Source organism: Paraferrimonas haliotis, from assembly GCF_002282895.1.
Classification (GTDB): Bacteria; Pseudomonadota; Gammaproteobacteria; order Enterobacterales; family Shewanellaceae; genus Paraferrimonas; species Paraferrimonas haliotis.
Map to the genome: position 1 here is coordinate 287469 of NZ_NRRB01000003.1, position 230686 is coordinate 518154.

General features: G+C 47.2%; 198 protein-coding genes, 1 tRNA gene and 2 other RNA genes (2 of these 201 only partly in view). 66 read left to right on the forward strand and 135 right to left on the reverse strand.

Going from position 1 to position 230686, the window contains the following annotated elements; genetic code table 11:
• On the reverse strand, positions 1-343 hold the 5' portion of the coding sequence (locus tag CLC91_RS08005) for an SRPBCC family protein (protein ID WP_095498406.1). 92 nt of this gene lie to the left of the window's left edge; the window shows 343 of its 435 coding nt (coding positions 1-343); the start codon lies at positions 341-343; its stop codon lies beyond the left edge, outside the window.
• A 124-nt stretch (positions 344-467) separates the two neighbouring features.
• Between CLC91_RS08005 and smpB the strand changes: the two genes are divergently transcribed.
• Complete coding sequence (smpB, locus tag CLC91_RS08010) at positions 468-953, forward strand: SsrA-binding protein SmpB (protein WP_095498407.1); 486 nt, start codon at positions 468-470, stop codon at positions 951-953.
• Positions 954-1083: 130 nt separating this feature from the next.
• Here smpB and CLC91_RS08015 read toward each other — a convergent pair whose 3' ends face one another.
• The 9 genes from CLC91_RS08015 to CLC91_RS08055 form a co-directional block, all read right to left on the reverse strand.
• Positions 1084-1533, reverse strand: a complete 450-nt coding sequence (locus CLC91_RS08015) for an Hsp20 family protein (RefSeq protein ID WP_095498408.1) — start codon at positions 1531-1533, stop codon at positions 1084-1086.
• A gap of 195 nt (positions 1534-1728) precedes the next feature.
• Complete coding sequence (locus CLC91_RS08020) at positions 1729-4848, reverse strand: efflux RND transporter permease subunit (RefSeq protein ID WP_095498409.1); 3120 nt, start codon at positions 4846-4848, stop codon at positions 1729-1731.
• Positions 4849-4854: 6 nt separating this feature from the next.
• On the reverse strand, positions 4855-5214 hold the full coding sequence (locus CLC91_RS08025) for a copper-binding protein (protein ID WP_095498410.1): 360 nt from the start codon (positions 5212-5214) through the stop codon (positions 4855-4857).
• Positions 5215-5243: 29 nt separating this feature from the next.
• The gene (locus CLC91_RS08030; protein ID WP_095498411.1) at positions 5244-6710 is read right to left on the reverse strand and encodes an efflux RND transporter periplasmic adaptor subunit; all 1467 of its coding nucleotides are present in this window, start codon (positions 6708-6710) and stop codon (positions 5244-5246) included.
• A 4-nt stretch (positions 6711-6714) separates the two neighbouring features.
• Complete coding sequence (locus CLC91_RS08035) at positions 6715-7986, reverse strand: TolC family protein (protein ID WP_095498412.1); 1272 nt, start codon at positions 7984-7986, stop codon at positions 6715-6717.
• A 103-nt stretch (positions 7987-8089) separates the two neighbouring features.
• Complete coding sequence (locus CLC91_RS08040) at positions 8090-8485, reverse strand: hypothetical protein (protein ID WP_095500237.1); 396 nt, start codon at positions 8483-8485, stop codon at positions 8090-8092.
• Between the two features lie 190 nt (positions 8486-8675).
• Positions 8676-10034, reverse strand: coding sequence for a sigma-54-dependent transcriptional regulator (locus CLC91_RS08045; protein WP_233132598.1), 1359 nt, complete (start codon positions 10032-10034; stop codon positions 8676-8678).
• A gap of 2 nt (positions 10035-10036) precedes the next feature.
• Positions 10037-11932, reverse strand: a complete 1896-nt coding sequence (locus CLC91_RS08050) for an ATP-binding protein (RefSeq protein ID WP_158220714.1) — start codon at positions 11930-11932, stop codon at positions 10037-10039.
• A 187-nt stretch (positions 11933-12119) separates the two neighbouring features.
• Positions 12120-13181 carry a porin gene (locus CLC91_RS08055; protein WP_095498416.1) on the reverse strand — a complete coding sequence of 354 codons (1062 nt, stop codon included), beginning with the start codon at positions 13179-13181 and terminating at the stop codon, positions 12120-12122.
• A 357-nt stretch (positions 13182-13538) separates the two neighbouring features.
• On the opposite strand from CLC91_RS08055, the gene CLC91_RS08060 reads away from it, so the two are divergent.
• Together CLC91_RS08060 and ssrA are read left to right on the forward strand one after the other, a co-directional pair.
• The gene (locus CLC91_RS08060) at positions 13539-15332 is read left to right on the forward strand and encodes a flavocytochrome c (protein ID WP_095498417.1); all 1794 of its coding nucleotides are present in this window, start codon (positions 13539-13541) and stop codon (positions 15330-15332) included.
• A gap of 277 nt (positions 15333-15609) precedes the next feature.
• Positions 15610-15964: a transfer-messenger RNA gene (gene ssrA / locus CLC91_RS08065) on the forward strand.
• A 438-nt stretch (positions 15965-16402) separates the two neighbouring features.
• Here the strand turns inward: ssrA and CLC91_RS08070 are convergent.
• Both CLC91_RS08070 and CLC91_RS08075 read right to left on the reverse strand, forming a co-directional pair.
• Complete coding sequence (locus tag CLC91_RS08070) at positions 16403-17953, reverse strand: PH domain-containing protein (protein ID WP_095498418.1); 1551 nt, start codon at positions 17951-17953, stop codon at positions 16403-16405.
• Positions 17946-18494, reverse strand: coding sequence for a PH domain-containing protein (locus tag CLC91_RS08075; protein ID WP_095498419.1), 549 nt, complete (start codon positions 18492-18494; stop codon positions 17946-17948). The genes CLC91_RS08070 and CLC91_RS08075 overlap by 8 nt, the downstream gene beginning before the upstream one ends.
• Positions 18495-18794: 300 nt before the next feature.
• Here CLC91_RS08075 and CLC91_RS08080 point away from each other — a divergent pair, with 300 nt between their 5' ends.
• Both CLC91_RS08080 and arsB read left to right on the forward strand, forming a co-directional pair.
• Entirely contained in the window at positions 18795-19139 is a 345-nt protein-coding gene (locus CLC91_RS08080; RefSeq protein WP_095498420.1) for a metalloregulator ArsR/SmtB family transcription factor, read from the forward strand.
• Between the two features lie 57 nt (positions 19140-19196).
• The gene (gene arsB, locus CLC91_RS08085) at positions 19197-20213 is read left to right on the forward strand and encodes an ACR3 family arsenite efflux transporter (protein ID WP_095498421.1); all 1017 of its coding nucleotides are present in this window, start codon (positions 19197-19199) and stop codon (positions 20211-20213) included.
• A 112-nt stretch (positions 20214-20325) separates the two neighbouring features.
• Here arsB and CLC91_RS08090 read toward each other — a convergent pair whose 3' ends face one another.
• Positions 20326-21390, reverse strand: coding sequence for a linear amide C-N hydrolase (locus tag CLC91_RS08090; RefSeq protein WP_095498422.1), 1065 nt, complete (start codon positions 21388-21390; stop codon positions 20326-20328).
• Positions 21391-21548: 158 nt separating this feature from the next.
• On the opposite strand from CLC91_RS08090, the gene CLC91_RS08095 reads away from it, so the two are divergent.
• From CLC91_RS08095 to CLC91_RS08105, 3 genes are all read left to right on the forward strand, one after another.
• Positions 21549-22436, forward strand: a complete 888-nt coding sequence (locus CLC91_RS08095; protein WP_095498423.1) for a LysR family transcriptional regulator — start codon at positions 21549-21551, stop codon at positions 22434-22436.
• Between the two features lie 194 nt (positions 22437-22630).
• Positions 22631-23227, forward strand: a complete 597-nt coding sequence (locus CLC91_RS08100; RefSeq protein ID WP_095498424.1) for a hypothetical protein — start codon at positions 22631-22633, stop codon at positions 23225-23227.
• A gap of 239 nt (positions 23228-23466) precedes the next feature.
• Positions 23467-25014 (forward strand): leucyl aminopeptidase, encoded by a 1548-nt coding sequence (locus tag CLC91_RS08105; protein ID WP_095498425.1) that lies wholly within the window; start codon positions 23467-23469, stop codon positions 25012-25014.
• Positions 25015-25102: 88 nt separating this feature from the next.
• On the opposite strand, the gene pelG is transcribed toward CLC91_RS08105, so the two are convergent.
• The 9 genes from pelG to CLC91_RS08150 form a co-directional block, all read right to left on the reverse strand.
• On the reverse strand, positions 25103-26470 hold the full coding sequence (gene pelG / locus CLC91_RS08110) for an exopolysaccharide Pel transporter PelG (protein ID WP_095498426.1): 1368 nt from the start codon (positions 26468-26470) through the stop codon (positions 25103-25105).
• Complete coding sequence (pelF, locus tag CLC91_RS08115; protein ID WP_095498427.1) at positions 26458-27963, reverse strand: GT4 family glycosyltransferase PelF; 1506 nt, start codon at positions 27961-27963, stop codon at positions 26458-26460. Before pelF ends, pelG begins: the two co-directional genes overlap by 13 nt.
• The gene (locus tag CLC91_RS08120; protein ID WP_095498428.1) at positions 27950-28930 is read right to left on the reverse strand and encodes a tetratricopeptide repeat protein; all 981 of its coding nucleotides are present in this window, start codon (positions 28928-28930) and stop codon (positions 27950-27952) included. The genes pelF and CLC91_RS08120 overlap by 14 nt, the downstream gene beginning before the upstream one ends.
• Positions 28893-30260: a GAF domain-containing protein gene (locus CLC91_RS08125; protein ID WP_095498429.1), complete on the reverse strand. Its 1368-nt coding sequence runs from the start codon at positions 30258-30260 to the stop codon at positions 28893-28895. The genes CLC91_RS08120 and CLC91_RS08125 overlap by 38 nt, the downstream gene beginning before the upstream one ends.
• Positions 30261-30266: 6 nt before the next feature.
• A complete protein-coding gene (locus CLC91_RS08130; protein ID WP_095498430.1) occupies positions 30267-30776 on the reverse strand; it encodes a hypothetical protein in 510 nt (169 codons plus the stop codon).
• Between the two features lie 13 nt (positions 30777-30789).
• Positions 30790-34278 carry a tetratricopeptide repeat protein gene (locus CLC91_RS08135; RefSeq protein ID WP_095498431.1) on the reverse strand — a complete coding sequence of 1163 codons (3489 nt, stop codon included), beginning with the start codon at positions 34276-34278 and terminating at the stop codon, positions 30790-30792.
• Complete coding sequence (locus tag CLC91_RS08140) at positions 34275-37034, reverse strand: endo alpha-1,4 polygalactosaminidase (RefSeq protein WP_095500239.1); 2760 nt, start codon at positions 37032-37034, stop codon at positions 34275-34277. Before CLC91_RS08140 ends, CLC91_RS08135 begins: the two co-directional genes overlap by 4 nt.
• A 180-nt stretch (positions 37035-37214) precedes the next feature.
• Entirely contained in the window at positions 37215-37526 is a 312-nt protein-coding gene (locus CLC91_RS08145) for a hypothetical protein (RefSeq protein WP_095498433.1), read from the reverse strand.
• Positions 37527-37794: 268 nt separating this feature from the next.
• Positions 37795-38739, reverse strand: a complete 945-nt coding sequence (locus CLC91_RS08150; RefSeq protein ID WP_095498434.1) for an endonuclease/exonuclease/phosphatase family protein — start codon at positions 38737-38739, stop codon at positions 37795-37797.
• A 232-nt stretch (positions 38740-38971) separates the two neighbouring features.
• Here CLC91_RS08150 and pstS (CLC91_RS08155) point away from each other — a divergent pair, with 232 nt between their 5' ends.
• The 7 genes from pstS (CLC91_RS08155) to arsJ all read left to right on the forward strand — a co-directional run bounded on the left by pstS (CLC91_RS08155) (position 38972) and on the right by arsJ (position 46136).
• Positions 38972-40021 (forward strand): phosphate ABC transporter substrate-binding protein PstS, encoded by a 1050-nt coding sequence (gene pstS, locus CLC91_RS08155; RefSeq protein WP_095498435.1) that lies wholly within the window; start codon positions 38972-38974, stop codon positions 40019-40021.
• Positions 40022-40103: 82 nt separating this feature from the next.
• Positions 40104-41081 (forward strand): phosphate ABC transporter permease subunit PstC, encoded by a 978-nt coding sequence (gene pstC / locus CLC91_RS08160; protein WP_095498436.1) that lies wholly within the window; start codon positions 40104-40106, stop codon positions 41079-41081.
• A 1-nt stretch (position 41082) separates the two neighbouring features.
• On the forward strand, positions 41083-41970 hold the full coding sequence (gene pstA / locus CLC91_RS08165) for a phosphate ABC transporter permease PstA (RefSeq protein WP_095498437.1): 888 nt from the start codon (positions 41083-41085) through the stop codon (positions 41968-41970).
• Between the two features lie 20 nt (positions 41971-41990).
• Positions 41991-42803 carry a phosphate ABC transporter ATP-binding protein PstB gene (gene pstB / locus CLC91_RS08170; RefSeq protein WP_095498438.1) on the forward strand — a complete coding sequence of 271 codons (813 nt, stop codon included), beginning with the start codon at positions 41991-41993 and terminating at the stop codon, positions 42801-42803.
• A gap of 11 nt (positions 42804-42814) precedes the next feature.
• On the forward strand, positions 42815-43861 hold the full coding sequence (gene pstS, locus CLC91_RS08175; protein WP_095500240.1) for a phosphate ABC transporter substrate-binding protein PstS: 1047 nt from the start codon (positions 42815-42817) through the stop codon (positions 43859-43861).
• Positions 43862-43911: 50 nt separating this feature from the next.
• The gene (locus tag CLC91_RS08180; protein WP_095498440.1) at positions 43912-44922 is read left to right on the forward strand and encodes an ArsJ-associated glyceraldehyde-3-phosphate dehydrogenase; all 1011 of its coding nucleotides are present in this window, start codon (positions 43912-43914) and stop codon (positions 44920-44922) included.
• Positions 44923-44933: 11 nt separating this feature from the next.
• Positions 44934-46136, forward strand: coding sequence for an organoarsenical effux MFS transporter ArsJ (gene arsJ / locus CLC91_RS08185; RefSeq protein ID WP_095498441.1), 1203 nt, complete (start codon positions 44934-44936; stop codon positions 46134-46136).
• A gap of 12 nt (positions 46137-46148) precedes the next feature.
• Here the strand turns inward: arsJ and CLC91_RS08190 are convergent, their stop codons facing one another.
• The 3 genes from CLC91_RS08190 to CLC91_RS08200 form a co-directional block, all read right to left on the reverse strand.
• Positions 46149-46826, reverse strand: coding sequence for a transglutaminase-like domain-containing protein (locus tag CLC91_RS08190; protein WP_095500241.1), 678 nt, complete (start codon positions 46824-46826; stop codon positions 46149-46151).
• Positions 46827-46862: 36 nt separating this feature from the next.
• A complete protein-coding gene (locus CLC91_RS08195; RefSeq protein ID WP_143812006.1) occupies positions 46863-47045 on the reverse strand; it encodes a hypothetical protein in 183 nt (60 codons plus the stop codon).
• Positions 47046-47216: 171 nt separating this feature from the next.
• On the reverse strand, positions 47217-48125 hold the full coding sequence (locus CLC91_RS08200) for a hydrogen peroxide-inducible genes activator (RefSeq protein ID WP_095498444.1): 909 nt from the start codon (positions 48123-48125) through the stop codon (positions 47217-47219).
• 174 nt (positions 48126-48299) lie between these two features.
• On the opposite strand from CLC91_RS08200, the gene ahpC reads away from it, so the two are divergent.
• The 3 genes from ahpC to CLC91_RS08215 all read left to right on the forward strand — a co-directional run bounded on the left by ahpC (position 48300) and on the right by CLC91_RS08215 (position 51442).
• Positions 48300-48863, forward strand: coding sequence for an alkyl hydroperoxide reductase subunit C (gene ahpC, locus CLC91_RS08205; protein ID WP_095498445.1), 564 nt, complete (start codon positions 48300-48302; stop codon positions 48861-48863).
• A gap of 81 nt (positions 48864-48944) precedes the next feature.
• Positions 48945-50492, forward strand: a complete 1548-nt coding sequence (gene ahpF, locus CLC91_RS08210) for an alkyl hydroperoxide reductase subunit F (protein WP_095500243.1) — start codon at positions 48945-48947, stop codon at positions 50490-50492.
• Positions 50493-50668: 176 nt separating this feature from the next.
• Positions 50669-51442 carry a hypothetical protein gene (locus CLC91_RS08215; protein ID WP_095498447.1) on the forward strand — a complete coding sequence of 258 codons (774 nt, stop codon included), beginning with the start codon at positions 50669-50671 and terminating at the stop codon, positions 51440-51442.
• 39 nt (positions 51443-51481) lie between these two features.
• Here the strand turns inward: CLC91_RS08215 and CLC91_RS08220 are convergent, their stop codons facing one another.
• Both CLC91_RS08220 and CLC91_RS08225 read right to left on the reverse strand, forming a co-directional pair.
• Positions 51482-52021 (reverse strand): DUF3833 domain-containing protein, encoded by a 540-nt coding sequence (locus CLC91_RS08220; RefSeq protein WP_095498448.1) that lies wholly within the window; start codon positions 52019-52021, stop codon positions 51482-51484.
• 17 nt (positions 52022-52038) lie between these two features.
• Positions 52039-52563, reverse strand: coding sequence for a chalcone isomerase family protein (locus CLC91_RS08225; RefSeq protein ID WP_095498449.1), 525 nt, complete (start codon positions 52561-52563; stop codon positions 52039-52041).
• Between the two features lie 174 nt (positions 52564-52737).
• On the opposite strand from CLC91_RS08225, the gene trhA reads away from it, so the two are divergent.
• Positions 52738-53391, forward strand: coding sequence for a PAQR family membrane homeostasis protein TrhA (gene trhA, locus CLC91_RS08230; RefSeq protein WP_095498450.1), 654 nt, complete (start codon positions 52738-52740; stop codon positions 53389-53391).
• Between the two features lie 16 nt (positions 53392-53407).
• On the opposite strand, the gene CLC91_RS08235 is transcribed toward trhA, so the two are convergent.
• The 3 genes from CLC91_RS08235 to CLC91_RS08245 form a co-directional block, all read right to left on the reverse strand.
• Complete coding sequence (locus tag CLC91_RS08235) at positions 53408-58852, reverse strand: transporter substrate-binding domain-containing protein (protein WP_158220715.1); 5445 nt, start codon at positions 58850-58852, stop codon at positions 53408-53410.
• 111 nt (positions 58853-58963) lie between these two features.
• The gene (locus tag CLC91_RS08240) at positions 58964-60175 is read right to left on the reverse strand and encodes an amidohydrolase family protein (protein ID WP_095498452.1); all 1212 of its coding nucleotides are present in this window, start codon (positions 60173-60175) and stop codon (positions 58964-58966) included.
• 9 nt (positions 60176-60184) lie between these two features.
• On the reverse strand, positions 60185-61567 hold the full coding sequence (locus tag CLC91_RS08245; protein ID WP_095500244.1) for an amidohydrolase: 1383 nt from the start codon (positions 61565-61567) through the stop codon (positions 60185-60187).
• Between the two features lie 249 nt (positions 61568-61816).
• Here CLC91_RS08245 and CLC91_RS08250 point away from each other — a divergent pair, with 249 nt between their 5' ends.
• Positions 61817-62230 carry a hypothetical protein gene (locus CLC91_RS08250; RefSeq protein ID WP_095498454.1) on the forward strand — a complete coding sequence of 138 codons (414 nt, stop codon included), beginning with the start codon at positions 61817-61819 and terminating at the stop codon, positions 62228-62230.
• Between the two features lie 363 nt (positions 62231-62593).
• Here CLC91_RS08250 and CLC91_RS08255 read toward each other — a convergent pair whose 3' ends face one another.
• Positions 62594-65767 carry a TonB-dependent receptor gene (locus CLC91_RS08255; RefSeq protein ID WP_095498455.1) on the reverse strand — a complete coding sequence of 1058 codons (3174 nt, stop codon included), beginning with the start codon at positions 65765-65767 and terminating at the stop codon, positions 62594-62596.
• A 470-nt stretch (positions 65768-66237) separates the two neighbouring features.
• On the opposite strand from CLC91_RS08255, the gene CLC91_RS08260 reads away from it, so the two are divergent.
• Positions 66238-67029, forward strand: coding sequence for a S1/P1 nuclease (locus tag CLC91_RS08260; RefSeq protein WP_095498456.1), 792 nt, complete (start codon positions 66238-66240; stop codon positions 67027-67029).
• Positions 67030-67033: 4 nt separating this feature from the next.
• Here CLC91_RS08260 and nagX read toward each other — a convergent pair whose 3' ends face one another.
• The 4 genes from nagX to nagK are packed head-to-tail and all read right to left on the reverse strand — an operon-like array spanning position 67034 to position 71191.
• On the reverse strand, positions 67034-68158 hold the full coding sequence (nagX, locus tag CLC91_RS08265; protein WP_095498457.1) for a transmembrane glucosamine N-acetyltransferase NagX: 1125 nt from the start codon (positions 68156-68158) through the stop codon (positions 67034-67036).
• A complete protein-coding gene (nagA, locus tag CLC91_RS08270; protein WP_095498458.1) occupies positions 68145-69275 on the reverse strand; it encodes an N-acetylglucosamine-6-phosphate deacetylase in 1131 nt (376 codons plus the stop codon). Before nagA ends, nagX begins: the two co-directional genes overlap by 14 nt.
• 1 nt (position 69276) lies before the next feature.
• Positions 69277-70272: a glucosamine-6-phosphate deaminase NagB-II gene (gene nagB-II, locus CLC91_RS08275; RefSeq protein WP_095498459.1), complete on the reverse strand. Its 996-nt coding sequence runs from the start codon at positions 70270-70272 to the stop codon at positions 69277-69279.
• A 22-nt stretch (positions 70273-70294) separates the two neighbouring features.
• Positions 70295-71191 carry an N-acetylglucosamine kinase gene (gene nagK / locus CLC91_RS08280; RefSeq protein ID WP_095498460.1) on the reverse strand — a complete coding sequence of 299 codons (897 nt, stop codon included), beginning with the start codon at positions 71189-71191 and terminating at the stop codon, positions 70295-70297.
• Positions 71192-71441: 250 nt separating this feature from the next.
• Here nagK and CLC91_RS08285 point away from each other — a divergent pair, with 250 nt between their 5' ends.
• Positions 71442-72449, forward strand: coding sequence for a DUF2860 family protein (locus tag CLC91_RS08285; protein ID WP_095498461.1), 1008 nt, complete (start codon positions 71442-71444; stop codon positions 72447-72449).
• Between the two features lie 33 nt (positions 72450-72482).
• Here CLC91_RS08285 and CLC91_RS08290 read toward each other — a convergent pair whose 3' ends face one another.
• On the reverse strand, positions 72483-73214 hold the full coding sequence (locus CLC91_RS08290; RefSeq protein ID WP_095498462.1) for a SapC family protein: 732 nt from the start codon (positions 73212-73214) through the stop codon (positions 72483-72485).
• A gap of 161 nt (positions 73215-73375) precedes the next feature.
• Here CLC91_RS08290 and CLC91_RS08295 point away from each other — a divergent pair, with 161 nt between their 5' ends.
• The 4 genes from CLC91_RS08295 to nadE all read left to right on the forward strand — a co-directional run bounded on the left by CLC91_RS08295 (position 73376) and on the right by nadE (position 76855).
• Positions 73376-74383 (forward strand): LacI family DNA-binding transcriptional regulator, encoded by a 1008-nt coding sequence (locus CLC91_RS08295; protein ID WP_095498463.1) that lies wholly within the window; start codon positions 73376-73378, stop codon positions 74381-74383.
• Between the two features lie 135 nt (positions 74384-74518).
• Positions 74519-74594, forward strand: a tRNA-Phe gene (locus tag CLC91_RS08300).
• A 147-nt stretch (positions 74595-74741) separates the two neighbouring features.
• Entirely contained in the window at positions 74742-75977 is a 1236-nt protein-coding gene (gene pncB, locus CLC91_RS08305) for a nicotinate phosphoribosyltransferase (RefSeq protein WP_158220716.1), read from the forward strand.
• A gap of 23 nt (positions 75978-76000) precedes the next feature.
• A complete protein-coding gene (gene nadE / locus CLC91_RS08310) occupies positions 76001-76855 on the forward strand; it encodes an ammonia-dependent NAD(+) synthetase (RefSeq protein ID WP_095498465.1) in 855 nt (284 codons plus the stop codon).
• A gap of 64 nt (positions 76856-76919) precedes the next feature.
• On the opposite strand, the gene der is transcribed toward nadE, so the two are convergent.
• The 9 genes from der to CLC91_RS08355 form a co-directional block, all read right to left on the reverse strand.
• Positions 76920-78377, reverse strand: a complete 1458-nt coding sequence (der, locus tag CLC91_RS08315; RefSeq protein ID WP_095498466.1) for a ribosome biogenesis GTPase Der — start codon at positions 78375-78377, stop codon at positions 76920-76922.
• A 91-nt stretch (positions 78378-78468) separates the two neighbouring features.
• On the reverse strand, positions 78469-79656 hold the full coding sequence (bamB, locus tag CLC91_RS08320) for an outer membrane protein assembly factor BamB (protein WP_095498467.1): 1188 nt from the start codon (positions 79654-79656) through the stop codon (positions 78469-78471).
• A 10-nt stretch (positions 79657-79666) separates the two neighbouring features.
• Positions 79667-80290 (reverse strand): YfgM family protein, encoded by a 624-nt coding sequence (locus CLC91_RS08325; RefSeq protein ID WP_095498468.1) that lies wholly within the window; start codon positions 80288-80290, stop codon positions 79667-79669.
• Positions 80291-80317: 27 nt separating this feature from the next.
• On the reverse strand, positions 80318-81601 hold the full coding sequence (gene hisS, locus CLC91_RS08330) for a histidine--tRNA ligase (protein ID WP_095498469.1): 1284 nt from the start codon (positions 81599-81601) through the stop codon (positions 80318-80320).
• Between the two features lie 125 nt (positions 81602-81726).
• Entirely contained in the window at positions 81727-82839 is a 1113-nt protein-coding gene (ispG, locus tag CLC91_RS08335) for a flavodoxin-dependent (E)-4-hydroxy-3-methylbut-2-enyl-diphosphate synthase (protein ID WP_095498470.1), read from the reverse strand.
• A 1-nt stretch (position 82840) separates the two neighbouring features.
• Positions 82841-83761, reverse strand: a complete 921-nt coding sequence (locus tag CLC91_RS08340; RefSeq protein WP_095498471.1) for a RodZ domain-containing protein — start codon at positions 83759-83761, stop codon at positions 82841-82843.
• A complete protein-coding gene (gene pilW / locus CLC91_RS08345) occupies positions 83761-84534 on the reverse strand; it encodes a type IV pilus biogenesis/stability protein PilW (protein ID WP_095498472.1) in 774 nt (257 codons plus the stop codon). The genes CLC91_RS08340 and pilW overlap by 1 nt, the downstream gene beginning before the upstream one ends.
• A gap of 29 nt (positions 84535-84563) precedes the next feature.
• Positions 84564-85685, reverse strand: coding sequence for a bifunctional tRNA (adenosine(37)-C2)-methyltransferase TrmG/ribosomal RNA large subunit methyltransferase RlmN (locus CLC91_RS08350; protein ID WP_095498473.1), 1122 nt, complete (start codon positions 85683-85685; stop codon positions 84564-84566).
• A gap of 176 nt (positions 85686-85861) precedes the next feature.
• The gene (locus CLC91_RS08355) at positions 85862-87421 is read right to left on the reverse strand and encodes an ammonia-forming cytochrome c nitrite reductase subunit c552 (RefSeq protein WP_095498474.1); all 1560 of its coding nucleotides are present in this window, start codon (positions 87419-87421) and stop codon (positions 85862-85864) included.
• 373 nt (positions 87422-87794) lie between these two features.
• Here CLC91_RS08355 and CLC91_RS08365 point away from each other — a divergent pair, with 373 nt between their 5' ends.
• On the forward strand, positions 87795-88844 hold the full coding sequence (locus CLC91_RS08365) for a CNNM domain-containing protein (protein WP_095498476.1): 1050 nt from the start codon (positions 87795-87797) through the stop codon (positions 88842-88844).
• Here CLC91_RS08365 and CLC91_RS08370 read toward each other — a convergent pair whose 3' ends face one another.
• Entirely contained in the window at positions 88845-89483 is a 639-nt protein-coding gene (locus CLC91_RS08370; protein ID WP_095498477.1) for a hypothetical protein, read from the reverse strand.
• A 278-nt stretch (positions 89484-89761) separates the two neighbouring features.
• Here CLC91_RS08370 and CLC91_RS08375 point away from each other — a divergent pair, with 278 nt between their 5' ends.
• From CLC91_RS08375 to CLC91_RS08390, 4 genes are all read left to right on the forward strand, one after another.
• A complete protein-coding gene (locus tag CLC91_RS08375) occupies positions 89762-91930 on the forward strand; it encodes an efflux RND transporter permease subunit (RefSeq protein WP_158220717.1) in 2169 nt (722 codons plus the stop codon).
• On the forward strand, positions 91917-92624 hold the full coding sequence (locus CLC91_RS08380) for a hypothetical protein (RefSeq protein WP_095498479.1): 708 nt from the start codon (positions 91917-91919) through the stop codon (positions 92622-92624). The genes CLC91_RS08375 and CLC91_RS08380 overlap by 14 nt, the downstream gene beginning before the upstream one ends.
• The gene (locus CLC91_RS08385) at positions 92615-93664 is read left to right on the forward strand and encodes a 3-oxoacyl-ACP synthase III family protein (RefSeq protein WP_095498480.1); all 1050 of its coding nucleotides are present in this window, start codon (positions 92615-92617) and stop codon (positions 93662-93664) included. Before CLC91_RS08380 ends, CLC91_RS08385 begins: the two co-directional genes overlap by 10 nt.
• Positions 93665-93790: 126 nt before the next feature.
• The gene (locus CLC91_RS08390) at positions 93791-94831 is read left to right on the forward strand and encodes an energy transducer TonB (RefSeq protein WP_095498481.1); all 1041 of its coding nucleotides are present in this window, start codon (positions 93791-93793) and stop codon (positions 94829-94831) included.
• 6 nt (positions 94832-94837) lie between these two features.
• Here the strand turns inward: CLC91_RS08390 and CLC91_RS08395 are convergent, their stop codons facing one another.
• The 14 genes from CLC91_RS08395 to CLC91_RS08455 form a co-directional block, all read right to left on the reverse strand.
• Entirely contained in the window at positions 94838-95344 is a 507-nt protein-coding gene (locus tag CLC91_RS08395) for a GNAT family N-acetyltransferase (RefSeq protein WP_233132599.1), read from the reverse strand.
• Between the two features lie 232 nt (positions 95345-95576).
• The gene (locus CLC91_RS08400) at positions 95577-96362 is read right to left on the reverse strand and encodes a phosphocholine cytidylyltransferase family protein (protein ID WP_095498482.1); all 786 of its coding nucleotides are present in this window, start codon (positions 96360-96362) and stop codon (positions 95577-95579) included.
• A complete protein-coding gene (locus CLC91_RS08405) occupies positions 96359-96991 on the reverse strand; it encodes a type 1 glutamine amidotransferase (RefSeq protein ID WP_095498483.1) in 633 nt (210 codons plus the stop codon). Before CLC91_RS08405 ends, CLC91_RS08400 begins: the two co-directional genes overlap by 4 nt.
• A 3-nt stretch (positions 96992-96994) precedes the next feature.
• The gene (locus CLC91_RS15025) at positions 96995-97462 is read right to left on the reverse strand and encodes a PEP-utilizing enzyme (RefSeq protein WP_198950912.1); all 468 of its coding nucleotides are present in this window, start codon (positions 97460-97462) and stop codon (positions 96995-96997) included.
• Positions 97463-97610: 148 nt separating this feature from the next.
• Positions 97611-100016: a PEP/pyruvate-binding domain-containing protein gene (locus tag CLC91_RS08410; RefSeq protein ID WP_198950913.1), complete on the reverse strand. Its 2406-nt coding sequence runs from the start codon at positions 100014-100016 to the stop codon at positions 97611-97613.
• A 23-nt stretch (positions 100017-100039) separates the two neighbouring features.
• Positions 100040-100639: a recombination mediator RecR gene (gene recR / locus CLC91_RS08415; RefSeq protein ID WP_095498484.1), complete on the reverse strand. Its 600-nt coding sequence runs from the start codon at positions 100637-100639 to the stop codon at positions 100040-100042.
• 64 nt (positions 100640-100703) lie between these two features.
• Positions 100704-101039, reverse strand: coding sequence for a YbaB/EbfC family nucleoid-associated protein (locus CLC91_RS08420; RefSeq protein WP_095498485.1), 336 nt, complete (start codon positions 101037-101039; stop codon positions 100704-100706).
• A 70-nt stretch (positions 101040-101109) separates the two neighbouring features.
• Positions 101110-103224, reverse strand: a complete 2115-nt coding sequence (gene dnaX / locus CLC91_RS08425) for a DNA polymerase III subunit gamma/tau (RefSeq protein WP_095500247.1) — start codon at positions 103222-103224, stop codon at positions 101110-101112.
• Positions 103225-103369: 145 nt separating this feature from the next.
• Complete coding sequence (gene apt, locus CLC91_RS08430) at positions 103370-103924, reverse strand: adenine phosphoribosyltransferase (RefSeq protein ID WP_095498587.1); 555 nt, start codon at positions 103922-103924, stop codon at positions 103370-103372.
• Positions 103925-104042: 118 nt separating this feature from the next.
• Complete coding sequence (locus tag CLC91_RS08435; protein ID WP_095500248.1) at positions 104043-104402, reverse strand: YbaN family protein; 360 nt, start codon at positions 104400-104402, stop codon at positions 104043-104045.
• A gap of 8 nt (positions 104403-104410) precedes the next feature.
• Positions 104411-105454 (reverse strand): ribosome small subunit-dependent GTPase A, encoded by a 1044-nt coding sequence (gene rsgA / locus CLC91_RS08440; protein WP_095500249.1) that lies wholly within the window; start codon positions 105452-105454, stop codon positions 104411-104413.
• Between the two features lie 86 nt (positions 105455-105540).
• Positions 105541-106308: an HvfC family RiPP maturation protein gene (locus CLC91_RS08445; RefSeq protein ID WP_095500250.1), complete on the reverse strand. Its 768-nt coding sequence runs from the start codon at positions 106306-106308 to the stop codon at positions 105541-105543.
• Between the two features lie 27 nt (positions 106309-106335).
• A complete protein-coding gene (locus CLC91_RS08450; protein WP_095498489.1) occupies positions 106336-107178 on the reverse strand; it encodes an HvfB family MNIO-type RiPP peptide maturase in 843 nt (280 codons plus the stop codon).
• 115 nt (positions 107179-107293) lie between these two features.
• Positions 107294-107671: an HvfA family oxazolone/thioamide-modified RiPP metallophore gene (locus CLC91_RS08455; RefSeq protein WP_095498589.1), complete on the reverse strand. Its 378-nt coding sequence runs from the start codon at positions 107669-107671 to the stop codon at positions 107294-107296.
• A 225-nt stretch (positions 107672-107896) separates the two neighbouring features.
• On the opposite strand from CLC91_RS08455, the gene dusC reads away from it, so the two are divergent.
• From dusC to CLC91_RS08465, 3 genes are all read left to right on the forward strand, one after another.
• Positions 107897-108829, forward strand: coding sequence for a tRNA dihydrouridine(16) synthase DusC (dusC, locus tag CLC91_RS08460; protein WP_095498490.1), 933 nt, complete (start codon positions 107897-107899; stop codon positions 108827-108829).
• Between the two features lie 73 nt (positions 108830-108902).
• Entirely contained in the window at positions 108903-109235 is a 333-nt protein-coding gene (locus tag CLC91_RS14900; RefSeq protein WP_125828486.1) for a hypothetical protein, read from the forward strand.
• A gap of 90 nt (positions 109236-109325) precedes the next feature.
• The gene (locus tag CLC91_RS08465) at positions 109326-109892 is read left to right on the forward strand and encodes a hypothetical protein (protein ID WP_125828487.1); all 567 of its coding nucleotides are present in this window, start codon (positions 109326-109328) and stop codon (positions 109890-109892) included.
• 71 nt (positions 109893-109963) lie between these two features.
• Here the strand turns inward: CLC91_RS08465 and CLC91_RS08470 are convergent, their stop codons facing one another.
• The 5 genes from CLC91_RS08470 to CLC91_RS08490 all read right to left on the reverse strand — a co-directional run bounded on the left by CLC91_RS08470 (position 109964) and on the right by CLC91_RS08490 (position 117544).
• Positions 109964-111217: a glutamate-5-semialdehyde dehydrogenase gene (locus tag CLC91_RS08470; RefSeq protein ID WP_095498492.1), complete on the reverse strand. Its 1254-nt coding sequence runs from the start codon at positions 111215-111217 to the stop codon at positions 109964-109966.
• Positions 111218-111219: 2 nt separating this feature from the next.
• Entirely contained in the window at positions 111220-112341 is a 1122-nt protein-coding gene (proB, locus tag CLC91_RS08475) for a glutamate 5-kinase (protein WP_095500251.1), read from the reverse strand.
• Positions 112342-112428: 87 nt separating this feature from the next.
• Entirely contained in the window at positions 112429-114360 is a 1932-nt protein-coding gene (locus tag CLC91_RS08480) for a S8 family serine peptidase (RefSeq protein ID WP_095500252.1), read from the reverse strand.
• A 211-nt stretch (positions 114361-114571) separates the two neighbouring features.
• The gene (locus tag CLC91_RS08485) at positions 114572-115861 is read right to left on the reverse strand and encodes an NCS2 family permease (protein WP_095498495.1); all 1290 of its coding nucleotides are present in this window, start codon (positions 115859-115861) and stop codon (positions 114572-114574) included.
• Positions 115862-116032: 171 nt separating this feature from the next.
• Complete coding sequence (locus tag CLC91_RS08490) at positions 116033-117544, reverse strand: M17 family metallopeptidase (protein ID WP_095498496.1); 1512 nt, start codon at positions 117542-117544, stop codon at positions 116033-116035.
• A gap of 155 nt (positions 117545-117699) precedes the next feature.
• On the opposite strand from CLC91_RS08490, the gene CLC91_RS08495 reads away from it, so the two are divergent.
• Positions 117700-119160 (forward strand): aminoacyl-histidine dipeptidase, encoded by a 1461-nt coding sequence (locus tag CLC91_RS08495; protein ID WP_095500253.1) that lies wholly within the window; start codon positions 117700-117702, stop codon positions 119158-119160.
• A gap of 325 nt (positions 119161-119485) precedes the next feature.
• On the forward strand, positions 119486-119845 hold the full coding sequence (locus CLC91_RS08500) for a TraR/DksA C4-type zinc finger protein (protein ID WP_095498498.1): 360 nt from the start codon (positions 119486-119488) through the stop codon (positions 119843-119845).
• A gap of 69 nt (positions 119846-119914) precedes the next feature.
• Here CLC91_RS08500 and CLC91_RS08505 read toward each other — a convergent pair whose 3' ends face one another.
• From CLC91_RS08505 to CLC91_RS08545, 9 genes are all read right to left on the reverse strand, one after another.
• A complete protein-coding gene (locus CLC91_RS08505; protein WP_095498499.1) occupies positions 119915-122587 on the reverse strand; it encodes a TonB-dependent receptor in 2673 nt (890 codons plus the stop codon).
• Between the two features lie 549 nt (positions 122588-123136).
• On the reverse strand, positions 123137-124948 hold the full coding sequence (locus CLC91_RS08510; RefSeq protein WP_095500254.1) for a DUF885 domain-containing protein: 1812 nt from the start codon (positions 124946-124948) through the stop codon (positions 123137-123139).
• Between the two features lie 88 nt (positions 124949-125036).
• Positions 125037-126290: a tetratricopeptide repeat protein gene (locus tag CLC91_RS08515; RefSeq protein WP_095498501.1), complete on the reverse strand. Its 1254-nt coding sequence runs from the start codon at positions 126288-126290 to the stop codon at positions 125037-125039.
• A 2-nt stretch (positions 126291-126292) separates the two neighbouring features.
• Complete coding sequence (locus CLC91_RS08520; RefSeq protein WP_095498502.1) at positions 126293-126910, reverse strand: energy transducer TonB; 618 nt, start codon at positions 126908-126910, stop codon at positions 126293-126295.
• A 1-nt stretch (position 126911) separates the two neighbouring features.
• The gene (locus tag CLC91_RS08525; protein WP_095498503.1) at positions 126912-127316 is read right to left on the reverse strand and encodes an ExbD/TolR family protein; all 405 of its coding nucleotides are present in this window, start codon (positions 127314-127316) and stop codon (positions 126912-126914) included.
• 10 nt (positions 127317-127326) lie between these two features.
• Positions 127327-127857: a MotA/TolQ/ExbB proton channel family protein gene (locus CLC91_RS08530; RefSeq protein ID WP_095498504.1), complete on the reverse strand. Its 531-nt coding sequence runs from the start codon at positions 127855-127857 to the stop codon at positions 127327-127329.
• Entirely contained in the window at positions 127857-129212 is a 1356-nt protein-coding gene (locus tag CLC91_RS08535) for a MotA/TolQ/ExbB proton channel family protein (protein ID WP_095498505.1), read from the reverse strand. Before CLC91_RS08535 ends, CLC91_RS08530 begins: the two co-directional genes overlap by 1 nt.
• On the reverse strand, positions 129212-129994 hold the full coding sequence (locus tag CLC91_RS08540; protein ID WP_095498506.1) for a DUF3450 domain-containing protein: 783 nt from the start codon (positions 129992-129994) through the stop codon (positions 129212-129214). Before CLC91_RS08540 ends, CLC91_RS08535 begins: the two co-directional genes overlap by 1 nt.
• 572 nt (positions 129995-130566) lie before the next feature.
• Complete coding sequence (locus CLC91_RS08545; protein WP_158220718.1) at positions 130567-131733, reverse strand: porin; 1167 nt, start codon at positions 131731-131733, stop codon at positions 130567-130569.
• A 376-nt stretch (positions 131734-132109) separates the two neighbouring features.
• Between CLC91_RS08545 and dinG the strand changes: the two genes are divergently transcribed.
• From dinG to CLC91_RS08565, 4 genes are read left to right on the forward strand one after another with little or no spacing between them, the layout of a single operon-like run.
• Positions 132110-134215 carry an ATP-dependent DNA helicase DinG gene (gene dinG / locus CLC91_RS08550; protein ID WP_095498508.1) on the forward strand — a complete coding sequence of 702 codons (2106 nt, stop codon included), beginning with the start codon at positions 132110-132112 and terminating at the stop codon, positions 134213-134215.
• 40 nt (positions 134216-134255) lie between these two features.
• The gene (locus CLC91_RS08555) at positions 134256-135032 is read left to right on the forward strand and encodes a TSUP family transporter (protein ID WP_198950919.1); all 777 of its coding nucleotides are present in this window, start codon (positions 134256-134258) and stop codon (positions 135030-135032) included.
• Entirely contained in the window at positions 135033-135701 is a 669-nt protein-coding gene (gene priC, locus CLC91_RS08560; protein WP_095498510.1) for a primosomal replication protein PriC, read from the forward strand.
• Between the two features lie 24 nt (positions 135702-135725).
• Positions 135726-136415, forward strand: coding sequence for a YccT family protein (locus CLC91_RS08565; protein ID WP_095500255.1), 690 nt, complete (start codon positions 135726-135728; stop codon positions 136413-136415).
• Here the strand turns inward: CLC91_RS08565 and CLC91_RS08570 are convergent.
• Positions 136412-137002: an acyl carrier protein phosphodiesterase gene (locus CLC91_RS08570; protein WP_332889010.1), complete on the reverse strand. Its 591-nt coding sequence runs from the start codon at positions 137000-137002 to the stop codon at positions 136412-136414. The two genes, CLC91_RS08565 and CLC91_RS08570, sit on opposite strands and share 4 nt — an antisense overlap.
• Before the next feature lie 175 nt (positions 137003-137177).
• On the opposite strand from CLC91_RS08570, the gene CLC91_RS08575 reads away from it, so the two are divergent.
• From CLC91_RS08575 to aldA, 4 genes are read left to right on the forward strand one after another with little or no spacing between them, the layout of a single operon-like run.
• Positions 137178-138281, forward strand: coding sequence for a mandelate racemase/muconate lactonizing enzyme family protein (locus CLC91_RS08575; protein ID WP_095500256.1), 1104 nt, complete (start codon positions 137178-137180; stop codon positions 138279-138281).
• An 8-nt stretch (positions 138282-138289) separates the two neighbouring features.
• Positions 138290-139318 (forward strand): zinc-dependent alcohol dehydrogenase, encoded by a 1029-nt coding sequence (locus tag CLC91_RS08580; protein ID WP_095498513.1) that lies wholly within the window; start codon positions 138290-138292, stop codon positions 139316-139318.
• Positions 139319-139331: 13 nt separating this feature from the next.
• A complete protein-coding gene (locus tag CLC91_RS08585) occupies positions 139332-140096 on the forward strand; it encodes an SDR family oxidoreductase (RefSeq protein ID WP_095500257.1) in 765 nt (254 codons plus the stop codon).
• A gap of 2 nt (positions 140097-140098) precedes the next feature.
• Positions 140099-141547 carry an aldehyde dehydrogenase gene (aldA, locus tag CLC91_RS08590; protein ID WP_095500258.1) on the forward strand — a complete coding sequence of 483 codons (1449 nt, stop codon included), beginning with the start codon at positions 140099-140101 and terminating at the stop codon, positions 141545-141547.
• An 89-nt stretch (positions 141548-141636) separates the two neighbouring features.
• Here the strand turns inward: aldA and galK are convergent, their stop codons facing one another.
• From galK to CLC91_RS08625, 7 genes are all read right to left on the reverse strand, one after another.
• Positions 141637-142779, reverse strand: a complete 1143-nt coding sequence (galK, locus tag CLC91_RS08595; protein WP_095500259.1) for a galactokinase — start codon at positions 142777-142779, stop codon at positions 141637-141639.
• 3 nt (positions 142780-142782) lie between these two features.
• On the reverse strand, positions 142783-143838 hold the full coding sequence (locus CLC91_RS08600) for a UDP-glucose--hexose-1-phosphate uridylyltransferase (RefSeq protein WP_095500260.1): 1056 nt from the start codon (positions 143836-143838) through the stop codon (positions 142783-142785).
• Positions 143839-143850: 12 nt separating this feature from the next.
• Positions 143851-144924 (reverse strand): glycoside hydrolase family 117 protein, encoded by a 1074-nt coding sequence (locus CLC91_RS08605; RefSeq protein WP_095500261.1) that lies wholly within the window; start codon positions 144922-144924, stop codon positions 143851-143853.
• 12 nt (positions 144925-144936) lie between these two features.
• On the reverse strand, positions 144937-145902 hold the full coding sequence (locus CLC91_RS08610) for a sugar kinase (RefSeq protein ID WP_095500262.1): 966 nt from the start codon (positions 145900-145902) through the stop codon (positions 144937-144939).
• Positions 145903-146056: 154 nt separating this feature from the next.
• Entirely contained in the window at positions 146057-147574 is a 1518-nt protein-coding gene (locus CLC91_RS08615; RefSeq protein ID WP_095500263.1) for a tryptophan halogenase family protein, read from the reverse strand.
• Positions 147574-149082: a tryptophan halogenase family protein gene (locus CLC91_RS08620; protein WP_095500264.1), complete on the reverse strand. Its 1509-nt coding sequence runs from the start codon at positions 149080-149082 to the stop codon at positions 147574-147576. Before CLC91_RS08620 ends, CLC91_RS08615 begins: the two co-directional genes overlap by 1 nt.
• A 128-nt stretch (positions 149083-149210) precedes the next feature.
• Positions 149211-152687, reverse strand: coding sequence for a TonB-dependent receptor (locus CLC91_RS08625; RefSeq protein ID WP_095498522.1), 3477 nt, complete (start codon positions 152685-152687; stop codon positions 149211-149213).
• A 197-nt stretch (positions 152688-152884) separates the two neighbouring features.
• Here CLC91_RS08625 and CLC91_RS08630 point away from each other — a divergent pair, with 197 nt between their 5' ends.
• The 3 genes from CLC91_RS08630 (at position 152885) to CLC91_RS08640 (ending at position 158389) form a co-directional block, all read left to right on the forward strand.
• On the forward strand, positions 152885-155212 hold the full coding sequence (locus CLC91_RS08630; protein WP_095500265.1) for a beta-galactosidase: 2328 nt from the start codon (positions 152885-152887) through the stop codon (positions 155210-155212).
• An 86-nt stretch (positions 155213-155298) separates the two neighbouring features.
• The gene (locus CLC91_RS08635) at positions 155299-155913 is read left to right on the forward strand and encodes a GntR family transcriptional regulator (protein ID WP_095498524.1); all 615 of its coding nucleotides are present in this window, start codon (positions 155299-155301) and stop codon (positions 155911-155913) included.
• A 91-nt stretch (positions 155914-156004) separates the two neighbouring features.
• Positions 156005-158389 (forward strand): agarase, encoded by a 2385-nt coding sequence (locus CLC91_RS08640; protein WP_095498525.1) that lies wholly within the window; start codon positions 156005-156007, stop codon positions 158387-158389.
• Here CLC91_RS08640 and CLC91_RS08645 read toward each other — a convergent pair.
• The 7 genes from CLC91_RS08645 to CLC91_RS08675 all read right to left on the reverse strand — a co-directional run bounded on the left by CLC91_RS08645 (position 158386) and on the right by CLC91_RS08675 (position 169567).
• Positions 158386-159564 carry an MFS transporter gene (locus CLC91_RS08645; protein ID WP_095498526.1) on the reverse strand — a complete coding sequence of 393 codons (1179 nt, stop codon included), beginning with the start codon at positions 159562-159564 and terminating at the stop codon, positions 158386-158388. The two genes, CLC91_RS08640 and CLC91_RS08645, sit on opposite strands and share 4 nt — an antisense overlap.
• A gap of 26 nt (positions 159565-159590) precedes the next feature.
• A complete protein-coding gene (locus tag CLC91_RS08650) occupies positions 159591-161234 on the reverse strand; it encodes a tetratricopeptide repeat-containing sulfotransferase family protein (RefSeq protein ID WP_095500266.1) in 1644 nt (547 codons plus the stop codon).
• Between the two features lie 101 nt (positions 161235-161335).
• A complete protein-coding gene (locus CLC91_RS08655) occupies positions 161336-163762 on the reverse strand; it encodes a TonB-dependent receptor (protein ID WP_095500267.1) in 2427 nt (808 codons plus the stop codon).
• 95 nt (positions 163763-163857) lie between these two features.
• Positions 163858-164703 (reverse strand): carbon-nitrogen hydrolase family protein, encoded by an 846-nt coding sequence (locus tag CLC91_RS08660; RefSeq protein ID WP_095500268.1) that lies wholly within the window; start codon positions 164701-164703, stop codon positions 163858-163860.
• A 139-nt stretch (positions 164704-164842) separates the two neighbouring features.
• Entirely contained in the window at positions 164843-166696 is a 1854-nt protein-coding gene (pdxR, locus tag CLC91_RS08665; RefSeq protein WP_095498530.1) for a MocR-like pyridoxine biosynthesis transcription factor PdxR, read from the reverse strand.
• A gap of 120 nt (positions 166697-166816) precedes the next feature.
• Complete coding sequence (gene gabT / locus CLC91_RS08670; protein ID WP_095500269.1) at positions 166817-168100, reverse strand: 4-aminobutyrate--2-oxoglutarate transaminase; 1284 nt, start codon at positions 168098-168100, stop codon at positions 166817-166819.
• A 12-nt stretch (positions 168101-168112) separates the two neighbouring features.
• On the reverse strand, positions 168113-169567 hold the full coding sequence (locus CLC91_RS08675) for an NAD-dependent succinate-semialdehyde dehydrogenase (RefSeq protein WP_095500270.1): 1455 nt from the start codon (positions 169565-169567) through the stop codon (positions 168113-168115).
• A gap of 269 nt (positions 169568-169836) precedes the next feature.
• Between CLC91_RS08675 and CLC91_RS08680 the strand changes: the two genes are divergently transcribed.
• On the forward strand, positions 169837-170352 hold the full coding sequence (locus CLC91_RS08680; protein ID WP_095500271.1) for an META domain-containing protein: 516 nt from the start codon (positions 169837-169839) through the stop codon (positions 170350-170352).
• 39 nt (positions 170353-170391) lie between these two features.
• On the opposite strand, the gene ffs is transcribed toward CLC91_RS08680, so the two are convergent.
• An RNA gene (ffs, locus tag CLC91_RS08685) (signal recognition particle sRNA small type) lies at positions 170392-170488 on the reverse strand.
• A 214-nt stretch (positions 170489-170702) separates the two neighbouring features.
• Between ffs and CLC91_RS08690 the strand changes: the two genes are divergently transcribed.
• The 5 genes from CLC91_RS08690 (at position 170703) to CLC91_RS08710 (ending at position 174058) form a co-directional block, all read left to right on the forward strand.
• Positions 170703-171020, forward strand: coding sequence for a ComEA family DNA-binding protein (locus CLC91_RS08690; protein ID WP_198950914.1), 318 nt, complete (start codon positions 170703-170705; stop codon positions 171018-171020).
• A 142-nt stretch (positions 171021-171162) separates the two neighbouring features.
• Positions 171163-172062 carry a UTP--glucose-1-phosphate uridylyltransferase GalU gene (gene galU / locus CLC91_RS08695; protein ID WP_095500272.1) on the forward strand — a complete coding sequence of 300 codons (900 nt, stop codon included), beginning with the start codon at positions 171163-171165 and terminating at the stop codon, positions 172060-172062.
• Positions 172063-172075: 13 nt separating this feature from the next.
• A complete protein-coding gene (gene galE, locus CLC91_RS08700; RefSeq protein ID WP_095498535.1) occupies positions 172076-173089 on the forward strand; it encodes a UDP-glucose 4-epimerase GalE in 1014 nt (337 codons plus the stop codon).
• Position 173090: 1 nt separating this feature from the next.
• The gene (gene napF / locus CLC91_RS08705; RefSeq protein WP_095498536.1) at positions 173091-173603 is read left to right on the forward strand and encodes a ferredoxin-type protein NapF; all 513 of its coding nucleotides are present in this window, start codon (positions 173091-173093) and stop codon (positions 173601-173603) included.
• A gap of 53 nt (positions 173604-173656) precedes the next feature.
• A complete protein-coding gene (locus CLC91_RS08710) occupies positions 173657-174058 on the forward strand; it encodes a bactofilin family protein (protein WP_095498537.1) in 402 nt (133 codons plus the stop codon).
• Positions 174059-174114: 56 nt separating this feature from the next.
• Here the strand turns inward: CLC91_RS08710 and radA are convergent, their stop codons facing one another.
• Together radA and serB are read right to left on the reverse strand one after the other, a co-directional pair.
• Positions 174115-175482 carry a DNA repair protein RadA gene (radA, locus tag CLC91_RS08715; protein WP_095498538.1) on the reverse strand — a complete coding sequence of 456 codons (1368 nt, stop codon included), beginning with the start codon at positions 175480-175482 and terminating at the stop codon, positions 174115-174117.
• 16 nt (positions 175483-175498) lie between these two features.
• A complete protein-coding gene (gene serB / locus CLC91_RS08720; protein WP_095498539.1) occupies positions 175499-176458 on the reverse strand; it encodes a phosphoserine phosphatase SerB in 960 nt (319 codons plus the stop codon).
• 56 nt (positions 176459-176514) lie between these two features.
• Between serB and CLC91_RS08725 the strand changes: the two genes are divergently transcribed.
• A complete protein-coding gene (locus CLC91_RS08725; protein ID WP_179287550.1) occupies positions 176515-177108 on the forward strand; it encodes an AhpA/YtjB family protein in 594 nt (197 codons plus the stop codon).
• A 43-nt stretch (positions 177109-177151) separates the two neighbouring features.
• Here the strand turns inward: CLC91_RS08725 and deoD are convergent, their stop codons facing one another.
• The 9 genes from deoD to CLC91_RS08770 all read right to left on the reverse strand — a co-directional run bounded on the left by deoD (position 177152) and on the right by CLC91_RS08770 (position 186438).
• Complete coding sequence (gene deoD, locus CLC91_RS08730) at positions 177152-177862, reverse strand: purine-nucleoside phosphorylase (protein WP_095498541.1); 711 nt, start codon at positions 177860-177862, stop codon at positions 177152-177154.
• Between the two features lie 14 nt (positions 177863-177876).
• Entirely contained in the window at positions 177877-179094 is a 1218-nt protein-coding gene (locus CLC91_RS08735; protein ID WP_095498542.1) for a phosphopentomutase, read from the reverse strand.
• Positions 179095-179129: 35 nt separating this feature from the next.
• Positions 179130-180452, reverse strand: a complete 1323-nt coding sequence (deoA, locus tag CLC91_RS08740) for a thymidine phosphorylase (RefSeq protein ID WP_095498543.1) — start codon at positions 180450-180452, stop codon at positions 179130-179132.
• Position 180453: 1 nt separating this feature from the next.
• Entirely contained in the window at positions 180454-181224 is a 771-nt protein-coding gene (gene deoC / locus CLC91_RS08745; protein WP_095498544.1) for a deoxyribose-phosphate aldolase, read from the reverse strand.
• 377 nt (positions 181225-181601) lie between these two features.
• Positions 181602-182852 (reverse strand): NupC/NupG family nucleoside CNT transporter, encoded by a 1251-nt coding sequence (locus CLC91_RS08750; protein ID WP_095498545.1) that lies wholly within the window; start codon positions 182850-182852, stop codon positions 181602-181604.
• Between the two features lie 120 nt (positions 182853-182972).
• Complete coding sequence (locus CLC91_RS08755; protein ID WP_158220719.1) at positions 182973-183779, reverse strand: TatD family hydrolase; 807 nt, start codon at positions 183777-183779, stop codon at positions 182973-182975.
• A complete protein-coding gene (locus CLC91_RS14970; protein ID WP_095498547.1) occupies positions 183772-183921 on the reverse strand; it encodes a DUF5363 family protein in 150 nt (49 codons plus the stop codon). Before CLC91_RS14970 ends, CLC91_RS08755 begins: the two co-directional genes overlap by 8 nt.
• Before the next feature lie 23 nt (positions 183922-183944).
• Positions 183945-185534: a peptide chain release factor 3 gene (gene prfC, locus CLC91_RS08765; protein ID WP_095498548.1), complete on the reverse strand. Its 1590-nt coding sequence runs from the start codon at positions 185532-185534 to the stop codon at positions 183945-183947.
• Positions 185535-185790: 256 nt separating this feature from the next.
• Entirely contained in the window at positions 185791-186438 is a 648-nt protein-coding gene (locus CLC91_RS08770; protein ID WP_000854920.1) for a LexA family protein, read from the reverse strand.
• 117 nt (positions 186439-186555) lie between these two features.
• Here CLC91_RS08770 and CLC91_RS08775 point away from each other — a divergent pair, with 117 nt between their 5' ends.
• Genes CLC91_RS08775 through eexS form a run of 7 tightly spaced genes read left to right on the forward strand, consistent with a single transcriptional unit; the run spans position 186556 to position 190231 of the window.
• Positions 186556-186807 (forward strand): helix-turn-helix domain-containing protein, encoded by a 252-nt coding sequence (locus CLC91_RS08775; RefSeq protein WP_000451746.1) that lies wholly within the window; start codon positions 186556-186558, stop codon positions 186805-186807.
• A 55-nt stretch (positions 186808-186862) separates the two neighbouring features.
• Positions 186863-187732 carry a hypothetical protein gene (locus CLC91_RS08780; RefSeq protein ID WP_087504544.1) on the forward strand — a complete coding sequence of 290 codons (870 nt, stop codon included), beginning with the start codon at positions 186863-186865 and terminating at the stop codon, positions 187730-187732.
• Positions 187719-188381: a DUF6475 domain-containing protein gene (locus CLC91_RS08785; protein WP_007105460.1), complete on the forward strand. Its 663-nt coding sequence runs from the start codon at positions 187719-187721 to the stop codon at positions 188379-188381. The genes CLC91_RS08780 and CLC91_RS08785 overlap by 14 nt, the downstream gene beginning before the upstream one ends.
• Positions 188368-188916, forward strand: a complete 549-nt coding sequence (locus CLC91_RS08790) for a lytic transglycosylase domain-containing protein (protein WP_087504543.1) — start codon at positions 188368-188370, stop codon at positions 188914-188916. The genes CLC91_RS08785 and CLC91_RS08790 overlap by 14 nt, the downstream gene beginning before the upstream one ends.
• Positions 188913-189212 (forward strand): flagellar transcriptional regulator FlhD, encoded by a 300-nt coding sequence (locus tag CLC91_RS08795; protein WP_000210563.1) that lies wholly within the window; start codon positions 188913-188915, stop codon positions 189210-189212. The genes CLC91_RS08790 and CLC91_RS08795 overlap by 4 nt, the downstream gene beginning before the upstream one ends.
• Positions 189209-189742 carry a FlhC family transcriptional regulator gene (locus tag CLC91_RS08800; protein ID WP_000566753.1) on the forward strand — a complete coding sequence of 178 codons (534 nt, stop codon included), beginning with the start codon at positions 189209-189211 and terminating at the stop codon, positions 189740-189742. Before CLC91_RS08795 ends, CLC91_RS08800 begins: the two co-directional genes overlap by 4 nt.
• A 57-nt stretch (positions 189743-189799) precedes the next feature.
• On the forward strand, positions 189800-190231 hold the full coding sequence (gene eexS / locus CLC91_RS08805; protein ID WP_087504542.1) for an entry exclusion protein EexS: 432 nt from the start codon (positions 189800-189802) through the stop codon (positions 190229-190231).
• Between the two features lie 32 nt (positions 190232-190263).
• Here eexS and CLC91_RS08810 read toward each other — a convergent pair whose 3' ends face one another.
• The 17 genes from CLC91_RS08810 to CLC91_RS08885 form a co-directional block, all read right to left on the reverse strand.
• Positions 190264-193833, reverse strand: coding sequence for a conjugal transfer protein TraG N-terminal domain-containing protein (locus tag CLC91_RS08810; protein ID WP_095498550.1), 3570 nt, complete (start codon positions 193831-193833; stop codon positions 190264-190266).
• A gap of 3 nt (positions 193834-193836) precedes the next feature.
• Complete coding sequence (locus CLC91_RS08815) at positions 193837-195225, reverse strand: conjugal transfer protein TraH (RefSeq protein ID WP_025610843.1); 1389 nt, start codon at positions 195223-195225, stop codon at positions 193837-193839.
• A 2-nt stretch (positions 195226-195227) separates the two neighbouring features.
• Positions 195228-196172, reverse strand: a complete 945-nt coding sequence (locus CLC91_RS08820) for a thioredoxin family protein (protein WP_032469947.1) — start codon at positions 196170-196172, stop codon at positions 195228-195230.
• Positions 196173-196264: 92 nt separating this feature from the next.
• Positions 196265-196969 carry a hypothetical protein gene (locus tag CLC91_RS08825; protein WP_095498551.1) on the reverse strand — a complete coding sequence of 235 codons (705 nt, stop codon included), beginning with the start codon at positions 196967-196969 and terminating at the stop codon, positions 196265-196267.
• 89 nt (positions 196970-197058) lie between these two features.
• On the reverse strand, positions 197059-198132 hold the full coding sequence (locus tag CLC91_RS08830) for a DUF7146 domain-containing protein (protein WP_095500273.1): 1074 nt from the start codon (positions 198130-198132) through the stop codon (positions 197059-197061).
• A 91-nt stretch (positions 198133-198223) separates the two neighbouring features.
• Positions 198224-198565 carry a plasmid-related protein gene (locus CLC91_RS08835; protein ID WP_095500274.1) on the reverse strand — a complete coding sequence of 114 codons (342 nt, stop codon included), beginning with the start codon at positions 198563-198565 and terminating at the stop codon, positions 198224-198226.
• A complete protein-coding gene (gene radC, locus CLC91_RS08840) occupies positions 198565-199062 on the reverse strand; it encodes a RadC family protein (RefSeq protein WP_000791199.1) in 498 nt (165 codons plus the stop codon). The genes CLC91_RS08835 and radC overlap by 1 nt, the downstream gene beginning before the upstream one ends.
• An 86-nt stretch (positions 199063-199148) precedes the next feature.
• The gene (locus tag CLC91_RS08845) at positions 199149-200804 is read right to left on the reverse strand and encodes a VWA domain-containing protein (protein WP_095500275.1); all 1656 of its coding nucleotides are present in this window, start codon (positions 200802-200804) and stop codon (positions 199149-199151) included.
• Positions 200805-200873: 69 nt separating this feature from the next.
• A complete protein-coding gene (locus CLC91_RS08850; protein WP_095500276.1) occupies positions 200874-201314 on the reverse strand; it encodes a hypothetical protein in 441 nt (146 codons plus the stop codon).
• Between the two features lie 61 nt (positions 201315-201375).
• Positions 201376-202329, reverse strand: coding sequence for a DUF3150 domain-containing protein (locus CLC91_RS08855; protein WP_000027441.1), 954 nt, complete (start codon positions 202327-202329; stop codon positions 201376-201378).
• A 98-nt stretch (positions 202330-202427) separates the two neighbouring features.
• A complete protein-coding gene (locus tag CLC91_RS08860) occupies positions 202428-203192 on the reverse strand; it encodes a hypothetical protein (protein ID WP_431311543.1) in 765 nt (254 codons plus the stop codon).
• A 2-nt stretch (positions 203193-203194) separates the two neighbouring features.
• Positions 203195-204154, reverse strand: a complete 960-nt coding sequence (locus CLC91_RS08865) for an AAA family ATPase (RefSeq protein WP_001959209.1) — start codon at positions 204152-204154, stop codon at positions 203195-203197.
• 209 nt (positions 204155-204363) lie between these two features.
• Positions 204364-205380: a YqaJ viral recombinase family nuclease gene (locus CLC91_RS08870; RefSeq protein WP_045611049.1), complete on the reverse strand. Its 1017-nt coding sequence runs from the start codon at positions 205378-205380 to the stop codon at positions 204364-204366.
• Between the two features lie 61 nt (positions 205381-205441).
• Positions 205442-205585, reverse strand: coding sequence for a hypothetical protein (locus CLC91_RS15030; protein ID WP_023584058.1), 144 nt, complete (start codon positions 205583-205585; stop codon positions 205442-205444).
• Positions 205586-205666: 81 nt separating this feature from the next.
• Positions 205667-206485, reverse strand: coding sequence for a phage recombination protein Bet (gene bet / locus CLC91_RS08875; protein ID WP_095500278.1), 819 nt, complete (start codon positions 206483-206485; stop codon positions 205667-205669).
• Positions 206486-206564: 79 nt separating this feature from the next.
• Complete coding sequence (locus CLC91_RS08880; RefSeq protein WP_012368368.1) at positions 206565-206984, reverse strand: single-stranded DNA-binding protein; 420 nt, start codon at positions 206982-206984, stop codon at positions 206565-206567.
• A 15-nt stretch (positions 206985-206999) separates the two neighbouring features.
• Entirely contained in the window at positions 207000-207326 is a 327-nt protein-coding gene (locus CLC91_RS08885; protein WP_095500279.1) for a plasmid-related protein, read from the reverse strand.
• Between the two features lie 367 nt (positions 207327-207693).
• On the opposite strand from CLC91_RS08885, the gene CLC91_RS08890 reads away from it, so the two are divergent.
• Entirely contained in the window at positions 207694-208296 is a 603-nt protein-coding gene (locus CLC91_RS08890) for a hypothetical protein (RefSeq protein ID WP_095500280.1), read from the forward strand.
• Positions 208297-208798: 502 nt separating this feature from the next.
• Positions 208799-209089 carry a putative quinol monooxygenase gene (locus CLC91_RS08895; protein ID WP_095500281.1) on the forward strand — a complete coding sequence of 97 codons (291 nt, stop codon included), beginning with the start codon at positions 208799-208801 and terminating at the stop codon, positions 209087-209089.
• Positions 209090-209361: 272 nt separating this feature from the next.
• Here CLC91_RS08895 and CLC91_RS08900 read toward each other — a convergent pair whose 3' ends face one another.
• Complete coding sequence (locus CLC91_RS08900; protein ID WP_095500282.1) at positions 209362-210303, reverse strand: LysR family transcriptional regulator; 942 nt, start codon at positions 210301-210303, stop codon at positions 209362-209364.
• A 100-nt stretch (positions 210304-210403) separates the two neighbouring features.
• Between CLC91_RS08900 and CLC91_RS08905 the strand changes: the two genes are divergently transcribed.
• Together CLC91_RS08905 and CLC91_RS08910 are read left to right on the forward strand one after the other, a co-directional pair.
• The gene (locus CLC91_RS08905; protein WP_095500283.1) at positions 210404-211432 is read left to right on the forward strand and encodes a B12-binding domain-containing radical SAM protein; all 1029 of its coding nucleotides are present in this window, start codon (positions 210404-210406) and stop codon (positions 211430-211432) included.
• Between the two features lie 23 nt (positions 211433-211455).
• Complete coding sequence (locus CLC91_RS08910) at positions 211456-212007, forward strand: DUF1349 domain-containing protein (protein WP_095500284.1); 552 nt, start codon at positions 211456-211458, stop codon at positions 212005-212007.
• A 265-nt stretch (positions 212008-212272) separates the two neighbouring features.
• Here CLC91_RS08910 and traN read toward each other — a convergent pair whose 3' ends face one another.
• From traN to CLC91_RS08935, 5 genes are read right to left on the reverse strand one after another with little or no spacing between them, the layout of a single operon-like run.
• Entirely contained in the window at positions 212273-215965 is a 3693-nt protein-coding gene (gene traN, locus CLC91_RS08915) for a conjugal transfer protein TraN (protein WP_095500285.1), read from the reverse strand.
• 2 nt (positions 215966-215967) lie between these two features.
• Complete coding sequence (locus CLC91_RS08920; RefSeq protein WP_095500286.1) at positions 215968-216996, reverse strand: TraU family protein; 1029 nt, start codon at positions 216994-216996, stop codon at positions 215968-215970.
• The gene (locus tag CLC91_RS08925; protein ID WP_431311541.1) at positions 216980-218107 is read right to left on the reverse strand and encodes a TrbC family F-type conjugative pilus assembly protein; all 1128 of its coding nucleotides are present in this window, start codon (positions 218105-218107) and stop codon (positions 216980-216982) included. Before CLC91_RS08925 ends, CLC91_RS08920 begins: the two co-directional genes overlap by 17 nt.
• A 7-nt stretch (positions 218108-218114) precedes the next feature.
• Complete coding sequence (locus tag CLC91_RS08930; protein WP_198950915.1) at positions 218115-218627, reverse strand: S26 family signal peptidase; 513 nt, start codon at positions 218625-218627, stop codon at positions 218115-218117.
• The gene (locus CLC91_RS08935; RefSeq protein WP_008305502.1) at positions 218611-218958 is read right to left on the reverse strand and encodes a hypothetical protein; all 348 of its coding nucleotides are present in this window, start codon (positions 218956-218958) and stop codon (positions 218611-218613) included. Before CLC91_RS08935 ends, CLC91_RS08930 begins: the two co-directional genes overlap by 17 nt.
• A 129-nt stretch (positions 218959-219087) precedes the next feature.
• Here CLC91_RS08935 and CLC91_RS08940 point away from each other — a divergent pair, with 129 nt between their 5' ends.
• Positions 219088-220191: an RNA-guided endonuclease InsQ/TnpB family protein gene (locus CLC91_RS08940; RefSeq protein ID WP_032479266.1), complete on the forward strand. Its 1104-nt coding sequence runs from the start codon at positions 219088-219090 to the stop codon at positions 220189-220191.
• A 62-nt stretch (positions 220192-220253) separates the two neighbouring features.
• On the opposite strand, the gene traC is transcribed toward CLC91_RS08940, so the two are convergent.
• From traC to CLC91_RS08995, 11 genes are all read right to left on the reverse strand, one after another.
• Complete coding sequence (gene traC / locus CLC91_RS08945; protein ID WP_008844786.1) at positions 220254-222665, reverse strand: type IV secretion system protein TraC; 2412 nt, start codon at positions 222663-222665, stop codon at positions 220254-220256.
• Entirely contained in the window at positions 222665-223357 is a 693-nt protein-coding gene (locus CLC91_RS08950; RefSeq protein WP_008305510.1) for a DsbC family protein, read from the reverse strand. Before CLC91_RS08950 ends, traC begins: the two co-directional genes overlap by 1 nt.
• A 131-nt stretch (positions 223358-223488) precedes the next feature.
• Positions 223489-224427 (reverse strand): nucleotidyl transferase AbiEii/AbiGii toxin family protein, encoded by a 939-nt coding sequence (locus CLC91_RS08955; RefSeq protein WP_095500288.1) that lies wholly within the window; start codon positions 224425-224427, stop codon positions 223489-223491.
• The gene (locus CLC91_RS08960; RefSeq protein WP_095500305.1) at positions 224420-225211 is read right to left on the reverse strand and encodes a type IV toxin-antitoxin system AbiEi family antitoxin; all 792 of its coding nucleotides are present in this window, start codon (positions 225209-225211) and stop codon (positions 224420-224422) included. Before CLC91_RS08960 ends, CLC91_RS08955 begins: the two co-directional genes overlap by 8 nt.
• A 219-nt stretch (positions 225212-225430) precedes the next feature.
• The gene (traA, locus tag CLC91_RS08965; RefSeq protein ID WP_000180225.1) at positions 225431-225817 is read right to left on the reverse strand and encodes a TraA family conjugative transfer protein; all 387 of its coding nucleotides are present in this window, start codon (positions 225815-225817) and stop codon (positions 225431-225433) included.
• Entirely contained in the window at positions 225814-226386 is a 573-nt protein-coding gene (gene traV, locus CLC91_RS08970; RefSeq protein ID WP_143812007.1) for a type IV conjugative transfer system lipoprotein TraV, read from the reverse strand. The genes traA and traV overlap by 4 nt, the downstream gene beginning before the upstream one ends.
• Positions 226387-226460: 74 nt before the next feature.
• Positions 226461-227750: a TraB/VirB10 family protein gene (locus CLC91_RS08975; protein ID WP_095500290.1), complete on the reverse strand. Its 1290-nt coding sequence runs from the start codon at positions 227748-227750 to the stop codon at positions 226461-226463.
• Positions 227751-227752: 2 nt separating this feature from the next.
• Complete coding sequence (locus CLC91_RS08980; protein WP_095500306.1) at positions 227753-228649, reverse strand: TraK domain-containing protein; 897 nt, start codon at positions 228647-228649, stop codon at positions 227753-227755.
• Positions 228633-229259, reverse strand: a complete 627-nt coding sequence (locus tag CLC91_RS08985; RefSeq protein ID WP_028870242.1) for a TraE/TraK family type IV conjugative transfer system protein — start codon at positions 229257-229259, stop codon at positions 228633-228635. The genes CLC91_RS08980 and CLC91_RS08985 overlap by 17 nt, the downstream gene beginning before the upstream one ends.
• Complete coding sequence (gene traL, locus CLC91_RS08990) at positions 229256-229537, reverse strand: type IV conjugative transfer system protein TraL (protein ID WP_000433891.1); 282 nt, start codon at positions 229535-229537, stop codon at positions 229256-229258. Before traL ends, CLC91_RS08985 begins: the two co-directional genes overlap by 4 nt.
• A gap of 136 nt (positions 229538-229673) precedes the next feature.
• Positions 229674-230686, reverse strand: partial view of a helix-turn-helix domain-containing protein gene (locus CLC91_RS08995; RefSeq protein ID WP_031500457.1) — the 3' portion only. 94 nt of this gene lie beyond the right edge of the window; the window shows 1013 of its 1107 coding nt (coding positions 95-1107); its start codon lies off the right edge, out of view; the stop codon is at positions 229674-229676.

Here is a 230686-nt window from a genome sequence, read left to right on the forward strand (position 1 = left end):
CCAGCTTGCTAGAAAACTCAAAGTTCAAATTAAGCTCTACCTTACAAGCGTCATCGGTTAACGCAGTAAATAGCCACTCGCCTTCTAATTTTTTGAACGGACCATCTTTCAAGATCATGTGAATGTTTTGGCCCGGCTGTAATTGATTTTCGGTGGAAAAGCTTTTATTGATTCCACCTTTGGCAACATCGACACGGGCTATCATTTGGGTATCGCTGGCGCTGATGACCTCAGAGCCAACACACCCAGGAAGAAACTCCGGGTAGTTGGCAACGTCATTGACTAAAGCGTACATCTGCTCGGCGCTAAATCGCACCAATGCGCTTCGACTGATTTGCGGCATTTCACTGAAACTCTTAAAAATCGTGGCTTAAATAACAAAATAAGACGCTAATCCTATCATACCCTAATAAAAACCCGCACAGTGGCATACCAAAATAGTATGGCTTGGGTATAATAGCCGCCCTATGGCAAAGAAAAAATCAAAAAAAGGCACGTCCTCTTCGACCATCGCGCTAAACAAACGCGCACGCTTTGAATACAGCATCGAAGACAAGTACGAAGCCGGCCTGTCTCTACAAGGATGGGAAGTAAAAGCACTGAGACTTGGCAAAGTAAATTTAGCTGAGGCGTACGTTTATGTCCGCGATGGCCAAGCTTACATGTCGGGTTGCACCATTCAGCCTTTAAATACCGCATCTACCCATGTCATTGCTGATCCAACTCGGATCCGCAAACTACTGCTGAATCGACGAGAGCTAGACCGGTTAGCTGGGCTGGTCGAACGCCAAGGCTACTCGATTGTACCCATGGCTATGTACTGGAAGAAGTCGTTTGTAAAACTTGAAATAGGCTTGGGTAAAGGTAAAAAAGCCCACGATAAGCGCGATGACGTAAAAGATCGCGAATGGCAAGTAGAAAAAGGCCGCGTGATGAAGCACAAACAGCGCTAACAGAACCCTAAGGGGACGTACCCCTATTTTTATACGCCCTATGATTCAATAGGTTACAAATTGGGGTCCGTCCCCAAATAAAAAGGGAGCTAATTGTAGCTCCCCTTTTATTGTGCTAATTAACGCTGTTTTAATCTTGATGCTCTAGGGTATTGCGAGCTTGATTAATCGCAATGGTGCGAGGCTTCATCGCCTCAGGAATTTCTTTCACGAGTTTGATAACCAGCAAGCCATTATGCAAGTCGGCGCCAGTAACTTCGACGTAATCCGCTAGATTAAACTTACGTTCAAACGAGCGATTTGCAATGCCTTGATGCAAATACTGGCGTTTATCTTCGGTGGTACGTTTGTTGGCTCGTACCGTTAACACACCCTTTTCTACTTGAATATCAAGTTCATCTTCATTAAAGCCTGCAACAGCAATAGTAATCGCGTACTCGTTGTCTTTAACAACTTCGATATTATATGGGGGATAGCCCGCCGCTCGTGGCTCAGCTGTTAGGGCGTGATTAAGTAAAGCGCCAAAGCGATCAAAGCCAACGCTATTACGATAAAGTGGAGTTAAATCAATTGCATTCATGGTATATCCTCCTAAAGAAGCAATATAAACAATTCAAAATGGGTTAATGCTCAATAGCCAGAAACCTCATATCTGTATTTATGGGCATAGTTGCTTTCTTCAAGGGCGCTAAATTAGCAAACACAAAAAACAAGACAGTGATCACACTATATGATGGAGCTTGAGCGATTCCCTTCGCTCACTCCATTAGCCTAACTAACTGCGTACCTCACTGAGCATTTTTCTGCGGTTCATCAAGAAATAAAGAACCGGTAATAGCAACAAGGTAAGAATTAACGCAGTTGCCATCCCACCAATCATGGGAACCGCGATACGGCGCATGGTTTCCGCACCAGCCCCGGAGCCAGACATTACCGTAATCAAACCAATGACAACCGTAGCCACAGTCATAAAGATTGGCCGAACACGCTTAGAAGCGCCTTCAAGTATGGCCTCTTTAAATCGTTCCACAGTAATGGCTTCGCCACTCCCAAGCAGCGCATTTTTGGCGCTCTCGAGATAGGTCAGCATCAACACGCCAATCTCAACCACCAATCCAGCCGTAGCAATAAAACCAACCGCTACCGCTACCGAATAGTTGTAATTAGCAAGGTAGAGGTACCAAATCCCTCCAACTAAGGCGAAGGGCAAGCTCAGCATCACCAATGCAACCTCGCCAATTCGTCTAAAGTTCAAATACAGCAATACAAAAATGATGGCCACTGTAATGGGGACAACGATCTTTAAGCGCTGCGCTGATTTTTGCATATATTCATACTGACCCGACCAATTCAGAGCGTAGCCGGCAGGTAAATCCAATTGCTGCTCAACCACACCTTGTGCATTGGCCACATATCGGCCCACATCAACACCATCCTCCAACGCCACGTACACCCAACCATTAGGAATGGCATTTTCCGTTTTAATTGCTGGCGGTCCATTTTCAACGTTAATATCCGCCACATCCGACAGTGCAATACGCTGGCCGCTTGGTGTTACGATGGGCAAGTTCTTTAAGCTATCATCCGAATCACGATAGTGTTGTGGATAACGCACATTGATGGGGTAACGTTCAATGCCCTCAACGGTAGTAGTTACTTGCATTCCACCGACTGCGGTTTGAATAACTTGCTGCACATCAGCAATGTTCAAACCATAGCGTGCGGCTTGGTCTCGTTTGATATCAATATCAACATAGCGCCCACCAGCTGAACGCTCAGCATACGCCGAAGCCGTGCCCGCCACCTTGGGTAGGATCTTTTCAAGTTGAGTACCAATTTCTTCGATCACTTTTAAATCTGTACCAGAAATCTTAATACCCACCGGAGTTTTGATACCCGTAGACAGCATGTCGATTCGGGTTTTAATAGGCTCCACCCACGCATTAGAAAGTCCAGGAAATTTCACCAAAGCATCCAACTCTTTCTTGAGCTTTTCTTTAGTCATCCCCTCGCGCCATTCACTTTTAGGCTTAAAACGAATGGTGGTTTCAATCATGGTTAAAGGCGCTGGATCCGTAGCGGTTTCCGCTCGACCTACTTTACCAAATACAGTTTCTACCTCTGGAACCGTTTTGATTAAGCGGTCAGTTTGTTGCAGTAACTCGCGCGCCTTTCCAATTGAAATACCAGCATAAGTACTTGGCATATAAAGCAAGTCACCTTCATCCATTGGCGGCATAAATTCGCTACCTATGTGTTGCAAAGGATACCAAGCTGAAGCGGTCACCACGGCAGCAAAGACTAAAATAGCCAAAGGCTTACGCAGCGCCATGGATAGAATCGGCTGATAACTCGCAATAAGCAGTCGATTTAATGGGTTTTTATCCTCGGCAACAATTTTTCCTCGAACAAATAACCCAAGTAACACCGGCACTAAAGTAACCGCTAAACCCGCCGATGCCGCCATTGCGTAACTTTTCGTAAAGGCCAGTGGGTGAAATAATTTGCCTGATTGACCTTGCAACGCAAACACTGGGACAAAACTTACGGTAATGATCAACAGCGAGAAAAACAATGGCGATGCCACCTCTTTACAAGAATCCGCTACCTTTTGCCAATGCCCTCGGCCATCACTCTGTTCCATATGCTTGTGTAGGTTCTCAACCATAACAATAGCACCATCAACCATGGCTCCAATTGCAATACCAATACCTCCAAGGCTCATTATGTTGGCATTAACCCCTTGATAATACATAACAATGTAAGCCGCTAGAATTCCCACGGGTAAGGTTAATACCACCACTAAGGTTGAACGCAAGTGCCATAAAAATAAGCCACAAATCAACGCAACCACAGCAATCTCTTCAATGAGCTTTTGTACCAGCTCTGACTGAGCTTCACTGATCAATTGGGAACGATCGTAGGTAGTTACCACCTCCACACCTTGTGGCAAACCCGAAGCCACTTGAGCAAGCTTATCTTTTACTGCAGCAATGGTCTTTTGAGCGTTTTCTCCGGAACGCATCACTACCACACCGCCAACCACTTCACCTTCGCCATTGAGCTCAGAAACGCCGCGGCGCATTTGCGGCCCTAAACGTACATTAGCAACGTCAGCAAGGGTTATGGCGATGCCCGATTGGTCAGTTCGCAGTGGAATTTGACGAATGTCATCTACGTTAGAAATATAGCCGCTGGCGCGCACCATATACTCGGCTTCCGCCATTTCGATAACCGAGGCACCGGTTTCTTGGTTACCGCGCTTAAGTGCCTTAGCCACCTGCGCTAAAGTAATCCCATAAGCCCTAAGCTTATTAGGATCTACTTCCACTTGATACTGTTTAACCATGCCGCCTACTGTGGCAATTTCAGATACACCAGCAACGGATTGCAGTTGATATTTCAAGAAGAAATCTTGTATCGAACGCAGTTCCGCTAGGTCGTGCTTACCGCTGTGATCCACCAAGGCGTATTCATAAATCCAACCCACACCAGTAGCATCTGGCCCAAGTTCTGGCGATGCACTGCTCGGCAGTTTACTGGTTACCTGCGATAAGTACTCTAAAACTCGAGAACGAGCCCAATACAAATCGGTTCCTTCATCAAAAATTACGTACACATAAGAATCGCCAAAAAACGAAAATCCCCGTACTGTTTTCGCTTTAGGCACCGACAACATGGCCGTGGTGAGTGGATACGTAACCTGATCTTCAACCACTTGCGGCGCTTGCCCTGGGTAGCTGGTTTTCACAATAACCTGCACTTCCGAAAGATCAGGAATGGCATCCACCGCAATTTCATTAAGCGCATAAACACCCGCAGCGAGCAAGAACGCGGTGGCTAATCCGACCAAAAATCGGTTGGCGATAGCCCAATCAATAAGCTTATTCATCACCCTCTCCTATTCAACCATTACTTGCTGAGCTATAACGCTGCCGTCGGTCTTTTTGTGCAACATCAACTGAACTTGTTGGCCTTTGTGTAGTTGACTTAACGGTTGACCATCGGCCACTTCAAATGCCATTACCATTGCAGGCCAGCCCCACTCGGAAATTGCTTCATGAGCCACCTTAATTTTGTGATGTTTAGTGGAAATCGCTTTTATTGTGGCCTTAACTGTAACCATCTGAGGGGCGCTCTGTGCACTTTGGTGCATGTGCATACCCGCGCCCATTTTCATATTGCCCATGTCCGCTGCGAACACTGAAGAGCTGTTTACCAACAACAAAGCGCTTAGAGTAATCAAAGATAAAGTTTTCATAATAACTGTCCTAAAAATTGTTCAATAAATTAGTTAATGCTGGTTAGTAGCACGTTGTTATCAGCATCACGCTCTAAGGTGACGTTGATGGCTTGGCCTTCTTTTAAGGCGTTTAAGTTAATGTCATCCGCGACATCGAAATCCATGACCATCGAGGGCCACTTCCATTGGTCGATGGCTTGGTGTTCGAGGGTTACGCTGTTAAAGTCAACATCAACGCCTTTTACTACGGCATCAACATGGACTTGATTTGGCATCGGCTTTTGAGGGCTTTGTATGCGCAAACGAGACGCATCGATATTGGATTCAGAATCAATTAAAAATTGCCCTGAAACCACCAACTGGTCGCCTTCATTCAGGCCATCGAGAACCAATACTTGATCGGCATTACCCAGCCCAGTGCTTACCGCCACACTTTGAAAATGGTTGTCATCGGTTTTCAGTACTAAATGACTACCTTGAGCGGTTTTAATTAACGCTTGGCGCGGAATAATGAATCCCGTCTTCGTCGTGCCAGCATCGATAGTCATGTTGGCAAACATGCCCGGTTTAAACTGATGGTCGAGATTATCAAGGACTACTCGCACACTTACTGTGCGTGATTTAGGGTTAAGATAGGGATACACGAAATCGACTTTACCGGTGAACTGCTGTCCCGCAAGTCCATCAAAAGTAATATTCGCAGTTTGCCCCACATCTACCCAATCCGCTTGCTGCTCAAAAACTTGGGAGTCAATCCAAACACTGTCTAACCCAGAGATGGTTAATACGTCGGTTGCCGGTGTTAGATACATGCCTTGGCGTACATTTAACTTAGAAATAATGCCCGATTGCTTGGCATACACCTCAACGACTGATTTAGCTCGATTGCTGTGCAGCAATTGCTTAAGCTGTTTTTCTGAAAAACCCAATAGTGTTAGCCGCTCTTTAGCTGCGGCAATAATGCGCTTGTTGGCACTGCGTAATGCTGTTAGCAATTCTTGTTGAGCCGTTAACAAGTCTGGTGAGTAGTAGGAGTAGAGCACATCGCCCTTGTTAACCCATTGCCCTTCCGCCTTTGCATTAAGCTGTTCAATCCAGCCACTTGCGCGCGGATGAACATGCTCAACCAAATCTTGGTTAAAATTGACGTTGCCCATAGTAGCAATGGTCAAAGGAATTTGACCTTGAGTAACGGTTTCGGTTTTTACGCCAAAATTATTTTGCAAAGCTGAGTTTACGGTTACATCCCCTTGTCCATTCTCTGAAGCGCTTTTGTCACCATAGACTGGCACCAAATCCATCCCCATGGGGGATTTACCTGGCTTATCGCGTTTATAACTTGGGTCCATTGGTGCGACCCAGTAAAGAGGCTTGTTTTCGACACTATCGGCAGAAGCTGCCTTTTCCGAGCTGAGTGCTGAAGTCAATGGTTTGCAAATGTATATTGATGCGCCATAGCCTATTGCTGCACCAACCGCTAACACTAAGCTAAGCTTTAAATAGGTAGATTTCATGAGTTCAGTCCTTATCGGTTTCGAAGTAGCGCAAATCTGCGAGCGCGGAGAAATATTGATTAGTGGCGTTTAAGGAATTAATTTGGCTCAGCAGCAATTGCTCCTGAGCGTCAACAAGGTTTTGGAAGGTGCCGGCATGCGCTTGAAAATCATTAACGGCAAGCGCCACCTTTTGCTGCGCTGTCGGTAAAATACGCTCGCGGAATTCACGCACTTTACGCTGTTGCAGCTGCACTCGTTGCTTTGCAGACAAGTAACGCCCAACAAGGGACTGTAAGGTATCTTGGGTAGCAAACTCTTGGGCAGCCGCTTTGCTTTGAGCCGCAACAACCCCCTTATCTTGCTTGCTGGAGGCATAAAGCGGCACACTAAAGGAAACACCAAGGGATACCAAGTCACTGCGCGAATTGCCCTGCGGATCATCAGCTCGATAGCCATAACCAGCAGTTAATGCCCATTTGGGGGAATATTTAGAACGCGCAGAGTCAATTGCCAAACGAGCTCCCTTAAGCAGCTGTTGCTGAGCACGCATTTCTGGATGATTGCTTAAACGTTGTGCCGCTTGACTCCAACTTTCGCTGTCACTTTGGTTCGCGTCCCATTGAGGGTAAGCAATGGCAAGCGGTTGAAATGCGCTTTCTCCGACCCAAGCTGCAAGTTGTCCAAGCAATTCCGCGTATTGAGCATCCAATTGAGTTAACTGATTTTGATAATGGCTAATTTCAAGATCCACTGACACCAAAGCGCTTTGGCTAATCTGCCCAGTTTCATAGTTAGCCATAAGCGATTGTTTTAGCTGGGTTAGCGCTTGTATTAACGCATTAACCTTAGCTTTACTTTCGTTTACTGAAACCAGATTTAGCCACAGCTTGCTGATGGTTAGCTCGCGCTGTTTTGCTCGGACTTCAAGGGATGTTTCGGTACTTTGAGCGGTAGCGGCTAATGCTTGTTCATCAAAGTGCAAGCTTTGCCCTACGCCAAATTGTTGAGTAACACCGATGCGAACCTGGCTCATCCCCTCACTGTGTAGATTAGGCGAATCAAGCGGCACATTGTTAATGCCAATAGAGACGACTGGATCAGGCAAAGAGCCTGAGACACTGGCTGCGGCGTGTTGCTGCTGAGCCCGTTCTTTTAACGCTTGAGCATGCCAATCGTTGTTTTTTGAAAGTGCTAGCAAGTCCGTCAACGATAATGCTGAACTTTGCATTAGCGGTTTTGGGAACGCTAACGGGGTTATTAACATCAAAGATGCTAATAGAATGAAACGCTTCATAACGAAGACCTCTCATAAAAAATCAATACCGAGAGCTTGTTCAGCTCTAAAGATTTTGCGCAATGATGCGCGCTAAATCCGAGATGGATCTAGCCTATGAGGGTTACGCAATAGGAGGGATTATTGCTGCTTCAAAAGGAGGTGTAGGCAATACGGTGGTAGTTGCCTTTACTGGGGTTGAGCGAGCACTAAGTTGCGCATTCGCAAAAGGAACAAGCATCACTTTGGCGACTTTATAACCATTAGAGTGACAATCAGTTGCTTGGTTACAATGCCCGGAATCACATTGGTCAGATTGATTACAGCAGTCTTTGTGCTTAGTGGTTGCATCAGGAACCGCCGACTGTTGTGCAGTGTCGTCATCCATTTGCATCATATTACAAGGATGCGCTTGTTGATTGGGAATTTGCGATAGCTCAGCAGCAGACACACTCACCCAAGCTTGAGTAAACAAGCTAACGATAAGTAAGAAGCTGACTAACAGTGAGCGAGAACGCATAGCACCATCCCAATTAAAAACATAACGCGAATCTAATATAGCCCAAGCAAATACGCAATGCCCAAAGCGCTAACATCAGCAAAAGCGACACAAAGCGGCACTGCTTCCACACAAACTGGGGGACGTACCCCAAAAAATGCTTTCTTTATATATCAAATAGTTAAAAATGTAGAAATTAGGGGTACGTCCCCTATTCTTTGGTCAGACGGCGACTGAGGGCGCTTTGGCTAATTCCTAATAAGCGCGCAGCTGCGGTTTGATTGCTTGCCGTTCGGCTCATCGCTTCGTCGACTAACGCTTTATTTGCTTCAGCTAAGGTGGGCAACTGCTCACCAAAGGAAATACTTAGCTGCTGCTGCCGATTATTAGCTCCGCTTTGAATCGCTTCAGCAAAGGCGCTGATATTTAGCTTATAGTTATCGGAGCGGCTAACCGCATCAAACACCATGCCTTTAAGCTCCAGCAAGTTGCCCGGAAATCCATATCCCCAAAGCTGATTAGCTAAATTGCTGGGTTGTAACGGCCGCTCTCTATTCAATTCCTGCGCTGCAATATCAATAAAGTGATTAATTAGCAGGCCGATATCCAAACGACGCTCACGTAATGGGGGTAGCGCAAGCTCGTGAGCATTCAAGCGATACAGTAAATCGCCTCGAAAACGCCCTTGCTGATGAAGTGCTTTTAAGTCATGACTGCTTGAAGCCACAATGCGACACTCACTGCATACTGGTTTTTGCGCACCAACGGGAAAATATTGATTGTGCTCCAGCAGTTCCACTAATTGAGATTGAGCATCCATCGACAATTCACCAATCTCATCAAGATACAACACCCCGCTTCCAGCAAGCTGCACCAATCCAGGAGTATCTCCACCTTCCAAGCTAACGGAGCCAAATAAAGTTACCCGCAATTGCTCTAACGACATCGATGTCAATGAAATCACTTCAAATGGTTGTTCAGGGTAAGCCAGTTGATGCAATGCTTTGGCAAAGACGTCTTTTCCGGTTCCTGACTCTCCAATAATAAGCACCGGAGCCGGAGAGCTCGCAATGACCTCCAAATAACGAAGGCGGTCGAGCACTGCAGGCTCGCAACTGATGATTTCTTTAAAAGAATCGGGACGTTTAAGCTCTCTATCAAAAAAGCTCTCCCGTACCTGTTCAAGATTAGCCTCTAGCCCAATCACCTCAAGAGCTCGCCTTACCGAGCCGACCAAAGCCTCCACTTCTCCGGCCTTATTAAAGTAATCGTAGGCGCCGCGTTTCATACAGCGCACAGCTGAATCGATTTCATTAACCCCTGTAACAATAATTACTCGACAATTAGGATGGTTTAACTTGATGTCTTGAAGAATGTCCTCTCCTGAGCGGAAAGGCATTGTCAAATCCAGTAATACCAAGGAATACTTTTTGGATTGCATCCGTTCAAGTACTTGTCGGCCATCCATGCAGGTATCCACGTGAGCCTCTGGTACTCGGCGTTTTAGAGTAACCGACAACGCTCTTAACCATTGCGCTTCGTCATCCACCAAAAGAATATTACGCGCCATTTTCACGATGCATTACCTCGTTTAAAATATAAGCTTATTCGAGTTCCTTGACCTTCAGTGCTTTGGATCGTCCACCGAGCTTGGTGCTCGTCAAGAATTCGATTACAAATTGATAAACCTAGCCCAGTACCGCCGGTTTCTCTACGCGTCGTAAAGAAGGGTTCTTTAATGCGATGAAATGTATCTTTGGACATACCAATACCATCATCTTCGACAACCACCTCAACTTGTGAGCCTACAACAGCCACGGAAATGGCTAAGTGCCCGCCATAAGTTTCCATTGCCAAACACGCATTTTGAATCAAATTAATGAAAACTTGTTGCAATTGAGCATCATCGCCGGGGGTGATAGCCGACTCATCGCTGTATAACGTCTTCACATCAAACCGCTTTACCATGTTATGAGTTAAACGTAAGGCGGTTTCAACAGATACATTGAGATCAACCAACTGCTCCACTCGTTTTGTGCTGGGAGAAGCATATTGCTTAAGATCTTTTACGATTCGAGCGATACGTCGCGCCGCGTCGGTTACCGTCTCCACACTCACCGTTAACTCTTGCAAACCATCATCAAGTTCAAGCCCTGCAATACGGCTGTTTGGTTGAGTTTTAGCAAATTTTACCAGCATTGGATTAATGTCATGCATGGCGTCACTGATCAAGGCTATAGAATGAAGAATCAACCCTGTTGGATTATTGATTTCATGAGCGACACCTGCGCTTAACTCTCCAAGGGACGCTAAGCGGCTGGCTTGCTCATGAGCTTGCTGTAACCGTTGTTGTTCGGTAACTTCTTGCACCAACACAACCGCTTGCTGCTGAGCAATAGGGAAGATTTGTAGCAACCAATACTCATTATCAAGCTGCAGCACTTCGGAAAACTCGAGTTTCCTGCGCATTGCCTGGGCAAATCTATCATCAAAAACAAATGGGTTGCTGCGCTCATCAGTAACCGCTTCATGATGAAGTAAGTGTTCGTGTTGACCATTGCTCCAAAGCTGTTGTTGCGAACTATCAAACAGATAAACACCGTAAGGTATTTCATCAAGCATCATCTGAAATTGGTTTGTTATTTGCGTTAGCGCTTGCTCGGCCGCTTTGCGCTGCCGTAACTCTTTAGCTAAAGCGTCACTTCGATGGCGCAAACGTACTGACACAAATACCGTATAAAGCAAGCCCGCAAAAGACATACTGGCGATCACGATGGCGTATTTAAGAATGCGCAAGTGCTCGGCAGTTAAGTCAATTTTTTCGCGGCCGGTACCAAACCAGTGGGCAACTAAATCGTCATACTCACCGCTGTGTTTTAATTGCCGAAGCGTCGTATTAATATCACTAAGCAAGGCTTGATTTTGCGGCGATGTAACGTAGGAATAGACTCCAAAAATCAATGGCTCGCTGGCGCTTCGCACTTTGGCATAGTGAGGTTGCAATCTTCTTGCGACCATATTCTCTGCCAGCACTACATCAACATCGCCCGACTCAAGCAATTTAAAACCGGTTTCATAAAGATCCACATCAACACGTGTAAATAACTGAGAATGATCCTTGATGTACACATCAACGAATGAACCGCTTTTAATCGCCACACGTTTATTGGTTAGATCGCTCCAACCATTGATATCAGGACTGTCTAAGGCCGTATAAGCTTTAGCATAAGTTGTATAGATGGGATCCGATTGACCTGATTGTCTTGGAATGCCAACCGGGCTAACTGCAGTAAAGAAATCAATTTGAGGGGCATCACTCTGCAAATCGGCAATAAGAGTTTGTAAGGTTTGCCTACGAAAACCAAGATGACTTCCGGTTCGCTTAGCTACCTTCTTTGCCAAAGCGATGTTAAAACCTTGCTCAACACCATTTTCCCGCCATTCCAGTGGCGCAGTCGTAGAGTGCACTCCCATCGTCAATGTTGACGAATGAGTTTGACACATCGCTGTAAGCGGTGCGCTAAGGAGACATAAAAATAAGATAAACGTTGCTTTCATAAAAGCAAGTCTATCAAAACAAAAAGGCGGTGAATGTGGGATAATTTCCCCATTCACCGCCACAAACTAGCGATTAACTAATTGCTTGATAAATCGTTTAGAAACGAGTCATTAAACCTAGGTTAATTACGTTTTCAGCTTGGTCATACAACTTAGTTGCTGTGGTGGTATCAACACTTGCATCGTAACGGCTGTAGTGAGCGTATACTTTGGTTGCTTTAGACAAGGCATAATCGGCACCTACTGCGTAGTTAACAACTTTAGTATCGGTTACATCAGCTGCAGTAATACCATTATTACCGTCACCAATAATGCGTTTCATGTACACACCGCGAGCAGACTCATCTTGGCCATAGCGCGCTTTCAAGGTTAGGGCGTCGGTTAGTGGGTAGGCCACATCAACCATGAAGCCATCACCTTCAAGGTTAGTGTTTACAAGGTCTTTAGAGTGTTGGTAAACACCACCGATTTTGAAACCAGCCAATTTAACTTGAGCGGTAGCACGGTATGCTTCTTCGTTATTTACACCCGCGTTATAACCTACGCCGAAGTTGTAGATTTTGTTTTTCAGGCTCTTATCACCATAAACGGCAGCGACAGAGTACAAGTCGCCTTCAACTTTCGCGTCTTTACCGTAAACATCATCTTTTAGCTGGTAAGTTGCGAATACGGTAAGGTCACCAATCTTTGGAGATGTATAGCCAATGGTATCTGCTATACGATTGTTACCTGTAAACAAACGGTTCATATCAGCATTGGTAAGGTTGAATTGGTCAACACCACCTTCAGATTTCCACATTGCCAAGCTTTGACGACCGAAAGTTACCGTACCAAAATCACTCTTCACACCAATCCAGGTATCACGAGCGTTAAACGGAGTATTAGTTTTGCTGTTATCCATTCCTTGAACGCCAACTTCTACCTTATAAATCAAATCAACTGGTGCGTTGATGTCGATGTTACCTTTAACACCAATCAATGAGTTATCGTCTTCTAAAGTTAACCCTGCGCCACCACCAGAATTGGAAGCGTAGCCAGTATCCGAGTTAGACAGTGCTACCCGAACCGTACCATAAAAGTCTGCGGAAGAATCAGCTGCCAATGCGGAGCCAGTTCCCATAATCATTAATACTGCTGTAGCTATTACACTCTTTTTCATGTTACTACCCTACATAAAAGAAAAGACATTTTTTGTTGTATCAAAAGGGTCTGCAAGGAGCTCCCTTCTGAAAAGTTGTGCTCAATCTATGCCTCTCTGTAACGCTGTGCCAGTGCCTTATTGCAAGATTTTGGGGCTCTTCTAATAAATTCCATATCCATGAGAACTCTCTCTAGTCACTATGCAAATATGCATATATCGTCAGCTCGCTATGCAGTTATGCATACCTAAAAAATCGAACTGTGAAGCACCCTAAAAAAGTGACGTAAGCTTCACAAAACCCTTTGCTAAATAGCCTCTAGAGGGGAATCATTGCACCCAACCTAGTGTCAATCGACCTTATTTGGAGTAAAAACAATGAAGCCTAGAAGTCTTGCAGTTTCATTAGCCGCTTTACTGTTTAGCGGAGTCATTTCCACCGCCGTTTTCGCGAACGGTTTTCTAGCTGAAGAACATGCCGAAATGAATGGCTGTGACAGCTGCCACCTAGAAGGTAATAAACTATCTGATGATAACTTGAGCTACGAAAATGCTCAGTGCAAAAGTTGTCATGGCGACCTAGCAGAAGTTGCCAAAGATACACAACGTGATAAGTACAACGCACACGCTTCTCACTTCCCAGGCGATACTTCTTGTACTAGCTGCCATGCGGGCCACCAAGAATCATTAAACTATTGTGATTCATGCCATAGCTTTAAATTTGATATGCCTTACCAAGGCAAATGGCACCGTCATGAGAAATCAATCGCTGAGCTTGCTAAAGACAAAGCGCAACGTCAAGCTGCGTTAAGCAAAGCTCCGCAAGATACCGTGAATGTATTGGTTGTTGGTTCTGGTGGCGCGGGATTCTCTGCTGCCGTTGCTGCACACGATAAAGGCGCAACCGTTATTATGGTTGAAAAAGAACCTGTTATCGGTGGTAACGCAAAATTAGCAGCTGGTGGTATGAACGCTGCTATGACCAAACAACAAGAAGCAAAAGGCATTAAAGATAGCCTAGAGCTTATGAAGTCTGACACCATTAAAGGTGGCCACAATATTAACGATCCAGCATTAGTGGATGTATTAGTAAACAACTCTCGCGGCTCCGTTGACTGGTTAACCTCTATGGGTGCTGACTTAAGCGATGTAGGCCGTATGGGTGGTGCATCTGTTAACCGTTCACATCGTCCAACAGGTGGTGCTGGTGTTGGTGCGCACATTGTACAAGTACTTTATGATAATGCGGTAAAACGTCATATCGATATGCGCCTAAACACCCGTGCTGTTGAAATTTTGAAAAATGACGACGGTTCTATTAAAGGTGTATTAGTTAAAGGTAAATACACCGGTTACTACTGGGTTAAAGCCGATGCGGTAGTTATGGCTACTGGTGGTTTTGGTCGCAATAACGAGCGTGTTGCTAAACTAGACCCTAAACTAAAAGGTTTCATCTCTACTAACCAAGTAGGTGCAACTGGTGACGGCCTTGACGTAGCGGTGAACGCTGGCGCAGCCACCAAAGATCTCAAGTACATCCAAGCTCACCCAACCTTATCTATTAAAGGCGGTGTGATGGTTACTGAGGCGGTTCGTGGTAATGGCGCAATCCTGATTAACCGTGACGGTAAGCGCTTTGTTAACGAAGTTACCACTCGTGACAAAGCTGCAGCGGCAATTCTTGCTCAAAAAGGCAAAACCGCGTTCCTAGTATTTGACGACTCTGTACGTAAATCATTAAGCAAAATCGAAAAATACATTGCTCTAGGTGTAGTGCCAAGCGACGCATCAGCTAAGAAACTTGCAGATAGCTTAGGTATTAACGGTGACGAAATGGTGAAAAGCATTAAACGCTACAACCAGTTTGTTGCAGCAGGTAAGGATGACGATTTCGCTCGCCAAAACTTACCACGCTCCTTAGACCAAGGTAACTACTACGCAATTGAAGTAGGCCCTGGTGTTCACCACAGCATGGGTGGCATTGAGATTGATACCAAAACTGAGGTATTTGACACTCAACATCACTTAATCAAAGGCCTATATGCCGCTGGTGAAGCAACTGGTGGTGTTCATGGAGCTAACCGCTTAGGTGGTAACGCCATCTCCGATATCGTGACCTTTGGTCGCTTAGCTGGCGAAACCGCAGCAAAATTTGCTAAAGAACAGCACTAAACGCTAATAGCTAATTAGCTTATAAAAAAGGGACGTACCCCAAGGTATGTCCCTTTTTACTTTTCAACAACTTAAAGACTTAGGGGTACGTCCCCATTTCCCAACGAGCCCCTCGCTACATAGGGGGACGTACCCTATTCGTATTATCCGAGCAATTTCAAGCCGTTATTTTTTGGGGTACGTCCCCACTACTTTGCTCGAATATGCAGCATACGCCACAGAAACTATTAATATGACTATTGCTACAGCCTACTTATCAGGTATGATGTGAAGTCTTGGGGGCGATTTTGGATTCGACAAGATTCGCGAAACCCTAGGAGCATGCCGAGGGGCGGTTGGCCTCGTAAAAAGCCGCATTGTTATAGTTGCAAACGACGATAACTACGCTCTAGCAGCTTAGGCTCGCTAGCCATCTACCACAAGTTTTTCGCATGGGCAGTGGATTTGATGGTCACCCTACATCGCGATAGCGAGGGATACCCGCCTGGGGTTGAACCGCGAAACAGTACCAGGCTCGCCAATGTTAATCCTGTTTGTCGGAGTACCATTGGTTAACCAAAAGACAAACTAAGCATGTAGCGCCGAGGATGTAGGTTTTTTGGACGCGGGTTCGAGCCCCGCCGCCTCCACCAATTCAAGCACAAAGCCCCTAGCTAGGGGCTTTTTTTATGCCTAAAGTTATTTTATCTTTAGCCCTACAGTCAGCAACAATTGTAAGCTTATGGATCAGCTAAAATTCTGCCTCAGCATGAACTTTCTATGCTCGCTTGTTTTTGTCGCATGTAGGCTTATTGGCTTAAATACCTACATTGAAGGCGGGCTCGGGCTTACGTGGCTTTTAGTCCTTATTTTTTCCGCTGCAGCCATAATTGTTAGCTTATTTTGGTCTCTATTTTTAGTGCTTGATAGAGGGTATTCATGGCTAATTGGCAAAGACAACGCATCGGCAATTCAATTTAAGATTTCAAGTTTATACGTGTGCCTTATTTGCCTTGCTTGGTTGTATTACTTCCAAGTTAGCTAACAGCCGACAACACCAAAATCGGGGCTGGTAAACACAATAAAATCAATTACATCCAACTGGCTTTCCACTTCTCTAGCCGATATAAACTGTCATTCGCAAGTTTATAAGCCTCTTGCTCAGAGATATAAGGGATCGTATAACTGCCGGACGCAAGTACGAGCTTCAACGAACACAGCTGATGACGCTTGGTCAGCGGCGTTTGGCGAACGCTTAATTGCTGCATTTTGTGACGAGCAAAACAATAGTGATCCACACCCAAGCACCCTTTACGAATGTATATAAAGTTGTCATCGGTCGCATAACCCCATCGCAAATAGCGTAAAACCATGAGCATCACTAACACGACTATTGCCGCTGTTGCATAAAGGGTTGCCGTTGTATCTTGGTGATAAATAAATAGGCCGATGAGCAGCAGGTAGGGCGGGAGTGCGAACAGGCCCATATTTCTAAGCAAATAACGTGGGCTGATTCTTTGAAACGGGATATCGAAAAGCCTATTCGTAGGATAGGCATCAGCAACCAAATTTTGCGCTTCCTCTATAGTCACCGATGGCACCAAAATTTTATTTGTTAGCGACGCACCAGGCTTAACTCGGGTATTGGCATTGGATTGCTCAAAGCGTAAATTACTGCGTCGAAACAAAACGTCGAGCCAGTCTTGCTGGCGCACTATTACCTGTAATCTTGAAAGACGCATACTGACTTCAGTAACCGTAAACAAACCGCATCGCCTGATATATCGGTCTCCTTGTTTACTCAATTCAAAGTTATAGTAAACAATGACAGAGCCGATAACCGAGATAAGGCTCATGATGAAAATGGTGGTAAAGGTAACGGTAATCAGAGTCAGTCCAATCTGCCACCAAGTCATTCCCTCAAAGGCAAAATATTGCTCAACGTTGATACCATTTCTCAACATAAACTGAGCGACAGCCTCTCCTACGTTATCGATAAATGGGGCTAAACCTGCCAATATTATCCAAGCTCTATTGCTCGAAAGACCATGCAAAACCAGATCATCAATATTTCTAAGGTTCATGGTTGTTTCTTTTTCTAAGGGAGCTGAGAGCTCTTCTGACTGACCGCTTTCGGGCGTTTCCTGATCACTTTCGTCGGTCCGCTGTGCTTCATTGTAAGCAAGTATCTTAGCTTTTAGCGCAGTCGCTTTTGTCAGGCTAATCGCTACGATCTTAGCCTCTTGAGCCGAAGAGCCGGCCGTATCAAACTGCAAATAACAATAGTTTAATGGGCGATAATAAAGCGGCTCGCAAACCTCAATGTTCTGGATTCGTTCAAACGGCAAATCGATGCGTTTTTTGCTAAACACGCCTGATCGAATTTCAAGTTGTTGCGTGGTCAAGCGATATTGAAAGAAGTAATAGTTTAACAGTGCAAACAAGCCTATAAGGGCAAAGGTAACCATGACAATGGTTTGCAACAGCTCTGGTCGTTGGGAAATTTTATCCGAGCTGATGTAGAGCGCTGGAATCAAGTACAGAATATTAGAAAGCAACACTTGAAGTATTCGCACCACATAATAAATTACGCCAACTAAGGATATTCGCTGCCACCCTTTATTCGCCATGTCATCAACCATGTTGTTGAATGTCCTTATTAGAGAGGATGAACTGTCGAATTTGCTCAGCTTTCGCAAGCGCTAGTCCTGGGATTTGAAAAGTATGTAGCTCCCCTCCTGCACTATAAACCTGTATATTTGCTAACCCAAACCGCCGCTCAAGTGGGCCTTGCTTAATCTCAACATGCTGAATTCTAAGTATCGGTTGAGTCAATGTGCTGAAGAAGAACAAGCCAGAATGGTAGCTAAGATCCTGCTCACGTAGGGCAAACTTTTTCTTTTTGTCTGCAAAGTGGACGTAACATAGGGATAAAAGGAACAAAACGATAACGGCTAATGCCGCATAGTCTGCGAAGCGATTCACACGCTCCGGCACGTCCACAAAAGTCTGAAACTGAATAAACAGCAATAATATCAAGACCAGCGCAATGGCGAGCAATCGAGTGAGCCTTCGTACTGTTCGATAGCGCTTGTCCAACGGCTCAAAATCAAGATCTTGCAACTGCGGCAAGCCGCTGCTTGCAAGTTGTTGATTGCTAAATTCTGGTTCCAATCCACTCATCTTGTGTTTATTCCATTAAAATTTCGGCGCGAACTTAAGCTTACCCTAAAACAGCAAGGGGACGTACCCCTATCTTACAACCTATTGTTTTTCATAGAATTGTAAAATAGGGTACGTCCCCACCAATGTTTTGGGAGCCTTTTAAGGCAGTAATCGAATAATAATTATGGTCATAGAATATTTGTGAGTACCGTCACTTGCTCAACAATTTCCTTCAATAATCTGTATTATATATACGGAAAATCGCATATATTTATTTTCGAATATTTTCAGCCATGAACGCTAAGCGAGCTACCGTATATGTCTCCCATTCAATTTTATAAATGTCTAGCAGATGAGATTCGACTAAAAAGCGTATTGTTGATTTTGCAAGAGAATGAACTTTGTGTGTGCGAGTTAATGGTTGCCTTAAACGAAGTTCAGCCAAAGGTTTCTCGTCACTTAGCCCAACTAAGAAAGTGCGGCTTGCTTGTCGATAGGCGTCAAGGGCAATGGGTCTTTTACCGCATCAATCCAAGCTTACCTGAGTGGGCAAAACGCTCCTTAACGGAATCCGCTCACGGAAATGTGGCTTTTTTAAGCAAGACATCGACTCGACTAGCAAACATGGGAAATCGCCCAGACAGACTCGAGACTTGCTGCTAAAAATTTGACTTTAAACATATGGTTTTTCGCATATATAAATTAATCTAAGGTTTTACAATGGGTATTTTCGAACGATTTTTATCAGTATGGGTGGCTTTAAGCATTGTTGTTGGCGTGGCATTAGGCAACCTATTTCCCGATCAATTTGCGATTATCGCATCATTAGAAGTGGCCAACGTTAATGTAATTGTAGCGGTGCTTATATGGGTAATGATTTATCCAATGATGGTGCAAATAGACTTCAGTGCAGTCAAAGCTGCCGGCAAAAAGCCAAAAGGCCTTATATTAACCATAGTAATTAATTGGCTTGTTAAGCCCTTCACAATGGCGCTTCTGGGTTGGCTGTTCTTCAAAATCGTATTTGCGGATATGGTCAACCCACAGACAGCAAACGAGTATATCGCAGGTATGATTCTACTGGGCGTCGCTCCTTGTACAGCCATGGTGTTTGTATGGAGCCAGTTAACCAAGGGCGATCCTAACTACACGTTATTGCAAGTATCGGTTAATGACCTCATTATGGTATTCGCATTCGCGCCAATAGCAGGTTTTTTACTTGGTGTTAGCGATATAACCGTTCCATGGGAAACGCTATTATCTTCTGTCGTTTTGTATGTGATATTCCCCTTGATTGCCGGAGTACTGACTCGAAGTTTCTTGAATCAAAAAAGAAATGACGACTTACTACCAGCATTTTTAGCAAAGCTAAAACCTTGGTCAATGATTGGGCTATTAGCAACCGTTGTACTGCTATTTGCATTTCAAGCTCAAACCATCTTAGAGCAACCACAAACAATCGTGTTGATTGCAATACCTTTATTGATTCAAACATACAGTATTTTTGTGATTGCTTATGTCGCAGCGAAAGCACTAAAGCTCCCTCACAATATTGCTGCCCCGGCAAGTCTCATTGGTACCTCAAACTTCTTTGAGCTAGCGGTTGCGGTCGCTATTGCCCTATTTGGGTTGCACTCCGGTGCTGCCTTAGCGACCGTGGTTGGCGTACTTGTTGAGGTACCAGTAATGTTGTCCTTAGTCTATGTGGTCAACCGTACTCGTCATTGGTTCGTGTGAGCACTCCAGCTAATACAGCAAGGGGACGTACCCCTATCTTACAACCCATTGTTTTTCATAGAGTTATAAAATAGGGTACGTCCCCACTGCTTTTAGCTACAAGCTAATAAGCTTATTTGCACTGGCTAAACACCATGCGATCTTGCTCGAGTGCTTGAGAGACTAAATCTGCGCATACCGGCTTAGTGAATTGCTTAATGTCGTTCATATTCACTGATACTTGAGTCGCGGTATCATAGTTAAAGTAAGTCACTTCACCATTGTCAAAGTTATAAACGTAGGTTTCCCACGTCGCGTAAGTAACGCCGTTTGTTGGGTCAATGATGTCTTGCCCTACTAGGTTACCGGCGTCGAACATGCTTTTCATTTTACCGCGAATAGCAGGCCATTGGGCGTCGTTTTTCCAGTTGGTATTGGCAGTGTTATACAAGCCACGCACGTTACGGTCTCGAGATGAAATTGAGCCTGGTAGCTTCTCTGCATCAGTCATATCGAACTGCTTAACATAGGCTCTGTGATCTTGTTGTAACGGCGCGTTAGCCATTACTCGCAAGTCACTCTCGGTATCACCTTGATGAATCTTAATTTCGCCGCCTTTATTCAATTGGAACAAAGCAATATTGCCTGATTTATCCTGAACTGAAACGTGGAATCCATGACGATGTCCCGCAATGCCCGTCTTCCAAGCAATTTGCCACTCTCCCGCTTTAAAACCTTGTACCGCTTCATCCACAGTTTTGTAGTTTTCCACCAAAAACGGCACGATGTCTGATAAGTGCAATGCTGGCGCTCCAGTGTCCGCTGCATCATCAATAAACTTCACTGACGGGTCTTGATACAACATAGACGCTGCAAAGCCTTCAACATTCATGGCTTCGCCGGTAGTGCCGTGAAAGGTTTCTACTTCTTCAAAATACAAAGTTTGGTGCTTTGTGACCCACTTAGCTGGATTGCTGTACTCAGGTACCTCGCGAGTAGAGCGCTTTGTTCCAACAGGAGAAACTTTAGCTACGCTGGACAAACGTTCGCCCCAATCGTAAGAGCGAGCAACAGAAATACCATGCTCACCAGTATCGGCAATAAGGCGAGAACAGGCATTAGCCTGGCTGCTTACTCCAACCAAAGTGGTTGCTGCTAAAACGGCTGCTAAAATGGCGGTTTGCTTAAATGATTTCATAATAACCTCTCAAAGTTTGTCGAGCATTGTCGTTAAACACGTTTGTTAACAGTTGCGAATATTATGAATGACTAAAACAATCGTGTTAACATCGCCAAGAAAGGGTTTAACCCTCCCTAAAATAATGTACACAACCGACTGTTAGAAGGTAAATTTATATGAGTGCCACCATAGAACAGCTGCAAGCCTTTGTTGCCACGGTTGATAAAGGTAGTTTTAAGCAAGCGGCATTGCGACTGGGGAAACACAACACCACCATAAGCGGTTTAGTCGCGTCGCTGGAGGCTGAATTAGGACTGTCGTTATTTGAAAGAAAGCCTCGCTCCCTCGAGCTAACCGCGCAAGGTAAAGACATGTATCATTATGCTGTGGCTGTGCTTCGAGAAAGTGATCAGTTGCTTATGAAGGCAGATAGCTTATTGGCCGGAGAGCCAAGCCGCTTTGTGGTTGGCCTCGATACCGCACTGCGCCATCCTTTAGTGATGCAAGTAATCGACCGATTGATACAAAAATACCCTTCCATGCAGTTTACTTTGCTTTCCGGCGACCCCATGCTGCTGCGCAGTTGGCTGCTATCAGGACAAGCCGATATGTGCATCAGTACCAATACCTTTCAACGTCACCACGAACTGTCATCGGCTGACGGCTTTAACTTTGAAGTGATAAACGTCGCAAATCCGCAGTTACAGCTAAAGCAGCAAGTGGTAAAAGAGGAGAAGCTCAGGGGTATGACCCAAGTGGCAACTCTATTTATGAAAGTGTTAGGCCAAAGCGATACCCATAACTTCAGCAATCGGCTTATCTACAGTAATAACAATCACGATACCTTAGCCTTAGTTAAGCATTCCCTGACGTGGGCGATCTTGCCAGCCTATTTATGCAAAGAAGCGCTGGAGCGAGATGAAGTGCATAAAATATTCATCACCAAAGCCGAGAAAACACGAGCGAACATCTGGTCGAGCGCCATTTATTGGCCCTCAAGCAACCCTCTTAATGCTCCCATGCACGATCTAATTAATGGAATCGTAACCATTGATGATATGTAAAGTGTGATAATAATTTACTGATAATAATCAATACGTTAAAAATAAATCTTACAAAGTAACAAGAGCAAAAGTCGAGCTTGTGTGATCACAACGGCACAAAGTACATACAATAACCAACAGAGCAAAAATGCTACTTCTATATTATGAACGCTACGTAACCACCAATAGCTTCATTTAATGACAGAGGTAAGCCAATGCGGTTGAAAGCACTTTATGTACTTCGTATCTTAGCTTGCCTATTGTTTGGATTGTGCAGCTGCACAGCCTCCGCTGCGGCAAAATGCGCTACAACCGCCAATGCAACCAGAGCCAATCAATGGAGAAATACCATAGGACTCGCAGCTAACAACGATACGGTTTCCGTTTATTTTACCAACAATAATCCAAACCACTTTGGTGCTTTCGTCAGCTTAGATTACGGCCTTAATCAAGTGGATAGCGCGCAAATCCATAACCCTCATTATATGGCCACCTCCAACGAACAACTTGAGCTTACCAGCGAACGTCACCTTCATATCGGCAGTAGCCTCGGGGCCAGTTATGCTCTATCGAACAAGCTGTTCGTTATCGCCGGTGCGTCTATCGCATCGCAAGATGAATATCGGGTGTTTTACGATAATAACCGGCGACATTTCGGTAGCGCATATGATGGAAAGTCCTATGAGCACACCTATCACCGCTTAAAAGTGGGTACATTTGCCGGCATCGGCAGCGACTTTCGCCGTTTTAGCTTGATGGCAAAGTACGACACCACCTATGGCTTAATGGCGGCAGTGGGTTATCGCTTTTAGACCCTTAAGCTGCCAAGTTATTCAAAGTAGTAACGAGCTTGATGGTACGCACATACTGACAACAACAAACAAAAAACACCTTTTTAACAAAACATCATGATTGGTCACAACACAGGCACTTGCTTGTTTGCCTCGATGGGATCGACTGCTTGCCAATACCTAAGTCGTTTTAATTCAAGTATGATTCGTCGTCACCATTGCTGCGTTTGCAGCTCAACACGACATACGCTGAGAATAATATGAAAAATCTAGCATTAGTATGGGTGTGCGCTATCAACATAATGGGATTAGTAGCCACCAAAGCATTAGCAGATAATTTTAATTTTGTAGAAAGCAGCTCTGCTGCCAATCATACCGTCGTGGTTTTACAAGCCGGCGATAAACCGTCAAAGACCTTAGCGGCCCTCGACGCACGCACCAACCAACAAATAACCGAAGCGCTGAAAATCAAAAGTTTTAACGGTGCTAAAAAGCAAATGGTTGAGTTGCTCGTTCCTCAAGGTCTACAAGCCAAGCGTTTAATCATTATGGGCGTTGGCGATACCGCCTCTGCGAATAAGGGTGCCATTAATGAACTGGGCGCAGAGCTTACCGCTTATTTAGCCAAAGGCACTAATGAGCGCGAGCGCAACCACACCATTACGCTATTAACCGCGGGTATTAGCGATGCCAACAGCAACGCGTCTTTTGCCGCCCAGTTTGCCCACGGCATGAATTTGAGAGCATACCGCTTTGACAAATACTTAAAGGAGAAAAACCCAGCTCCTCGTAACATCTCGGTATCGGTTGACGACAAGCAACAAGCGGCTTCGCAGTACCAACAGCTAAAAGCCATTGAACATGGCATCTTCTTAGCGCGTGATTTAACCAACGAAGTACCCAGCCAATTAACACCAGCCCAGTTCGCTAAAGAGGCAAGCAAACTTAAGCAACTTGGGGTTAAAGTAACCATCATTAAGCCCAAGCAAGTAAAATCCTTGGGGATGGGTGGTCTATACAGCGTAGGCCAAGGCTCGAACGATGGCAGCCACCTTGTTATTGCTCATTGGCAAGGCAGTGAGCAAGCACCGATCGCGTTAATTGGCAAAGGCATTACCTTTGATACCGGTGGCTACAATATTAAGGCCAATGGCGATTCCATCAGCCGTATGAAAACCGACATGGCTGGCGCTGCCGCGGTGCTAGGTACCATTCGCGCCTTAGCAGAGCAAAAGTCGACTCAAAACGTGGTCGGCATCATGGCCATGGCTGAAAATATGGTTTCCGCCACCGCTACTGCACCCGGTGATGTAATTACCATGGGCAATGGCACTACCGTTGAAATTGTTAATACCGACGCCGAAGGTCGATTGGTCATGGCGGATGCACTTTGGTACGCCAACCAGCATTTTCAGCCTCGAGTAATGGTGGATATTGCCACCCTAACCGGCTCTAAATACCGCGCTCTAGGTAATCGATTCACCGCGATCTTCAGTGATGATCAAGGATTGATGGACGGATTATCTAACGCTGGTGAACGTGTCCACGAAAATCTATGGCCTCTGCCTTTGGCGTATCACGATGAACTCAAAAGCCCCATCGCCGACATTAAAAACTCTGGCCATAATGGCCCCGGCGCAACCATGGGTGCGGTCTTTTTACAGCACTTTGCTGGCGACACTAAATGGGCCCACCTCGACATGGCCGGTCACGCCCTAACTCGCTCAGATAAAGGCATTCATCCAACCGGTGGCACTGGCTACGGTGTGAGGCTGTTAACCGAGTGGATTGCCAGCAACCCAGAATAAAGTCGCTCGCTCTAATCAGAAGCGCCAGTTAGCAAAGGCTTGCTGGCGTTTTTTGTAGCTGAATTTTACCCTTTAGCGCACCGGTACTCTAGCGCTGCAACATAAAGGTTTCGTATTCCAGTCTTAAGAACTGTCGATTAATCAATACAAGCCCGAGCAAGGTGCTGATTAACATGGATAGCGCAAAGCCGTATCCATAGAACTGCGGCCCTAGGAACACCGAAATGTACGACAAGACAAAGTTACATAGCGCCATAACAGCGATAAGCCCCAATGCTTGGTATCGTTTGTCCAAATAGAACATCACGTTCAAAATAGCCATCACCATGACCTGCAGCGACACCCCCACTAAATCCACGTAGAACAAATGCAGATAAGCCAGATCTATCTTCAACAGAATTAATATTTCATCGCTCCACAGCAATAGCAGGGCCAACGTCATTCCTTGAATTTTGAAAATTTGATACAAGCTGGTTTGACAATCCAACACCATTTTATCTTTCAGCAAAAAAATGGACCGCAAAGTCCCACCTTCACGCACCGTTTTAAAGAACTTTTCATATGAGGCTGCAAAGTCGGTTTCCATATGCAACATAAACACCGCCATCCCCGGAATAATGGCTAAGTAAGCGATAAAAATCGGTAAGTCATAGATGTAGGACGCTCGAAACATATCCACAACTTGAAAAGAAACCTGCGGGCTAAACCAAAAAACAAACTTATCAACCCAAACCCCTAAGTTATAAAGCAAACCGCATAAAGCCAACGAGTAGAAAGCCCGCTTGGGGTTTAGAAACTGAAACGTTATCAATGTGTTTGATGGGAAACTTCGTAACACGAAGAACAACAACACAAAAGTAATAAGCCCTTGGCTTGCTGCAAAAATAACCAACAGCCCCAGCAAACCGTGCGGCGGTAGCAGCCACGACGCCAACACCATGACCGTATACCCCCCAAGTAGGGTTAATACAATCCGATAATATTGTTTCATACCGCTGAGAAAAACGATAATCACCCACAGGTTGCACAGGGTTACAAAACCGCATAAAAGCGTCATTTTAATTGCAGGTGCGAGCTGTGATTGACTTAAAATGGCAATGCCCAACACAAGGCTGACCACCGAAACCGTAAGCATACAACCCAATAAATTGGGGGTTACGGCTCGTTCATCCTCGCAAAACAAACAATCCGAAATAAACCGAGTAAGCATCAGTTGGAAAAATCCACTTAATATCAGTGAACCGGCCATCATGTAGGTCACCAGTACTAAATATTGGATCACCATTTCGTTTGGAAAAATACGGCCAACACTCACAATACCAATAACCAACAAGGCTAAAATGGATAGCACCCATGGCCCTGAGCCCACGACCGCAGCCAAGCCATACGCTTCCACATAGGACAGTAAGGTGTTCTTTTTGAGAATTCGCCTTAGCTCAAAGCCTATTCCTGCCATGCAAGACGCTCCTCATATAATTGCTGGTAACGCTGATACATCATCGACTCTTGGTAATAGGCCTGAACTCGATTAAAGCCATTATCCCCCATCTCATGCCAGCGCTTATCGTCAGATAAAATCTTAAGTAACGCAGCGCTCGCCTGATTAGGATCGGCAATACTGATAGTGTAACCACACTCGCCAAGCTGCCTATCCTGCTCATCCATGCCTTCCAGTATTTCACGGCACGAACCAACATCGGTGGCAATGCAGGGCACCCCTGCAGCCATGGCTTCAAGCAGCACCAGCGGCTGTGCTTCACTGATGGAGGTCAACATGCACACACCGATTTTAGGCAGAATTTCTGCGACATTTTGCATGCCCAAAAACTTGACCTTATCGGTCAACCCTAAACTGCTGATCAAAAGCTCGCATTCTTTTACATAACCTGGATCTTCTTCCGTTGGACCAATGATCCAGCCTTCAAGATTCGGCTCCGCATTAACAGCAACACGTATGGAACGGATAAAGGTTTTAATGTCTTTAATGGGCACAACTCGCCCAATAAGGCCGGCCACTTTAGGAGGGCTTACGCTGCGCTCTTGATAAGCTTTAGTGAAGCGCTTCATATTAATGCCGTTAACAATAACCGAAGTTTTCTCCGGAGGTGCACCGTCTTGAATTTGCCGCAAGCGGTTACCGCCATACAACGCAACGATATCGTCGGCTTGATGGTAGGCAGAGCGCCCAAGTTGTTCAAAAAACTGAATCCAAGTTTGCCGTGTTTGCTCCATTTTTCGGTGCAAACTGGTGTCCAAAGCGCTTTGTCGATCTTTAATCCAAGTGGCTTGAGTTAAGTCGATTTTTCGCTCCTTGGTATAAATACCATGTTCCGTAAGAACGTATGGAACCTGTTGTTTTTGCTTCACTAAAGCGCCTAGAAAACCCGCGTAACCGGTAGAGATACTATGAAACAATCGGGCTTTAGGGATGCCTCGAGCCACTTTCGCCAATATGAAAAGTGGGCTGTAAATGTTTCTAAATGTCCAAAAATAGTCGACAAATGACTGGTTTTCAGCATTTTCCATGTACAAGTCAACCAGCACTTCCCAAGAATGTTCACTGTAGAGAAAATCGTCGTAACCGATGCCGTTTTTCTCCCCCAGTTTTTCCAGTAACCCTTGCAGCTGTTCACTTGATAACGTCGCCTCGGTCTTTTGAAAGTGACTTAATACCGACTTCCACAATGCGAATGCTGACTCATTACCCAGCCGTGGCTGAGGTGCAATGAGGCCCGTTTTGTCCATTAGAAAATGTTCTTCAATGCCGACAACATTATCGGGCAGTGTGTAGTGTTGCTTGGGGTAAAAGGACTTAGTCCCCCCAACAAAGACTAAGTAAAAATGAAACTGAGGCAGCCCGTTAATCAACTGATGAACCCAGCTAGAAACGCCGCCACGCACATAGGGGTACGTCCCCTCTAGCAGTAGGCAAATATCAATGGGCTTCACGGCGCCAATACTCCTTTAATTGAGCCAAAGCCGGACTCGAGCTGTCACTCAGGTTGGCCAACAAGTCTTGCGCTTTTGCGTACTGTCCTTGTGCAAAGGCAACTTCAGCCAAGTAAGGCTGTACTTGGCTTGCCAGCAGACCATTGTTTTGCGCGGCCTCTAGGTAGGTTTTAGCTTGCGAGTATTGTTGCAGTTGCAATAACACTCGACCCAGCTTTAATTGCGTTTGCGCGGAGTCTTTCAACGCTAACGATGCCAACAAGTACTGCCGAGCTTGTTCCAGATAATGCAACTGTAATGGCCCATCGGCAATTTCTAAATAACAAAGCTCCCAATACAAACTGGCCACTTGATAGTTCGCTTCTGCAGACTCTTTCTGTTCCAGTTTTTTAGTCAATGCATCTATTTTTTGGTTAATGCCGAATTCCATTTTTTCGATGGCGGCGTAGGCTAATAGGCGTACATCATCAACTTTGTCGGTAAGCGCTATTTTTAACAGCGGCATGGCCACTTTTTCAGGTAAATAACGGCATGCATTGACCGCGATCAAGCGACGCTCATCAGAAGGGTTAAACAACAAGATGTCTTTAAGGGCGCTGCTGCCGAACTGACTCCCCTCCAATGACTCAACGTGTTGCGGTAATTGAGGAAATTCACTGCGTATCCATAAAGGAGATTCGTCTTTTGATGGCAAATACAAGGCTACAATAAAGATTAAGGTTAATCCGAGCATTCCCACCAATGGCATACTAAAGGCAATCACGAAAATGAATGACATCGAAGTGTGCGCTGGCATCTTGTAGCGCATTGGCAACATCAGCCAGCATGCAGCGGTAAACGAAACCGCCGCTATAGCATGACTGCTGCCATAACTTATCCAGCCCAACAGGCTTAAGTGTTCAGCACTTAACAGATAAAGGCTCGCCGATTCAAACAACAGGGTTTGAAGAATTAACCAATTCCTCATTGTGAGCTCCTAGTTGTCTGAGTCGGCTATCGATTTCGTCATACTGTTCGGACACGACCAAGGGACCAATTACATCCATTTTTTCTGAAGAGTCTACTTTCACCCGCTCGATGGCGGTGCTGATCCGCTCTACATAATGATTAGCGGCATGCAAGGTGGTCATTGGCAACAATACGCACATGGCTTTTCGTCCATCGAGGCTCTCACACGACCAATAAATATCGGCATCTCGCTTAAAGTCCGTAATGCGATACAAATCCATCACTTGATCAATGGAGTTATCAAAGAAAATCACCAGTGCACTGTCTACGCCATACTTACGTTTGTACCACTTTTGATACTTGATGTACTGATAAAACATGTCTCCTTGAGACGGCTGAAGGATGGTGGTGAAGTATTCTTGACTTAATAAGTTACCGATATAACCCGCCAGTAACCCAATCAGTGCAATGTTGCTGTCGGTTAAGCCGATAAATTGTACTTTCTCAGCAACAATGACCCCCCGAGCGTTACCTTTAATGTCGGTTAGCGGGATCACTAATTGATACGCCAGTGAATGCTCTTCGGATTCAATAAAATCCGCCGGCGACACTACCGCTTTGGAAATTAACGCGTCTTGGAGCATGGCATCGTTGGGCTGCAGTTGATGGTCACTGCCAATGCTTGCAAGCGGCTTCGACTGTAATTTACCGTCACTGATTAAATAAAAACCAGCTTGATATAGGGTGACTACATCCGACATGACTTTAAGACTCTTTGCAGCGAGCTTTTCCATGTCTTCAGGGGTTTCCATGGACGCTTGCTGTTGCATTAAACGTATGCCAGTACGTAGACTCATTTGCTTACCCGCCGCTCGCTGTTCCAGTTGGTCGTGTGAAACCTTCAGCAAGTGATAATTTTGAGTAAAGCTCTTAAGCTTTTGTTCCATGAACCTAAAATTAAGCTCAAAACGCTCATTGACGGTATGCCAATGGTCACGAAATTCGCCCACCAGCATGGTCAGCACCGCGGTACCCACTGATACCGATATGCTTATGTTGATATGGGGCTGCATAACCCCGTTCCACACATTGGCCAGCAAAAGCAGCAATAAAAAACACATCATGCCTCTGCCGAAGCCATAACGCAGCGCGATAACTACCGGCCCAAGCATTGGCCAGTAAAAATAATCATGGCTGTTAGCGTAGGGAATGGAAGATTGGTAAACCCACGCAACCATGGCACAAATCGCCACCAACACCATTTCAAACCAAGCAAAAGTATGGCGGTCACTGCCTAAAATAAGCCGATAGAAAAAGGCGTTAAAACGACGGTTACCTAATTGCGCCATAATCGATTAGTTCCAGTCCAACGAGCTCAATAAACCTTCGATAGCATTCATGCCAATGTGCGATAAAGACTCTCGTCCCCAACCACTTTTAGAAATACTACCACGCCATAACTCAGCCCCTTGAGTGTCCGCCAGTGTTAAAGTAACTCCCACTGCCGGCTCGCCATCAAGGCCATATTTGTACTGCCACTCTTGAATAGAGCCGGCGACAACGTAACCCGTTGGTTGAGCCGCTAACCAAGTTTGCGCATCTTGCCAACGCTTTTGAGGTGTAAGGCTGGCTTCAATATCGTTTACCATGGTTTTCGGGTACATGACCACCTTCAGCCCCTCTTGCGCAAGCACAGATGCCAGCAGTTGCTCAGCTTGGGCTTGAGCCAAGGGCATATTCGACTGATTCGTCAATGGCATAACATACACGGTTTGATTGCTGTCTAGCTTGGGGCTTTCTCCCCCATATTGTGTTGCACAGGCGCTTAGCAATGACCATGCAATGGCGATAATTAATATTCTCACGTTATTTCCCCTGTTAAAAATCAATGAAGTAGCCAAAATTCCACACCAAGCTCTCTCGGTTGTTTTGATCCGCACTTTGCCAGCGGGTTTTGAAAAACAATTCATCGCCCCCGACGATTGGGATACCAACCCCTAAGCTCAAACCGTACCCAACGCGTCGGGTAATAAAATCGTATTCCACGCTGGTATCAAAATAATACCTTGGCGGTGTTGCATCTGGCCCAGGAACCCCAACATCACCGTGAACCAAGTGCTGACCTATGGTTAGCTTTCGATAGCGAGGTTGTAGAAACTGATCGGCGTTTGGGTTCAGGTTAGGCCCCAAATATTCACTGAGCCCGTACAATGGTTGCTCGCTAATACGGTTATTTTGATGATCGTATTGAGCGTATACCTGCCAACCCGGCTCACGGCTAAGTTGCTCGCTAATTCTCACCGAAGCCTTCAACTGAGAGCCTATTTCGTCGTCAAAGTCACTGCTAAAGCGTGCACTGGATAAACTGATAAGTGCCTGTTCATGACGTGTCGGCTGCCATGTAGCTATCCATTCAAGCCTATCTTCATGTCCTAGTAACGCCAAATTTTCACTTTGAGTCGTAGGCATTTGATGGCTCAGTTTTAGCTGATGACTGACTCGGGCACTTCCTTTTACGTCTACGCCAATAGATTGTCCAAACGTTGAGGTACCATGGCGCTGATACGCCATTAACTCGGCTTCAACCCGCTCAAACCAGCCCCAAGGCTGACCGCGCCAACTGACATGGTAGCGCTCTCCTTGGTAGTCATCGAGCAAATCAGTGGTGGGCGTCCCATGTTCAGCCAGTGCATCAAAATTAAACCAACCATCAAACAGCGGACGATAATAAGTCAGCTCCTCGGTGGCAACGCCCCAGGTTTGTTGTTGGGTGTGTTCAAAACGAATGCCATGGCTGTGTTCCGTGTGAATATCGGCCAAAAACCGTTGTAAAGGTGCAATTTGCTGCTTAGGTAACGACGGCGTTAGCGCCTGCTCTCCCATTTGCCAAGCGGCAAAGTTTTCCGACAGCAGATCTAACGCCGTAGCACGTTCAAAATCGCTGAGTTGAATAGAGTCTCGAGCTAAAACCTGCAGCGTTTGATAGTCTCGATTGGCAATGGCTATCGACATCACCACACTATCGCTTAAGTGAGCCTGTTCCAGCAATTGAAACGCTTGCCAATAACGATACTTCTGCAGCGTAAAATCCGAGCGCATGGTTAATCCATAGGCTATTGTTTGACCGTCCGCACCGGCGACAATCGCTTGGTCGTTGTTAAGCTGCACGTAACTCATTGAAGCAAACACAGCAACAAGAGAACGGTAGCTCAGTTGTCCTTGCGGCAGTTGCTTAAGTTCGTCACTAAAGCGACTAAACACTTCCCATCGTAACCGTTGAGCCAAGGCTTCATTGCCCTGCTGCTGAGCCACCAGCGACCAACTCAGTTTATCAGACACTCTTAATTTGTTAGCGCCAGCTAATAGTTGATACCAATGTTCCGCATGGGAAAACAACCCCAATTTAGAGGCCCCAAAGCCAAGCACTGGATAGAAGCTTATGTCTTGGCTGTGATTGGCAACCGCTTGCCAATAAAGTTTTTCCAGCCATTGTTGTTGGTCTAACTGGATGGCAATCCATAAGCTGCTTAGCAAGCTATCGCTGTCGTTTGGATAGCTCGCCAGTAATTGTTTGGCGATGGCTTGCGCCTGCGTTAACTGATTACGATAAATCTCAACTTGCAAACGCAGTCCTAGCGCTAATTGGCTATCATCTTGGCGGTGTGCTTCAAGGGCATTTGCCACTTGCTCCACCAACTGCGGATCTTGACTCACCAATCCATGGTTTAATAGATGACCCAAAACCACAAGGGAGCCGGTTTGCTGGTAACTGCTCCAAAGTACCGTTCGATCGGCAACATCGCTGACATCCATTAGTTCCACCAACCGAAATGGGTCGGCTTGTTGCGCATCGCTCTTGAGCAGTGCTAATTGAAAACGACGTTCTTGTTCGAGATTGCCACTGTACTGAGCAATGGCCTGCATTTCAGCGATTTGGCCTGGCGCTAACGACCCAACAGAATCGACTTGTTGGTGAACCTGCATGGCGTCGTGAGGTTGACCGAGATTAATAAAAGCATCGGCAAAATATTTCGCATCTTCAAAGACGAGTGGTTGCGTTGCCGGTTTAGCGTCCCACAGTTTAGCAATGGCACTGGCATCACCAACGAAGCCATGAAATCGAGCCAGTTGCGCCCAATATAAAGACGATTCAGGGAATAGTTCGTGTAAGGTCTGCAACCTTAACACCGTCGCTTTGGCGCCAAAGGCTTTATCGTTGTTATCGACCCATTGTAATTGTTGCGACTTTGACAATTCGTCTGCTAACGCTAACCCATAGGAAAAATCACTGAGAGCCTTGATATCGGCTATGGCACTGGCTTCATCGAAGGCGTCTCTCAAGCGTTGTGGGGTTGAGTTTATTGCAATTAACCGTTTGCTGTAATCCAGTGCGAGTGCTGTTTGTCCGCGCCAACGAGCAAAGTTGTGAAGCTTTTCTAAATGGGATTCTTGTGCATCTACGCTGGCTACTTTTTCCAACCAGTAGCGCGCGGCGATCGAGTCCCCAGCCATACTGCTTAGTTCACTGGCTTGCAGCCAATCCGCGACACGAGTGCTGCTATTGGCTTTCATGATTGCAAAATAGGCCGCTTGCTTTGGTTGATTCGCACTCAGAGAAAACGCCACCATAGCCTGCTCACATTGCGTTTGGCACAAGCCCTTTTGGCGTTGCTGTTGGTATAATGCAAAGCCCTTATCAAACTGAGATAACGCCTCATATAAGTTAAGTGTTTGTGCGAAGTTTTGCTGATTCGGTTGTTGCAGATACAGCTGGTATGCGTGCTCTACCGCTCGCCCAGGTAAATTTCCCTGTCGCGCGAGGTTAAGCAGTCGAGCATGATCTAAGCTGCTGGCGTGGTTGCGAATGTAGTAAGCGATATTAGGCCGGCCAATTTGCAGAGCGTAATTGCTAAACTGGTCGATATTCGCCGCCTCAACATCAGACGTTTTGCTGAGTAAATACTGCTCCAATCGCTGTCGAGCTGAAGCGTCTCCCGCCAATGTGAGGTTTAATAAAGTACTTGCATACAGTGAGTTGGCCGAGGTTTCCAAGTCAGTCCCGTCGAAACGCTCAATTGGGGTTAAGGTTCCTCGCGTGCTTTGATATTGGGCTAATCGGAAGTATTGGCGAGCCAAGCTGTAATCCAATTTAGCTGACGGTTGCTCGTGATCTTGCAGTACTTTTAAAAACGCAATGGCGATGTTGGGGTCTTGAGCCGAGTCCATCATGCGAATGAGTAAATCTCGGTTGGGTTGAAGCACCCACAATAAGCTCAGGGTCATCAACGCCAAGGTAAACAAACTGCCGCGATTGATAAGAACAATGCGTTTTCGTTTGCTGTGTAGATCAAACTTGGCCGACTTCACTGAAAGCCACCATGCTCAACCCCATCATCGCACTCAATGTTAAACGAAAAGACTCCGCTTGCTGGCGATTGAATTGAAACAAATCCCTCTTGTTGGCTAATAGTGAATGAAGGCCCTGTTAACGCAGCGATGGTGCAGTTTTGATGAGCGCTGAATGTCAACCTTAACGGCTGATGCGCAAGAATTTGAACCTGGGTGTGTTCGCTCTTATGCTGCCACTTTTCAACAATACCGTTAGCAAAGACTAAGAGCGGCCGCTTGAATGCGAGAGGCTGGCGTTGCGCTTGTAGTGAAAAACGAGCCCGATTGCTGGCAAGCGTCAGGTATTGACCATCGGGACCTGAGGCGATGCCGGCAATGCCGTTTGACTCGGCAGACAAACTTCCCAAATTGGCTACTCGCAAACTGCGCACGCCCGTAGACGCAACGTACCAATAATCATCAACAATACTCTTAGCAATACCGGTTTCATATAGCGATTGTGCTCTCGAGGCAAACTCACTGAGATAAAGCGGTGTAAATGGTTGTTGTTCGGCCCAGGTATAGACTTGTTTCAAAGCGCTTAGAGAACTTGGGTACTCACCAGAATACATGTGGTAATAGATGGCCACCGGTTTCATTCGCCGTGGGCTGCCTAGAATGTTAAAGGTTTCTATTGAGCGTACGTACCCTTCAAAATTCTCTCCCCACAAATTGGTGTACAAGTTTTCATTCATTACCGGCGCATAAACTTGAACACCACTGGGGTGCCAATTAAGGTGCGGATATACTTGTGACAACGACGGGTTGTCGTACACAACGTAGGTGTTGCCACCATTGACGTTGTATAACCCCAACGCTTTGGTTTTGTTGATGATGGCTTCGGTGGGGTTGGCTTCGCCTGTCCATAAAAACACCTTCACTTGCTTACCCGGTGGTGCTAGGCGTTGATTGATGTAGTTAACACTGCCACTGATTTCCCTATCATAATCCAATACATAACCAGGCACTGGCAGATGATCACCGTAGCGTTTTTCTTTAACGCTGGATTCTGTGTCCCAAAAAAACGGATGACTGAATGTGTGGGAGGCAATCTCTACGTTCTCGAGGCTAAAGATCTCTTTTGCTATCGCCTCGAGCGCTGCGCTTTGTTGTGGGTAGAGGCCGTCCTTAGAAATTTCTGCCTCAATAATTGAAACCGTATGGGGCAAGGAATAGCGCTTTAACACCTGCTCTAATATGGTTTCGCCGGCAAACGGTTTTCCCTTCATCCAAGAGCGAGATGGAAAACCATCTCCATCAATGTGAATGGTCACTACTCGACGGCCCGACTCGGTAGTAACATCAGCCACAGGAATTTCAGCCAACCCTAACAGCGGCATGAGAACGTCAAACGGGTCATGTAGCCAACGGGATGCTTGCCCTGCCACCTCTTGAATTGCTGTTGGCGATAAGATCCCACCGCCCCAAGGTGCTTTAAAGCTTGCGATTCCTTGTTGGCCATTAGCATCGATAAGTTGTGACATCACGGTAATGGACTCATCGCTCGCTTGATAACGATACGCCCCCTGCTTACCCGCAGACGGAGCCGGGTATAGCAATGACTTGCCCGCCTGTTGCAACTGTCCAACATATCGTCCCTGAGAAGACAGTCCTAACCGGTTTAACAGTTGTGTTTGTCTGGGCAGCTCGCCAATAAATACTGTGCTGATGTCCTCAAAAGTGGCGTCAATAAAATTGGCGACAAACGGCAAGCTAATGGACTGTGGTGGCAACCAATACACGATCGCTTGCACCATGGATAAATCAATAGAATCTAACGCTTGCTCATGTATATCTAGGCATTTGGGGACGTACCCTTGATATTCTATCAAACTGGATAAGTGGCGATGGCAAGAAGACAGCTGTTTCGAACGCAATTGTCCATCGTAGAAGCCGATGACGGTACGTGGAATCGGATAATGAATAGAGACGCCATACTCACTCAATAGCCCGTCGCTTATGTATGGCGTAAAACCGTCTTTGAGAATTTGCTGAGCCAGTGCAATACGCTCATCTTGGTTTTGCGGGGCATAGTCGATAACAATCGCTTCACTGCCGTTCGATTGCGCCTTAATAAGTTGATTTCGCAACCAACCGATATCAGCTTCGCTTTGCTGATAATAGCGGTTATTCGCCACATCGTAGCCATTGCGATACGACTCCGCTACCACAGCGGTTGGAACAAAGTCTATCCTATCTAACAATTGAAAGCCGCGATTAAAGAGTAGCTTAGGAGCAATGTGTTGCAGCTCCTCTAACAAGCTTATTAACGCAGATTCTTGACTGGAATACGCCGGCGGCGCGAGCGCTAACTGGTAACTGTCGAGTGTGTCCAGAAACAAACCGTGATAACCACTGGCCATGAGTTGTTGCGCTTGCTGGGTAAGGTGTTGGCGCCACATGTCATTTTCGGCGTTCATGATGCTTGCTTGCCAAGCTGGGTTTTCACCTAAGAGAGCGTCTTCTAACGCCGAGGGCAGCGTTCCTGATATTTCGCCAACGCTGAGGTAAACATAGACTTCTACCCCAGCTCTTTTCAGCTGGTTTAGTTGATCGGCTGACAAACTGTTGGCGTCAACAACGACTCGCTCAAAGCTTAATAGGTATTGAGTGGAATGTACCTTTGAATAATAGAAGGCGATCGAGCGCTCACTCGATTGCGATTTAGCGTCTGCAAACCAACTGATAAACGCAGCGAATACAAAGGTTACTAACGATATGAACTTGGTGTCCATTCCCCAACAATTCAGTACAACAAGGCAATCGTTTGAGTATACTGAGCAGCAGCGGTTAATGAAACGATTATTTTGCGCGAATCAGAGGTATTTTTTGGTACTGCGAACGTTTAAAACACTATTGAGGAAACCGGCCTGGCACCAGTTGGTGCCAGTGACGCCGTTTTGTTTGGCTAGCCTTTAAAGGATGTGATAGTAAATAATCACTGCGAACAATATGAGCCCCGCCAATGTTGCCAGTGATTTCTTAACAATCGACACTTCTTCGGAGATGCTCAGCAAAATGGTGTAAAAAGGCATACCGACAATAGCACCAATACCCCAACCGATAACCGCGCCCACCAATTGGTCAACGTGGTAACCTTCAATAGCAAAGAGAAAACAAAATCCGAAACCAATAACGCCGGCGAAGTATTTGAAAAAATCATTTACTCCTGCAGCCCGTTTAAAAGGCTGATTAAGCCCGGATGGATCATGAGAAAAGTCATTCATAATTTGATACTCCTAAGTAGATAACTTCAGACTACTCTCAGTTGGTGGCTTTACTGTGTGGTTTACTTGAGTGTTTGTGGAGTGTTTAAGCAGCATTTGTGACGCGTTTGTAAAGGGCAACGTTTGAAAGATGCTTTCTACAAATCAAACGTTAACTCAATCAGTTAGAAACTATTAACTTGCTCACGACCCAACGCTAAGACAAGTTTCGCGCATCACAACTTCAGAATATTTGTGATGCGCAACAAGTTAACAAGGCGTTTATCAATTAAAGCCTTAAATCGACACTCACAGGGCAATGATCACTGAGCATGTCTTCTTCTTTTAAATCTCCCTGAGCATAACCAAAGCCGTGGCTAAACGCCGAACCCTCAACGTATGCTTGAGCCACGTCAGAGCTTGCTAGGATATGATCAATCGGATTGGGATAACGCGGATGACAGCCCAAAATATCGGTGAGGTTTTCTACGCGATTGCCGGAGCCATTCAAACTGTGGATTTGTTGCCAAAGCACATTGCCATTGTTGGCCAGTTGATGATTAAAATCGCCCAACACGATAAACGGTGTCTTATTGTTTAAGCGCTGTTCCATCCAATTCTTTAAGAAGGGTGCTTGCAGCGCCAGTTGATGGCACGCGTATCGATCACTGGTAAGGTAATCAGCAACGAAACAACCGCTTTTCATGTGAACCGTCATCACTTCAACCGCTGGACTAAAGTCAGTAAGCGTGAGCACTACCCCATGACGCAGGCCATTGCCGTCTAATTCCAGCTCGGTAAGATTATCGGCGGATTGATAGGTGTAATTCACCCCTTTGCGAATCGCGAAACCAACTTTTTGTTGGGTTGAACGCTGCCCTGGATTGGCGTTGCAATCGTAGCTGCCAGTATCTGCTCGGCCAGAAAACGCAATATTCCATTCATTTGCAGGAAACACTCGCTGCATGGCTTGCGCATTATCCACTTCTTGTAACGCCACTACATCAGCATCAATGGTCTTAGCAAACGCTCTTAAGGTTTGGTAATCCGCCTCAGTGCGAGGTAAACAGCCTTGACCGTCAAATTGCGCTAGGTGTTCGATATTCCAAGTAGCGATACGCAGGGTGCTTTGTGGTTTGGAGGGAGCGCTAGCCTCTGGCGAATCGCTAGCGCAACCGCTGATAAGCATGCTTAATAAGCCACAACCGACAATCAAACTAACCAACTTCTTCATGATTTTCTCTTTGTTTTTATGTAAGTAGAGGCAGTATAAAGGCTTCTATCTGAAGCTAAAGCCCCTTGCAATGGCTTTGTTATCTACTTCAAATAAAAAAATTCGCCACATTTTTTCGCCTGTAATAAAACTGACATACAGGGTTAATAAGATGCCTATCGTCCAAGAGACAAACCAATAAAAACTCATTCATTTTAATGTGCAGCTATAAAAATTAGCTCGGAGAACTCTGATGAAACCGATCGGCATTTTGTTAGGCGCAGCTTTAACCGCCGCTCTATTTATTACTCCTTCACAAGCGAGTGCTGAAACCCGCCTACAAGGCTCTGGTGCAAGCTTTCCTTTCCCAATCTACTCTAAGTGGTTCCGCGACTACAGCCGAGCAACAGACGGCGTGCGGGTTGACTATCAGGCCAAAGGCAGCGGCGCTGGCATTAGTGACTTCACCAACCAAGTAGTGGATTTTGCGGGCTCTGATGCCGCTATGAATGACAGCGAGCTGGCAGCAGTTAACAACGGCGCAGTATTACTGCCAATTACCGCCGGTGAAATTGTATTAACTTACAATCTGCCAGGTGTTTCTAAATTGAAGTTGCCACGCGATGTTTACCCACTTATTTTTACCGGCGAGATCAGCAAATGGAATGATCCTCGCATTGTTGCAGCAAACCCTGGTGTTGATTTGCCTAACCGCAATATTACCGTCGTGGTGCGTTCAGACTCATCTGGTACAACCTATGTCTACACTGGCCACTTAGCTCGCATCAACAAGAGCTTTGAAGAAAAGGTGGGTCAAGGTAAAGCGCCACAATGGCCATCATCGAACCGTTTCGTTCGAGCGCCTAAAAACGATGGTATTACAGCTACCGTTAAACAAACTCCAGGCTCCATTGGTTACATTGAGTATGGCTACGCCAAATTAACCAAAATGCCAACCGTAGACTTGGAAAACGCGGCGGGTAACTTTGTTGAAGCGGGCGCTGAAACCGGTGCTGCAGCGCTTGCAAGTGCTGACTTTCCTCAAGGCAACCTACCTGGCTCAGACATCAAAGACCTTAGAGCCTGGGTATACGACCCAAGCGGCGCAGACGCTTACCCTATCGCCACATTTACCTGGTTGATTTTCCCAGAAACTCAAGACGCCAAAAAAGCTGCTGCGGCTCGTGACCTTGTTGAGTACATGTTGACAGAAGGCCAAAAGAGTGCCGATGCAATGGGCTACATTCCATTGCCGCAAAACGTTATTGAAATGGTGCGCTTAGAAGCGCAAAAAATTAAGTAACTGAAAACAGAAACTTAACTTTGACAGTAGCGTCGCTCGCGACGCTGCTGATTTTTGTTGATTAAGCGGTATAAAAAGCCTTATGGCAAAACGAAATCCTTTTAAAAAAATGGCGGATACTAGCGCCATATCTAAGCCTCCGTCTAAGCGTGAAGTACGCATAGATAAAGCGTTCCGTCGAGTTGCACTGTCTGCAGCGTGTATGGTTATCGCCTTGTTGGCATTTATTCTATTTGAAATTTTTATTGAAGCGGCTCCTTCCATCCAACGCCATGGATTTAGCTTCGTTACCGGTACCACTTGGGACAGCGTAAAAGGCGAATACGGTGTGTTACCTGAGATTTGGGGTACCTTATACAGCTCATTTTTAGCCTTGCTCATAGGCGGTGCCATTGGCATTACCATTGCCATATTCTTGACTCAAGACTTCATTGGTCGTCGTTTATCGGCCATTTTCAGAACCATTGTTGAGTTGTTAGCAGCCATTCCATCGGTGGTTTATGGCCTTTGGGGTATTTACGTACTGATTCCCATGATCCGCCCAGCGGCCAATTGGTTGCACGAAAATTTTGGTTTCATTCCAATTTTTGGCTCAGATTTAAGCGGCCCAGGCCTTGCACCCGCAGCGCTCGTGTTAGCCATTATGATTTTGCCTACCGTGGCCGCCTTATCCATTGATGCCTTTTCTCGGGTTCCTTACAAAGTTAAAGAAGCCGCATATGGCATGGGCACTACTCGTTGGGAAGCCATCTTAAAGGTTATGACACCCACCGCGTCATCGGGACTGTTAGCGGCCTTAGTGTTGGCATTTGGGCGCGCGCTTGGAGAAACCATGGCACTGGCCATGTTGATTGGTAACAGTAACCAAATCAGCTTGTCGTTATTCGCCCCTGCGAATACGCTGGCTTCGCTTCTGGCATCAAGCTTCCCTGAGGCCAGCCAAATAGAAGTACAAGCCCTGCTCTACGCCGCCTTGGTGTTATTACTGATAACGTTCATCGTCAACATCATAGGTCAAACCATTCAGACCATGGCCATGCGCAAGTTCGAGGGTAAATAAGATGTCTTCAACACAATCCCAAACCACCAGCGCAAGCCTATGCCCCAAAATCGAGCGGCAGTGGTTAGAGGCCCGCTCTCTAAAAAGCATGCTGTTAAGCGGGCTTACTTGGCTGGTTGCCGGCATAGGCGCAATACCGCTTTTTTCTATTATCTTCATGCTGGTTACTGAAGGGGGCGCTCGTCTCGACTACGAAGCATTAGTTGAATTGCCGCCAGCCGGCTTTGATATGGGTGGCGGTTTCGGTAACGCCATTGTTGGTACGCTGGTCATGGTCGCCATAGCTGCCCTGATTAGCGTTCCTTTTGGTGTGCTGGCAGCGATTTACCTAGCGGTGCTAGAGCCCCACAGTCGACTTGCAAAAAACGCACGCTTTGTTGCGAAAACCCTTACTGGTTTTCCATCGATTCTGGCAGGTTTGTTTACCTATATCGTCATTGTGATGCACTTTGGCTACTCAGCGCTCGCCGGCGGTATTGCCTTGTCTGTTCTGATGTTGCCTACGGTCATTTTGGCGGCCGAGGAAGCAATGAAACAAGTGCCAGTGCGCATGACCGATGCAGCTTATGGCATGGGCTGCACTCGCACTCAAGTTATTACAAAAGTTGTTTTACCCAGCGGTATGCCAGGCATCATTACCGGTGTCATGTTAGCCGTGGCAGGCGCCGCCGGCGAGTCAGCCCCATTGCTCTTTACGGCTCTGTTTAGCAACTACTACATGGAAGAGCTGATCGAACCGACCGCCTCGTTATCCATCCTAATTTACAACTTCTCAGCCATGCCGTTTGATAACCAAATTCAATTAGCATGGGCAGCATCCTTAGTATTGGTGCTGATTGTACTGATCTTTAATATTCTAGCCCGCCTAATTGGCCGGTCTAAGCACTAAATTTTTGGAGAGCCCGAGTCATGGCTAATCTACACAAAGCAACCCCTTTCAACCCACAAGGCGAAGTCGTACTTGATTGTCGTTTAGACAAGGTATTCTATGGCCAATTTCAAGCAGTTCGCGACAGTTATGTGCCCATTGAAAAAGGTAAAATTACGGGCTTTATTGGCCCATCAGGCTGCGGTAAAAGTACCGTACTAAGAAGCTTAAACCGTATGAATGACTTGGTGAACGGCTTCAAGTTCGAAGGCAAGGTGCTGTATCACGGCAAAAACATCTACGGTAAGAAAATTGATCCGGTATTGGTGCGTCGTTACATCTCGATGGTCTTTCAACACCCGAACCCCTTTGCCATGAGCATTTACGACAATGTAGCCTTTGGTTTAAAGCTTAACCGCTTCAAAGGCGACATGGACGAGCAGGTTCAGAAATCGCTCGAACGAGCCGCACTATGGGGCGAAGTAAAAGATAAGCTTAACAAGAGTGGCTTGTCGCTTTCAGGTGGTCAACAGCAACGACTGTGCATTGCCCGGGCAATTGCTACCGAGCCGGACGTGTTGCTTATGGATGAGCCTTGTTCAGCGCTTGACCCCATTGCCACGCGCCACATTGAAGAGCTCATGCTGGAATTAAAAGACCGCTACACCGTCGCTATGGTTACCCACAATATGCAACAAGCGGTTCGTATTGCCGACAATACGGCGTTCTTTGGCGTAGACGTTAGCCAAGGTGAACGAGTGGGTCATTTGGTGGAAATGGGGAATACCCAGCAGATTTTTAACGATCCGCAGTATGACCTAACCAAGCAATATGTCTCCGGTGAGTTCAGCTAAAGGATTAGGAAATGAGCAGCATGTTTGTTAAATCGGCAATACTACTGGTGAGTTGCTTACTGGTTAGTTGCTCTAAATCTGAAGCACCACAGCGGGTTGTTGGAGCTGGCTCGTCCATGCCCAACCCCATTATTCAAACCTGGATTAAAGAGTTTAACCGCAGTCATCCTGATGTCAGCTTGGAGTATCAAAGTGTTGGCAGTGGCGAAGGTATTCGCCGTTTTCTGGCTGGCGAAGTCGACTTTGCCAGCAGCAGTGCCGCCCTAACCGACCAGGAAATTGCTCAGGTTGAACGGGGCGCCGACCTGATCCCCATAAGTGCGGGGTTGATCGTGTTAGCCTACCACTTACCGGGTTTTGGAGACGGTATTAAACTGCCACGATCCGTCTATCCCGAGGTATTTTTAGGGAAACCGGTAAAGTGGAACGATCCGCGCATTCAAGCGGTAAACCCAGAGCTTGACTTGCCCAACGCAGACATTCAACCTGTGGTACGGCGTGGGACCAGTGGCACCACCTATGCGTTCACCAATCATTTGAGTGCTATTAGCCAACAATGGCGAGAAAGTGGCTTGGGGGTTGCACGGCTCATCGACTGGCCAAATGCCATGGCAGTTCATTACAACCCCGGCTCGGCACAACGGGTTAAAGTCAGTGAGAATGCGCTGGGTTATATGGAGTATTCAATCGCTCGCTATGCCAACCTTAATGTGGCGGCTTTAGAGAACCAAGCCGGTGAATACGTGTTGCCGTCTCGCGCTTCAGGGGAAGCGTCGCTGGCCTCTACCCCGATGTCGTTAAACGAGCACATGCGTATTTTTATTGCCGATCCCACTGGCTCGGACAACTACCCAATCATTGCGTTTTCTTGGTTGCTCACCTATCACCAATATCACGATCCCGTTAAGTTAGATGCGATTAGCGATTTAATTCATTGGGGGCTTGGTGAAGGGCAACAACAAGCTGAACAAATTGGGTTTATTCCACTTCCTGAGCCTATGATTAAAAAAAGCAAACAAGTGCTTGATAAGCTAGTGTTGATAGAACAATCACACTAAAGTAGAGTGTGCCTCATTTATTGCCTGAATTGGACTGTGTAGGAAGGTTTATGAGTATCAGAATCGGAATTAATGGCTTTGGCCGCATGGGTCGACTCGCGCTGCGGGCAGGATTTGATTCTCCAGAATTTGAATTCGTTTGCATTAACGACCCCGCAGGAGACGCGAATACCCTAGCCCACCTGTTGAACTTTGATTCTGTCCACGGAACTTGGGAGTACTCTGCGTCGGCTAAAGGCGACGATATCGTGATTCGCAAGCAAAAAATACGCACGACTCAACATCGCGATATTGCACAAACCGACTGGTCCGGTTGCGATGTTGTCATTGAAGCTTCAGGGAAATTTAAGAAAAAAGAGCAATTAGCTCTCTATCTCGAGCAAGGCGTTAAGCGAGTTGTTGTTACCGCACCACTAAAACAAGACGGTTTGCTGGATATTGTATTAGGGGTCAATCACCACCTATATCAACCAAACGAACATCGCATTGTATCCGCGGCATCGTGCACCACCAACTGCCTGGCGCCCGTGGTTAAAGTTATCCACGAGAAGCTTGGTATTAAGCACGGTTCCATGACCACGGTACACGACATTACCAATACGCAGTCAATTTTAGATCAACCCCATAAAGATCTGCGTCGAGCTCGAGCTTGTGGCAGCAGCTTAATTCCAACAACCACGGGCTCAGCCACAGCCATTACTCATATTTTTCCGGAGCTTAGGGGTAAATTAAACGGTCACGCCATTCGAGTACCATTAGCCAACGCGTCCATTACCGACTGCGTATTTGAGCTCGAGCAAGCAACCGATGTAGATACGGTGAATGGCTTGCTAAAAGAAGCCGCAGAGGGAGAGCTTAATGGCATTCTAGGTTACGAAGAGCGCCCTTTGGTTTCGGTGGATTACAAAACCGATCCCCGCTCAAGCATCATAGACGCGTTGTCGACTATGGTGGTGAACGGTACTCATTTAAAACTTTACGCTTGGTACGACAACGAATGGGGCTACGCCAATAGAGTGGTTGAAATTGTGCGCCTTGTTGGAGCGCCGGATAAGATCTAAAGAACACCATTATGCTGGCCCATTTATCTGCTGCCACTCGACAATATTTGCTGATCACAACTAACTACTGGGGGTTCACCCTAACCGACGGTGCCCTTAGGATGTTGGTTGTACTGCACTTTCACAGCTTAGGTTATTCTCCGCTGGAAGTGGCCATGCTGTTTCTCTTCTACGAGATTTTTGGCGTTATTACGAATCTGGTAGGCGGCTACCTTGGCGCTCGTTTTGGGCTTAATCGCACCATGAACATTGGCTTAGCTTTGCAATTAGTGGCATTGTCGATGCTCATGTTGCCCGATAGCTATTTGTCCATAGCTTGGGTGATGGCTGCTCAAGCGGTATCGGGTATTGCGAAAGATCTCAATAAAATGAGTGCCAAAAGCGCCATTAAGATGCTTGTGCCTGAAGACAATAGCAGTGGCCTATATAAATGGGTTGCTTTGTTAACCGGTTCCAAAAATGCCCTCAAAGGACTGGGGTTTTTCTTAGGCGGTTTGTTGTTGGCTTTATTCGGCTTTCAAGGCGCCATGATGGCGATGGCCCTAGCGCTGGCAATAATTTGGCTGATGAGTTTAGTCAAGCTCAAAAACGATCTAGGTAAAAGCGCGTTTAAACCAAAGTTTCGACAACTCTTTTCCAAAACACCCGCCATTAACCATTTAGCAGCAGCTCGATTATTTTTATTTGCAGCTCGGGATGTGTGGTTTGTGGTGGCATTGCCAATATGTCTGATGACCGAACTCGGCTGGCTCAGTAGCGAAGTGGGTAGCTTTCTTGCCTTATGGGTCATAGGTTATGGTGCGGTGCAGAGTATCGCTCCCAAGCTGACTCACAATCAAATCAATCGTAACCCAGGGGTTCATGCGGCAAGCTGGGCCAGCTGCCTAGCCATTATCATGCTGCCAATAGCGCTTTTTCTTAACGTCTATGGGCCAAACACTTGGATACTGGTTATTGGCCTGCTGGTATTTGGGGTTGCGTTTGCCATTAACTCATCGTTGCACAGTTTTTTGATTGTCGACTATGCGGATGCAAAAGGCGTGTCTTTGGATGTGGGCTTTTATTACATGGCCAACGCCTGTGGTCGACTCTTAGGCACCGTTCTTTCAGGGGTTACTTATCAGCAGTTTGGCTTAGCGGCTTGCCTTTGGCTATCCTGTTTGTTTGTCATTATCGCAGCGGCTTTTTCTTTGAAACTGAAACCTAAGATCTGATCTTAACGAGATTTAACGAGCGCAGCTCTCCTGCTCCATAGGTCCACTATCGAGTCCGGTCGTTACACCAAACCCTTGCATCAAGTGAGGATAGTGCTTATGAAAGTTCTGGAAAATAAAATCGACAGGCACGTCGTTATAGCAACCGAAGTCGGTTAAGTATTGCATGTGCTTACTGCCATCTTCCGTAAACTCTTGAAAAATTGCATCTTTAGTACCATCGAATTCGAGTGGTTTAATCTTGTATTTATCACACAAGCTTTGATTAAATGTGGGCGTTGCTTTTAACCAGCGCCCTTCCACAAATATTGAGGCGTAACCATGCATGGTAAAGACCTCAGTGCGTAGCAAACGAATCAGCTTCTCACTGCTTAAATGATTCTTAACGTCTGCCAGGCCAAGACGTGCAGGAATGCCATTGGCACGGCACAAGGCTATCATGAGAGCCGCTTTAGGTAGGCAATAACCCTCACCTTTCTCAAGACAATGACTGGCACGCAAAGACTGAGGGCCCAGCACAACGCCATAAGGGTTGTATGGGTAGCTATCCCGAACGTGATAATAGATATTCACCGCGGTTTGTTGAGGACTCAAAGCCCTCAACTGCTTAGCTAACTCACTTACCGACTCGGTATCATAGTCAAAATACTCTGTGGGTTGCGTTAGTAACCGAACCTCATCAGCATCCATTGTGGCTCCCTTATCTCTTTGGGGACGTACCCCAAACTAACGGTTAGGGGTACGTCCCTTTTTATCAATCAACTGACAGACCTGGTCACCATAGTAATCGTCGCTGTAGTTACAATCTAACTCTTTTTGTTCACGCAAAAGCTGGTTGTCATGTTCACGTTCAATATCATCTTGATTTCGTGGGACGTGCTTTGGAAACAGATCGCTAAACCAGTTCATAGTGCTACCTCGCATTTGCTAATTACCCCTTAAGCACAGCACAGCATTAAACATTGGTAAAACCGCCATTTTAGAACTTGCTAATCTATTTTCTCGATTGATCCAAACCTGCCCACACCAGTGGGGACGTACCCCACTTTCTTAAAAGCCGAAAAAACAACAGGTTACGCGCTAGGGGTACGTCCCCCCCGCGGAAAGCGCTTGGCGGCAAAGCTTCATTAGCTGTTGGATGCTGTCGACGCCGGCGTAGTTAAGCCGACAAACAAAAGCAAAGCGGCGATGGGGGCCCGGCTCTACAACAGGAATGGTGCGAACTGGTAAGCCTTGCTGATTAACTTGCTCCAATGCGATTTTTGGAATTAAGGTCGCCCCCAATTCCCCTGCTACCATTTGCACCAAGGTCGGCAAGCTCGTAGCCGACAGTGAGTAATGATCGCTACTATTGCTCAGTTTACACGCAGCCAAGGCGTGATCTTTTAAACAGTGGCCGTCTTTTAGCAGCAAAAGTTCAATGTTGTCCATAGCTTCGGTGGTAACCCCTTTAGAGGAGGCAAGGCTTGATGACTCGTGGGTCAACAAGTAAAAGTCTTCCTGCCAAAACTCGAACGCATGCAATCCTTGTGTGTCATAGGGCAGCGCCAATATCGCACAATCCAATTCTCCACTTCGCACCATTTCCACAATGCGATGGCTCTGCTCTTCCACTAATTTCAGCTTGAGCTGAGGGTATTCTTGCTTTATGGCTGGCAAAACAATCGGCAATAAGTAAGGCCCAATGGTCGGAATCACCCCCATCGACATAGGAAAGGTTAAGGGTGCGCTTTCTCCGGCCGCCATTAGCCCCATGTCGTCCACGTGCAATTTGATTTCCCGAGCCTTGCGCAACAGCTTTGTACCTAGCGGTGTAACAAGCACTTGCTTATTATCACGCTCGAAGATTTGGCATCCCAATTGATTCTCTAACTCCTGTACACCAGTACTCAGTGCCGATTGCGACACATGACATAACTCAGCGGCCTTTTTGAAATGGCGAGTTTGCTCGACAGCCAATGCATAATTGAGTTGCTTTAGAGATATCATCGAAAATTTCCTTGCAAGTAATCAACGTTCAGTTTTTTAGATTGCTTTGATAGAACTTATTTAATTTTTATAATCATAAACCCATCGTATGATTTAGTCACTCCCAAGCAACAACCAAAAACATGACGTTGCTTAGAAAATTAGAAATCACTATCCATTACAAGGAATCAGACTATGTCTATTATCGGTAAATCCATCCCAGAATTCAGCGTAGAAGCGTTTCACCAAGGCGAATTCAAGACCATCAGCAGCGAAGATGTGAAAGGCAAATGGTCAATCTTCTTATTCTACCCAGCGGATTTCACTTTTGTATGTCCAACTGAATTGGAAGACATGGCTAAGCATCACGAAGAATTACAAGCGCTGGGCGTAGAAGTGTACTCGGTATCAACGGATTCTCATTTCGTGCACAAAGCTTGGCACGATACTTCCGACAAGATTAACAAAATCAACTACCCAATGTTAGCGGATCCAACGGGTGTGCTGACCCGAGGCTTTGACATCATGATCGAAGAAGCTCACCAAGCACTGCGCGGTACCTTCCTTGCTGATCCAGATGGCATTGTTAAAGTTGCTGAAGTCCATGAGTTAGGCATCGGTCGCTCAGCTAAAGACATGCTTCGCAAAGTGAAAGCCGCACAATATGTTGCAAATCATGATGGTGAAGTTTGCCCAGCGGCATGGGAAGAAGGTGACGAAACGCTAACCCCAAGTCTGGATTTAGTCGGCAAACTCTAAGTCGCAACTCCTCCTGCATTGTTTTGGGCGGTTTATCCGCCCTTTTTTTTGACGCCAATTTTGTAAGATAGGAATTCAATTATGTTATCAGCACAAATTCTAGACAATCTAAAAGGCTACACCGCCGGCCTAACTCATCCTGTAGAATTGGTGGTGAAACACGGCCAACATCCTAAACGCGACGAACTGGTGAGTTTTTTGGAGCAAGTGTGCTCAGTCTCAGACAAACTCAGCGTTCGTCATGACGATATCGATCTGCTCAGTCCAATTAGTTTCGCGCTACACGTTAATAACGAAGCTACAGGCATCGTGTTTTCCGGCATACCTGCCGGCCACGAATTCAACTCCTTAATACTGGCGTTATTGCACTGCGGCGGTCACCCGATAAAGCTTGATGACAGTTTGAAAAACATTATTCAAGCCGTTGATCAGCCGCTTCATTTTGAAACCTATATTAGCCTTAGTTGCCATAACTGCCCTGATGTCGTGCAGACACTCAATCAGTTTGCTTTACTTAACCCACACATCACGGCCGAAATGATTGACGGTGGCCTTTTCCAAGAGCGGGTGCAACAAAACAATATTCAAGGCGTTCCCTGCGTCATGCTAAACGGTGAACTGTTTGCCAATGGCAAAGTGGAGCCCGCCCAACTTATCGAAAAGTTGCAAGCTAAATTTCAACTGCAAAGCCAGCAGAGCGAACAGGCTTTACCAATTCAAGACGTCACCGTAGTTGGTGGCGGGCCGGCTGGTATTTCCGCTGCCATTTACGCCGCTCGCAAGGGATTGAAGGTTACCGTTATTGCCGATCGAATCGGTGGTCAGCTAAAAGACACTCAAGCCATCGAAAACCTAATCGGAGTATCTAAAACCACTGGTCCTGAGCTAAGCCAGTCGCTTGCAAGCCATATGAGTGATTATGACATTACCATTAAGCAGCACTTAAGCGTTACTGACATCAAAAATAACGACGATAAACAACTGACGCTTTCCAGTGGCGAGGTTATCGATACTCGCTCTTTGATTCTAGCCACCGGTGCAAAATGGCGAGAGCTGGGCATTCCAGGCGAGAAGGAAAACGTAGGCCAAGGGGTCGCCTATTGCCCACATTGTGACGGTCCATTTTTTAAAGGTAAAGACGTTGCCGTCATTGGCGGGGGGAATTCTGGTATTGAAGCAGCGTTAGATCTTTCCGGTATTGTGCGCTCGGTTACCGTTTTTGAGTTCATGAGCGAATTAAAGGCCGATAAGGTGTTAGTTGAACAAGCTAAAAAGCGAGACAACATCCGCATTATAACCAATGTGGCCTGCCAACAAATTATCGCCAGCAATGATCAAGTCAGCGCCATCGAATTCCAACACAGAGACTCAGGCGAGGTTGAACAATTGCCGCTATCGGGTGTGTTCGTGCAAATCGGTTTGTCGCCTAACTCCCAACTCGCTGAAGGGCTTGTGGAGCTTAGCCCACATAACGAGATTAAGATTAATGAACGCGGCCAAACCAGCGCCACCGGTATTTTCGCTTGCGGCGATGTGACCACGGTACCCTATAAACAAATTGTGGTGGCCATGGGTGAAGGCGCCAAGGCATCGTTAGCCGCCTTTGAATACTTACTCACGCGAGACTAGTGCGAGTCCTCGAGTCATCCAAAAAAAAAAGCTAGCAACCGCAGTTCATCGAGCAGCCACTGGCCTCGATGAACTGTTTTTTACCGCTTCGGTACAATAATGAACACCTTCTAGTTTCCTTACGCAATGCTGTCATACTCGCTGAAAATTTATACCGTTTAAAGTGAGTACCGATTATGAAAAACAGCACTCTAATCAGCGTGATCGCGTTTGTAAGCGTGGTTAGCTCATTCTCAAGCCATGCCGATAGCGTATGGGTTACCATGATAGGTGCTGAAAACGCGCGGCTAGTCAGTGGCCAAACCGATGTAAGCCCCGCAACCAAGAAAGAGCGTCAGCAGCTAGAGCTCATTGCTCATGGCGCTAACATCAAAGCCTTGGGGATGACCATCGAAAACACCACAGGTACCAAGTTTAATCGCAACGGTGATCTAACCGCCGCCCGTAATTGGAGCTATGGCTATTTCAATGACAACCATGGTATCTCACTGGATTTAATTAAAGGGGATTGGCTGGGAACCGGTCCGAACATCGCTGCGGTTGGTTACGCATATAAGAAAAGCTTGGGTGATTTTAGTTTTCGTGTAAACCCTACCCTCGCCCGCATTGCAGTAAAACAAGGGCCCGGGCGTTACTTAAACGACCATGGTGTGCAGTTAAATTTGCGAGGAGACTACCAAGTCAATGACCGCTTAAGCCTAAGAGTTCACCCTCAATTTGCGACGTGGCGCAACGACAGTCTTGGTAGCACCATGAAACTTGAACTCAGTGCGACCATGAACCTCACTGACAATAAGCGTCACAAATTGAGTGTGTTGCATGAATCCTACTTAGTGAACAACAAGGCCTCTGGCATGAAAACTCGATGGGTTGGTGAAAACTCGCCCATAGCCGGAGTCGTTCCAGGCACCGAGCAAGTCTTCAAAGTTCGTTACGCCTACGTTTTTTAAGGGCTCAGTCCTGTTATCAAAGCCTGAGCGAGGATAAGGTTAGGGAAGCTTACGAATCGACAGTATGACTTCCCCAACGGTCACGCCCCATTTCTTGATGAAACTTCGGTTGATAATTTCATCGTCAGTGACTTGAAACAGCCAGTCGTCAAACACCACGTCGTAACTGTCTTCATCAACCACCAAGGTCATGTCGTATTTCCAGCGTAACGCGAACCCTTCAGCTTCTCCGGTGGCCACGCCAGTGATGTCGTTTGCGGTGCCGGTGTAGTTTCCGTCAGCCAGTTTGGTTATTACCCAAGTGCGCTCACTCTTCTCACCGTCAGCAAATTGGAACCACTCTTCTAAGGTACCGACGTTACCTTCCCAGCTCGCTTGCATGTCTACTGAAAACCGGCGAGTGACTTTACCTTGGTAATCTAACACCACCCCTCTGGCGATCAGTTTGCCCTCAAAAAAATTCTTAAGATCAATCTTTTGATTGCTTTGCTGTTCGTCCTTGTAATCATCAATACTGGCTGAGCCGCAGCCCATAACCAGTCCTACTAGTAACACAACTATCGCTATCCGGTAGTACATGGTAATACGCTCCCTGTTTAATATTCACCAATGAGTTTAGCTCGTAGTTTCTCTTCGCTGGTGTCCTCAGACAACCAGATGTCTAAAAAGGCGGCCGCAAACCGCTCATCTTCAATGTATCCGATGGGTACTTGGTTATGATAGAAGTTATGACTGCCGTCTTGTTCAACCCGCAACGTTAATTGATCGCCGGCTTCCACGTCTGGCCACAGTGTCTCTAACTGTCCGAGCCAATCGTTGAACAAGGATTGTTGATAATTGAGATGTTGCCATTGTTCTGCAGTGGCCGTGATGAGATCTTCAGCTTTAATGTCGTGATGATAAGTAATTTGCAGCGCCATCGGCCAGTCGTTCGATTTGTAATCGCCATCGTCACTGAATAAGCTAGCCTGATAAACCGTGAGTAAAAACCAGTTCATCTCTCCACTACCCACCTGCTGCAGGCCTTCTATACTGCCATGTTGCTGGTGCTGAGTGGTGCTTGCCCCAGCGAAGGTGCTGGATAGTAAAACGCTTGCGAATATCACAGTCCTAATGATCATGTTAACCCCCTGCTTATTTCTGTCCTAGACAACGAAGATAATCACTAAAACGATCACTTAAACTTTCGCTCAAATGGCCACTAGAGCTTTCACTCAATTTTCAGCTAACACTTGTAAGCTGTTTTGTGTAATACTGGCGAAACTCAATGTTCAACGACGGTTTTTAAATCACAAATGGCTTCGGATTATTCTAAAACTGAGGAGTTCGCCAATGCGCTGACTCACGGCATCGGCGTAGTGTTTGCCTGCGTTGGGCTACTATTATTAGTTCAGTCAGGCCTCAGCATGAGCGCCAACAGCGCAGCAATGGCGAGCTATTTGGTTTACGGAATCAGTATGATTTTGCTGTTCTCGGCATCAACCTTGTATCATTCGTTTGCCCACACCAAAGCCAAACACCTGTTGAAAGTGTTGGATCATTGTGCAATTTTTCTTCTGATTGCTGGCACCTATACGCCATTGCTGGTCATTGCCATTACCACACCGCTTGCAAACGGTCTTTTGCTCACCATTTGGTCTTTGGCACTCACCGGCATTGCGGTGAAGATACGCTTTGTGTATCGCTTTAAACGACTCTCCCTCGCCTTATATTTAATCATGGGTTGGTTAGCGCTAGTGGCGTTGTACCAATTGGTACGCGCATTGCCTAGTGAAGCGATTGTGTGGCTATTTGCCGGCGGTATCGCTTATACCTTAGGTGCTTTTTTCTATGTGGCTAAAAAACTAAAGTTCAGTCACGCCATCTGGCACCTGTTCGTTATCGGCGGTGCAGTTTGCCATTATTTAACCATCTATTGGTACGTAACGCCGCTCGCCAAACAGGGCTAACGGCTATACCGCTTCATCAAGCGTTATAGTGAGCTAGCCAGCTTTCAAGCTGTTCCTGAGCTTGTTCGAAATCAAACTCTTGAACGGCTTCAGCAATGGCTTGCGCGCACTGATGCGCTGCCTCATCTAATGGTAAGGCCATAATAGCCTGAATCAGCTCCACACTTTGGCTGTCATAATCCTCTAGCAGGCCCTCTAGCTGTAACAGCATACCGAACACCTGTGCCTCATTGGCATTATTCTTCGAGGCATTGATTTGCGTATCGCGGGCGCTGCTGTCTACCTGTAGTGGCTTCAGAGCGTGATGCAGTGCTTGTAACGATTCACCAAATGAATGCCAATGCTGTGGTGATGATGGCATAGGCTCAGACTTTAGCTCAGCCTCTAAGGCACGACTGTGTTGCGCCAGTCGCTCGGCGCCTAAATTACCCGCTACACCGCTTATGGTATGCACAAGCCTAACCGCCAATTCTTGGTCAGCATTCACAATAGCTTGCTGGATTTCGTTTAAATTATTGGGGTAGTCGTTTGCAAACTTAGCCAAAAGTTTTAAATACAAGGCCTCACTGCCACCGCACGTAGAAAGCCCAGCTTCGCTGTTTAACTCTTCAATATTTGATAAATCCGTTGGCGACACATCTAAGCTTTCGTTGCTGTTGTCTGCCTCTTTAGAGGTTACCGATGACTTTGCTATAGCCTCGCCACTGCTTGTTTCTCGACGCTTTATCCAGCGCGCCATGGTTTTAAACATTTCTCGAGTATCAATGGGCTTAGGAATGTAATCGTTCATTCCAACCGACAGCACTTTATCGCTGTCACCCGCCATGGCATTTGCCGTCATGGCAATGACGGGTAAGTCATCCCATTTTGGATTTTGTCGTATCCGTTTGGTTGCTTCGTAACCGTCCATAACCGGCATTTGACAGTCCATTAAGACCCCATCAAATTCGGCTTTTTCGAGCCATTGCAAGGCTTCTTCACCATTGCCGGCAACCTCGCTTGTCATGCCGTTTAAGTGCAGCAGCTCCAAGGCTAACTCTTGGTTGATGGCATTGTCTTCAACCAGCAACACGTGGGCCCCTTTCAGTTGCTCAAGGTCGTCTTCGTGCAGTTGTTTGCGATCACTGACGCCACTGTCTCGAGTAATTTCGAGATTTAGGGCTCGCATAATCGACTCAAGCAATGCCGATGGGGTCGCCGGTTTTACTAAAAACCCTTTAATGTCGACTTGCTCGGCAGCGGCGATGGCTTCTTCTCGACCATAAGCGGTCACCATGATCAAAGTAGGAATGTTAGCCAAATCCAGCTGAGTCAATATCGAACGACTCGCTTCGACACCATCCATACCAGGCATTTTCCAATCCATCATGACCAATTGATAAGGGTCCTGTTCGTCGGCTTTAGCAATGGTACCGATTGCATCGGCACCACTGCGCACCTGATCGACCCTGAAGCCTAATGACGTCAGCATGTTAGAAAAGATCTCCCGAGCACTGGCGTTATCATCCACCACTAACACACGAACTTTCTCCGGCGATATTTGCCCTAGACGTCGTTCGCGTTGCTCACCTTCCTGCTTGGTTAACTTAACCGAGAAATGGAAAGTAGAGCCAATGCCCACTTGACTCTCAACCCAAATCTTACCGCCCATTAAGGTGGTTAGGTTTTTAGAAATGCTTAATCCAAGACCGGTACCGCCGTAGAAGCGTGTAGTCGAGGTATCCGCTTGCTGAAACGGTTTAAAGAGCCCCAGCACTTGCTCGCTGGTCATCCCAATGCCAGTATCGCTGACTGAGAAATTTAATTGAATGGCGTTACTGTCATCTTCGAGCTCGGTAAAACTTGCTTTAACGATCACTTCGCCTCGTTCGGTAAACTTAACGGCATTATTGCCCAAGTTGGTAAGGATTTGTCCAAGTCTGAGTGGATCGCCTATTAACGAAGTCGGGATGTCGGTTGGCATATCGAACATGAGTTCTAAGCCTTTTTCTTCCGCTTTCATGCCCACTAAATTAGCTAAGTTATCCAACACGTCCTCTAATCGAAACGGTACTTGCTCAATGCTAAGCTTACCGGCTTCAATTTTGGAGAAGTCTAATATGTCATTAATGATCCCCAATAAAGTTTCCGCAGAGCGGTGAGACTTCTCGATATAGTTGCGCTGCTTCGCGTTCAGCTCTGTCTGCAAAGCAAGGTGTGACATACCAATAACGGCATTAATTGGGGTTCGAATTTCATGACTCATATTGGCCAAGAAATCGCTTTTCGCCTGAGTGGCCGCTTCCGCTTTCTCTTTAGCCAATTTCAATTCATTTTGAAACCGCCTAATCTCGGCACGAGGGCCAGTGACATCTTGCAGAAACGCTAAGATTTGCCCATTAGGAAGCGTTGAGATGCGGAACTGACATTCTTTGCTTGCGCCGGTTTTGGTGGTAATTCGATAAATCGACTCACGGTTTACAAAGCCATCTTCAACGTCCAAACGCCAACTTTCTCGCACAAACTGACGGTATTCAGGATCGGGGAACATTACATCAAAAAATCGATAAGCATTGCCAATTTCATCCGGCTTATAACCTGTGATTTCAGACCACATTTTGTTGGCGTATAAATAAGTTAACGACTCGTCATTGCCCACCAACAATACACCGCCAGGGGCATTCTCTAGCTGACTGCGCATTTGATTTTCACTAGCTGCTAAGGCGTCTTCAGCCGCTTTGCGTTCGGTAATATCTCTAACCGATGCGGCAACCAATCGCTCATTACCCGAGTCAATAGGAGCAAGCTTAATATCAACCGGGATCTTAACGCCCTGCTTAGTCAGACAAAACAAATCGGCACCACGCCCCATAGGGCGTACCGAAGAATCTTTGAAGAACCCATCTCTCAAGCCAATGTGGCGATTACGAATGGTTTCAGGAATTAGGCATTCCACCGGCTGCCCCAGTAGTTCCTGTCTGGGGTAGCCAAACAGTTGTTCGGCCTGACTGTTCACTAATTCTATGCTACCCCGAGTATTAACAATCACCATGGCGTCTGGTGCCGACTCCAGTAAAGCTTGAAAACGTTCTTCTTGAGCTTTCCTAAAAATAATTTCTTTAGCCTGACGACGGTTCCAAACGGCGAAACCGATAAACAACACCACCAAGGGGCCCACGATCCATGCAAACAAGGATAAATTTAAACTCTTATCGACATTAACGCTTACCGAGCTTTGATAAATTCGAGTTCGCTGCGATTCGGTCATGCTATTGAGTACTTTATTGATAATACTCACCAGCACTGCATTTTGATTCTTCACTTGAAACGCAATGTTTATCGTATCGGGCAGCGTTCCAGAAATTTTAAGCTGTTCAAATCCACCAGCCGACAAGGTATAGGCTGCAACGGGAAGCAAGTCGATGTAGACATAGGCTTTGTGTTGAATGACCGCTTTTAAGCCTTCCGTCTCATTAGGTACTTCGAGAAAGTTTAGATGCGGGTAATTACTGCGCAATAACACCAACGCCGACGAGTCGTCAGAAACCGCAATCACCTCATCATCCAAACGATTCAGCGAGTCGATATAACTCACATCGGGGCGGGTAACGACCGCCAATTGGGCCGACATCAAAGGCTCTGAGAATACCGAGTCGTTACGTTCAAGCTCATAGGAACTGGTGGGCAACGCCATGACTTCATCACGAGCGAAGGCATCGAGCACCTGCCCCCAGTCGTCGTATTTGATGTATTCGAAATTCAAGCCGGTACTTTGGCTAATATAATCCAAATAGCTGCCGGCAATCCCTTTAAGCTTGTCGTCTTCAAAAATGCTTATCGGCGGCCAGTCTTCTTCACTAAAAGTCACCACTGGATTACTGTTTATCCAGGCTCTTTCCTCATCGTTAAGCACCACTGGCTTGCGTTCATCAGAGTCTGAAATAAGCCGAATGACTAACCATTTGTGTTCAATATCCCGTCGAGCCTGTTGCGAAATGCCCGCTAACATATTGTCCAAAATAGTCACCAATTCCGGATTATTCTTATTCACCGCAAACGCAAGATTGTAGGCGTATTGGGTTTCAAAGTTCATTTTCAGGTTAATGAGTGCCTGACGATTTACCGTTTCCGTGGCTACCTGCACGTTACCGATAAAACCATCCACCTCGCCTCGAGACAAGGCCAATAGAGCTTCATCCACATTGGTGTAGGTCTTAACCGCGATTTCGGGATGGTCCTCTCGAATCAGTTCATCCTGCATATACCCCGTCAAGACGGCGATGTTGCGCATTTTATATTGCGCAAGCGAGGCCATATCAGGAGCATCAATGCGAGTGAATACCGCTATCGGAATGGAGATATAACTGCGTGTAAACAGAAACTTCTTTTTTCGTTCAGGGGTAGGTGTCAAACCGGCAATGACGTCAATCTCACCGGTTGTCAGTGCATTTTCAACTTCCGACCAAGGCAAATCGATGGCAGGAACAAAGTCTTTTTGAAGTCGCTTTTCAATGATGTGTACATAATCCGCAACAATACCGCGATAGGTGCCGTCTTCATCGAAGAACTCAAACGGATACCACGTAGGATCAACCCCCAGCTTTAAATTACCATAGCTGTCGATAAGGGCCTGCTCCTCGTCATTGAGAGTCACGTTATCAATGCCACCGTCGGCGATTTGCAAGTCGCCTCGAGCGGCATTAGTCCAGGTTTGCTCAATGCGGCTTCGTTGCGCTTGGTTAATACTGGCAAAGGCCTTATTGATTATACTGGCCAGAATGGGGTTATCCTTTGACACGGCGAAATGGACCCGCTCCATTTCCATTAACGGATCCGAAGTAATGCGCAGGTTAATAAGGCGCAATCGATCCGCTTCCCACAAGGTAACCACTTGTGAGCCTAAATAGACGTCCGCTTCTTCTCGTGATAATGAACGCAGCGCTTTGGCGGTATTGGGTTTTACCGTGACATTATCAGCCACATAGTTGCTGGCCGCTACACCGTTAATTACTTCGTTGGCAGCTAGCAGTAATCGCTTGCTGACTAACTCTGCTTGTGAGCGCACTGGCATGGCATTGCGCAAGGTAACAATGGCGTAAGGCCCAATAAAATAAGGTTCGCTTAGAAAGAATTCCTGTTCGTGAGCCGCGGACCAGCTGAGGCTCATGAGCATATCGATGTCGCCGACCTTAGCCGCGTTGTAGGTTTCTTCAAATAAGGGATGGGTGACAACATTGAATTCAATGCCGGTAGCGTCTTCAATCAGGTCCAGATAACCGGCGGCAATCCCGCGCTGAATTCCTAATGAATCTTGAAAATCGATGGGCGCCCAGTTGGCATGCGCGCCAATAGTGACTTGTGGATTCTCTGCAAGCCATACTCGCTCTTCTGGAGTTAACGCAAGTTGCGTATTCGTCTCGCAAAACGCTAACGAGGAAAACAAACTGCTCATAAGCAGCAATACTACTAACCAGTTACGCACGCATAGAATCCTTTTTATTAGATGCATGACGCCCAATATAACAATAAAACACCCCAAAACCGAATCGATTTTGGGGTGTTTTAATGTCTTATTTAGCGTTATTTCATAAGCTTATTTTGAATAAGCTGCAGGCATGTTTTTTTTGTGCTGATAACGCTTGCGCAGTTGGTCTTGTCGGCTTTCTAGAGACACCTTATCGCCATTAATCCAAAGACCGTTTAAGCCACTGCTATAATCAAAGGGGTCGGCACTCCAAAGGGCTAAATCCGCTCGCTTCCCCACAGCTATTTCGCCGGCATTAATACCAAATATCTGCGCCGGCGTTGCCGTTACGGCTTTTAACGCCTGAGCGTGCTCTACCCCATTGGCCACTGAATTACCGGCTAGATAGCGTAAGCGTTTTAAGTTGTGCGCAGAAACCCCGGTGTAACCCACTTCAACCCCTGCTTGCATAAGCCTTGATGCGTTGTTGAGGCTGGCGGACAAGGTATCGAAACTGGTGGGCAGATTGCTCATCGGATCCATAAGCACAGGCACCTCGGCTTGAGCGATTTGCTGCTTAACCTTCACCGCTTCAACTGCGCCGACTAACACTAGGTTAAGCTTTGGATGCGATTGAGTCAGCTTAAGTACTTGAATGATGTCCGCTGCTCGGTTGACTTCAACCAGCAGAGGCAGACGTCCATTAACCAACTCATAAGCCACTTTAGTCTCATCATCCGCTTCGTCAAGATTAGCACTTGCGCCATCGGCTAAGGTCGAAGTTAAGGTCTTAAGGGCACTGGCTCGAGAGCTGTCTTCCATGGCGCCAATAGCCGCTAGCACGCCAATATTCGTATGAGTGACGCTATTATCAAATTGCCCAGTCAACTGAACGCTAAACAGCTGTCCTTGAAATACACTGTCGTGCCCTGAAGGTCGAACAATACTGGTGGTAATGCCCCCTTGACGAGCATATCCGAGTAACGCTGACTTAGGGTTATAGGCGGTATACGGTGCGAAACCAATGCCCGTTTCCTTCTGCCTATCATCGCGTGTCTCTGGCACCATGCCCACCTCTGACAGCCCCAGCGCATTAAGCGGCGCAATCAGACCCGGCGTTAAAATCATGCCTTTACCACTCACCCGCTCATCAACCTTAAGCTGTGCAGGATTGATGGCGCTAATCATGCCATCGGTAACCACAACCGTGGCGTTTTCCATAGCCGGTTGCTGACCATTTGCGGCGATAGTTACCTCAGTAATCGCAAAGGTCTTGGCTAACACCGTTGAGCTCATTAAAGACAGAGCTAGGGCCACTGAATTTATAGTCATTGCTTTCATGATATGTCCCTATTCTCGTCCTAGTAAAAAGTCGCTGTTGGCTTGGTAGGCGTTATCGTTGCGGTCGTATACTTTTGCCCCGTCAACAAACACTTGTTGCGCTTGGGCATAGACGCTGAAGGGGTTTTGATTCCAAAGCACCACGTCGGCGGCTTTATTCACTTCCAGAGAGCCGGTTTGCTTACTAATTCCTAGCGAAATGGCAGCATTACTGGTAATCCATTTAATGGCGTGTTCCGGTGAAATGTTGAAGCCATTGCGATTGCCATTGGCCATGATCTTTGCCGCTTCTTGGTTAAGGCGTTGAATGGTGTCACCAGAGTCGGAATGAACAATGGCACAGGAGTTTTTAACCGCATCGACAATGGCAACGTTTTCATCGATGCCATCAAGCGCTTCCATTTTAAAGCCCCACCAGTCTGGCCACATGGCTGCACAGTTTCGATTTTCAGCTAACAAGTCGGCAATTTTGTATGCTTCAACAGCATGATGGAAGGTACCGGAGTGGTAACCAAACTCTTTGCCTAAATCAATCATCATTGCCATCTCTTCAGCTTTGTAACAATGGTTATGGATTAAAATATCCCCTTCCAAAGCCCCTTTTAGAGTATCCAGCTGAATATTACGTTGCGGTGCAGTCGGATTGAGCCCTGCAGAGTAGTCCGCTTCGTACTTATCCCAGTCCCGCTTGTATTCAACCGCTAAGCTCCATGCCTCACGATAGCCCGCCATATTGCCCATACGAGTTTGTGGTGCTTGTTTACGAGAGCCGTACAGTCGTTTTGGGTTTTCTCCACAGGCCATTTTTAGACCGTAAGGCGCATCTGGAAACTTCATACCTTGCATGGTAGTCGAGGGTACATTTTTTAAAGTAACACCGCGCCCGCCAATCAGATTGGCCGAGCCGGGTAGAATTTGCAGAGTGGTTACCCCACCCGCCCGAGCGGTATTAAATCCTGGATCTACAGGCCATACACTGTGCTCGGCCCAAACCTCAGCTGTAATCGGATGACTCATTTCATTACCATCAGCGTGTACTTTTACACTCGGCGACGGATAAACACCTAAATGACTGTGTACATCAATAATCCCTGGCGTAATCCACTGCCCTTTTGCGTCAACTTCAATGGCATCTTGAGCCTCAAACTCAGTGCCTATAGCGAGAATTTTTCCATCCGAAATGAGCAAATTGGCGTTATCTAAGCGATTACCTAAGCCATCGAGAATGGTGGCATTCTTAAATAAGATTCTCTGTTGTGGCAAAGCTTGATAAGTGCTTGGATATGGGTTTGGATTAATTTGTACTTTTTCAGCTTGATTGACTTTGGGCTGACAGCCTAGCACGGCCGCACAAATTCCAACCGCAACGGTGGATAGCAACAGGCGTTTCATATAGCTTCCCTACTGTAATGGCAAGATATTATTATTAAATGTTAGCTTCAGGTTAACAAAGGCAAGGTCTCTGCCTCAATAGACTTTTCCATTAGAGACGTAAACAAATGTAAATGGGTTATTGCCGTCCTATCTTGTTCACTCACGAACAACTGTGTTTCATATTGCTGTTTTGGGCACTGACCGCATTGAATTTCCGCTGTCGAATCGGCATAGTGCGCGCAACATTCATTCACTCATGGGCTCGTTATGCGCAAACTCGACTTAGATTTTATCTTCAACGGCACAGTAGACGAGCCCCATGAAACGAGTTTGTCAGATGATGCTGAGTTTTGTGAGTTTCTTGAAGAAACACTGTGTAAGCAGCGCGAAATAGCCGTAGATGTGGTGATGACTCGCTTGAAGCGATCCAATGCCAACGTTATAAAGTTGGCGGAGAATGTTCATATAAATGCTTCTCCTGCGCTGATTCGTCAGTATTTGCAAAGTCAGTTCGAGGGTTTGCTCATAGGTCCCAAAGGTAAACTGAGAGCCGAGCAAGCGTGGCGGGCTCTGGGTAATTATCAAAACGAACAATTGCTGAATCAAAAGTGTGACAATCTTGCTGTTCACATTAAAACGGCCTTTAACAATATCATCAATTGCCAAGTCGCCTGTCACTAGAGCTTACCCACATCACTTATTTAGAAAAGCCTAAAAAAGCGCATAAAAATACGATCTAAATCAATATTTAGTCATGAAATTGCTTTTAGTATGGTTGTTAAGGGGTGGACAAAATATCACCACCTTGGAAATACTAGCGACCAAGGAGCATTTATGACTTTTCTAAGCAAATATTCAGAACTAATCGTTATTTTTGCCGCCATTGTTGGGCTTGCTGTCTGGACATCTCTTGCCTAAACCAACGGGTCAGTCATGATAGCCGCTTAAACCCAGGTCGATCCTGGGTTTTTTATGCATAAAATTTCTTAAATACAAAAAAAACGCTCAAGCAAAGCTTGAGCGTTTTATGGACACTAGGTCAATTTAGAATACGTAGCGTACGCCAACTTTAAGCTGCCAAGCAGACTTGTTGATGTCGTAAGTATTCCAAGTTTGGGTTTCAAGGCTGTCTTGACCAAACGGAACTGAGTAGGTGTACACACCAGTGTTTGGATCATAGTCATGGTCAACCAATACGCGGCTGTTGAATGACTGATAACGAACTTTACCCCAGTTATCGTTTACTAGGTTAAGAACGTTCTTAACGTCGAAGTAAACAACACCTTTGTGCTCAGCAGTGAATCCTGGTACTTCTTGAGTGAAGCGGAAGTCCAACTGGTGAATCCAAGGCTGGTTTGAGGTGCCTTTTGGAATGATTTGACCGGCGTATTTACCTAGGCCTAATTCATTTACCGCTTTCATGAAGTCTTCATAAGTTAAACCACCACCGAAGGCAACGTTTGGATCGTTTTCATCAGTCGGGATGTACGGTAGGTATGAATTAGAGTTGGCATAACCGCTTTGGTCACCCAAACCTTGGTCACGGAACGAGCCCATTACCCAAGACAATGGACGCCCTTGGCGCACATCGTAGAACAAGTTAAAGCCAGTCTTGTAACCGTCAAACATCTCAGTATCGTAGCCACCGGTTAGGGTAAAGCGGTGTGGCGTTTCGTAGTAACCTGGGCCCATAGAGGTACCGTTACGGTCATACTGTACTAGAGAGTATTGGTAGTTAGAGCGAGCGGTAGAAGAAGAGCCTTGGTTACCTTCGCTGATCTTGTTCCAAGCGTATACACCGCGGAAACGGAAGCCGTTGTCCCAGTTTTTCGCCAATGACAAGCTGATGTTTTGGCTGCGGCCATCTTCTTCAGCATTGGTCAATAGCAAGTCTGAACGGTTAGTGTTACCACCTTGACCGTTATTCGCTAATGGATCCCATGTTTCGTATACCACACGACCGGTGCCATCAACGCCCACTTCGCGGCGAGACAGGTCTATCCAACGTAAATCATTTTCACGTTCAATGTGCAGGTACTCACCAGAGAATGCCCACATATCACCTAGGAAACCAAAGTCTAACTCTGCGTCGAAGCCGATGCTTGCGCGCCAATCAGAAGACACTTTAAAGTTTGGATCAATCGCATTCACATCTCCGTCACCGCCAACTAAGCCGTCGGTTGCTTCTTGTGGAGGCATGGAAAAATCAGGCATGCCCCAAGCTGGATCCCATCCGCCTTGGTGCGTTAGCAAGGTAGAGCCGTCGTTAGAGAAACTGTTTGATACCCAAACATTTGGTGTACCGCCAGAGAAGCGACCAATACCGCCGCGCAATGACCACTCATCGTTGATGAAGTATTTAAAGCCAATACGAGGAAGGATTAAATCTTGTCCGTCTAAGGTTTCTGCGTTAGAGAAGCCATAACGGTCGACGAAGTTTTGGTTGGTAGTAGGGCTATCACCCATGGTAATGCGCTCATAGCGAATACCAAAGGTTAAATCCAAGTCCATGTTTACAGCCCACGCATCTTCTAAGAACAACGCGGTGGTTTGCATGTTGAACTTGGCACCCAACTTAGAAGGGTCGCCAGATTTATGGTTGGCGTAATCGAAGTCACGAACGATGCCTTTTTCAAAATCTTCAAGGCTTGCGAACTCCCAAGTACCCTTAGCATGACGAGCATAGAGGTTATATACATCTAGGCTGTTGTGCTGAATACCCGCGGTTAACTCATGGTCACCCATTAGGTAGTTGGCAACCGCACGAATTTCAAGATTTTGGTTATCGAGTTCGTTGGCGTGGCTGTTTTCTTCGGTACCTGCGTAGATGCTGTTACGATCCGGCAAAGAAATTTGGATAGAGCCAAGATTGTTCGCCGTTACCGGGTCACGACGTGTGGTGTTATCTTTGTAAGCCACTTTCAATTCAGTATTGAAGTTTGAACTCCAATCTGAGTACAAGTTAAATGCGTACGACTCTAGTGTCTCGGCTTTGTTACGCCAGTAGGTCGATAAATTGATTCGGTAATCGTCTTCGGTTACACCTTGAGTAATGTTACCGTCGGTTTTTTGGTAGGTTAACGAGGCACGATGATCATCAGTCACGTTCCAGTCAATTTTAGCCAAGATTTTTTCATCTTTTTCAACTGGCTTATCGTTCCAAGAACCTAAGTTATTCAAACCGTATACGTCTTTAGCGATGCGATTAAATTCATCGATTTGATCTTGGGTAATTTTAGTATCATTTGGTGCGCCTGCTCCAGCAGGGCCCCACTGAACACTTTGTGGCGAGTCAAAGTTTTCGTAAGAACCAAAGAAAAACAACTTATCTTTGATGATAGGAAGGCCAATAGAACCACCCCAGGTTGTTTCTTCAAAGTCTTGAGAGATTTGAGCGCCAGTATCTTGGTTAGTACCTTTACCTGCTAGCGAGTCACCGGTGTACTCGTAGAATACCGAGCCTTTAACTTCGTTAGTACCGGACTTAGTAACGGCGTTGATCTGAGCGCCAGAGAAACCGCCGTAGGCCGCAGAGAAAGGTGAGACGTTCAGTGCAACACTTTCAACCGCTTCAATAGAAATCGGGGAGCGTTGAGTTGGGTAACCGTTAGAGTTCAAACCGAAATCATCGTTTTGTTGAACACCGTCAACAACGAAGGTATTGAAACGTGGGTTTAAACCAGCGACAGAAAGGGAAACACCGTCTTCACCAACAACCGCAAATGGGTTTTGGCGAATAACGTCTTTAAGGTCACGGCTGATGCCCGGTGCATTGGCGATATCTTGTGCACCGAATTCACTATTACTGCCAGCACCTTGCAAAGTCATGGCGCTACCAACAACAGCAATTCGTTCAATGTTGGCACTTGCTGGCTCTAGCGTACGGTTGAAACGCAACACTTCACCTAAGTTTAGGTAAACGTTTTCAGCCATGTCATCTTGATATTCATCAGAGTCAATGACAATGGTGTATGGTCCACCTACGCGCAAACCACGCGCGTTAAACGCACCTTGCTCGTTAACTGGGATTTCAGTGACGGTACCGGTTGGACCGTGGATGATGGTAATTTTTGCGTCGGTAACTGCGGCGCCAGATGAACTAACAATTTGACCACGAATGGTCGAAGCGGTTTCGCTCGCGAACGATGGAAGTGATACACCCAGTGCAAGACAAGTCGCTAACGCGAGTTGGCTCAGGCGTTTATTTCCCTTAGTCATAATTCTCTACCCTAACAGTGAAAAGACTCTTATTTATTGGAATAATAGTTGCACTTTTGTAACCAAGGCGTGATTTTGTTAATCAAACCTAAACCCTAAGTTACGGCGCGTAGAATTTAGCAGAGGAAGTGTTACAAAACAATGACAAGAATCAATAGTTTGATCCGCCTCTAGAAACAGAAGAAGTACATTAGCCATAACTGTTATATATTTGTTATAGTGTTATCTTAACTTAATTTTTTTTACCCCAGCCAAAACAGCTCTATCCCTTTGATTTAATTCACCATTAATCAACAAAACCCTTTAAACAACACAAATAACAGTTGTAAAACATTGTCGATTCGATTACCACTTGAGCAAATCACACTTTTTGTAGCCCAATAAAAAAATGGCAAAAAGCTAGGTTTAAAATACAATTTCTCAACCAAAACCTAACAATATAAATACAATTTACCGTCATAGAGGTCGATATGAAAAAAATAACATTAGCAACCCTGGCATTGACCATTTCTGCATTTAGTAGCGGTGTGTTGGCTTGGGGACAAACCGGTCATCGCATTGTTGCGGAAATTGGAGAAAACCAATTGAACGACAAAGCTAGGGCCGCCATCGCTGAAATTGTAGGCGAACAAAAGCTAGCCATATTGTCGACCTGGCCTGACGAGATTCGCTCAGACACCAAGTATCCGCAAACATTTCCATGGCATTATGTGTCTATTAACGACGACGAATCTGTGTATGATTTTCATAACCGCAGTGATAAAGGCGATGTGTTAGAAGCGCTTTATCGCTTTGAAAAGAAGTTGCGTGATCCGAAATTATCTCAACAACAAAAATGGCAGGCACTGTCTTTTTACATTCACTTTGTTGGCGATATCCATCAACCCCTGCACGTGGGTAACCGTCACGACAGAGGCGGTAATAACGTCAAAGTAAAATGGTTCGGTGTAGACAGCAATTTGCACCGAGTTTGGGATTCACAAATGATCGATGCCTACGGCCTTAGCTACACGGAATATGTCGACTTTTTGTCAATAGTACCTAAAGATGTGCAACAGCAATGGGCGAAAAACAGCTACGAAGATTGGGCCAACGAGTCTAAAAATATGCGCGAGAAAGTCTATAAGCTTGAACAGAATCGCAAAGGCGAAGACGATTTGGGATACAAATACGGTTATTGGAATCGCCCCGATATGGAGAAACGCTTGCAGCAAGCAGGCTATCGACTCGGCGCCAAACTCAACGAAATTTTTGGTCAATAGCGAATCAGACTTTAACGAAAACTCGGTGTAAATATAGCCACCGCAAGAACAAGATTTGCAACAGCAGCACGGCACTCACGCTGGCCAGCTGCTGTTGCGCATCTGGCCACGAGGCAATCCAATGACCAATAAAACTGTTGGCTAGATACCCCCAATCCATCCAAGCTGTGAGCAAATAAATTAAGATGGCATTGGTACCAATATAGAAAAACGGTTTTGCCCAAGCGGTCACCTGCCAGCCGTCCACAATGGCATAAAACACAGCAAACAAGATGACACTCCAGCCAATAGTCATTAGGCTAAAGCTACCAGTCCACAACGTTTTGTTGATGGGAATAATGACTGAGGCTAGCCACGCAAGCGCAATCAGCGCAGCGCCGACAATCAACAACACACCCGCCTGACGAACTATGGTGTTGTTGTTCGATTGAATCCAACGCCCCAAACACACGCCTGCGAGCGCATTAATAATGGCCCCTAGGGTTGAAAAAATGCCCTCTGGGTCCAGCGGCTTATTTTGGTAGGTGATGCCTATTAAAAAATGTTGATCAAACCAGGTATTCCAACTGCCGGTTTCACTGAACAAGCCAGCGCTGTAACCGGGAACCGGAATCACGCTCTGCCAAACGCTGTAACCAATAAGCAGCAACCAAGGTAAGCGCCATTGCCATCGCACAGGACAATGCCAGACCACCATAGCAGCAACAAACCAAGCTAACCCAATACGCCCTAGCACGCTGGCAAAACGTACCTCTTCAAGACGGGTGGGTAAGCCAGTTCCCCAACCGTGGTTGTACAAAACCCCTAGCGCCAATAGCAACATCAACCGCACTACGGCCTTACGATAAATAGGTACCCGCGCGACCCAAGGTAAGTCGTTAATCGACTTAGCGCTTAACCCTAAGGTTACGCCCGAAATGAAAATAAACAGAGGAAATATTAAGTCGTAAGCTCTAAAGCCATGCCATTGGGCATGATGCATGTGGGTATTGGCAATATCAAACACGGTGAATCCAGTCAGCACAAACAGCGGCAGAAACAAGGCTTCAGCACCCATGATCCAAATCATGTCGAAACCTCGAAGCGCGTCTAACGATGCCAACCGTTTCTTAGGATTATCTGTCGCCATGAATCTGTTCTTGTCCACCTATCCAGCTACGCAGTACTGAAAAGTTATTATCTATCAGAAGCATATCCGCATCATAACCGACGCTCAAGTGCCCTTTATGGTGCAGGCCAAGAAACTGAGCGGGCACTTTTGAAGCCATTTGCAGCGCTTGAGATTCGGTGCATCCCATGTGCTTAACCGCATTGTGAACCGCTGTTGCCATGTCTAATACACAGCCGGCCAACTCTCCGGATTCAGCATTAAGCCTATCGCCGCTGCGCAGAATTTTACGACCTTGTAAGATAAAGTCTTGCTGGTTCGACCCCACAACCGACATAGCATCGGTGACGAGCATTAGCCGGTCACTGCCTTTAATTTTTAACGCTAACTCAAGAGTACGATAATCAACATGATGGCCATCAACAATGACTCCCGCCGTGACCTCATCGCTGTATAACGCCGCACCGACTAGGCCGGGTTCTCGAGACTGTAATGGCGACATGGCATTGAATAGATGGGTTGCACCGCAAGCACCGGCAGCTATCGCCGTCATTGCATCATCAAAGGTGGCATTACTGTGACCAAGACAAACGCGAACACCGGCGCTGGTTAAGGCTTGAATTTGCTCCAGTGTTACGTTTTCCGGTGCCAGGGTCACAATCACTTGCCCTAAGTCCTGGCGACAATATTGCGCCATCTCTCTGGCTCCCAAAGGACGAATCAGCTCTGCGCTATGAACCCCTTTTTTAGACACACTCAAGTGCGGCCCTTCAAAATGAACGCCTACTACGCCGGGGGTTTTTGCTTCGATTGCTAGTGCCATTGCATCTGCTGCAGCTTCAATAACTTCAATGCGATCACTGATTATGGTTGGCGTCATTGCCGTGGTACCAAAGCGTCGGTGTGCCTGAGCAATTTGAGCTATACCTGCGACATTAGGCTGGTCATTAAACAACACACCGCCTCCGCCGTTAACTTGAACGTCCACAAAGCCTGGAACAATGGTCCCCGCCACTCGCTCCACGTCGACCCCGGCAATGGCTTCAAAGCCAACAATGGAATTATCATCGATACAAATGGTGGCGTTCTCTCGCCACTGAATACCATCAAATAGCCGCTCGGCCTGAATGCATCGCATATTAAAGCGTCCTTGTTACCTTATTGAGTCCTTTAGGCGCATCCGGATTCAGTCCTCGCGCTAAAGCCACTTGTTCCACGTCTAGGTAAAATCGTTGTAGCACCAACAAGGGAGCAAGCCGAGGGTGAACTAAAGCCTCTCCTTGGTGCATATGGACTAATTGACCGCCTCGACTCCTCATCTCTTCTATTTGAGATTGGTGAGAGGCCAGGGACTCATCGCGCACCGAAACGTCTAACAATAATAATCCTTGCTCAAGCAAAGTGACTGGTCCATGCAAAAATTCAGCACTGCTAAAGGATTCCGCGTGAATACCGCACACTTCTTTAAGCTTTAAAGCTATCTCCTTGGTGATGCCATAGCCAAGCCCACGACCAAGCACCACCAGATTTCCTACGTTCTCTAACGCTTGAGCCTTTAGCTGAGCGGGTCCATCAATCGCGGTTTGAAGCGCTGCTGGTAACTGTTTTAAGCCGTCCAATAGCTCGCTGTTGTTGGTCCAACAACCCACTAATTGCGCCAACGCCGATAGCGTCGCTAAATAGCTTTTAGTGGCCGCTACCGCTTTCTCTTCGCCAGCATGCAATGGCACAAAGCAGTCCACCACTTCTCGAATGGGTGCTTGTTCATCGTTCACCAGCGCAATACACAAGGCTCCGGCCTCTTTTGCCATGGCCGCTTGAGCAATAATGTCGGGACTGCGTCCGGATTGACTGATAACAATCACTAGAGTACCGGCAAGTTTGAGTGTTTTGCCATAGACGCTGGCCACTGACGGTGCTGCGGCGAACGTGGGAACACCCGCTTCAATTTCGATTAAGTACTTACCAAAAACGCCGGCATGATCCGAAGAGCCTCGTCCAATAATCATGACACTGTGAGGATTATATTGGCGAATTTTGTCACCTAATTCAGTCATTAAAGGCTCGTTCTCAGTCAGCTGAATGTTAAGCCTTTCAGGTGTCGATAACGCCTCTTTGCGCATAATGGTGGACATGTGATCTCCCGATTCGGACAAGTTAAGATTGTTGCGATTGAGCAAATTGCAGTGCGCCCATTTCTGGGGAATGGCGTGCCTCTACTAAGCAAGCTTTTGCACTGGGGTCCAGCCACTCATAATAGCTGTCGGCTAACCCACCAATGACCGCCACTGGCAAATTTAAGCCATTTATATGATGAAGCTTTATGATGAGCTGGCTAAGGTAGTCAGCCCCTTCTTTAATGAGAGCGAGCGCTACCTCGTCGTTGGTACTGGCCGCTTCAAAAACAAATCGCGCCAGCTTGGCATACTCAGAAGACGGCTGCTTAGCTAAACACTCCACTAACGCCATATCATGAGTCACGTCAAAGTGTTGTAACAATTTTTCAGTCAAGCTGGAATAAGGTCCGGCGTCGTCTTTATGCAGTAACACGGCTTTAAAGGCCTCCATACCTAACCAGGCACCGCTGGCTTTATCACCGTATGGAAAACCATGACCACCGAGTCGAGTTGATTGTTGCTGATGAATCGCAAACCCACAGGAGCCCGTGCCACAAATAACAATAGCGCCATCGTGATTACCATGGGCCCCTAAACAGGCAATGTGCAGATCAGTGGTTAGGTGAAACTGAGCAAACGGGTGCTGCCACTGTCGCATTTTTTGTTCCATGCTTGGCAAGTTTACACCGGCAAGTCCGGCCCCGACCACGAGCTCATCTAGCGAGGTATCGGTTAACCCTGCTTTAGTCAGCGCTAACTGACAAGATTCTTGAATGGAGTTTAAGGTGCGTTGAAAACCATGCAAAGGGTTAGCAGGCCCCGCGATTGCGGTCGATAGCAGTCCCTGTTCACTGTGGTATAAAGTGGCACAGCACTTACTGCCGCCGCCATCAATGCCCACAAACAGCTTAGCTGGAAGTAATCGCAAATCAGTCATCCTTTCCCTCAAGTACTCTCACAAAAATGTTTACTATTCGTTAACAATTAAAGCTCAGTCTAACCTAAACCTACCACAAATGACAGCGTTGTCATTAATAAATTTGTACAGTAATCATTCAGTTCTTGTGTGTGCTTAAATTAAAACTGATCATTTGTTGCAATTTTGTCGTAAAGGGGACAAGAAAAAGTTAAATTTAACTGGCGTAGCTAGTACTATTCATTAATCTACTCAGGCTCAAGGAAGTACCATGTCCACATTAAAGACTACCGCAGCGTTAACCAGTTTATTCTTCGTCTGCACCTCGGCTCAGGCATCCTTTCGCCCGCTAGCGCAGGAGCCGGGTTGGCAATTCACCGTCAACGTAAATGCGGGGGTTGGTCAGTCTCAATCGCAATTTAATCCAGAAGACGACAATGCCATTACCGAAGATCTGGAGAATTCAGGTCAGCAAGTCACCAAGTTTATTGGCTTCCCCTTGTTGCGCGCTGCGTACACCCAAGAGGATATGAAGACCCAGTGGTTTCTTGGTAACAGCTTAGATAATGTTTCCCGTGGAGAATTCCAGCTAGAAGCCGGTGTGACGCATGACTTTGCCACAGGCACGCGCGCCACAGTGGCCTTGTTTCCTGATCTGCCCTTTTTTGGAAAAACCTGGTCCGATCCCTACTTGGTTGGAAAACCGAGAACAGAAACCGAACAAAAGAATTGGGGCGGACGGATAGCGCTCGACTATATTTGGGGCTCGCCAGTTAGTGTCAAATACGGCTACGCCAACAATGAAGTGAAGCTTGAGCAAAGCGGTAGCGCCCTTCCTTTAACGGAACAGCAGCGTGACATGCTCAATAGAGACGGCGATTTTCATCGCGTCGAAGTGGAAGGTTTCTTACCATTGGCAAAAGGCTTGTTTTTCCAACCCAGCGTGATCTATACCTTGGCAGATAACAAAGGCGAAGCCATGGCTTATGATGAGTGGGGTGGCCGTTTAGCGTTAACCTACTCCAAGAACAAGCATCGAATAACCACCAACGTCAGCTATTCAAGCCGCGAGTATAACGGCGACAACCCAATCTTTGAGAATAAGCGACAAGAGGACGAAAAGCTTGGCCTGTTTGCTCTTTACCTATACAGCAAGCCATTTGGCTGGGAAAAAGCCAGCATAAGCGTGATTGCCGCTTGGTCGCAAACCGATTCTAATATCGAATTTTATAAAAGTGACGTTTTGGCGGGCGCCGTGGGTTTAGCTTACCGCTTTTAACGGCGATAAACTAACCCGAAAGATGAACCGAAGCTATGCGCTTGCAGCTTCGGTTTTTTTGGCTTCAATATCAGCACGACGTTTAGCCATGCGATGAACTTGATGCAATGAGGACAGGTGAGCGTAGGCCGCAGCAAGCATGCCGCGTTTATTTAGGTCTTCTGCTTTTTTCGCCGGCAGAGCCATTAGCTTTTGCTCATCAATCATGTATAGGCCGTTAATGGTGATCTTCTCACCGTTTAATTCTAGATTTAACGACCGTTGGTCAAACAAGTCCAGATCTTGCAAGGTTTTGGTAAATGCCGCCGTGATATTGGCCATTTCAAACTGACTTTGCATTGCTGTTTTACGTTTTTCTAAGAACTCAGTAGCCTTGCCATCTTCAAATAAGGCTTCGCCTTCCTCTTCTGAGGTTAAGGTGCTGCCTTCTAGAATGGCCACTAACATTTCATCCGGATTTTGACTTGATGGCACCAAAGCCAAAGGGTGATGAGTGATGGAGGCTGGAATGTAGAGCCCTTCCCAAATTCCGTCGCCACAATACAGGTTTTCCCCTGGCTTAAGCCCTAAAATAACTACAGGCTGCAACGCTTCGCTGTCGCCACGTTTTACAAATACAATGGGGTATTCAGTTGCCGCTCGCGCAAATTCTTGTACCAAAATAGGTGCAATATGTTCTTTTTTAACGTGTGAAAATCCAGGGTTCGGCAACAACTTGAGATTAGCGTGTTTGGTTGAGGTCAACGGGACCAATTCTAAGGCCATGAATCGTACTCCATAAGTGGCATTATTTAATTATTATTGTGTGCTTTCGTAAGCGTCGTCATTGATACTATCGGCTTTTGTTGCAAAAACGCAAGGGAGTCGCAATACTGGTATTCACAAATAGCCACCTCCTCGCAACTCAAAAGGATTTATTGCTGCAAATGAAAGTCACTATTAATGACGTCGCAAAACTGGCCGGAGTCTCTATTAAGACCGTTTCTCGAGTAATTAATCAAGAAGTTGGTGTGCGACAGGCGACATTAGATAAAGTGATGGCAGCGGTGCAAGAGCTGAACTATCAACCAAACTTAGCCGCTCGAAATCTGGCCAGTTCAACGGCATTTGCCATTGGCTTTATCTATGACAACCCTAATGCGTATTACGTGATTGATATGCAAATGGGACTGCTTTCGGTTTGTCAAAAGCAAGGCTATGAATTGGTCATTCGCCCCTGTTCGTCCAGTGAAGACGATATCGTTGCACAAACCTTAAGCTGGATCCAAAAAAGCCGCTTAGCAGGGGTCGTGCTCACTCCTCCTCTATCTGAGCGCGAAGACATGATCAGCGCTTTAGACAATAAAGGCATTCACTATGTCCGCATTTTGTCCGGCTCTGGACGTCAGGCTAATTGTGTGTTTGTCGACGATAAATCGGCGGCTGAAACCATCACTAACCACCTTATAGAGCAAGGACATCAACGAATAGGATTTATTAGTGGTGGTAAGCTACACAAATCCACCTTAGAGCGTGAACAAGGCTATAAGGATGCCCTTAAGCAACATCAATTGCCCATTGACGAAACCTTGGTTTTCGATGGCGAATACAATTTCGATTCGGGTGTTCGGGGAGCCAATGAGTTGCTGAAACAAGCCAATCCTCCCACCGCAATTTTTGCCTGTAATGATGAAATTGCTGCCGGTGCACTTTTTGCGGCCCGTCTACAACAGGTAGACATTCCTAACCAATTAGCAATCGCGGGGTTTGAAGACAGCCCGTTTTCAAGACAAACCTGGCCAAAGTTAACAACGGCACACCAACCCAACCAACGAATTGCTCAGCATGCTGCAGAGTTGTTATTGGCGAGTAGGAAAGCCAAAACGGCGCCGACGCCACTTAGCTTTACCCCTGAGCTCGTCATTCGCTCGAGCTCTAATGAGACGAGCACATAGACCGTTTTACTGTGTTTTGCGCCGGATTGTTTTAAAAATCAGCAACCGGCGCTCATTTGCGATAAAAACAAAGAAAACAGTTGACCTTAGCCAATAAAACCCGTTTAATAGCGCCCGTTGTTAACGCAATGCGTTGCCCGGATAGCTCAGTCGGTAGAGCAGAGGATTGAAAATCCTCGTGTCGGTGGTTCGATTCCGCCTCCGGGCACCACCTTTAAAACCTCATCATTCGATGAGGTTTTTTTGTATCTATCGCCCAGCAACTGCCATCTAATGCTCTGAGATTATGCTGCCTCCCCCTGCATTGTTGCTACACTTGGTTATGCACCACCACCAAGTTTTAAGCGGGGGTTCCTGTATGCGTGGCCAGTTTCGTCCGGGGCGGATCGTACAGTCTTTTCTAGACACCGACCTTTATAAACTGTTTACTCACCAAGCCATCTTCGAATTGTTTAACGATACCGAAGTAACTTTGCAATTTCAGGTTCGTAGCAATGAAGATTTCAGTCCTTATGTATGCGACGTTCGCACCGAAATTGAAGCCCTGGCTGACTTACGCTTTCAACAGTCGGAAATTTGGTATTTACAGTCATTAGGACGCCAGCCCAATCGCAAACACGGCTTTTTCAAACCCGCTTTTATTGATTATTTACGTCATTACCGGCTGAACCCTTCGCTGTGTAAGGTTCGCTGCGATAATACCGGACAACTGACCATCGAAGCCCGAGGAACCTGGCTTGACGTTATCCATTACGAAGTGTTTGTATTAACCATCGTCAGTGAATTGCGTTATCGGTGCTGTGCCAAGCCCGCGGATCTCGCCCAACAAAAGCAACACATGGCTGCAAAGATTCACCACTTTCTAAAACAAGCCCAACAAATGGATTTGGATATCAGCGCGCTGAGGGTGTTTGATTTCGGTACTCGCCGTCGTATCAGCTACGCCACCCATTGGGACATGATCGATTACATTCATCGAGCATTACCCGACGGTGTGTTTGGCGGTACCTCCAATTTGCACATTGCCCGTGAAATGAATTTGCCATCCATAGGCACACAAGGCCACGAATGGTATATGGCTCATCAACAATTAGCGGTATTGCATCAGTTCCAACGAAAAGCTCTCACTCATTGGATTGAGGTTTATCGAGGAGATCCGGGCTATGCCCTTACTGACACCATAGGTATGGACGCCTTTTTCAAAGATTTTGACCGCTTTTGCGCCAAACTTTACGACGGACTGCGCCAAGACTCCGGCGACCCCTTCTTGTTTGCTCAAAAAGCCATTAACCATTACCAGTCACTGGGCATCGACCCAAGCAGTAAATGCCTATTATTTAGCGATGACCAAGATTTGGATCAGTCGCTGCTTAAGCTTTATCAAGCGTTTCATCAGCAAATAACCATCCACGCAGGCATTGGCTCAAAATTTTCTGCTGATATTCCCTGTTGTAATGTGCCATCTATCGTGATGAAATTAATCGAAACCGATGGCCATCCTGTGGCCAAATTATCCGACTCAAAAGCAAAACGCAGTTGCCCTAGCCCCGCTTTTGAGCGTATTTTAAAAGAAACTTTTAACTATCAAGACTAATCGCAAACGGACCGCACACATTAATGGCCAATCAGCAATCACAACAGCAACTTATCGCATCGATCCAACAAGAAATGCAAGTCAAACCCGAGATTGATTTAGCCTTTGAAGTTCAGCATCGAATCGACTTTATAAAACAGCAACTCATTCAGTCTGGGCTCACCAGCTTAGTCTTGGGCATCAGTGGCGGTGTTGATTCGTCAACTTGCGGTCGACTGTGTCAATTGGCGGTGGAGCAACTCAACCAAGACCTTAACCAGAAACGCTATCGATTTATTGCGGTTCGCCTGCCCTATGGTGTGCAAGCGGACGAACAGGATGCCCAAAGAGCGCTCGCTTTTATCCAACCGGATGTAACCCTGACCATCAACATTCAAGCCGGTGCCGATGGTATCCACAACAGCGTACTAGCAGCGTGTAATGCCGCTGGACTGGAGCCTCAGCCTGCTGAGCACGTCGATTTCACCAAAGGCAATACCAAAGCTCGAATGCGCATGGCTGCGCAGTTCCAGGTGGCGGGTCTGTATCGCGGCTTAGTTCCGGGTACTGATCACAGTGCTGAGAATATTATGGGGTTTTACACTAAGTACGGCGACGGCGCCTGCGATTTAGCACCGCTATTTGGCCTTAGCAAACGGCAAGTTCGGGCGTTGGCTGAACACTTAGGCGCCCGCGAAACTATTTTTGCAAAAGTTCCAACCGCCGACCTAGAAGATGGGCAACCTTTGCTCGCTGACGAAGTTGCCCTTGGAGTGAGCTACGATCAAATCGACAATTTCTTGGAAGGAAAACCGGTTAACGACGATGCCCTTGCCACTATCTTGAGAACGTATCAGCGCACCATACACAAGCGAGTTGCCATACCCACGCCAAACTAGCCACTGATTTCGTCACAAAAAAGCCAGCGTTATGATTCGCTGGCTTTTTGTTGTTCGTAAGTGACTAACGTTTACCACTCTTAGCGGCTCGCAGTGCCCGTCGGCGTTTGTGCTGCTGAGCAACCGTTAACTTCTCTTTCTTGTCCTCATAAGGGTTAGCCCCCTCTTGCAACTGAATTCGAATCGGACTGCCCACAATGTTCAAACTGCGGCGGAAGTAGTTCACTAAATAACGACGATAGCTCTCCGGCAATGCCGATACCAAGTTGCCGTGAATCACCACAATCGGCGGATTATAGCCACCTGCGTGGGCGTATTTCAGCTTAATACGACGACCTTTAGCCATGGGCGGTTGGTGATCTTCGCTGGCCATTTTTAAAATCCGAGTCAGCATAGCGGTACTCACCCGTCGCGTTGACGAGTCATAGGCTTCTTCTACCGACTCATACAAATGACCAACACCCGTGCCATGCAACGCTGAAATGAAATGCAACTTGGCAAAGTCGATAAAGCCTAGGCGTCGATCCAATTCGCTTTTAATGCGGTCTTTCGCTTCCGCATCCATACCGTCCCATTTGTTGACCGCAATCACGAGCGCACGTCCGGCATTAAGCGCAAATCCGAGTAAGCTCAAATCTTGATCGGTAATCCCTTCATGAGCATCAATCACCAATAGCACCACGTTGGCATCTTCGATGGCTTTCAAGGTTTTAATGACCGAGAACTTCTCAACCACGTCATGCACCTTGCCGCGACGACGCACACCTGCAGTGTCAATCAACACGTAATCGCGCTCTTCACGACTCATAGGAATATAAATACTGTCGCGAGTGGTTCCCGGCATGTCATAAACCACCACCCGATCTTCTCCCAAAATACGGTTTGTGAGTGTTGACTTACCCACGTTAGGCTTGCCAATAATCGCCAGTTTAATCGGCAAACTGGCAAGGTGCTCTGCTTGCGCCTCGGCATCCGCTTCGGTTGGAAACGCGGTCATAACGTCTTCAACCGCAACCACCTCGGGTTGCCCTTCTAACAGTTCAGACAAAGACTTCTCTAGCAATTGACTAACACCACGCCCATGAGCCGCAGCCACTTTATGCACTTCGCCTAAGCCTAAGGCATAAAAATCCGCTACTGCGGTGTCAGCATCGATGCCGTCACATTTATTGGCAACCACATAGGTGGTTTTCTCACGACTGCGCAAATGCTGGGCAATGGCTTCGTCGGCGACGGTCAAGCCTGCTCGTGCATCGGTGAGGAACAGCACCACATCCGCTTCTTCAATGGCGGCCAGCGACTGCTCTGCCATATGCACTTCGATGCCATCCTCAGTGCCGTCAATACCACCGGTATCGATTAAAATGAACTCTTTGCCATCCAATACGGCTTGTCCATACTTGCGGTCACGAGTCAATCCCGGAAAATCCGCTACTAGCGCATCTCGGGTTTTAGTTAAGCGATTGAATAGGGTCGACTTTCCTACGTTTGGACGACCTACCAATGCGACCACTGGAATCATGTTATTGCCTCTATGTCTTGGCGGCTAAAAGCGCTCAAATAAAAAGCCCTCGGAAACACTCTCCAAGGGCTTGGTAAAGTGAATTTAGAACTTACTTCAGTTCAATTTCGGCGACTTTGCCATCGCGAGATTGAACCCATACTTTGCCATCCACTATTAGGGGTTGGCTATATAAACCGGAACTGTCAACCTGTACTCGACCAACTATGCTGCCGTCGGCAAGACTGAATACGTGCAAATAGCCTTCGAAATCACCGGCAACCACATAGTTACCAATAACTTGCGGAGCAGTCAAACTACGGTTGGTTAAATCCGTGTTGCGCCATAATTCTAGGCCATTGCGACGGTCTACGGAATAAACTCGGCTAAAATCATCGACCATTAATAAGTTAATACCGGAAACCGCCAGCTCGTTAAAGCTTGAATATTGTCGACTCCATTTAACTCGACCGGTGCGCAATTCTAATGCCGATAGGTTACCGTTGTAGCCCACCACGTATATGGTATCACCGATAATCAGCGGCTTAACATCAATGTCCGATACCCGATCCAATTCGTTGGTGCCTTTTTGCTGAACCGTTGGCACTTCCCAGGCTAACTGGCCATTATTCACCACCAATACCGATACTTTGCCGTCAGCGCCGCCAACAAACACACCGCCGGAATTAAAGGCGGGTGAGCTGGTGCCACGAAGGGTCAGCGTAGGCAATTGCATTTGATGCTTCCAACGCTCTTCGCCGGTTTGGATATCGAACGCCATAATGGCACCCGAGCCGGTATGGACAATAATGAAGTCTTCAGCAATTAAAGGAGCCGACAACAATTCACCATCGGTGCGACTGGCCCACACTCGCTCTCCGGTCGCTTGATCAAACGCGACTAGAAAGCCAATTTCGCTGCCAAGAAAGACTTTGTTACGCGCAGTAACCAAACCCGATGCGACTTTAGCCCCTTTGTTTTTCGAAAGTGGAGTATCGCGAAAGTTCTCACTGAAGTTCTTTTCCCATACCACGTCACGAGTTTCTAAATCGATTGCGGCGAGCTTACCGTAGCGATCCGCTACGAACATTTTGCCATAGCCGACCGTAGGGCTTAATCGAGAATAGTAATCCTCTACACCATCACCAATGCTGGTATCCCAAACAATTTCAGCTTGAACACTGGCTTCAAATTCTTGAAGTTCAGCAATGGGCTCTTCTTCCACGTCGCTAGAGCTGCACGCGGATAGAGCCAAAACGGCTAACATTGCACTGGTTATGGAACTGCGCCACACTTTCATCTGCTGCTCCTTAGCTAGCGACGTTTAGATTGTCCAGTTTCATCTGCAATGAAGGACCATTCATAGCACCGCCTTCAGCCAGTGCTTGTTGATAAGCTTCTTTAGCTTGTTCCAATTTACCTTGGCGAGCAAGGATATCGCCTTTCACTTCCGCCACTTGACCGACGAACGACGGTTGCGACACTTGGCTTAGTGCCGCCAGCGCTTGTTCGTAATTACCTTGCTCAGCGTCGATACGAGCCATACGAATGGTCGCCACTTGCTCTAGACCGCCGCCAAGTTTACTGTCCACTACTTTTTGCAAAGCAGCCTTTGCTTTGTCCAAGTCACCGGCTGCAACCGCAGCTTTAGCAGCAAGAAGCTGCAGCAAGGCATCGTATCCAGGCTCTTTATAATCCGCTGCAAAGGTTTCTGCTGAGCTAATAAGTGCAGCATCCGATGCGGAACTGGTAACAATTTGCTGATAAGCCGCCGACGCGGTTTCCGCTTTTTGTTGTTGGTAATCGCTGTAGTAATTCCAACCAAACAAACCACCCAGACCTAAAGCGGCCCCAAGAACCATGGAACTGCCATAGTCTTTCCAAAATTTCTTAATCGCTTCTACTTGTTGTTCTTCTGTGCTGTAGGTTTCCACTTGGAATTCCCCTTTCAATATCTAAGTCTAAACTGAACCAATTTGTGTACGTATCGCGTCGACAAGCTCTGTTTGAGCGATACTTTGCTGTTGTTGTTGGCTGCGAAGTGGTTTAACTACCGCCGTATTAGCGCTGACTTCATCGTCACCGATAATTATCGCTACCTGCGCCCCGCTTTTATCGGCACGCTTCATTTGTTTCTTAAAGTTACCGCCACCACAATGGCTCATTACCCTAAGGTGCGGCAGCTGATCCCTCAAATTCTCCGCCACTTTCATGGCTGCTGACACCGCGTTGTCACCCATAGCGGTCACATACACATCGGCTATTGCAGGCGAATCGTCTACTTTACCTAATTCCGTCAGTAATAGCACCAAACGTTCCAGTCCGGATGCAAAACCGACTGCCGGTGTCGCTTTACCGCCAAGCTGTTCTACAAGGCCATCGTAACGGCCTCCCGCAAGCACGGTACCTTGAGCACCAAGGCTGGAGGTTACCCACTCAAATACGGTTCGATTGTAGTAATCGAGTCCGCGAACCAATCTTGGGTTAACGACGTATTGGATGCCAGCTTGGTCTAACAGTTCACGTAACCGTTGAAAATGTTGTTGAGTTTCTTCTCCAAAATAATCAACAAGCGCTGGCGCATTCTCTAACAAGGCTTGGGTTGATTGACTTTTGCTGTCTAATACTCGCAGCGGGTTTGAATACATTCTGCGTTGACTGTCTTCATCGAGCATGGCTTTGTGTTGCTCTAAATACGCAGTCAACGCCTCGCGATAGCGGCCACGCTCTTCACTATCACCCAGGGTATTTAACTCCAAAGTAACGTGCTCGGAAATGCCTAGTAACTTCCATAGGCGCGCCGACATGATCAAGACTTCGGCGTCAATATCTGGTCCTTTCAAACCATAGACTTCGACACCGAACTGGTGAAATTGACGATAACGCCCTTTCTGTGGACGCTCATGGCGGAACATTGGGCCAACGTACCACAATCGTTGCTCTTGATTGTAAAGCAAGCCATGTTGATTACCGGCTCGTACCGTTGATGCAGTGCCTTCAGGGCGCAGGGTTAAGCTATCGCCGTTACGGTCTTCAAAGGTGTACATTTCCTTTTCGACAATGTCGGTCACTTCACCAATGGAACGTTTGAATAAGTCGGTGCTTTCAACGATGGGGGTTCGAATCTCGCTGTAGCCGTAGCTTGCGGTAAGCTCACGTATGGCTTGTTCCAGTTTGTGCCATGCGGGCGTTTGTGAAGGCAGCAAGTCGTTCATACCACGAATTGCCTGAATTTGTTTGGCCACTTAAGAATCTCTAGTCGATAGTTTTCAAAGTTAATCGGTGCGCTATTATAGGCGCATCACCAATAAACGTAAAACCGATGGCCTCGCCGCCATCGTTGGCGTTAACGCGAGGCGTCGCGGTTTGGTTATTCGGGTTTCAAGGTCGCTATGGTTTGTTGAACCTGCGCCGCTTTCGCTCGGATCTTTTTCTCTAATTGATCCACAATGTCGTCGTTATCAATGCGTTCCTTTTGACGACTGCCATCTAGGTAATAGCCAGATTTGCGATTTCCACCGGTTAACCCCAGATCCGATACCAAAGCTTCCCCTGGACCGTTCACCACGCACCCAATAATAGATACATCCATGGGGGTAATAATATCTTCTAGGCGCTCTTCTAGGGCGTTTACCGTATTAATAACATCGAATTCTTGGCGAGAGCATGATGGGCAGGCAATAAAGTTAATGCCACGGCTGCGAATGCGCAACGATTTTAAAATATCAAACCCTACTTTGATCTCTTCAACCGGGTTAGCAGCTAACGAGATCCGCAAGGTATCGCCGATGCCTTCAGACAACAGCATGCCCAAGCCAATGGCGGATTTCACCGCACCTGCTCTAAATCCACCCGCCTCGGTAATACCTAAATGAAGCGGCTGTTCAATTTGCTTGCTTAACTGACGGTACGATTCAACCGCTAAAAAAACATCGGAAGCCTTAACACTGACCTTAAACTGGTCAAAATTAAATTTATCGAGAATGTCGACATGGCGCATGGCTGATTCAACCAAGGCCTCAGGTGTCGGCTCATGGTATTTATCCATGATGTCTTTTTCTAATGAGCCGCCATTAACACCAATTCTAATGGGAATGTTGTTATCTTTAGCACAATCGACAACCGCTTGGATTCGAGTTTCGTTACCGATGTTTCCTGGATTAATTCGCAGACAGTCGGCGCCGTATTGAGCCACCTGTAATGCGATGCGGTAATCGAAGTGAATATCAGCCACTAGCGGAACATTAACTTGCTGCTTGATGAGCTTAAAGGCTTCGGCGGCATCTATGGTCGGTACTGATACGCGAACAATGTCTGCACCGACATTTTCCAGCGCTTTGATTTGTGCGACCGTCGCTTCAACATCAGTGGTACGAGTGTTGGTCATTGATTGCACTGTTATAGGCGCATCTCCACCAACGGCGACATCTCCAACGTATATCTTTTTAGTCTTGCGACGAATAATTGGGTTTTCACTAAACATATTACGATTCACCTAATGGGTACGTAAAACGCGCCACTCTATCTTGGTATTGAGACAAATCGACCGTTTCACCATTTAAGGTAATGGACACTGAATTTGGGGCGCCAATAACAAAGTTAAGCGGAGGCTGCACTGAAACTTCAATTTGAGAACCACTCTTTTTAAGGCCATTTACCAGCATGCTACCGCTGGCATCGCTAACCTGCATCCAGCACTCTTCAGCGACCTTAATCAGCAGCACTGCATATTCAGGTTCAATAGCAGCAGTCGCTTCAGGCTCGCTGGCGTTATCTTTATCGGCCTCAACAGAGGTGATACTGGCGTCGGCATCAGATTGCGCATCGACAGCAATTGACGTCAGCGAGGATTCTAATTGCGCCGCTTCTTGTAATAAACGCTCTGACTCATTCATTGGCTCAATCGGGTCATTAACGGCCACTTGAGCGGCTAACTCTTCTTGAGGCGCTTGGGAGAAATCAGGTCCAACCGGCGTTTCATCGCGCTGAATCCACCACAAAACCAACAAACAAAACAAGACTAAAAACACCAAATAGGACACTAGAGTAATGCGTTTATCCAGTGCTTGCTTACTGGTTTTACGAGAAAAACTGGTCATATCATGGTCGGTATGAATCAGTTGCTGCTGCAACACAGCTTGAATGTCGCTGACATTTAACCCCACGACACGTGCGTAATTGGTTACATACCCTTTAACGTAGGTGTTATTGGGAATGTTGTCGAAATTGTCTTGCTCAAGTTCGCTGATTAAACTGACTCTCAGTTTTAATCGATTCGCTACTTGCTCCACAGTCATGCCTTCTGCGGTGCGAGCTTCTTGCAGCATTTGTCCCACGCTAAACGGAAGCAATTCTTGTTGCTCGTCTATCGTAGGCTCATGTTCATTGGTGGCTTGATTGGTCATTAGTTGTATTCTGCTCGGTACTGCTTGGCTTGTTGCGATCGAGGGAACTTAGCCAGCAACAAAATTCCATATCGCTTGGCCGCTTCAACGTCACGCAGTTGTTGCTCGATTTGCACACCTAACAGCAAACTTTGTGGCGTTTGAGAGGCCAAGTCGTGGTATCGCTCCAAGGCTTTTTGAGCGCCTGGATAATCTTGTTCGACAACAGCAATGTTCACCAGTTCGATTAATGACAATGAGCGTCGAGGAGAATAATTAAGAGCCTGCTCGAAATAGCCCGCTGCGCGCTGGTGTTCACCGGCTTCCAAGGTACACAGACCCAAATTCTCATAAGTGCTGGCCATTGAGGTGTATCTCGGAGCGGCCACGGCTCGTAACATCATTTGCTCTGACTCAGCGTAGTCCCCTTGTTTACACAGATACACACCAAAGTTATTGAGTACATCGCCATTGTTAGGCTCGATTCTTAGCGCTCTGCGGTAAGCATCTTTGGCCAGCTCATGTTCGGATACCGACTGAAAATAATAGGCTCGCCCTAAATACACCTCAGCTGAACGGGGGTCCAACTCCAGTGCTTTATCTAGGTTAAATTTTGCTTTTTCCATGTCGTTTTGCTGCAAATAAGCGAGCCCTAAACGAACTCTATCGGCCGCTGCAGCTTGAAGGTTAGGTTGCTTTTCTTGTACGACTTGGTCGGTTCCAGAATACAGGGTCTGGGTGACGCACCCAGATACCAGTATCGCAGCGCTGATTGCAACAATAAGACGCTTCATAAAATGGTAAAAATATCCGTTTAAACTTGTTATTCGCCCATTGTGACCGAAATTTGCTGTTGTTGCATGCGTTTTTTGACCAATCTTTTGGTGCGATCACGCACATCACCCACTAATTGACCGCATGCAGCGTCAATGTCGTCGCCGCGTGTTTTTCTGACAATTACGGTAATGCCGTATTCCATCAATACTTTGGAAAAGCGATCGATTCTTGAGTTAGATGAACGACCGTAAGGGCTACCTGGATATGGGTTAAACGGAATGAGGTTAATTTTACACGGAGTATCCTTCATCACTTTGGCCAAGGCGTGGGCTTGATCTGTGCTGTCGTTGATGTGATCCAACATCACGTATTCAAGCGTCACCCGTTGACGGTTAGCGTTGGATTTACTGAGATAGGTTCTCACAGATGCTAACAGCGTTTCTATGTTGTACTTCTTATTGATCGGTACCAATACATCACGCAATTCGTCATCCGGAGCATGCAGGCTTATCGCCAACGCTACATCAATGGTATCGCCTAGTTTATCTAACGCAGGCACAACTCCTGAGGTGGATAAAGTCACCCGCCGTTTCGATAGCGCAAAGCCAAGATCGTCAAGCATGATTTCCATGGCTGGAATCACATTCGCCATGTTCAACAGCGGTTCACCCATTCCCATCATTACTACGTTGGTGATTGGGCGCTTGCCCGTTTCCTTTTCAACACCCAGAAAACGTGCAACACGCCAGATTTGGCCAGAGATTTCTGATACCGTCAGGTTGCGGTTAAATCCTTGCTGAGCGGTAGAACAAAATGAGCACTCCAGCGCGCAGCCAACTTGGCTTGATACGCATAAGGTCGCCCGATCGTCTTCCGGGATGTAGACGGTTTCAACTTCTTGGTCTCCCACCGTCATTGCAAATTTTATGGTGCCATCATTCGATTCTTGATAGCTGGCGATTTCAGGGGCCTCGATAACGCACCGAGTGGATAGTTTAGCGCGCAGCTTTTTGTTGATGTTGGTCATTTGTTCAATGTCATCAACACCAAAGTGATACAGCCATTTCATAATCTGGTCTGCACGAAACGGCTTTTCGCCCATTTCAACCAGCAAATCACGCATTCCCTGGCGAGTTAAATCCAATAAATTAATGCGCTTGTCAGACATGAATAACCTCAAAAATCGATACAAACTTCGCCATCGCGACAAAGTGGGGCGGCAGATTTTACAGAGTTTATCGATATTTTTCCAGTTTGCAGCTGTGCAATCACAAAAAAGCCAGTCATATAAATGACTGGCTTTGCGATTAAGTTCTATGAACTAGAGCTATGGAGTAATCACCACTAGTCGTGGATCGAACCGCCTTTCAACTCGTGTGGCCAAGTTTTTTCAACGCGCTCTTTAATGAACTTGTTTTTCTCTTTGACCATTGCATCGTAGTTTAGACCGGCCGCTTTTTGTGCAGCGACTTTAGATGCCTCGTCGTTTAACTTATACACTGGAAGGTTAGCAGGCTTCTTAAGCAAGCTTGCGGCTTTCTTCTCAGCCAAGTTCAACTCATCTTTAGCACGAGTCAACAGACGTTTCGCTTCTTCAGGGTTGTGAGCGTGGATACCGTGTGAAGCGGTTGCACTGTCCCAGAACCATTGAGCATTACGAATGTGAGTGGTTAGCTCTTGCATGTCTTTGTCTTTTGGCAAGGCCGCTTCATAAGCTTTCTTCGCTTCTGCGATGCTCTTACCAGACTCTAGACCCAACACGCCTTTAGACTTCCAAATAGCTTGAGTCCAGAAGTGAATTTGAGTCAAACGACCGTCTACACCGTCTTTACCAAAGCGCATTTCATCGATCTCAGCTTTACGAGCCTTCAAGATGTCATCAATGTCGCCTGAATCGTGACAACCTGAACAATCTTCTGGCAACTTAGCAAAGTCGAAACGTACGTTGTGGTCAGTGTACTCTTGGCCTTTGCTGTTCTTTTGCTTAGGCGTGTGACAGGTAATACAGGTAAAGGTTTCGTGGTTGTATTCGTCCATATCCACGGTTTCGTGGTTGCGACGGTCAGCAAGGTTTTCATACTCTGGGTGCTGAGTTTTCAGCATAGGCGCGCCAGAAATGGCGTTGGTCCAGTCGTTAAAACCGATTAGGTCATAGTAAGCAAGACCTGCTTCGGATGCGTAGCCTTTATAAAGGTCAGTTTTCGCACCATTTTTGCCAATGTACTGGGTCTCAACACCTGGTTTCCATTGGTCCCAAGGGTACTTAACTTTTTTATCGTCCTTGCCGTCAAAGTAGTATTCTACGTGGCACTGTGCGCACACTTGGTTACCTTGTTCAGCGTGATTTTGCTTCTCGAATGGGCGGTCAATCGCATTCATTGCACGAGCCGCATACGGACGTGACAAACGAATGTCGTCTTTACCTAATTCGTGACAGTCAGCACAGCCAATGGTGTTGGCCATTTCGCTGCCCCATTTACCGAATTTGTTGTTGGCAAAGGTACCTTCGCCTACTTCATCGTACATGCGAGCAACGTCTGGCGTTTTACATGACCAGCAAGAAGCGGCCATTGGGCCATCGGTATCGCCCATTGGACCACCGGTACGCAGCGACTGAATCACGTCGGTTACTGCAAAATGATGGCCGCGTGCACGGTTATAGTCTTTAGCGAAGCCGTAACCTGCCCAAGCAATGACTAGGTTAGGGTTAACAACTAGATAGTCTTCAGGAAGACCGTTAGCAGGGTTGTTCTGCTCGGTGCTGGCCCAGGTTTGGTATTGGTCAGGGAATTGTCCTTTCCAGTTGTCGCTGTTATATAGATCGGTTTTGTCTGCTGCGATTGCATGCATGCCCGTGATTGCTGATGCAATGGCTGCGGCAATGGCGATTTTTTTTATTTTCATGGGAACTTTCCTACGCAAAGTTACACTAATGGGATACATCTTTTATACCAGAGCAGATCTTCAAATTTTTGTTCGTTCATTTGATCTGTGATGGCTGCCAACAAAGATATTACTTTGGTAATAGATACCTTCAAAAAAGCCAATACAAACAGCGTGATAGACACCAAAAAAATAAAAACTACCGTTTGCGGTAACGAGACCAAGATCACAGTTAAAATACCTCTATAGAGGTACATGTGTGACCCTAGACACAATTATGGCAATTTATCCTGCACCATTTTGTGATCGATTCATCAGCTAAATTACGTTGGTGAATGACCAGTATCACAGTATGATGAGTTCCTAATAAACTTTACTATAAGCCAAATATTCAATGATTCTTCTAACTGTTTATGTACTTATTGCCATCGGCGTTTCGTTCATGTGCAGCATTATGGAAGCAGTACTTTTATCGGTTACGCCAAGCTATGTGGCCAATCTCAAGCAAACCTCACCCGCTGCAGCCAATCGTTTGGCGAACCAAAAAGATAATGTCGAAGCGCCTCTGGCCGCCATACTAACGTTAAACACCGTAGCCCATACCGCGGGTGCCGCCGGAGCGGGCGCTCAAGCCTCTAAAGTGTTTGGTGACCATATGCTGGGGATATTCTCAGCAATTCTGACGCTATTGATTTTGTTTTTATCAGAAATTATTCCAAAGACCCTCGGAGCAAATTATTGGCGACAATTGGCACCCAGCGTCTCTTTGATGCTGCTATGGCTTGGCAAGCTCATGGCACCATTGGTTTGGGTTTCACTGCAACTGAGTAAGGTACTTGGCCGTGCTGAACCAGGGCACTACGTCCGTCAAGAAATGTCGGCCATGGCTGACATCGGTCGTGAACAAGGTGAATTGGATGAGTCAGAATCTAAGTTTCTCAAGAAAATGCTGAATGCCCGAGAAATGGCCGTCACCGCAGTGATGACGCCAAGAACCGTCATGTTTTCAATGAATCAAGACACCAGTTTGCAGGACTACCATCGCCACCACAATAACTCACCGTTCAGCCGAATACCTGTGTTTGAAGGGAACCCGGATAACGTTACCGGCTATGTGATGCGCAACGACCTTCTTTTAGCTGAGAAATCCGGTCCCACACAACCCTTGGCATCATTGAAGAAAACCATCACCGTGATACCGGAGACCGCAAAAATTCTGGATGTCTTTGAGCTGTTAATCAAGCGCCACAGTCAAATAGCCATGGTTGTGGATGAATACGGCGATATTCAAGGACTGGTGACCCAAGAAGACATCATAGAATCCATGCTTGGATTGGAGATAGTAGACAGCAACGATCCCGTGACCGACATGCAGCGGCTTGCCAGACGACTATGGCAACACCGTATAAAAGAAAAAGGCATCAAAATCAGTCACGAAGATTAGCTAGCTAAACATTTTTTTTAGCTCCTCAGCAAAATCAACAAAGCGTTCCTTAATGGTGCGCTTTATTTTTATGTCTAAGCTACTGAGCAAACTAAAGCCTTCAATGATAATAGTGGGTTGACCCGGCTTACCGCTGCCTCCAGCTCTATTGTCGATGGATCCAAAGACGCAAAACGCTTTGCAAATAACATTCACATTTTCCGGAACGTAAATGGTGTCTCCGGTGAGCAAATGAAAAATATCGATGCGCACCACCGGGTGTTGAAACTGAGCGTCGCTAAAATCCATGGTAGCCGCACTCAGTATACTGGTGGATTTGATTTGTTTAGCGGGTGCAAATACACCGCCTCGATTGCCGCCGCTGAGGATGTTGTAGACCTTATCAACTTCTTCAGCCTCTACAGCGGTCTCTGCTGAGTCGAGCTGTTGCTTCTGCTGCTGATAAGCGTCATTGGTGGTGAGGGGTAAATCTTCCACCAGCGCCATTAGCGCTTCTCCTGAGTTTGCCTCCATAGCAATATCTAACCGTCTTTCAAACGCTTGCGAAGACAATTCATTATGGCTGTAATTCATGATGAGTTGATCAATCACTTCATCGCGAACAACGTTCAACGGGCGATCATTAGGGGTAACAGGCATGGCGATTCCTACGTAGTTAGTGTAAGTGCTCTGATCAGCACAATGAATGACAGACACCAATACAAGCAAGTTCTAAACCAAGTATTTTTACCAATATAAACAACAGGTTAATTTGTGCTACCGAGCCTATTAAGGTGTTCACCATCAAAAAGTAGCATAATTAACCATTTATTAACAAAATGGCGAGCTTGGCGAATGACAAAAAAATAATCATTTGTGGAAAGAAACCACGTCCTGTTAAGGTCTATTCCAATAATAACAAGCGCCTTGAGGAGAACATGGCACAATTTTGGCTCAGCTTGATTTATCAATGCCGTTGGAAACCTGTGCTGTGCTTGTGGTTAATAGCCCTTGCCGTTGCCTTGGTGGGCATTTTTCGCGTAACAATTCAAACCGACATCAGCGCCTATTTTGATCCTAACGATCCGCAGACCAATGCCTTTTATCAGGCCCAAAAAGACTTTAAATTGGACCCGAGTTTGATAATTCTGCTGGAGAAAAACAGTCCTTGGCCCGGTTCGAATGAAGAACGGCAACTGCTTAGATTGGTAGAACAACTGCATACCATCAACGGCATTAAAGGAATTGCAGGCTATCCGCAAACTCTAACTCAAACGCCCTTAAGCCAGCTACCTCGCAAGCAACGTGCCTTGCTCATTAATGATGCACAAACCGCCATCATAATGCAGTTAACGGTAGACCCCCAGACTCTCGCCGATAAACCTCGCTTAGCAAACACTCTTGAGGGGGTATCCCATCAACTTGCAATGTTCGCCGACAAACAACTCGTCGACTATTTTATCAGCGGTGAACTGGCATTAAACTGGCAATACGCACAAATAATACGGCAAGACTTGAAGCGTTTTGCCCTTGGACTCGCCTTACTATTGAGCGTGTTGCTGTTATTTGTTATTCGCCACCGAATTTGGTTGTTGGCCATGGCAGGCTGCGCACTGTTTAGTTTAATCAGTGCCTTAGGGGTGGCCGGTTGGCTTGGGTTATCCCTCGCCGCTATCTCTGCTTTTGTTCCGGTCGTGATTGTTATTTTGTCTCTGGCTTATACCGCCCACCTGTATTTTTCTTGGCGATTGGTGTTGCGGCGAGAGCGATGCGCATATGAAGCGATGAAGTCGAGTTTATCCAGCAATTTATCGCCGTTGTTTTGGGGCGGTATAACCACCATTTTTGGGTTCGTAATACTGGCATTCAGTCCTTCCCCGCCCATTAGCAGTTTCGGTGTGTTGGTGGCCTTTGCCATCGCTTTTAATTTTATAGCAAGCTACGCCCTGCTGGGAGTGGGACTGTGCCACTATTATCGCTCCCGACAACCCTATGCTGCTGAGTTAGTATGGGCTGAACAACCCCTGGCTCGGTTGGTGAGAGGGTGCCAGCGATGGCGTCGGCCATTATTGACAACAACCTTTCTAATAACCGGGTTGTCATTAACCTTTTGCTGGCAACTAAAATTCGATGACGATCCGCTTGGGTATTTTCCTGAAGACAATCCATTCACCCAAGGCACCCAGCGCATCGAGCAAACCTTTTATGGGGTAAATCAATTACATCTTGTTGTAACGAGCGAGGCAAATGACTCGAGTTGGTACGACACTGACTATCGCCAACAGCTTGCAGCTATTCAAGGTTATTTTGAGCAGCGGGATGACGTTACCTTTGTCTCTAGTTTGCTGGATTATAGGGCATCGGCGTCACAAGCCTTGATGGTGGCGATGCAGAGTAATCAGCGCTTGTTCGAGCGAGCCGAGCGGGCTTCAATTCTCAATCAAGCTAAAAAGTCGACACTTATTAGTGTGTATTTGACGCCCACCACCTCAGCACAATTGTTGGAGTTTGAACGCCAATGGCTGCATTGGTTGTCTCAACAAGCGTTTGTCCATGACACCAGTCCCTTACTAGGTCGAACACTTCTGTTTGCGCAATTAAGTCAACACAACGCTCAACGAATGTTGCAAGCGTTTGTGCTCGCGCTGGTATTAGCGTTTAGCACCATTTGCTTGCTGCGCAGAGACGTTTATTTAGCCAGCATTGCCATCATCGCAAATGTGGTGCCCTTATTATGGGCATTCGCCATTTGGCAAATCATCGGTGGCCACATGAGCCTAGGAGCAGCTGTGGTCATGGGGATGATTTTTGGCATTGTAGTGGATGATAGCTTTCACGTTATTTTAAAGACCAGCCCATACCGTTACCTGCATCAAAGACGTCGACGTATGATGGGCATTGCGTCGGCAATATCACTCACCAGTTTAGCTTTGGTGGTCGGCTTTGCGTTAGGGTTACTATCAGACTTTGCTCCCATTGCTGAATTAGGGTTACTCTCAGCAATGGTGATTTTTTTCGCTTGGCTGTTCGATTTATGGTTGTTGCCACTCATACTGCCAAAACAAAAGGTTCAAGCAATTACGGAGGCACCTCGTGAGTCCATCTAGCCGTTGTTTTCCTTTGCCTGCAGATTCACCAATCATTGCGGTGAGCCAAGGTGAGCATGATATTAACCGATGGTTTCGCCAGTTTGCGCCAACGCGACTCTCGTTTACCGATGAGCAGGCTCTAAGCCTCGCCCAACTTATGCCGTTACTCTTATGCGGCGAGCAATCTGCGCAACTCGTGTTTTCGCAACACGCTCAATTGCTCCCCGCAAACAGCCAATCTCAGCGAGCCTTATTACTGGTAGAGCGTGATGAGAGTCGCCACGACCAAGCGTTAGAGTGGGTCTTGCAGCAATTACCAGCCTCATCGCAACAGCACCGCTCGCAACGTTTGTCGCAACGCTTTTATGCCCGTTTAGGACGCAGTCAAACCACGGCGGAACAATTTATCAACATCGCCGCACTGGATGCCTGTGTCACTCAGGTAATGCGAGCCATGTCTGTTAGTACACTGGGGCGTAATCACCCGTTCAGCCAGCTTTGTCAGCTGATAATGCGCGATGAAGCCAAACACGTGTATGTATCTCGTCAATACGCCGCTGAAAACGGCGCGAGTTTCGCCCAAATGCACCAACGGGCGGTAACGATTTCTAACAGCTTGTTTGAACTGTTAAGCAGCCAACACCGTGCGTTCGAGCACCTTGGCGTAGATTTGGATAACTTAGAACGGAAACTGGTAAGTAAATGGCAGTAAAATTTGCAAAGCAAGAGCTTTCCCTGTTAGCGGCGAACGCAATCCTTCCTAATGACAGCGTCTCTAATGAACAGCTATTAGAGGCATTAGGCCAACATGTATCAAGCAAGTACGTTCGCCAAGCTAAAGTCATGCTAAAGCGTCTCGGAATCGAACAACGCCATTTAAGTCGACGGCTAGATGCTCGACGCAGTCAAGCGAGCCCCACCGGAGTTGACATGGCGCAGCAGCTTATTAGCGAGGCTTTGGCCAAAGCCAATCTGGCCACAAGCCAATTGGATTACCTAGTGACTCACACCACCACACCTCATACCCAAGTACCCCCTAATGCAGCTTGGCTCGCCGATACACTCAATTACCACGGTCCGTATATGGAGTTACGACAAGCCTGTTGTGGCTTCGCCAATGCGCTGCAAGTTGCCAGTGGTCTGTGCGCCAACGGCGATCAACACATTGCCATTGTGGGCAGTGAAACCGGCTCGGTGTACTTTGACATTGACGAGTCGTTCATCGACCGCGGCCAATTAGTAAACTACGTACAAATGGGAGACGGTGCCGGTGGTGTCATTGTGGCGCCGTGCAATGGTGAGCGCGCTAAAATCAGCGACATTTATCTGGGCCAGATTGGGGTTGGCAAATCGCCAGGGTTTTATCTTGATGGCGGTGCTAATAGCGTTGGGGATGGCCAGATGGCACGCTTCGACCATGACTTTAGCGCTGTTCGCACCCATGGCCCTAAACTGTTTGAACACGGGCTTGCAGCCATTACTGCCCGAGGCTACTGCTTAGACGATTTTCGTTACATACTGCCTCATCAAGCCAATGGTCACATTGATAGCTTATTGGCAAAGGAATTGGGTATTTCCCCTAGCCGAATCATTAATCATGCAAAGCGCTTTGGTAACCTCGGCTCCGCCGCTATTTGGGTGAGTTTTGCCACGGCTCTAGCTGAATTGCCATTAGAAGCTGGTGATAAAGTGCTAATTCTAGGCGCTGAAGCCACCAAGTACTTATACGGCGGGTTTGTTTATACCCATTAGTCGAGACTGCCGCTGCATGGCTAAAATAACAGCAAGTTGATGAACTTGTAAGCAATTGATAAAGTAACTTTGTTTATTTAGGATCTTGATTACTTAGGATAAGTAGTAAAAAAAGGAATTTGCAGCATGAATAAACTCACCTTATTGTTAGTAGGCGTTAGCCTTGCCCTCACCCCCCTATTATCGGTTTCTAGCGATGCCTTAACGGAAGAAGAGTGGAAACTCGAGGCGTCAATTAGGGTACATCCCAAATACCCAATATCTGCGGCTCGAGAAGGTAAACAAGGTTCGGTAACGATGTCGTTTAGTGTCGACCCTCAAGGTCAGGTTGATGACATCATTTTTTTGAACACTACCAATAATGTATTTTCACCGTTCGCTAAAAAAGCCTTAAAGCAGTGGCAATACCCCAAACTATCAACTGAAAAGGAGAGCTACACTCGAACCGGCACTGTCAGACTCGACTTCACCCTAGGCAGCAGTCCTGAGGAAGTATCACGACGCTTTAAAGCTAAGATTACCGACGCTTACCAACTTATTACCGATGACAAGTTAGAAGAGGTTGCCAAAACCATTCGATCCTTGAGCAAACGTGAGCGGCTAAACAATACCGAAGCGTTTTACTTTAACCTGCTTCAAGCCGACTATTGGCAACAAGTCAAAGACCCAGCCAAAGAGTTGATGTATAGGCTTGAAGCGGCAAGTTTTGATACTCTTGTGCCCAGCAAGATTGCGATGAGAAACCGCTACACAATGATCTCTTTGGCCGCCAGTTTAGGTCAACTTAGGATTGCAGCACACCAATACAATGCGCTAAACGAGTTAACTTCCGACGAGGCGAAAAACTACAGCTCAGCCCTTGAAGGTGTGATGGCTCAAGTACGTGATATTTTCCTAAATAGCTCGAAAATTACCGCTCAAGTGTATGCTCACGAGGAGCATCCGCTTTATTATCCGATATCAGGGCAGTCTGTTGAAGTTTTGCAATTGCCGTCGGGTGACAATGCCGTGCAGCTGCGCTGCCATAATTACATGGGCACCGTGAAACCCACAAAAGCCAAACCAATCGACATAAACACTGACTGGCAAGGCTGTTATTTACTGGTAATGACCGAGCAGAGCGGAGATTTCTACATTCGCGAGCATTTCACTCGCGCAGACAGTTAACCGCTGTTAGCTGTTATCAAGCTCTGTTTTATAGAGCTTAAAGCCTCTGGCTTGATAATTGGTTAAGGCTTTTGGGTGATCTAGGGTGCAGGTGTGCACCCACAACCGCTTAGTCGAAGTTTGCTGCCACGCTTTTTCGATTGCCTGTGACAACAAATAGCCGCCATAGCCTTTGCCTATGAATTTAGGCGCTAAGCCGAAATATTTGATTTCGGTATTGCCATCGGAGTCAAACTCCAGCTCAAAATAACCGGCAATACTGCCTTGGCAATAACCCACCCAGGTGCGAAGTTGCGGACGCTCCACATAATTGCGCCACTGTTGCTCACTATGATTAAGCTTATCGTGCCACTGCCAGTGTTGGCCTACGAGCTGATACAAGTACCGATTAAACTGAAACTCATCAAGTTTCGCTTCCACCACTGTCATATCTTGAGCGGCAGTAATTAGCTTAGCCTGCTCAAATTGCAGCATTTCGAGATAATAAATGGATACTTGCGAGCTTTGCGACACGGTGACTCCTAGCAGGTGCACGACGTAATGATGCCACCTAGTTTGACCGCATTGGAACAGATTGCAACCGCAATTTAAGACAAAAAAATGGCCTCAACAAGTGAGGCCTAAAATATATCTAATCACATTAGCAAGGAGAGATTGGGTGGGTAACCAACTCGTTACCCGATGACTCTAGTATTGTCCAAACTGCTCGATACTGATGTGTGGCGTGTGTGAATGTTTGTGTGATTTACTCTTCTAACTTAATAAAAGCATCCAATTCACCACTTTTTGCACAGGCTTCGTAGGTGTTAAGATCATCCACAGAGTCCACTTCCAGCCAACCATTGTCTACCAAAGCCGCTTTCACTTTCCAGTTGGCATCAATGAGTGACTGCAAGAAGGTGGTCATGTACATGTTGTCAAAATCTTTACCGTCATAGGTGGCACTGCGATCCAGTGATTGATAAAACTCTATGAAGGACGCTATTTTGTCGGCTCGAATCTTAATAAGCCCTGTGTATTGCCCTTGAATGCGATCATAACTGTCAGGCTTTTTTCCTAACTCAGTAACATAGCCCTGCTCATCCATCATTAAGGTTTCTGCATCTTGCAGCGGATCTTCAAGACGCAGCGACCAAAGCGCTCGCCATTGCCTATCGATCATTAACCCTATCTCGTCGTCGCAGTCCAGCAAGGTTTGCAAGTTATTGTCTTGATAAATAATATCGCCATAGGCAATGATTAAGTCTTCGTTGCACGCTTTGATAAACGCTAATGCAGAGAACAGGCTTTCCACCATATTGGTGCTATCAAAGCGCGAGTTAAACGAAGTATCAAACCCCATTTGCTCAATTTTTTCAGACAAATAACCGGTGGCGATGTGAATATCGTTAATTCCTTGGCGCTTAAGCACGCGCACTTGGCGCTCAAGCAAGGATTCTCCCATAATCGGAACCAAACACTTAGGGCGATCATTGGTAATGGGTCGTAAACGCGTGCCTTGGCCTGCAGCCAAAATCAAAACCTTGGTCATAATAATATTCTTTTCAATAAGTTAATGTTAATTTCGGAGAATGGCTTACCCCGCTCTGGATGCCACATCATCCCAAAAACCGGTTTATCTTGGTGCTCAAAGGCTTCAATATTCCCCTGCTCATCCGTCGCTAACGCGCGCAAGCCCTGCCCTAAACCAGTTGCCGGTATACCATAGGCGTGATAACTGTTAACCCGTTCAGGTAACTGGTAATCACCACCGCTTATAGTCGTCAGTGAATGCTCCACCGCGACATGATGCTGCACAGGCTCAAGATGCCCACCTAAACAATGGTTTATTATCTGCAAGCCACGACAGACACCCACCAAGGGCAAATCGTCCGCCAGTGCATAGTCGATTAAAGCGGTTTCAAACGCATCGCGCTCTGGGGCGTAATCTGAGGCAGTATCGTCAAGATAGCCGAGACTATTGCCGCCACTTAAAATAACGCCATCCAAGTCTAGAGCTTGCATCAGTGCCGGTACTTGCTCGGGAGCCAGATTCGGCAAAGGCACTGGAACGGCCCCCACCTCAAGCACTAACTCGTACCAATTTTGATCCAGTGCGTCACGGCGCTCTGCGTAACTGCTTACGACATCAACTCGTTGGGTTATTCCAATACGCTTCATTGTTTAGTCCACTAACCGTATGGTTTGGTTAATGCAATCCAATTCCAGACGCTGCACTTGCGACAGGCTATCAAATAGCTTTTCCCCCACACCAATAGCAGCGGGTAGCCCAATTTCGGCAGAACGTATCGCCATGTGCGAGTTGGCACCGCCATATTGGGTAATTAACCCCGCAATGTCGTGCCCAAACAGCCAGTCATACCCCGGATCCGCTTGAGATATCATAACGATCTTGCCAGACAACAAGCTGCTGTTGCCATTAGAGTTGGATAAATTAACCACATCCCCCAGTACTTTGCCGATGCCCACGAAATTCGGTTGCGATGAGTATCGCTCAAAACTAAAGAATTGCTCTGGTTTTGAAATTAACGAAGGCAACTCGATGACCTTGGTCAATTGATAATCCTGCTTTCTCGCCTCAATGATGCTAGCCAACACCGAATGGCTCAAGGTGTTTAATTTTACCCGCATTAAATCGTCGAAGGTGAGATAGGACAGTGCTTCTCGACTGATCTCATGATGTTGCGCAAACTCAATGGCTGCATCAAGAGCGTTGCTGAGGTTACGAGTGAACTCAAATTTTACTCGCTCACGCTGCTGGGTCGCCGCAACTAAGTAGTCACGAAAATTGGTGCCAACTCAGCTCACTCTCAAGCCCGTTAAGCAGCTGCTCTATGGCACTGATTTCTTGCTCAGTAAACTCGAAGTCAGAGGTGTCATGGCTCGCGGCAGCCGCTTCTGATGGCAAAATATACTGTTGTGGATCTTCCCAATAAGCTTGAGTGGTAACCTCGTAGGTACCTGGTCGCAAATGACCGTATTTTTCGATGAGGGCTTGTTCACTTACACTGCCATTAACATAGCTCGCTTTGTCCTGCTCAAAATCGCCGGCAACCGTAGTAAAGCTGTTTAAAAATTGCAGTTTTCGAGATTCGGCTAACGCACCGCTACCCACTAAATAATTTAGCATTGTGGTGGCGACAAAGCCCGCTCTAGCGGCGTGGGAGAAGGCCAAGGTACCAAAGCGCTTACAATCGTCTAGGAGAGCCAGTACTTTGTCGATGGGCGTTATTGAACTGGCCACTATTTGTTTGCTACGCAAACTTAAGGTAGCAATGCTGGCAATGTCATCCTGCAACCTAGTAAGTGCACGTCGCGTAATGGCTTTTAAACCAAGCTCAAGTAGGTCGATATCTTGTTGGGTCACACCATAGGGCATGAGCCGCTGTTGCGCCTTGGCCTGAAAGTCTGGAGTCCAAATGGTAAAGGCAACATCAAACTCAATTTTATCGTGATAATGGGGGTTGTCTCTGAGTATGGTTAGGTAAGCATTAACGATGCGCTCGCCACTCTCAACGCTCAAATCTTTGGGTAAAAATGAGTTAAAGCTGGCTCGGACATCCACATAAGGTTGCCCTGAAAATGCCACGATTAATGGGTAAGGACGCACATCTTTGTAGCCATACTCGGCTCGTTGCTGCGCCCAAACATCGTTGGTTATCAACTGCTGATACAAACTAAACGCCAAGGGTTTAGGTCGAGTTCCTATAATTTCAGCTGGATTCCAATCCGGCATATTAGCGAACAGCGTGTTGTCGCCACAGATAAAAGGCAGCCGCTCTTGCAATTGTTTAAAGCGCTCTAGATCGGTATCAATGGAGGCTTTTATTCGATCAATATCGATGTCGTAGTTGTCGTGATTAACCACCACTGGCCGCACTTGAAAAATATGCACATGACCTTGGTTATCAACGGCAAATTCAATATCCAGCTTATCGAAACCAAGAATCTGCTCCAGCTCTTGTACCGCAGTTAATACAGGATTCAACTCTGCAGCGCTTTTCGATAACGCCTCTGGGCAAAGTTTACTTACAAGTACCGTTCGCAGCTCGCCATGTGTACCAGCAGTCACAGACTCTGTCGATTGAGTGGAGTCATCAAAATTAAAACGATAGTAAGGAGCGCCCGACTCAAGGGTACAGGTGAACACCACCCCGGCCATTGCCACATCCGTTAGAAACGCTTGTACTAGCACTTGATCCGAATCGGTTTGTGGCTTTCCATAGGAATCCACAACCGCATTGACCGCTTCCGTCAATTCGCCATCGTCGACACCACTTACATTAAGAATGCTTTCAAAGCCGCCAGCATTAGAGGAATGCCAGTTATCTTCGCCTTTGGAGCTTGAACGCACCACCAATTGGCTGTCTCCAAATTGGCCGCGAATGGCGTTAATGACCTGCTGTGGCTGGCTGCGCCATTGGAGCGTGGTAAAGCTTTCCTGCTTTCCAATAACGCTTTTTTTGACTCTATGCTCTAAACGCGCGAGGGTATCGGCTTTGGTTCCTAAAATAAAATTAGCAATATCCGTGGGCGAGTTGAATTCGGCCCAATCACCTCGCACGTCCACATAATTGATAGAGCATGTGGTTTGCTCAAAAAACGCGATTAAAGCCAGCAAGCTCTTGCCTTGAAGCTGAGTCAGCGCTTGATCGCTGTTTAGACGGGCATTATTCAGTTCACCTTGCAACACATCGACCGCTTTGCTGCTAAGATGCATTAAGCCGGTGAACTCGACTTCTTCACCATTGACTAACAGCGTCTCGGCGGCGACCATATCGGTTTGACTGCGCCCTTGATAGCGCTGTTGCCATGCGCTATCAATCACCATGGTGACATCGGCACTGGTTTCAATCAGTCGGTTTACAAAGTCTCTGCGAAATAAGGTATCTGAATAAGAAGTAATAACCGGACGACCGTTAAACGGCGCAGTTAACAGCGAATCTAACGCCGTTCGATGTTGCCAATCCGATGCTACCGTGAAATTCAATTCTGGGTACTGGCGAACCACATCTTCGATGTGATAACCGCCAATGAAGTGGGTTTGACTGGGACGGGCAATGTTTTGAAAACTGTGCAATTGCCAATCCATAGCGGTTAAGTTCAAGGCAATGTTCTTCAGAGCAGCGGGCTTATCGCCACTAGCCGGCTTACCCGCACCTAAAAAATACAGTTCAACTGACATGTAGATTCTCTATGTTATTCTTTCTAGACTTGCTGGCGTCCACTAAAACTCAACGCAAGGGTTGTACCATCTACGTATTCTAGTTCACCCCCTACCGGGACACCATGTGCGATACGACTAACAGTAAGACGCTGGGCTTTAGCCATATCCGCAATGTAATGCGCGGTAGCCTCGCCTTCTACGGTAGGATTTGTGGCTAAGATGAGCTCTTTTATGTCGCCACTGGCCAATCGTTCATCTAAGACATCGAGGCCCAAATCATCTGGACCAATACCATCTAATGGCGACAAATGCCCCATTAACACGAAATATTGGCCACTGTAATGACCGGATGATTCGATTGCCAAAACGTCCGCAGGACTCTCAACGACACACAATTGCCCCGCTTCTGCGCGTCGGGGATTGGCGCATATGCTGCAACGTTGCTCTTCGGTAAAGGTGCGACAACTTTGGCAGTGGCCAACATCTGTCATTGCCGCTTCTAACGCTTTGCCAAGCTTCAGTCCACCAGAGCGTTGGCGTTCCAATAATTGAAATGCCATGCGCTGGGCCGACTTAGGACCAACCCCAGGCAACACCTTGAGCGATTGAATCAATTCATCAACAAGTGGGCTAAATTTCACGAAGCGTTCCTTGTGCTTGGACTGTATAAAATCATTCCCGCCGAAGCGGGAATGAACAAGGGTGTTAGAACGGCAGTTTCATGCCCGGTGGTAAATTCATACCTCCGGTCACTTCAGCCATTTTCGCTTTTTGGTTTTCTTCCACGCGACGAGCCGCATCGTTACATGCCGCTGCAATGAGATCTTCTAACATTTCTTTTTCGTCTTCATCGCCTAATAGGCTTGGATCGATCTCAACGCGACGCACATTGTGAGCACCGTTCATGGTGACTTTTACCATGCCAGCACCGGCTTCGCCAGTGACTTCCATTTTGGCAATTTCTTCTTGCATTTTCGCCATGCGATCTTGCATTTGTTGGGCCTGTTTCATCAGGTTGCCCATACCACCTTTTCCAAACATATCGAGTTTCTCAATTGGTTGTCGTCATTAAGCAGGCTATGTTACTGATTTGCCCACTGAGTGCAATATTTTAGACTCTTTGGGTCAATTTGTGTTCAGGATATTTGAGGCTATCCCAATCTAACTTAGCCCCTAGGTGTTTTTCCAGCCATTGAACCGGGGGTTGTTGCAACAGTTGAGACTGAGATTCTTTCAGAATTTCTTGATGGAAGCGGCGGCGAATCATTAACGGCGTTTCTCGATCTTTTGGCTCAACAACGCTTACTTCAACCGTAATGGTTTGTTCAAAGTAGTCACATAAAATTTGTTGCAGCGCTAATACCGCTTTATCAGCACCGAGGTGTTTTTGGTCCGGCTTAAGACTTAACAAGAGTCGCTCACCTTGGCGTTGAGCCACCGAGTTAATCGCCAATTGTCGCAAACGTCCACCAACGTTCAGTAGCGACAAAATTTTATACCACACCATATCGGTTTGATTATCGTCAAGTAACAGCTGCCAAAGCGCCAACGGCTCCACCGGCAACTGGCTATGGCCATCGTCATTTGTGGTAAGCGGCTCGGCTGGAGTTGATTCGAGCTTGGCCGGCTCCGGCTGAACAGGTTCGGGATGAACAGGCTTAGTTGTTGGTTCTTGCTCGGTAGACTGAGTCGGCTTAGTGGCAGAAAGCGTTCTTTCTACGACGGAGGTAGCGGACTCAGTTTCAGGCTTTTTTGGCGAATCATCGCTCACGTTTTTGCTGATGTCTTCAAGCAATTCCTCACGGTTACTTAACGCTGCCGCGAGAATGTCATCTTCAAATAAATCTGGCTCGCTAGGTGCTAACGCCTCTTCGCGATCAGTGTCAGACGGTTTCGACAAGCCCTGCGTTTGAGCTTGAGAAAGGATGTTTTGCTGCTCGCTAAACAGTTCGCTTTCCGTTGGCCCGGTTTGATATTCAGGCTGTGGTACCGGTTCAATGCGCTGTTGTGGCTGGGGCTGTGGCTCGGGTTGTGGCTGTAGCTCGGGTTGCGGCTCGGGCTGTAGCTCAGGCTGGGGTTGCGCTTGCCTTTTAGGTGAAACCTCAGCTTGTTGTAATGGGGATTTATTCCACACGGTGACCGGCGTTTCAGGAGCGAAAGCAATGGCTCGCATCAACGCCATTTCAATTCCGGCACGTTGGTCTGGCGCAAACGGTAACTCTCGACGCCCTTCCAGTACGATTTTATAGTAGAGTTGAACTTGCTCAGGGGTTAACGCCTTAGCAAAAGCCATCACCGATTCTGGGTGACTGGAAATTTGGGCGGCGCTTTCGCTGAATTGACACAGAGATATTTCATGCAAGCGACGCAACATAGCCACAAGCACCGATTCAGAGTCGCCGCCGTAGCCAAGCACGTCATCAATAACGCTTAATAGTGGCGTTAATTCTCCATCAATAACCGCTTGCAGCAACTGATTAACCGAATCGTCATCAAGGCTACCTAGCATGTGTTGCAGAGCTTTGAGTTTTAACGAGCCCGCGCCGTGAGCAATGGCTTGATCCGTTAAACTTAGGCCGTCGCGCATACTTCCTTGCGCCGCTCGAGCCAACAATAAACTGGTGCCTTGCTCAAACTCAATAGCCTCAGCCGTTAAAATGCGTTCAATTTGAGCCGCAATTTGCTCTACGGCAAGGGCTTTTAGGTTGAATTGCAGACAGCGAGACAATACGGTTATGGGGAGTTTTTGTGGATCCGTTGTCGCTAGCAAAAATTTGACGTGCTCAGGCGGCTCTTCCAAGGTTTTCAATAACGCATTGAAGCTGGCCTTGGACAGCATGTGCACTTCATCGATCAGGTAGACTTTGTAGCGACCACGAGCCGGTCGATATTGTACGTTTTCGAGAATTTCTCGAGTATCGTCCACTTTGGTTCGCGAAGCGGCATCAACCTCGATCAAGTCAACGAAGCGCCCTTCACTAATTTCACAACAAGCCGAGCATTGCCCACAAGGCTCTGAAGTGACACCGGTTTCGCAGTTTAACCCTTTGGCGAATAAGCGAGCTAAGGTGGTTTTCCCAACACCTCGCGTGCCCGAAAACAAATAGGCATGGTGCAGCCTATCTTGCTGCAATGCGTTAGTTAACGCGGCTAATACGTGCGCTTGGCCAACCACCTCATCAAAACGACCTGGCCGCCACTTACGGGCCAACACCTGATAGGACATGAAGCTCCCCGAAACTTTCCTTGATAATGACCATCCATGCTACCACAGCATTGGCCGACCCTAAAAAACAAAAAAGGGGTACGTCCCCAAAAAAAGGGTACGTCCCCAATTGTCACTTATCCACAGGGGTACGTCCCCTGCGCCATTAATCGCCGTCGAATTCTACCAACGCGGTAACATTGATGCCCATTTTATTGAGGCGCTTCTCGCCACCAATATCTGGCAGGCTGATAACGAAAGCCGCTTCGCTCACTTCGCCGCCACAACGACGAATAAGCTTCACGGTTGCTTCAATGGTGCCACCGGTTGCCAACAAATCGTCAACCACCAGCACTTTATCACCTTCAACAATGGCGTCTTGGTGCAGTTCAAGAATGTCTTGCCCATATTCCAACTCGTAAGCTTCAGAGATAACCGCCCTTGGCAGCTTTCCAGGTTTACGCACAGGCACAAAACCCAATCCGAGACGAAGCGCCAACGGGGCGCCGAAGAGAAAACCACGAGCTTCAGTTCCAACAACCTTGGTAAAACCTTGGCTAGCAAATTTTTCAGCAAGAAGGTCGATGGTTAATTGGAAAGCTTCAGCATCTTCAATCAGAGACATAACGTCACGGAACATGATGCCGGCTTTAGGATAGTCTGGGATGGTTTTTATGCTCTGTTTAATTAGAGCCAAGCTTTCAGGATTCATAATCTGCATTTGGCGCATTGTTGCGCTTCAGTTAAAAACACAATTATTCACAGCCAACGCCGACGTGCAAGTGCTAATTACCGCCAATGTGTTCCATCTCCAAGTTTTGTGACCCTGATATAACCCTCTAGCATTGAGGAATGCTGCGTAAATACAAGAGTAAAGCCACGCACATACACCCCAACATGATTTTTACCCAAACCAGCGGCACCACCAAAATGCTTATACTAAAACTAGCAATAACAACGAGATAGGCTTTCTTCTTAAGTTTGGCATTAATCGCTTTTTTGGTTTGCCAATCCGCCAGCGCTTGCGCAAACCAAGGGTGCGTAAGCAACCATGCGTGCATTCTTTTACTGGAGCGGGCAAAGCAATAGGCGGCCAACAGAATAAAAGGAACGGTGGGTAATAACGGCATTACGATTCCGATAAAGCCCAGGCAAAGGCTCACCATTCCAACCACCAAGTAAAAACTTCGTTTTAGCATGTATTTGCTCAATAACCTTTTTTACGTCGTTGAGATTCGCCTTGAACGGTGCGATACATTTTCCCTAGGGCTTTATCCTTCGCTCGCTTTTGGGCCAAGCTGGCGCTATTAAGGGCCTGCTCTCGAGCCAACTTAAAGTAATTGCTTAGTCGACGCTGATCAAGTTCACCGTTTGCGAGCGCCGCTTGCACACAACACCCAGGTTCCGATTGGTGGCTGCAATTGTTGAAGCGGCATTGCTTAGCGAGCGCTTCAATCTCTGCAAAGGTGGTGGACAGTCCGGTTTGAACATCCGCCAGCTGCAATTCCCTCATTCCCGGCGTATCCATTAACAAGCCCGAGCCTGCCATTAAGTGTAAAGAGCGGGTGGTTGTGGTGTGGCGCCCTTTGCTGTCATCTTCTCTAATGCCCGAAGTCGCCAGTAACTGCTGCCCTTGCAACGAGTTAATCAAGGTGGATTTACCGACTCCGGATGAGCCCATAAAAGCGACCGTTTGTCCTTCTTTACACCAATCTCTTAATGGCGCTATGGACTCGCTGTCTAAGCCATTCACTGCAATGACCTGTAGCAAGGGGTCGAGCGCTTGAACTTGAGCTTGCAACGAGTCAACATCGTCGCATAAGTCTCGTTTGGTTAGCACAATAACCGCTTGAGCACCGGTTTCATTAACCAGAGTCAAATAGCGCTCCAATCGACTGAGCTTGAAATCTTGATTTAAGCTCATCACCACGAATACCGCATCCAGGTTGGTGGCAATCAGCTGTTTCTCCAAACCACTGCCGGCGGCTTTTCGGCTGAATTCACTGAAGCGTTCAAGGAGTCGCACGAATTGATGCTGCTTATCCAACAATACCCAATCACCAACGCACAATGCTGGCATTGAAGGGTGTAACGCTAATACAATTTCCCCGGATTCACCACGCAAAACCAGTTGATTTCGATGTTGCTCTACCACGCGAGCAGGCACCGATTCGTCATAATCCGTTAAGGATAATTGCTGCTGAAAAAAAGGTCGCCAACCCAGTTGGGATAAATTAGTAATCTTGGTCATAGACTGCACCAAATGCCACGCTCAACTCAAAGGAGTTCGATTGTAACATCGCTCACCAACCTTACCTAGTGAGCTTGGTGTTCGCGTTAGTCGCTGCTGCTACCCAATAACCCGCGCACAATGCCCAATGAGGCTAATTGGAGCAAAAGGCGCTCGAGGCCTTCAATCAAGGTTTGTTCCGGGTAGTCTTTAAATAACGACACGGCCCAAGTTTGCAATTGTTCTCGGGTCTGGTTGGGCTGTTGTTGCAAAAAACTAATCAGTTGCGCACTTAAGCCATCCAGTTGCATAAAACCAACATCATCTTCTTCATCGCGATACAAGGCAATAAAAATGGGTGCATCTAGGGGGGCGTCAGGAATGAATTCTTGACTAATGCGTTGCACCGGCCATTGATACTGCGCCACAGCAACCGCGTGATGGACGCACAGCAAAGCAGAGCCTTGATAAACTTGCTGTTCGGTTAATCGCTGCGATTCGACGCCCATGCTGGACGACACTTTCAGCTCCAGCCATTCGTAGTGAGCCAATTCCAGTGCAAACCCGAACCGTTGCGGTAAGTGTTGTGGGTGCTCAATTAGGTAGTTAATGAATTCTTGCGAAATATCGAGGAAAAAAGGTGATTGGCAATCGTGTTCAATAAAAAAGCGCCGTTGTAATGCCAACCAAGCGTCTTGCGTAAACAAGCTACGCAGTACCGGAAAAGCGGCATCGACAAAGCCACGCACGTTATTAAAAAACAATTCTTGATAGACCTTCATGCGTCGCGCTGAAACACCTTGAGGCATAGGGGCGTTGTCAGGGTCTCGAATACTGGCCATGAACTCTTGTTGTACGTCTTTAAAGTCAACCACAGACTCGTCCTTTTTGTTTGCTAAGACCTATGCGCTTATTGCCTGCGCTTGTTGTTGCGACTGAATGTGCCCAATCCGTTGTAATTCTGGCAGCAGTTCCGATGTTGGTGGAATATTGAAATCCCGTTCCAGCAAGGTTGGGTGGACACCGTGCAGCTGATAGGCTTTTTCCAGCAATTGCCAAACCGGATCACACACTGCGGCACCGTGGGTATCAACCAATAAGTCTTCGGCTTCGTTATAATGACCGGCAATATGAAGGTAGCGAATTCGCTCGCTTGGCAAACCTGCCAAAAATGACTCGGCGTTGTACTTGTGATTTACCGAATTGACGTAAATATTATTCACATCTAATAACAACTCACAATCGGCGCCTTCAAGAATGGCGTTGGTAAACGTCAGTTCATCCATCTCTTGACCGGGCGCCGCGTAATAGCTGACGTTTTCCAGCACCAGTTTTCGTTCAATGATGTCTTGTACTTGCTTAACCCGGTTAATCACGTGCTCAATAGCGTCTTCGGTAAAAGGAATTGGCATCAAGTCATACATGTGCCCTTTTCCAGAGCAATAGCTTAAGTGTTCGGAGTAGATGTCAATGTTATGCAAATCCATAAAGGCTTTCACCTGTTTGACAAAATCCACATCTAAAGGAGCGGGTGACCCTATCGACAACGACAAACCATGAATGACAAACGGATGGCGCTCGGTGAGCTGTCGAAACTGTTTTTGTAAGCGTCCACCTAAGGTCATCCAGTTTTCTGGAGCGACTTCCATAAAGTCAATGTCACTTGGCGTTTTTTGACAAAACTCAGTCAACATTTCTCTACGTAATCCAAGTCCGGTTAGTGGCCCTTTAAACTGTTGAGGCATAGCGTCTCCTTGTACTTCTATTAAACCGCTATCGTTGCTCAGTTTACCGATAAAAAACGAGCCGGCACAACCGCCGGCTCATCATCAGTAGAAAGCAGAATATGCAAAGGTTAGATTAGGCTGCGCCACCGCATTTGCCTTCACCACACTTGGCTTCTTTAGACTTTTTGTCGCCACCGCATTTGCCTTCGCCACATTTGCCTTCGCCGCACTTACCTTCTTTGGCTTTCTTGGCTTTGTCTCCACCGCATTTGCCTTCGCCGCATTTACCTTCACCGCATTTGCCTTCTTTGGCTTTTTTACCTTTCTCGCCGCCGCATTTGCCTTCGCCGCATTTACCTTCATGCCCCTTATCTGAGCCCATTACTTGGTAGCCTTGCTGCATCGTATCGAAGCCGAATGGAGCTGCTTGCGCATCGACTGGCGCCATGGATACGCCAAGCACTACTGCACCCAACGCTGCTGCCACTGTGGTTTTCTTTACATTATTCATAATCATTGACCCTTTAATAGCTAATATTGTGATTGGCAACCAGCGCGTTTGTGCTGGCTCAGTTACTAAGACCTGAGCGACGTCAGGTTTATTACAAACAAGTAACATATTTTTAATAAAAGCTACTTTTTGCGCATTTTGCAACCATTAACGCTAGGATTCATTCTTAAAAGGAGTAGACTTCCGACTGGTTTTGACTAGAAATTTTAAACGAAGATTATCGCTATGCGCTTGATACTTGCACCAATGCAAGGGGTACTTGATCACCTAATGCGTGAGTTACTCACCCAAATTAACCCCTATGATTTATGTGTTACAGAGTTTGTCCGAGTATCGGATGGGCTGCAACCAGAGCGCAGTTTCTTTAAGCTTTGTCCGGAGCTAAAAAATGGCTCACTAACGCAATCGGGCACCCTTGTGCGGGTACAACTGCTTGGCCAAGACCCAGCAAAAATGGCCGCGAATGCTAAACGCGCGGTTGAGCTTGGCTCTCCCGGTGTTGATCTGAACTTTGGCTGCCCGGCCAAGTTAGTTAATAAAAGTCGCGGCGGTGCCGTGTTGCTTAAAGATCCTCAAGCTATTTTCAACGTCATCGATGCCGTTCGCCAAGTGGTTCCCAGTCACTTGCCAGTTACCGCTAAAATGCGCTTAGGCTGGGATTCTAGCCAGCATGCGGTGGATATAGCCGGCACAATAGAACGCGCGGGAGCTAGCGAGTTAGCGGTACATGGCCGCACCAAAGAAGACGGCTATCGGGCCGGAACCGTCAATTGGCAGCGCATTCACGACATTCGCCAAGCGTTGAACATTAATGTGGTGGCCAATGGCGACATTGTCGATCACGCCAGTGCCTTTGCCTGCCAAAGCCAAACCGGTTGTGTTGACTTAATGGTGGGTCGTGGCGCCTTAAATCATCCCAATTTGGGCTGCATCATTAAGCAACAACAGTCACCTATGAGCTGGCCAGAATTGATTGAACTACTAAAGCGTTACAGTCACTTAGAGATGGAAGGCGATAAAGGTTTATATTTTGCTAATCGTGTCAAACAGTGGTTTACCTATTTGGTTCGAAGCTATCCACAGGCTCGCCCTTTGTTTGACAGCATCAAACCGCTAAAAAATCCAACGGACATTCGGGCTTTGTTAGATTTAGCGTGATCCTGATCGCTGCTATTTAGGCGCAAATTAAGTACATTACCGTTGAATTTTTGCTGAGTAGAATTGGGCTTAGATGCGTCATCACATTCTAACAATCATGTTGCTTTTGTGCGTCTCCTTACAAGGTGTCGCCATTGAAAGTCCGTGGTCTGTAGTGAGCAGCGCAATGTGTCCCTCAGAAGCCATTGATAATAACGATGCCGACGACTGTTGCGAACCGGCACCGGCCGATCCTTGTCACCACGACTGCAAACATTGCTCCGAAAGCATCTCCTACAATGCCATTTCAAGTCTAGATAGCTCAGTATCCATACCCAAGGTGACCAGCTTGCCTGCGTCCATTGACGAACATTTTTATCGACTGCACGCGACGCAAGACAATCCCCCTCCGAGAAGTTTTTTTTAAAAAACATCGCAACATCGCTTTATTCAAGCAGCCTAGCGCTGCCTATGAACTATTAAAAATTTATCGGAACTCTAACCCGGAGCTATAAAAATGAAACATTTAATCGCATTACTTGCGGCCGTTACGCTGACCCTTTCCATGCCAACTATGGCAAAGCCTGAATACGTGAAACAGTTGGATAAGCACCACCACGCCCACATGACCGATGGCCAGCGCAGTGATTGCCCGCATGCCGCCAAAGCAAAAGCCCATGGCTGTGCCGACTGCAAAAACGGTAGCTGTAAAAACTGCGCTTGCCCAGAGTGCAAAACCGGCACCTGTGAACAGTGCAAAAGCGGCAATTGCAAACACTGTAAAGGCTGTGAAGATTGCAAAGCGTCCAAATGCAAAGGTAACTGCCCAAATAAAGGCGCTAAGTGCCCTCATGGCGACAAGTCGGCTAAATGCCCGCATGCCGCTAAAGCAAAAGCCCATGGCTGTGCCGACTGCAAAAGCGGTAGCTGTAAAAACTGCGCTTGCCCAGAGTGCAAAACCGGCAGCTGCGAACAGTGTAAGAGCGGCGATTGCAAACAGTGCAAAGGCTGCGAAAATTGCAAGGCATCAAAATGCAAAGGTAACTGTCCAAACAAAGGTGCTAAAGCCAAAGCATCCGCCTAGTAATAGCTCTTACTTATAGCAAAACGCCAAATCCTAGCTTGGATTTGGCGTTTTTTTATCACCAATGACGGTTAACTTCTCGGTGTATAGTTGCCGTTTGCAATCCACTTATAACTGGTGAGTGCCTCCAGTCCCATTGGACCTCGAGCGTGCAATTTTTGCGTGCTCACCGCCACTTCCGCACCCAGTCCAAACTCAGCGCCATCGGTAAAACGCGTGCTGGCATTAACGTATACCGCCGCCGATTGAACGCTATCGACAAAGCGGTTAATGGTGTCGTTATCATCACTTAAAATGGCTTCTGAGTGTCCTGAGGAATGCTGGCTAATGTGCTCAATGGCAGCATCAACGTCATCCACTAATTTTACGCCAAGTACCAAGCTTAACCATTCTTGGTCAAAATCAACGGCCGTCGCTTTGTGTTGAGCATAGGCCGGTAGGCGTTGCGCCACCCGCTCACACACTTTTAACTGCACCTGTTGTCTCTCAAGCTCTGCAAGCATTGATGCCATGGTATTGGTATCAATATCACTATGTATGAGTAGCGTATCTAAGGCGTTACACACTGTGGGACGCTGAACCTTAGCGTTAACAATAACCGCTAAGCTTTTGTCAAAGTCGGCGTGTTTATCCAGATACAAATGGCATATACCAATACCGCCCGTGATCACCGGAATCGTAGCCTGCTCCAAACACAGCTGTTGCAGCTTGGGCCCACCTCTGGGAATGATCATATCCACGTATTGATCGAGACGCAGTAATTCTCCCACCAAGGCGCGATTGGGGTCGCTAATGAGCTGAATGGCGGCTTTAGCCACACCTTGCTCGGTGAGCGCACACTCAATGGCGTGCAACAAGGCAAGGTTGGTCAACCGAGTTTCTCGCCCGCCTCGCAATATGGCAGCATTACCCGCTTTAAGTGCCAATACCGATATGTCCACCGTGACATTAGGACGTGCTTCATAAATAACCCCCAACACACCAAGCGGAATGGAGCGCTTTTTCAGCTCTAGGCCATTTGCAAGCAATCGATTTTCTGTTTCGTTACCAATGGGGTCGGCCAACGCTATGACGTTATCAATATCATTTATTATGCCTTGTAAACGCTCATGATTAAGCAGCAACCTATCGAGCATGGCATGGGTTAACCCTTGGCTTTTTGCCGCTTTCATATCTTGTTCATTGGCTGCTAAGATGGAATCTTGATGTTGCTTCAATTGCTGTGCAATGGCTTGTAATAGCGTATTTTTTTGGCTACTGCTCAGTTGCGAAAGTTGCTGTGACGCTTGCTTTGCATTGCGCCCAATCGTTAGTAAGTCCGTCATCGTTATGCCTCTAGCACCATATCATTGCGGTGAACGACCACTTTGCCGTAATCGTATCCTAAAACCTGAGTAATGTTAGCTGAATGCAGCCCCTTTATTTTTTCAACCTCGTCGTGATCATAGCGACAAAGCCCTCTGCCGATGACTGAGCCGGTTTCATTGAGTAACTGCACCATGTCGCCTCGTTGAAACAAACCTTGACGCTCGACTATGCCTTTGGCTAGTAAACTGCGTCCGGTTTGCGTTAACGCCTGCTCTGCCCCCGCATCGATAACCAGCGCGCCACTGACTTTAGGGCCTGCCAGCAACCATTGCTTGCGCCGTTCCAGCGGAGAGCTTTGCGCAGGAAAACGGGTTCCTATACGCTCGTGGTTAGCCAGCCCCACAATCACATTAGGCTCTGCCCCAGCAGCTATTACAACGTCGATTCCGGCGCGTTGGGCTATGGTTGCAGCTTGCAACTTTGTCAGCATTCCACCGGTGCCTAAATGGCTTGAACTGCCGCCAGCCAAGCCTACTATTTCTTCATTGATATAAGGCACTTCCTGGATCAATTGAGCGTTTGAATTAAGGCGAGGATCTGCATCAAACAAGCCGGCCTGATCGGTGAGCAACAGCAAACAATCAGCTTGCGCTAACAGCGCCACACGCGCCGATAAATTATCGTTATCCCCCACTTTTATCTCTGCGGTGGCTACCGCATCATTCTCGTTGATAATGGGAATGATGCCGTGCTCTAACAATGCACTTAGCGTATCTTTAGCGTTAAGGTAACGCTTGCGGTTACGAAGATCAGCGCCAGTTAGTAACAATTGACCTACTTGCAGGTGGTGCTCTTGGAATAACGATTGCCAACCTTGTATCAGTTGGCTTTGCCCTACCGCCGCCAACAACTGCTTATCAGCCATGGTTTCAGACAAGATGGGAAAATTGAGATGTTCGCGCCCAGCCGCAATGGCACCCGATGTACACAATATAACGTCAATGCCTTGATTGCGCAGCTGAGCCATTTGCTGTGCCAGTTGCTGCATTACGTTGCGGTTTAAGCGGTCACTGTTACCGGTGAGAACGCTGGTACCAAGCTTCACCACAACGCGTTGGTAGTGCTGTCTCACTTTCTGCATGTTAGCGCCTCTAGCAACGGCTGTTTAATTTCAGTCTAGCCCTAGCCATACAGAAAAGGAATTGAATTTTGGTCAACTAGCTCGGTGTCAGCGCCGCCTGTATAGTCGCATTAACAAAAGCGCTAAAGTACTCCACCAAAAGGCACCGCCAGACTCATTAGAGTGAGCAGCAGGTTTCACCGTTACCCTAAAGGTCAACTGGGACGGATAACGATATTGGTTATTTGGGTCAAACTGGTTGCCAGCGTCAATGCTGGCAATAAAGGTCAGTGTGGTGGCACTGTCGATGGTGTCGGCGATGCTGAAACGAAACGGTTGTTCAGAGCCAATTACGCCATTAGAGGCGTCAAAGCGCAAACCGTTGCTGGCTTGAAAATGGCCATCTCTGCTGGTTAACACCTGTTGATTTTGCTGCCAACGGATCCAGTCAACCGCTTGATTACGGTCGTCCACCGCCGTTAATGTCACCTTGATGTCATTGGCTTGGCCATTAAGGTTGTTCAATAACAAGCCAATGTCCACTGATTGCCCCGCGGTTAAACTGGACAACGGTGGATTGCTCGCGGCATCGTTTGGCAAATCCGTGCGAGACTTCCAAAAATAGTGACTATCAAGACTGAGCACAGGTTGTGGCGATGCGGTTAAGGCAGCGTGGGCATCGAGCTGCCGATATTCGATTAAGGTGGTTGCGTCGGACAGCAGTTTGGCAGGTAGCACGGGCCCGCTATTAATCACCTGATTAACCACGAACCGGCTTGGGTACTCTTGTTTGTCGGGATACTGCTGACGCACCAATGCCGCAACGCCTGCCACCATTGGACTGGCCATAGAGGTACCGTTCCAACTAGCTTCACGCTCACCGGGTAAGGTTGACCATATGGCAACTCCTGGCGCCATGATACTGTATTCAACGTCGTCGAATGGATTGCAGTCCCAATTAGACCCTTTATACAAGAAGGTACCGCTGGGGTTGGGATCTTTTTGCGAGCTCATCACGCCAATGACAAACGGATACGCTGCTGGGTAATACTTTTGCACCGCTTGCACTTGGCAGCCAGCGGCATTAACCCGGCCATTGTTACCCGCAGAAGCGACCAGCACCGCGGACTCGTAAGCCGCTTCAATGGCTTCGCGCTCAGCCTGTGATGGCTCAAGGCCGCCAAAGGACATGTTAATAATATCGGCGCCATTGGCTCGGGCATAATCCACCGCCTCTGCGATGTCGACACTGGATAATATGCCTGCTTTGGTGGCGTTTATAGCCATAATTCTAATGGGCCCGATGCCGCTGTCTTGCAGCAAAGCGATTTGCTCAGCGATGATGCCCGCTACGTGGGTTCCGTGACCTTGGCTATCCATTGGATCGCCACTATGGTCAGCAATTAAGCCCGCCACAGACGCACCGTAAACGTCATCAACAAAGCCGTTACCATCATTGTCTATGCCGTCATTTTCATAGCCTGCAACGGCGGTTTCACCTGGGTTTCGCCACATGTAGGGGGCAATTTTTGAGTGGCTATAGTCCACCCCTGAATCGATGACCGCAATCACAATGGGCTGATCGTTATTGGCGCCATTTTGGGTGAGCCAATCCCGAGCTTGCCTAAGCTTTATGGCGTCGATGTGCCAGCGGTCTTTGCTTTGCTCGTCACTGCTGGTGTTGCTACTTGTGCTATCCAAAGTTCGATACACCGGCGTCTCAACCCATTCTACCGACGGGTTCGAGCGCCATTGTTCAATGCAAGCTTGATCGCAGTTGCTTACGCTATACCAACGTTTTAACTGAGCGGTCTTGCTACCAGGCTTAGCGTGGCGCAAGCGCGCTTGCTTAAACATGGGTTTGGCTGATGAATCGAGGTATTTAGACGAAAGCTGTTGGTCTAACTGAGCTATGCTGTGACCGCTTTTTAGCTTAATGAGCAGCGTCGGTTGGTTAGCTGCCGACGCACTCGCTGACAGGCTAACAAGGGATAAGATGATCGTTAGTATTACTGTATGTAATCGAGAAATAGCATTCATCGAGCTCTTTACCTACCACCAACACCGAAAGTTTATATCGGTCAGTGTATTCGATGGCGAGCGACACGCCATCAATGCTATGGCTAATATGTGAGCAACGCCTGATTTCCCAAGTCGCTTTTACACAATATCGTCTTAGCAGCCCACAAAAAACGCCTGTACTTCATTAAGCACAGGCGTTTGGATTAGGTTGCTTTGCAGCTAGCTTGTTTTACAGATAGGCGAATTTTAGGACAAACAGCAATGCAATGACGATAACACCGGCATTTAAATCCTTAAAACGTCCTGACATGGCTTTAATGACGGCGTAGGCAATAAAACCAAAACCAATGCCTGTGGCAATAGAGAATGTCAGCGGCATTAACAAACACACCACGCCAACGGGAGCCGCTTCGGTTAAATCGTGCCAGTCTACCGTGGCTAAGCCTGACATCATTAAAATAGCAACAAAGAACAAGGCAGGCGCCGTGGCATACGCAGGTACCATGCCGGCAAGCGGCGAGAAAAATAACGCGAATAGGAATAACACTCCTACGGTTACCGCAGTAAGACCGGTTCGCCCTCCCGCAGCAACACCCGCGGTACTTTCGATGTACGACGTGGTTGTTGAGGTACCTAGCGCGGCACCGGCAATACTGGCGGTGGAGTCGGCAGTGAGTGCGCGACCTAAGCGAGGTAAGCGCCCTTTCTCATCTAGCATTCCGCCGCGCTGAGCCACGCCAACTAAAGTGCCGGATGTGTCAAAAAGATCGACAAAAAGGAATGCGAAAATCACACTGATCATTGATATTTCGAGTGCTCCAGCAATGTCCATTTTCAAGAACGTCGGTGCAATGGATGGTGGCATAGAAATGATGCCGGTATAGGTCACATGGCCACTGATGATCGAAATAATGGTCACCAGAGCAATGCTGATAAGCACCGCCGATTTTATGTCTCGATGAACTAAGGCAATGATGACAAAAAAACCTATCGCAGCCATTAATGCTGACCACGAGGTAACATCACCTAGAGTGACCAAGGTTGCAGGGCTGCCTACAATAATACCGGCATTTTTAAGGGCTAGAATCGCCAAAAATAGTCCAATACCAGCGGCAATGCCTGTGCGCAGTGACATGGGTATTGAATTAACAATCCACTCTCGAATTTTTATAAGCGATAAAAATAAGAAACAGATACCGGATAGGAATACGGCACCGAGCGCGGTTTCCCAGCTATAGCCCATGCCTAACACCACCGAATAGGTAAAGAAGGCGTTAAGCCCCATGCCCGGCGCTAGCGCAATTGGGTAGTTGGCATAAAACCCCATAATAAAGCATCCGATGGCCGCCGCTAAGCAGGTCGCGACAAAAACGGCACCATGATCCATTCCTGCATCAACCAGCATCGCTGGGTTGACGAAAATAATGTAGGCCATGGTTAAAAAGGTAGTGATACCCGCGATAACTTCTTGCTTAAGCGTGGTGTTGTTTTGTTTAAGTTGGAACAGTTTTTCCAGCATGGGACATCCTGTTAGCTGTGGGTGATTAATAATCCAATAAATCGCTAAATTAGCGGCTGTATAAATGGTGCGGCAATTGCTCTAAATTGTAAACAATTACCTAAAGAAAAAGTGGCTCACCAGTAGCCACTTTTTGTCATTTTAGCGCTTGCGATTCGCCGTTATTTACGACTATTTAAGCAAATAGGCCAACAGCCCAACCATGGGAGTGGCAGTTGGGGTTCCGTAGTGCGGATTGCCGCTGACCGCCGAGCCAGCGATGTCTAAATGGGTATAAGGCATCGATTCATTTACGCCCGAAGCTTTCACTAAAAACGCCGCTGGGAATTGATGGCCGCGGGCCGTCACCGACGAGGGCGCATTATTAGCCGATAACGCGTCATCAGCACTGGACGTTGCGCTGATAAAGTCAAAATCTTCTGGACGCAGGCGGCTGATTTCCAGAGGCTCACCCAGTGCTTCACCGCGTAATTGGATGTCGTTGGCAACTCCAAGCTTGCGCGCAGCCTGGTTTTCCACCGCTGCGGTGTAGCCGCCATAGGCACGAACCACGTGGCCGGTTAAGGTGGCGATGGAGAACATTTCCACGTTGGGGGCATCGCCATAGTCCTTATGCAGGTGCGTCATCACATCGGCAAGCACCAAGCGCCCTTCCGCATCCGTGTTACCGATTCGTACTCGAACCCCTGCCGCACTGGTAATAATTTCATCCGGCACAAAGCAATCGGAGCCAATGGAGTTGCGCACTAAGCCTAACTCTGCAATAACGTGCAAGCCTTGTGGCTTGAGAATGCTAAGTGATTTCATCAGTCCAGCAGCCGCCGCTGCCCCGCCTTTATCTCGACTCATGCCCACCATTGCGCCACCGACTTTAAGATCTGCGCCGCCGGTATCATAAGTAACGCCCTTACCTGCGATCACAATGGTGCGAGTAATTTCACCTTGTGGACGGTATTCAACTCGAACAACACGGGGACAATGTCTCGCCACCGCGAAGGAAGCTCGAGAGACTGCAGACAATAGCGGATAGTCGGCGCGTAAGGTGGCTTCGTCGCTAATAACACTGACGCTTAGGCCACTATCTGCTAACTGTTGCACAAGGTAATCGGCAAAGGCCGGAGGTGCCATGCGCTCAGGATCAGTACCACACAGATCACGCGCTAAATAACGCCCCGCTTCTAAGGCATTTAAAAGATCCGCGTCCACCTCTTCTGACAACAGCCCTAAGCGATCCAGATTGGCGCTTTTAACACCGGCTTCTCGCCCTTCAAGGGGTTGCCACAATGCCTGTGCCGCTGCTAGAGCCGCTACCGACTCCGCAAATTCATTATCACGCTGTTCATCTTTATTTACGATAAGCAAAGGCGCTTTAGCCCCCGCCGCTAGCGCTCTTTTAATGCCCTGCTCTGCCGCGTTTGCGTAAACTCGAACATCGCTGTACGGGTCGTCAGCCTTAGCAACTGGGGCCACAACCAAACGTCCGCCAGCTAATCCTGGAGCCAGCAACAAGCTGGTTTGCTGGCTGATACCGGCATCGACGTGTGCGGCGTGGTTTACAAGCTGACTGATTTCCGGGTAGTTCTCTAACGTTAAGGTCGGCGTTAGCAGCACAATGGCATCCCACTGGCTGTCGCTGAAAATGGCATCGTGATCGGTAACTTGATGGTATTGCAAAGAAGACATTAAATATTCCTTCAAGGGAGCGTAGTTATGATTATTGTGGACATCATTATTTACGGGTTTTAATGAAAACGCCAGTGTCGCTTTTTAACAAGGTCAAAATGCTGTGATATATTGCCTCTCGACGTTTATTAATTCGCCTTGAAAGGAGCTTATTCGTGGCAAGTTTGCAACAGCTTTCTCCTCAGCCTTTATGGCAGTGGTTCGAACAAATTTGTTCTATCCCTCACCCTTCGAAACACGAAGCTAAACTCATCGAACACATTAAAGCTTGGGTAGAAACTCAGCCAAGCGTTTCCATTAAACAAGACCACGTCGGCAATTTGATTCTTAGCAAAGCTGCGACCGCCGGTATGGAAAACCGCAAAGGAGTGGTCTTGCAAGCGCACCTTGATATGGTGCCTCAAAAAAACAACGATAAAGCACACGATTTTGTAACCGACCCAATTGAGACCATCATTGATGGTGAGTGGCTAACCGCTAACGGTACTACCTTAGGCGCTGATAATGGCATTGGCATGGCCTCAGCGCTTGCGGTTCTGGGCAGCGACGATATTGCCCACGGCCCACTGGAGGTCCTACTGACCATTGACGAAGAAGCGGGCATGACGGGAGCCTTTGGTCTGCAATCCGACAGCCTTACCGGCGACATTCTAATTAACACCGATTCCGAACAAGAAGGTGAAATTTATATGGGATGCGCCGGTGGCATTGACGCATCACTAACATTGGACTTGGACTATCAAGCGGTTGCCTCTAATAGCCATCACTTCACGGTGAACGTATCCGGCCTTAAGGGCGGTCATTCGGGTTGTGACATTCACTTAGGCCGCGGCAACGCCAATAAACTATTGGCTCGCTTTTTGTTCAATGCCCCGAGCGACTTAAACCTTGCTTTAGCGGATATTAAAGGCGGCTCCCTGCGTAACGCCATCCCACGAGAAGGCGAGATAGTCTTTAGCGTGGATGCTGTACAAAGTAATGCCTTGCAAGCTTATGTCGCCCAGTTCACCCAAGCGGTTACCCAAGAGCTTGCGCTTGCCGAGCCTAACCTTAGCATCACCTTGAAAGAGTCCAACTCTGCCTCTCAAGTAATGACAGCCGATTCACAGCATCGACTAGTGGCCATGATGCATGCTTGCCCTAACGGTGTGATTCGCATGAGCAACGCCATCGAAGGCGTGGTTGAAACCTCTTTGAATATGGGTGTAGTCAGTGTTGTTGACGGCAAAGCCACCGTGCTTTGTTTGATTCGCTCGCTAGACGACAGTTCTCGTAATAATGTAGAGAGTATGCTGGCGGCAATTGCGTCGTTGGCAGGCGGCAACGCTTCGTTCTCTGGCGCCTATCCTGGTTGGAAACCGGACAACAGCTCTCCAGTTATGGCATTAGTACGTGAAGTGTACCAACAAATATTCCAACGCGAACCCGATATCATGGTGATACACGCGGGATTAGAATGCGGCCTTTTCAAAAAGCCATACCCAGACATGGACATGGTTTCCATTGGCCCCACCATTAAGTTCCCCCACTCACCGGATGAAAAAGTTCATATTGAGTCGGTCGCACAATATTGGCAACTCTTGGTAGAGCTACTTAAATCCATTCCCACCAAGTAAATAGCTCATCGAAGGGGACGTACCCCAGTGGCAAGTTATCCACAGGGGTACGTCCCTATAGAGCCAGGGGTACGTCCCCGAGCCAGGGGTACGTCCCCAAAGTTCTCTATAGAGCCAGGGGTACGTCCCCAAAGTTCTCTATAGAACCAGGGGTACGTCCCCAAAGTTCTTTTGGGGAGCTTGTTTTTCTATTTTTCTTTTGAGCTGGATCAAGGCTCGGTCAACTTTTTGCGATGAGTGCTTTTAGGTTGACTTAAGTCATTAAAACTTTTGGTACGCATCCGTATGCTGATGCCAATGAGTCATCAAATATTCGCTGTTTACCATGAAAGTTGAAATCGCCCACCAGTTGCTGAGGCAGCATAGCGAGCAGGTCATCGCCCAGCTAGTTGATAGTCTATCGGCACAACAAATCGCCGCGATACGGGCTCTTAAGCCAGACGAGCAATTTACGGCTATCAGTGCTTATCGACAGGCGTTAAGCCCTGAGCAAATTAAACGGGTTGTTGATTTAGAAGCGGCTTGGTTTCAATACCAACAAGGCGTGTTTACTTTGTGTGCTGATTGCGAGGAGCCTATAGAAGATGAGCTTTTAATGGCCAACCCCACTGCCCAGCGCTGTGCCCACTGCCATGCTCACTATTTACAACAACGCTCTCCAGCTTTGCCTTTGTGCGAGCTTTGATGAGCTTACGCCAGTCGCTAATAAAAAAGGGTTCGCAATGCGAACCCTTTTTGGTATCGATAGTCAGCTTTAGAATTTAACTTCAGCTTCTACGAAGAACTCACGACCGCGAGCGTTGTATACGTGACGTGGGTAGTGTGGCCATGACGTGTAAGTTGGGTCAAAGTTTGGCCCTTTATCAAACATGTTCACAACACCTGCCGTTAACTTAGCGGAGTCGGTAATGTTATACGCACTGGTTAGGTTCCAAGTGGTATGCGATGGTACTTCACCAGGAATTGAGGTGTTTTGAATACCTTTCATACCGGAGATGTGACGACCCGCTAGCGTGGTTTCGAAGTCAGCAACCAACCAAGTTAGGTTAGCGTTTACACGGTAACGAGGTAAACCACCTTCTTCGTAATCGTCAACGATTGGGTTGGTTGGGTTAGCTTGACTCTCAGACTTAATGAAGTAAGTACCGTTAGAGTGTAGGTTTAAATCACCCAAGCCACCTAAATCCCAACCGTAGCCAGCTTCAAAATCAACACCAGTGGTTTTTTGGAACGCTAAGTTTTGCGCAACACTGTTGATATGAATAATTTCACCGGTTACTGGATCACGAGTGATCATGTGCTCGTAAATGTCTGGGTTAGTAGCAGCAGTATTTGCAGAGATGCTGCTTACCATGTCATCCAGTTTCCACTGCCATAAATCCACTGACGCGTTCCACTTGCGACCGCTATACACCACACCTAGATTAGCTGTGTAGCCTTTCTCGGGGTTTAGGTCTTTGTTGGCACCGGTAGTAACGTCAATGTGTAGCTCGTTACAAACGCGATCTAAGAAATCGTCGTTATTTGGAACACCTGGCTCACCGCCGTTTTCAACACAAGTCTTAACGTCAACTACTGTATTGAATCCCGCTGTTGGGTCACCATATACACGGTGCATATCCGGTGCTCGGAAAATGCCACCAACAGACGCACGAACCAATAAATCATCGATCGGACGATACTCAGCCGCTAGTTGCGGCGTAAAGTTACCACCAAAATCGCTATAACGGTCGTAACGCGCAGCCGCGTTTAGCTCTAGAGTATCGGTAACTGGAATGATCATTTCTAGGTAAGTTGCCCAGAAATCACGAGAACCTTGACCTGATGAACCACCAGTACTGATGATGGTGCCTTTCTTAGACTCTGAATCAGAGTCAGAAGAGTAATCTTGACGGCTCCATTCTGCACCGAATGCAAAGTCTACGTAACCTGCAGGCACTTCGAACATGGTACCGGTTAAGTTAGCTTGCACGTTTAGCAAACTTGAGTCTGCTTTCTCAAATGGTGAGTAAGACGCCGCAGCAACTTCATCTTTAGTGAAGTTTTCAAGGTAAGATTTACCCCAATCACCTTGAGTAATGTGATTCCAAACGCCTTGTTGAGTAGCAAAACCACCGTTTTGAACGTCTAAACTGGTTTTACCGTAGTTAGCAGATGCATCCCAGTGGAAATCACTGATGTCACCTTCAAAGCCACCAGAGAAAAAGTAGTTTTGGGTTTTAGTGTCGGTGGTACGATTACCAAACTCGTGCAGACGACGAACATAGTAGTAGTCACCGTCAGCTAGGTTAGCAAAATCGCCACCAAGCGCTTGGTTCTTGTCGTTATAGGTCTTGGTAACCAATTCACCCGCAATTACAGAAGAAATGGTAACCGAGTTGCCATTAACATTTACATCGAAACCGTCATCGGCCATGGATTCAATGCGAGTAATAGAGCGCGCTTCACCAAAGTCCATACGACCTACGAACAAAACGTCATCTGACAATTCGTAGTTAAAACTGGTGGTAGAAGTGAAACGACGAGACTCTGGAGCCAAATCACGCTGCTTAGAACGATCCCAACCGCAGATGCCGTTTTCTAGGAACAAGAAACCACGATCGGTACAGGTTTGCTCATCAAGGCTGTATCCTTGAGCTCCGTTTAGACCCGCGATACGTGCTCCATATGAGCTATAGCTTGAATACTGGCTATGAGGAACCTTATCTGTGTGTAAACCGAAGTTTTCACGGTCAACGGCGCGCAATTGAGCGGTGTCCGTGAACTCTAGGAAGGTCGACACGTTACCACGATCGCCGGTGCTACCGATAGACAGTGAAACACGGTCACTGCCACCGCCGCCGTGTTGAGTATCGGCATGACGGTACTTAAGTGAAACGCCTTCGAAATCGCGCTTTAGGATGATGTTTACCACACCACCTACCGCATCGGCACCATAAATGGCCGACGCGCCTGAATTTAGAACTTCAATACGAGCAACCGCATCCATTGGGATGTTTGAGGTATCAACAAAGTTGTTGGTACCACCGGCTGGTTTAGGGTATTGGTTTAAACGTTTACCGTTAATTAAGGTAAGGGTACGGTTGGCACCTGCACCACGAAGACTGATGCTTGAAGCTGCTGGGGTAAAACCATGAACTTCTTGGCCTGTCATTGCACTGGTGGTAGCCGTTAAGCTCTCAAGTGCATCTTGTACGTTGGTAAAACCTTGTTTCGCCATGTCGTCTGCTGACAATACGGTTACTGGTGTGGCGTTCTCGAGGTCGGTACGTTGGATCCGTGAACCAGTTACTTGAATGCGTTCAACGTTAGCGTTTGCTACTTCTTCTGCGACGGCATTAAACGCTACTGGGGCGCTTACTGCTGAGGCTGCAGCTGCAACTAAACTGAACTTTACGCACTTTGCAATCAAAGATGGTGTTGCCATGTTATTACTACTCCCAAACATGGTCGGATACTTCTGTCCGACTTATTATCTGCTGACTTCTTTCTTGAATTTGTTCGTTTATGTAGAACGAATAATTTTTATAATGCTGCGGTAAAAGAAATTTACGCAGGCAGTCGATATTATTTTGGGAGAGATTCAAGTCAACGGTGAACTGACAACATAGATCACACTTATTGCTACTAAAAAACACACATAAACTAAACAAGCGGTCACTTATTGCCACAAAACCATTGTTTTAAAGGGGTTTTCCATTTGTTAATTCGGCGATTGAAAAGTACTACGAAAAATCTAATAACCACCGTTTTTTCTTACTATTACTAGCATTTAACATGCTAAAACCTTATTAAGCATTACATTAACAACACAAATTATTTACTTTTAAACAATTTGGTAACACCAGAAAAGACCCGTTTTAGCCTCTGCGACCTCTGAGTTGAATGAATAAAGCACCACATACAACGAATAAAATCGCACCTGAGACCATCGAGCGATAGTCGCAAGCACGATTTCTAGAGACAGGAAACGACGTTAAGACTTAGAAGCAATCCAGTAATTGATCTTGTCTTCAAGTACCGCCATCGGCAACGAGCCCGTTAGCAATACCTGCGAATGGAACTCTTTAATATCAAACTTATCGCCAAGGGCTTGTTCGGCTTTTGCTCTAAGTTCAAGTATCTTTAGCTGGCCTACTTTGTAGCTCAGCGCTTGCCCGGGAATTGCCATATAACGCTCAACTTCGGCAGTAATATCGGTCTCTGCCATGGCCGAGTTATCCATCATGTATTGGATTGCTTGCTCTCGGGTCCAGCCTTTAGCATGTAAGCCGGTATCAACAACTAAGCGCATTGCACGCAACATTTCATCAGACAGCTTACCGAAGTATTGATAGGGGTCTTCGAACAAGCCCATCTCCACTCCTAAATACTCAGCATATAAGGCCCAGCCTTCTTCAAATGCGGTATAACCACCAAATTTTTGAAACTGTGGAATATCGGTCAACTCTTGCTTGATGGATATTTGAAAATGATGCCCTGGCGCCGCCTCATGTAACGATAACGTAGTCATGCCCCACTTTGGCTGCGCACGTAAATTATAGGTATTAATGTAAAAAATACCGGGTCTTGAGCCATCTACCGCTGGCGACTGATACGACGCCCCTGCTGCTGACTTTTCTCTAAAGGCTTCAACCGCTCTGACTTCGTAATCCGCCTTTGGCATCACGTCGAAATAGTCCGGTAACACTTGATTAATATCGTCTTTTAAGCCCATGTAGCCGTCAATTAATTGCTGAGGCGTATCGAAGAAGAATTGGGGGTCGCTGGACAAGTAGTCGAAAAAAGCCGCCATATCGCCTTTAAATCCAACCGTCTGTCGTACCTGATCCATCTCTGCTAGGATGCGAGCAACTTCGCTAAGCCCCAATTCATGAATGTCATCAACATCCATTTCAGTGGTTGTATTGCGATTAGCAAGGTATTGGTACCATAACTTGCCGTTAGGTAACCCCCACATGCCATCGCTGCCGCGTGATGCCGGTAAGTATTCATCTTTCAAGAAAACGCTCAAATCCAGCAGTGCCGGTGTCAGTTTCTCACTGATGAAACTTTGGTACGCATCTGTGAGGCGCTGTTTATCCGCATCACTAAAGCTCTCAGGCAGTTGCCCTATTGGCGCATAAAAAAGGCTTTCTGTTGGATCTTGCACCAGTTGTGCATTAATCTGCGGGATCATCCGCTCAACTAAGGTTCGAGGAAGCACCACCTTGGAACGAATACCTTCTCTCATTCTATCTTCGGCTCTGTTTAAAAAGCTTATGAAGCCCTCCAGTCTCGCCAACCAGTTTTGATAATCCTCTACGGTTTCAAAAGGCTGAAAACTGCCACCACTGCCCAATTGCGCCATGGAAAACAGCGGTGAATAGAATTGATTAAACGGGATCATACGGGCGGGAAACGTTTCTTCAACCAAGTCCAAATTTCTGTTATAGACAAACATGTCATAACTTAACTGAAGTTGTTGAGACAGTTGTGAGCGGTCAATTTTTTTGGCTTTAGCGAGAAAGCCTTTGTTCAGCTGATGACGCTGTTTAAGCCATTTATCGGTAAGCTGATCACCAAACTGATCGTTATAATCATTAATGCCCACGTAAGTCGCCGAAATCGGATTTAGCGCCAAATCGTGATTAAAATAATCGTCGGCTAAGGCTAAATAGGCTTCGTTGGCCGTCGTTTTAGCCACCTGAGAGGAGGTGCTGGTATTGGTGTCGCCATTAGGCGCTTTTGAACAACCTGCCACGGCAAGAGTTGCTGCAATGATTGATAACGGTAGCCAACGCTTCATTACCCATGTTCCTTTTGTTTTTTATTCTTGTAGCTTTATATAACAAAAAGCCCTGCATGTGCAGGGCTTTTAATGAATGATTGTCGAATTAAAGCGTTACGCCGTAAAGCCTTGCTTTTTCTTCGATAAAGCTAATGTAGTTATCAGCATGGCGCTTAGTCTTCTTATCTTTAGCCGCAAGTTTTGCGTTTTTATAAGCCGACTTAATCTCTTTCAGAGACAAGTGCGCAAGCATTAACTGGATATGAGCTTCACCTGGGTTATCAATTCCCGCTTTAAGTGCCTTATCAAAGATAGGCTTAGCTTCCTTGTATCGCTCAGCTTGAGCGAGCAGAATGCCTTCTTTAAGGTACAATTCACCATCGTTATTGATAGCCGCAGCTTTACCGTAGTATTTCGCTGCAGTGACGTGCTCTTTAGCTCGTTGGTAGAAGCCCGCTAGGTCTCTTAGATTCTTCTCATTGGTCGGAATCAGACCTTCGTTCATGTGCTTTTCCCAGATTTTTGCCGCACGGTAGTGTGACCCGTTTTGTGACAGCAATTGAGATAAGCGACGAACGTTGCCATCGGTTTCCAAGTAACCACTTAGATAAGCGATATCATAGGTAGCCAATGCCTTTTTATAGTCTTCTACGAGTAAGTAAAACTGAGCCAATTGAACCCACAGTCTTTTATCGTCGATAAAGAGTGGAATCATGGTCTCTAGTACATCAATCGATTCGTTATACTTCTTGGTATTGTAGTAAGACGTTAGCTTTAGCTGATAAGGGCCCTTTTTAGGGTCTTCACCAGCGGCTTTCGTTAGCGCAATTGCTTTATCAGCAACTGGAATAACCTCGTCGTACTTTTTGGTTTCCGATAAAGCAACACCAATACGCGTATAAACGTCGGCGTCTTCTTTACAGGTAAAGTCCATCCAAGCTCGATAAGTAGGAATCGCAGTATCAAACTGCTTTTCCATCATCATCAAGTCAGCGTATAACTTAAGCGAAGCCGCGTGGTCAGGACCGCCTAGCATGTCAGAATCCACCGCAATTTTCATGTATTTGATTGCAGTTGGGATATTGCCTTGCTCGGCGTACAAGTTACCGATAAAGCGTGACACATAAGCGTTGTCAAACTCATCTCGGGCATTGATTTCCAATAAGGTTTCCAATGCACCGGCGGTATCTTCTTCACTGTATTGGGTAAAGGCGGTTTGCACCTTTTTACCAACCGATTGGCCTACTGCTTGCGATTTTCTCGCATCGATTGGACACTCGTTGGCGGTGGCCGGCGCAATAAGCGCCAAGCCCATCAAGCCAGCTACAAGCGTCGTCGCTATGTTAGTTGGTTTTGCCATAATTAACCTGAGTTATCCAAAGTAAAGTCTAGTTGTACAGTCATGCCTTCTTGACGCATCGCTTTGCCATCTACGATCTTCGGTTTGTATTTCCACTTCTTCAGTGCACGCACTGCTTCGCGGTCAAACAAACGACGAGGTTCCGCAGCAATTACTTCTACGTCTTCAACACCACCTACTTCGTTAATGGTAAAGGACAGTTGCACCCAACCTTCTTTACCGTCACGGGCTGCCTTAATCGGGTATCTTGGTTCGATACGTACGATAGGCGTCGCATCACCATCACCCTTCATGAATGAACCTGGGTCACCGATGCCGGTACTTGCGGCTCCGATGCCTACACCACTCATGTTAAAGCTCATGCCACTGGTGTCGGTGCTCGACTCTGGTGGTGGAGCTTCAGGCTTTGGCGGCTGCTCTGGCGGTGGCGGCGGCTTTGGCTTGAACCTTGGCTTGTTCTGTGCCTTTGCATCTTGCCTATCCATTGTGATTTCAATCACTGGCGATTCGGTTGCGTTGTCGGCGCGCTGAGCACCACCACCAATCAAAAACGCCATGAAAACGAACAAAGCAAAAGTCACGACAGCACCAAGGATCAAGGATACTAGTGCTCTCAACATATTAGTCTTTCTCCGCTTCAACTGAGATCTTATCGATACCTGCTTGCTTCACTTGGTCCATAACCTTAACAACGATGCCGTGTTGTGCTTCTTTGTCGGCTTGAATCAATACTGCAGCTTCAGGAGCCTCAGCAAGCATACGTTCAACGTTTGCTGCTACGCGCTCGATATCAACTTGACGGTTTTCCATCTGAATCACACCAGTTTTACTGATGCCAATAAAGATGTTGGCCGATTTCTTCTGAGTTGACTGCGATGCCTTTGGTTTGTTTACGTCCAAACCAGAAGGCTTAACGAACGAAGTCGTTACGATGAAGAAGATCAACATGATGAACACGATGTCAAGCATCGGTGTCATATCGATTTGCGCTTCTTCTTCCACGCTTGAATGCTTCTTACGTGCCATTATCTTCTCTCTATTCTTTGTACGACAAGCTATCAGCTAGCTTCTCGAGGCTGACTTTCAGACGCGCATCAAGACGAGTGCTAAAGAAGACTCCTGATAACGCCGCTACCATTCCAGCCATTGTTGGCATGGTGGCAGTGGAGATACCGGCAGCCATTGCACGAGCATTACTCGTACCTTGCACAGCCATAACGTCAAATACGTTAATCATCCCGGTTACGGTACCCAATAGACCAATCATTGGACAGATGGCTACCAGGGTTTTAATAATCAACATACGCGCGTTCAATTGTTGCTTTGCTTGGGATATCCAGGCTTCACGGATACGGTGTGCATGCCAGGATGAAGTTTCATCCCGTGCGTCCCACTGAGCAATCATGTTTTTACGAAAACGTGGGAACGCTATATTCAAGTAGAAATAACGCTCTAACATGAGTACCCACATTAGGAACAAAACAAACGCCACCAGCAGGAGGACATCACCTCCTGTGGAGATGAAGCCCCTGACGGAATCCCAGGTATCCATCAGGAATAGCATCATTAGGCGTTCCTCTTCTCAGCATGCTCAGCAACAATGCCAGCACTTTGCTCTTCAAGAATCTGAACCAGTGATTTACTGCGAGCAGACACTAGAGCGTGTAATAGCATCAATGGTAGTGCGGCAATCAAACCAAGAACGGTTGTTACCAATGCCATTGAAATACCGCCAGCCATCAGTTTTGGATCGCCAGTACCGAACAATTGGATTGATTGGAAAGTCGCAATCATACCGGTAACGGTACCCAATAGACCCAGCATAGGCGCGATAGCCGCTAGTACTTTAAGTATAGAGATTCGAGTCTCAAGTGCTGGAGTTTCTTTCAGAATTGCTTCGTCCAGTTTCAGCTCTAGAGTTTCAACGTCAACATTCTTGTTGTCTTGATAAGCGCTAAGTACGCGACCTAGTGGGTTGTTACCCGGTTGGTCAACCTTCTTAGTTTGCGCCTTAATCTTGGCACCTACGATACCCAGAGTTACAAAACGCTCAAGAGCAATGATAAGACCTAGTACCAACAAGGCAGCAATGATCTTACCGATGGTGCCACCCGCTTCAAAACGCTCTTCTAGAGACGCTTTTTGGGTGAATACGCTTAGCAATACACCTGACGCTGGATCAACGTAGAGTGGCGCGTAACCTTCGGTTTGAGCAGCCCAGTTCTTAATTGGAGAAACTTGGTAAGAATCTGGTTGTTGAGAAAGGTCTTGAATGATTTTTAGCTCGTCGTTGTAAATAACGAACTTACCGTCAGCAAGTAAGTTAAATGGACCAACACGAGCAACTTCAGTAGTCACGGTTTCACCGTTAATACCAGTTACTTCGCCTTGGAACTTAACCACTTTACCTGATTCGGTCATTTCTTTTAGGTAAGCCATCCAGAACTGCTCTAGCTCGTCGATACGAGGCAGTTCTTTACGAGCACCAAGTTCAGCAATGAACTGGTGACGGTCTGGGTATTGTGCAGAAATGTTAGAAGAAGCTAAACGGCTTGCTAGGTTACCAGCAGCACCTTTAACCACACCGAACATCTCACCCAGGTCACCCTGTGCGTTTTTACGGTCTTCTTCAAGCTCAGCCAGACGACGTTCGTTGTCTAAGTAAGTTTGGTTTAGACGATCACCGCGATCTTGCTCGGCTTTCAGGTCACGCTTAGCTTTGTTCAAAAGCGCTTGCTTGTCGCCAGCGTACTTTTTGAATTCAGCTTCACGGTTTTTGTTGATTTTAGACTGCGCAGCGGTTTCTGACTTAACTTTGTTAAGCAGTTGGTCGAATGACGTCGGAGCGTCTGCTGCTGATACCATGCCAGCGGTCAAGCTTAAGCTGGCTGCCATCAAGGCAGAAGTCATTAATTTTTTCATTATTGTGCAACCTCCGCGGCTGGAACCGGCAATGAGAATAGGTCGTTAGCGCCTTGTTTACGCGCAATACGAATACCTTTGGTCAGTTCGCGCAAGTAGCGGCCATCTAACTCGTTCCAAGTTTTAGTGTTAGCGTCATACATCCAAGCCGACTTTTGGTCCAAGCTTTGTGCATAAAGAGCAACACGACCTAAGCGGAAGAAGTCTACAAGTACTTCGTTACCGTTAACATCTAGCTTACCTTCAGTCGCCGAAACAAAACGACCGTAGTCATTTTCAATGTCGTAAGCGTCTAGAATTAAGCGATATTTTTCTGCAAGAGATACGTCTGCTGAATTGAGCAAGCTCTTAAGATTGTCAATACGGAACTTACGAGACTCTTGTTCGAATGGTAAATCTAAAGCAACGAACTGCTCTAGAGTGTCAACCATTTTGAACATCAAAGGAACAACGCCCTGACGTAAGGTTTCGACGTAATCGATATCCGCTTGAATCGCTTGCATAGTTGCTTCTTGGTCTGCAACTAGGCCTGCAACGTAATCGTTGTAGCCTTTCAAGGATTCGCGTTGATCTTCAGTGGTACCGTATTCAAACAGCATATCTTGTGCTTGATCATAGTATCTATCGATTTTCTGCTGAGATTTTTCAGCAGCAACATGCATTTTGCCGTCTGCTTTTTGCACGTCGGTAAGAGGATCGGCGGCAACCAGATTACTACCGGCAAACGCCAGTGCAGCAACCATAGCAGTAGCCAGTTTGGTTCTTGTACTTACCTTGGACATATTTTCCAACCAATTTGATGTGAATTTATAAAGCAAGATTGCGCTATAAGCCGCTAACCCATTCAATATTATTAGTGTTCGAATTGGATAACCGGCGAGCAATCCCCACTCTTAGTGATTGTTATTTTCCCTTTTTCTGACCGTTTTTACGGACAGACCCGCAGGCATAATTCCACAACAACTGAATACCTGTCAACCTCTGTTCCGATCATTAAACTGGTCTAAACAGAGGTTACTGTGCAAATAGTAATCGAAGGTGTTAATTTCAAGAATCACGCTTTACTTCAGTTTTTCCGAAGTCAGGGTCACCGCAAGGCAACAAAGCCATTGAATTAACAGTAAATACTAATAAAGTAAATTAGGCCGAAACACCGACAGGGCTTAGAGAAGCTAACCGTAACGCTAGCGCCACAGGTTGGTTATAATTTTTATCGAAAAAATAATGTTGCACTTGTTGCTAAGGAGGAATGAGTGTGAACAGCAGGTCGAACGTTTTATCTTTGTTAACAAAATAAAAAACCCAAATTTCAACGGGCTAATGATGAAATTTGGGTTGTGGATGATTACCTAAACTACATGTAGAAACGCATGCCAATACCGATGCCGTCGTCTTCTACCATCGCTTGCGCTGTTGGTACGTCACTGAAGTCTTTACGAGCTTCTATGTACAATATGGTTTTATCGCTCCACAGATAGTGAAACCCAGCCGTTACAAAACTACGCTCGAACGATTCACCGTTATAAAGGTTGCCATAGGCTTCGTCGTCGGCTTTAAGGTAGTTCATCATTACTAGGGGCACAAAACCGTTATCCATAGCGTAACTTACAACGGCTTCAGCACCGGTAGACTTTGGCATGATGCGACCCGCGTTATCCACTTCGTGGTATTCCGCTTGGTTGGCGTTAAAGCCTACGTATAAGCCTTCATCATACATTCCACCCCAGGTGGCACTCACACCGGTGATTTTATCGGTTTCCGATAACGCTCGCCCGTCAACAAACGCGCCTTCAAATTTACCGTGGTTATAGGCGATACCCAATTCCAACTCATCCATCACTTGATAACGAGCTGAAATACCAAAGGTGTTGTCATAAGAAATTGAACGAATTTGGTTTGGATCGTTAGCAAGCGGCACTGGAGGTGGATTGCCTTGCAGATCGTCAATTTCGTCAGAAGCGTTTCGAGCTTGCACCTGCAAACCTAATTTAAAGTTGCCGAATTCATTACGATACTGGAAGGCTTTGTCTGCACGACCGGTACCATTAAGGCCACCGTCACCGTTAAAGGTATACACACCTGAGCTGGTTCCTGCCCAAACATGGGGAATATCAGTATTGTGGGCGATGTCGTAATAAACACCCCACTGTTTACCCGCAGTAAATGAACCATAGGTATCGTGATGGGCGCCAATGAACCCTAATCGATTATTCAAGAATTCATCGGTACGAGTGTGCACATAGTCACCAGTGAGCGACAAGTCGGTGTTGCCCACTAGGTTTACGCCCCACTCCATTTTGGCCTGAGTACTCCAACCGTTGCCCATTTGACGCACAAAGTCGAAGTTTATGCGAGAGGTACCATCGATAATCTCGGTGGTATCTTGAGTATTTACTGCGCGAATATCGGCATAGCCGCCAATGGTTAACGAGTTTACGTCGTCGTTATATACTTCGAACGCTAATACCGACGGAGTCGCTAAAGCCGCGGCAACCGCAGATGAAATCACACCAAGTCTCATGTATCTCTCCCATAATGATTTTGGCTTGTTAATAATAGTGTCTTTATTCGTCATTAGTATTGTTATAAGGCACATAACCCTATGTAACAACCTTTATTAAATTAGAACAATTTACCCTAAAGGGTTAGGATTAATCGTTCCTTTTTAATAATGACTGAGTTAATTTTGAAGCGGTTCACGCTAACAGGCTCAAAAGTACCGGGTAAGTGACCATTTCATTGTCATTAAGTTAATGCTACAAACTTGAATGTAAGCTTAATGAAAACTAAATCGTTAATTTAATCTGATTTTTTTACCTTATTTTCATCGTATTTTTAGTGGAACCACAACAAACCGCTGCTATTATGTTTGTCCTTGCCCCACTAATCTGTGAATCATGAGCCAAACCAAGCAAACAAACCATCAGGTACCCGACAAAGTCAAAACTCAGATCCGTAGCATTTATCAAAAGATTGCTGGGGGCATGCAGCAATTTAATCGACGCAAAGAGCAAAATTATATGGTGGCTGAGGTCACTAAAGTATTAGCCGGTGAATACGACAGCCAGCGGCGCATGATGGTAGTCGAGGCCGGGACTGGCATTGGTAAATCATTGGCCTATTTATTAGGAGCAATTCCTCTGGCATTAGCGAAAGGCAAGCAATTGTGCATCGCCACGGCAACGGTTGCCTTGCAAGAGCAATTAGTAAAAAAAGAACTGCCGTTTTTCTTGGCTCAAAGCGAGCTGGATTTCAAGTTTGGATTAGTTAAGGGGCGGCAACGCTACGTTTGTTTGTCCAAGCTTGAGCTGTTTGCCGGTGAAGCCGGTGACTCACAACAAGCTTTATGGCAGACCAAGCCCGATGAAGCCCATATAAAACTGTTAAAAAAATTGCTGACGGACTATCACCATGGTCGTTGGGATGGTGATCGCGACAGCCTGCCCCAAACCATTCCAGACCCGATTTGGAACCAAATTAGCTCAGACAAACATTCCTGCCAGAAAAACGTGGCGGACCATCGTTATTGTCCGTTTCATAAGGCTCGCGACGACATGGATTCGTGGGACGTATTAGTGGTGAACCACAGCCTATTGTTGGCCGATTTAAGCCTAGGTGGTGGGGTGATATTGCCCGATCCAGAAAACATGTATTTTGTCATCGATGAGGCTCATCACTTACCTCAAGTCACACGCGACTTCAGCAGTGCTTCAGCAACCTTAAGAGCCTCCGCAGACTGGTTGCAACGACTGGATAAGAGCATGACTAAAATTCAAGCCTTAGTGCCCTCGGAGCAGGCCATCAAGCCATGTCAGTCGTTAATGGATGAACTGGGCACCACGGTTAACGAGCTTAAGTTAGTCGCTGAGTTGTGTCAGGCTAATGGTCAATGGTTTGAAAACAGTGAAGACAGAGTTCGCTTTGAGCACGGCCAACTGCCAACGGTACTCAAGCAGCACGCTTCTGACCTCGCCGATTCCTCGAAAACCAATCTAAAGCACTTAAACCGAATTCAAACCTTGGTGAACGAAGCTCTCAAAGACGGTGACATAACCACAGCTCAAGCCGAGCCGGTACTCATCGAGCTCGGTAATTACATTCAGCGATTGGAGAACTTGCAACAGCTTTGGAAAATGATGGCGCTGGAGTTATCACCCAAAGCCCCTCCGCTTGCGCGCTGGATTGCTTTGCGTGCCGATACCCAACCCCAGGATTATTTAGTCAGCGCATCCCCCATTGAAGTGGGCGATATTTTAGAGCATCAGCTTTGGTCTAAGGCGGCTGGCGTCATCTTATGCAGCGCTACCTTAAGGGCATTGAATCAATTTGACCATTTTCGCCATCAAATCGGCTTAACAGCGAACGACGGCACGCGATACCTTGCGTTGCAAAGCCCCTTCGACTTCGAAAACAACGCAACCTTGTACTTACCCAAAATGCGCTTCGATCCCAGTCAGGACGCCTTTACACAAGAGCTTATCGAAAAGCTGCCTCAGTTGTTAGAAGACGAACCAGCCAGTCTGGTCTTGTTCAGCAGCTACTGGCAGATGAACCAAGTGGTAGACGCTCTAAAACACAAAATTAAGATCCCACTGCTCGTGCAGGGTGATCTAAGCCCAAGTGCCTTGCTATCCCAACACAAGCAACGGTGTGATGCGCACAAGCCCAGTATTATTTTTGGTACCGCCAGTTTATCTGAAGGTTTGGACTTACCCGGCGATTACCTAACGAACTTAATCATTACAAAATTGCCCTTTGCGGTTCCAACCTCGCCCGTTGAGGAAGCGCACGCCGAATTTGTCAAAGCACGCGGTGGCAACCCATTTATGCAATTAACCGTTCCAGACGCGTCACGCAAACTCATTCAAAGCTGCGGTCGCCTATTGCGTAAAGAGCAAGACTACGGCCGAATCACCATTTTAGATAAACGTCTGGTTACGCGTCGCTATGGATCCGCCCTCCTCGATGGCTTGCCGGGGTATCGACGTGTCATTGAATCTTAAGGCCTGTTACTATGTCGCCATTAATCACGCTTAAGGATTTCTGTTGGAATTCATTCTAGAGCCAAATATCTTGCTGACCCTCTGCGCAGTTGCTTTTATCGCGGGCTTTATTGACGCGATTGCTGGCGGCGGCGGATTGCTCACGATCCCCGCCCTGTTAACCGCCGGCTTGCCTCCTCATTTAGCACTGGGAACCAACAAATTGGCGGCCACGTTTGGCTCACTGACCGCCAGCATCACCTTTTATAAGAAAAAGCTGTTTAAACCGCGAATGTGGATTACCGCGTTAGCGACCACCTTTGTAGGTGCGGTACTTGGAACCGCGGCGGTAAATTATTTAGATCCAGCTTTGTTAGATAAAGGCCTGCCTATCATAATCCTCGCGACCGCCGTATATACGCTGTTCAGTCGTAAACCTTCTGAGCAGAGTCAAGCGATGGACAGCAACGAAGCTGGATTTAACACTCGTCAAACCTTTCAAGGCTTAACCTTGGGTTTTTACGATGGTTTTGCAGGCCCTGGCACCGGCGCTTTTTGGACGGTATCCAATATGGCTCTGTATCGGCTGAACATCTTATTGGCCTCTGGAATGGCAAAGGCCATGAATTTTGTTTCCAATGCCACGTCATTAGCCACCTTCATTTACCTCGGCCACGTAAATTGGCTGCTAGGCGTCAGTATGGGAGTCTGCATAATGGCCGGAGCACTGATCGGTGCCCATTCTGCCATTCGTTTTGGTGGCGCGTTTATCCGACCTGTGTTCATTACTGTAGTGATCATCATTGCCGCGGATTTAGCATGGAAGGCTTGGTTTTAGATGAGTCAAAACCGAGCCATTCGTGCGCTTACTTCGCAACTGCAAACATTACAATCGCGGGCCCAGCAGCATGATAACCAGCTAAACCCGAGTGCTAAGCACTTGCTTTCTAATCGTCATCGTTTTCATCAACAGTTGTTTGATCACCACGGTGCCGAGCTGGTGCCCTGCGCTAATAACATCTCAAAAGACATCCAACGTCTGGCGCAACTGATCCAGTTAGGCCACAACCCTCAAACAATCGAAGCCTTATGTCTTCGCATCCAAGACAAATTTGAGGCGTTGTCGCAGGCGTTGGTGAGCACCAAAGTCACTGTTGAGCATGAACGAAGCGCCCATCAAAGTTCACGCAAACTTTGGGCTAAACGCAAACTGGCAAGTCAGCAAAAAGCGGCGAAAAACAGTGCCAACAGTCAATATCCATGGATTCCTGCAGAAGCTTTTCATGACGCATCCGCGTTGGCCTTACAAATTGACAAACACCGGCGCTGGATGAGTAAACTTGAAGTTACATTAGAAAAGTTGGATATTCGACTTCATCGCAGTATCGGAGCTGACAAAATACAATGCCAACAAGATATTTTGGCAACGTCCAAGCGATTACAACAATGCCAACAAGCATTACTGCACTTGCAAGCGTGCTTACGACACTTAAAACCGTCTAACTAACGGCAAACAGCCGACGGAGATATTATGAAAATTTGGGTTAGCCTATTGTTAAGCTGCGTGCTTTCGGTGCCAGTATCAGCTGCAACATTAAAAATTCCGATGTCCTTCGAGTATATGGCGTTAGATGGACAGCCAATCAAGCGCAATTTCTTTAAGCATCAAAGTGAACTGGAATTAACCCAAGGCCCTCACAAAATTGCATTGCGTTACAACGATTTAGTTGCTGATAGAATCAGTGACATCGACCGTAAAATCAGCTCATCTCCTTTTGTCGTTGCGTTTAATGCCGAGGCAGGTAAAGAATACCAATTAGCGCCAACAGGCGAACTCTTTAACAAAGATCCCGATGCTTATGCGGAGCGGCCAGCGGTGATCATTACTTTAAATGGCCAGCAAGTACCGTTTGAAACCGCCTATACCGACGCCGAAGAAAGCACCCTATTAGGACGCTTATTTGGCGACACCCCAACTCAAAATATTGATGAGGCCGCTATCGCTGCTACTGCAACCACCACTGCAGCTGCAACAAGCTCAATCGCAGCAACGACACCCTCCGCTGCAGATACCGCAACCACAGCAGATACAGCGACCACAAATGTTAAATCTCAAAGCGCAGCAACCACAACACCAGAGCAAATGCTGCAATATTGGTGGCAACAAGCGGATGAGAAGACTCGTAGAGAATTTTTAAGTTGGGCCGTTAATCAGCTTTAAGTTTCCAGCGCTTGGTGTTGCACATGCGCTATGAGCTCTTCGAAAAACACCAAGAACACAGCTTCAATTTGGTCTTGGTGTTGATTGAGATCTTTAATACTGCCCTGAAACTGGTTAGCGAACCGAATACGTTGCGCTATCCGATCCAGCGCGTAACCAACCCCGTGCAGAGTTTGATAACTGCCAAACCAATGCTCATTGGCCACTCTTAATGTAACTTGTTGCATTGTACGCGGCATTAAATACTGACCGGCGCGCAGTGACTCATAGTAATCATGACATACGGTTTCAAAAGCACTGGAGTGAAAACGATGCCAGTGCTTTATTAAGAAGTGGTCAAAGGCAAGATCCAATATAACCCCTGCAAAACGGCGTCGCTCGGGAGACATCAGTTTCTTCAGATTGCGAACTTGGGGGTGTTGATCGGTAAAGCGGTCCACCAGTCTATGGTTTTGTAAACCGGCACGCACATTTGCGGGTAAGCTTGCACTGTCCACCCCTTTACTGAAATCCCCAAGTAGATTACCTACTCTCGATTCTACAGTTGATTGAGACAAATACAGATGCGCTAAATAGTTCATTGCCATAGGTTACACGCGCTACCCGTCTCTGGCTAGCCATCTCGCGAGGATCGGCCCTCCTACAACCAGTACCTTTAAAGAAATTCATTGAAGCCTATGCTTAACAAGCCTTTACATTTAACAAGCTCATGTGTAGATTGTTAACAATCAACTGTTTTATACATTAACAAAAGACTGCTCGATGACGGACCGTAGAATAACAAAAGTAAAAACAGGTTATTACCGTATTCCATTGGCCGAAATACTGTCCGATGCGAAACACGGTGATCATACCCATTTTGAACTCATCACGTGTACCATAGAGTGTGCCGATGGCTATGCGGGTACTGGTTACACCTATACTGGCGGCAAAGGTGGCAGAGCGATTTATTCCCTAATTGAGGACGAATACAAAAGCGGATTATTAGGGCAAGACTCTTCCAAAATACGGGACATATGGCAGTCTATGTATTGGGATTTGCACTACGTTGGCCGCGGAGGACTGGTCAGCTTTGCCATGTCCGCAATTGATATCGCCTTATGGGACATACACTGCCATCGACTTCAACAACCCTTGCACCAAGTGTTAGGCGGCGCCAGCGACCGCACTCTATGCTACGCCGGTGGCATCGACTTAAACTTTCACATCGACAAGCTACTCAGTAACATCTCTGGCTATCTAGAAAAAGGTTTTGAAGCGGTTAAGATAAAAGTCGGAAAAGACGATTACAAAGAAGACGTTGCTCGTGTCGAAGCAGTCCGAGAACTCATAGGCAACCAACGAGTATTTATGGTTGATGCCAATTACTCGCTTAGTGAAAGCCGCGCCATCGAATTTGGTAAGGCCATTAGCCACTGCAACATTGCCTGGTTCGAAGAGCCAACCATGCCCGATGAATATGCCAGTTACGGGCGCATTGCTGACGCCATTGATATACCGCTTGCCATGGGTGAGAATTTACATACCCAACAAGAGTTCGAACTCGCCGTAGCCCACTCGAAATTAGGCTTTGTACAACCCGACGCCTCAAACATTGGCGGCATCACGGGCTTTATGCAGGTTGCCGAGCTTGCTAAGCTGCACGGTTTACCCTTGTGCAGCCACGGTATGCAAGAGTTGCACGTATCGCTGCTCGCTTCGCAGCCCCATGCTGGCTATTTAGAGGTTCACTCTTTCCCTATCGATCAATACACCAAGTCTCCATTGAAATTGCATCAAGGGCAAGCATTGGCTCCCACGAATCCAGGTATTGGGGTCGAATTTGATCCTCAATTAATAACCCCACACTTAGTTAAGAGTTCTTAGGATAGGTAATGAAAGCGGCACAATATTTAGGAAATAAATCCTTTTCAATTGTTGCAGGTAGCACGGTAGCTCCGGCCAGTGATGAAGTTCGATTGGCGGTAGATTTCGTTGGGATCTGTGGCACCGACATGCACATATATCATGGCGTTATGGACGCTCGAGTGAACCCACCGGCAACCATTGGGCACGAATTATCCGCCACCGTTGCTGAAGTTGGCAGCAACGTGAGCGATTTTGCCGTAGGCGATCGAGTGGTCGTTAGGCCCTTAGATTATTGCGGTGATTGCCCTGCGTGTCATGAAGGACACTCACACGTTTGCCATAACTTGAAATTCATGGGTATCGACACCCCGGGCGCTTTTCAAAACAGTTGGACCGTAAAAGCAAGAACTCTGCATAAGTTACCCGACTGTGTACCGCAACAAATTGGCGCGTTGGTGGAACCTTTAGCGGTAGCCTGCCATGACATCAGCCGCAGCCGACTGCAATCAGGAGAGCGCGCAGTCGTGATTGGCGGCGGCCCAATAGGTCAATTAATTGCGTTGGTTGCCAAAGCTAAAGGTGCAGAGGTCTTACTTTCTGAAGTGAACCCTGCTCGCCGTCAATTTGCCCAAGATAACGGCATCGACAGCGTTGATCCCACCGCTACAGACATCAAGGCTTATGTGGACCAATGGAGCCAAGGTAAAGGGGCTGACGTCGTCTTTGAAGTATCCGGCGTTCAACCGGCGCTGGACGTTATGACTCAAATAGCCGCGGTACGCGGTCGCATTTGCATGGTTGCAATACATCCGCAATCGCCGCAAGTGGATCTGTTCCAGTTTTTCTGGAAAGAGCTCGAAATGATGGGGGCCCGAGTATATCAACCTCAGGACTTCGAGCAAGCCATTGAGCTTATCGCGACAGGACAACTTGAACTGAGCCCTTTCATTAGTTCGGTTAATCCACTGGAAGAGATTCAACAAGCTTTTGCAGGTATGGACAATAACCCATCGGGTATGAAAGCCTTAATTCAATGTCAACCTTCTGTAGCTTAAGGAACCTTTACACATGGACAATGTATTCGATCTTAGTGGCAAAACCGCATTAGTTACCGGTTGCAGTCGAGGAATCGGCTTTGCAATGGCACTGGGACTTGCCGAAGCAGGCGCTGACATTGTTGGCGTTTCTGCCAGCCTTACTAAGCATGACAGTGACATAGAAAACGCCGTTAAAGCCGTAGGTAGGAATTTTTCTGCGTTTCAATGTGATTTTTCAGATCGAGATAGCGTGTACCGGTTTATTGAAGCGGTTAATCAACAGCATCCGCAAATCGATATTCTGGTGAATAACGCCGGTCATATCTTGCGTGACCCCGCTGTTAATCACAGCGATGACTATTGGGACACGATAATTGACATCAACCTCAATTCTCAATTCATATTGAGTCGTGAATTTGGTCGTAAAATGGTCGAACGTGGCCAAGGCAAAATAATATTCACCGCTTCGTTACTTACATTCCAAGGTGGTATTACCGTTCCTGGCTATGCCGCCAGTAAAGGCGCGATTGGCCAATTGACCAAAGCATTGGCCAACGAATGGGCCAGTAAAGGGGTTAACGTCAACGCCATCGCACCGGGGTATATTGCGACTGATAACACACAAGCTCTGCGTGACGATCCCAACCGAGCCCAATCCATTTTAGACAGAATTCCTCAAGGTCGTTGGGGAGAGCCTGAAGACTTTAAGGGACCTACTGTATTTTTAGCCTCACAAGCCTCTAACTACGTCAATGGCACCACACTGTTGGTGGATGGCGGTTGGATGGGGAGATAACCATGTCCATATTTAACAACGTTAACTTTATTCATGGCGAATATGTGCCATCAAGCTTACCCAACGTCATCACTGTCTATAACCCTGCAAACGGTGAGCGAGTCGGCGAAATTCCAGAGGGCAGTCGCGAAGACGCACTATCGGCACTCGAGTCTGCCAAACAAGGTCAAAAGGTATGGGCCAAAGTAACTCCGCGTCAACGAGCCAGCGTATTACGAAAGTTTGCTCAGTTAATTCGTGAGCAAAAAGAACCTTTGGCTAAGTTACTGGTTGAAGAGCAAGGCAAACTCATTGATGTTGCCCGCTCTGAAGTCGAGGTAACCGCAACCTTTATTGAATACGCCTGTGATCATGCGTTAACCATCGAAGGTGACATTCTGGCGTCAGACATCGAAAACGAAAAGATTTTTATCCATAAAGTGCCTCGCGGAGTGGTTGTGGCAATTACCGCATGGAATTTTCCATTAGCACTGGCGGGTCGCAAAATTGGCCCTGCGCTAATTACGGGTAATTCCATTGTCATTAAACCCACTCAGGAAACGCCTCTGTCTACCGTTGCGTTGGGGGAACTGGCGAATCAAGCTGGTTTGCCTAAAGGGGTACTTAACATCGTAAATGGCACCGGCTCTGTGGTTGGCCAGAGTTTATGTGAAAGCCCCATAACCCGTCTAATAACCATGACAGGTAGCACAAGAGCGGGGCAAATAATCTACAAAACCAGCGCTGAGCATTTGACCCCGGTTATGCTGGAACTTGGCGGGAAAGCCCCTTTTATCGTACTGGATGATGCTGATATCGATAAAGCGGTTGCCGATGCCGTGGTGACTCGCTTTGCCAATTGTGGTCAAGTGTGTACCTGCGCTGAGCGACTGTACGTCCATAAAGACGTTCACGATGAGTTTGTCAGTAAGCTGGCTCAGGCGGTGAAGAAAATCAAAGTCGGTGACCCTATGGATCCCGCCACAGAAATGGGTCCTAAGGTCAACCAAAGTGAAATAGACAACATCCAATCGATTTTGGCGCAAGGACTGCAACAAGGTGGACGGGTTCTAATTGGCGGTAACCTGGCCCAAGTACCTGGCTATGAAAACGGTCATTGGTTCGAACCCACTTTGGTAGTGGATGTCGCACAAGATAACGTGCTGGTTCACGAAGAAACCTTCGGACCGATTCTCCCCATTGTAAAAATAGACTCACTGGAGCAAGCAATTGCCTATAGCAATGACAGTGAATACGGACTTTCTGCTTATTTGTACACCCAAAATGTAAAAGCGATGCACCAAGCCATTGCCGATTTAGAGGTAGGCGAAGTTTACATAAACCGCGGAATCGGAGAGCAACATCAAGGTTTCCACAATGGTTGGAAAATGAGTGGCGCCGGCGGTGAAGATGGAAAATACGGATTAGAGCAATATTTAGAAAAGAAAACCGTTTATTGGAATGAGCAATAAGCGATAGAGCAAGTGTGTGCTGGTGTCTCCCTCACTATCACACCAAAAAAGCAGAGATCTTGCCCGGATCTCTGCTTTTTTATACAGGGCTAAAGTACCTTTACACCGCTCGCCGCTTGAGTGATATAAACACTCTCTTTTAAGCCGGTTTTGCTTTCATAGCATTCATCCACCAAGGCAATCATGGGGGCAACAAGCTCATCCGCAACCACTGCTACGACGCATCCGCCAAAGCCTCCACCGGTCATGCGTGCCCCGCCTTTGTCTTCGACAAAATCAGCAATTAACGCCACCAAATAATCGATTTCAGGAGTGGTAATTTCGAATAGGTCTCGCATAGAGGCATGGCTTTGTGCCATCAGCTCACTCAAACGGGCAACATCGTGGCATGACAGCGCTTCAACTGCGTCTAGTGTTCGTTGGTTTTCTTCCAATACATGACGGGCCCGCTTGGCAATCAACGGGTCTAACTGCTGGGCGTGTGCATTGAACTGGGATAGCGGTAGATCGCGCAAACTAGAGAGCCCGAAATGCGCGGCAGCCTGCTGGCACTGCTCCCTTCTTTCATTGTATTTGCTGTCGACCAAGCCTCGTTTAACATTGGAGTTTATGATCACCACCGAGTGCCCCTTTAACAAAGGTGCAGGGGTAAGTGAAAGACTGCGACAATCAATTAATAACGCGCTGTTGCTGCTGCCGCAGGCAGAAATAAGCTGATCCATGATGCCGCAATTACAGCCAACAAAGTTATTTTCCGCCGCTTGCGCGATAATCGCTATCTCAGCGACACTTAGAGATAATGAGAAGGTATGAACTAAAGCTTTAGCAATAGCCACCTCAAGGGACGCTGAAGAGCTGAGGCCACTTCCCTGGGGAACGTTTCCTGTTATGGCAATATCACAGCCGTCTACGACGTGGCCAGCCTTGATTAGCTCAGAAAAAACGCCTCGTACGTAATTAGACCATTGCAAATTAGGATGCGGCAGCAACTCTTGGTCCAAATCAAAACTGTCTAATTGATGGTCATAATCCATGGCTAACAGCCGCACCTTACGACTGTCATTAGGTTTAATGGCAACCCAAGTGGCAAAGTCAATGGCGCACGGTAGCACAAATCCATCATTGTAATCGGTATGCTCGCCGATGAGATTGACTCGTCCCGGCGCTTTGATAATGGAGTCCGGTTGGCTTGCAAATGCCTTTTCAAACGCACTGTTAATGGCTACTGACACAAATTACTCCTTAGCTTGGCTGTAATGAACAGCTGATTGTTGACGTAACAAAGCAGCGGCCTGCTCTGGGGTAATATCACGCTGTGGCTCCGCCATCATTTCATAACCCACCATAAATTTCTTAACCGTGGCACTGCGCAATAAAGGGGGAAAAAAGTGCGCGTGTAAAGTCCATTCTGGATGGGCGTTAGCATCGTTTGGCGCACCATGCCATCCCATAGAATATGGAAACGAACAGCCAAACAAATTATCGAACCTTATGGTCAACTGACTGACAATGTCCGCCAAAGACTGCTGCATTTCACTGTTCAACTGAGACAGCCTGGCGACATGCTGCTTGGGCAACAGCAAGGTTTCAAAAGGCCAAGCGGCCCAATACGGCACCAAGGCAATCCAATCGGCATTGCTCACCACTATGCGTTCGTTTAATTTAAGCTCCCGCTCAACATAGTCCTGCAGTAAATTACTATTATGTTGAGAATAATAGTCACTGAGTTGAGTTAACTTTTTTGCCGGCAAGGTCGGTAAACTGTTTTGCGCCCAAATTTGCCCATGGGGATGCGGATTAGAGCACCCCATTACCGCGCCTTTATTTTCAAACACTTGCACCCATAAATAGTCTTTCGCCAGTAACTGAGTTTGTTCAACCCAGGTCTCCACCACCTTCAGTAACTCGGCGTGTGACAATTGCGGCAAAGAGCGTGCATGGTCAGGGGAGAAGCAAATGACGCGACTGGTGCCCGCAACGGATTCAGTGCGAAACAAAGGGTCATCGTCCTTGTGATTAGGCGTTGAACTTTGCAACGCCGCAAAATCGTTGGTAAATACATAGGTTGACTGATAGTTAGGGTTTACTTCGCCATTAATTCTTGTATTACCTGAGCACAAGTAACAAGTCGGGTCATGAGACAGGGTTTGCTCAGTGGCTGGCGCTTCCTGTTGTCCCTGCCACGGTCGCTTAGCACGATGTGGCGATACCAGTACCCACTCTCCTAACAATGGGTTATAGCGTCGATGAGAATGATCCGCTGGATTAAACGGAACTGAGCTGTCGTCCATTGGTACTTCCCTTTAATTGCTGTTTTGAAACGTGCCGGCATCAAGCACTTGCTTGCGCGGCGTAAAGCGACAAATGAAATTCCAATTCCAACTGGAATCATACTTGTGGCACAGCCCCCAACTTAACCCGGGAGCCGGCAACTCTTGAGGCGGACGAAACAACCCAATGGCTTCTGGCGCGCCTTTAATGTGGGCTTTAATTTCAAAGTTAATACCGTCAGGCGCAAACTGAATGGTGTTTTTTTCAGGGCCATCAGTCGTTAATAAGGTCGCCACTCCCCCTTGGTAATTCCACACCACCACTTCGTGGCCGCTGTTGGAGATGGGGTTAAACTTAGAGCGTTGGTATGGCCCTAAAATATTATCGGCAATGGCGACACCGTGCTTAATCTCACGACCACCAAAATTCATGGATTCCCCCATGGTCTCACCTTTGTAATATAAGTAAAACTTGTCTTTAAAGAATAAGATGCAGGGATCGTGAACCTTATGACTATCGAAACTGCCTTTGTGGTTTACATGAAAGCGGTTATCTTCTTCGCCGCGCCACTGGCCATCCATCTGCGGAGAAAGTATCGGCGCATTGGATTTATGCCAAGGCCCATAGGGACTGTCAGCCCAAGCAATGGCTATGTGTTCAAATTGACGATTGGTATAGGGGTATTGCACCGTCTGATACACCAGATAAAACGTGTTTTGGTGCTGAATAACTTCTGGGGTAAATACCGCTCTATCATCAAAGGCGCCCGCTTCACCTCGCGTGATGGCAGCGCCTTGCTCTTGCCACGTATAGCTATCCTCTGAAGTTGCGTGCCACACTTCTGTGAGATCCCATGGGAAGACCTTATCGTTAGGGTTTGAGCTGCCAAATCCCACCGTCTCGCCTTGTCCCTTGGTATACCAGCAATGATAAACGCCATCGATATACAGCACTGAGGTAGGATCACGACGAATTACGCCTTGCTCAAACGCAAAATCACCTTTAAGCGGTTCAACGTCAAACTCCGTCAACCACTCAGGCCCTTTATCATCATAGCCACGTGCTCGCGCCCTTTGACTGGCTAAACTTAACTGTTCGTGTTCCATAAACACCTCTTATTATTCTTGATTTGGCAAGCAGACTAATTGCCCTTGTAAGCGCTGGACAAACTCAGCAGGCTCCATAATAGCGCCTGGGCATTGCACCACTTCTCTGGCCACAGTAACTGCTTGCGATAACGAATCAAGCACACTTAATCCCGCCAATCTTGAAGCTAGATATGAGCCGGCGAATGAGTCACCAGCCGCGGTGGAGTCAACCTGACGCTCTGCCGGCACAAACGGTTCGTGAAACCACTGAGTTCCCGCAAACGCCATGGTGCCTTGTTCACCCTGTTTCACCACCACTTCATCGCAGCCGCATTGAACGCAAAATGCAGTAATGGTTTCTAAATCTTGATGTTGAAATAGCAACTCATGTTCGTCTGCCCCCGGCAATGCAATGTCGCTGCATTGATAAGCGCGGGTGAGCCATGTTTTTGCTTGTTGTTGGTTATCCCATAGACGTTCGCGATAATTGGGGTCAAACGCTATGGTACTGCCCTGCTGTCTTAAGCCCGTCAACACTTGCAGCAACTTTTGCCGATGATGACCCGACAAAATGGCGAGGGTAATACCGCTAAAAAAGACCATATCAACCGGCGCTAATATCTCAATAAGCTGTTCTACCGAGTGGCGACTGACCATGTCTCTTGCAGCAGCTTCTGAGCGCCAGTAGCTAAAGGAGCGTTCCCCATGATGATCGGTATTAATGGCATACATTCCAATGGTTTTATCCCACAGTCTTTGTACATAGTCGGTATTAATACCTTGCTCGGCCCATGCGCTTACCATGGATTCGGACAATGAGTCTTGGCCAACGGCACTAAAAAAGCGGCAATCCAGTTTTGGATGTATGCGTTTTGCATACACCAACGCATTATAAACATCGCCGCCAAATGCACTGTCAAAGGTCAACGGGCCTAACGCTTTGCGCTGCGGCCGAAGCTCTAGCATGCATTCACCAATCGCCAATAAAGAAGTCATGATCAATCCTTAATTGCGGTGCTATACCTGAGTATTCAGTCTGCTGTTCTGCGCTTTGAAGAAATGTACTGCGACTGAAAAATGGCTAACCGTCTTATACCGTTAGCCATCTTAACCTCATTTTAATAAATTGTTAACAATTAATAATCTACATTTAGGCTTTTGATAGTTGCTGTTCACGTTGCAACAGTTGCTTTATGTAGCTGCTGTGGTCATCAAGCTTACCGACTTCTTGAGAAATGGCCTGCTTAACGCTGCTAAAGAAACCCGTTAAGTCGCCGTGTTGATCACTGGCAAAGGCTTGGTAATTGGCAAGATATTTTTGTCCAATCAAGACCTGATACCAGCTCTCTGGGCCAAATAACGCATCGCTGCTTAAGTTCACTTTTCCCGTTTCAGTGAAACTTTGTAATTGCGCTTGTAAGCTTTCAGGGACGTCTATACTGCGGGCCGCTAACCAAAAGGGTTGTTCTCGTTGATTAACCAAATAATGCAAAATCAAAAAATCTCGAATTTGCAATGTATCCCGCTCATGCAGGTCATTGAATGCCACTGCGGCATCGGCGATTGGCTTACGGGTATGCAGCTCCGACGCTAACGAGATGGCGGCTTTAATGATCAAATGAATACTGGTGGATTCCAACGGCTCTAAAAACGCTGCAGATAAGCCAATGGCAATGCAATTTTTTTCCCAAGGGCTGTGTAAGCGGCCTGTGGTAAAGCGAATGATTTTAGGATCATTTATCGGCGCACCCGACAAGCTCTGGCGCAGCACTTGTTCGACTCGCTCATCGGTAATGAAGCGGTCGCAATAAACGTAACCATTGCCCATACGGTTTTGCAGCGGAATGTGCCAAGTCCACCCTGCCGCTTGCGCGACCGAGCGGGTGTATGGAGGCAGCGGTTGTTGAGCTTGCGACTGCATGGCCATGGCTGAATTACACAATAACCAATGGCTCCAATCGTCAAATTCGGCGTTCAATTCTTGCTTGATTAAACGTCCTGCTAGCCCGCTGGCATCAACAAACAAATCGCCTCTTACGACGAACCCTTCTTTTAGCAACAGCGCTTGAATGCCACTGTCGTCTTTTCTCACCCGCTCAACCGTTCCTTGGGTATGCTTAACCCCGCGTTTTTTGGCAAACTCTTTAAGAATCTCTGCCAATCTCAGGGCATCGAAATGCAATGCGTAGTAAAGGTTATTGGAAGGATAAAAAGCGCTTTTTGGGGCATTATCGGGTCTTGAGGTATTACGCCCAAATTTATTAAGATTCGATGCCTGTTCCGTGGGTAAATACTCTCCCAACGTAGGCTCTGCAAACTGATGCGCGTGGGTAAGCCAGGCATCAAAAAAAGAAGTGTCCTTAAAAGCGCAACCTAACTTACCAAAACCGTGCATATAACGTTCATTTGGTTGGCTCCAGCCTTCAAATTCAATACCGTATTTAAACGTGGCATCGGCGCTCTCTAACAAAGGTTTGTCCGAGATACCTAAAAAACTCAGCAAGCCATAAAAAGCCGGAATGGATGCTTCTCCAACACCCACCGTTGGCATGTCTGGAGATTCAACCAATTCAAATTCAAATTCTTGTGGACTGAGCGCTTTTGAGAGCACTGCAGCACTCACCCAGCCGGCGGTACCACCGCCTAAAATGACCACTTTCTTTTTCATTATTGTTGTTCCAGTGTTTGCAGAGTTTGTTGATGGGGCGGATAGTTCATCGCACACCGATTAAAAAAGCGTTCAAAGCGACTGATGTCAACGGCAGCGGCTTGCGCCGGTGGCGGCTGTAACTCGTTAAATTGGCTAAAGAAACCAACGCCACACAGCAAATAATGCCAAGAGTTAGCCGAATAAAAACGCGTCATGTCTTGCTGATTTAAAATCGGCTCAATGTCTTGGTTGTTGTTCCAAGCTTCTAACACCGCCTGCAGCTTCGGCGACGCTTTGCTAATACTGGCTCGAGCTTGCTGCCAATAGTCACTGTCGTTGCGGCTGTTGGTTAAATAGTGGGTATGTATAAAGTCTTTTACGCTATCGAAACTGGCATTAGTTTGGCGGTTATAATCGTCTTTATCCTGCTCGCCTAAGCGCCCTTGTTTAAGGTAGTCAATGAAACGGTTAACAGCCTGCTGAGTCAGCGCCAATCCGGTAGCTTCTAAGGGTTCAATAAAGCCCTGCGACAACCCAATAGCCAACACATTTTTATGCCAATGCTTTTCAACCCGTCCCACTTTCATAGCAACGCTCTTTGGCTTAACTTCCTGTAATTGCTGATCATTAAGTCCCACGTGAGCCGCAAGCTCTGCAGCCGCTTGGTCAGCATTGAGGTGGCGACTGGAATATACGTAACCAACCCCAGTTCGACTTTGCAACGGTATTTGCCAGGCCCAACCGCAAGAAAGTGCGGTTGAAACCGTTTGGCAAGGCATAGGAGCCATTGCCGGTAAAGACAAGGTCACCGCAGCATCATTGAACAAAACGTCTTCATAGGATTGAAACGGTACGTTTAAAGCTTGTTGCAACAGCATCGATTGAAAGCCACTGCAATCGACATAAAAATCGGCTTGATGTGGGTTGCCTTGGCTGTCGATTAACGATTCAATACCCCGTTGTTCGCAGGTCAACACTCGCTCAATTTGCACATCAACATGGGTTACGCCTTCGCGCTTAGCCCGCTCCATTAAAAACTTTGCAAGCAAGCTGGCGTCGAAGTGATAACCGTACAAAGGCTCAAACGGGAAATTAATGGGTGGCAACGGTGAGAGCTGTTTCTTCGCAAGGTAAGCAGAGAAGCAATACTTATCTGGCAAGCAGTCCACTTGATAGCCACCACGACGCAACCGCGAGTGATACACCAAGGCTTTGGCATGATCTGGGTCGAACGGTGAGTAAAATGGGTTAAAATAACTTTGGTAGCCAGGATGTATCGACCAATGCTCAAATTGAATGCCAAGCTTATACGTGGCATTGCATTTTGGCATCCACTCTGACTCGGATACCCCCAAGTTATCGAATAAGGTTTTTAAGATTGGGGTTGACCCTTCCCCAACGCCAATTGATGGCAACGTTGAAGAATCAATGATGCTGATGTCTATCGACTTAGGCAGCCTTGCTCTTAACAAACTTACGGCCATCCAACCCGCAGTACCGCCGCCTAAAACAATGAGCTTTTTCATTCTTGTTATCCTTTTTCGCCCACTAAGCTACAACGCTTTACCAAGCAATTCACGGTCCATTTTATGTCGTGAAAAAAAGCCATAGTACGAATACTATGGCTTTTATTAGACTGAGATTCAATCCTATTCTAGAAGGCTACACGAGCCGACAATCGGAATGAACGACCGGTCTTATATTGAGATACGGTACGAGAAGTATCTGCACCACCATCCAAGGCATTTCCTTCCTCAAACGGAATAGGGTTACCAGCGCCGTCAACGTCACCTAACTGCAAGAAGCGGCTGGTGTAGTATTGGCGAACGCCTTCATCCGTCAAGTTGATTGCATGGAACGATAGGCTCATCCAATCGGTAACTTGGTAGGTTGCAGAGAAGTCCAACGTCTGACGACCTTCTTCCCAAAGTGTACCTTGTTCCCAAGAACGCTGTACAAGTTGGTCAGAGTTGCCACGGTAGGATAGACGTAACTGGTGACCGTTTTTCTCCCAGAAGGCGGTCAAGTTGTAGGTGTGTTCAGGCGTATAGGCTACTGGTAGCTCTGGCAAGAATACACTGCTATCAATTGACGAAACCTCTTGGTCGTATTGGCTGTCTTGGTAGGTATAGTTGGTGGTAATACCTAAACCCGACCAGAAGCTTGGAAGCATATCAAAGGTTTGAGTGTACTGAAGCTCAGCACCACCAATTCGCGCACCTTTACCGTTCTTAATGCGTGTGGTCTTAAACTGAGCACACATTTGCTCTGGATCGTCTGAGAACACCCAATCTTCCACCAAGTCAGCACCACCTTGGATACGCTTAGGCATACAACTGCCTAAATCGTCTTGACCCGCAATCAACAATAAGTCGTCGGTATTGTATGCCGGTGCATTAGGATCAAGCCCTAAACCACGAAGATCGTCCATGTAGGTAATAACGGTTTCTGATTCCTCAAAGTTGGTCATATCTTTATAGAAGATACCTGCGGCAAACAATGATGACTCGTTGAAGTACCACTCATAAGACAAGTCAAAGTTGACCGACTCAAGCGGATCCAATTGCGGCGAAGTCAGCGTAATAACGTTGTTACGATCATCACCACCCCACACCGTCTCTGTCACTTTAAAGCCTGGACGAAGCGAATCGATTTGTGGACGAGCCATTGTCTTAGACGTCGCGAAACGTAAGATCATTTCGTCATTAAGCGCGTAGTTCAAGTTTAAGCTCGGCAACCACACGTCGTACTCGTGTTTACCGCTAACACCAAAGGCACGTTTTGAACGATCCTCGGTAGGCATCAATTGGCCATTTTCATCGAATTTGCGATCGCCATAAACGTAATGGGCTTCGGTGCTCACATCACTGTGACGCCACAACCACCATTCCGAATAATCAGGATTGCCTTGCAACGCTCTTGGGTCGTGACACGGACCTTGATCAGGAATCATTACATCGTCGCGCTTATCCACTGTACCGCCGGTATCATAACCTTTACCGTCTACACGTGACCAACGAGACTCTTCGTTATAGTCGGTACCATAAAAGGCAATGTCGTTACACAACGGTAGGCTGGTATCACGCAATTCTTGCAGCTTGAATGGGTCAAAAACACGACCTAAGTTACCTGGGTCAAAGTGGAAGTTAACACCGGAGTAGCCATTAGTATCGACTGTGGTTTTAACGTAACGAACACCCACGTTACCGGTTAAGCGGCTATCAAAGTATTCGAAATTCGCTTTGAAGTAGGCAGCGATGTTATCTAACGTAGCATCACGAGTTTCAGTATTATCTGGCACGATAGCAATGTTTGGATTACCTAAAGCAACGTTAAAGGCTTCGATGGCTGAGAAGGCATTCCAGCCATCCGTAACGTGATCGCGACCGTAACCTAAGCTTCCCATAAAGTCATCGGGGAATTCGTAATCCGATTGAAATTGGTTGCCACGAATTTCGGTAATACCAGGAATGCTGGTCACCGGCTCACCCGTGTCCGGGTTAATAATGATTTGCCCTTCGGCTACAGAGTTAAACGCAGTTTGTTGATTATCAACAAACTTTTCGCGCTTAGTCCATTTAGCACCAAATTCAAACATGGTAAAACCGCCAAAGTCCACGGCGTAATCAAAGTCTACGTGGGCCGATTTGGTGGTGTCATCAACGTCAACAACGCTACGGTTTAAGAACGCTAAGTGCTGTGCTTTTAGGTCGTCAGGGTTAAAGCCTGTGGTAGAGCGGTTATCCCAAAGTGCATCTGGGTTACCCCATTCATCATTGGCGCCCCAATCAATCAAGCCTTGGCCGGCAACGAGTTCACAACGGCCACTGGTACAATCGTAACCGACGGGTTCCATATCTTCTGGCGGCGTGTGCCAAAGTAGCCAAGCGTTAATGGAGTTGTAGTTTTGCAAAGCAACATAAACGTCGTTATCAGGAACGCGCTTAGCTTTCGAGTAACCGACACCAATATCCATGTTCAACGAATCGGTCCATTGGTGGTTAACCGTAAACGACGCTACTCGATTTTCATTGTCGTACATTCTTTCCGACTGAATTAAGTCACCCAAACCAAAACGGTTAGTGAACTTAGTGAACATACGAGAGTTTTCATCGTAGACGAACCAATCTTCAGCGGGATCGGTATACGGTGCTGGTCCCATAAATAGGCCAGGATCAACGCCTTGAATTAGGTTAGGGTAATCAGAGCCACGGGTTTTAACACCGTGCATGGATTCTTCAACGCGCTGGTTACTCCAGTTGGCACTAAAGTAAACATCGGTCGAGTTTGACGGCTGCCATTGCAAACCAAAGTCGATACCTTGACGGTCTCTTTGGAACTCAATCAACTCGTACTGACTGTTATACGGAGCAATACCCGTTACGTCATTAATGACATTACCTTGGGTATCCTTTGCAATCGGTGTGAATCGCGATTGGAAGGTATCGGCACGGTATTGATCCTTACGACCGCTGTTGGTTTCATCATAAGCGGTTAAGAAGAAACCTAAGCTATTGTCTAAGAAGTTCTTAGAGAAGCTACCAGATACTTTATAGTCTTCGTTTTCTGATAAATCGTTATAGCGACCTTGTAGAGTGATTGCGGCAACCGGCTCGCTTAGTTCTAGTGGGCGTGTAGTCGTTAGGTTAATATTTGCCCCAAGCGAACCTTCTTCATGGTCTGCACTCGGCGTCTTCACCACCTCAATTTTCGATAAAATATCTGATGAGTAGCTAGACAAATCAACACTTTGGCTAAAGTCGGTCGCCCCTAAGGTTACGCCGTTCAAGCTGATGTTGTTTTGTTGAGAGTTCGCACCACGAACCGTTACCGTAGTACCTTCACCGTCCACCGACTGTACGCTAACACCGGTAACGCGCGAAAGCGCCTCTGCAATGTTTTGGTCAGTGGATTTACCAATGTCCTCGGCATTGATCGAATCTTGAATAGATTGAGAGAATCGTTTGTCATTAATGCTTTTCTTTAGGCTGCTGGCAAGGCCTTTAACCTCAATAACTTCCATTTCTTCGTCAGCATTTTCTACCTCTTCTGCTTTTGCCGACAAGCTGGTCGCTGTTAACATTGCCAGTGTCACCGCGCTTAAAGGAAAGCGCTTATGAGTGTTCCGCATTGTAGTCCCCTGCATGATACATTTATTATTTTTCAGGTTATAAAGCCGAACAAAAACTCTCTCTACTACACGATTTTTGATCAGCGTTGGTGATAATGTAGACATTCAAGCAACAATCTGTCAACATAATTTTGTTAACAATCTTCAATTAACACTGACCGTAACTACCTATAAAAAAATACAAAAGGTTTGAGTTCATGGACAACAAATTGCTTAAAGCTCTAATGCCGATGTTATTCTTGTTATCAGCATGTAATACCGATTCAACTACAGTGACAAAAAATGAACAATTCGAAAATTCTCTCCCTATTGTGCTTTTTGATCGGTCACTTGCTGAACAAAGCTACTTAGTAGAGACCATCAACGCATCATCGGCCTACACCGAGCAAGGGCTTACAATAAACTTTGACTCAAAGCAAAACAGTTACTCAGCGGTTAACTTTAAACCTCAAAAAGATTGGAACTGGAAAGACTATTCGTCTTTTAACCTTGCTTTTGAGATCATTAACCCTAATGTTGAAAGCGTTCAGCTCTATCTCGATATGCAGGATGCCAATGGCGATGTTTACACCCGCAGCGTAAATGTTGCAGAGAACAGCAAGCACATTTATTACGCCAAAATGTCGGGCCACGATTTGGCGCCTCTTTCTGACGACCATTCCACTGAGCTCAATTTTGTATCGGGTCTGCGCAGCAATCCGGACACCTGGGAGTCGGATGACATTCAGTTCATTTCCATGTGGGGAAAGAAAAATCTAGACATCAGTGCCATTAGTCGCATAACCCTTAGCGTGCAGAGCAATCTTACTGATAAATCAATTGTCATAGAAAAAATTTGGCTGCGTAGCAATCCCGAGATGAACAAAGACTTTTTAGTCGGCATCAGTGACAAGTATGGGCAAAATGCTAATGTCGAGTTTGCAGAAAAAATTCATAATGATAGCGAGTTATTGGCGGCCCGCGATAAAGAATTGGCGAGCTTACAGGACCACTATAATGACGATCGCTCGCGCTTTGGCGGTTGGAAAAGCGGTCCTAAACAAGAAAGCAGTGGTTACTTTAGAACCGCAAAAGTAGACGGTGTGTGGAGTTTGGTCGATCCCGACGGCTATTTATACCTAGCAACCGGTTTAGACATTATTCGCTTGTCTAACAGCTCCACCATGACCGGCTACGACTTTGATCAACAACAGATTCCACAAAAGACCGCCACCGACGCAACCCCAGAGGACAGCCAAGGTCTCAACCGCGTTCCTAACAGCGCCGTTGCCAGCAGAACTCTGGTATCGAAAACACGAAAAGACATGTTCCAATGGCTTCCTAGCTACGATGAACCGTTAGGCAAACACTATGGCTACCGACGAAGCGCTCATTCTGGGCCGCTTAACCATGGCGAAACCTACAGTTTTTATTCCGCTAATTTAGAGCGAAAGTACGGCCAAGACGGCGCTGATTTTATGCAAACTTGGCGCGACGTTACCTTAAAAAGAATGATGACGTGGGGATTCACCTCCCTTGGTAATTGGACCGATCCAAGTTATTACGGCAACGACAAGGTGCCCTTCTTCGCAAACGGTTGGATAATTGGTGATTTTGAAACTGTGAGTTCAGGTAATGACTTTTGGGGCGCTTTGCCTGATGTCTTCGATCCTAAGTTTGCCGAGCGGGCCGACTTCACAGTGGCTCGAGTGGCAAAAGAGGTGAACAACAGTCCTTGGTGCGTCGGCGTATTCATTGACAATGAAAAAAGCTTTGGTCGTCCTGAAAGCAATGAAAGCCACTATGGCATTGTTATTAATACGCTTACCCGAAATGCGAGTGACTCTCCAACCAAAGCCGCTTTCGCCGAGCTTATGAAAAACAAATATACAACAATCGACAAGCTTAATGCTGCCTGGGACAGTAATATAGCCTCTTGGCAATCTTTTGATAGCGGCGTTGAGCTGCCTTTAAGCAGTGAGCAGCAACTACAAGATTATTCACAGATGCTGTATAGCTATGGCGAGAAATATTTCGCTGTAGTCAATGACGCCATGCAACGTCACATGCCAAACCACCTGTATCTCGGTGCCCGCTTTCCGGATTGGGGAATGCCCAAAGAAGTGGTTGAAGCGTCAGCAAAGCACGTCGATGTCATCAGTTTCAACTCTTATAAAGAAGGCTTACCTGAGAAAAGTTGGCAGTTTTTAAAAGACATCGATATGCCAGCAATCATCGGAGAGTTTCACATAGGTAGCAGTGACTCTGGCATGTTCCACCCCGGCCTTATTCATGCCTCATCGCAACAAGATAGAGCCAATATGTACAAAGCTTATATGGAGTCGGTTTTTGACAACCCATATTTCATTGGTGCCCACTGGTTTCAATACATAGATTCTCCGTTAACAGGACGGGCATACGATGGAGAAAACTACAACGTTGGTTTTATTACGGTGGCGGATCAACCATACCTTCCAATGGTGGAAGCTGCGAAACAGGTGAATCAGTCCATGTATCAGCGCCGTTTTAAACAGCAAAAGAAGTAAGTTGTTAACAATAAACTGAAAGACAATTGAAAAGACCAGTTCAACTATTTACACTGAAGCACTAATTAAATTAACAAGGATGGGATATGAGCCGGATTCGACCCAAAAAAATTCTATCAGTTAAAGATCAAATCGCCGACCAGTTGCGCACGGATATCATCGCAGGCGATTTGCAACCCGATACAAAACTTAATGAAAAAGAGTTAGCCGAACGTTTTGGCTTGTCTCGTGGGCCCATTCGAGATGTTATATTGCAGCTAACCAAAGAAGGCTTGCTCATCTCTAAGAAGAACTGCGGTGCTTCGGTAAACAGCGTGCTTGATCCGAAAACGCAAAAGTTGATGGTCAAAATTCGCCGAGAAATTGAAGTCTTTGCCATTGATCAACTGAAAGGCAAGCTAACCCAAGAAGATTTTGACGACTTACACAGCATTTTGGCTGACTTGCAACGGGCTTTTGCGGTGGAAGACTATACCGAAGTGACTAAGCACGATTTAGCGTTTCACCATTACTTGGTCGAGCGAGCTGGGGGCGATGAACTGGTCAACATCTGGTACCCTCACGTCATGAGAATGCGCTTAAATTATAAGCGGGTCAGCTCAAGTGAGGCCTGTTACCAAGAGCACCTTGATGTCATTAAAGCACTCGAGGCTGACGATACCGCCACTGCAACTAAGGCCATTAAAGCGAACATTCGCTAAATGCCCTTTGAAGACGCACCTTAGGGTGCGTTTTTTACACGCAAATAATAATGTTAACAATCAACAATAATAACCACTAAGGGAATAGAACATGGCGTCGCAAAGTGCCAAACTCATCACCGTCATACTGTTAAGCTGGTGCCTTTCAAGCTGTGGCGGTAGCGATACATCGTCAACAGACACCAACAGCAATCCAGCACCAACGGCGCCGGCAGAGGACACTACTCCCGATCAATTTAGCTTCGAAAAGGTCACGGATGTTGAGCCGGCCACCACCGTAGACTCCAATACCATTACCGTCAGCGGTATTAATAGCGACATCACCGCATCCGTTAGCGGTGCCACCATGTCCGTTAATGGCGCAGCCTTTATTGCCCAAGATACTCAAGTCTCTCACGGCGACACCATACAACTTCGGCTGGTCAGCGCTGATGACTATCAGACTCAGGTAACGGCCCGTTTAACGCTGGCAACCGTAAGCGCTGACTTTGCTGTCACTACCAAGGCTTTAACCCAAACTCCGGCCCCTGCCGCTAACCAGGTATCCATTCATCTCGATTTGAGTCATATCACCCATGGTGTGGATACTTTTGATCGCAGTAAGTTTATAACCATCCATGCTTCTCATACTGAAAACGACTGGTATCAAGAGGGGCAAAATCAACAACCTGATTTAGTAACCCAGTTCGCCAACGATTACGACGTGTATTTTGGGCGAGATACTGGCGCAATGCGCTGGCAACTCAGTCAGCTTGACGAATCGATGACAGCACCTGGATTTGCCGACCCAGACCAAGCCACTCAACGAGGCGGCGACATCCGCTGGTTATACACCAATAACAGCGATGACCGTGCTGTCACTCAGCGCGCTTTAGAACACAGAGCAAAAAACATGATTGTGGCAGGCCAATTACATCCGTTTTGGCCCGATGGCACCGATACCGGCAAAGGCTGGGCATTTTCACAACAAGATACCAGTGCAACCCCATTTGGTACGGCAACCGGTGACTTCATGGGGCAATACCTTGCCAAATACTTCAACAAAATGGATGGCATTGATGCTTTTGGCCAGCCAAAGCCTAAATTTTTAGAAGTGCTCAATGAGCCCTTATACGAGTTGGTAGATACCGCCCCGGTCGCAGAAGATTTGGACAAAATATTCACCTTCCATAATGCCGTAGCTCAGGCGGCTCGTAATGTTACTCACGAAACGGTTAAACCGAATCAGCAGTTACTGGTAGGGGGTTATACCGCCGCTTTTCCCGATTTTGAAGTCAATCAATTTCAACAATGGCGGCAACGTCACCAGCGTTTTATCGATCTCGCTGGCGAGCAAATGGATTTCCTGTCCATTCACTTATACGACTTTCCGAAACTCAATGGCTTGGTTAAATACCGTAAAGGCTCCAATATGGAGGCGACCTTAGACTTGTTAGAAACCTATACTCAGCACAAGTTTGGTCAACCCAAACCCATGGTGATATCGGAATACGGTGCACAGGTGCATGAGTATTACAATCAACCTTGGTCACCGAAAAGGGATTGGCTCATTTTAAAGTCAGTTAACTCAATGCTAATGAGCTTCTTAAGCCGCCCTCACCTGATAGAGATGACAGTACCTTTTATCGTTGTTAAAGCAGAATGGGGGCGTGAGTCCGCCGATGTGCCTTATTACTGGCGCCTTATGCGCCAGCAACATGAAATGGCAGGCGAGACAGGTAATCTTTGGGTATATACCGATTTGGTTAAGTTTTACCAATTATGGGCAAATGTGGCTGGACAGCGTCTCTTCACCCAAAGCGAGAATCCAGATATTCAAGTCGATGCCTACCACAATCAACATAAAACACAGATTATTTTCAATAACCTAGATTTTGACCGTCACACCCTTCCAATAACCCTTAATAACCCGACTAAGCACGCCATTAGTCAGGTTACAATCAAACAGTTATATCTTGACGAGGAAAACGGGGATAAGGTTGTGTTGAAAGAAAGCACGATGACTGAAATGCCAGAGTCTATTGACTTAGAGCCAGAAGCAACCGCCATTATAGAAGTCGCTTACGACAATGAATTTAACCCCAAACAACAGCTATCGGAAACCAAACATTACGTGGATTCCATGCTGCTCACCATTAACAAAAATGAGGAGATATCGTTCTCTATTAACGACATTAACCACACAAGCGAAGCGGGTGAAGCCATATTACGACTGTCGTTAGGTCGAGCCCATGGCTTAAGTTTAACGCCTACTTTGTTAGTAAATGGTCACACTGTTGATGTACCTCAAAATTATCGAGGATACGACCAAGAGCATGACGGATTTGGGCGAAGTGAATTTTACGGCACCATCGAAGTGCCCATCGAATGGTCTCTATTACAACAGAACAACACCTTCAGTTTGACCTTTGCTGATAGCGGCGGCTACGTTGCAACCATAGCTCTGCAACACCGAGCATCAACCATGCCTCTTTAGGCAACGTCTAAGGTTCGCGCTGGTAAGGCAACCAGCGCGACACACATAAGCAACCCTACCACCGCAACATTGATTATCAGAGTGTAATTATCCTCTCCTAACAATAAGGCTGCCACCATAGGTCCCGACGCCAGCCCCATTTTAGAAGCGAAACCACCAAGCGCTGCCAGCTGCCCCCGTTTATCAAGTTCGGAGCAGATGCCAAACATATACGGCAATACAAAGGCCCAAGTGATGCCAATGATAACGTTGGCAACTAAATAGATGGTCGCAACCTCGCTAAAATGCAAAGCCCAACTGCACAAACCGGTAACTACAATCCCGACAATCAATGGCAATAATCGACCATACTTGGTGCCAATCACAATAACCGCAAACGCGCCGATTAAGGCTATCCAGCTCGCCATTGCTAGCGCTGGTGAGATAAATTCAATGCTCAGGCCTTCATTTTTAGCCATGCCAATAATGTAGGCAAACAGCCCCATATTAGCCCCTTGAAAAAGGAAGATAGCGGCAATGGTTAAGCCGAGGGTTAACCAAGGTATAGAGGCATCATTGGTCTTTTCGGACTTATTTTTAGGCAATGGGTAATCTGGCAAAAAAGGCATCATGGCCATAGTGACGCCGGTAAAAATCAATAACGCAATAAACAAAGCACTGGTGCCGTACTCAGGCACTAACCCAGGCAAGACCATCAGTCCTAAGCCACCTAACCCCCATTGTACGAACAACAAATAACCAAAGCTCTTATCCGCTTGCTCAGTCCGCGACATGACACCAAATCCAATACCCACAAGTAAACCACCAACAAGACCATGAAAGCCTCGAACAGCAATCATTAATGAAGCAGAATCAATGAGGATACATAAGCCATCTAGAACAAAAATACTGACCAATAACAGATAACACCAGGGCTTCCAGCGGATGTGCTTAATAACAAACACGGCTAATAACGCCCCAAAAGCCGCTCCGTATAAATTGGCGGAGCTCACGAAACCGGCTTGCTGGTTGGTAAACCCTAATCCTTCTTTCAATCCCGAAACCAACGCTGGCATGATGTTGATGTAAAAAATGCCCGCTGTGGTTAAAAACGCCAGAAAGACTCTCGCCACAACGCCATTCGGGTCGATGGAAAATGATGTCGTGGGTTTTGCTGTTGAATCTATTTCTGTCATGGTAATTCCTTTTATTATCACGCTTGCTAACTGCAATCGATTCCGGCCGCTTCTAGTTGCTTCTTAAGAGGCTGTAACTGTACTTCGTAACAACGCCAACGCTGAACTGAAGTGTTATAAATGCCTTGCCTAACTTGACTAGCAGAAGCCGTAGTAGAGGCACTCTTGTTGTGATTAAATTGCAAACATTGGCTTTCGAAAGCCAGCCCACAATGGGCCAGTAACCGCCTAGCCTGAGTTTCCAAGTCGGCAACGACCTGTTCGTAATTCACCTGTAAAATCCGCGATCCCATAGTGTCTAACCAGTGCTCCATTAATCGATGATGGGCAATGTAATAACGACCAAGCTCTTCTAAGTCATATGAAAATGGATAACCTTGGGTAAAAATCTGTTTGTAAATGGCGTAGCAGGTGTCCATTGGATGACGCTTTACATGAATCAGTTTTGCACTGGGTAGTGCTGTGCCAATGAGTCCCAAATACAGCGAATTCAATGGCAGTTTATCGACAAACTTTTCAGTGTTTATCTCAAGATTAGACACCCGTTTTAAATAGCTTTTACCCAGCTGATTGGCATTCACTTGGGATGCCGCTTGAATCATCTGAGCTTTGCTCGGCTCACCCCGTAAATGTTGCTGAGCGTGCTCCATCATGCAAACGGCAAAATCATTGAGTTCCCCGGCATTGGTTACTTGGCTGTGACTGCTCACGATGCGCTCAACCAGGGTAGAGCCTGTTCGAGGTAGGCCCAATATAAAAATAGCCGGCGCTCCTTGGGTTTGCTCTTTACTGTTTGCTTTAGTCTGCTCAAACCAGTGTTTGTCATATGTAGTACGTATCAAATTCAACGCTTCAACATCCTGCTCAACACGATAGTTCATGTGACGTCGACGACAGTGAGCGCCCAATTTAAGTTGCTCAAAGCTAACTTGATAGTCCTTAAGATCTTCAAGTTCTTTGGCCAGTGCATAATGCAACTGTGCTCGAGCAATCGGATGGTTACTTGTGGTTTTTATGGCTTGGCGCAGAGATTCTAGATGATTGTTTTCACGGGTTTGTTTTTTAAGTGACGAGCGTTGCAGATACGCTTCCGCATCATTGGGGTTGTATTTGATGGCCAAATCAAAATTTGCTTCAGCCTCACTCAGTAGGCCTAAGTACCTTTGCACCGAAGCTAAATTAAAATACAGCTCGCCATTGTTAGGGCTAAAAAGCAGCGCGTTTTGGTAGCACTTTGCAGCCATTTGATACTCAGCCACCGCATTCAGTTGCAGCGCTAGTTCACCATACCCGTTTACCGATTGCTGGCTTTGAGCATGCTGTTGCAGTACATCGATATTCGTCAGCAAGACCTTGCGAGCCTGCTTTTTGTCGCCACTGAGTATTAAAAAGTGGCTATACCTTAGCAGAAATTCACCATTGTCTGGCGCCAAGGCTAACGCTCTTTTAATCGCCGCAATGCCATTAGTCGGATCTTTCATCTTCAACGCTAATGAACTACTGATGTACCAAGATTCCGGATTATTGGGGTGCGCTTTATTGAGTCGTTGGCAAGACCTAATAGCGATTTCTGTATCATGATGGGCAATATGGGTGAGCGCTTGGTTTTTCATTGCTTCAAAGCGCGCTAGAGGTTCTTGCAGAGGCAATGCTAGGCTTTGGTCATTCATGACGGCTCTTTATTGATAATCCATTAATGATTTAAGTTAACACTAACTCCGTACAAAAAAACAGCAGAGCTTAGCCTAAAGGTAAGCTCTGCTCGCCTCTGTTAAAAACGATAACGAACGTTAGCGCCTATGGTACGAGGCTGGGAGATATAATCTTTTGATGAATTACCATAAAAGTTCTCGGCGGGATCCGTGCCCATATAGCCTTCCGGTAGCGTTCCCGTTACGCCGTCTTCATTGAAGATATTCTTAACGTATACAGTAACATCCCAATTATCGATGCTCAGGCGGGTGTTGAAGTTCACAATGGAAAATGCATCCAGTTCCGCTTGCAGTTTATCGCTCTCGCCCAAGTAGTTTAGAGATTCAGACTGGTAGTAACCGTTTACAGAGGTTATCCAATCCCAACCATTCTCAAAGCTGTGAACGTAGTCCAAACCAGCGGTTAGCGTATGCTCTGGCGTGCTTGGCAACTTATCACCGTCTTTCGCTTGCAAACGATAAGTGTCCGTTGCCCAAACGGCGGATGGCACGTAAAAATCAGCGGTTAAGAATGCATCAACATAGGCGTACCCCAAGTTGTATTTGAGTTCATCGGTTAGATAACCGCGTAACTCTGCTTCAATCCCTTGAGTTCGAGCGGATTCACCATTAGCCACCGTAAAGAAACCCCAAGCCGATGCGGTGTTCAACTGTGGATCTTTCCAATCAATTAAGAAACCCGATAAGGTATAGCTGTGATTATTGTCGCCAAGGAACCCCTTGAGACCTAATTCGTAGTTAATCGCCGAATCCGACTTATATTGTTGCCATTCTGGACGCTCTGCCAAGCTACCAGTCAATGGCACCGCATTAGCGCCACCGCGACGATACCCTTCAGCCACCGTACCATACACCATCATGTCGTCTGTGATGTCGAAGCTGGCGTTAAACTTAAACAAAGTACCATTTTCATCGGTTTTAAAGCTTGGCTCAGCGCCGAGGAATGGCCATATCGGAAACGATACTTCGGTATCATTAACAAATTCGTTTTTAAAGCCTCGAATACCACCCGTCACTCTAAAGGATTCGCTAAAGTGGTAAGTCAATTCACCAAAGGCCGCCATGTCTTTAAAGTTTTGAACGCGACGATAGAGGAAATCTTGATCGGTATAGACCATTCCAAATCCTCCCATTGTTGGCCACCAAGTGAACGCTGCTCCCGCCCACTCTTGGTAGCCAGGCATGTAGCTGTCTTGACTGGACTTAGTGTCTTGGTCCATATAGTACAGACCCACAACCCAGTCTAAGTTGAACTTAGTTTCGTTGGAAACTAAGCGCAGCTCTTGTACAAAGGCTTTTTCTTCGTAACCGCGGTCCGCCACCGCAAGCGGTCTTGGAGAGCCATAATATAAATCGGTAAACCAATCATTCTTAGCGTAGAAGCCAGTATTGTCGGAAATGGACTGGCCACTGTGTTCATATTGTGAACTGCTTGACGTCAAGGTTGCGAAACCAAGGTTCCAGTCAATCTCTAGTGCAGCCAGTTTAACTTCTCGCTCTGACGGCTCAAGTACCACTGCGCCATTTTCATAGTCACCATAAGGCGTCTCGATGCGATTGCCATCTTCATCTTTATCAACCCAATGAGTGCCGCGGGTAACTTGTCTACGGCCGCCAATTTCATCTTTTTGATGCTGGTACGATGCCAAAAATGACAAATCGTCGGTGGCTTGAAATAACAACGAGGCACGACCGTAGGTGATATCAACGGTATCGGCGTCTTTTACACTCATAAATTCCGGTTCGCCGGCGGCCAAATCGCCACCAGCCGCTATCGGAGCGCCAGCGTCATTCAATTTATAAACATTAACGTAATCCACAACACCGTCGTTATCAATCTTGCCAATGTTGGCTCGAAAGGCCACTTTGTCGCCCAACGGAATGTTGAACAGGAGATCGCCATTCTTGTTATAGCCGTCACTGCCTTCGGTAACGCCTCCCCCTAACGAGATGTCGCCAGAGAACTCACCAAGCACTGGACGATTCATACGGTACTTAACCGTTCCCGCCAATGAGCCAGAGCCATAAAGCGTTCCTTGCGGGCCACGAAGAATTTCTACCTGCTCAATGTCTTTAAGAATAAAGTTTGCAAATAGCGGCGTATCATTAACGTATGACGCTACGGTTGGAACCGCCGATAAGGCGATATCGCCATTACTACCGCTATCGACGTTGACCCCGCGAATCACAATGCCATTTACCGCACCCGAGTTGCGGTAACCGCGATCAACTAACGTAATACCGGCGACGTTTCGTAGCATTTCGGTGGAGTCGACTATGTTGTTGTCTTCAAGATCCGAACCTGCCACGGCGGAAATGTTATAAGGAACTTCGTTAATGCTTTGGACACGACGGTTGGCGGTAACTTCTATGCGCTCAATATCGCCCTGTGCCGTCTCATCCGCTGCATATGCAATATTGGTATTAGCGCCTAGAAGTAGCGCACTACTAACCGCAGTGGCGATAATCGTCCTTTGATGTGTCATGTTCGACTCCCAATCTCTAGTTGTATTTATATTTGTATAACTAGACCCTTGGCACGACGCAGGCTACTGCTACCAGAAAACGGTCGGTTTTGTTGTTATTTCTTTGGTATGGTTAGTGGCCCCAGCTCCGATAAAGCGCCTGTCTGTCGTTGCACTTGACTATCACTATTAAACTGAATGCCATTGTCTCGAAAGCTTTTTAGTGGTTGCCCGAGCCCCATCAATCCGCGCTCACGAGAGCGTCTTACCGCCTTAAAATCCACTTCAAACGGTATAACCTGCTCGCACTCTTGGGCTTGGTGGATAACCTGTCCCTCGGGGCCAACCGCAATCGAATTGCCATTGCCTTGCTTACCCGCACCATTTAGGCTTAATACGTAACATTGGTTCGTTGCGGCGGTAGCAATGGCCATGTGCAATTCTAGGTTTCTGTCGGTTGTCGGCGTCATGGTCGGATAAATAATGACCTCAGCCCCTTGTTGCACCATGCTTCGGGCCATTTCCCCAAACCAAAGGTCGTAACAAATCGCAATCCCAATGCGCCCTTGAGGCACATCGAATACAATAATTTCCGATCCAGAACTGACGTCTTTTTCGTAGGGATAAAAAGGAAACACTTTACGGTAGCGAGTGACCACCTCTCCTTCGGAGTTTATAACGGTGGCGGTGTTGAATATTTTCTGCCCTTGCTTTTCAAATTGAGTGCCTGGAATTAACCAGACCCCGAGTCGCTTAGCCAATTGACAAAAATGTTGCTCGTGAGCACTTGGAAACGACTTCGCGTGTGCCGTATTTGAACCATCCACCGCCAACTCACTGACTACCAACATGTTCAGCCATGGAAAACGTCGCATGGTCAACTCAATTGAGTCGCTAATTTTTACCAAGTTGTCACTGGTATCAAGCTCAAGTTGAAGACCACCGATAGCAAAATGACTCATGAAAGTTATGTCTCTTTGTTGTTTTAATTTACTTTAACGACAAGGGCTTGCGTCTTGGTAGTACCAGAACTCAGTCAGGTATAGGTCCAGTTTCTGAGCACGGTTTCGTAATGGAAAGTAACGCTATCTGTTAATAAGCTTATGTTTCTTCATCAGCGCTTTTTGCTGTTTCCAATCCAGCCCCATAGAACTCTAACTGTCTAATTAATCTATAATTTTCATCAAACCATTTGATTTCTGAGCCGTCTTTAATGACATAGAAACTGCCCACTTCAGCGTATCCCCAAAGTTGCCACTGCCGATAATAACGGCCATCTTCGATCCACCACTTACCCACATCTTCTTCTTTACCTTTACCGGAAGTTCGTCCAAGCATGGTGCCATCTTCCAACAACTCTATGGTGCAAGAAACGCCATAAACCATTTGGCACTTTAGGGTTGAATTGGGCAGTAAGCTTTGCAACTCTTGATGGCTGAGCAATTTACCTTTAGCGTTCGACAACTTCTCATCGTACTTTGACGTAAGCTCGAAAATGAGTTTAGCCAGCTTGCGCACGCCCTCTCGGATATTTTGTTCTCGTATCGAAGTGACGCCCATCCTAAAACAGTTCGTAGGGTATGTTGGTGAGGAAAAATAGCGTTTTACAGGTTCGATTAATATGCCTTGCGCTGAGGCTTGTTCGCGCAAGTGCTCACCATCTAATTGTTCTGGCCCCACAATCCAATAGGCGGTCCCGCCTTCAATAGGGCCAGTATCGATGGAGTCCGGCAAATAAATATTTAGCGCCTCCCTTAAGGTTAGCCAACGCTCAAAGAAGGTCTTATGCAGCTGCATCATGTAGGCATCGTAATGCCCCAAAGCTAAGAAATAGGCAACGGCGCGCTGATTAAGTAAAGGCGGGTGACGAGCGATGAGCTTTCTAAGCTTTTTCAGTTCATCAATCACTTGCGGAGCGGCCACAATGAAGCCGATTTGCACCCCTGCAACCAGTACTTTGGACAAGCAGGATAGATAAACCACACGATTATGACTGTCTAAACTTCTCAAGGCTGGATGGGGCTGACCTAAGAAGTTACTTTCAAACTCAAAATCATCTTCGACGATCAAAAAATCCTGTTGATGAGCCTGTGACAAAAGCTGATCACGCCGAGCCATCGACATAGTGACGCTCGTTGGGGTCTGATGGCTTGGGGTGCAATAAACCAGGTCGCAATCGGCTAAATCATCATCAATCACCATACCCTGTGCATCGACTGTCTGATGACGCATACCAGCGCCTTTACGTTGAATCAGTTGACGAATTTCCGGATAGCCAGGCTCTTCTACTGCAACCCGGCTACGAGAGCTAACCAGTAATTCACACAATAAAAACAATGCTTGTTGACTGCCTGACGTTATCAGTATTTCATTGCGACCGGCCTGAATACCTCGTCTTGGAAGGATTTTATTACGGATTTCATCCAGTAATAACGGATCATCTTCCAACCCTTGCGTACTTGACCATTGATAGATTTCGGAACTGGTACTGGCTTTTAGTAACGCTTCTCGCCACTCCTTAGTCGGGTATAGCTCGGTATCGTATTTACCATCGATAAATGGATAGGGAAACTCTTGCCAGTTGGACGCCGCGGAACCGTTTCCTGTGAGCGCCACGGCTCCGCTGAATTTAGATTTTGACAAACGCTTGGTGGTTTTAGTTATAAGTTCGCTTTCTTTGGCAACGCTTAACAGCGAGCCTTGCTTGAGCTGATCATTTACGAAAATACCGGACCGCTCACGAGTGACCAAATAACCTTCATCTTTGAGTGTTTGATAAACCAACACAATGGTATTGCGGGAGACTTGTAATTCCTGTGCTAACCGTCTGGATGATGGCAGCTTTTGATTAGGCTCTATGGCGCCAATCAAAATGCCTTCCACCAGCTTTTGTCGAATTTGCTGCTGTAAACTGTCACTGCTATTTGGGTCAATATGAATCAATTGGCGATACATACTCAACTTCCTTGTTGGCAGCGCATACGTCAGTCTACAACCACTGACTTAAGGCCGCTCATTCTTGTTATGTCTTTGTTGTAACAGTTTTTTTGCTTAAAAAGCAAGGTTAAAAATTAATCAACCTCGAACACAGTGACGAAATAATTCCGTAAATTTTTCCAAGGCTTCATCAACATGATCCGGAGTCATGGTTAATGGTGGTAAGAATCGTATGACATTTCCATAAAAGCCACAGGCCAGTATAATCAATCCCGCCTCTTGCGCTTTGCTGATCAGCAGCTGGGTCAGCTCAACATTGGCTTTACTCGGATCGCCATCATGGCAAAGCTCAATGGCTATCATAGCGCCATACTGGCGAACTTCGGCTATTAGCGCTGGGAACTCGTTTTGTAGCATGCTGAGCGACGTTTGAAACTGCGTGCCCACCTCATTCGCTCGGTCAATAAGGCGCTCTTCTTCAATAACCTCTAACACCGCCAACGCCGCTGCACAGCCTACCGGTGAACCACCATAAGTCCCGCCAAGTCCGCCGGGGAGTGGTGCGTCCATGATGTTTGCCTTTCCCACCACCGCTGCAATGGGAAATCCCCCAGCAATGCCTTTAGCCATAGTCATTAGATCCGCTTCAACTTCAGCATGCTCAAACGCAAACATTTTGCCCGTACGCCCAAAGCCGGTTTGAATTTCGTCAGCTATGAGTACAATGCCATGCTCATCGCAAAGCGCTCTTAACGCTCGTAAGAACTGTGCTGGAGCACCGTAAAAGCCGCCCTCACCTTGCACTGGTTCAACGATAATGGCCGCTACGTCGCAGGGGGCAATATCAACCTTAAACAAATTAGTTAATGCTTTTAGCGAATCCTGAATAGAAACCTTGTGCAGTTCACACGGGTATGGGGCGTGATAGATATCGCTCGCAAATGGACCAAACAGGTGTTTGTAGGGAATCACTTTGCCCGTTAACGCCATCGTGAGATTGGTACGGCCATGAAAGCCGCCATTAAAAGCAATGACACCCCGACGGCCGGTAAACGCCCGCGCTATCTTAACGCAGTTTTCTACCGCTTCAGCGCCTGTCGTGACGAATACAGCTTTTTTATCGCTATTTCCCGGTGCGATTTGGGTCAACTTCTCAGCTAAGTGAACCGCTTGTGGGTATGGGTTAACCATGACACAGGAATGACTAAAGCGCTGCATTTGTTCGACGGCGGCTGCCACCACTTTCGGATGGCTGTGACCTGTGTTACACACCGCGATTCCTGTGCCTAAATCCAAGTAGCGATTACCTTCAACATCCCATACTTCGGCATTGTGTGCCCGGTCAATGTAAGCGGGATACAAATTGCCTTGACCACGAGCAAAGCTCGCGAGTTTTTGTTGTTGAAGTTGTTGATTTTCCATAACTTTTACCTACTAATTAATTCCACCCAAACACAAATATTTTATCTCTACGTAATCATCGAGCCCATACTGGGAACCCTCGCGACCATTACCAGACTGTTTCACGCCACCGAACGGCGCTGCTGCGTTAGAGATGAGGCCTTCATTTACCCCCACCATCCCAAACTCCAGCCCTTCCGACACTCGCCAAATTCGTCCAATATCACGACTGTAAAAGTAAGCTGCTAAACCGTATTCAGTGTCGTTGGCAATCTGCAGAGCTTGAGCTTCGTCATCAAAGGTAATGATGGGGCACACAGGACCAAATATTTCATTGCGGGCGATGGCCATGTCATTGGTCACATCGGTCAATACGGTCGGATTCATATAACTGCCACCCAAATGGCAATGTTCGCCGCCATAGGCTATTTTTGCGCCTTGCTGCAGCGATTGATCAATGAGTGACGTTACTTGCGAATGCGCCTCTAGGTTAATCAATGGACCAATATCGACACCCTTATCCAAACCGTTACCTACGGTGAGTTTACTCACCACTTCTAAAAATTTGTGCATGAACTTACCGGCAATGCCTTTTTGCAGCAAAATGCGATTGGTGCACACGCAGGTTTGCCCGGCATTACGAAACTTAGAAACCATGGCTCCGCGAACCGCAGCATCGATATCGGCATCGTCAAACACAATAAAAGGCGCATTGCCGCCAAGCTCCATCGACACTTTTTTAATGCCTTTAGCACACTGTTCGGTTAGTACGCGCCCCACTTCAGTGGAGCCAGTAAAGCTAAATTTAGCCACATCCGGATGCTGACTCAGTACTTTTCCCATCCCACGCGCATCGTCCCCCACCACAACATTAAAAACGCCCGCAGGTATGCCCGCTTGTTGTGCCAATTCAGCCATAGCTAAAGCCGACAAGGGCGTTGCCGGTGCGGGCCGAACCACAAAAGTACATCCCGCGGCTAATGCCGCTGCCGCTTTGCGCGCAATCATGGCGTTAGGAAAGTTCCACGGAGTAATGGCCGCCACCACGCCTACGGGTTGCTTTAAAACCACAATGCGTTTGTCGCCACTCGGTGCTGGAATGGTATTACCATAAACGCGCTTTGCTTCTTCACTGAACCACTCCATGAAGCTCGCTCCATAAGCAATCTCACCGCACGCCTCAGCCAATGGCTTGCCTTGCTCAAGGGTTAACAGTCGTCCAAGATCCTGTTGATGTTCCATCATCAACTCAAACCAACGCCTTAATAGCTGAGCTCGTTGGGCCGCGGGTACCTCTTTCCAACGATTAAACGCTTGCTTCGCGGCACTAACGGCTTGCTTTGTTTGCGTTACGCCAGCATTAGCAACCTGTGCAATAACCTCGTTAGTGGCTGGATTGATCACGTCCAACGCATGCTCACTATTGTGCCAAGCACCATTGATGTAACTTCCTGATTTAACTAATCTTGAATCAATAACCGAATCCATTTTTGCTCCTTGAGTTGTGGCCGCTAGCACAGCGCTAAAACATGGTGCAACGTACCTTGTTAACAATATCCTAAGCTGCCTGAATCAGATTGTTAGTACCAGTTACCCGTCACAGTTAAGACCAGATGAGTCCAGATCCATCGTTAGAAACAATCCACCAACACGCTTTTCACTTTTGAACCACTCTTAACCGTGTCTTTACCGCTTATTGTTAACAACCAAACCAACCTCTAAAGTGCTCAGCAAGATAACGAAACCGAGGACTTATTATGAAAAAACTGATTGCTTGCTTTGCTATTGTGTTAACCATGAACGGTTGTGCCGCAAACAATGCTCAACAATACGATCCTAACCAAATCGAACACGGCGCTTATGCGGTTGATAAGCATCGCGGTGTCATCATCGATTCACAGAAAACTGTGATGTCTCCTAGCGAAATGCGCGAAACAACCCAAACCGCGCTAGGCGTAGCCGCTGGGGGCGCTTTGATTGCGGCCGCCAGTCGCAGTGACTCTCGCAGTGATGCCGGTGCCGCAGTAGCAACGATTGGCTTAGCTGCCGCCATTTTGAGTGAGATAGGAAATGATGATGTTGAAGTGGTGTTATACACAGTAGAACTGCAAGACGGTCGCTTGGTTGAAATCCCACAAGCCGATACACAAGCCCTACCGCTTAACAGTAAAGTCATGGTGACCGCTTATAATAATGGCCAAACTCGGGTGCGAATTGATGAATCGCAACAACGCATCTATAACCGCACTCAAGATACAATTTACGCGGATTAATCAATTCTAAGTAGGTTGTCACTGAGGAAATTGGTGGCAACCCTACAGCCGCATCCCGGCACACGCATCATTCGCTGTGGCTGCTCCCTTCCGGGCCTGACCAAGTTCACGAACTAGCATTGCGAGAGGACCATAGGGCCACCATCGTAAGCCGTCTCGATTGAGACGGGGGCATTATGAGCGATGGCTCAGGCATTATCAAGGGAAATGCAAACAATCTTGCGCTTCTGCTGCAAGAATGGTCAACCCGCGCATAGGTACACTAAAGAATCACCCAAAGGAGCGATAGCCAACCGACAGCAGTGGTACTAAATTTGATTGCGCTAACTCACTGCAAAAGGAAATGCATTATGTTTATACAATCACTCTTAATAGCCACAGCTTTGCTTACATTGAGCTTATCAGCGCTTGCTAACCCCAGCCAGCCATCGCCGGTGTCGCCCTCTCAATCCCAGTCTCAGTCTGAAACAGAGGCTAAGGTCAACATTAATCAAGCCGATGCCAACACCTTGGCAAACCGTTTGTCCGGTATTGGCTTATCTAAAGCGCAAGCCATCGTTGCTTATCGACAACAACACGGTAATTTTAAGCACCCTCAAGAGTTGGTGTTAGTCAAAGGTATAGGAATGTCTATTCTGGAGAAAAACAAACATTTAATTGAACTATGAGGCGGTACCCAGGTTCAGCAGCAACGCGTAATCGCTGCGTTGCTGCTTTATAAGCAAGTTTCACTAAACTATTGGCATTGTTTTCGATACAATTGAACTTTGAAAAATTGTCTCAGCAAACCTCAAACGAGAAAGAACAACGATGCCAAATCAAGCCATTCGCAAAGCCGTCATCCCCGTCGCCGGATTAGGCACTCGCATGTTACCTGCCACCAAAGCCATTCCCAAAGAAATGCTGCCGGTTGTTGATAAGCCTTTAATTCAGTATGTGGTTCAAGAAGCTATCTCAGCGGGTATTAAAGAAATTGTGCTGGTGACCCATGCATCTAAAAACTCCATTGAGAACCATTTCGACACCAGTTTTGAGCTTGAGGCTCAATTAGAACGTCGAGTTAAGCGACAATTGCTAGAAGCGGTTCAGGCCATTTGCCCTAAAGACGTGACCATAATATCGGTTCGTCAATCTCATGCTAAAGGTCTAGGCCACGCAATTTTGTGTGCCAAATCTGTGGTGGGCGACAACCCCTTTGCGGTGATGCTGCCCGACGTACTGATCGATGAACATCAAAGTGATTTGCGCAAAGACAACCTAGCCGAAATGGTTGCTAAGTTTGACCAAACACAAGCGTCGCAAATCATGGTTGAAGGAGTGCCACAGGACAAAGTGCACCTCTATGGCATTGCCGATATTGGTGATGCCAGTATTAATGCCGGAGAATTTGCCAAGATCAATCGTATGGTTGAAAAACCAGCGTTAGAAGAAGCACCGTCAAACCTGGCAGTGGTAGGACGCTACGTTCTGTCAAACGCCATTTGGAGCTTACTCGAACGAACCCCAGTTGGTGCAGGCGATGAAATCCAATTGACGGATGCCATCGACATGCTCATCGAACAGCAGGAAGTCGACGCTTATTATATGAAAGGCGGCAGCCACGATTGTGGCAGTAAATTTGGTTATGTCCGCGCCAATATAGAATACGCGCTACGCCACAGTGAAACAGGCGAACGCACCCAAGACTTAATCAATCAGCTAGCAAAGTAAAAAGGAAGATATTGTGGCCATATTGGTAACCGGCGGAGCAGGCTATATAGGCTCCCACACTCTGGTAGAACTGTTAAATAGTGACCAACCCGTAGTGGTCATCGACAACCTATGCAACTCTAGCCCAGAAGCGCTTAAGCGAGTGGCTGCCATAACGGGCAAAAACGTCAACTTTTACCAAGGCGACGTTAACGACAGAGGCTTGTTAGATAAAATTTTTGCCGAGCATAGCATTGAGTCGGTCATCCACTTCGCTGGATTAAAAGCCGTAGGTGAATCGGTATCGCAGCCGTTACGTTATTACCAAAATAACGTTTCAGGCACACTGGTTCTGTGCCAAGCCATGGCCGCAGCGGGTTGCTTTAATCTTGTATTCAGCTCCTCGGCAACGGTTTACGGTGATCCGCAAGAACTGCCGTTAACCGAGCAATCGCCCACCGGCGCGACCAATCCTTACGGTCAGTCTAAACTCATGGTTGAACTGATGCTAAAAGATTTAGCGAAATCAGAGTCTCGTTGGAACATTGCCTTGCTACGCTATTTCAACCCAGTAGGCGCCCATCATTCCGGTCAAATTGGCGAAGATCCCAATGATATTCCAAACAACTTAATGCCGTTTATCTCGCAAGTGGCCGTAGGCAAACTGTCGCAATTAAGCGTATTTGGTAACGACTACGATACGCCTGACGGTACTGGCGTTCGAGATTACATCCACGTTGTCGATTTAGCCATTGGCCATCTGAAAGCCTTAGCCAAGCTGAATCAAAACCCAGGTTTGGTAACCTATAATCTAGGTACGGGGCAAGGCTACTCCGTTCTGGAAATGGTTGCAGCCTTTGAAAACGCATCGCAACGGCCGGTACCTTATCAAGTGGTAGCGCGGCGCCCCGGAGACATCGCCGCTTGTTATGCTCAAGTAAGTTTGGCAGAGCAGGAATTGGGCTGGCGCGCACAAAAAACACTCGAGGACATGACCGCCGACAGTTGGCGCTGGCAGTCACAAAATCCACAGGGATACCAGGACTAGCATGAGCCCCTTGCCCGACTTGTCTCGACGAAGGCTGCTAAGCCGAGACCAAGCGTTACCGGTTCGGCTGCCTTGGTTGCAATCGGAGCAAGCCTTCATCGATGCCTGCACCCGTTGTGGTGACTGCATCGATGCCTGCCCTAATGACCTCATAAAAAAAGGTCGCGGTGGCTTTGTTGAGGTGTCTTTTAGCAATAACGAGTGCACCTTTTGTAAAGCTTGTGTCGAGGTTTGCACGGTAGATATGTTTACCGATTTTGAACAAAGCCCTTGGCCTTATTACGCACAAATCAGCGAATCTTGCCTGACTTACAGTCAGGTGGTTTGTCAAAGTTGCAAAGACGCCTGTGACCCTCGAGCAATAACAATTAAACCCGTTATTGGACGTATTGCGACCCCATCCATCGATGTTAATAGTTGCACCAGCTGTGGTGCCTGCATCAGTGTTTGCCCAAGTGACGCAATTGCGATCCAAACGAAACTTCCAAACTCTAGTGATGGCAATTCTCAATAGAGTCGGGTTATCATCGTTGCGCTGATTACAATTAGAACGAACAAGAGAACAACATGTTTAGTAAAAAGAAACCGGGTCAACTGACGTATTTAGCGCCAGGTTGTGAACTGCAAGGACAGCTTCATTTCGATGGCAACACCCTCGTTGGCGGTCAAGTAAGCGGTCAAGTACATTCTCAAGCTGATATTGAAGTGGAGAAGTCCGGTGAGCTAACCGGTCAGATTCAATGTAAAGCGTTAAAAATATCAGGAAAAGTAGAAGGATCTGTTCACTGCCAACAGTTAATCATCGATCAAACTGGAACCTTAGACGGTGAAGTATACTGTGAAACCATTGAAATTTTTCAAGGCGGACAGTTCATTGGACACCGTCTAAAGCAGCAACCCGATTGGGTTAAATCGGCAAGCCAAGACGAAATCTTGGAATTGCATCACGAACCGGCTGAGGCGGTATAACCCACTCATTGCCCTCGTAATTAAGCCCGCATTTTCGCGGGCTTTTTGTTGTCGAATTACAGCGCTTCTAAGGCCTGATTTAAGTTGGTCACAGGAATGATCTCCATTCCTGAAATCGCTTTTTTAGGAACATTGGCTTTAGGAACAATGGCCCGCTTAAAACCGTGTTTAGCGGCTTCTATCAAGCGTTCTTGACCATTGCTTACCGGACGGATTTCCCCAGACAGTCCCACTTCCCCAAATGCCACTAAATCACTTTGCAGCACCTGATCACGAAAACTCGAAACCATTGCCAGCAGCAAGGCTAAGTCAGCGCCGGTTTCAGCAACTCTGACACCGCCAACCACATTAGCAAACACATCTTGATCCGACATCATTAGACCGCCATGACGATGCAATACCGCCAGTAGTAAATTCATGCGGTTTGAATCCAACCCCACCGCAACCCGTCGAGGGTTTGCCAAAGGCGAGTGATCCACCAAGGCTTGCAGTTCCACCAATAATGGTCGAGTACCTTCCCACAGCACCATAACCACAGTACCAGCGGCTTGTTCAGTTGCTCGTGATAAAAAGATTGCCGACGGGTTAGCCACTTCCTTAAGACCGGTTTCCGTCATCGCAAATACCCCCAGCTCATTGACAGCGCCAAAGCGGTTTTTATGACTGCGTAAGGTTCTAAAACGATTGTCTGCGTCTCCATCAAGTAGGATTGAACAATCAATGCAATGTTCCAAGACTTTAGGGCCTGCCAACGAGCCGTCTTTGGTAACATGGCCGACTAAGATTACGGCGATATTATTTTGCTTCGCAAATCGAGTTAAAAAGGCGGCAGATTCTCGAACTTGGGGAACGCTTCCCGGAGCGGATTGTATATCCGCCATGTGCATTACTTGTATCGAGTCAATCACCATTAATTTGGGCCGCTCTTTAGTGGCAATATCGATAATACGCTCAACACTGGTTTCTGAAAGCATTTTCAGTTTAGAGGTGGGCAGGTTCAGTCGGTGCGCGCGCATAGCAACTTGCTGCAAGGACTCCTCACCGGTCACATACAAAGCGCCCATGGTTTCCGCCAGTGTGCATAAGGTTTGCAGCAACAAAGTGGATTTGCCGGCCCCTGGACTTCCCCCTATCAAGATGGCGGAGCCTGGCACTATACCTCCGCCAAGCACTCGGTCCAGCTCACTAAAGCCAGAAGCGATTCGCGGTAACTCCGCCAAATCAATTTGATCTAAGGTTTTAACTTCGTTGTCGCCGCTGCCGGCATAGCCACCAAATTGCGCGCCTCTGCCCGGAGTGGAAACGCTACCAAGCCTTACCTCTGAAACCGTATTCCACTCTCCACAAGCGTTGCACTGTCCTTGCCAGCGCGGAAAATCTGCTCCACATTCGGTACAAACAAAAGCCGTTTGTTTTTTTGCCATGTTCTTATGTTGTCCTTTACGGTTCCAATATCAAGGCTAAGCTGTCTAAGCCAAGTTTATCGACACACGCATTAGCGGCGTTCTTTAACGCCGGCTTAGCATGGTAAGCAATTCCTAATGCCGCGTAGTTAATCATGTTAATGTCGTTGGCTCCGTCGCCAATCGCCACGGTTTGAGAAGCGGGGATGCCCCATTCATTGGCTAAAAATGCTAACCGCTGTGCCTTGTATTCACTGTCTACTATGGTGCCTGACACGGTGCCTATAATTTTTCCATCGGCGATATCTAACTGATTAGCCATGGCGTCATCTAAGCCAACCTGCTGCATTAACTGCTCAACGAACGGCATAAAACCTCCAGACACAACCGCTAATTTCCAGCCATGTAGCTGCAAACGCGCGACCATAGCCTCAATACCAGGCATCAGTGGTAATTGCTGGCACAATTGAGCGATAAAACCGGCATCGCTATTAGCCAATTTGGCCACCCGTGCTCGCAAGCTTTGCTCAAAATCAAGCTCACCGCGCATGGCGCTGGCGGTGACCTCTGCCACCGACGCTCCGACTCCAGCCAAGGCCGCCAATTCATCAATGCACTCAATCGTGATGGCGGTGGAGTCCATATCCATTAATAACAAACCCGGCTTACTCAAGCTCGGAAACGACCCATTCCAAGCCAGCAATTCCACCGCTAGCGTGCTTTGCGTAAACACGGTGCGATCCAATTGACAGTGCTGGTCAACCGCCACAAGACGCCAACCACAGCAATCTCCACATGGCGTTAACTCAGATAACATCCAGCTACCGGATAGCCCCTGCTCTAGCAAGCCTTGTAATTCCGCAGTAGTCACTTTGCTGTGAGTTAATAGCCGCCAGTGAGGCGTTGTTAGGTCATCCGCTTCCGTATGGGTCAAGGAAAGGTTATCAGTGCTAAGAAAAGAGTACATAAGGGCGCTTGTGTCTCTGTTGTTTGTCATTATTTTTCTCTATTATAGGGATTGCTCGATTAAAAAACAGAGAATGAAGCAAGCCTGTGATATCAATTATTCACCGAACCACGTTCCATAGAATTTTCCAGTTAGTCCTAGTGGGCCTTATGTGCATTGGGTTAACTAAATTGTGGCAACAAAGTGTGGCACAAGGTCATCAATTGCTGAGCCAACAAGCTGAAGAAATGTCGCGACTTCACATTCAGCAAAATGCCCTATCTTTGTCGTCTGCGTTGGCGTTAGAAGACTATTTGCAAGTGGAGCTGCAAAGCCAAGCCATGATGCAAAGCCCTGGGGTTTTAGCCATCACCGTATTTAATAAAGCGGGAAAGCAAGTTGCTTTTGAGCATCGCTTTGATCTTCCGCAAATCTCTGATGAATATCAATTACAGCAACTGCTGCAACAACAGCTGGAACAACACGTCCCTTTTATTGAGCCGGTGCGCCACATCAATGATGGCGATGTGGGTTATGTTCGCATGCGCATTGACGCAAACCATTACAGCCAGCACCTAAACGCCGCCTACCAGGCTCAAACTCGGTTAATACCCTATGCATTAGTCATCGCGGCCTTAATCGGGTTCGTGTTAGCGCGAATGCTGAGTTTCAAACGATTTAAAGCACAATTAAAGAACTAAAAAAGGCGACCGTTGGGTCGCCTTTTTTAACTGAGCTGCTGCGTTATAACTTAGTCACAGCGTCTAAGGTAATTTCTATCATGTCGTTAAAGGTATTCTGACGCTCTTCTGCGGTGGTTTCCTCACCGGTACGAATGTGATCAGAAACAGTAACAACAGTCAGCGCATTAGCGCCGTATTCCGCAGCAACGCCGTACAAACCAGCGGCTTCCATTTCAACCCCAAGCACACCCATTTTTTCCATAACATCAAACATTTCAGGGTTTGGCGTATAGAACAAATCGGCGGAATACAGGTTACCAATGCGCACGGGCAGATTGCTCGCTTCTGCCGAGTCAGCTACCGCTCGCAATAAGCCGTAATCGGCAATTGCGGCAAAGTCGTGTCCATTAAAACGGGTACGGTTAACAATGGAGTCGGTACAGGCACCCATCCCAATTAATACATCGCGTACTTTCACATCTAAGCTCACTGCGCCGCAGCTTCCTACGCGAATCAAGTTTTTAACACCGTATTCGGTTATTAGCTCCTTAGCGTAGATAGAACAAGACGGGATCCCCATTCCAGAGCCCATAACCGATACTCGAACCCCTTTATAGGTACCGGTAAAGCCCAACATGTTGCGAACATCCGTTACTTGCTCAACATTCTCTAAGAAGGTTTCAGCAATGAACTTAGCGCGCAACGGGTCGCCTGGGAACAAAACGGTTTCAGCAAAAGCGCCATCAACGGCGTTAATGTGTGGTGTTGCCATAATATCTATTTCCTTTAATCAATAAATGCGGTGCCGTATTGCATCGGCTCCAAATCAAAATGTTTAGCGATGGACTGTCCCATATCAGCAAAACTGTCGCGACGTCCTAGCGAGCCCGCTTTTAAACCGGCACCTGAGCAAATAACAGGCACGTGCTCACGAGTATGGTCGGTTCCCGGAAAGGTTGGATCGCAACCGTGATCCGCGGTAATAATCAGTAAATCGTCCTTACCAAGCAGCGCTAATATCTCCGGTAGACGGCTATCGAAGTACTCTAAAGCCGCCGCATAGCCTGCGACATCGCGGCGATGCCCGTAATGAGAGTCAAAGTCCACGAAATTAGTGAAGACAATGCTGCGATCGCCCGCTTGTTTAACTTGCTCTATGGTGGTGTCAACCAAGGCTTCTAAACCATTGGCTTTGACCGCTTTAGTAATGCCACAGTGAGCATAAATGTCAGATATTTTACCAACACTAATTACCTCTCCACCGGCGGCTTTAAGCTTATCCAACACCGTAGGTGCAGGAGGCTCAATGGCCAAATCTTTACGATTGCCAGTGCGCGCAAAGTCACTCTTATCATTACCGATAAAAGGTCGCGCAATGACCCGGCCAATGTTATAAGGCGCAAGCTCCTCTCGGGCAATAGCGCACAGCTCATACAGTCGCTCTAAACCAAAGGTTTGCTCATGGGCCGCTATCTGAAAAACTGAATCCGCGGACGTGTAAAAAATTGGCTGACCGGTTTTCATGTGCTCTTCACCGAGGGCTTCAAGAATCACGGTACCGGACGAGTGGCAGTTGCCTAAGAAGCCATCTAAGCCGGCTCTAGACAGTATTTTGTCGGTAAGCTCTTTGGGGAATGAGTTTTGCTTTTTCTCAAAGTAGCCCCATTCAAACAGCACCGGCACACCGGCCATTTCCCAGTGTCCGCTGGGGGTATCTTTACCAGAGCTCAACTCTTTTGCATGGCCATAGGCGCCGCTTGGCTCTAGCTCTTCGCTAAAACCAGCAGGCCAACTACCTGTGCTTTCATAGGCTGCGTTCGCCAAGCCTAGCTTTGCTAAGTTAGGCAGCTTTAAAGCACCTTGGCGCTGCTGATTGGCTTGGTCGTCAAAACACGCTTTCGCGATGCTGCCAAAGGTATTGGCACCGCTATCGCCAAACGCAGCGGCATCATCCGTTGCGCCAATTCCAAAGGAGTCCATCATTAAGATGATTGTTCGTTTCATAGTGTTTACCTTAATCTCCTAATGTCTATCTTGCATTAGCCTCGGATGGTATCCAAAACTTGCTGCTGTGCCGCGGGTGCATCCTCAACAATCTTAATAGCAGCGCGAATACGAGCTTGTGCCACATCAAAACTCTGTTCTGAGTTAGCGTGAATCACCGCCATAGGCGCCCCTTCCCATAAAACGTCGCCAATTCGGCAAAAATCACTGATGCCTACGCGATAGTCTAGCTTGTCTTTCGGGTGGCTACGACCGCCACCAAGGGCAACAACTGCCATCCCTAATGCTTTGGTGTCCATCGCTCCAACAATACCGAACTCGCTGGCCAATACCGGCCTGATAATAGGCGCTTCAGGTAAGTAACGATCGAGATTATCGATAAGATCGGCTGGGCCACCTAAGCCGTGAACCATTTTAGCGAAGTGCTCCGCTGCACGGCCTGATTCAATGCTCTCTTCAAGCATATCAATGGCCTGTGCGTCATCGTTGGCCAGTCCACCTAACTGCAAGAGCTCACTGCATAAAGCCATGGTCACTTCATCTAAGCGAGGGTTCCGATACTGATTGGTTAAGTAAGCCACCGCCTCTCGAACTTCCAAGGCATTACCAGCACAAGAAGCAAGCGGTTGATTCATGTCCGTGAGCAACGCTGAGGTGTTCGTGCCTGCACCATTAGCCACTGTTACAATAGACTCAGCAAGGTTAACCGATTCTTGATGAGTCGGCATAAACGCGCCACTGCCCACTTTAACATCCATCACCAACGACTGCAGACCCGCCGCCAGTTTCTTAGAGAGAATGGAGCTGGTGATCAACGCAATAGAGTCGACCGTGGCGGTCACATCACGAATGGCGTACAAACGTTTATCTGCGGGCGCTAAGTCGGCGGTTTGGCCAATGATAGCCACCCCACAATCTTTAACCACTTGCTCAAAACGCTCGCTACTGGGTTCGGTTTGATAGCCAGGAATGGCATCGAATTTATCGAGCGTTCCACCGGTATGCCCCAAACCGCGCCCGCTAATCATGGGCACGAAACCACCGCAAGCTGCAATCATTGGCCCCAGCATGAGACTGGTCACGTCGCCGACCCCGCCGGTACTGTGTTTATCCAGCACCGGGCCATCAAAGCCAAACGCGTCCCAGTTCATGGTGCGACCCGAGTCGCGCATGGCGCAGGTCAGCGCCACACGTTCGTCCATGGTCATGTCATTGAAATAGGTTGCCATAGCGAACGCCGCTATTTGCCCTTCCGTTAGAGTGTTATCGGCGATGCCATTAACGAAAAAACGTATTTCATCCGCCGATAACGGTTGCTTATTACGCTTTTTGGCAATGATCTCTTGAGCCAATAACATGTTAGTAGCCGCTAGTTGATGCTGGTGACTCACCTTCACCTAAGGTATGCAATAGGCTGGCAAGCAGGCTTGAAGCGCCAAAGCGGAAGTGGTTTTTATTAACCCAATCTTTGCCTAAAATAGACGCCGCTAAATCGAGATACTGTTTGGCTTGCTCAGCATCGCGCACCCCACCAGCAGGTTTAAATCCGAGTTTTGGATTTTTCTCGCTGATTACGGTCATCATGATTTCGGCCGCTTCAATGGTCGCGTTTACCGGTACTTTTCCGGTGGAGGTTTTAATGAAGTCGGCACCGGCATCGATGGCGATTTCTGAAGCTTGACGAATAAGCTCTGGGGTTTTTAATTCGCCAGTTTCAATAATGACTTTCAGCAACACATCACCGCAAGCTTGCTTACAGGCTTTGACCAGTTCGAAACCCACCTCAGCATTACCCGCCATAAGCGCGCGATAAGGGAAAACCACATCCACTTCGTCAGCGCCATAAGCTACCGCTGCGCGAGTTTCAGCAACCGCAATGTCAATATCATCATTACCGTGGGGGAAATTAGTAACCGTCGCAATTTGTACCTTTTGGGCACCCATGGCCGCTAGGGTTTTGCGAGCGATAGGAATAAAACGTGGATAAATACAGATCGCCGCTGTGTTACCTACGGCAGTCTTGGCTTTATGACACAAATCGATGACTTTTTGGTCGGTATCGTCATCGTTTAAAGTGGTCAGATCCATCATCTGCAGGGCGTCTAGCGCCGCTTGCTTAAGTTCAGTCATTGTGTTCTCCGGCTGACTTTAAAGAAAAATACGCACAGCAAAAAGGATAGCCTATTTATAAAGACCATCCGCTCACATTGGGACTTGATTCCGTGAAGACTGGAAAAGAAGGGACACGACCCTGATCCTTTCGCGAAAATTCCATTTTACCGCTAATCGGTTTGACCTCGAAGGCCAAGCCGCATGATAGCAAGACGCTAATAATTTTAACAGGTTAAAATAAAACCTATGTGTGATTTTGCGTCACAGCCGTATCTCTGTCGTATCGTTAATCAAGAAACGCTGGCGATAAAAGTTGCCCAATAAAAAAGGCAAAGCGAATGCGCTTTGCCTTTAACGAACGACAGACTTAACAGCGGTTAGTTAATGCCTGTTGATTACGCCGCCAACGATAGGAACAGGCCGGCGATGGTAGCACTCATTAAGTTAGCCAGTGAGCCCGCAATGACCGCTCGAATACCAAAGCGAGCTAAATCATGACGGCGACTCGGCGCCATTTGTCCCAGACCACCCAGTAGAATGGCGATTGAAGACAAGTTAGCGAATCCACACAAGGCGAAAGAAATAATGGCTTTGGTGTGCTCAGTCATCACTTGCCCAGTTGCCTCAACAATCGCGCCATCAAGGTACATTTTGAAGTTTGAGTAGGCCACGAATTCGTTAACAATGATTTTCTGGCCAATAAAGGAGCCTGCAACCGTTGCTTCGTTCCACGGCACACCAATTAAGAATGCCAGTGGCGCGAATACGTAACCGAAAATCAGCTCTAAGGATAAGTTTTCATAGCCAAACCAAGCACCGATACCGCCTAACATGCCGTTGATTAGCGCTATCAAACCAATAAACGCCAGTAACATGGCTCCCACGTTTAATGCCAAATGCAAACCTGCAGAAGCACCGGTTGCGGCGGCATCCAAAATGTTTGCTGGCTTATCTTCTTCAACATCGTCGGTATCTAGAATCGTGGCTGGCTGTTCGGTTTCAGGCTGCATGATTTTAGCCATCAATAATCCGCCAGGCGCCGCCATAAAGCTCGCCGCAATCAAGTACTCAAGCTTCACGCCTAAGCCCGCGTAACCTGCCAATACAGAGCCTGCTACCGAAGCTAAGCCCCCCACCATAATGGCGAACAGTTCTGACTGAGTCATGTTGGCAATATAAGGACGAACCACCATAGGCGCTTCTGTTTGCCCCACAAAAATGTTCGCAGTTGCGGATAGCGATTCGGTGCGACTTGTTCCCAAAGCACGTTGTAAACCACCACCAATGATCTTAATGATCCACTGCATCACGCCAATGTAATACAGCACCGCAATCAAGCTAGAGAAAAAGATAATTACAGGTAACACATTAATGGCGAAGATAAATCCGACCTTAAATTGGGCCAAATCACCAAACAAGAAACCGATACCATCATTAGCGTACGTAATGACCTTATAGACCGCCTGGGATACTGAATACAGCAGGTCTTTACCGAAAGGTACGTACAAAACAAAAGCACCTAAGGCCAACTGAATAGCAAAAGCACCACCGACCGTGCGCTTATTAATTGCTTTGCGATCGGACGACATTAATACGGCGATACCAAGCAGCACAGCCATGCCAACAATACTCATGATGATAGTCATGCATTTAACCTTTTTAAATTTAACCCGCAGCACGCGACCGCGTATTTACAAAATTGCGATGGATTATACCCAACCAAATGTTAAAAAACTGAGCAGATTGTCAATTTGGCTACAAGATCACTAAATTAGTCGGGCAAATAACAGTTCAGCGTTACAATTACTCTGTTTAATAACATCCGTTATAGGGCATTGTTTAAGGTCAGCGACACGCTGTGCCACGGCCCATTGAGCTTTATACCAAGGAATGTTCAACTCGCCTTTTACGGCTCGCGGCTCATCGGTTTCCAACACAAGCCTTGATAGCGGTATATCTTGCACCACCCGCTCAAGCTTATTATTTCCCGAGCGTAACAGCATAGTGCCAATTCCAAGATAAGACTGTGTTGATAATGATAGATATTGTTCCGCCAACTGCAGCGAACCGTAGAAGCCGTGAATCACCCAAGGTACCGACAAGGATTTAAGTTGAGACTGAAGTTGTGCATGGGCTTTCACACAATGAAGCACCACCGCTAAACGGCTCTCTTGTGCGGCTAGTAGTTGCTGCTCTAACACAGGTAACTGTTCAGAAAGAGCGATCTTGCGGGTGCCATCAAGCCCACATTCGCCCACGGCACGGCACAGCTTGTCTTGACTGTGTTCGTCGAGCCAGTGTCTAAACGCCAGCATCTGAGACTGGCGCTTTTTAGGAGCAACATCTAACCACCATGGGTGAAGGCCAACGCTGTAACAGCAATTTAGCCTAGCCGCTAACGCAGCAGCAATTGGCCATTGCTCGGGCGCAACCCCAGGAATTAACAGCATAGAAGACGAGTGATCATGCTGAGCACTGTGGTAATCGCAGCGCTCGCGATAGGCCGCCACCGCTGCGTCCAAATTGACTGGAGAGTTTGCTAGAAAATCAAGATGACAGTGACTATCAAACACGGTCACTCGTCGACTTATCAGAGCGACGCTTTAGCGGTGGATCTTGTAAGTTAGGCATGCAGCAACGTTTCGCCTCTCGCGTTAATCCCATATTGTCACACCAGCGAATGTAGGCTCGCCATGCTTTCTTGATTGGATTCATTGCTGCTCCTCTAGTGAGCTTGGTTAATGCTCACGCGTTTTGAAAAACTCAACGTCTGGATAGCGCTCTATGGCCAAATTCAAGTTAACCATGGTTGGCGCAATATAGCTCAAGTTATCCCCACCATCGAGCGCTAGGTTAGCATTCGCTTTACGCTCAAATTCCTGTAACTTTTTAGGATCATCACAAGATACCCAGCGGGCGGTTGCTACGCTAATAGGCTCGTAAATGGCTTCTACTTTATACTCAGATTTAAGCCGTTGCACCACCACATCAAACTGCAGCACACCCACAGCGCCAACAATCAAGTCATTGTTAATGAGTGGCCTAAAGACTTGCACCGCACCTTCTTCCGAAAGTTGAATTAAGCCTTTTAGTAATTGTTTTTGCTTCAATGGATCTTTTAATCGAATCCGACGGAACATTTCAGGGGCAAAGTTTGGAATGCCACCAAATTTAAAGCTGTCACCTTGAGTAAAGGTATCGCCAATTTGAATGCTGCCGTGGTTATGTAAACCGATAATATCACCCGGATAAGCTTCTTCCACATGCTCACGGTCGCCGGCAACAAAGGTGAGCGCATCAGAAATTCGGACATCTTTACCAGTACGAACCTGACGCATTTTCATGCCTTTTTCATACTTTCCAGAAACGATGCGCAAAAACGCAACTCGGTCACGGTGCTTTGGATCCATATTAGCCTGGATCTTAAACACAAACCCTGAGAACTTCTCTTCTTGAGCCATCACGTCGCGCTCTTCTGTGGCTCGAGGCTGGGGCTTAGGCGCCCATTCTGTTAGACCTTCTAACATGTGGTCAACGCCAAAGTTACCAAGGGCAGTACCAAAGTACACAGGCGTTAACTCACCCGCTAAAAACGCCTCTTGCTCAAATTCGTGGGATGCACCCACCACCAGCTCCAACTCTTCTCGCAACAGCTCCGCCAGCTCATCACCAATTTGCGCATCGAGCTCTGGGTTATCCAGCCCTTTGACGGTACGCACTTCTTGAATGGTATGTCCTTGGCCGGTGGAATAAAGAATGGTTTCGTCGCGCAACAAGTGGTACACGCCTTTAAACTCTTTGCCGCAACCAATAGGCCAAGTAATCGGCGCACAAGCAATGTTTAGCTCACTTTCTACTTCGTCAAGCAACTCCATTGGATCGCGAATGTCCCGATCGAGCTTATTCATAAAGGTAACAATTGGGGTGTCGCGCAGACGGGTAACTTCCATCAACTTACGGGTGCGATCTTCCACACCTTTAGCAGCATCAATCACCATTAGACAACTGTCTACGGCGGTTAAGGTACGATAAGTATCTTCCGAGAAATCTTCGTGACCTGGGGTATCCAGTAAGTTCACTAAGCATCCAGCAAAGGGAAACTGCATCACAGAGGTGGTAATGGAGATACCACGATCCTTCTCCATTTCCATCCAATCCGACTTAGCATGCTGACCTGAACCACGACCTTTAACCGTACCAGCGCTTTGGATGGCTTGGCCAAACAACAACACTTTTTCAGTAATCGTGGTTTTACCCGCATCCGGGTGAGAGATGATAGCAAAGGTCCTTCGCTTATTGATTTCATTAAGAAAATCTTGGTTTGCCATGTATAAATTCTTTTAGTTTGTACACGGATTTGTACACACTTTTGGAAGTACTCTCTTTTCAGTTCTTCGCTTGTCAAATCCGTCGTGTTAATCGTAATTGGCCGCTATTTTCGCTGATCTTGACTTTATAAACAATCAATGGTTATCTAATCGGTTACCATTTACTCTCAGCGTGCGCCAATGCTCAGTTGTAGCTGTTTGCAATCGTTGCTTCTTCAGCTCATGAACAACTGTGGCTAAACCACAAATTCCTTCGCTACCAGAAATCGATGATAGCTTGTCGTACTACACCGATGATGGTGCAGTTGCCGTTGATCGGTATTGCCGGGTATTGCGGGTTCAAAGGTTTTAGATACTTCTGTTCACCATCAATAACCAACTGCTTAAAGGTTGCTTCTTTCGAATCATCCAAACGCGCAACAACCAATGAACCTGAAGAGTAAGGTAACTCAGGATCAACAACGATCACTGCTCCCTCAGGTATGGATTTTTTTCCGCTTGGATTTTCCATACTGTCGCCTTTTACGCGAAGTGCGAAACAACCCTCATGTGCTTTCCCAGTGACTTCACGCCACTCCTCAGCATCTTCATGGGCAAATCCCTCCGCTATTTCAGTCCAATCACCGGCCTGAACCCAGTTAATGAGAGGAATTCTTCCCTTAATATCAGGCCCGACTTCTACATTACCGACCCCCAAGCCAATCTCGCCATCACCTGTGGCGAGCCAATGAGCATTCACGCGAAGCGCCTCCGCGATCTGCATGGTGTAACGAGACCTAGCCGATTTACCAGAGCAAATCTGGCTGATCGACTGCTGTTTGATACCAATGCGACGAGCCAACTCAGACTGAGTCACCCCAGTAAGCTGCAAGGCATGGTTTAGTCGTTCGGATAAAGTTTTCATAAGCCCGTATTCTACAAATAAAACTGTAGCCTTTCAACAATTTTAACTGCTGACTTAACTACAGTTTAAACTGTAACATTCAATCTTGTAACAGTTATTATTGTAACAGGAGACGGTATGGAAGTGTTCAACACGACACAAAAACATCTCCGCCGTGCCATTGACTTGGTCGGCGGGCAATCAGCATTAGCACGAGCCATCAACTCAAAACAGCAAAACGTCTGGTTTTGGTTGAATAAATCAGGGCGTGTTCCCGCTGAATTCGTTTTACCCATCGAACAAGCTACGCAAGGACAGGTAACCCGATCCCAGTTAAGACCGGACATCTATCCCGAATGCCCAAGCGAGCTGAAAGCCAGTAACCAGTAGGATTAAGGGCAAATAATGGTCAGCATTTTACGTAAACACAAAAGCGAGTTCCTCCATGCGTGATTATGGCAAGGTCTATACCCGCTTTTGGCTAAAGCAAAACGTTTTGTCCTGGAGTGACTCAGCGAAGTTGCTAGGACTGTATTTGCTTACATGCCCACATTGTAATTTGCTTGGCTGCTTTCGATTGCCGATTGGTTACGTTGCTTCTGACTTGAACTGGGATGAGCAACAGGTTGCCAAGGCTCTAAATGAGTTAGAACAAGATCATTTCCTCATTCGTTGCGAGGAATCCGGTTGGACTTTGATTCGGAGCTTTCTGAAGCACAACCCAATCGAAAACCCGAACCAAGGTAAGGCCGCCTTTCGGTTGCTTAAAGATGTACCTGCCGACTTCGTTGGTATGGCATCGCTTTTGAAATCTCTTGCCGCTTTTCAAGCTCGGCTACCAGAAGAATTTTCATCATTGTTTATGCCTGATGGCAACCCGGTAAGGGACTCTCAACGGTCGGATGACTCTGAGAGAAGCAATAAACCAACAATTAAAACTGTTGGCCACATACAGTTTGAAGACTTCTGGGATGTACAAATACGCAAAGAAAAAAAAGCGAAAGCCAAAGAAGAATGGCTTCGCATGGGCCTCAATGAAGACCATGAACTCGCCTTGGAAGTGCTAACACGCTGGAAAGAGCAACGAGACAACCGATTGCAGTATCAAGATCGGACTAAGACCCCTATGCCACATAACTGGCTTTTAAACCGGCAATGGGAAGACGAGTACGTTCGCATTGATGAAGTACAGCAATCATCGACGAGCCTAAAGGGCAGCAATCACCAATTGAACATTGAAGAAAGCAATCGCCGCATTGCTGAAAGCTGGGCCGGACCAGGTATTCGGGAGGTTCGTTCAAGTGCAGGAGGTTGATAAACGCGAGTTTGCTGAAGTTTGGGGAGCAGCTTGGGCCATGTATGGCAAAAGCGTATCACCACAATTGCTATCCATCGCATTTGAAGCCCTTCGTGCTTATAGCATTGAAGAAGTGCGAATCGGTCTGACTCGGCATATTCAATCACCGGATACTGGGCAATTTTTTCCAAAGCCCGCTGACGTCATCAAGCATATCGATGGCAACTCGGGTTCAAGAGCCATGGTTGCTTGGAACAAAGTTGACAAGGCTGTTCGTCAGGTTGGCGCTTGGACATCCGTGATGTTTGACGATGCGCTTATTCACCGCGTTATTTCAGACATGGGGGGATGGGTTGAACTCTGCAAGGTAGATGACAGGGAATACCCCTTTAAGCAAAAAGAGTTTTTAACACGCTACCAGGCTTACTTGCTGCGGGACGAAGTGGGTGAATACCCAAGGCTATTACAGGGTATTGCAGACCATCAGAACCAGCAAAAAGGATTTGATATGCAAGCGCCTGTTGCCGTGGGCGACTGGTCAAAAGCGGCACAAGTTTATACGAGAGGCATCGCCGACTTTAGCGCAGTGCCTTTAAAAAGAATAAGCCCGAAAGCCATTCAGGCGCTTCTCGGAAATCAATTAGAGGACAAAAATGAAAACGATTAAAGCAAAAACCATTGCCCTAGCGATAGCCATGTCCGCAAGCACTTCAGTCTATGCTTTTCCGGGCTATCAGTGGGAAAAAGCAGCACAAAGCGTTGGTATTGATCCAGTCATGCTCTACGCCGTTGCCTTGGCTGAGTCCGCCTCACATCGTGGTCTCAACATGACCAGCCCATGGCCATACGCAATTCGCAATGGTTCAAATGCAACCTACGCCAAATCTAAGACAGAAGCAGAGCAACTGTTAAACCAAGCACTGCAAGAGAGTGAAAAATACCAGCTCGATATTGGCCTAATGCAAATCAATTTGCATTGGCACGGACATCGGGTGAGTTCAGCAGCAGAACTGCTAGACCCCATCACCAACCTAACTGTCGGCTCCAGTATTTTGGCCGAAGCAATCAAGTCTTCACCAAACGATTTAGAGCTTGGCATAGGCCGCTATCACAGCTGGAACGAAGAGCGTGCACGCTGGTATGGGCAAAGAGTGCTTTCTATCTATCGCAATATTTTACATGAACTGGAGGTCCGTCAATGACAACCAATCAACAAGACTTCTATCAATTAAATTTGGCGTACCTACACGCAGCACGAGAATTAGCGCGAATTGATCCGCAAGAGGCGGTCTTGCGCTTTGGACTTACACGCGACGTGGTGGATGCACTGATTAATGCTGGTGTTGACGACCTGCAACGAGTGGCGACTTCATCATTCATGCTGTTTCAACCAAGGGGTAACCAAAGCCAACTGATTGAGATGGTGAAGAGCAAAGGCACAGGTATCCCAAGAATCGCTTATTTATTATCAACCCTAAACAACAAGGGGGATGCATGATTGATAACCTGTCCAAAAGTGAGCTGTTTACCCGAGCCTCGCTGCTTATTAAATACGGATTTAGAACAACCATTATCGCGCTCGATACAGGTTTGCCAATCCACATTATCAGAAGGCTCCACAAAGAAGTGACCGGCAAGTCACCTTGTCCTGGTCAATTGCCAGAATCTGATGCCATCGTTAAAAGCAGAAGAGCATTAGTTGAAGGCTCTCTGCTGATGGCGCTTTATGTCAATATTGGTGGTGATAATGTCTACAAGCAATTAAATATCGATGCTTTGATGAAGGCTTACGATGCGTACTTGGTTGCAAGAGAAGAAGCAGATCTTCCAGCTGAGATCCCCTGGAAAAAACTAACCATCAATGAAGGTTGGGTTCTAGCTCGTGATTTAAGATCACAGCTTGCATCCTTACACCGGTGTCGATGCGGCAGTCTGTATTTGACGGTATCACAACAGCGCATTCAGCTTAAATGCCCTGTGTGTGAGATTATGGCCGAGCAAACCACTAGAGCACTTTTTGAGAACTAACATGCTGATGCATGATTTGATTGTGCACCGCCCGTGCACTTTGAGAGTACTAAGAAGATGACAAACTTACTTAAATCTTTACCAGCACGCTGCTGGTTTATATCACTGGGGCTTTTTCTGGCGACTTTGGCTGCGGCTCATTTTTTTCCATCAGAAATATTAACGACATCTGCCAAGTTAGCGGCTTTGCCATTTCTGTTCTGCACCGTCTTTTTTTTCAGCTACTTGGGATTCAAAGCGACCTGTAATCCCATCGGACTTATAGCCATAATCACTATGCTTGTAGCAATCGCATATTGGCAAGCGAGTTGGACAATTGTTGGTTTGGGACTCTTTTTCTTAGCTATTTGTACTGGAATTAGATTCTTGAGTAACCAAGTTAAAGATTCGGGTAGAACTTTGAGCATTGAAGAAAAATGGTATTGGTATAAGCTCCATTCGTTTTTTGATGGCTTTTATCCAAGGTATCCCAAAAAGCCAAAAAAATAGCCAGCCAACCACAAGCTGGCTACCTTCTATTTTCAGTTCCTTCCTGATGCCTGGTTATAGGCCCTAATATCAATCAAGTTGTTCTGAGCATAATCTCCCGCAAGGGATGCATTTGAGATCACCGCTATCTGCTTATCCACAAATGCTTTATCTTCTTCGGACACACTGTCAGGAATGTAAGCGCCACTCTCATCCTTTTGACGATACTCATTTAGCATTTGCTCCCTTAGACCTAGCATTTCAGGCGACCAACTCGATGAGTCTTCAGAGTTGAATACGCGCCCCGCCAAACCTTCATTGAAAGCTTGAGCGAACACTTGACTTTGAATCGGGGTCAATCCCATTCTCTGCCCTTCGCTGTATGCTTCCTGTTTAAAATCATCGGCGTACTGTTCTAAGAACTCACCGTATCGATTGTTAACTGCCGCACCGAATGCCCCAGCCAACATGGCTTCAGACTTAGTGCCCCAGTTAACTTCGGAGGCATACTGCGAACTCGATCCACTGTATGCATCATTAAACGCCGTCAAAGGATTTTCCAAAGAGGTTCCGGCGTCAACGGCTGCTTTTAACCCATCCCATGTTGATTTGCTGGCCACCGTTGCATTGTGCAAGAAACCTCGTGAGCCAGGTTCTGCAAGGGCTTGCTCCTTGTAACTCTCATAGTCTTCGCCAAAATGATTCAAGGTATGCAGTGCTGCATCAGTATGCTTGCCACTGAAATCACCAATAGCCCTGGCGCTGTTGAAGAACATTTCAGCACCAGAGACTCCGCTATCATCAGCCATAATGCGAGATCGCCACTGAGAGCCAGCTTCACTGTTTAGTCCAGATTGATAGGTACTTGTGTCAGAAGCTACGGCCTGCTGGGCTTGTTGCTGATGCGCATTCAGCTGTCCATCTACACCAGAAAGATTGGTTTGGTAAGCAGATTGAGCCGAATTGAACTGCGTTTGAACTGTTGCAGCATCCTCATAGCCTCCCAGAACACCGGATTCAACTTGGCTTTGAGTGCCACCAAAAGTAGGTGCAGTTGATGACAAGCCTTCATTAGAGCGTGGCTGAATAGATCGTAAATCGGCTCCGGTAGCCATGGCCATAACAGTCATTGCTGCTTGATAGTCATTGTCTCGTTCAGCGGGCGTCGAGGAGTTGCTATAGGTTAAAGACTCCATAGCTGCGGCCACATACGCCTGATTATCATCAGGTAGCAAGCGCTGATACATTGGAAGGTTTTCACGTAATCGGTTACCTGCTTCAACATGCTGGTTCATATAGCGACCTAAATAATCCATGACTTCAGGATTATCCGCTGCTAATCGAGTTAACGTCGCACCATCCGTGTTCCTTTGTCCTGATAGACTGTAGCTGGCCTGATCAAGCTCACTAAAGCGGTTTGATGCCGTGATAACGTCTTGTGCTGAACTCTGAAGTGAATGATAGTCTTGATTAGACAACGACATCTCAACGCCAGAGCGTCTTGAATCTGAAAGGTCCTTAACCATCGCATCGCGAAACTCAGCACGTCGTGAATCACTTGATGCCAAGCTTTGCATCTCCCCAGTGAGCGTATTTGCGGTCGTAGATCGAGAACTGCCCTCTGATGACTCAACTTGGCCACTAAAGTTACCACCTAAATCCAAGCCTGCTCGTACCCTTGATAGTTTTGGTACACGAGATGAGTCTGGCTTATCCACTCCTGGCAAGTTGCCCTGTGGAGAATCATTGCCGCCAGTACCAAGAAGCCTTCCAAGAAAACCCTTGTCAGCAACTTCTTTCTCACCGGGATTTGTAATGGTTCCATCGCCACCGACCCTTAAGCCTCCCGATAACACGCCAGATACCAAGCCACGTACAGCATCTTTTTTATCGTCGCCAAAACCATACCGAGTTTGCAGGTCATCAGTAACCTGATTAACAACGGCGCTAGATGCTGAGTTAGATGAGCCGATCTGACGTCCAACCGAAGAAAGGTTGTCGTAACTTAGCTTTTCACCAAAGGTTCGACTCATGGTATTGCCAACCTGACGACTAAAGGCTTGAGTTGCCTGAGTCATGGATTCTTTTGCAGAGCCGACCATTGAACCCACTGCGTTTCCGACAGAGAAACTGCTTAGTAGGTTTGACGCGCCGGTCATAGCAGAACCAGTGAGGGCTGAATTTTGGAACATTGACTGTGATTGCATTACCGGGGCATTTTTCGCGACATCTGGACTTGCCATCTTTTCATCAATGGCATCACCGTTTTGAAGACGTCCAGCCAAGTGGGTAGCGGTTATTGCTGAGCCATACACGAGCATGAGCGAAATCGCCGGAACACTCGACGCCAACATGCCGCCAGTAGCTATCCAGGTTTGCAGCACTGAATCCATCTGCATCATCCCAGCAAAAGATGGCACTTCTGTACCTGCAAAGGCATCAAGCGACGACATTTTCCCAGCAACGGTTAAATGAATATACAGGTTAATGATGGCCATGACAGGCATCCAAAGTTGAATCCAAAGCAGGATTAACAAGTACTTCCCGGCCATTCGCATCCCGATTTGGCCAAGGGCTATCACAAAGGCCATCAAAGGGGTGATGGCGTAAATGAACCCCTCAAAAAACGTCATCATCGGACGAACGATACTTTGGAACAGGGTCTGCTCCGCCGCCCATTGCGTATTGCGCTGCTCAATCGCTTGGTTAACCATCACGGCAGCGGTGAAAGCTTGATCATCCATATACTTGCCCGTCACGCTTTGCTCATAAATAGGCAAAAGCACCGACGAGGTCATGTACTCTTGGGTGTTAACCGAGGCCAAACCAAGATTATTCAGTGCATTTCGGATCACGTCATCAGTATCCGTTGCTGACGAAGTCCCCAATGAGGCTGACAAAACCTGTTTAAGCCTTGGAATGAAGGTTGATTCTGTCATGAGTTTCAGTTGGCTATAGGCATCGGTGCAGTCCAGATCGCTACTGCTACCACTGAGCATGATGCGTGTGCCATATATGCGCGAATCAAACCTAATCGCAGTCATCGGGTTAGGATCACTCAGCACCTGATCTAGGTTCTTTTGGCCGATGTCGATGCCAATCAAGGTGCATTCTTTGATGTAGTTAAACCACGATTGCTCGATATCTGAGCCACCGACACGATTTGCATCACCCAACCCAGAGCGATCCATCACCTGTTTTCTCACTTTAATCAGTGACTGTAAACTGGATGCAAAGCCGTATTCCGTCATGGCGGGGGTTGAGAACGCCGTTTCAAACAATCGCGTGATTTGAAAGCCAACAGTCGAAATCGTACTGCCTGCGGCTGCAACACCGATGGGCACATTATCAACCACTCGAACTTGTCCCGTGTACGCATCCTCAATGCTCACTCGGGTACTGGGCCCAAACATGGTTGCAAAGACTAGCCATGAGACTAAAACATGTTGAAAGTTAATCCCACGACCACCTTGCATTAAGGCCTGAACAGAGACCATCAATACCCCAATGAGCAAGCCAATGCGAACCATTGAAGTAAAATCTCCTGTACCAGTGATCATCGCGACAGCGTTCAGGACCTGCTCTAAAAAAGCCGAATCCCCGATGGAATAGATTTCCCACATGACCTATTCCCCCAGCGCCGTAGATTTAACGGTGTAATAACGCTGTTTGCGAATGGTCTGAATCACCTGATTAAAATGCGCCAGCAATTCTTGCTCTGAACCGTATCTTCGCTGTAACGCGGCGTATTCCTCATTGATTTGGCGACGTGCACGTTCAAGGTCTTCAGTTAACAACTTCGCATAGGCATGATCTTCTACACCAGAGGTGCTTCTAGCTGCATTGAGCATGTCTTCAACCAATGCTCGGGCCATCTCAACAGCAATAAATGGCGCCGCTCGTGAAGCAAACGACCTAGCAGCCCCTTCATTTAATGCAGAAAGTGTTCGAATCATGCCGCCAATGCTCGCAGGAGCCGATGTCATAAAAGCCTTTTCGGTGGTGCTAGCAGCTCCTGTATTTCGAGCAAACTTAAAAATAATGCCGTTACTGGAACCTGTACCAAGAAGTAAATTTTCTACTTGGGTTGATAACCCCGTCAGGGTCACGTTAGTGATTGTCGGATTCAGACAGCCGTCTTGTGTCACTGTGTCACATCGGTACATAGCGACGTTACCGCCGTGAATTAGATGCTCAATAGTCACTTTATTGCCATTCAGTCTGGTCAGTTTCGGGGCTTTACCTTGGCCATCAGCGGCATTCGCTAAATCACCAACGATGATCGAACCAGTCACCGACATAACCGCTTCAAGAAAACGGTCATCCCCCGATGCAAACCAGCTTGATGCCGAGTGACGTTTCAGTGCTCGCCAGACCAAGTTACCTTTAATCGTTTTGTTCACATCCGATGCTGCGACACTTGAAGCATTCTCATAAGGGTTCTTACCGTTGGACTCACTCCAACTGGTAAAAATGTCTCCAGCCCCTTTAAGTGAGCTCAACATGCTGGCTTCTGTTTGCCCCTTTTTACCAAAAGCAGCCAGGGTATCGTTCACGACTCCCTGAGCCATTTGACAGGAATTGCCAAAATACTCGTTCAACTGCTGGATTTTCTTTTGCAGTGTCTCCATGTGCTGGGAGCATTTCTCACACATAGCACTGAGCGCCAATTGGAATGCGTACCCCTTGGCGTTTGCAGCAACAGAGCGAAGTAATTGAACAAACTGATCCGCATTAACAAATGACAAACTTCCCGCGAACATATCAATGCCGCCACAACCAGCTTGGAATGACGGAGGCACCATAGAGACGAGGTTTTCGTTCATGATTCTGTTACGGACAACAACGCTTCCGCCAGATATCACACCACGACGTTGACTCTCGAATACACCAGGCGCAGTGGTGTTGGTCATTGAACCAAACAACTGGTTCATCTCCTGTTGCAAGCTTGCTTGGCTCATAGATGAAAAACCAATCGCACAGGCGATTAGCGATACTCGGAATACTTTTTTCATCATTATAACCCTCCTTGTGCACGCAGATAGCGAACAAGGAACTCAGGGTCCTGTAATATCTTTTCGTTAAGCTCTTGGGCTGACATCGCGAGTGACACGCCGGGTTGAACAGGTCGGGTGGCATAGTAAGTTTGATCGTCAATCCAACCGGCTTGATGGGCTGCGAGAATAATTCGATTATTGAGCTCATCAAGGCTCATTGCACCTTGGCCAATGGGAGTGATGACATTAGGTGGATCAACTAAGAACACGGCAGGGACAGTCGTAACGGACAACGATTGAGCTTGTCCTGAATCGACTTTGAAATTGGGAAACTCTCCACCCGGTAAAGGCAAGCCATCGACAGCAATAGCAAATACCTCGAAACCGTAGTTCAAAGCCATGGATTCGATGATAGGCGCTTGAGCATGGCAGTAAGGGCAATCTGAACGATAGAAAAAGAACAAGCCTGCTCGCTTTGCTACTTCACCTAAAGCAACATCCCGTTGAGCGCCAGCTTCTCGGTCCATCCGATTAGCAGCGTAGGTCGCCAAGGGTCTGCGACTGATTTCATCCAAAACAGGATCGCCCATGACCACCTGCTGACTAACATCAGCAAACTGTGAGCCCTTATCCATCATGACTCGCTGGAGATACAGATAGGCTCTGACATTCTCATTCGTCGGCTCATCAATTGCCTTGTCCATGAACGACTGCATGTGCTCTCGGAACCAGGCAGCACTGAAGGGTTTTAGCTCGTCCTTTGTGGGCTCCATGACTCCAGATTCCGGCTTTATTTGCTCTTCAGACTCCGCTGGCTCAGGAATGACCTGATACCAAAACCAGCCTTCCTGACCACGCTGATAGAATTGCCCATCACTGGCATGGGCGGGCAAGATGAATAGAAAGAAAATAATGATTGGGATGGTCACCCATAGGATGAACCAAGGTAACAAAGGCGTTCTCATTGTCAGCTCCAGATATTTCACAGAGCTAACATGCTAAAGATCCCCGTAAGAGCGATTGGCCAGATAGATGAAGGAATCGTGTGTGTTTCTGACTATCTATTAAACACTGTTACTAACGTAAGTACGTTGGCTGATGGCACCATCACAAAGTGCATACCAGAGCTCCCATGACACCAAAACTCTGCCTGTACGAAATATTTTTTTGCTTTCTTTGAAGCTATACATTCTGGCAATAAAGATTTTGCCAATTCTGTGCTACACAATTTAGCGCACAAAGCCTTCCAAGGATGCTTAGGAGCACCGTCTGAAAGCCGTTCCACAAACCGTTCCAGTGCATGACGAGTCACCACGACAGGTCCAATGTTCGGAACGTTGATGACCTCATCGATTTCTCTCACTGTAGCATTATCGACGCTGTATTCTTCGAAGGAATGTGAGAGCCAATCGTCCCGCTTCTCTACCGAGATCTGTGCTTCCTGGTATCGAGTGAGCAAAAACCTAGTCAGGCTGTAAAGTGAATGCTGAGTTGAGCGTTGTTTCTGTAACTTTTTGATAGCTCCTTTACTAACTCGGATTTGAAGCCCATTACCGCTTCGGTTACTCCCCATCACATCTTTCACTGACAGTAGGTGATGAATAGCATAAAGCTCAGCTGCAATTGGCTTTTGCTGCTCAGGTAGCTTGTCGTATTGTTCACCTAAATCGACCTTTAGCTCACCACCTCTTCGAAGGCCGGTCTTCCAGTAAACCGTAAACTCACCATCAATCTGCTTTGTTAACAGGGTTAATACCATCATGTTTGTTTCTCCTATTGGTTATCTATTTTTCATTCTCCATGTTTTTTCAAATATGCAAGGCGCAAAAAAAGGGGCCGAAGCCCCTTGGATCAGATATGAACTTTCGGAAAGCCCATGGCACCGTAAACATTCAGCACATCATTCCAATCCCAACTTTTCACGCCGAGTGACGTTGGTATCAGAGGGATCAAGACTTGTGTCAGAATACCTTTTTGCCAGGCTTTTTTCTTAAGTTCATTCGCTGCATTCAGGCCGGTCTCAGAGAGATCGTGATCTGCCCAGATGTACAGCATTTTCACATTACTTGGTGGCTCAAACCTAGCCAGTAGCGTTGCATTCACAACCGACCAACATGTTTGCCCCGTTGCTCTGGTTACCGCTAGGGCCGTTTCTATACCTTCAGAAACACCTAGGACTTCACCAGGCTCACCTATAGGAATGGCACCACCAGTGATTGTTCTGTCACTTGGTATCGGCATCATCTTTTTAGGCTTTTCAACCGGCGCTTTGAATCCATCTTCACTTAGGTAGATCCGATGAAACGTGGCCGAACGCCCTTGCTGCGTAACGATTTTACCTAGCAGCGCTGGGTAGCTATCGATAAACAGACCATCTTCATCATGGTAAGGCAAGCTTGGATGAAACCTCAGCACCGAATCCCATTCAGGACGAAGCCGCGTCACAATGCCACGACGATGCAAGTAGTTCCAAACAGGTTGCGCACGAGTATCTGCAAGAGATAACGTTTCTCCCAACGTTTGATTCAAACGATGGATAATCGCTTTGTCCTCGTCCTGCTTTCTAGCCCTCCAATCAACTGAGTTACTCGGTATTGGCCGAATAGGCGCTTGTATTTGTCCGGGTTGAATACCAAGAACCTGGCCGATTGCTTCAATAGACTGAGCAAAGTTCCACCCATTAATCCAAGACAACAGTTCAAAGCCATCATGAAAGATACCGCAGGTATTACAAACGCCACCACCGGTATATTCAGCATCTTTGAACAGCCTAAAGCCATCACGACCGCCATGAACAGGACAAGCCACATGACGGCCTTTTCGAGCAATAGCGGCATCAAGTTCTGGCACCAACGCCGCCAGTATTTGAAGCCATTGGCCATTAAGATATGGCCTTACTGTTTCAATTTGTAAAGGTAACGCCATATAACCTCCTTAAGTAAAAAGCCGACTCGTACCACAAGTGATAAAAGTCAGCTCTGGGCCTGCATTGAGCCGTTTGGTTAATGCAGGAACGTTAGTCAAGCTGGATACCATGTCGTCTTAATAGCCACATGATGGAATCACGAAGCACATCAGGATCGACAACCGCAGCCATTGCGCAAACACGAAAGCAAAATGGCGTTAATTCGTCATTTTGAATCCACGACAACACATCCTTTCGCAATCGAGTACTGACACGACCGTCCAGCAATACACGGATCGCATCCAATAGAATGCCTTCGCGTAACTGCCAGATTTCCGTGTCAGACCAAGTGACTGGGGCATCATCAAACTCAAATAGAAATTCGAGCTGTGCTGATGTGTGCTGATAGGACTGCTTTTGTGATGAAGGAGAATGGGCAATGCGCCCATTCATTAAAGATAACCGCGTTCGGCAAGCGAAACGCAGCCCTCGGATGCGACCACGACATGGTCAAGCGTTCGAATATCAACAAGTGACAAGGCGTCACGAAGTCGATGAGTGATGCGTTTATCAGCTTCACTGGGTTCAGGATCACCCGATGGATGGTTATGAACCAGTATCACTGCTGCCGCATTAAGCTCTAGCGCACGCTTTGTTACTTCCCTTGGATACACGCTCGCCGCATCTAAAGTGCCTTTGAACAGCTCTTCAAATCGAATGACGCGATGCTTTGTATCAAGAAACAGCACACCAAAAACCTCGTGCTCATACTCGTGCATCAGTGTTTGCAGGTATGAGAACGCCGATGATGGCTGTTCAATTTTGCGACCTTTACTCAATCGACCACGGGCAAGCTTGAGCGCCATATCTAAGATATCTGCTTCAGTCACTTGCTCAGGAACGATGTAAGTACCGGCTTCTTCGCCAGCTAAGAACTTTTTGTTTTTCATAGGAGTCTCCACAAAAAAAAAGCGGAGACGAACCCATGCCCTGACGGGGACGGAATCGTCCCCGCAGGGTGGTATAATTGATGTGGTTACTGAATTAACAGTTGTTGTGTTACTTCGAATAACTCACGCTTTAGATCTTTGACGTCATTAATCACAATGCTTTGAGGAAAGAATTTCTCAACACTGCGTGTTTGAATCCCGATCCCCAGCAGCTCAAAGCCACTGCGTCTGCACCGGTCAACAATGTCATGCGTGGCAGCCCAATCATCTGGGTCACCATCCGTTAGCACTATCATTAGCTTTCGCTTCTGTTTTTGCGCTAACAAACTGTTTGCCGCAAACCACATTGCTTGTGCCATAGGCGTACAACCTCGTGGTTTTTGGTCAAAACAGGCGGCCCGATGTCGAACCGATTGCTTGGGCAATAACGCGATAGAAACTTCCTGATGAATACCAGGAAAATAACTGACCGCAGGTACAACACCCGGTATGCCTTCCAGTGCCATGGCCAAAGCCAAAGCGGCTTCATTGGCAACATGAAAGTACTTTCGATTACCTTCGCCAATGGGTTTACCCATTGAACCCGATATATCGACCAGCAAGTGCACAGCAGCATTAGGCGCAATGCGAGGTTGCCTTTGAATAAACAATCTCGACTCACCGGCTTGTGAAGCGGCAAGACGATGGGTTGCAACTCGAAGACCGTGCCTTTTGGCATGATTCCGATTGTCCTGACTGGACTGAACCATGCCCCTAAGTCGGGCTCGAATTTGAGCGGACTCAGACGCCGATAAGGTCAAGATGGCCTCATCACCCAACATAGCGTGCTCTGCTTGGGGCAAACTGAGTGGAGTGACACCCTGATGCCCTTCAGCTTGTTCCGACAACACTTCTGCCACTTGGGCAAAGGTGTCGGGTTCAAACTGAGCGGCACTGGCCTCTAAGGCTTGTCGCAAATTGTCAGCTTGATCAGAGTTATCTGAATCCCCCGTTTCAGCAGCATCCCCCATTGCAGACGAGTCTGCTTCCGGGGTTTGACTGTCACTACTGTTATTGCTGTCATTACTCGCATCTTGTCCAATGTCATTACCGTTATCAGCATCCGACTCATCCTGTGGTGGACGAGATTCTTCTTCCAACATGGCAACGATGGCATCGACAAGTTTTAGCACTTCACCTGTAGACGCTAGGCTAGGCACTGCTGTCAGCATGGCGCTTAACCGGCTCATCGCTGCGGCAGGAAAGAGTTGTCTCACTCTTTCATCGACTGCTTGATACAAAGGCGTCAGCGCTTTCTGGCCCAGAAAATGGCATCTCAAGCGGAACAACAACCATGCTTGCAAATTAGATGCAGGCTCAAGCTGTTCAGGTACACACATTTGCTGTGTGTCCACCATGTACTCAATCACTTGCGAAATACTGCGCCGGGTTCCGGGGTAATCCTTTGCCAATTCGTTTTCAATGCGAACATCCTCAATGATATTGAGAAGTGCCTTTCGGATCGGCTTGGACGACGCCTTCTGCACCATGTCAAAATTGGTATGCCGAATATGCGCCGCTTCATGAGCCAGATAACCCCAAGCTATCTGTTGATAGTGTGGGTCGTCTGGGTTTGCTGTTGGGATCACAATCCGCTCACCATCGGTAAACGCATCTTGTCCTTGAATAAGCACCTTCACACCAAACTTTTCGCCATAAGCGGCGGCAACGATTGGCAGTGCGTTTTTTAATGGATGATTCATGGGAGTCTCCTAATCATTAGGGGGAATACTCCCTCAGCGGGAGCGTTTCCCCGCTGGGAATGTGGATGTTTAAACCTGTGCTTTTAGCTTATCCAGGTCGTATTTTTGACCTAACCAAGCCACCAATTCAGCAGGACTCTCGTGCTGTTCAAATGACGTTTTAAGCTGGTCTAAACTCAGGATGTCATCCAATGTCAGACCGTACTGGTCTTGTAACTGAGTAGACACCTCGTGTTGATATTGCAGCCAGTCCCGCTCAAAAGCGGCTTGCTGCAATGCCATGTTTGGAACAAATACCATGGCTGATAACCAAACACCTTGTGCGTCCGCATCTGCGATCAGCACAGGGTTCTTAGGGATCACGACACTATGTGTTGAGTACGACCGTTGTACTAACGTTCGACAACACGCCACTTCTGGTATCGATTCACTTTCAACAGCATCAGTCACACCACGAAAATGCGGTTCAAACTGGTTCAGTTGGCTGGGGTTATGGATGGTTGATTGCATAATTTCCTCTTACATAGTTCAGAGGACATGCGCCCTTCAGGGCAACATGCCCTCAAGGACGTTAGAAATAAAATGAGTTTGGTACAGTCGAACCAAGGTTTGGTCTGACGGTTGGTTGGGGTATTGCACGTAAGTTATCTGCCTGAGCAGATACTGGCTGTGCGGGTTTAGGTTCAGGTTTGGGCATCAGTTGTCTGATATCCAATTGACCTTCACCGTGCATTCTCATCTTGTCTGGATCAGACAAAATTAAAATGGTCGCCATCAGTTCGTGATAGAGATTGTCTGTCACAGGGCCGGTCTTCGGCAGACGAACAAATAAATTGTCCATCGCTTCAACCATCGGCTGAACTCGATGATCCAGGAATGACAAACCATCCAACTTGTCTCTTAATCGCTTGAGAGGATTAAGGGCTCGCTGGCTGATTTGATTCTTACCTGCAACGGAACGCTCAAACAGTTCATTGGCATCACGAGCCACCTCCCTAAAGAGGGTGTGTCCCATGCCATTGACCTTGTCATCTAAGCCACCAGCTTGTTCAGCCGGTTGCATTCGATAGATGGCATAATCGAACTGAAGCCGTTGTTCCACGTCTTCGATGGGTGACAGCGCACGCCGGATTGCATCTGCAAATTCCGGGTGTTTTGCAACCCAGTCAAACGTCACCTGATCATAGTTGTCCAAGAACAACTGCTTGCACTGCGCAAACTCCTGACCGATCCGGTCAAGCTCTGGAACAATCTGATCAATTCGGTCTTCAGGGACGGCATAGCCACCTAAAAACCGCACACCGACTTGCTCACACAAGCGTTGCGCTTCTTTCTTAAGCCTTTCAAAGTTCGCCAATGCCTCAGGGTCGCAAATTTTTTTACTCCCTAAGCTGGCAACATCCTTCGGTGGAAGTTGGCTGCCATTGGCTAGTCTGAAATCTTCAGGCCTTAGTTTTTTTCTACCGCTCCAGATGGAACAGTCGATGTGACAAATCAAGAGTTTGTCGAGGGTTTGAATACTCATAGTGCATCCTCATGCGAGATGGGGACGCACCACTCCCAACAGGAGCAATGGCCCCCGTTTGGGTGGTAGTAGTTGACGCGCTAATGGCAACATCACTATCAAAAATAGTAATTTTGCGAATCAGGCGACGATTGGTTGAGATCGATTTTCGCAGGCATTAAGTCCAGTGCTTTAGCAATCGGGCGAACCCGCTCTAAATCACTGCCTAGCAACCGCAATACATCTTTTTCCAACTTCAGTTGGTCGGATACTTCTATCCCTTCAGGACTCGCTACTGTGAGCGAACACAGTGGTGGTAATTGACGCTTAAAGGCCAGTAACAGCAACAATGGCCACGGGCCATCATCAGTGTTAACAATGCCAGCGCCTTCACCTGACACCATGCTGATTTGATTGGTACTAGGTAATTCGCTTTTGCAAAACCCTAATGACCATTCTCCAATCCTGACCTGGTTATCATCAATAACAGCCAAGCCATAGGCTTCAAGCAGCTTTGCCATATCGAACAACGCTTTTTGAGCCAGCGAGACTTGGCCATTGACGTCCTTGCGAGTACGAAACTCCCAACTGACGTTATTGGCGCACGCGACGCTATCTAGCGCATTTGAGAGTTCAAATGGCCTCCCTTGATGATCAATGCCGACTTGTCCAACCAATCGATAACCCTTGTTGATTTTCTCATTGATTCGTCGGTCTGCTTCAGCGTTAGGATCAGTCGAATCAATCAATCGCTGCTGCGACAATTGACCGGCTTTTCCAAACCGAACTTCAATCTCCTGGTTATCTGATCCAACATAAATGGCCCATTCTTTGGCTGTCCCATCAGAATGACTGTAACGGTAAAGAGCAAAGCACTTTTCCATCATCAATCCTCCCAGTGATCACCGAAGACATCAGCGGCAATACGGTGAATGGCTTCACGTTGCTCCAACTCAGCACGAGCCGTCAAAGACCGAACCAGTGCATACTCCACTGCGTTAGGAGCACCTTTAAAAGCAAGTGTTAACTTTGCCCAGCGCACCAAGGTCCGAGTGGACATGGTGATACTAAGCTCAGCACCGCCATCCGCGCCCCCAATAAAAAGACGACGAATGTCACCAGCCACCTTCACCATTTTTTGGCGAAAGACTTCTGGCAAGCCCGGCGCAACGTTCTCCAGAATGGCTTCCTCTACAGAAGGCTCTGCATAGGTCGCTTCGATGATTCTAAAGCGATCAAGAAAAGCCAAATTCTGTTGAAGCACACCTTGATACAAGCCCGTTTGGTCACCGCTGCCCGCACTGTTGCCGGTTGCGATAAAACGAAACTTGTTATGTGGCATGATGATCTCACCGCCATTTTGTGCGATGACCAACGGGGCACCTTCCAAAATGTCATTGAGCCCAGCCAGTTCAGCAGGCTCAGCAAGATCCATTTCATTAATGATCAGCAAATGGCCATGCTTTACAGCCAGTGCCAGCGGTCCATACACAAAGGTCATGTTGCCATTAACCAGCGTGTGGTGACCGATAAGATCGGACAACTCCAATCGACCGTGCGCAGTAATTTGCTGAACAGGCCAATTCAATCGAGAAGCAACTTGGCAAATTAGCGAGGTCTTACCGCATCCAGTGGGGCCTGTAATATACAAACCGTCACCGTCTGGGTTAGACAAAAACGCCAATACGTCACGTAAGTCTTCTTTTCTAAAAACATACTCGTCCTTGCGAACGGGAATGTTTGGATGGGTAGTGTCGGCACCAAATCCTTCCAGAACGAAAGCATCAGGAGCCGGGACATTAAACGCTTGATTCACTTGAACCAAAAATGGGGATTGTTCAGTCATGGTAAACCTCATCTGTTTTGACGAGGCCCCATGCCCCAACAGGGAATGAAGTCCCCGTCGGGTGGTGCGTTGATTGTGGTATGGCTGTGTATATAAGAGTTCAGCTCGCTCTATCATTCGTACCCAGCATTGGCTACGAGTGAAACTGCTTTCTGATGCACTCGATGTAAGTACATGAGAAAGGAGCCGAAATCGGCTCCAAGTGAACGTTAAAAGTAAAATGAGCTCGGCGAGTCACCAGGCAGAACCAGGTTCTCTTGCTCAAGGCTGATTTTGATTGGTGTTTCAACGGGCTGCTCTGGCTTATTGGTGCTGATACGCAACCGCTCTTGTGGCGCTTTTCGGTAAGCAGCTAAAACCTGTTCGTCCAGCTCGCCTAATTTATCGGTGGCCAATTGCTTATAGTCCACCGTACCCGCCATCATGTAGCGGCTGAGTTTGACCCCAGCATAATCTGCATGAGCGTAGTTACCCATCATAGCGACCAATTTCGACTGAGCTTCTCGCATTTCTTCTTTCAAAGATTTGATGTGATTTTCCAGTCGAACCACTTCGGCATGTGCTGAGCAATATTGCCGAGACAGCGATGTCCAGCGGTATTGGGCTTCACCCTTAGGAACAAAACAATCTTGCTCAGGGCATTTTGACGGTTCTTTTTTAGTCTGTACTAACTCCCAAAACTGAAGCGCCGTTTCTTGCAATTCAGTTAAGAACAATGCGTCTCGTTGTATTTCAAACTCAATCAGTTGATCCTCAAAATAGAAAACCAACCAACCTCGCGTGCTATTGGCGACCAGTATTTGATGCTGTACTTGTACCCAATACAACTGGTACGCCTCGCTTTGTTCTCGGTGAGCTTGCACATCCTCAAAAACTGACTGGCAAGGACATTTCAGTTCAACGGGTTCGCCCGCATCGTTGATGCCATCAAAGCTGGCTCGAAAGATTGCGTTATGATCGGCTTCTGCACATAACGGCAGAAGAAAGTCATTATGCGCATTCTCAAATGCTCGCCTTGCTTGAGGCTCCAACCGTATACCGCGAAGCACATTTGGATTATTCGACAGGTCTTCCGGTAATACGAATCCGGTTTTTTCTGCCCATAATCGCCAAGGTGTTTTGTAGGGTGAACGCCCCATAATAATTGGGGCTTCAGATGCCGTAACCCCTGCAATGCGCCACTGGTGCCATGCAGGAGTACGTTGTGATAGGTCGATAACCTTCATATTGTCTCCTTTGAGGGGGAGACTCCCCCGAAGGAGAGAACTCCCCTTCAGGGTTAAGTGGTTACTTTGCAGCTTGTGCTAACGCTGTTTGGTGCTGAACAACACTTGCTTGAACCGAATCAATTGCCGCTATACCGGCTTGAATCGAACCTATGACAAGGGCAACAACCAATACCAAGCGAAAAAGTGAGGCTGATTTAGTCATGGAAGATCTCCAAAAAATGACGAGACCTTCCCCCTGACGGGAGAATAATCCCGCCAGGGTTAGTAAAATGAATGCGTGGCGCTAAGAAGCTAAAGGCTGTGTGAGCGCTTTGGCTGCTTGTTGCTGTGCATTAAAGATTTCTTGTTTCGCAAACGTCAGCTCAACACCTTGAAAATGTTCATTGGCATATTCCAATGCACTATTCCAAGCGTTTGAAGCTTCCGCCCGCTCGATAAGCTTGTAAACAAGCCCTCGGGTTCGATCATCAACTTGCTCGGGTGGAATCACCGATGGTTCAACAACGTGTGTTGTTTGGCCTTCGATAATTCGCTCTGCTTCGTCTTGATCGAAAATTCCCACAAAGCCAAACGCAATGCGGGAACACTGGATCATGGATTTATGTCTTAGCATTCGCTTAGTGTGCGTCTGCCATGGACCATCTACACGGTAAGGGCCATTTTTGCCGTTGCCTTCAAAAGGTGGTCGATAGACTTCATCCAGATACTCAGTGATTTTGACCGGGTGCGAACGGTCGCGCCGGTAGATGATGCATTCCATCCATTCCGGGCATTCTTTCGCGCCATCCAGGGAGACTTTGTTTTCTGAAGTCTTAAACTCCATGCCATCAAACTGGTCGTGTTGATTAATGATGCGAGACCATCCATCGACACCTACCACTGGAATAATCCCAGCTTGTTTATCAGGGAACGCAAAAATCTCTTTGGTGAAAGGGTTCAAGCCGTACTGATCTGCAACCACCAAGAGCGCCATCATCTGCTCATTGGTCGGTGCACTACCGTCACGTTGCTTGAATGCTGTTGCTTTTAGGGTATCGAACAGTTTGTTTGGATCGACACTAAAGCGCTCAGCAAAGCGTTGAATTAGCTTTGGTTTTTCCATTGTGGACTCCGACAATCAAAGTGGGAGTCTGCCCCTGACGGGAAAGTACTCCCGGCTGGGTTAAAGCGTTTTTGCTCGGTTAAAAATCTGGTTCAGGATATGTTTGTGCCCAATTAGCTTGGGAGCTCGCATCATCCGCCGGTGATGGCTCAGATGCTTTGTTCACACTATCAAGAAGCAGAAACTCGTCCGCGTCCACTTCGGTCAATCGATGCTTAATGCCATCTTTCTCCCATGAGCGCGTGCGCTGAGGCCCTTGAACAAAAAGCTTCGCTCCTTTTTGGATCAAATCTTTTGCTCTTAGCCCTAACTTAAATCCACCACGATCTCGAAAAACGACCCGATGCCATTCCGTATGCTCTTTGAGCTCATTGGATTGACGGTCGCGCCATTTCTCAGAAGTGGCCAGTGAAATGCTGGTCACTAAATCACCTGATGGATAGGCTCGCGTCTCTGGCTCAGAGCCAACGTAGCCTATGAGTGTTACTTGGTTTTTCATGATGTTCTCCTCGTCTTAGTTGAACTCTGTGCACACAGTTGCTTCTACCCGACTGGGCAAAGAAGACTGACGACGCAGATAGGTTGGTATTTCGAGTAAAGCCATGTCGTACTGATGTGGCTCTTTGTAAAACGCAGATGTCAAACGGGGCATACCAGGAGCTTTAGGCACTGCCATTGGACGACGTTTTGGTGTTGGTGTGAGCAATCGCTTGATTTGAGTAAGTAAAAATCGAAACGGGCGCACGCTTTGATGAGCAAGCAATCGCAAAAGCGACCAGCTCAGTTTTGCAAGCAACATGATGCCTGCGATTTGGATAATAAATCCGAAGATATATTCCATTGGTGACTCCTTAAGTTGGTTTTGAAGGAGTCACCCCCAACTGGGGAAAACTCCCCCAGCTGGGTGGTGAAAAGGCGAACCGTAAGGAACGCATGGTTGAGCATGTAAAAACATGCAGGCTATTTGTTTAAGGAGGCTAGCTACCTCTTAGTACCACTGAGAAAACTCAGCGGCGGGCTTCCTTTGAGCTCATGCTCTCAGGCGCAGATATCACTGAAACAGATCAGCAATATTTGATAGTCAGTGTAACCGTCTTATCCAGACAGGATAGTTAGAAAGATGCTCAATTCTTCCACCTAGCTGAAAGGCCATTACCTCACAGAGGATTAGTCTAGGGACTGATTATTGTCATATCAGGAGCAAACTTATGGCCCAAGCAAAACCCAATTACTCAAAACCCATCTTTGAACAATCATTCACAATTAACAGCTTACAGGCGCAACGTGTCGTTGACCGTGTTTTTAGACGGACGGTCAGTGCGCTTTACGGAATCGATGTCATCCTGCGCATCATTGGCGATGAGAACGAAATTGATGAAGTGGAGCAGATCATTAGCCAGTTGATCGAGGATTGCGCTAAGGCGGTAGACAACGAACAAGCTCGTTTGGACAAACTGATGGAGTCCAACGGTATCGATGAAGTACCTGACTACACCGACCCGATTACCTTCAACGCCAAAATCAGCTCGCCTCAGGTTGGCCAGTTTGTTGGCTTAGTGCGCAAACTCGATGCGTTGATGATCTCAATGGACACACTCTGGTTGTCTAGCGTGCTTAGCAACAAGCAACGTGTTGATGGTAACCACGCATGGCAACAGCGCATCATCAAACTGGCGCGACGCATTATTGATATCGAAATTCGAGCACGAAAATCAGCCCAAGCTAAGGGAAAACAAGCTGAAGTTGAACAAGCGGTGCCTTCTACCGATGACGATATCACTGAAGAGGAAACAGATAACCCCGCCAGCTAGCCAACTGGGCTCCCATCAACCAGCCCCTCTCGAAGGGGCTCCTCAAAATTTGGTGTTGTGGGCTTTGAAACAATGGCTTCGAGTTTTATGCTCCTCATCACACTTATGGGCAGAAATCAGTTAGACTTTTTACTCTAAATCGAACAGTTCGGATAATTTCAGATAGGGGAAAGCGAAAAAGACGGTTTTGTTGTTCTGAGACATTGGCTGCTACAAGCCACCCAATATTCCGCAAAACACAAATACCACACATAGCGAATCTGTCTTGAAGCGAGCCATTAGAAGTCATGGCTTTAGTCAACGTAATTGAAGACAGAACAAACCAACATGCTTTCCATAGCCCTTAGCACAAGACTGTCAATTTTTATCAAATCTAAATTGATAGTCATTAAAATTTCGCCCTATTCAAGTAACAACTATTGCGGACTACCATAGTTTCGACCTGAGGGGCTTGCCGCGGCAAGCCTACTCAACGGCAAACAGACACGAAGAGGAACACAACATGTCAAAGCTAACTATCGTTGCCAATATCGTTGCAAAGGCCGACCAAATTGAACTGGTCAAAGCGGAGCTCCTAAAGCTCATCGATATCACCCGCGCTGAAGAAGGTTGTATCAACTACGATCTACATCAAGATAACGATAACCCGGCACATTTTACTTTCTACGAGAACTGGGCCTCTCGCGAACTATGGCAAACCCATATGGCTAACCAGCACCTTGCCGATTACATGGCTGCCACTGAAGGCGCAGTAGACACCTTCACCCTGAACGAAATGACTCAAATTGCCTAATTGCATTTTCGTTAGTGTGCGTTTTTAAGCGAGGCTCGGTTCAACACCCGAATGAAGCTGACTGGCGTGCTGGTAACCCGTAATGTACTGATAGCCTGGCCGAATTTGCGGCAGCGCTAATCGCGAAAAAGGCGAAATGGCCCTGGGTTATTACCCTTGGACCGGCTATTACCCCATGCCGTCATAGTGCTTAAGTCGCAACCAGGGCATCACTGCACTGTCGTACCGACGACAGTGCGTCACACTGCGCTGACTTAGGTCGGCGCAGTGTTTTACTGACGCTTCAACACTTGTTTATCCACAAGCCCGCCTTCGACCAAGCGGCTGAGCAATTCCTTGGTTTGCTCGGTGAAATAGTCACGCAGCACACGTAAGGTCGGTGTGATTGACTGGCGACTGGGGCAGACCAACCACAGCTCAGTAGGGGTCGGTTTAAATTCAGGCAATACACTCACCACCCGTCCTGCCAACAAATCTTCTGCCATATCCAAACAGGATTTCACCGCAAAGCCGTGTCCTGCCACACACCAGCGGCGCACCAAATCGCCGTCGTTGGAAGCGCGATTGCCTTTCAGCTTTACCTTCACGCTTTGCTCGCCTTGACGAAAGCGCCACTCATTTTGCACGATATCGCTCAACTGATAGAACAAGCCGTTGTGTTGCTTCAACTCCTCAGGGTGGCTAGGGCTGCCATACTGCGCTAAGTACTCTGGCGCAGCGCACAGTAGCCGAGGCACATTACAGATCTTAAAGCCGTACATGCTGGCATCAACTGGCGAGCCATAACGCAGCGCCATGTCCACAGCATCTCGGTAAAAATCGATATTGCTGTCGCTAATGTTCGCGCGCAGTTCTACCTCGGGATGATCGCGCAGAAAAACATCCAGCCACGGTGTGACCACATTGCGCCCTAAATCGGAGGAGAGCGCGATACGCACCTCGCCGCCCAACGCATCCCGCCCTTCCTGCACATTCAGTTTGGCCGATTCCAGCAACTGCAACGCCTGTTGGCATTGGGGCAGGTAGCGCTCACCCGCAGGCGACAGGCGTAGCTGGCGAGTCGTGCGAATAAACAGCTCAACCCCTACCGCTTTTTCGACGCGCTTAAGCGCCGCGCTGGCAGTGGCCATTTGCATATCAAGGCTGTTCGCCGCAGCGGTAATACTGCGAAACTCGGCCACTTTGAGCACCACCTGCAGATCATTAAGAAGCATATTATTCAACTGGAAATTGAAAATGTATCAAACACTATAGTGTTTTTCATTTAGGTAGCAAGGCGTAGCATGGCGTCATTCATCACACACAGGTAAAGCTATGAACCCGCGTCAGTTCCAACAAGGGCCGATCCGCCCGCCTTCAGAGGCCGACAGCTTGTTGATCCGCACCACCCAAGGCTGCCCATGGAATAGATGCAGCTTCTGCACCTTGTTCGAAGGAATGAACTTTTCAATTCGCCCGGTTGAGGATATCCAACGCGATATCTGGGCGGCGAAAGCCTTTTACAAAGACCGCGTGTTCACCCAGTGCTTCTTGCAAGACGGTGACTCCTTTGCCATGGACACCGGTGACCTTCTGAAGGTATTGCATACGCTGAAACAAGCGTTTCCCGAGCTTACCCAGATCAGCTCCTACGGCCGAGCCCAAACCATGAGCAAGAAATCGCCAGAGGAGATGAAGGCCATCTGCGATGCAGGCCTGAATATGCTTTACTGCGGTATGGAGTCTGGCGCCATAGAGGTGCTTAAAAAGATGAAAAAGGGCATCACCCCAAAAACAATCCTCAGGTCGGCCGAATACGCCAAACTGGCAGGGATGAAGATGATGACCTTTGTCATTATGGGGCTCGGTGGCAAAGAGCTTTCTGAGCAGCATGTCAGCGAGACCGCAGCACTACTTAACCAGATCAACCCCGAGGAAATCCGCGTGCTGACCTTGGCGGTTAAGCCCGGCACAGAGCTCGATGAGATGGTTCAGCAGGGCAAGTTTACGCCACTGAGCGAAGTTGAAATGGTCGCCGAGCAACAGGCTCTGATCCGCCAGCTAAGGGGCATTAACAGCCATTATGGCAACTACCACTCGATTAATCTGCTCACCGAGCTAAACGGTCAGCTGCCAAACGATCAGGAGCGTTTTTTGGCGACCACCGAGCGTTTCTTGACGATGCCGCCAAATACGCAGCAAAACTTTATTTTGGGACGACGTATTCACTATTACGGCAAGCTGGATGACATGAGCAATCAGCTCTACGTTGACACTGTCGAGCGCGAGCTGGCCAAACTGGCTCATCGCAGCCCGGAGCAGCTAGAACACGTGTTCTATCAACTGCGCCAACGAATGATCTAAGTGTTTCAAAGGAATCATTAATCATGTTCGATATCACGCATTGGCAACGACTTAACGACCACCCTGCCCACTGGCGAATTGATAACCAAACACTGAGCGTAAACGTGTCGCAGGGCAATATCTGGGGTTATGGCAACGCCCCAGTAAACAACCTGTTTCTGTTGCCTGTTAAGGAAGATGACATCAACGCGCAAGTCACCGTTACGCTCACCCCAAAGCGCCCTTACGAGCAAGCTGGACTCGCGCTTTATTGGGATGACGACAACTACATTAAGATAAGCAAAGAAATGTTTAACGGTCGGCTGTCTTTGGTGTTTGTGGTCGAGGCCGCAGGCCGACCTGCTATCGAAGCCATGACCGACTTTACCGAATCGGTGGTTAGGTTAGGTATTACCAAACAAGGGAGTGACGTCAGCGTGCACTTCGCGCCTTTAAGTCCTGATCAGCAGGTGCACTGGCAAACACTGGGGAAAACCCAAAGCCTTGCGGGTAACCCCCAAGGCATCATGCTCTACACGTTTGGCGGCTCTGGCCAGGCAGATAACGCGGCACAGTTCTCAGCATTTAGCTACTAAACAACAAGGGGCAACCATACCCCACCTCCGTAGGTTATTTGAGTTACTCGTTAATTTTGGGAATGATAACTTTGGATAACATTTCCTACCGTAAACACGAGGCCAGAATTTGGACTGGTTCAAAGACTGTAAGAAGAAATGGGGCAAAAGCGCGTTAGCTGAAGTGCAATCACAAAGTGCCAAATTGGTTACCTTAATGCACATTACGTTCATTAAAGTAACCAAAATGGAACATTATTGGCGCAGCTATTTGAGAAGGACATGCTCAATTATTCCCCGAAATTTCTTCCGTCGCCTCCTGACGCAGTTTCTGGGCATCCATTCCGTTTAGCCTTTCAATAGCTCTGTCTGCGGCACTTTGACGGTTTCCATCAACGTTTAGCGTACTTCCTGAGCCTGTGAGTCGTTCCAGATCCAGTGACGGTACTTCGGGTAGGTTGCCCGTGATCGACAAGATACCTATCCATTCATCCAAATTGACTTGGCTCCAATCTACCTGGTTTAACTGACTCGCGGTCAAACCTTCACAGTTTGGTGACTTTGCACTGCCCCAGCTAAGGCCCAATTGCGGACGCACTTGCTCTTGAATGATCCGTGAAAGTGGCGAAGTAAAGCAGCAATATGACTGCCGTTTCTCAACACAGGCACCTAAAAACTTAGACTTGCAGTAAGAGCCTACATAGTGGCAACTCTTCAATACCCGCTTGGCGTTCATTTCAAACTCGCTCTGCTCACATTTCCAGATAAGCTGAATGAGGATCATGGTGACTGAGTAAATCATGTAGGCCGTCATAACCGTACTCAGAACCGCGCCCGCAGCACCACCCAGCGCAAAGTTACCGCCCGAAACAACACCATCTGCTCCAACCGTGCCACCAACGTTACTAAACAGAGCCGATTGTGCCCCCGAACCAAAGGTCGTACCTACCCATTCAGCCGTTTTGTTGGTCAACACCTGCATGAAGCCTGTCGCAGCTTGCTCCGCTCCCGCGCCAGCAGCCGTTGATGGCCCAGCCCCCATGAGAGAGTCCCATGCAGACACAAAAGGCTCTTTGACCGCACTCCAAGTGCTCGTGATTGGCTCCCTGAGCGCATTCCAGGAACCATAGATTGCCGACGACGGATTCATGGCCATGACTGCCGTATCAAGCTTGTTGACCGCAACTATCATCGTGATGTAATCCGATAACGACACGCCACTTGGCTTTTCACAGCAATCCACTATACCTCCGACGGCTTTTTTGCACTGGCCAGCGTTACCTTTAAAGACCGAACACTCGACGTTGTCTTGGCCATCAGCGCCCGTGCATGACATATCATTGGTCATAAACTGAGCCGCATTAAGCATCGCAGCGGCTTCTGCAAAGTTAGCCTGCTTGATTGACTCTGGCTCTAAACAATCTGTGCCCATGCAGCGAACTGGCCCCTCACAGTTGTATTGAGTTTCCATTCGAGCGTTTTGCACTTCAACGCTTTGTCCGCAGTCATACACCAAACTTTGGATATAGCAGAAGCCTTCATGACCAACCCCGCCTTCAGTGCATTCGGTTCTGACATACTGGCAGGCCGGGTTTTGCTCTAGCGCGGCACACGTATTGGTGGTCGTGTTTTGTCCGTTATTGACGATGGTTTGTGTATTACCATTGGCATCTACCCAGCTATCTGAGCTGCCCATGTTGAACTCTGGATGAGCAGTCGAAGCATTGTAGGTCGCTTTTGCCCTCCAACATGAGAGCCCCAGTCCATCAGAGCTGCCACGACTGGTTAAATGAGCAGGAGACGAAACAACCGCCGGATAAAGGCTTCCAAGATTGGCCAACTCGCCACTACCAACCGTTAACCCGTCGATTCGTTTTGTCCCTGTATCCAAACACTGCCACTGAACCGCAGTAAACTGATCCGTTTGCATCAAGCATTGGTCTATGCCCGGATCACTTGATTGATGAACAACGTCCTGCTCTAAGTACTTGCCGGAGAAGGTCAAGGAAGCACTCAGTTTCGCAGGAGCCAAACACTTCTGAACTTCTCGGCTGCAAGTATCGAAATCGACTTTGTTCCAGCCGGATTCGCATCTGGAACGAGTGACTTCCTGAGGTTCATGCCACGAAATAATCGAACCATTGACGACTTTACACAATGAGCCAACCAAGGTTCCTTTTGGACAGGTCATTTCAGGGTATTTAATGGACGGTTTCGTCTCAGTCACCGTTTCCTTGTTGCCCGTCAGTGAGAGTGTCGTTTTCCAACCATTTGCCTTGGACGGCGACTCGGTGATTTTTATCTCAGTATTTTGATTATCAAAAATCTTCAGCGTCGCGTTTCCAGTTTGCATGGTGTTGCTGTGCTGTGGAACAAAGCTGAGCGTTTCAGAGCTAAAGCAACCTCGCTCAATGGACCAGCTTTGTTGATGGGTTTCGGCGGATATACGTCGCTCTAACTGACACTCAGTAAGCGTGCTGATCTTTTCGCACACCTGGTAATCCGGTACATGCTTGGTTTCAGTAAATGGCGTAATCGTCTGAGTAGGCTCACAGGCCTCAAAACTACGCGGCATAAGATTGGATACCACACACTTTGGATCGCTGGTTTGCAATCCACAGTCATAGGTATCGGTAAAACGAATGCATTCACCTTTATCATTGGTTTCGGCACATTCTGACGACATGAAGCCACAGGAAGGGTTCGCTTCAAGCACTTGGCAGGCCTGATTTTCAATCCCCTTATAGCTTTCGTCATCCACACTCACTTGTACACGACGACACAAAGGCGATATGCCAGCCACTGGGCTTGGGGAAAAATAGGATTCACAGACTGAAACACCATTGACCACCGTACATCCGTTGGTTGAAGAAGGCTGATCCGTGCATTGAATGCTGTAGTCTGAAAACTTCGTCGGGATATCCGCTGCTTGTTCGATACAGGATTGTGGCGACCAACTATCATTCATCACCACCTTGGTTGGATCAAAGCGCACCTTGATGCGAGCATACCCCTCACCACTACCCGTAACCGATACGCGAATTTTTACCGGCACTTCTAAACCAGGCTCTACCGCTTTTAGCTTGGCAGTGAGATCGGTATTTGGATTGCGCTCCCAACTGGTACTGAGCTCGCAGCGACCTGCCGTTTCTGGTGGAAAGTTATTGTTCGGCCCAGACCAGACTTTCTGATCGCCAAGCCACACTTGCATGTAGTCATCCCATTTGGCGTATTCAAGAACGGCTGAGGTAATCGCATCGGGGTTCACGACTTTGAGTGTGATGGCCTGTTCGAACACTTTACAACGGCCACTCCAGTAGTTGTCACCAATTCGTCCTATCCAAACTTGAAGACACCCCTCACCACAAGAGCGAAGGTTCATCGGTCCAGAAACATGCTCAATAATGCCTGCCGTGTAATCGTGAGTAATAATGCAGCTGTTAACCGCTGTATTGAGCCTGTCACATTGCTGGTAGTTTGGGCTTCCTTCACCTTGAGACTCACAGCCTGGGAAGCTTTGCGTTAATAGATTGGGGTCAGTTTGAACCGCATCGGTTAATGCCCAAAGCGGATCATTGACCATATCTGGCCGAGACCTGTCTTTGATTTGCTGTAGCGAACGAAATGCTTCACCCGTAGCGCCACTTTCGGATGCCATGCTCTCTTGGCGCTGTGTCCCCAATTGATTCATGCTGGCATCAGAGCCATAAACGCCCGTTAAGACATCCAATGAGCCCTGATCCATACCAGGGAAAAGCTCTTGCAAGTTAATGGACTCATTACCACTGCCATTCGGCAGCGACAATGTATTGCCATTGAGTGCGGGCATCGTCCAGTTTTGCAGTAATTGCTTACCTTCTTGTTGTCCGCTTAGGCCGGATTGGCGCTGCACATCAGCGGCCACACCATGTAAGGGCAAGCACGCCATAGTGATTGATAAAATACCCGCTAACACTCGGGTAAAAAGTGTTGGTTTCATAGTTAACCTCCCGAGTTACAGCAGTCTTGCCAGCGCCACAAAATGTAGAGCGCATCTTCTCCGACACCGGGGATCGTTCGCCACTCTCCCCATTTCATGGTGCTTTCACCGATGACATGCGCACTTTCAGTTTCTGGTACAGGGAAGAACATACTCATCTTGTATTGGGATTTCGGCAGCATGGGTTCGATAACAGGTCGGCATAGCGCACTGTTCCCCATTGTTCGCCTAGCAAGACCACGCCTGTGTTGAGCCGCGATTGCACGCGCCGCTAAATGGCTGGTGTTTTCTGCTAATGAGCCAAAGGCTAAGGTGTGGCCAGATAACGGGTAGAGATGGCCCCAACCGCCAGCACACCAAAACAACTGGTCGATGGGTTTACCAAGCGTTGATGAAGCAGCGTCAGCGGTACAAGCAGAGATAGCCAATGGATTGGCAACGGCAGCCGCTTCAGGCTGAGTAAAAAAGGCCAGTTCATCGTTCAGCCATGTTGGGTCCAATTCCGACAAATACATCAAGTCAAAGTCCATGTAACCATCGGCATTGCAATTGCCATCCATGAACAAATCGAGCATGACCAAAAGCGGAAAGGCGTAATAATGGTAATGGTAGAAAGCGAGATCACCTGTGTCGTATTCACCTTCGCCATGACCACCTTGCAGTCGCCTATCACCTAACGGTAAACGAATCCCTCCCAGGGAAGGCGAACAACCCGGCGTTCTGACCAATTCAATCAGACGCGCTGGCTCCCACATGCTGGTAACAATACCTGGCCTTGGCACACCTAAGTTGTCTTCACATAAGCAAAATGACTTGTTTGATGCGCCGCTAGGGACATTGCCAGAGCCAAGAGGAAGCCCTGCAACCCGGATAGGAAAAATGCATGACCAGCAAACATCCGTCAGCAACTTGCCCGACAATAAACCCGCGTCTGGGCAGGTCAGTTCGGCTTTTGCAGGAATAGATGCGCCTAGGACAAGCATGACAACGAGAGTCCGCATCAGACGATACGTATTATTGAGCTTTTTCATGAACAAGCTCCTTTGCTGGAATTTCTTCTATCTCAAACGCGAGCCCCTTTGCTTGAACAAACGATGGGGTGACATGCAAATCAAAGCGCTGCTTTAGCGAGGCATTGAGAAGGTAAACCGGACTGTTCAATGTCTTTTCTAGCGCATTGAGGCTATTCCAGCCTTGGGCACGGTCGAGCTGCGTAGTGATAAGCGTAATGCGGCGCAGTGTCCTATCTTGCGTCTTAAGCCAATGCGCTACTGCGTCCACTTCTTCAGCGTTCGACGCATTAAACACCACGAGCTGCTGCGTAAATGGCAAGGCTTTGAGCGGGTTAATACGCGCTCCTGCTGGGATCAATGTTCGGCCATTGGCATCCAATAGTGGCCGCTGCATGACGATGGTTGGATCAACCGTTCTTATCCGATACTGCGTGGCTTTGGGTAAGTCAGTAAATGTTTGGCGAGACCAGAAACGCTCAATGGCTTTTTTCTTTAACGCGCCCAGGTCAAGCGACTGTAAACGCTGCATCGCCACTTGCATCAAATCCGGTTCTAAAATCGAATGAATCGGACCGCGTTGACCCAATGAACCGCTATTGCCAGTTTCAATTTGGCGCTGCAACCAGTCCTTGCTGTAAACCCCGAGTGCACTTGCAGTCACCTTGTCATCTTCTATGCGGAAAATGGCAGGCACGCTAGTCACCCGCCAGTGCACAAAGGCTTTCGGATCGATTCGAACCTGAGGAACAGGATCAAGTCCCGCCATCAGGGTATGCCAATCACGGATAGCCGCCCCCAACGTCTTTCCTTCAGGAATTCCCCGAAACAACACAATAGCGCCGGTAGCACTGGCCTCTTTAAATAGCTGCTTCAGTGACGAATCACCCAATGAGGACGATGCAAATATCAACCATTCATCGCTGTGTTTGAGCGACACAGGTTGTTCAACCGGTGCAAAAGGCTCAATAAATTCAGATGAGCCATGCACAGCACTTTGTAAAATGCTGCGGCTCATTTCGACGATCTTTTTGTCCTCGTCAGACAACGGAAAAGGCTCTTGTGCCCAGGAAACTTGCACCCAAGACAATGGAGCAACCAATAAAAATAAGAGACATAGTCTTTGCATCATCTACCTCCTACCAAAGCGGCCAAGCGCGACCGACAATCTGCTCGCGCTTAACGGCATTCCAATAGCGGGAGTCGAAACTCGTTGCAGCCTCGCCGGAAAACCAATATTCGTTTTCTTGCAGCGTCAATGAACGGCTAAATTCTGTTTCAGCCACACCAAGACGCTGGGCTAATGCCATGCCGGTAGAGACTTCAGTACCATTCACCAGCACATGCTCAGGCGTCACCTTGACTTCATCCCCAGGCATCCCTGTTAGGCGTTTCAGCATACGAGTACCGTCGTTATATAACGGAGCAAGTCCTGTTGAGTGGAAGGCATACAAACCATCCTTAACCGGCTCTTTATTCCATAGGTCAATCAGATACACCGTGGTATCAGGCAGGCAGCGCTCTTGCTGGGTATCAATACCTATTCGGTAGCGCATCATGGCGTATGTGCCTACCAAGGCCATGATTAACGCAAGAACGGTCAACCGGATGAGGTATGGCCGCCAAGGCATTCTTTTACGGAGTATCTGCATGAGACACCTCCTTTGAGCCTACTGGCACGAATACGGAATCATCTGCACCCACCACCGCTTGGGCATCCAGCACGATAAAACCGGCTGCTTTTAACTTTTCAATTTGCTGATTGGTCTGAAGCAACCTGGATTCGATGTCTTGTTCGCTGGCATTAGGACCCAGTGACAACACCGCATCCCCAAAATCCACGACTGCAATGGGCGTACTTAACGCCAACTGGCTGTGGATGGGTTCGAGTGTTTTCATTAAAAGCCAGCTGGTCATTAAACCGCTACCAGCAATAGACAAAGTAATAGAGGCCATAAATGGCCAAAGCGTGGTCTTATTCATCTAAATCCCGCGAGAAACCCCGTCCTTCTAGGGCGAGGAGGGATAGCGGTTGCTCCGAAGGAGCAAAAACTACCCGATTGGTTAATGTTAATATTTACTTTCACAAAAACAACTGTATTCTTGTGAACTATGAAAGAGATCGCTATTAAACAACGCTTTTACCCAACGACTGAACAGGCTCAATTGCTTGCGCAGACTTTCGGCTGTGTGCGTTTCGTTTATAACGCGATCCTTAAATGGCGTACCGACGCTTTCTACAACGAAAGCAAAAAGGTTAACTACAACACGGCAAGCTCTAAGCTGACCGAACTCAAGAAGCAAACTGAGTTTGAATGGCTTAACAGCGTGTCGTGTGTACCGCTCCAACAATCTTTGCGCCATCAACAAACTGCGTTTAAGAACTTCTTTGAAGGAAGGGCGAAGTATCCAGCCTTTAAGAAGAAGCGCAGCAAGCAAAGCGCAGAATTCACGAAGTCGGCGTTTAAGTTCAAAGATGGCAATATCTACATTGCCAAGTCCAAACAGCCGCTTGATATTCGCTGGTCGCGTGAACTTCCTAGCGAACCAACTACCGTCACTATCTCGAAAGACAGTGCAGGCCGCTACTTCGTGTCTATGCTTTGCCGCTTCGAGCCTAAACCACTGCCTGTTACCAAAAAGACAACGGGTATTGATTTGGGTTTGACCGACCTTGTGATTACCGCTGACGGGTTTAAATCTGGCAATCCCCGCCATACTGCAAAGTACGAGAAGAAATTGGCTCAGGCGCAACGCCGCCTTTCCAAGAAGAAGAAAGGAACTGCCAACTTCCACAAAGCCAGAATCAAAGTTGCTCGCATTCAGGCGAAGATTGCCGACTGCCGCCGCGACTTTACCCACAAACTCACCACTACGTTGATAAACGAAAACCAAGTGATTAGCTGTGAGAGTTTGAGCGTTAAAAACATGGTCAAGAATCCGCGACTTGCTAAGGCCATTGGTGACGCCAATTGGGGCGAAATGGTTAGGCAGCTTGAGTACAAAGCAGAATGGCGCGGCAGAACACTTGTCCAGATTGACAAGTGGTATCCGTCTAGTAAGCGTTGTAATTGCTGTGGTCACGTAGTTGATTCTCTACCGTTACATATAAGGCATTGGACTTGTCCAGCGTGTGAAGCGCGCTTAGACCGTGATACCAATGCCGCTATTAATATCAAAGCCGCTGGGCAAGCGGTGTTAGCTTGTGGAGCGTAAGTAAGTCCCGATTGTTCTAATGAACTTCGGGCATAACGCCTTGAAACAAGAATCCCCTTCCTTTAGGGAGGGGAGCAGTCAAAGCCTCGCTCCTTCAACAACTGAGAGATGGCATCAGCAACAGAAAGGCCTTTGCGCGTTAACTGTTTAATCGCGTTTACATCTTCTGCACGGGACGAGTACAACAGCTTGTGAAACGGATCGACGATAAGGCGGCCAATCCCGGTGCCCATCTCGGTAATAAAGAAAATCTCGGAATAGACACCCGTGACGGTATGAACCGTTTTCAGGTATTCGTAGCCGCCTTCACCTAATGGCAAACGGCCTTCTTTTTTGAGCGCGTTGATGGTTTCGGCTTTTTGGCCAAGCAGGTACATATTGGCCGAGTTTTCAGCGATGGCTTTACCTGTAGGGCTGTCGTATAAATCGTTGACCGACTGCGTTACTGTTACAGCACTGCCGCCATATTTTCGAAATCGACGGTAACCCGTCTCGATAAACTTACCGACATCACCTTGAGTCAGCAGATCCCAGGCTTCGTCAATGAACACAATCTTGCGACGATCCCGCTCACCTAAGTACATCTCCTGTTGGATTTGGTAGATAAGCTGAAGCAACACCACTTGTTGCAGATGCTTACGCCCCTTGAGCTCTTCTAACTCCAGAACGGTGAATCGGTTTTTGAAGCGAATATTGTTGTGACCATTAAAGAAGCGGCCATATTCGCCCTGTGTCGTAAACGGATAGAGCTGCTCACCCACGTCCTGCACACGTCGGTCTTCATGATTTTTTAAAGCCTCTGCCACATCATCAACCAACATGGCACGACCTTTTTTCTCCCACAGTTCACGGGTCTGACGTTTTAGGTTGGCCATCTGAAAATCGGTTAATGACTGCGTAGGTGCGGCCATTGCGGCCAATAACCCAACCAGTACATCCGCTTCTTCGTCATAGTCCTCAACGATTTCAAACGGGTTTAAGCAAATGCCACTGTCCCGCCCGAACTGTAAGAACTCACCATCATAGACTTCACACAGCTTTTCATAAGAGCGGCCAACATCAATTACCCAGCATTGCCCGCCTTCAGATAAGTAGGAGGAGATGATTTCGTTCACCAGGAATGACTTGCCCGATCCCGATTGCGCCGCGATGCAACAGTTGTAATTACTGCCCGAGTCATAAAGGGACACACTCATGATCTGGCCATTGCGGGAAACAAAGTTAATCACTGGCGTGCCCGTGCCTTTCCAATCTGCAAACAAAGGCAACAGTGGGATCACATGTCGTGTCGCCATGGTCTTAAATCGAAACAAGTCGTTCATCGCCTGGCGGTCGGCACCAAATGGCAAGGCATTCAGGAAAATGGGCAAACAGAAGTACTTGTCTTCCATCAGCTCAAACCCGAGTTCTTTGAAATAAGTTCGAGCATTTGAAACAGAGCTGATGGACGCCTCTTCCGTCGGGGAAAACAGCGTTAAGGTCATATTTGCCCGAATAGGACGATCACCTTCTTGCAAGGCTTCAAAAAGAACATCAAACCCCTTTTTCTTGGCTGCCAGCACCGGCACAAACTTGAGCATCGGGCCATAAGCCTGATTGACCGCCCATTGACGCTTCGTCTCTAAACGAGATCGCATCGCCTCGGCTGAAGGAAAGTGAATGGTGACATTTAGCAAAAAGCTGCCGCGTAAGCCGCGACTGCCCGTCATCATATCGCCCGCAAAACTTGCGGCATGACCAAACCAGATCCGCTCAGGCAAGCGCTTAAACGATAAGGTTTTAACTCGGTAATCACCCAGCATCAGACCTTGGCTATCCACCTTGATAGCTCGGTCATAATCCAACACTTGCTCTCGAAGTGGTTTATCTGCCTCACTGCGGATTGGAGATGGATTACGCCAAGAAGCATCTTTTCCCCAGTTAAGTTGCGCACTTAATGCCGCGAGCCAATTTCGGTCAGTCATCTCAGTGACGCGAAAACCAACCGTTGCCAACGCCTGAGAGAAAGAAGCTCGAAGCGCGGATGCTCGACTCAACTCACGCTCCGTCGGTATAGGACTTTCCAAAGGCAATTTGCAGGTGACGATCAGTTGAAAGTTGCGTACCTGAGTCTGGGTCGATTCTTCTATCGATTGAACCGTGCCCCCATCGAGGAAATCCGCACGTTTGCGTATCGACGCCCTAAGCAATGGATCGGATTGACGATGCCGTAAGCCCATCATGCGCTGAAGGTCGGTTTGAATATCAGGCGAGGCGTACAGGCCAAATTGCAGCAAAGTGTCTTTTGGCCAGTCGTTGTTGAGTAGAACATTAACCCTGTCTGCAACAGACTCATCACCACCAGGCAATGGGTCACATAGAAAACCAAAGCCAACACTCTGGTCTTCCATGAAAAACAGTTGCTCATCGTCGGAATAGGCCAATACTGGCAAGAGCTCTGAAGCGCGTTGCCCTGAATACAGAGAGGCTTTCATTAACGCCCCTCCAACCAAGCAGAAAGATCATAAGGACGGCCTCGGCTGATGCGACCATCATTGGCGACGATGAAAGGCACACCTTGAATGCCCAGGATTTGAGCCGTCACCAAGGTACGCTGCATTGGTTCTAAGTTGCAGGCATCATCCTGTTCTAGGTTACCAATCCGGCCATTCAGCAATGCATCGGTGGCCGCTTTTTTGTCACGCGCACAGCCAAGCTGGCGAACCTGACGCTCTGAATCAGGACCAAGCACTGGCACAGGGAGTATTTGGAAGGTGTATTCTTTGGTTAACGGTAAAGCTTGTTTCAAAAGCTCATGGCAGTGCGGGCATCGTGGGTCAACAAAGACCACCACTTTCTTTTTGCCTTCACCCAGCGTCAGTGGATTCAAATCATCCATTTTTAGGCCAAGACGACCTAAGTCCAGCGTGTTCCCCGCTTCACGAATTTCTTCAAGGCTGGTAAGCGGCTTTTTGGACCAGGCATCATAGAGCGTGCCATCAATGACGAACCGGCCACTGTCTGACATGAAAACAATACGGCCATTGCTTTCGACCGCTTTCATACCCGTGACAGGTAAAGAAACCATGCCGTCAATTTTGCCAACGGGCGACACTTCAGACACAGGTTCAGCTTGAACCAAAGGAGACAGCGCAAGCGCCAGAATGATTGGAGATAGTTTTCGCATGAGGAGTCCTCGTTAATGTAAATCGAGGCTCCAGTCTATGCAGTTGTCCTATGTGGACTCGGTTAGATAGATTGAAGAAATCGCAATCTAACTAGGGGGCTTATAGCTCGTTGAGGTTTGTTATAAACGAATTACTCGGCGTTTGCGTTAACAAGCCAATCATCAAGCACTTGCTTCAATTTATCTAATTGCTCTTGGTGTTTTGCTTGATTCTTTGCCAATTTGTTAATGTTCTGCAATTTCCAACGAATCGCTGGCAAGTCTGCTGCATTAGGATAGTCAAACAATGCCCAGTCAGGTTGCCCTCTTTTGAATGACATAAGGAAAGCATGATCTCTTTCTGTGAAATGTTTTTGCAGTTCAATTAACATCATGGGCCTAACAGAGGCTAAGTCTTCGCATTCAACTTTTTCAAAAGTCATTCCGTCAAATTCTGCCTGAAATTTCTCATTCAGAGGCTGCCAGTTTGGCGACATGACTTCATTAATAGGCCGAGGATGACTGAGTGTATAGGTTAAAAAGCCCACTAAAATCTCTCTCGAAATCCCTTCACTGCCAAGTAACATACGCACATCAAATAAGTCGCGAGGATGTTGGCGATCCATTGCAGCACACAATTTCCCACCATACAGATCGGGAAGACTGACTACCTGAATCTCAGCATAACCAAACTCGTCTTCAACAGACTCTTTAACTGGCATTATCTGTGCACTATGCAGTGTACCTCTGGCGACGGGCGACACTTCAATTTTGATTGTCGCAACCGGACTTGATACAACGATTCTCAGTTCATCAGCTTTATTATCCTGAAATGCCGCTCGGATATCTGGTTGAGTATTTATTCTGTCTGTAATCCGCTGCAATGCAGCCCTGACATTAACCAAAGCCTCATCTCTTGGTTCAAGTGGAAGATAAGCAAGATCAATATCTACAGATAACCGAGGAAAATCTCTCACAAATAAATTAATGGCGGTGCCACCTTTAAGTGCAAAAACCGTCTCTGTTGCTACCACAGGAAGCATTCTTATGAGCAAGGAAACCTGTTTGTAATATGGGCTATCTTTATCCATTATGTTGTTCACCTTTTTTGACGCTTAATATCTCTGGCACTGTGATTTGATATCGCTCATCAAAACGTCCTTTTTGGACAACCTGCCGCTTTCCTGCACCCAATTTAATTCTTGTTTCATCTATGCGATTGACCCACTGGTGATCGTAGTATCGACCCAGAAATAGAAATATTCGGTTTGCCTGAACAGAGCTGCTTCGTTCAAGAATATCTTGTACTTTTCTAGGGCTAAGATTGACTAAACCCTGAAATAATTCTGCGACATGCTCAAATGAAATCAGCTTCCCAATCCCGTCTACCACTTCATAGGCAGCAAGTTCTGCACAGCTGACAGTGAGTTCTTTCTCTTTAACCGTGATCCTTTTCAAATCTTTCTCGGGATTCACTTCAAGCTTATGGTTTCCACAGTAAAACCAATTCTGATAAGGGAATTCACGAAACCATTTTGGTAAGGACGACTTGTTTTTAACGCAAATCCAAACTTGCTCTTTGTTCAGCTGTAAATAGTGACTCAGTCCCTGGTGAGTTAAGCTGCTCAATCCAGCCAAATGAACTGAAACGCCCAATTGCACATCTAATGCTTGAATGGCATCAACCCAAGTTGGCTTTATATCGCCCTGCGCATCTGGACGATAATACACGCCAGAACATAGCTTCTTTAGCCAACCGTTCTGCGCGTACTTTTGAGCCAAGGAATAGCTCACACCGTTTTCAGTCAGCCATTGCTGAAGTACTAGCGCACCAGGAGAAGTATGAGCAACAAGCCAGTTTATCTTAGATGACATTTTAACACCCAAAGTATGAATATCACGAACAGTATAAACCATTTAGTTTATTGTGACAGTGATTTTAACACTTTAGGTATTAATACACCAAATACTGTAAACCAAACCCGCTAATGCGGCGTTGTTGAAATGAAAAGGTCTACACAACATCACCAATAACCCGATGTTGTGTAGACCTAGTTTGATTACCTTAAGTGAACTGCCTACTGTGGCTCACATTCAGGTGCCCAGTAAAACGGCGCTGATTGCTGGAACTGTTGTGCCAATGACTTCTTGAGTGCTAGCAACAACAGGTAAGGTTGCAGACATAACACTTTCAACGACGGTTGGCGTATTGTAGAGCCCCATACCGCCACCAATGCCCAAGGCAAAAGCCATCAAGCTTTGGCGAGCGATACCGCCCACAATACCCACCAGAACCATGGCTCCCGCTACGATCCGTCCCAAAGTACCTTGGGTCCAATCTTTTAGGGTATCCCACACATCAGTGAAAGCATCACCACCGGTGCCCGCAAATGAGGGCTCCGAAATCATTAACGCCATTAAACCAAGCGCACCAATGGTCATTAGGCGCTGAGTTTGAATGGTGCGAACTGCATTTGTCATTCGTTAGTTTCTCCGTAGATACTCAAGTTATCGCGCTTACCATCAGCTCCCGCTGAGGCTGAATCGCTTTGAGTCTGAAGTGGACGTAGCACTGGCGAAACCGTTCGAGGTGCTGACACCCCAATATCCCACCGGCGCGGTTCAATTTCGGTAAACACGTAGCTGGATAAATTCAGATCTCCACGGTCATCCTCCCAAGGCGCAATCCAAATTCGCATCACCCTTGAAGGAATGCGAATAGGTGCAGATTGCTGCGTCTCAGGCAATGCTGGATGGCTCAACAGTCCTGTTTCTAAATCAGATTGTGAATACCCAGAGGGAGAACCAATTCGAGTCGCCACAGCATCAATCGTCTTGGGTGCAGCGCCATTACTGGTAAGCTCATAGACTTCACGAGCAGATAAACAGCGCACACCGTCAGGCATACCTGGGCATCCATATTCACTACTCCCAAGACCCAATGAACTACAGCCAGTCAATAAGGTTGAGCCGACTGCCAATAAAAGTAATCCAGCTTTAGACCACTGTTTTGACTGGTGCTTTGGGTTGTTCTGCATTGATGTCGTCATGGTTAACTCTCCTCTGGATACACATCTTATTGTCTGAAACGGACTTCGATCGGTTAGCAACATGCAGGATTTTTTCATCTTCTTGCACCTCCCCCTTGCGAAGCGGCCAATGACAACGAGGCCCCACGAGTGACTATGACTTCAATTTTCCTTGCAGCGTCTACCTCTATGACTGGGAACATATTTTCAGCCATGTCCAAATAGAACTTGGCCACTCGATCCAATGCTTTACCTGTGCCTTTAATCGCAGCGCCTTGTAATGCTTCTTGGCTCATGACTTGCTGGTACAACTGAGTATCACCGGCATTACCCGTCTGAATCGTTGGTACAGGATTCACATCAAATGCGCCTGCCAAGCCCTGAAGGAATCCGGCCATCATCGATTTGGCCACCAGTTGGCCTTGTTTCGACACTAATCGGCCACGAATACCAGCTTTGCCGTCTTCACCCACGGCATAAGAATCCAGTCGCGTTTCAATGACGCCACCATCTTCTCTCACACATGAAATGGTCTCGCCTCGCAAATAAGCACGCTCAGAGCTCAAATCACCGTAACCTGCGGCGATCAAGAAACACTCTTTGATATCCGCTCTAAATCGGTTGGGTAAAATGGCTTCCTTTTGAATCCTCAGCAATGCAGGAAAAGGTTCACGTCTTGCAGACTCGTGAGTAGGTGCATCCAAACCCGTGATCAAAGTACCCGAGATAATGCTGCCTGCCGGTAGATACAAAGGCGGCGCTTCTTGCACAACAACCTCTGGTTCAGCAACTACTTCAGGCTCAATCATACGAATCGTGATTGGCGGCAATGGAACATCCCGTGCTCGTGTGCCTTGGCCATTGGCTGGCTGCTGATAGAGCCGATCAGGCAGCGGCGCATTGGCAAAATAGTCGTCTGGGTTAGACGGCAGTGGCCTTTCTTCTTTAGGCAATTCCATGGCAGATAAAGGCACGTCGAAACGGCTATTTGTGCCTTCAACTGCTGCATCACCTCCAGCGCGAACATCATCAAGTTCCGCTCGAAGGCGAGCCAACTCCGCATTGACCTCACTTGGTATAGAAGGCGAACCTGGGCTTAGCCGTCCTGAATCGACGTCACGACGCAAGCGCTCAACTTCACGACGTAACTGTTCATTGCGCTCACTGAGTAGTTTCACGTTCGCAGCCAAACTATCGACCCCAACATCACGAGTATTGGTATCCGTAAGAATGTGCCGGATCGTTTCCTGTCGGTTCCGACTGCTCGCGCCATCGTCAGGATTAGGTGAAAACACCATCACCATAAGAATGAGACCACCAGCAATACCAGCAACCGATAGGCCACGCTTCATGTTCGGGCTCATTTGTTCCCATTGTGCTTTCATCGTTATTCACCTCCCACAAGAAGCGAAGGTCGCTGACTTTCCACCGCTTCTTCACGATGATTGCGAACAACCACATACAACTCAGTCTTTTCACCCGGCAACAAGATATTGCGTGGCCAGTAAGCACTTGCCACTATATCTGGTACATGACAGGCTAATTCACTGGCTTCTATCGGCTCATCGGCAAAGCTTTCAACCAGTCCTACATAGACGGTGAAGTAATGTCCCGACACGATTTGCCCCTGCTTAAAACCAAACTTTAAGCCCGGCTGAAAACATTTCGGGCTTGTGTCAGTTTGGCCAGCTAAACGGATGTCATAGCCTTGTGGTAACTCATTTAGTGCAAGGCGTCTGAGTAAGTCACGTAGGTTATCGACGTAAGGTTGAGCTGTTTCCCAAGTGGCGGCTTTGCGGTTCACGACGCCCTTAATAGGCCACTGCTGACCATCAATAGCTAAGGTGATTTCACGCGGTGGAATACGACGAGGTACTAAGGTGACAGATAATGCGGGCGCTTCCTGACCAGGCGGAGTTATGTAAAGTGAAACCGGTGATTCTTTGTCCGTGGCCACATATACAACATTCCCCTTGATTTGCGTCTGAGCATCACTGGTTGTTCTTACCTGAGGCGATTCAAACGGCGTCACAATCCGGTTCAGATGGCCAAGTGCTACAGGGATCAGTTCATTAATCCCCGGTGTCATCAGCAGCGTTGTTGGCACATCCGTTGAAGCCGTATTGGTTTGAGTCGGTGGATTTGCAGTAGCAGACTGCTTCATCACACTGGCTGGCACAATCGGCAATTCCACGTCTGCATACGACGCTTGAGATAAAAGGACGCCACTCAAGCTCATTGCGATTAAGCTTGGTGTTATCCATCGACTAATTTTGGTTCGCATCATTCACCCTCCGGTTTTGCTCTTGGGTCAACTTTTCACGAACTCGCTTCGTTCTAGCTTGCCCCTCATACGTATCCATCCAATTGAGTTTTGGACGGTATTGCTCAATATCGATGTCAAACTCATAGGTGCGAGTTTGGCGCTGTTCATCTCCAGATGGTCCAGAGACCAAGGAATAACCGGTCACAAAGACATGGCCGGTTTCATACTCATACTCCACTTGTCTGGGTTGGAATTTGAGCGTGACCCGGTCTTCGCGGATTTGTCTTGCCTGAATCTCCAGTGCATCGACCACTTGCTGGTACACCGCTGGAGAAAGCAGCGGCTCAATGGCAACCCGGATGAAAGACACATTACCCGGCGTCACGTTGCCCATAAGCTCAGCCAGGTAGAGCCCCCAGGATTCAAGGTAAGGTTGAGTGGCTTGGTTTCGTGACACTTCAGCCGTTTCAGACAAGGTTGGTGGTTGAATAGCTACCACGGTATTGCGAGAAAATGCCGCTACCGCAAGCAGCAAATTAGATAGCACCAGCACTGCAATCAGGAACCGCTGCCATCGGTTCTCTAATTGCGTGCCTTGCCATGATTTTAAAAACACGTCGAACTTCACGGCAGATAGCTCCTGATAAATGGGTTAGGGATCGTCTTGGCTTTGGTTGGCAACAGTCCAGCCCAGTAGATGGCGTGAAGAATAAAACCATCAGGGCGACCATCACGAAAACGCCGATAGAGCTTGGTTGTCACCAACCCCAACAGGCATAAAACCAAGGCATTACCGGTAAAAATGCCGATCACTAGCCCCAACAGAATGGGAGCCATCTCATCGGCACTCCAAAGCAGGAAGTGCGGCGGGTCATCGATATAGGACGGAATACTCACAGGTTCCATAGTCACTCCTCGTTGTTTGAATTGAGAAGTGAAGAATGCCCCGAAATAACTCAGGGCTGTGGTCAGGTAGATATCGAATTCTTGAAGGTTTTGAACTACCGAGCGCTAGTTCATCTGTTTTAGGGAGGTGGTTGTCTTAGAAATTGATATTTCTGACATTTGACTTATTGATTTGCTTAGTCAAATCGTAACTGGTTAACTGAGCAACTATCTGCTCTGAAACACCTAAATCGTTTGCAATATCAAAAATCGAAATACCCAAATGCTCGTTAAGCTGATCTATTGCAGCTGATAAAAGCTCTGGCTGTTCCATTGGTATTTGATCATCTAAGTCTTCTGTTTTCGATTGACCAGATTTATTCAAATAAACATTGGCGGTTCTGTACTGTTGCGACGAAATTAACCCAAGATAATTAGCTCGATAAATTATTGCTCTCGCACTAACACGCCATCTAAGTTTCAATGCAAAGATTTTCTCCCACCTAATTCGAACAGGTCCCACACATTGAGGAAACTCTTTCAGAAAAGCCTTACGTGGAAAAAGAAACGCACTTGCAAAAGCATCAGCTTCTCTCTCTGTTTTAGCACACCCAGTTTCTACACCTTGATGCAAAACCAAATGGCCACATTCATGCGCCAAATCAAAGCGCATTCTACAGCAGCTTTCCTTCGCATTATTTCTTACTATGATGGGTCTTTTTCGATTCATTGATAACGCATCAACTTTATCTGAAACACCATCAAAGCAAGTGATTACAGCGCCATTATTCTCCAGTACTCTTACCATGTTTGTAACTGGTGCATCCAAACCCAGACCCCAGTTAATACGACATTGCTCCGCTGCTCTTTCGATAGCCTCCGCACTCAGATCTGATTCTTCAAAATCAATAAAATTGGCAACAGGCAACTCAAGATGATCTTCAATAATCTCAACTAATAGTTCAAAAATGGTGCCGAGAGCCAATACTCGATTTGCAAGTCCAACCGGTGTTGTTTTGCGCTTGCGAAAGTGGCATTGCTCATACTTAACATCATTTTGTGGTTTCTTAAAAAAGAAATCACTTTTCACTTTTAATACTTCAGCCAATGCCAAAAGCAGGTCTTCAGCAGGTGGTTTAACACCTGCTTCAAGCTGATGTATAAACTGAC

Excerpts from the sequence above, each read along its gene's own strand:
- CLC91_RS08800 (WP_000566753.1), top strand. The coding sequence starts at position 189,209 with ATGATTGATAACCTGTCCAAAAGTGAGCTGTTTACCCGAGCCTCGCTG.
- CLC91_RS08640 (WP_095498525.1), top strand. The coding sequence starts at position 156,005 with ATGGCGTCGCAAAGTGCCAAACTCATCACCGTCATACTGTTAAGCTGG.
- CLC91_RS08655 (WP_095500267.1), bottom strand. The coding sequence starts at position 163,762 with ATGACACATCAAAGGACGATTATCGCCACTGCGGTTAGTAGTGCGCTA.
- CLC91_RS08605 (WP_095500261.1), bottom strand. The coding sequence starts at position 144,924 with ATGGAACACGAACAGTTAAGTTTAGCCAGTCAAAGGGCGCGAGCACGT.
- radC (WP_000791199.1), bottom strand. The coding sequence starts at position 199,062 with ATGAAAAACAAAAAGTTCTTAGCTGGCGAAGAAGCCGGTACTTACATC.
- CLC91_RS08090 (WP_095498422.1), bottom strand. The coding sequence starts at position 21,390 with ATGAAATCATTTAAGCAAACCGCCATTTTAGCAGCCGTTTTAGCAGCA.
- CLC91_RS08350 (WP_095498473.1), bottom strand. The coding sequence starts at position 85,685 with ATGTCTGACAAGCGCATTAATTTATTGGATTTAACTCGCCAGGGAATG.
- nagX (WP_095498457.1), bottom strand. The coding sequence starts at position 68,158 with ATGGCGACAGATAATCCTAAGAAACGGTTGGCATCGTTAGACGCGCTT.
- CLC91_RS08150 (WP_095498434.1), bottom strand. The coding sequence starts at position 38,739 with ATGAAGAAGTTGGTTAGTTTGATTGTCGGTTGTGGCTTATTAAGCATG.
- CLC91_RS08615 (WP_095500263.1), bottom strand. The coding sequence starts at position 147,574 with ATGAAAAAGAAAGTGGTCATTTTAGGCGGTGGTACCGCCGGCTGGGTG.
- CLC91_RS08900 (WP_095500282.1), bottom strand. The coding sequence starts at position 210,303 with ATGCTTCTTAATGATCTGCAGGTGGTGCTCAAAGTGGCCGAGTTTCGC.
- CLC91_RS08690 (WP_198950914.1), top strand. The coding sequence starts at position 170,703 with ATGTTTATACAATCACTCTTAATAGCCACAGCTTTGCTTACATTGAGC.
- CLC91_RS08585 (WP_095500257.1), top strand. The coding sequence starts at position 139,332 with ATGGACAATGTATTCGATCTTAGTGGCAAAACCGCATTAGTTACCGGT.
- CLC91_RS08510 (WP_095500254.1), bottom strand. The coding sequence starts at position 124,948 with ATGAAGCGTTGGCTACCGTTATCAATCATTGCAGCAACTCTTGCCGTG.
- eexS (WP_087504542.1), top strand. The coding sequence starts at position 189,800 with ATGACAAACTTACTTAAATCTTTACCAGCACGCTGCTGGTTTATATCA.
- CLC91_RS08890 (WP_095500280.1), top strand. The coding sequence starts at position 207,694 with ATGGCCCAAGCAAAACCCAATTACTCAAAACCCATCTTTGAACAATCA.
- CLC91_RS08790 (WP_087504543.1), top strand. The coding sequence starts at position 188,368 with ATGAAAACGATTAAAGCAAAAACCATTGCCCTAGCGATAGCCATGTCC.
- traN (WP_095500285.1), bottom strand. The coding sequence starts at position 215,965 with ATGAAACCAACACTTTTTACCCGAGTGTTAGCGGGTATTTTATCAATC.
- CLC91_RS08960 (WP_095500305.1), bottom strand. The coding sequence starts at position 225,211 with ATGTCATCTAAGATAAACTGGCTTGTTGCTCATACTTCTCCTGGTGCG.
- CLC91_RS08980 (WP_095500306.1), bottom strand. The coding sequence starts at position 228,649 with ATGCGAACCAAAATTAGTCGATGGATAACACCAAGCTTAATCGCAATG.
- CLC91_RS08635 (WP_095498524.1), top strand. The coding sequence starts at position 155,299 with ATGAGCCGGATTCGACCCAAAAAAATTCTATCAGTTAAAGATCAAATC.
- CLC91_RS08680 (WP_095500271.1), top strand. The coding sequence starts at position 169,837 with ATGAAAAAACTGATTGCTTGCTTTGCTATTGTGTTAACCATGAACGGT.
- pilW (WP_095498472.1), bottom strand. The coding sequence starts at position 84,534 with ATGAAGCGTCTTATTGTTGCAATCAGCGCTGCGATACTGGTATCTGGG.
- ispG (WP_095498470.1), bottom strand. The coding sequence starts at position 82,839 with ATGTTTAGTGAAAACCCAATTATTCGTCGCAAGACTAAAAAGATATAC.
- CLC91_RS08910 (WP_095500284.1), top strand. The coding sequence starts at position 211,456 with ATGTTCGATATCACGCATTGGCAACGACTTAACGACCACCCTGCCCAC.
- CLC91_RS08200 (WP_095498444.1), bottom strand. The coding sequence starts at position 48,125 with ATGATATCTCTAAAGCAACTCAATTATGCATTGGCTGTCGAGCAAACT.
- CLC91_RS08520 (WP_095498502.1), bottom strand. The coding sequence starts at position 126,910 with ATGTTGAGAGCACTAGTATCCTTGATCCTTGGTGCTGTCGTGACTTTT.
- CLC91_RS08250 (WP_095498454.1), top strand. The coding sequence starts at position 61,817 with ATGCGCAAACTCGACTTAGATTTTATCTTCAACGGCACAGTAGACGAG.
- CLC91_RS08145 (WP_095498433.1), bottom strand. The coding sequence starts at position 37,526 with ATGAATGACTTTTCTCATGATCCATCCGGGCTTAATCAGCCTTTTAAA.
- der (WP_095498466.1), bottom strand. The coding sequence starts at position 78,377 with ATGATTCCAGTGGTCGCATTGGTAGGTCGTCCAAACGTAGGAAAGTCG.
- arsB (WP_095498421.1), top strand. The coding sequence starts at position 19,197 with ATGGGTATTTTCGAACGATTTTTATCAGTATGGGTGGCTTTAAGCATT.
- traL (WP_000433891.1), bottom strand. The coding sequence starts at position 229,537 with ATGGAACCTGTGAGTATTCCGTCCTATATCGATGACCCGCCGCACTTC.
- CLC91_RS08935 (WP_008305502.1), bottom strand. The coding sequence starts at position 218,958 with ATGAATAAGACCACGCTTTGGCCATTTATGGCCTCTATTACTTTGTCT.
- CLC91_RS08660 (WP_095500268.1), bottom strand. The coding sequence starts at position 164,703 with ATGAGTCATTTTGCTATCGGTGGTCTTCAACTTGAGCTTGATACCAGT.
- prfC (WP_095498548.1), bottom strand. The coding sequence starts at position 185,534 with ATGGCAAACCAAGATTTTCTTAATGAAATCAATAAGCGAAGGACCTTT.
- CLC91_RS08630 (WP_095500265.1), top strand. The coding sequence starts at position 152,885 with ATGGACAACAAATTGCTTAAAGCTCTAATGCCGATGTTATTCTTGTTA.
- CLC91_RS08075 (WP_095498419.1), bottom strand. The coding sequence starts at position 18,494 with ATGAGTGGATTGGAACCAGAATTTAGCAATCAACAACTTGCAAGCAGC.
- CLC91_RS08190 (WP_095500241.1), bottom strand. The coding sequence starts at position 46,826 with ATGGATGCTGATGAGGTTCGGTTACTAACGCAACCCACAGAGTATTTT.
- CLC91_RS08610 (WP_095500262.1), bottom strand. The coding sequence starts at position 145,902 with ATGACTTCTTTATTGGCGATTGGTGAATGCATGCTAGAGCTTCGGCCG.
- CLC91_RS08895 (WP_095500281.1), top strand. The coding sequence starts at position 208,799 with ATGTCAAAGCTAACTATCGTTGCCAATATCGTTGCAAAGGCCGACCAA.
- traC (WP_008844786.1), bottom strand. The coding sequence starts at position 222,665 with ATGAAAGCCTCTCTGTATTCAGGGCAACGCGCTTCAGAGCTCTTGCCA.
- CLC91_RS08565 (WP_095500255.1), top strand. The coding sequence starts at position 135,726 with ATGAAAATTTGGGTTAGCCTATTGTTAAGCTGCGTGCTTTCGGTGCCA.
- CLC91_RS08025 (WP_095498410.1), bottom strand. The coding sequence starts at position 5,214 with ATGAAAACTTTATCTTTGATTACTCTAAGCGCTTTGTTGTTGGTAAAC.
- CLC91_RS08825 (WP_095498551.1), bottom strand. The coding sequence starts at position 196,969 with ATGATGGTATTAACCCTGTTAACAAAGCAGATTGATGGTGAGTTTACG.
- CLC91_RS08500 (WP_095498498.1), top strand. The coding sequence starts at position 119,486 with ATGAAAGTTGAAATCGCCCACCAGTTGCTGAGGCAGCATAGCGAGCAG.
- CLC91_RS08295 (WP_095498463.1), top strand. The coding sequence starts at position 73,376 with ATGAAAGTCACTATTAATGACGTCGCAAAACTGGCCGGAGTCTCTATT.
- CLC91_RS08835 (WP_095500274.1), bottom strand. The coding sequence starts at position 198,565 with ATGAATGGGCGCATTGCCCATTCTCCTTCATCACAAAAGCAGTCCTAT.
- CLC91_RS08040 (WP_095500237.1), bottom strand. The coding sequence starts at position 8,485 with ATGCGTTCTCGCTCACTGTTAGTCAGCTTCTTACTTATCGTTAGCTTG.
- apt (WP_095498587.1), bottom strand. The coding sequence starts at position 103,924 with ATGCAGATTATGAATCCTGAAAGCTTGGCTCTAATTAAACAGAGCATA.
- galU (WP_095500272.1), top strand. The coding sequence starts at position 171,163 with ATGCCAAATCAAGCCATTCGCAAAGCCGTCATCCCCGTCGCCGGATTA.
- CLC91_RS08245 (WP_095500244.1), bottom strand. The coding sequence starts at position 61,567 with ATGAAACGCCTGTTGCTATCCACCGTTGCGGTTGGAATTTGTGCGGCC.
- CLC91_RS08055 (WP_095498416.1), bottom strand. The coding sequence starts at position 13,181 with ATGAAAAAGAGTGTAATAGCTACAGCAGTATTAATGATTATGGGAACT.
- CLC91_RS08485 (WP_095498495.1), bottom strand. The coding sequence starts at position 115,861 with ATGCTGGAAAAACTGTTCCAACTTAAACAAAACAACACCACGCTTAAG.
- serB (WP_095498539.1), bottom strand. The coding sequence starts at position 176,458 with ATGACAAACAACAGAGACACAAGCGCCCTTATGTACTCTTTTCTTAGC.
- CLC91_RS08580 (WP_095498513.1), top strand. The coding sequence starts at position 138,290 with ATGAAAGCGGCACAATATTTAGGAAATAAATCCTTTTCAATTGTTGCA.
- nagK (WP_095498460.1), bottom strand. The coding sequence starts at position 71,191 with ATGACTGATTTGCGATTACTTCCAGCTAAGCTGTTTGTGGGCATTGAT.
- arsJ (WP_095498441.1), top strand. The coding sequence starts at position 44,934 with ATGCTGGCCCATTTATCTGCTGCCACTCGACAATATTTGCTGATCACA.
- CLC91_RS08125 (WP_095498429.1), bottom strand. The coding sequence starts at position 30,260 with ATGGCGCAATTAGGTAACCGTCGTTTTAACGCCTTTTTCTATCGGCTT.
- CLC91_RS08455 (WP_095498589.1), bottom strand. The coding sequence starts at position 107,671 with ATGAATAATGTAAAGAAAACCACAGTGGCAGCAGCGTTGGGTGCAGTA.
- CLC91_RS08540 (WP_095498506.1), bottom strand. The coding sequence starts at position 129,994 with ATGTCCAAGGTAAGTACAAGAACCAAACTGGCTACTGCTATGGTTGCT.
- pncB (WP_158220716.1), top strand. The coding sequence starts at position 74,742 with ATGCGTGGCCAGTTTCGTCCGGGGCGGATCGTACAGTCTTTTCTAGAC.
- CLC91_RS08775 (WP_000451746.1), top strand. The coding sequence starts at position 186,556 with ATGGAAGTGTTCAACACGACACAAAAACATCTCCGCCGTGCCATTGAC.
- CLC91_RS08240 (WP_095498452.1), bottom strand. The coding sequence starts at position 60,175 with ATGAAAGCAATGACTATAAATTCAGTGGCCCTAGCTCTGTCTTTAATG.
- nagA (WP_095498458.1), bottom strand. The coding sequence starts at position 69,275 with ATGCGATGCATTCAGGCCGAGCGGCTATTTGATGGTATTCAGTGGCGA.
- CLC91_RS08480 (WP_095500252.1), bottom strand. The coding sequence starts at position 114,360 with ATGAATGCTATTTCTCGATTACATACAGTAATACTAACGATCATCTTA.
- CLC91_RS08215 (WP_095498447.1), top strand. The coding sequence starts at position 50,669 with ATGAAAAACAGCACTCTAATCAGCGTGATCGCGTTTGTAAGCGTGGTT.
- traV (WP_143812007.1), bottom strand. The coding sequence starts at position 226,386 with ATGACGACATCAATGCAGAACAACCCAAAGCACCAGTCAAAACAGTGG.
- CLC91_RS08285 (WP_095498461.1), top strand. The coding sequence starts at position 71,442 with ATGTCCACATTAAAGACTACCGCAGCGTTAACCAGTTTATTCTTCGTC.
- CLC91_RS08260 (WP_095498456.1), top strand. The coding sequence starts at position 66,238 with ATGAAAAAAATAACATTAGCAACCCTGGCATTGACCATTTCTGCATTT.
- CLC91_RS08815 (WP_025610843.1), bottom strand. The coding sequence starts at position 195,225 with ATGAAAAAAGTATTCCGAGTATCGCTAATCGCCTGTGCGATTGGTTTT.
- napF (WP_095498536.1), top strand. The coding sequence starts at position 173,091 with ATGAGCCCCTTGCCCGACTTGTCTCGACGAAGGCTGCTAAGCCGAGAC.
- CLC91_RS08375 (WP_158220717.1), top strand. The coding sequence starts at position 89,762 with ATGGCACAATTTTGGCTCAGCTTGATTTATCAATGCCGTTGGAAACCT.
- pstS (WP_095500240.1), top strand. The coding sequence starts at position 42,815 with ATGAGCAGCATGTTTGTTAAATCGGCAATACTACTGGTGAGTTGCTTA.
- trhA (WP_095498450.1), top strand. The coding sequence starts at position 52,738 with ATGGCTTCGGATTATTCTAAAACTGAGGAGTTCGCCAATGCGCTGACT.
- CLC91_RS08625 (WP_095498522.1), bottom strand. The coding sequence starts at position 152,687 with ATGCGGAACACTCATAAGCGCTTTCCTTTAAGCGCGGTGACACTGGCA.
- CLC91_RS08620 (WP_095500264.1), bottom strand. The coding sequence starts at position 149,082 with ATGAAAAAGCTCATTGTTTTAGGCGGCGGTACTGCGGGTTGGATGGCC.
- bet (WP_095500278.1), bottom strand. The coding sequence starts at position 206,485 with ATGGAAAAACCAAAGCTAATTCAACGCTTTGCTGAGCGCTTTAGTGTC.
- CLC91_RS08365 (WP_095498476.1), top strand. The coding sequence starts at position 87,795 with ATGATTCTTCTAACTGTTTATGTACTTATTGCCATCGGCGTTTCGTTC.
- ahpC (WP_095498445.1), top strand. The coding sequence starts at position 48,300 with ATGTCTATTATCGGTAAATCCATCCCAGAATTCAGCGTAGAAGCGTTT.
- ahpF (WP_095500243.1), top strand. The coding sequence starts at position 48,945 with ATGTTATCAGCACAAATTCTAGACAATCTAAAAGGCTACACCGCCGGC.
- pdxR (WP_095498530.1), bottom strand. The coding sequence starts at position 166,696 with ATGTATCGCCAATTGATTCATATTGACCCAAATAGCAGTGACAGTTTA.
- pstB (WP_095498438.1), top strand. The coding sequence starts at position 41,991 with ATGGCTAATCTACACAAAGCAACCCCTTTCAACCCACAAGGCGAAGTC.
- CLC91_RS08180 (WP_095498440.1), top strand. The coding sequence starts at position 43,912 with ATGAGTATCAGAATCGGAATTAATGGCTTTGGCCGCATGGGTCGACTC.
- CLC91_RS08255 (WP_095498455.1), bottom strand. The coding sequence starts at position 65,767 with ATGACTAAGGGAAATAAACGCCTGAGCCAACTCGCGTTAGCGACTTGT.
- CLC91_RS08045 (WP_233132598.1), bottom strand. The coding sequence starts at position 10,034 with ATGGCGCGTAATATTCTTTTGGTGGATGACGAAGCGCAATGGTTAAGA.
- CLC91_RS08105 (WP_095498425.1), top strand. The coding sequence starts at position 23,467 with ATGAAAAATCTAGCATTAGTATGGGTGTGCGCTATCAACATAATGGGA.
- CLC91_RS08140 (WP_095500239.1), bottom strand. The coding sequence starts at position 37,034 with ATGGACACCAAGTTCATATCGTTAGTAACCTTTGTATTCGCTGCGTTT.
- CLC91_RS08780 (WP_087504544.1), top strand. The coding sequence starts at position 186,863 with ATGCGTGATTATGGCAAGGTCTATACCCGCTTTTGGCTAAAGCAAAAC.
- pstC (WP_095498436.1), top strand. The coding sequence starts at position 40,104 with ATGGCAAAACGAAATCCTTTTAAAAAAATGGCGGATACTAGCGCCATA.
- CLC91_RS08830 (WP_095500273.1), bottom strand. The coding sequence starts at position 198,132 with ATGGCGTTACCTTTACAAATTGAAACAGTAAGGCCATATCTTAATGGC.
- CLC91_RS08030 (WP_095498411.1), bottom strand. The coding sequence starts at position 6,710 with ATGAAATCTACCTATTTAAAGCTTAGCTTAGTGTTAGCGGTTGGTGCA.
- CLC91_RS08420 (WP_095498485.1), bottom strand. The coding sequence starts at position 101,039 with ATGTTTGGAAAAGGTGGTATGGGCAACCTGATGAAACAGGCCCAACAA.
- CLC91_RS08400 (WP_095498482.1), bottom strand. The coding sequence starts at position 96,362 with ATGACCAAGGTTTTGATTTTGGCTGCAGGCCAAGGCACGCGTTTACGA.
- CLC91_RS08390 (WP_095498481.1), top strand. The coding sequence starts at position 93,791 with ATGAATAAACTCACCTTATTGTTAGTAGGCGTTAGCCTTGCCCTCACC.
- CLC91_RS08530 (WP_095498504.1), bottom strand. The coding sequence starts at position 127,857 with ATGATGCTATTCCTGATGGATACCTGGGATTCCGTCAGGGGCTTCATC.
- CLC91_RS15030 (WP_023584058.1), bottom strand. The coding sequence starts at position 205,585 with ATGACTAAATCAGCCTCACTTTTTCGCTTGGTATTGGTTGTTGCCCTT.
- CLC91_RS08820 (WP_032469947.1), bottom strand. The coding sequence starts at position 196,172 with ATGAGAACGCCTTTGTTACCTTGGTTCATCCTATGGGTGACCATCCCA.
- dusC (WP_095498490.1), top strand. The coding sequence starts at position 107,897 with ATGCGCTTGATACTTGCACCAATGCAAGGGGTACTTGATCACCTAATG.
- proB (WP_095500251.1), bottom strand. The coding sequence starts at position 112,341 with ATGCAGAAAGTGAGACAGCACTACCAACGCGTTGTGGTGAAGCTTGGT.
- aldA (WP_095500258.1), top strand. The coding sequence starts at position 140,099 with ATGTCCATATTTAACAACGTTAACTTTATTCATGGCGAATATGTGCCA.
- CLC91_RS08925 (WP_431311541.1), bottom strand. The coding sequence starts at position 218,107 with ATGATGCAAAGACTATGTCTCTTATTTTTATTGGTTGCTCCATTGTCT.
- CLC91_RS08370 (WP_095498477.1), bottom strand. The coding sequence starts at position 89,483 with ATGCCTGTTACCCCTAATGATCGCCCGTTGAACGTTGTTCGCGATGAA.
- CLC91_RS08535 (WP_095498505.1), bottom strand. The coding sequence starts at position 129,212 with ATGAAAAAATTAATGACTTCTGCCTTGATGGCAGCCAGCTTAAGCTTG.
- gabT (WP_095500269.1), bottom strand. The coding sequence starts at position 168,100 with ATGGAAAATCAACAACTTCAACAACAAAAACTCGCGAGCTTTGCTCGT.
- CLC91_RS08525 (WP_095498503.1), bottom strand. The coding sequence starts at position 127,316 with ATGGCACGTAAGAAGCATTCAAGCGTGGAAGAAGAAGCGCAAATCGAT.
- CLC91_RS08100 (WP_095498424.1), top strand. The coding sequence starts at position 22,631 with ATGCGGTTGAAAGCACTTTATGTACTTCGTATCTTAGCTTGCCTATTG.
- CLC91_RS08505 (WP_095498499.1), bottom strand. The coding sequence starts at position 122,587 with ATGGCAACACCATCTTTGATTGCAAAGTGCGTAAAGTTCAGTTTAGTT.
- CLC91_RS08340 (WP_095498471.1), bottom strand. The coding sequence starts at position 83,761 with ATGACCAATCAAGCCACCAATGAACATGAGCCTACGATAGACGAGCAA.
- CLC91_RS08870 (WP_045611049.1), bottom strand. The coding sequence starts at position 205,380 with ATGAAGGTTATCGACCTATCACAACGTACTCCTGCATGGCACCAGTGG.
- CLC91_RS08290 (WP_095498462.1), bottom strand. The coding sequence starts at position 73,214 with ATGGCCTTAGAATTGGTCCCGTTGACCTCAACCAAACACGCTAATCTC.
- dnaX (WP_095500247.1), bottom strand. The coding sequence starts at position 103,224 with ATGTCCTATCAGGTGTTGGCCCGTAAGTGGCGGCCAGGTCGTTTTGAT.
- dinG (WP_095498508.1), top strand. The coding sequence starts at position 132,110 with ATGAGCCAAACCAAGCAAACAAACCATCAGGTACCCGACAAAGTCAAA.
- CLC91_RS08845 (WP_095500275.1), bottom strand. The coding sequence starts at position 200,804 with ATGAATCATCCATTAAAAAACGCACTGCCAATCGTTGCCGCCGCTTAT.
- pstA (WP_095498437.1), top strand. The coding sequence starts at position 41,083 with ATGTCTTCAACACAATCCCAAACCACCAGCGCAAGCCTATGCCCCAAA.
- CLC91_RS08450 (WP_095498489.1), bottom strand. The coding sequence starts at position 107,178 with ATGCCTCAACAGTTTAAAGGGCCACTAACCGGACTTGGATTACGTAGA.
- CLC91_RS08435 (WP_095500248.1), bottom strand. The coding sequence starts at position 104,402 with ATGCTAAAACGAAGTTTTTACTTGGTGGTTGGAATGGTGAGCCTTTGC.
- CLC91_RS08515 (WP_095498501.1), bottom strand. The coding sequence starts at position 126,290 with ATGGCAAAACCAACTAACATAGCGACGACGCTTGTAGCTGGCTTGATG.
- CLC91_RS08750 (WP_095498545.1), bottom strand. The coding sequence starts at position 182,852 with ATGACTATCATCATGAGTATTGTTGGCATGGCTGTGCTGCTTGGTATC.
- CLC91_RS08860 (WP_431311543.1), bottom strand. The coding sequence starts at position 203,192 with ATGGAAAAGTGCTTTGCTCTTTACCGTTACAGTCATTCTGATGGGACA.
- CLC91_RS08095 (WP_095498423.1), top strand. The coding sequence starts at position 21,549 with ATGAGTGCCACCATAGAACAGCTGCAAGCCTTTGTTGCCACGGTTGAT.
- deoC (WP_095498544.1), bottom strand. The coding sequence starts at position 181,224 with ATGACTGAACTTAAGCAAGCGGCGCTAGACGCCCTGCAGATGATGGAT.
- radA (WP_095498538.1), bottom strand. The coding sequence starts at position 175,482 with ATGGCAAAAAAACAAACGGCTTTTGTTTGTACCGAATGTGGAGCAGAT.
- CLC91_RS08975 (WP_095500290.1), bottom strand. The coding sequence starts at position 227,750 with ATGAAAGCACAATGGGAACAAATGAGCCCGAACATGAAGCGTGGCCTA.
- CLC91_RS08490 (WP_095498496.1), bottom strand. The coding sequence starts at position 117,544 with ATGTCTTCTTTGCAATACCATCAAGTTACCGATCACGATGCCATTTTC.
- CLC91_RS08220 (WP_095498448.1), bottom strand. The coding sequence starts at position 52,021 with ATGTACTACCGGATAGCGATAGTTGTGTTACTAGTAGGACTGGTTATG.
- CLC91_RS08080 (WP_095498420.1), top strand. The coding sequence starts at position 18,795 with ATGTCTCCCATTCAATTTTATAAATGTCTAGCAGATGAGATTCGACTA.
- CLC91_RS08795 (WP_000210563.1), top strand. The coding sequence starts at position 188,913 with ATGACAACCAATCAACAAGACTTCTATCAATTAAATTTGGCGTACCTA.
- CLC91_RS08810 (WP_095498550.1), bottom strand. The coding sequence starts at position 193,833 with ATGTGGGAAATCTATTCCATCGGGGATTCGGCTTTTTTAGAGCAGGTC.
- CLC91_RS15025 (WP_198950912.1), bottom strand. The coding sequence starts at position 97,462 with ATGCGGGTAAAATTAAACACCTTGAGCCATTCGGTGTTGGCTAGCATC.
- CLC91_RS08570 (WP_332889010.1), bottom strand. The coding sequence starts at position 137,002 with ATGGCAATGAACTATTTAGCGCATCTGTATTTGTCTCAATCAACTGTA.
- CLC91_RS08940 (WP_032479266.1), top strand. The coding sequence starts at position 219,088 with ATGAAAGAGATCGCTATTAAACAACGCTTTTACCCAACGACTGAACAG.
- pelG (WP_095498426.1), bottom strand. The coding sequence starts at position 26,470 with ATGGCAGGAATAGGCTTTGAGCTAAGGCGAATTCTCAAAAAGAACACC.
- CLC91_RS08015 (WP_095498408.1), bottom strand. The coding sequence starts at position 1,533 with ATGAATGCAATTGATTTAACTCCACTTTATCGTAATAGCGTTGGCTTT.
- CLC91_RS08735 (WP_095498542.1), bottom strand. The coding sequence starts at position 179,094 with ATGAAACGAACAATCATCTTAATGATGGACTCCTTTGGAATTGGCGCA.
- rsgA (WP_095500249.1), bottom strand. The coding sequence starts at position 105,454 with ATGACCAAGATTACTAATTTATCCCAACTGGGTTGGCGACCTTTTTTT.
- CLC91_RS08070 (WP_095498418.1), bottom strand. The coding sequence starts at position 17,953 with ATGGTTGATGACATGGCGAATAAAGGGTGGCAGCGAATATCCTTAGTT.
- CLC91_RS08470 (WP_095498492.1), bottom strand. The coding sequence starts at position 111,217 with ATGACGGACTTACTAACGATTGGGCGCAATGCAAAGCAAGCGTCACAG.
- deoA (WP_095498543.1), bottom strand. The coding sequence starts at position 180,452 with ATGTTATTGGCTCAAGAGATCATTGCCAAAAAGCGTAATAAGCAACCG.
- CLC91_RS08930 (WP_198950915.1), bottom strand. The coding sequence starts at position 218,627 with ATGCAGATACTCCGTAAAAGAATGCCTTGGCGGCCATACCTCATCCGG.
- CLC91_RS08675 (WP_095500270.1), bottom strand. The coding sequence starts at position 169,567 with ATGGATTCGGTTATTGATTCAAGATTAGTTAAATCAGGAAGTTACATC.
- bamB (WP_095498467.1), bottom strand. The coding sequence starts at position 79,656 with ATGAAAGTGTGGCGCAGTTCCATAACCAGTGCAATGTTAGCCGTTTTG.
- traA (WP_000180225.1), bottom strand. The coding sequence starts at position 225,817 with ATGACAAATGCAGTTCGCACCATTCAAACTCAGCGCCTAATGACCATT.
- CLC91_RS08575 (WP_095500256.1), top strand. The coding sequence starts at position 137,178 with ATGACGGACCGTAGAATAACAAAAGTAAAAACAGGTTATTACCGTATT.
- CLC91_RS08195 (WP_143812006.1), bottom strand. The coding sequence starts at position 47,045 with ATGAACTGGTTTAGCGATCTGTTTCCAAAGCACGTCCCACGAAATCAA.
- CLC91_RS08650 (WP_095500266.1), bottom strand. The coding sequence starts at position 161,234 with ATGAATGACCAAAGCCTAGCATTGCCTCTGCAAGAACCTCTAGCGCGC.
- CLC91_RS08905 (WP_095500283.1), top strand. The coding sequence starts at position 210,404 with ATGAACCCGCGTCAGTTCCAACAAGGGCCGATCCGCCCGCCTTCAGAG.
- nadE (WP_095498465.1), top strand. The coding sequence starts at position 76,001 with ATGGCCAATCAGCAATCACAACAGCAACTTATCGCATCGATCCAACAA.
- CLC91_RS14900 (WP_125828486.1), top strand. The coding sequence starts at position 108,903 with ATGCGTCATCACATTCTAACAATCATGTTGCTTTTGTGCGTCTCCTTA.
- CLC91_RS08920 (WP_095500286.1), bottom strand. The coding sequence starts at position 216,996 with ATGAAAAAGCTCAATAATACGTATCGTCTGATGCGGACTCTCGTTGTC.
- CLC91_RS08950 (WP_008305510.1), bottom strand. The coding sequence starts at position 223,357 with ATGCGAAAACTATCTCCAATCATTCTGGCGCTTGCGCTGTCTCCTTTG.
- deoD (WP_095498541.1), bottom strand. The coding sequence starts at position 177,862 with ATGGCAACACCACACATTAACGCCGTTGATGGCGCTTTTGCTGAAACC.
- CLC91_RS08410 (WP_198950913.1), bottom strand. The coding sequence starts at position 100,016 with ATGTCAGTTGAACTGTATTTTTTAGGTGCGGGTAAGCCGGCTAGTGGC.
- CLC91_RS08850 (WP_095500276.1), bottom strand. The coding sequence starts at position 201,314 with ATGCAATCAACCATCCATAACCCCAGCCAACTGAACCAGTTTGAACCG.
- CLC91_RS08770 (WP_000854920.1), bottom strand. The coding sequence starts at position 186,438 with ATGAAAACTTTATCCGAACGACTAAACCATGCCTTGCAGCTTACTGGG.
- CLC91_RS08645 (WP_095498526.1), bottom strand. The coding sequence starts at position 159,564 with ATGACAGAAATAGATTCAACAGCAAAACCCACGACATCATTTTCCATC.
- CLC91_RS08865 (WP_001959209.1), bottom strand. The coding sequence starts at position 204,154 with ATGACTGAACAATCCCCATTTTTGGTTCAAGTGAATCAAGCGTTTAAT.
- CLC91_RS08545 (WP_158220718.1), bottom strand. The coding sequence starts at position 131,733 with ATGAGACTTGGTGTGATTTCATCTGCGGTTGCCGCGGCTTTAGCGACT.
- CLC91_RS08225 (WP_095498449.1), bottom strand. The coding sequence starts at position 52,563 with ATGATCATTAGGACTGTGATATTCGCAAGCGTTTTACTATCCAGCACC.
- CLC91_RS08120 (WP_095498428.1), bottom strand. The coding sequence starts at position 28,930 with ATGAGGAATTGGTTAATTCTTCAAACCCTGTTGTTTGAATCGGCGAGC.
- pstS (WP_095498435.1), top strand. The coding sequence starts at position 38,972 with ATGAAACCGATCGGCATTTTGTTAGGCGCAGCTTTAACCGCCGCTCTA.
- CLC91_RS08465 (WP_125828487.1), top strand. The coding sequence starts at position 109,326 with ATGAAACATTTAATCGCATTACTTGCGGCCGTTACGCTGACCCTTTCC.
- smpB (WP_095498407.1), top strand. The coding sequence starts at position 468 with ATGGCAAAGAAAAAATCAAAAAAAGGCACGTCCTCTTCGACCATCGCG.
- priC (WP_095498510.1), top strand. The coding sequence starts at position 135,033 with ATGAGTCAAAACCGAGCCATTCGTGCGCTTACTTCGCAACTGCAAACA.
- CLC91_RS08035 (WP_095498412.1), bottom strand. The coding sequence starts at position 7,986 with ATGAAGCGTTTCATTCTATTAGCATCTTTGATGTTAATAACCCCGTTA.
- CLC91_RS08060 (WP_095498417.1), top strand. The coding sequence starts at position 13,539 with ATGAAGCCTAGAAGTCTTGCAGTTTCATTAGCCGCTTTACTGTTTAGC.
- CLC91_RS08955 (WP_095500288.1), bottom strand. The coding sequence starts at position 224,427 with ATGGATAAAGATAGCCCATATTACAAACAGGTTTCCTTGCTCATAAGA.
- CLC91_RS08855 (WP_000027441.1), bottom strand. The coding sequence starts at position 202,329 with ATGAGTATTCAAACCCTCGACAAACTCTTGATTTGTCACATCGACTGT.
- CLC91_RS08710 (WP_095498537.1), top strand. The coding sequence starts at position 173,657 with ATGTTTAGTAAAAAGAAACCGGGTCAACTGACGTATTTAGCGCCAGGT.
- CLC91_RS08355 (WP_095498474.1), bottom strand. The coding sequence starts at position 87,421 with ATGAAAATAAAAAAAATCGCCATTGCCGCAGCCATTGCATCAGCAATC.
- CLC91_RS08385 (WP_095498480.1), top strand. The coding sequence starts at position 92,615 with ATGGCAGTAAAATTTGCAAAGCAAGAGCTTTCCCTGTTAGCGGCGAAC.
- CLC91_RS14970 (WP_095498547.1), bottom strand. The coding sequence starts at position 183,921 with ATGAATCCAATCAAGAAAGCATGGCGAGCCTACATTCGCTGGTGTGAC.
- CLC91_RS08405 (WP_095498483.1), bottom strand. The coding sequence starts at position 96,991 with ATGAAGCGTATTGGAATAACCCAACGAGTTGATGTCGTAAGCAGTTAC.
- CLC91_RS08600 (WP_095500260.1), bottom strand. The coding sequence starts at position 143,838 with ATGGACGACAGCTCAGTTCCGTTTAATCCAGCGGATCATTCTCATCGA.
- CLC91_RS08880 (WP_012368368.1), bottom strand. The coding sequence starts at position 206,984 with ATGAAAAACCAAGTAACACTCATAGGCTACGTTGGCTCTGAGCCAGAG.
- CLC91_RS08885 (WP_095500279.1), bottom strand. The coding sequence starts at position 207,326 with ATGGAATATATCTTCGGATTTATTATCCAAATCGCAGGCATCATGTTG.
- nagB-II (WP_095498459.1), bottom strand. The coding sequence starts at position 70,272 with ATGTCCACCATTATGCGCAAAGAGGCGTTATCGACACCTGAAAGGCTT.